The sequence below is a fragment of the Prevotella sp. FD3004 genome (assembly GCF_000746155.1).
Taxonomy (GTDB): Bacteria; Bacteroidota; Bacteroidia; order Bacteroidales; family Bacteroidaceae; genus Prevotella.
In genome coordinates this window covers 1-230686 of the sequence record NZ_JQKR01000008.1, presented here as the reverse complement: position 1 = coordinate 230686, position 230686 = coordinate 1, and the positions used below count along the sequence as shown (strand labels likewise).

General features: G+C 49.4%; 184 protein-coding genes, 2 tRNA genes and 2 pseudogenes (1 of these 188 cut by a window edge). 111 read left to right on the top strand and 77 right to left on the bottom strand.

Going from position 1 to position 230686, the window contains the following annotated elements; translation table 11 throughout:
- The 10 genes from T325_RS01165 to T325_RS01120 all read right to left on the bottom strand — a co-directional run.
- A protein-coding gene (locus tag T325_RS01165) for a tetratricopeptide repeat protein (RefSeq protein WP_156097615.1) crosses the window boundary here: on the bottom strand, positions 1-723 show its 5' portion. Its footprint begins 699 nt before the window's first position; 723 of the gene's 1422 nt are visible here — the first part of the coding sequence; its start codon is at positions 721-723; its stop codon lies off the left edge, out of view.
- 87 nt (positions 724-810) lie between these two features.
- On the bottom strand, positions 811-1770 hold the full coding sequence (locus tag T325_RS01160) for a PstS family phosphate ABC transporter substrate-binding protein (protein ID WP_036909676.1): 960 nt from the start codon (positions 1768-1770) through the stop codon (positions 811-813).
- A 15-nt stretch (positions 1771-1785) separates the two neighbouring features.
- Complete coding sequence (locus T325_RS01155) at positions 1786-2619, bottom strand: energy transducer TonB (protein ID WP_036909675.1); 834 nt, start codon at positions 2617-2619, stop codon at positions 1786-1788.
- Between the two features lie 27 nt (positions 2620-2646).
- Positions 2647-3312 (bottom strand): ExbD/TolR family protein, encoded by a 666-nt coding sequence (locus T325_RS01150; RefSeq protein ID WP_036909673.1) that lies wholly within the window; start codon positions 3310-3312, stop codon positions 2647-2649.
- Positions 3313-3319: 7 nt separating this feature from the next.
- A complete protein-coding gene (locus T325_RS01145; protein WP_036909672.1) occupies positions 3320-3937 on the bottom strand; it encodes an ExbD/TolR family protein in 618 nt (205 codons plus the stop codon).
- Positions 3938-3973: 36 nt separating this feature from the next.
- Positions 3974-4801 carry a MotA/TolQ/ExbB proton channel family protein gene (locus T325_RS01140; RefSeq protein ID WP_036909671.1) on the bottom strand — a complete coding sequence of 276 codons (828 nt, stop codon included), beginning with the start codon at positions 4799-4801 and terminating at the stop codon, positions 3974-3976.
- Between the two features lie 183 nt (positions 4802-4984).
- A complete protein-coding gene (locus T325_RS01135) occupies positions 4985-6178 on the bottom strand; it encodes a pyridoxal phosphate-dependent aminotransferase (RefSeq protein ID WP_036909670.1) in 1194 nt (397 codons plus the stop codon).
- A gap of 102 nt (positions 6179-6280) precedes the next feature.
- Complete coding sequence (locus T325_RS01130) at positions 6281-7492, bottom strand: bifunctional 3,4-dihydroxy-2-butanone-4-phosphate synthase/GTP cyclohydrolase II (RefSeq protein ID WP_036909669.1); 1212 nt, start codon at positions 7490-7492, stop codon at positions 6281-6283.
- 32 nt (positions 7493-7524) lie between these two features.
- On the bottom strand, positions 7525-9438 hold the full coding sequence (locus T325_RS01125; protein ID WP_036909668.1) for an LptF/LptG family permease: 1914 nt from the start codon (positions 9436-9438) through the stop codon (positions 7525-7527).
- Positions 9439-9511: 73 nt separating this feature from the next.
- On the bottom strand, positions 9512-9907 hold the full coding sequence (locus T325_RS01120) for an START-like domain-containing protein (protein ID WP_036909667.1): 396 nt from the start codon (positions 9905-9907) through the stop codon (positions 9512-9514).
- A gap of 169 nt (positions 9908-10076) precedes the next feature.
- On the opposite strand from T325_RS01120, the gene T325_RS01115 reads away from it, so the two are divergent.
- Positions 10077-10150, top strand: a tRNA-Met gene (locus T325_RS01115).
- 52 nt (positions 10151-10202) lie between these two features.
- Here the strand turns inward: T325_RS01115 and T325_RS01110 are convergent.
- Both T325_RS01110 and T325_RS01105 read right to left on the bottom strand, forming a co-directional pair.
- Positions 10203-11006 (bottom strand): sensor histidine kinase, encoded by an 804-nt coding sequence (locus T325_RS01110; RefSeq protein WP_231622166.1) that lies wholly within the window; start codon positions 11004-11006, stop codon positions 10203-10205.
- Positions 11007-11098: 92 nt separating this feature from the next.
- A complete protein-coding gene (locus tag T325_RS01105) occupies positions 11099-11623 on the bottom strand; it encodes a response regulator (RefSeq protein ID WP_036909665.1) in 525 nt (174 codons plus the stop codon).
- 240 nt (positions 11624-11863) lie between these two features.
- Between T325_RS01105 and T325_RS01100 the strand changes: the two genes are divergently transcribed.
- The 6 genes from T325_RS01100 (at position 11864) to T325_RS01075 (ending at position 22447) form a co-directional block, all read left to right on the top strand.
- Positions 11864-13168, top strand: coding sequence for a TolC family protein (locus T325_RS01100; RefSeq protein WP_036909664.1), 1305 nt, complete (start codon positions 11864-11866; stop codon positions 13166-13168).
- Positions 13156-14409 carry an efflux RND transporter periplasmic adaptor subunit gene (locus T325_RS01095; RefSeq protein WP_036909663.1) on the top strand — a complete coding sequence of 418 codons (1254 nt, stop codon included), beginning with the start codon at positions 13156-13158 and terminating at the stop codon, positions 14407-14409. The genes T325_RS01100 and T325_RS01095 overlap by 13 nt, the downstream gene beginning before the upstream one ends.
- A 10-nt stretch (positions 14410-14419) precedes the next feature.
- Complete coding sequence (locus tag T325_RS01090; RefSeq protein ID WP_036909662.1) at positions 14420-16819, top strand: ABC transporter permease; 2400 nt, start codon at positions 14420-14422, stop codon at positions 16817-16819.
- An 8-nt stretch (positions 16820-16827) separates the two neighbouring features.
- Positions 16828-19206: an ABC transporter permease gene (locus T325_RS01085; protein WP_036909661.1), complete on the top strand. Its 2379-nt coding sequence runs from the start codon at positions 16828-16830 to the stop codon at positions 19204-19206.
- A 14-nt stretch (positions 19207-19220) separates the two neighbouring features.
- Positions 19221-21623, top strand: a complete 2403-nt coding sequence (locus T325_RS01080; protein WP_036909660.1) for an ABC transporter permease — start codon at positions 19221-19223, stop codon at positions 21621-21623.
- 146 nt (positions 21624-21769) lie between these two features.
- Positions 21770-22447, top strand: a complete 678-nt coding sequence (locus tag T325_RS01075) for an ABC transporter ATP-binding protein (protein WP_036909659.1) — start codon at positions 21770-21772, stop codon at positions 22445-22447.
- 4 nt (positions 22448-22451) lie between these two features.
- Here T325_RS01075 and T325_RS01070 read toward each other — a convergent pair whose 3' ends face one another.
- The 7 genes from T325_RS01070 to T325_RS01040 all read right to left on the bottom strand — a co-directional run bounded on the left by T325_RS01070 (position 22452) and on the right by T325_RS01040 (position 32461).
- Positions 22452-24818: a glycoside hydrolase family 2 TIM barrel-domain containing protein gene (locus T325_RS01070; protein WP_036909658.1), complete on the bottom strand. Its 2367-nt coding sequence runs from the start codon at positions 24816-24818 to the stop codon at positions 22452-22454.
- Positions 24819-24821: 3 nt separating this feature from the next.
- Positions 24822-25970: a glycoside hydrolase family 88/105 protein gene (locus T325_RS01065; protein WP_036909657.1), complete on the bottom strand. Its 1149-nt coding sequence runs from the start codon at positions 25968-25970 to the stop codon at positions 24822-24824.
- A 604-nt stretch (positions 25971-26574) separates the two neighbouring features.
- Complete coding sequence (locus tag T325_RS01060; protein WP_036909656.1) at positions 26575-28404, bottom strand: glycoside hydrolase family 97 protein; 1830 nt, start codon at positions 28402-28404, stop codon at positions 26575-26577.
- 1 nt (position 28405) lies between these two features.
- Positions 28406-29425 carry a zinc-binding alcohol dehydrogenase family protein gene (locus T325_RS01055; RefSeq protein ID WP_036909655.1) on the bottom strand — a complete coding sequence of 340 codons (1020 nt, stop codon included), beginning with the start codon at positions 29423-29425 and terminating at the stop codon, positions 28406-28408.
- A gap of 27 nt (positions 29426-29452) precedes the next feature.
- Positions 29453-30403: an aldo/keto reductase gene (locus tag T325_RS01050; RefSeq protein WP_036909654.1), complete on the bottom strand. Its 951-nt coding sequence runs from the start codon at positions 30401-30403 to the stop codon at positions 29453-29455.
- A 9-nt stretch (positions 30404-30412) separates the two neighbouring features.
- A complete protein-coding gene (locus T325_RS01045; protein ID WP_036909653.1) occupies positions 30413-32032 on the bottom strand; it encodes an alpha-L-fucosidase in 1620 nt (539 codons plus the stop codon).
- A gap of 30 nt (positions 32033-32062) precedes the next feature.
- Positions 32063-32461, bottom strand: coding sequence for an L-rhamnose mutarotase (locus T325_RS01040; RefSeq protein WP_036909652.1), 399 nt, complete (start codon positions 32459-32461; stop codon positions 32063-32065).
- Between the two features lie 251 nt (positions 32462-32712).
- Between T325_RS01040 and T325_RS01035 the strand changes: the two genes are divergently transcribed.
- The 5 genes from T325_RS01035 to T325_RS01015 are packed head-to-tail and all read left to right on the top strand — an operon-like array spanning position 32713 to position 39687.
- Positions 32713-33576 carry a helix-turn-helix transcriptional regulator gene (locus tag T325_RS01035; RefSeq protein WP_036909651.1) on the top strand — a complete coding sequence of 288 codons (864 nt, stop codon included), beginning with the start codon at positions 32713-32715 and terminating at the stop codon, positions 33574-33576.
- Between the two features lie 18 nt (positions 33577-33594).
- On the top strand, positions 33595-34899 hold the full coding sequence (gene fucP, locus T325_RS01030; RefSeq protein ID WP_036909649.1) for an L-fucose:H+ symporter permease: 1305 nt from the start codon (positions 33595-33597) through the stop codon (positions 34897-34899).
- Between the two features lie 17 nt (positions 34900-34916).
- Positions 34917-35603 (top strand): SGNH/GDSL hydrolase family protein, encoded by a 687-nt coding sequence (locus T325_RS01025; protein ID WP_036910103.1) that lies wholly within the window; start codon positions 34917-34919, stop codon positions 35601-35603.
- Between the two features lie 11 nt (positions 35604-35614).
- On the top strand, positions 35615-38470 hold the full coding sequence (locus tag T325_RS01020) for a sugar-binding domain-containing protein (RefSeq protein ID WP_036910092.1): 2856 nt from the start codon (positions 35615-35617) through the stop codon (positions 38468-38470).
- Positions 38471-38475: 5 nt separating this feature from the next.
- The gene (locus tag T325_RS01015; protein ID WP_036910091.1) at positions 38476-39687 is read left to right on the top strand and encodes an L-arabinose isomerase family protein; all 1212 of its coding nucleotides are present in this window, start codon (positions 38476-38478) and stop codon (positions 39685-39687) included.
- 6 nt (positions 39688-39693) lie between these two features.
- On the opposite strand, the gene T325_RS01010 is transcribed toward T325_RS01015, so the two are convergent.
- The 3 genes from T325_RS01010 to dnaK form a co-directional block, all read right to left on the bottom strand.
- Positions 39694-40044: an MGMT family protein gene (locus T325_RS01010; RefSeq protein ID WP_369794025.1), complete on the bottom strand. Its 351-nt coding sequence runs from the start codon at positions 40042-40044 to the stop codon at positions 39694-39696.
- Between the two features lie 314 nt (positions 40045-40358).
- Positions 40359-42362 carry a hypothetical protein gene (locus T325_RS12290; RefSeq protein ID WP_051949636.1) on the bottom strand — a complete coding sequence of 668 codons (2004 nt, stop codon included), beginning with the start codon at positions 42360-42362 and terminating at the stop codon, positions 40359-40361.
- Between the two features lie 251 nt (positions 42363-42613).
- Positions 42614-44527, bottom strand: a complete 1914-nt coding sequence (dnaK, locus tag T325_RS00995; RefSeq protein ID WP_036910084.1) for a molecular chaperone DnaK — start codon at positions 44525-44527, stop codon at positions 42614-42616.
- Positions 44528-44707: 180 nt separating this feature from the next.
- Between dnaK and T325_RS00990 the strand changes: the two genes are divergently transcribed.
- A complete protein-coding gene (locus T325_RS00990) occupies positions 44708-46099 on the top strand; it encodes a hypothetical protein (RefSeq protein WP_051949635.1) in 1392 nt (463 codons plus the stop codon).
- A gap of 73 nt (positions 46100-46172) precedes the next feature.
- Here T325_RS00990 and recA read toward each other — a convergent pair whose 3' ends face one another.
- From recA to T325_RS00975, 3 genes are read right to left on the bottom strand one after another with little or no spacing between them, the layout of a single operon-like run.
- Complete coding sequence (recA, locus tag T325_RS00985) at positions 46173-47195, bottom strand: recombinase RecA (RefSeq protein ID WP_036909645.1); 1023 nt, start codon at positions 47193-47195, stop codon at positions 46173-46175.
- Positions 47196-47207: 12 nt separating this feature from the next.
- Complete coding sequence (locus T325_RS00980) at positions 47208-48443, bottom strand: saccharopine dehydrogenase family protein (RefSeq protein WP_036909643.1); 1236 nt, start codon at positions 48441-48443, stop codon at positions 47208-47210.
- 15 nt (positions 48444-48458) lie between these two features.
- Complete coding sequence (locus tag T325_RS00975; protein ID WP_036909641.1) at positions 48459-49064, bottom strand: DUF6621 family protein; 606 nt, start codon at positions 49062-49064, stop codon at positions 48459-48461.
- Between the two features lie 145 nt (positions 49065-49209).
- On the opposite strand from T325_RS00975, the gene rhaD reads away from it, so the two are divergent.
- Entirely contained in the window at positions 49210-50019 is an 810-nt protein-coding gene (gene rhaD / locus T325_RS00970; protein WP_036909640.1) for a rhamnulose-1-phosphate aldolase, read from the top strand.
- 141 nt (positions 50020-50160) lie between these two features.
- On the opposite strand, the gene T325_RS00965 is transcribed toward rhaD, so the two are convergent.
- From T325_RS00965 to T325_RS00950, 4 genes are all read right to left on the bottom strand, one after another.
- Positions 50161-51453 carry a FimB/Mfa2 family fimbrial subunit gene (locus T325_RS00965; RefSeq protein WP_156097614.1) on the bottom strand — a complete coding sequence of 431 codons (1293 nt, stop codon included), beginning with the start codon at positions 51451-51453 and terminating at the stop codon, positions 50161-50163.
- Between the two features lie 129 nt (positions 51454-51582).
- Positions 51583-52617: an L-rhamnose/proton symporter RhaT gene (locus tag T325_RS00960; RefSeq protein WP_036909637.1), complete on the bottom strand. Its 1035-nt coding sequence runs from the start codon at positions 52615-52617 to the stop codon at positions 51583-51585.
- Positions 52617-53870: an L-rhamnose isomerase gene (locus tag T325_RS00955; protein ID WP_036909635.1), complete on the bottom strand. Its 1254-nt coding sequence runs from the start codon at positions 53868-53870 to the stop codon at positions 52617-52619. The genes T325_RS00960 and T325_RS00955 overlap by 1 nt, the downstream gene beginning before the upstream one ends.
- 15 nt (positions 53871-53885) lie before the next feature.
- Positions 53886-55367 carry a rhamnulokinase gene (locus T325_RS00950; protein WP_036909633.1) on the bottom strand — a complete coding sequence of 494 codons (1482 nt, stop codon included), beginning with the start codon at positions 55365-55367 and terminating at the stop codon, positions 53886-53888.
- A 152-nt stretch (positions 55368-55519) separates the two neighbouring features.
- Here T325_RS00950 and nhaD point away from each other — a divergent pair, with 152 nt between their 5' ends.
- The gene (gene nhaD / locus T325_RS00945; protein WP_036909632.1) at positions 55520-56851 is read left to right on the top strand and encodes a sodium:proton antiporter NhaD; all 1332 of its coding nucleotides are present in this window, start codon (positions 55520-55522) and stop codon (positions 56849-56851) included.
- A 33-nt stretch (positions 56852-56884) separates the two neighbouring features.
- Here nhaD and T325_RS00940 read toward each other — a convergent pair whose 3' ends face one another.
- From T325_RS00940 to T325_RS00920, 5 genes are read right to left on the bottom strand one after another with little or no spacing between them, the layout of a single operon-like run.
- A complete protein-coding gene (locus T325_RS00940) occupies positions 56885-57754 on the bottom strand; it encodes an AraC family transcriptional regulator (RefSeq protein WP_036909630.1) in 870 nt (289 codons plus the stop codon).
- A 2-nt stretch (positions 57755-57756) separates the two neighbouring features.
- Positions 57757-60516, bottom strand: a complete 2760-nt coding sequence (locus tag T325_RS12285; RefSeq protein ID WP_051949634.1) for an ATP-binding protein — start codon at positions 60514-60516, stop codon at positions 57757-57759.
- A gap of 11 nt (positions 60517-60527) precedes the next feature.
- On the bottom strand, positions 60528-63341 hold the full coding sequence (locus tag T325_RS00930; protein WP_081910996.1) for an ATP-binding protein: 2814 nt from the start codon (positions 63339-63341) through the stop codon (positions 60528-60530).
- Between the two features lie 27 nt (positions 63342-63368).
- Complete coding sequence (locus T325_RS12280; RefSeq protein ID WP_081910995.1) at positions 63369-65396, bottom strand: PAS domain-containing sensor histidine kinase; 2028 nt, start codon at positions 65394-65396, stop codon at positions 63369-63371.
- A gap of 16 nt (positions 65397-65412) precedes the next feature.
- Positions 65413-67581: a PAS domain-containing sensor histidine kinase gene (locus T325_RS00920; protein WP_081910994.1), complete on the bottom strand. Its 2169-nt coding sequence runs from the start codon at positions 67579-67581 to the stop codon at positions 65413-65415.
- Positions 67582-67731: 150 nt separating this feature from the next.
- Here T325_RS00920 and frr point away from each other — a divergent pair, with 150 nt between their 5' ends.
- The 4 genes from frr to mnmA are packed head-to-tail and all read left to right on the top strand — an operon-like array spanning position 67732 to position 72804.
- Entirely contained in the window at positions 67732-68292 is a 561-nt protein-coding gene (gene frr / locus T325_RS00915) for a ribosome recycling factor (protein ID WP_036909624.1), read from the top strand.
- On the top strand, positions 68292-69212 hold the full coding sequence (rsgA, locus tag T325_RS00910) for a ribosome small subunit-dependent GTPase A (RefSeq protein WP_036909622.1): 921 nt from the start codon (positions 68292-68294) through the stop codon (positions 69210-69212). The genes frr and rsgA overlap by 1 nt, the downstream gene beginning before the upstream one ends.
- A gap of 49 nt (positions 69213-69261) precedes the next feature.
- Positions 69262-71712, top strand: coding sequence for an alpha/beta hydrolase family protein (locus T325_RS00905; RefSeq protein WP_051949632.1), 2451 nt, complete (start codon positions 69262-69264; stop codon positions 71710-71712).
- 18 nt (positions 71713-71730) lie between these two features.
- Positions 71731-72804 carry a tRNA 2-thiouridine(34) synthase MnmA gene (gene mnmA, locus T325_RS00900; RefSeq protein WP_036909620.1) on the top strand — a complete coding sequence of 358 codons (1074 nt, stop codon included), beginning with the start codon at positions 71731-71733 and terminating at the stop codon, positions 72802-72804.
- Between the two features lie 281 nt (positions 72805-73085).
- Here mnmA and T325_RS00890 read toward each other — a convergent pair whose 3' ends face one another.
- Positions 73086-74981 (bottom strand): alpha-glucuronidase, encoded by a 1896-nt coding sequence (locus tag T325_RS00890; RefSeq protein WP_156097613.1) that lies wholly within the window; start codon positions 74979-74981, stop codon positions 73086-73088.
- 203 nt (positions 74982-75184) lie between these two features.
- Here T325_RS00890 and T325_RS00885 point away from each other — a divergent pair, with 203 nt between their 5' ends.
- From T325_RS00885 to T325_RS12275, 19 genes and pseudogenes are all read left to right on the top strand, one after another.
- On the top strand, positions 75185-77602 hold the full coding sequence (locus T325_RS00885; protein ID WP_036909614.1) for a beta-galactosidase: 2418 nt from the start codon (positions 75185-75187) through the stop codon (positions 77600-77602).
- Between the two features lie 246 nt (positions 77603-77848).
- Complete coding sequence (locus T325_RS00880; protein ID WP_036909612.1) at positions 77849-80296, top strand: SLBB domain-containing protein; 2448 nt, start codon at positions 77849-77851, stop codon at positions 80294-80296.
- A gap of 244 nt (positions 80297-80540) precedes the next feature.
- Entirely contained in the window at positions 80541-81479 is a 939-nt protein-coding gene (locus tag T325_RS00875) for a chain-length determining protein (RefSeq protein WP_369794024.1), read from the top strand.
- Between the two features lie 184 nt (positions 81480-81663).
- The gene (locus T325_RS00870; RefSeq protein WP_036909607.1) at positions 81664-82812 is read left to right on the top strand and encodes a DegT/DnrJ/EryC1/StrS family aminotransferase; all 1149 of its coding nucleotides are present in this window, start codon (positions 81664-81666) and stop codon (positions 82810-82812) included.
- Positions 82812-84023, top strand: a complete 1212-nt coding sequence (locus tag T325_RS00865) for an ATP-grasp domain-containing protein (protein ID WP_036909606.1) — start codon at positions 82812-82814, stop codon at positions 84021-84023. The genes T325_RS00870 and T325_RS00865 overlap by 1 nt, the downstream gene beginning before the upstream one ends.
- A complete protein-coding gene (locus T325_RS00860) occupies positions 84023-84964 on the top strand; it encodes a hypothetical protein (RefSeq protein WP_036909604.1) in 942 nt (313 codons plus the stop codon). The genes T325_RS00865 and T325_RS00860 overlap by 1 nt, the downstream gene beginning before the upstream one ends.
- A gap of 12 nt (positions 84965-84976) precedes the next feature.
- Positions 84977-86227 carry an ATP-grasp domain-containing protein gene (locus T325_RS00855; RefSeq protein ID WP_036909602.1) on the top strand — a complete coding sequence of 417 codons (1251 nt, stop codon included), beginning with the start codon at positions 84977-84979 and terminating at the stop codon, positions 86225-86227.
- A 4-nt stretch (positions 86228-86231) separates the two neighbouring features.
- The gene (locus T325_RS00850) at positions 86232-87446 is read left to right on the top strand and encodes an NAD(P)-dependent oxidoreductase (protein ID WP_036909601.1); all 1215 of its coding nucleotides are present in this window, start codon (positions 86232-86234) and stop codon (positions 87444-87446) included.
- A 73-nt stretch (positions 87447-87519) separates the two neighbouring features.
- The gene (locus T325_RS00845; protein WP_156097612.1) at positions 87520-88527 is read left to right on the top strand and encodes a hypothetical protein; all 1008 of its coding nucleotides are present in this window, start codon (positions 87520-87522) and stop codon (positions 88525-88527) included.
- A 36-nt stretch (positions 88528-88563) separates the two neighbouring features.
- Positions 88564-90012 carry a lipopolysaccharide biosynthesis protein gene (locus T325_RS00840; RefSeq protein WP_036909597.1) on the top strand — a complete coding sequence of 483 codons (1449 nt, stop codon included), beginning with the start codon at positions 88564-88566 and terminating at the stop codon, positions 90010-90012.
- Positions 90013-90040: 28 nt separating this feature from the next.
- The gene (locus T325_RS00835) at positions 90041-90958 is read left to right on the top strand and encodes a glycosyltransferase (protein ID WP_197051292.1); all 918 of its coding nucleotides are present in this window, start codon (positions 90041-90043) and stop codon (positions 90956-90958) included.
- A complete protein-coding gene (locus T325_RS00830; RefSeq protein ID WP_036909594.1) occupies positions 90958-92025 on the top strand; it encodes an EpsG family protein in 1068 nt (355 codons plus the stop codon). Before T325_RS00835 ends, T325_RS00830 begins: the two co-directional genes overlap by 1 nt.
- A 258-nt stretch (positions 92026-92283) precedes the next feature.
- Positions 92284-93405 carry a glycosyltransferase family 4 protein gene (locus T325_RS00825; RefSeq protein WP_036909593.1) on the top strand — a complete coding sequence of 374 codons (1122 nt, stop codon included), beginning with the start codon at positions 92284-92286 and terminating at the stop codon, positions 93403-93405.
- Positions 93402-93995, top strand: a complete 594-nt coding sequence (locus tag T325_RS12990; RefSeq protein WP_036909592.1) for a serine acetyltransferase — start codon at positions 93402-93404, stop codon at positions 93993-93995. The genes T325_RS00825 and T325_RS12990 overlap by 4 nt, the downstream gene beginning before the upstream one ends.
- A 50-nt stretch (positions 93996-94045) precedes the next feature.
- Positions 94046-94666 (top strand): sugar transferase, encoded by a 621-nt coding sequence (locus T325_RS00815; RefSeq protein ID WP_036909591.1) that lies wholly within the window; start codon positions 94046-94048, stop codon positions 94664-94666.
- Positions 94667-94669: 3 nt separating this feature from the next.
- Positions 94670-95734, top strand: coding sequence for an ATP-grasp domain-containing protein (locus T325_RS00810; protein ID WP_156097611.1), 1065 nt, complete (start codon positions 94670-94672; stop codon positions 95732-95734).
- 63 nt (positions 95735-95797) lie between these two features.
- Positions 95798-96772 (top strand): acyltransferase family protein, encoded by a 975-nt coding sequence (locus T325_RS00805; RefSeq protein WP_036910074.1) that lies wholly within the window; start codon positions 95798-95800, stop codon positions 96770-96772.
- A gap of 168 nt (positions 96773-96940) precedes the next feature.
- Positions 96941-97213: pseudogene (locus tag T325_RS00800) on the top strand (sugar transferase); the annotation flags it as partial.
- Between the two features lie 47 nt (positions 97214-97260).
- Positions 97261-98340: a glycosyltransferase family 4 protein gene (locus tag T325_RS12275; protein ID WP_051949629.1), complete on the top strand. Its 1080-nt coding sequence runs from the start codon at positions 97261-97263 to the stop codon at positions 98338-98340.
- Positions 98341-98499: 159 nt separating this feature from the next.
- Here T325_RS12275 and T325_RS12960 read toward each other — a convergent pair whose 3' ends face one another.
- Positions 98500-98634, bottom strand: a complete 135-nt coding sequence (locus T325_RS12960) for a hypothetical protein (protein WP_255327758.1) — start codon at positions 98632-98634, stop codon at positions 98500-98502.
- A 121-nt stretch (positions 98635-98755) separates the two neighbouring features.
- Here T325_RS12960 and T325_RS12785 point away from each other — a divergent pair, with 121 nt between their 5' ends.
- From T325_RS12785 to T325_RS00765, 6 genes are read left to right on the top strand one after another with little or no spacing between them, the layout of a single operon-like run.
- On the top strand, positions 98756-99397 hold the full coding sequence (locus T325_RS12785; protein ID WP_197051291.1) for a glycosyltransferase family 4 protein: 642 nt from the start codon (positions 98756-98758) through the stop codon (positions 99395-99397).
- Between the two features lie 25 nt (positions 99398-99422).
- Positions 99423-100484 (top strand): glycosyltransferase, encoded by a 1062-nt coding sequence (locus T325_RS00785; protein WP_036909588.1) that lies wholly within the window; start codon positions 99423-99425, stop codon positions 100482-100484.
- Complete coding sequence (locus T325_RS00780) at positions 100481-101575, top strand: glycosyltransferase family 4 protein (protein ID WP_036909586.1); 1095 nt, start codon at positions 100481-100483, stop codon at positions 101573-101575. The genes T325_RS00785 and T325_RS00780 overlap by 4 nt, the downstream gene beginning before the upstream one ends.
- Positions 101572-102480: an NAD-dependent epimerase/dehydratase family protein gene (locus T325_RS00775; RefSeq protein ID WP_036909584.1), complete on the top strand. Its 909-nt coding sequence runs from the start codon at positions 101572-101574 to the stop codon at positions 102478-102480. Before T325_RS00780 ends, T325_RS00775 begins: the two co-directional genes overlap by 4 nt.
- Positions 102473-103528, top strand: a complete 1056-nt coding sequence (locus tag T325_RS00770; protein ID WP_051949627.1) for an MraY family glycosyltransferase — start codon at positions 102473-102475, stop codon at positions 103526-103528. The genes T325_RS00775 and T325_RS00770 overlap by 8 nt, the downstream gene beginning before the upstream one ends.
- The gene (locus tag T325_RS00765; protein ID WP_197051290.1) at positions 103470-104345 is read left to right on the top strand and encodes a hypothetical protein; all 876 of its coding nucleotides are present in this window, start codon (positions 103470-103472) and stop codon (positions 104343-104345) included. Before T325_RS00770 ends, T325_RS00765 begins: the two co-directional genes overlap by 59 nt.
- A gap of 10 nt (positions 104346-104355) precedes the next feature.
- Here T325_RS00765 and T325_RS00760 read toward each other — a convergent pair whose 3' ends face one another.
- On the bottom strand, positions 104356-105135 hold the full coding sequence (locus T325_RS00760; RefSeq protein WP_051949626.1) for a glycosyltransferase family 32 protein: 780 nt from the start codon (positions 105133-105135) through the stop codon (positions 104356-104358).
- A 285-nt stretch (positions 105136-105420) separates the two neighbouring features.
- Here T325_RS00760 and T325_RS00755 point away from each other — a divergent pair, with 285 nt between their 5' ends.
- From T325_RS00755 to T325_RS00730, 6 genes are read left to right on the top strand one after another with little or no spacing between them, the layout of a single operon-like run.
- A complete protein-coding gene (locus T325_RS00755; RefSeq protein ID WP_036909581.1) occupies positions 105421-106287 on the top strand; it encodes a beta-1,6-N-acetylglucosaminyltransferase in 867 nt (288 codons plus the stop codon).
- The gene (locus T325_RS00750) at positions 106284-107129 is read left to right on the top strand and encodes a DUF4422 domain-containing protein (protein WP_051949625.1); all 846 of its coding nucleotides are present in this window, start codon (positions 106284-106286) and stop codon (positions 107127-107129) included. The genes T325_RS00755 and T325_RS00750 overlap by 4 nt, the downstream gene beginning before the upstream one ends.
- Before the next feature lie 2 nt (positions 107130-107131).
- The gene (locus tag T325_RS00745) at positions 107132-107971 is read left to right on the top strand and encodes a DUF4422 domain-containing protein (protein WP_051949624.1); all 840 of its coding nucleotides are present in this window, start codon (positions 107132-107134) and stop codon (positions 107969-107971) included.
- 3 nt (positions 107972-107974) lie between these two features.
- The gene (locus tag T325_RS00740; RefSeq protein WP_051949623.1) at positions 107975-108967 is read left to right on the top strand and encodes a glycosyltransferase family 2 protein; all 993 of its coding nucleotides are present in this window, start codon (positions 107975-107977) and stop codon (positions 108965-108967) included.
- A 2-nt stretch (positions 108968-108969) separates the two neighbouring features.
- The gene (gene glf, locus T325_RS00735; protein WP_036909579.1) at positions 108970-110067 is read left to right on the top strand and encodes a UDP-galactopyranose mutase; all 1098 of its coding nucleotides are present in this window, start codon (positions 108970-108972) and stop codon (positions 110065-110067) included.
- Between the two features lie 11 nt (positions 110068-110078).
- Complete coding sequence (locus tag T325_RS00730; RefSeq protein ID WP_081910990.1) at positions 110079-110942, top strand: beta-1,6-N-acetylglucosaminyltransferase; 864 nt, start codon at positions 110079-110081, stop codon at positions 110940-110942.
- Here the strand turns inward: T325_RS00730 and T325_RS12265 are convergent.
- Genes T325_RS12265 through T325_RS00710 form a run of 4 tightly spaced genes read right to left on the bottom strand, consistent with a single transcriptional unit; the run spans position 110939 to position 114578 of the window.
- Positions 110939-111919, bottom strand: a complete 981-nt coding sequence (locus T325_RS12265) for a glycosyltransferase family 8 protein (protein ID WP_051949622.1) — start codon at positions 111917-111919, stop codon at positions 110939-110941. The genes T325_RS00730 and T325_RS12265 overlap by 4 nt on opposite strands.
- Positions 111920-111925: 6 nt before the next feature.
- Positions 111926-112897, bottom strand: coding sequence for a WaaS/CpsH family glycosyltransferase (locus T325_RS00720; RefSeq protein WP_036909576.1), 972 nt, complete (start codon positions 112895-112897; stop codon positions 111926-111928).
- Complete coding sequence (locus T325_RS00715) at positions 112894-113859, bottom strand: glycosyltransferase family 2 protein (protein ID WP_051949621.1); 966 nt, start codon at positions 113857-113859, stop codon at positions 112894-112896. Before T325_RS00715 ends, T325_RS00720 begins: the two co-directional genes overlap by 4 nt.
- Positions 113856-114578 carry a glycosyltransferase domain-containing protein gene (locus T325_RS00710; protein ID WP_197051289.1) on the bottom strand — a complete coding sequence of 241 codons (723 nt, stop codon included), beginning with the start codon at positions 114576-114578 and terminating at the stop codon, positions 113856-113858. Before T325_RS00710 ends, T325_RS00715 begins: the two co-directional genes overlap by 4 nt.
- A 229-nt stretch (positions 114579-114807) precedes the next feature.
- On the opposite strand from T325_RS00710, the gene T325_RS00705 reads away from it, so the two are divergent.
- The 7 genes from T325_RS00705 to T325_RS00680 all read left to right on the top strand — a co-directional run bounded on the left by T325_RS00705 (position 114808) and on the right by T325_RS00680 (position 120256).
- A complete protein-coding gene (locus tag T325_RS00705; protein WP_036909575.1) occupies positions 114808-115866 on the top strand; it encodes an NAD-dependent epimerase/dehydratase family protein in 1059 nt (352 codons plus the stop codon).
- A 146-nt stretch (positions 115867-116012) separates the two neighbouring features.
- A complete protein-coding gene (locus T325_RS00700) occupies positions 116013-116330 on the top strand; it encodes a helix-turn-helix domain-containing protein (protein ID WP_036909573.1) in 318 nt (105 codons plus the stop codon).
- 47 nt (positions 116331-116377) lie between these two features.
- Positions 116378-116518: a hypothetical protein gene (locus T325_RS12650; protein WP_156097610.1), complete on the top strand. Its 141-nt coding sequence runs from the start codon at positions 116378-116380 to the stop codon at positions 116516-116518.
- Between the two features lie 259 nt (positions 116519-116777).
- Positions 116778-116963 (top strand): hypothetical protein, encoded by a 186-nt coding sequence (locus T325_RS00695; protein WP_036909572.1) that lies wholly within the window; start codon positions 116778-116780, stop codon positions 116961-116963.
- A 181-nt stretch (positions 116964-117144) separates the two neighbouring features.
- The gene (locus tag T325_RS00690; protein ID WP_051949619.1) at positions 117145-118506 is read left to right on the top strand and encodes an AAA family ATPase; all 1362 of its coding nucleotides are present in this window, start codon (positions 117145-117147) and stop codon (positions 118504-118506) included.
- 476 nt (positions 118507-118982) lie between these two features.
- Entirely contained in the window at positions 118983-119270 is a 288-nt protein-coding gene (locus T325_RS00685) for a hypothetical protein (RefSeq protein ID WP_036909571.1), read from the top strand.
- Positions 119271-119353: 83 nt separating this feature from the next.
- Positions 119354-120256 (top strand): S1 family peptidase, encoded by a 903-nt coding sequence (locus T325_RS00680; RefSeq protein WP_036909569.1) that lies wholly within the window; start codon positions 119354-119356, stop codon positions 120254-120256.
- A 167-nt stretch (positions 120257-120423) separates the two neighbouring features.
- Here T325_RS00680 and T325_RS00675 read toward each other — a convergent pair whose 3' ends face one another.
- From T325_RS00675 to T325_RS00650, 6 genes are all read right to left on the bottom strand, one after another.
- Positions 120424-120942, bottom strand: coding sequence for an N-acetylmuramoyl-L-alanine amidase (locus tag T325_RS00675; protein WP_036909567.1), 519 nt, complete (start codon positions 120940-120942; stop codon positions 120424-120426).
- A gap of 689 nt (positions 120943-121631) precedes the next feature.
- Positions 121632-122114 carry an HU family DNA-binding protein gene (locus T325_RS00670; RefSeq protein WP_036909566.1) on the bottom strand — a complete coding sequence of 161 codons (483 nt, stop codon included), beginning with the start codon at positions 122112-122114 and terminating at the stop codon, positions 121632-121634.
- Positions 122115-122441: 327 nt separating this feature from the next.
- The gene (locus T325_RS00665) at positions 122442-122771 is read right to left on the bottom strand and encodes a hypothetical protein (protein ID WP_036909565.1); all 330 of its coding nucleotides are present in this window, start codon (positions 122769-122771) and stop codon (positions 122442-122444) included.
- A gap of 29 nt (positions 122772-122800) precedes the next feature.
- A complete protein-coding gene (locus T325_RS00660) occupies positions 122801-123559 on the bottom strand; it encodes a DUF6371 domain-containing protein (RefSeq protein WP_051949618.1) in 759 nt (252 codons plus the stop codon).
- Positions 123560-123611: 52 nt separating this feature from the next.
- Positions 123612-124685: an AAA family ATPase gene (locus T325_RS00655; protein ID WP_197051288.1), complete on the bottom strand. Its 1074-nt coding sequence runs from the start codon at positions 124683-124685 to the stop codon at positions 123612-123614.
- Between the two features lie 96 nt (positions 124686-124781).
- Positions 124782-125045, bottom strand: a complete 264-nt coding sequence (locus T325_RS00650; RefSeq protein ID WP_036909562.1) for a hypothetical protein — start codon at positions 125043-125045, stop codon at positions 124782-124784.
- Positions 125046-125278: 233 nt separating this feature from the next.
- Here T325_RS00650 and T325_RS00645 point away from each other — a divergent pair, with 233 nt between their 5' ends.
- The 3 genes from T325_RS00645 (at position 125279) to T325_RS00635 (ending at position 129792) form a co-directional block, all read left to right on the top strand.
- Positions 125279-126553, top strand: a complete 1275-nt coding sequence (locus T325_RS00645; protein WP_036909560.1) for a DegT/DnrJ/EryC1/StrS family aminotransferase — start codon at positions 125279-125281, stop codon at positions 126551-126553.
- Between the two features lie 217 nt (positions 126554-126770).
- Positions 126771-127790, top strand: a complete 1020-nt coding sequence (gene pseB, locus T325_RS00640; protein WP_036909559.1) for a UDP-N-acetylglucosamine 4,6-dehydratase (inverting) — start codon at positions 126771-126773, stop codon at positions 127788-127790.
- A 22-nt stretch (positions 127791-127812) separates the two neighbouring features.
- A complete protein-coding gene (locus tag T325_RS00635) occupies positions 127813-129792 on the top strand; it encodes a polysaccharide biosynthesis protein (RefSeq protein ID WP_036909557.1) in 1980 nt (659 codons plus the stop codon).
- Between the two features lie 40 nt (positions 129793-129832).
- Here T325_RS00635 and nagB read toward each other — a convergent pair whose 3' ends face one another.
- The gene (nagB, locus tag T325_RS00630) at positions 129833-130627 is read right to left on the bottom strand and encodes a glucosamine-6-phosphate deaminase (RefSeq protein WP_036909556.1); all 795 of its coding nucleotides are present in this window, start codon (positions 130625-130627) and stop codon (positions 129833-129835) included.
- Positions 130628-130875: 248 nt separating this feature from the next.
- Here nagB and hflX point away from each other — a divergent pair, with 248 nt between their 5' ends.
- The 6 genes from hflX to T325_RS00605 all read left to right on the top strand — a co-directional run bounded on the left by hflX (position 130876) and on the right by T325_RS00605 (position 140502).
- On the top strand, positions 130876-132231 hold the full coding sequence (gene hflX / locus T325_RS00625) for a GTPase HflX (RefSeq protein WP_036909554.1): 1356 nt from the start codon (positions 130876-130878) through the stop codon (positions 132229-132231).
- On the top strand, positions 132224-134077 hold the full coding sequence (locus tag T325_RS00620; protein WP_051949659.1) for a DUF4954 family protein: 1854 nt from the start codon (positions 132224-132226) through the stop codon (positions 134075-134077). Before hflX ends, T325_RS00620 begins: the two co-directional genes overlap by 8 nt.
- Positions 134061-134252 carry a four helix bundle protein gene (locus T325_RS12500; protein ID WP_081910988.1) on the top strand — a complete coding sequence of 64 codons (192 nt, stop codon included), beginning with the start codon at positions 134061-134063 and terminating at the stop codon, positions 134250-134252. The genes T325_RS00620 and T325_RS12500 overlap by 17 nt, the downstream gene beginning before the upstream one ends.
- A 19-nt stretch (positions 134253-134271) precedes the next feature.
- Positions 134272-137187 carry a M16 family metallopeptidase gene (locus tag T325_RS00615; RefSeq protein ID WP_051949617.1) on the top strand — a complete coding sequence of 972 codons (2916 nt, stop codon included), beginning with the start codon at positions 134272-134274 and terminating at the stop codon, positions 137185-137187.
- Between the two features lie 59 nt (positions 137188-137246).
- A complete protein-coding gene (locus T325_RS00610; RefSeq protein ID WP_036909551.1) occupies positions 137247-138896 on the top strand; it encodes a fumarate hydratase in 1650 nt (549 codons plus the stop codon).
- A 178-nt stretch (positions 138897-139074) separates the two neighbouring features.
- Positions 139075-140502, top strand: coding sequence for a M6 family metalloprotease domain-containing protein (locus T325_RS00605; RefSeq protein ID WP_036909550.1), 1428 nt, complete (start codon positions 139075-139077; stop codon positions 140500-140502).
- A gap of 18 nt (positions 140503-140520) precedes the next feature.
- Here T325_RS00605 and T325_RS00600 read toward each other — a convergent pair whose 3' ends face one another.
- A complete protein-coding gene (locus T325_RS00600; protein ID WP_036909549.1) occupies positions 140521-143028 on the bottom strand; it encodes an ATP-dependent Clp protease ATP-binding subunit in 2508 nt (835 codons plus the stop codon).
- Between the two features lie 285 nt (positions 143029-143313).
- Here T325_RS00600 and T325_RS00595 point away from each other — a divergent pair, with 285 nt between their 5' ends.
- The 4 genes from T325_RS00595 to T325_RS00580 all read left to right on the top strand — a co-directional run bounded on the left by T325_RS00595 (position 143314) and on the right by T325_RS00580 (position 149129).
- Positions 143314-143907 (top strand): TetR/AcrR family transcriptional regulator, encoded by a 594-nt coding sequence (locus T325_RS00595; protein WP_036909548.1) that lies wholly within the window; start codon positions 143314-143316, stop codon positions 143905-143907.
- A gap of 29 nt (positions 143908-143936) precedes the next feature.
- Entirely contained in the window at positions 143937-144926 is a 990-nt protein-coding gene (locus T325_RS00590; RefSeq protein WP_036910022.1) for an Acg family FMN-binding oxidoreductase, read from the top strand.
- Positions 144927-145029: 103 nt separating this feature from the next.
- Positions 145030-147480 carry a TonB-dependent receptor gene (locus T325_RS00585; protein WP_231622164.1) on the top strand — a complete coding sequence of 817 codons (2451 nt, stop codon included), beginning with the start codon at positions 145030-145032 and terminating at the stop codon, positions 147478-147480.
- Between the two features lie 101 nt (positions 147481-147581).
- Complete coding sequence (locus T325_RS00580; RefSeq protein WP_036909547.1) at positions 147582-149129, top strand: carboxylesterase/lipase family protein; 1548 nt, start codon at positions 147582-147584, stop codon at positions 149127-149129.
- A gap of 58 nt (positions 149130-149187) precedes the next feature.
- On the opposite strand, the gene T325_RS00575 is transcribed toward T325_RS00580, so the two are convergent.
- Both T325_RS00575 and T325_RS00570 read right to left on the bottom strand, forming a co-directional pair.
- Positions 149188-151563 carry a S8 family serine peptidase gene (locus T325_RS00575; RefSeq protein ID WP_081910986.1) on the bottom strand — a complete coding sequence of 792 codons (2376 nt, stop codon included), beginning with the start codon at positions 151561-151563 and terminating at the stop codon, positions 149188-149190.
- Positions 151564-151579: 16 nt separating this feature from the next.
- Complete coding sequence (locus tag T325_RS00570) at positions 151580-154045, bottom strand: glycoside hydrolase family 94 protein (protein WP_036909545.1); 2466 nt, start codon at positions 154043-154045, stop codon at positions 151580-151582.
- Between the two features lie 274 nt (positions 154046-154319).
- On the opposite strand from T325_RS00570, the gene T325_RS00565 reads away from it, so the two are divergent.
- From T325_RS00565 to T325_RS00555, 3 genes are read left to right on the top strand one after another with little or no spacing between them, the layout of a single operon-like run.
- On the top strand, positions 154320-157508 hold the full coding sequence (locus T325_RS00565; RefSeq protein ID WP_036909544.1) for a SusC/RagA family TonB-linked outer membrane protein: 3189 nt from the start codon (positions 154320-154322) through the stop codon (positions 157506-157508).
- Positions 157509-157524: 16 nt separating this feature from the next.
- Positions 157525-159012 (top strand): RagB/SusD family nutrient uptake outer membrane protein, encoded by a 1488-nt coding sequence (locus tag T325_RS00560; protein ID WP_036909543.1) that lies wholly within the window; start codon positions 157525-157527, stop codon positions 159010-159012.
- The gene (locus tag T325_RS00555) at positions 159012-159434 is read left to right on the top strand and encodes a DUF6057 family protein (RefSeq protein ID WP_036909542.1); all 423 of its coding nucleotides are present in this window, start codon (positions 159012-159014) and stop codon (positions 159432-159434) included. Before T325_RS00560 ends, T325_RS00555 begins: the two co-directional genes overlap by 1 nt.
- Here T325_RS00555 and T325_RS00550 read toward each other — a convergent pair whose 3' ends face one another.
- Both T325_RS00550 and T325_RS00545 read right to left on the bottom strand, forming a co-directional pair.
- A complete protein-coding gene (locus T325_RS00550; protein WP_036909541.1) occupies positions 159435-160610 on the bottom strand; it encodes a BaiN/RdsA family NAD(P)/FAD-dependent oxidoreductase in 1176 nt (391 codons plus the stop codon).
- A complete protein-coding gene (locus tag T325_RS00545; RefSeq protein WP_036909539.1) occupies positions 160607-162694 on the bottom strand; it encodes an acetate--CoA ligase family protein in 2088 nt (695 codons plus the stop codon). Before T325_RS00545 ends, T325_RS00550 begins: the two co-directional genes overlap by 4 nt.
- A 95-nt stretch (positions 162695-162789) precedes the next feature.
- Here T325_RS00545 and T325_RS00540 point away from each other — a divergent pair, with 95 nt between their 5' ends.
- From T325_RS00540 to T325_RS00525, 4 genes are read left to right on the top strand one after another with little or no spacing between them, the layout of a single operon-like run.
- On the top strand, positions 162790-168261 hold the full coding sequence (locus T325_RS00540) for an alpha-2-macroglobulin family protein (protein ID WP_036909538.1): 5472 nt from the start codon (positions 162790-162792) through the stop codon (positions 168259-168261).
- The gene (locus T325_RS00535) at positions 168258-169328 is read left to right on the top strand and encodes a DUF1573 domain-containing protein (RefSeq protein WP_036909537.1); all 1071 of its coding nucleotides are present in this window, start codon (positions 168258-168260) and stop codon (positions 169326-169328) included. Before T325_RS00540 ends, T325_RS00535 begins: the two co-directional genes overlap by 4 nt.
- A gap of 8 nt (positions 169329-169336) precedes the next feature.
- Positions 169337-170431, top strand: coding sequence for a methylmalonyl Co-A mutase-associated GTPase MeaB (meaB, locus tag T325_RS00530; protein WP_036909536.1), 1095 nt, complete (start codon positions 169337-169339; stop codon positions 170429-170431).
- The gene (locus T325_RS00525; protein ID WP_036909535.1) at positions 170428-171297 is read left to right on the top strand and encodes a 4-hydroxy-3-methylbut-2-enyl diphosphate reductase; all 870 of its coding nucleotides are present in this window, start codon (positions 170428-170430) and stop codon (positions 171295-171297) included. Before meaB ends, T325_RS00525 begins: the two co-directional genes overlap by 4 nt.
- A 66-nt stretch (positions 171298-171363) precedes the next feature.
- Here the strand turns inward: T325_RS00525 and T325_RS00520 are convergent, their stop codons facing one another.
- The 3 genes from T325_RS00520 to porQ all read right to left on the bottom strand — a co-directional run bounded on the left by T325_RS00520 (position 171364) and on the right by porQ (position 174443).
- A complete protein-coding gene (locus T325_RS00520) occupies positions 171364-172752 on the bottom strand; it encodes an OmpP1/FadL family transporter (protein ID WP_231622163.1) in 1389 nt (462 codons plus the stop codon).
- Between the two features lie 99 nt (positions 172753-172851).
- Positions 172852-173541 (bottom strand): (d)CMP kinase, encoded by a 690-nt coding sequence (cmk, locus tag T325_RS00515; protein WP_036909534.1) that lies wholly within the window; start codon positions 173539-173541, stop codon positions 172852-172854.
- Positions 173538-174443 (bottom strand): type IX secretion system protein PorQ, encoded by a 906-nt coding sequence (porQ, locus tag T325_RS00510; RefSeq protein ID WP_051949615.1) that lies wholly within the window; start codon positions 174441-174443, stop codon positions 173538-173540. Before porQ ends, cmk begins: the two co-directional genes overlap by 4 nt.
- 232 nt (positions 174444-174675) lie before the next feature.
- Here porQ and T325_RS00505 point away from each other — a divergent pair, with 232 nt between their 5' ends.
- The 10 genes and pseudogenes from T325_RS00505 to T325_RS00460 all read left to right on the top strand — a co-directional run.
- Complete coding sequence (locus T325_RS00505; protein WP_036909531.1) at positions 174676-175371, top strand: energy transducer TonB; 696 nt, start codon at positions 174676-174678, stop codon at positions 175369-175371.
- A 20-nt stretch (positions 175372-175391) separates the two neighbouring features.
- Positions 175392-176366: a polyprenyl synthetase family protein gene (locus T325_RS00500; protein ID WP_036909530.1), complete on the top strand. Its 975-nt coding sequence runs from the start codon at positions 175392-175394 to the stop codon at positions 176364-176366.
- A complete protein-coding gene (locus T325_RS00495; protein ID WP_036909528.1) occupies positions 176366-177142 on the top strand; it encodes a TatD family hydrolase in 777 nt (258 codons plus the stop codon). Before T325_RS00500 ends, T325_RS00495 begins: the two co-directional genes overlap by 1 nt.
- 55 nt (positions 177143-177197) lie before the next feature.
- Positions 177198-177285: transfer RNA gene (locus tag T325_RS00490), tRNA-Ser, on the top strand.
- 140 nt (positions 177286-177425) lie between these two features.
- A complete protein-coding gene (locus T325_RS00485) occupies positions 177426-178271 on the top strand; it encodes a MotA/TolQ/ExbB proton channel family protein (RefSeq protein WP_036909527.1) in 846 nt (281 codons plus the stop codon).
- Positions 178264-178623, top strand: a complete 360-nt coding sequence (locus T325_RS00480) for a hypothetical protein (protein WP_051949614.1) — start codon at positions 178264-178266, stop codon at positions 178621-178623. Before T325_RS00485 ends, T325_RS00480 begins: the two co-directional genes overlap by 8 nt.
- A complete protein-coding gene (locus T325_RS00475) occupies positions 178584-179099 on the top strand; it encodes an ExbD/TolR family protein (protein ID WP_036909526.1) in 516 nt (171 codons plus the stop codon). The genes T325_RS00480 and T325_RS00475 overlap by 40 nt, the downstream gene beginning before the upstream one ends.
- Positions 179096-179548 carry an ExbD/TolR family protein gene (locus tag T325_RS00470; RefSeq protein ID WP_231622162.1) on the top strand — a complete coding sequence of 151 codons (453 nt, stop codon included), beginning with the start codon at positions 179096-179098 and terminating at the stop codon, positions 179546-179548. The genes T325_RS00475 and T325_RS00470 overlap by 4 nt, the downstream gene beginning before the upstream one ends.
- A gap of 14 nt (positions 179549-179562) precedes the next feature.
- Positions 179563-180057 carry an Lrp/AsnC family transcriptional regulator gene (locus tag T325_RS00465; protein WP_036909525.1) on the top strand — a complete coding sequence of 165 codons (495 nt, stop codon included), beginning with the start codon at positions 179563-179565 and terminating at the stop codon, positions 180055-180057.
- Between the two features lie 306 nt (positions 180058-180363).
- Positions 180364-180609, top strand: a pseudogene (locus T325_RS00460) (sugar transferase); the annotation flags it as partial.
- A gap of 38 nt (positions 180610-180647) precedes the next feature.
- On the opposite strand, the gene T325_RS00455 reads toward T325_RS00460, so the two are convergent.
- The 8 genes from T325_RS00455 to T325_RS00420 all read right to left on the bottom strand — a co-directional run bounded on the left by T325_RS00455 (position 180648) and on the right by T325_RS00420 (position 193422).
- The gene (locus T325_RS00455; protein WP_036909523.1) at positions 180648-182963 is read right to left on the bottom strand and encodes a glycoside hydrolase family 3 C-terminal domain-containing protein; all 2316 of its coding nucleotides are present in this window, start codon (positions 182961-182963) and stop codon (positions 180648-180650) included.
- Between the two features lie 39 nt (positions 182964-183002).
- Positions 183003-183614: a polysaccharide deacetylase family protein gene (locus T325_RS00450; protein WP_036909522.1), complete on the bottom strand. Its 612-nt coding sequence runs from the start codon at positions 183612-183614 to the stop codon at positions 183003-183005.
- Positions 183611-186976 carry a protein O-mannosyl-transferase family gene (locus T325_RS00445; RefSeq protein ID WP_036909520.1) on the bottom strand — a complete coding sequence of 1122 codons (3366 nt, stop codon included), beginning with the start codon at positions 186974-186976 and terminating at the stop codon, positions 183611-183613. Before T325_RS00445 ends, T325_RS00450 begins: the two co-directional genes overlap by 4 nt.
- A gap of 63 nt (positions 186977-187039) precedes the next feature.
- On the bottom strand, positions 187040-187492 hold the full coding sequence (locus T325_RS00440) for a YqaA family protein (RefSeq protein WP_036909517.1): 453 nt from the start codon (positions 187490-187492) through the stop codon (positions 187040-187042).
- The gene (locus T325_RS00435; protein ID WP_036909516.1) at positions 187468-188412 is read right to left on the bottom strand and encodes a hypothetical protein; all 945 of its coding nucleotides are present in this window, start codon (positions 188410-188412) and stop codon (positions 187468-187470) included. Before T325_RS00435 ends, T325_RS00440 begins: the two co-directional genes overlap by 25 nt.
- Positions 188409-189695 carry a phosphoribosylamine--glycine ligase gene (gene purD, locus T325_RS00430; protein WP_036909514.1) on the bottom strand — a complete coding sequence of 429 codons (1287 nt, stop codon included), beginning with the start codon at positions 189693-189695 and terminating at the stop codon, positions 188409-188411. Before purD ends, T325_RS00435 begins: the two co-directional genes overlap by 4 nt.
- A gap of 69 nt (positions 189696-189764) precedes the next feature.
- On the bottom strand, positions 189765-191930 hold the full coding sequence (locus T325_RS00425; protein ID WP_036909512.1) for a S9 family peptidase: 2166 nt from the start codon (positions 191928-191930) through the stop codon (positions 189765-189767).
- Complete coding sequence (locus tag T325_RS00420; RefSeq protein WP_036910005.1) at positions 191917-193422, bottom strand: THUMP domain-containing class I SAM-dependent RNA methyltransferase; 1506 nt, start codon at positions 193420-193422, stop codon at positions 191917-191919. Before T325_RS00420 ends, T325_RS00425 begins: the two co-directional genes overlap by 14 nt.
- 179 nt (positions 193423-193601) lie before the next feature.
- On the opposite strand from T325_RS00420, the gene T325_RS00415 reads away from it, so the two are divergent.
- The 8 genes from T325_RS00415 to T325_RS00380 all read left to right on the top strand — a co-directional run bounded on the left by T325_RS00415 (position 193602) and on the right by T325_RS00380 (position 202147).
- A complete protein-coding gene (locus tag T325_RS00415; RefSeq protein ID WP_051949613.1) occupies positions 193602-194849 on the top strand; it encodes a sensor histidine kinase in 1248 nt (415 codons plus the stop codon).
- A gap of 91 nt (positions 194850-194940) precedes the next feature.
- Positions 194941-195720, top strand: coding sequence for a head GIN domain-containing protein (locus T325_RS00410; protein ID WP_181020805.1), 780 nt, complete (start codon positions 194941-194943; stop codon positions 195718-195720).
- A gap of 80 nt (positions 195721-195800) precedes the next feature.
- Positions 195801-196517 carry a nucleotidyltransferase family protein gene (locus tag T325_RS00405; RefSeq protein WP_036909511.1) on the top strand — a complete coding sequence of 239 codons (717 nt, stop codon included), beginning with the start codon at positions 195801-195803 and terminating at the stop codon, positions 196515-196517.
- On the top strand, positions 196514-197296 hold the full coding sequence (locus T325_RS00400) for a hypothetical protein (RefSeq protein ID WP_036909510.1): 783 nt from the start codon (positions 196514-196516) through the stop codon (positions 197294-197296). Before T325_RS00405 ends, T325_RS00400 begins: the two co-directional genes overlap by 4 nt.
- Before the next feature lie 19 nt (positions 197297-197315).
- Positions 197316-198251 carry a CDP-alcohol phosphatidyltransferase family protein gene (locus tag T325_RS00395; protein WP_036909509.1) on the top strand — a complete coding sequence of 312 codons (936 nt, stop codon included), beginning with the start codon at positions 197316-197318 and terminating at the stop codon, positions 198249-198251.
- Positions 198248-198940, top strand: coding sequence for an HAD family hydrolase (locus T325_RS00390; protein WP_036909508.1), 693 nt, complete (start codon positions 198248-198250; stop codon positions 198938-198940). The genes T325_RS00395 and T325_RS00390 overlap by 4 nt, the downstream gene beginning before the upstream one ends.
- Positions 198933-201575: a DUF5686 and carboxypeptidase-like regulatory domain-containing protein gene (locus T325_RS00385; RefSeq protein WP_036909506.1), complete on the top strand. Its 2643-nt coding sequence runs from the start codon at positions 198933-198935 to the stop codon at positions 201573-201575. Before T325_RS00390 ends, T325_RS00385 begins: the two co-directional genes overlap by 8 nt.
- Before the next feature lie 32 nt (positions 201576-201607).
- Entirely contained in the window at positions 201608-202147 is a 540-nt protein-coding gene (locus T325_RS00380) for a peroxiredoxin family protein (RefSeq protein WP_081910984.1), read from the top strand.
- A 42-nt stretch (positions 202148-202189) separates the two neighbouring features.
- Here T325_RS00380 and T325_RS00375 read toward each other — a convergent pair whose 3' ends face one another.
- Genes T325_RS00375 through T325_RS00365 form a run of 3 tightly spaced genes read right to left on the bottom strand, consistent with a single transcriptional unit; the run spans position 202190 to position 205111 of the window.
- Positions 202190-203338, bottom strand: coding sequence for a cytochrome d ubiquinol oxidase subunit II (locus tag T325_RS00375; RefSeq protein WP_036909505.1), 1149 nt, complete (start codon positions 203336-203338; stop codon positions 202190-202192).
- Positions 203335-204870 carry a cytochrome ubiquinol oxidase subunit I gene (locus tag T325_RS00370; protein WP_036909504.1) on the bottom strand — a complete coding sequence of 512 codons (1536 nt, stop codon included), beginning with the start codon at positions 204868-204870 and terminating at the stop codon, positions 203335-203337. Before T325_RS00370 ends, T325_RS00375 begins: the two co-directional genes overlap by 4 nt.
- Before the next feature lie 22 nt (positions 204871-204892).
- A complete protein-coding gene (locus T325_RS00365) occupies positions 204893-205111 on the bottom strand; it encodes a DUF4492 domain-containing protein (protein WP_036909503.1) in 219 nt (72 codons plus the stop codon).
- Between the two features lie 122 nt (positions 205112-205233).
- Here T325_RS00365 and T325_RS00360 point away from each other — a divergent pair, with 122 nt between their 5' ends.
- The 6 genes from T325_RS00360 to T325_RS00335 are packed head-to-tail and all read left to right on the top strand — an operon-like array spanning position 205234 to position 212416.
- Positions 205234-206106 carry a hypothetical protein gene (locus T325_RS00360; protein ID WP_036909502.1) on the top strand — a complete coding sequence of 291 codons (873 nt, stop codon included), beginning with the start codon at positions 205234-205236 and terminating at the stop codon, positions 206104-206106.
- 5 nt (positions 206107-206111) lie between these two features.
- Positions 206112-207605 (top strand): TolC family protein, encoded by a 1494-nt coding sequence (locus T325_RS00355; RefSeq protein ID WP_369794023.1) that lies wholly within the window; start codon positions 206112-206114, stop codon positions 207603-207605.
- A 39-nt stretch (positions 207606-207644) separates the two neighbouring features.
- Positions 207645-208631, top strand: coding sequence for an HlyD family secretion protein (locus T325_RS00350; RefSeq protein WP_036909501.1), 987 nt, complete (start codon positions 207645-207647; stop codon positions 208629-208631).
- A 4-nt stretch (positions 208632-208635) separates the two neighbouring features.
- Positions 208636-209805, top strand: a complete 1170-nt coding sequence (locus T325_RS00345) for an ABC transporter permease (RefSeq protein ID WP_231622161.1) — start codon at positions 208636-208638, stop codon at positions 209803-209805.
- Positions 209789-211054, top strand: coding sequence for an ABC transporter permease (locus T325_RS00340; RefSeq protein ID WP_036909499.1), 1266 nt, complete (start codon positions 209789-209791; stop codon positions 211052-211054). The genes T325_RS00345 and T325_RS00340 overlap by 17 nt, the downstream gene beginning before the upstream one ends.
- Before the next feature lie 12 nt (positions 211055-211066).
- Complete coding sequence (locus T325_RS00335) at positions 211067-212416, top strand: alanine/glycine:cation symporter family protein (RefSeq protein WP_036909497.1); 1350 nt, start codon at positions 211067-211069, stop codon at positions 212414-212416.
- Between the two features lie 164 nt (positions 212417-212580).
- Here the strand turns inward: T325_RS00335 and T325_RS00330 are convergent, their stop codons facing one another.
- The 7 genes from T325_RS00330 to T325_RS00300 form a co-directional block, all read right to left on the bottom strand.
- The gene (locus T325_RS00330) at positions 212581-213699 is read right to left on the bottom strand and encodes an Mrp/NBP35 family ATP-binding protein (protein WP_036909495.1); all 1119 of its coding nucleotides are present in this window, start codon (positions 213697-213699) and stop codon (positions 212581-212583) included.
- Positions 213700-213734: 35 nt separating this feature from the next.
- Positions 213735-214505: a tRNA (guanosine(46)-N7)-methyltransferase TrmB gene (trmB, locus tag T325_RS00325; protein WP_036909494.1), complete on the bottom strand. Its 771-nt coding sequence runs from the start codon at positions 214503-214505 to the stop codon at positions 213735-213737.
- 180 nt (positions 214506-214685) lie between these two features.
- Positions 214686-215210: a DUF805 domain-containing protein gene (locus T325_RS00320; RefSeq protein WP_091768666.1), complete on the bottom strand. Its 525-nt coding sequence runs from the start codon at positions 215208-215210 to the stop codon at positions 214686-214688.
- Positions 215211-215217: 7 nt separating this feature from the next.
- The gene (locus T325_RS00315) at positions 215218-216234 is read right to left on the bottom strand and encodes a branched-chain amino acid aminotransferase (protein WP_036909490.1); all 1017 of its coding nucleotides are present in this window, start codon (positions 216232-216234) and stop codon (positions 215218-215220) included.
- A gap of 82 nt (positions 216235-216316) precedes the next feature.
- Positions 216317-216505, bottom strand: coding sequence for an exodeoxyribonuclease VII small subunit (gene xseB / locus T325_RS00310; RefSeq protein ID WP_036909489.1), 189 nt, complete (start codon positions 216503-216505; stop codon positions 216317-216319).
- A complete protein-coding gene (xseA, locus tag T325_RS00305; RefSeq protein WP_036909487.1) occupies positions 216502-217671 on the bottom strand; it encodes an exodeoxyribonuclease VII large subunit in 1170 nt (389 codons plus the stop codon). Before xseA ends, xseB begins: the two co-directional genes overlap by 4 nt.
- Entirely contained in the window at positions 217661-219121 is a 1461-nt protein-coding gene (locus T325_RS00300) for a S8 family peptidase (protein ID WP_231622160.1), read from the bottom strand. Before T325_RS00300 ends, xseA begins: the two co-directional genes overlap by 11 nt.
- 91 nt (positions 219122-219212) lie before the next feature.
- On the opposite strand from T325_RS00300, the gene T325_RS00295 reads away from it, so the two are divergent.
- The 9 genes from T325_RS00295 to T325_RS00255 are packed head-to-tail and all read left to right on the top strand — an operon-like array spanning position 219213 to position 226731.
- Positions 219213-220577, top strand: a complete 1365-nt coding sequence (locus T325_RS00295; RefSeq protein ID WP_036909485.1) for an MATE family efflux transporter — start codon at positions 219213-219215, stop codon at positions 220575-220577.
- Positions 220558-221172, top strand: coding sequence for a cytidylate kinase-like family protein (locus T325_RS00290; protein ID WP_036909484.1), 615 nt, complete (start codon positions 220558-220560; stop codon positions 221170-221172). Before T325_RS00295 ends, T325_RS00290 begins: the two co-directional genes overlap by 20 nt.
- Complete coding sequence (locus tag T325_RS00285) at positions 221172-221675, top strand: metallophosphoesterase family protein (protein ID WP_036909483.1); 504 nt, start codon at positions 221172-221174, stop codon at positions 221673-221675. The genes T325_RS00290 and T325_RS00285 overlap by 1 nt, the downstream gene beginning before the upstream one ends.
- Positions 221676-221678: 3 nt before the next feature.
- Positions 221679-222815 (top strand): dTDP-glucose 4,6-dehydratase, encoded by a 1137-nt coding sequence (rfbB, locus tag T325_RS00280; RefSeq protein WP_036909482.1) that lies wholly within the window; start codon positions 221679-221681, stop codon positions 222813-222815.
- Complete coding sequence (locus T325_RS00275; protein ID WP_036909481.1) at positions 222816-223115, top strand: sigma factor-like helix-turn-helix DNA-binding protein; 300 nt, start codon at positions 222816-222818, stop codon at positions 223113-223115. It begins immediately after the preceding gene.
- Positions 223112-224317, top strand: coding sequence for a formate-dependent phosphoribosylglycinamide formyltransferase (purT, locus tag T325_RS00270; protein WP_036909480.1), 1206 nt, complete (start codon positions 223112-223114; stop codon positions 224315-224317). Before T325_RS00275 ends, purT begins: the two co-directional genes overlap by 4 nt.
- Entirely contained in the window at positions 224298-224711 is a 414-nt protein-coding gene (locus T325_RS00265) for a sugar 3,4-ketoisomerase (protein ID WP_177172082.1), read from the top strand. Before purT ends, T325_RS00265 begins: the two co-directional genes overlap by 20 nt.
- Positions 224699-225640 (top strand): GNAT family N-acetyltransferase, encoded by a 942-nt coding sequence (locus T325_RS00260; protein ID WP_036909476.1) that lies wholly within the window; start codon positions 224699-224701, stop codon positions 225638-225640. Before T325_RS00265 ends, T325_RS00260 begins: the two co-directional genes overlap by 13 nt.
- Complete coding sequence (locus T325_RS00255) at positions 225637-226731, top strand: DegT/DnrJ/EryC1/StrS family aminotransferase (protein WP_036909474.1); 1095 nt, start codon at positions 225637-225639, stop codon at positions 226729-226731. The genes T325_RS00260 and T325_RS00255 overlap by 4 nt, the downstream gene beginning before the upstream one ends.
- 132 nt (positions 226732-226863) lie before the next feature.
- Here T325_RS00255 and T325_RS00250 read toward each other — a convergent pair whose 3' ends face one another.
- The 3 genes from T325_RS00250 to T325_RS00240 are packed head-to-tail and all read right to left on the bottom strand — an operon-like array spanning position 226864 to position 229627.
- A complete protein-coding gene (locus T325_RS00250; RefSeq protein WP_036909472.1) occupies positions 226864-227457 on the bottom strand; it encodes a LutC/YkgG family protein in 594 nt (197 codons plus the stop codon).
- Positions 227458-227484: 27 nt separating this feature from the next.
- Positions 227485-228858 carry a lactate utilization protein B gene (locus T325_RS00245; protein ID WP_036909470.1) on the bottom strand — a complete coding sequence of 458 codons (1374 nt, stop codon included), beginning with the start codon at positions 228856-228858 and terminating at the stop codon, positions 227485-227487.
- A 31-nt stretch (positions 228859-228889) separates the two neighbouring features.
- A complete protein-coding gene (locus T325_RS00240) occupies positions 228890-229627 on the bottom strand; it encodes a (Fe-S)-binding protein (RefSeq protein ID WP_036909469.1) in 738 nt (245 codons plus the stop codon).
- 174 nt (positions 229628-229801) lie between these two features.
- Between T325_RS00240 and T325_RS00235 the strand changes: the two genes are divergently transcribed.
- Positions 229802-230521, top strand: a complete 720-nt coding sequence (locus T325_RS00235) for a Bax inhibitor-1/YccA family protein (RefSeq protein WP_036909991.1) — start codon at positions 229802-229804, stop codon at positions 230519-230521.
- The last annotated feature ends 165 nt before the right edge of the window (positions 230522-230686 follow it).

Here is a 230686-nt window from a genome sequence, read left to right as displayed (position 1 = left end):
CTTCAGTTCGTAATTAGAGAACATGGCCAGACGAGTGAATGTCGGGTTGCGTGGCTCGAGTTTGAGACCAGCCTCTGCAGCGCGAAGCGCGTCCTCGAAATGACCTGTGAAATAGCTGCAACGTACAAACTCATTGAGGTAACTCTTGTCGAGTTTGGTAATGTCTGACTTAGCGAAATTCTCGTAAGCCTGCTTCTCGTCACCAGCCAGCATGTAGATATGGGCGGTGAAAGCATCGATATCCTCGTTGGGGCAGTACTGCTTCATCTCCTTCAGTTTGGCAGCAGCCTGGCTTGGGCTAATCTTACGATATACCATGGCCCACTTCTTGTAACCTTCGGGGTTGGTCTTGTCGAAGTTTATGGCCTGATTGTAGTAACCTGCGGCCTTACCACCGTCAGTGCCATAGGCAGACTCGATGTCGCCCAACAGCAGATAGGCAGGAGCAAACTGATATTTAGGTTTGCCAGCCTCGTTGGCATAGTTGGCAAAGAGAGCTGCGTTAGCTGTATCCTTCTGAGCATAGAAGGCACGAGCAACCTTGATAAGAGCCTCAGGGTTCTTCTTGTTCTTCTTGTAAGCTGTTTTTGCTAACTCGGCTACGTTAGGAGCCTTTGACTTGATTCCGTCGAGAGCTGCATTAAGCTCTGCTTCCTGTGCATTAGCGGTGGCGCTGAAACCTGCCAGCATCACACCCATTACTAAATATTTGATTGTCTTCATAATCGCTTATGTTTTTTAGTTTCACTTATTGTTATCTCACTCTCTTGTTCTTATGACGTTTAAAACTACGTTTGGTTTAATTGTGGTTTATTGTTTGTTTACAATCACGTCGCGCACATTCATATTAGCTGTACGAGGCAGAAGGCCTGCACGTAGGATGATTTTCTGGCCTTTAGGTAGCTGAATGAAATGTGTGAAACCTGATGGAATGCCGTTGCGTGTATCGTTAAGCAGGGCATAAATGGTACGGCGTAGGGGATAGTTGCCGTTGTATAAATAGAACTGATAGGGCTTCCAGCTGTTGTAACTCTTGGCGGAGTCCATTTTACTGACGCCCATCACGGTAATATTCTTCTTAAATGTGACGTTGGTGGTGTCGCGCTTGTCGTTGAGCCAGTTGCTGCCGATGATACCGAGTGAGTTCTCGTGTTTCTCAACATAATCTATAACTGCAGCACTAGTTTGTACGGCGCCGATGTTCTTGGCGCTGAATTGCTTTCCATCAAGAATGGAATCGACACACCAGCGAACGGTACTCGAAAGAGGATTATCGAATACCACGTCAATCTCGCCAAGTTTAGATTTTGGATTAAGATCCTTCCACTGAGCTATCTCACCACGGAGTACACGGGCAAAGTCCTTGATGGTGATACATGTGTCGGGATTGGCATTGTTTACAATGATAGCCAGACCGTCGTAAGCGATAGGTATCGCTCTTGGCATGTACTTACGGTCTATGAGATTCTGGCGCTCCTTCTCCGTAAAATCGCGGGTGGTGAAGGCAAGCCATGTCTCGAGTTTCATAACCTTCTTCACTGCATCTTGTTCGTTGATGTAGACAGGGGTGATGGAGTCGAGTGTCTGATTAGTGAAATAATAAAGTTCCTCATCGAGGATAGGGTAGAAACTCTCGTCAGCTACGAAGTAACTGGCTGCTTTCTGATAGGCTTCCTCTAATTCAGGATTAGGCTTGTTCCCACATTCTGGGAACAAGCCTAATATAAGTGTTAATCCAACTAATTTTGTGAATTTGTTGAATGCGTTCATTACAGATTGATAGTATTACTGCAGACGGAAGGTTACAGGAACTGTGTACTTTACACGTACTGCAGAACCGTTCTGCTTACCAGGAATCCAGTGAGGCATGGACTTAACCACGCGTGAAGCCTCCTTATCGAGTGAGGGGTCAACACTCTTTACAACCTTTACGTCGGTGATAGAACCATCACGCTCTACAACGAAGGTTACGATAACACGACCCTGTACACCGTTCTCCTCGGCTACAACTGGATACTTGATATTCTTATTCAGATACTCGAACAGAGCAGAAGGACCACCAGGGAACTGGGGCATTTCCTCTACAACGTCGAATACCTTTGTCTCCTCAACCTTCGGGGCTTCGGGCTCAGCAATCTTTTCCTTAGCCTTCATTACCTCGCCTGCCTCTTCGTCGTTTCCTTCAACAGTGAAGGCACCGATGGCGGTGTTGGTCTCCTGGAGCTCTTCCTGAGATTTCATCTCCTGATCCTCCTTCACTTCTTCGTCCTTCTTAATTTCAGGAACGGTGAAGGCTACAGAGCTCTTAACGCGCTCTACTTCAATCTTCTCAACCTCGGGTTCGTCCTTCTTCTCAACCTTAGCTTCTTTCTTCTCAGCCAGACTTGCCAACTCTACGTCGGCCTCGATGGCTGCGTTCTGTGAAGCAATATAGTTTTCAATAGACACCTTAGCAATGACGATGGCTGCAATGATGGCAAAACCAACGAACATTGTAATCAGGGCCTTAAGGTTACGAACACCGGTGTTCTTGCGCAATTGATAAGCTCCGTAAGCTTGGTTCTTACCTTCAAATACGAGGTCGACCCAGCCATTGTCTATAAGATCTATTTTTGCCATAGTTCTTTCTTACTTTTTAGGGGTTAATCACTTGACGCCTGCCTTCGCAATGAGTTCCTTATCATCGTCACTCATCTTGTCGACATTGTCAATGACGTACTTATCAATATTGCTAATCAACATCTCATCGAGAGCGGCTACCATGTTCTCATACGTTGCTGTATTGAGAGGACGGATAATAACAGTCATGGTAGGAACCTTCTCACCGCTAGGGAGTTCACCCTTCTTCAGCTTCTTGAGTTGTTCCTGATACTGCTCGTCGGTCATTTTAGAACCGAACTCCGTTTTCTTGGCATCAAGCTCCTTCTTTGCCAACTTGATCTTGGCGATAGGGTTGATACCTTCTTCGGTAGTATGCTCGTTGAGCACCTTCTCAATACCATCCTTACCGTAAGAGGTTTCTTTTACGCATGAAGGATCGTCGTAGTTGGGCAGACCAGCTACATACCAGACCTTGTCGTTTGAACCCAGATAAAGGGTGATGGTGTGAGAAGCTTTTGTTACCTGTTTCTGCTCTTCACTCAGATTCTTCGTGTCATCGTTCGACGGCATGGTCAGCTGCATAGCCTGCGGCTTGGCCAATGTAGTACACAGCATGAAGAAGGTGATCAGAAGCATCATCATGTCTACCATTGGCGTGAAATTCACGCGGGTATCCATCTTTTTCTGCTTGGATAGATTTTTCTTTGCCATAATACAATTAGTCGTTTAAACGTTTAACATCGAGGTTCGTAATGAGCTGGAAACGGTTCTCATTCATATCCTGCAGTTCCGACATCAGCAGTTTAATAGAAGAATACGGAGTCTTCGAGTCGCACTTGATGGCGAGCTTGATGTCGGGGTTCACATCACGGGCAGCTGTAACCCATTCCTGAAATTCACTTTTACCTCCGTTGATACTGTCGAGCGGAAGTCCAAGTTTCTGGATTGCCTCACCCATCTTGTCTGGCTCCAGACTCAGGTAGTTGGCGAGCTGAGACATGCTGGCACCTACCATGGCATCCTCGCGGAAGTGCTTCACCTGGGTGGGATTCAACTGGACACCATACTTGTCAGTCATAGCGTCCAGCATTGCCTGCATGTTGTTCTTGTTTTCGGTACCACAGAAGACGCGACCCTCTGGAGTAACCAGAATGTTAAGCACGTCCTGCTCTGGTATCTTCAGCTCTGACACCGAGTTAGGCGCGTTCACTGATACTGGTTCTGGTGTCAGGAATGTTGAAGTCAACATGAAGAAACACAGAAGCAGCGTCATCACGTCTGACATAGGCGTCATGTCAATCCAGATGTCTTTTTTCTGTATCTTAATTTTAGCCATACTAAAACCGATTTTGAAGTTTTAAATGGTTAAAAATTAAGCCTCGTTGTGGTTAGAATCGTATGTAGCGGCGATTGTGTAACCAATCTCGTCGAGTGCGAATGTCAGCTTGTCGATCTTGTTTGAGAAGAAATTGTAAACAACGGTAGCAACCCATGAGGTCAAGATACCAGATGCTGTGTTTACAAGGGCCTCAGAAATACCGGCAGACAGAGCCATAGAGTCAGCACCACCACCTGCAGACAGAGCCTGGAATGAACCGATCATACCAAGCACAGTACCGAACAGAGCGGTCAGAGTACCCAAAGATACGATGGTAGCAACCATGGGGAGGTTCATCTGCAGTGTAGGCATCTCAAGCTGAGTGGCCTCCTCGTGAGCCTGCTGAATCTTAGCAATCTTAGCAGCCTTCTTCAGGGTTGTGTCACCCTCAACGGTCTGGTACATCTTGATAGAAGCCTTAACTACGTTAGCTACAGAACCCTGCATCTTATCGCAAAGCTTGTCAGCCTCTTCGAACTTCTGGGCCTTGATAAGAGCCTTAACGTCGGCAGTGAACTTTGCCAGGTTAATCTTACCAGCAGCAGTCTTAATAGCGAAGAAGCGCTCGATACCGAGGCAGATGACGGTGAACAGAAGGGTCAGGATCAAACCTACAACGAAACCACCCTTATACACTGTACCAAGAAGGTTTGCGGGGTGTCCGCTACGGTCGCCACCGATGAAGTTATCGGGGTTACCCATTACGAAGTACCATACACCATAACCTGCAAGAGCGCAAATCACGAGGATAATCCATGCAGCTTTAATACCCTGGAAGCCCGATTTCTTAGCTGGGGCTGCAGCCTTTGTTGTTGTTGCCATAATTTTGATTAATTTTTTAGTTATTAAATTGAAATAATTGTTTGTAAATGCTCGATTTAGTGAGAGTTACGGCTAGACACGTAGTTTTTCCAACTCCGTGGTTCGCAAAATCACCTCGCAAAGTTACTAATTTAGGTGATAATAAAGCAAGAATTAATGACTTTTAACTATAATTTTCTTGATTTACGACAATTTTGCCAGCACTTCCTTTATGCGTCTCATGGCCTCGATGATGTTCTCATCGCTGGTAGCGTAACTCATGCGGAAACACTCGGGATCGCCGAAGGCGTCGCCGCCTACTGTGGCTACGTGTCCCTTCTCAAGGAGATACATGGCAAGGTCGGTTGAATTGTTGATTGTAGTCTCACCATCGCTTTTGCCGTAGAAGCTGCTGCACTTGGGGAATAGATAGAATGCCCCCTCAGGTACGTTGACCTCGAGGCCAGGGATGTCCTTGGCAAGTTTCACAATGAGGTTGCGACGGCGCTCAAATGCCTGACGCATGTCTTCTACGCACTGCTGGTTGGCAGTATAAGCGAATTCTGCTGCTTTCTGACTGACGGAGCAGGGGCCGCTAGTATACTGGCCCTGCAGTTTGTTGCAGCCCTTGACAATCCACTCTGGGGCGGCGATATAGCCAATGCGCCAGCCTGTCATGGCATAAGCCTTAGACACACCGTTGACAATGATTGCACGTTCCTTCATGCCAGGGAACTGGGCGATAGACTCGTGCTTGCCAATGTAGTTGATGTGCTCGTAGATCTCATCGGCCAGCACAAAGAGGTCTTCGTGGCTTAAGATAACATCAGCAAGAGCCTTTAACTCGGCTTTGCTATATACGCTTCCCGTGGGGTTGCTGGGAGAGCAGAGAATAATCATTCGGGTTTTCGGAGTAATGGCTGCCTCAAGCTGCTCTGGTGTCATCTTGAAGTTCTGGTCGAAACCAGCCTCCACAAACTTAGGTGTACCACCTGCCAGCAGCACCATCTGGGGATAACTCACCCAATATGGGGTGGGGATGATTACCTCTTCGCCATCGTTAACTAGCGCCATCACGGTGTTGCACACACTCTGTTTGGCACCGTTGCTCACCAGAATCTCGTTGACGGTATAGTCCAACTGGTTCTCGTTCTTCAGCTTGGCTACGATAGCCTTACGGAGATCGGGATAGCCCGGAACGGGTGAGTAGCGTGAATAATTGTCGTCTATTGCCTTCTTGGCAGCCTCTTTAATCGCATCAGGTGTGTTGAAGTCGGGCTCGCCGACACTCATGTTGATTACATCGATACCCTGCGCCTTCATTTCTGAGCTTTTCTGAGACATTGCAAGCGTTGCTGAAGGGGCTAAACGCTGCAGACGATTAGATAATTGTGCCATATTTTTACGAAATTTTGTGCAAAAGTAATCATTTTATTTGTGAATGCGAAAGAAATATGCCACTTTTTCGATTTTTGGGGTGAAAATGTGACAATTTGTGAGCTATTTCAGATGCAGCGTATGTCCCATGCGTACTTTTTTCGTTTCAAGATAACGCAGATTGTAGGGATTGGGAGTTACCTCGATAGGAACATTCTCGATAATCTCAAGACCATAGGCTTCCAGTCCTACACGCTTTACGGGGTTGTTGGTCAGAAGACGCATCTTATGTACACCAAGGTGGCGGAGCATCTGGGCACCACATCCATAGTCGCGCTCATCGGGCTTGAACCCCAGATGGACGTTGGCGTCGACAGTGTCGAGTCCCTCTTCCTGAAGTTTGTAGGCTGCAATCTTGTTCATGAGTCCGATGCCACGGCCTTCCTGTTGCATATAAATGACCACGCCCTTGCCTTCTTTGTCGATGGCCTGCATGGCCTTGTGAAGCTGTTCACCGCAGTCGCAGCGTTTTGACCCAAGAATGTCGCCTGTCATGCATGAAGAGTGGACGCGAACAAGAATGGGCTCGTCCTCCTTCCATTCGCCCTTGATGAGGGCCATGTGCTCCAGACCATTACTCTTCTGACGGAAAGGTATCAGACGGAAGTGTCCGTAGTCTGTAGGCATTTCAACCTCTTCGCCAACCTCGATGAGCGACTCCTTCTTCAGACGATAGGCTATCATATCCTTGATACTGATGAGTTTGAGGTTCCACTCTTTGGCAAATTTTATGAGTTCGGGCATTCGCGCCATACTGCCATCTTCGTTCATGATTTCCATCAGGGCACCAGCAGGATAGAGTCCTGCCATCTTACAGAGGTCGATAGCTGCCTCGGTGTGCCCGCTGCGGCGAAGTACCCCATTATCTTGTGCATAGAGAGGGTTTACATGGCCAGGACGTCCGAAGGTCTGAGGGGTAGCTTTGGGGTCAGCCAAGGCTTTGATGGTCTCGGCACGGTCGTGGGCACTTACACCTGTGGTGCATCCCTCAAGTTTGTCAATGGTTACTGTGAATGGAGTACCAAGTACAGAGGTGTTGTCCTGTACCTGATGGGGTAGGTCGAGTTCCTTGCATCGCTCAATAGTGATGGGGGCGCACAGCACGCCACGGGCATGTTTGAGCATGAAGTTCACTTTCTCGGCAGTAATCTTTTCCGCTGCGATAATCAGGTCTCCCTCGTTTTCACGATCCTCATCATCGACAACTATTACAAACTCGCCGTTCTTGAAGTCCTCTACGGCTTCCTCTATGGTGTTGAGTTTCATTTCTTCCATTTCCTTATACCTTATTTATATTATATATGTAGTTAGTCCTTCTGCTCCGTTGCCAACTCCTGAATTCTGGGGATAATCTTCTCACTGGTACGCATAACATGACGCAGATCCTTATAAAGACGGAATCTGAAGCGCAGCATGCGGAAGTAGAAGAAGATGCCAAAGGGTAGGATGAGACCCGTTGCAATGTTCAGACCTTTTTGTTTGAAAGGACGTGTGTGGGCGTGGGTTGCTATTACGGGATATTGGTTGATTTCGGTGAGTATCAGTTTGTCCTTGGTGTTACTCAAATCCTCGATAGCCGTTTCCAGTATGGTGTTGATGCGCTCAATTTCCTGATCGTCGCCTGCATGGAAGAATACCTTGATGGGGCTAGGCCAGCGCAAAAGCTTGTGGTGCTCGTTATAGGTGACAATCTCCTTGTCCACCTCTTCGAGCATATCTGCATCCTGTTTGTACTTCGGATCTTCAATAATAACCTCCTTGCGGGTAATAGATCGCTTGGTCCTCAAACCGAGTATACGCATGAAGAAACTCTTATAGAGATCGATGTTGAACACTACCGAGTCATTGTTGGCCTTATAGGTGAAGAATGCGGCCAATGGTGTAAGGATGACGGTGGAGATGAGCATGCCGTACCAAACCGTCCATTGGTCGTCGCGTGCCATTTTCTCACCAGTACTGTCAAGAATGTAGTAGATAATAAACACTAAGACCGATATGATGACGGGTACGCCAAGACCACCCTTACGGATGATGGCTCCCAGAGGGGCACCGATGAAGAAGAAGATGATACAAGTCAGTGAAAGCGTGAACTTCTTGATGGCCTGTATCTGGTGAGTTCTTGTACGGCGATGGAGCGCCTTTGCATATGTACCCTTCATCTCGAGATCGTTAATCAACGATGTCGAGTTGTTCATCGCATTCTTTATTGCCTCTTGTTTCTGCTGTTCGTTCAGACGACTGAAAATACTGTCGAAACGAAGTGAAGCCTGAGCAGTCTCCTTCATGATTTTCAGAGAGTCGTTCTTGCTGACGTCAGGTGTTCTGAAGTAGTATGCCTTTCCTTCTTTGTAATAAGCACGGCCTACGCTATCGTTGAACTCCTTGATGGAGTCGATGTCGTGGAGAATTTTCTCCAGTCCCTTAGCTCTGGCATCGTTGGCTATATCGTTCTCGTCAGCCAGGTTAAAGCCCCCATCGAAATCCAGTACGATGCGCTTTTGGGCGAAGGTCTCGCGACGGTAGGGTACATTGGCTGTACCTGCTAGGTCCTGCGAACGCATGTTCTCGTTCCATACGCCATTGTATAGGTTCAGCAGCAAGTGCTTCTTTTCCGCGGTCGACTGCATCATGCCTGAGTCTGCCAAAATGATGGCCTGATCTTCGTAGCTGCCTGTCATGCGGTAGATCATAATGCCGTAGAGCATACCCGTTTTCAGGTCTTTCTTCTGTACGTAGATGTTCGTGTTGGGGATTCCGTCGTAGAAGATGCCTTCAGGAATCTGTAGCTCTGGGCTCTTCTGCTTCATCGAGAGAAGCAGCTGGTAGAAACCCTGATTGGCCTTGGGACCCACCACGTTCTGAAAATAGAATGACATGCCCGCCATCAGTATTGAAATGATGATCAGGGGGCGGAATGCCTGCATCAACGAAATGCCCGCAGCCTTGATAGCTGTAAGCTCAGAACTTTCGCCCAAATTACCGAAGGCGATGAGCGATGACAGCAGGATGGCAAGAGGGAAAGCCTGAGGCATTAGCATCAGTCCCATGTACCAGAAGAACTGTGCCAGCACATCAATCGATAAGCCCTTACCAATCAACTCATCGACATAGCGCCACAAGAACTGCATCATCAGCACAAACTGGCAGATGAAGAATGTTCCCACGAACAGTAAGCCGAACTGCTTCGTGATGAATATGTCTAATTTCTTAATGCGGAGCATAATCAGGGTGCAAAGGTACTGCAAAAAACTCAGATTATGACCTTATTTATTTTATTATTATTAATTTTTAATGTTATAAGCCGCTAGCCCTATGCAGTCTCTCGAGATTACTCTCCCATAGGATTCTGAGTCCGTCCGCGTCGTCATCTTCTGCAAAATCGGTAATCAGTAGGTTCAGATTGTGGGTCAGGTCGCTCTTTTCAATGCGCATTTCCCAATAAGAGTCGTCATCCTCTTCTTCCCACTGCAGTTTTATATGGTCGTATTTTACCAGTTCGATTAATTGCGCTTTTCGTATGTCTTGTTCTGTCCATGGTTCTCCCCATGTGAAGGTGAAGACGCCATTATCTTCTGTAACATGGTCTGCCATCCAGCGCTCAAACCCGTGAGCACTGCTTATCTGTTCCCAAACAATGTTGGGCGACTTCGTATTCAGAGGGTATTCAATGCTGATTTTCTGCTTTCCCATATGCTTATAGGAGTTAGTTATTGTTATTTCTTCGCTACAAAAGTACAAAAATTATTCGAAACACAAAATATTTTCCCGAAAAATTTTGGTAGTTTCAGAAAAAGTAGTACCTTTGCACCCGCTTAACAGATATTCGCCCCCTTGAGGGTGTTTGTTTAGGCAAGAAGATGGCGGGATAGCTCAGCTGGTTAGAGCGCATGATTCATAATCATGAGGTCGCCGGTTCAATCCCGGCTCCCGCTACATAAAAAGGCAACTTTCTGATGAAAGTTGCCTTTTTGTATTCTATGTATCTTTATTTCCGATTATATATGCCGATGGTGAGCAGGAAGGCTACATGACATCCGTTGCGTGGTCTTTCAGATAGCTCAAGTGAGCCTCCTTGCTGTATCATCATCCGTCTGCTAAGTGAAAGTCCGATACCACTCCCAGTACGTTTGGTAGTGAAAAATGGAACGAAGAGTGACTGGCGGTTCTCTGCAGGAATGGGTACGCCATCGTTACCGATATACAAACCAATCTGCTTCTGAATATCATATTGTAAGCCATCGAATTCTTTATCGGCCATCTCAACAACCATGTTCTTGGCTCCTGCCTCTACGGCGTTCTTGGCAAGATTCATCAATACCTGTCGCAACATACCTGCATCTGCATAGACCTTAACCACCGAGAGTATGTCGATTTTCCACGAAAGTTGCGGATATTTGCGACTCACGTCCTCTATCATCGAACGGAGTATGACCTCGTTAAGCACAGGTTCCTCGAGTTCCGACATTTTTCGATAACTTGTTACGAAGTCGCTCAGATGACGTGAAGTCTCATAAATAGCCAGTATCCCATCTTCAAGTGCAGACCCCTTTACATCGGGACGACTTAGCAACGACTGACTAATACTAGTGATGGGTGCTGTGGCATTCATCATCTCGTGGGTGAGCACACGGGTCAGGCGTTCCCATGACTCTACTTCGTTTTGGCTCACCTGTTGACGGATAATCTCACCCAACTTGTTCAGTGTCTTTTGCATGGCACGCTCGCCCGGGAACATGCCTCTGACGGGTAGACGGAAGGTGAAGTCACGGTTGCGTATGGCCTCTTGCATGAGGTGTGCCCTTAGACTTAAACGCCTTTGGTGATGTATAAAGATAAGTATTGCCGACAAACAAAAGCCACCTATTATAATATATAACCAGGTCATAAGCGTTTCATTTTGTTGTATAGCGTCTGTCTGGTAATTCCTAATATCTCCGCTGCATGTGTCAAATTACCATGACAATGGTCAATGGTACGGCGTATGTGCTGGGCTTCCATTTCGTCGAGTGTTACTATCTCCTTCTGCATATCGAGAACGTCTTTCAGCTTGCGAATCAGTTCGTCGTTGTCCCATGGTTTGGTTATGAAGTCGGCGGCACCGTTCTTCAGTCCTTTTACTGCAAGGTTGATGTCTGCATAGGCGGTAATTAGAATCACGGGGGTCTGTGGATGTTGCTTGCGTATAGCGCGAAGCCAGAACAGCCCCTCGTTGCCGCTGTTTACACCAAGGGTGAAGTTCATGTCAAGCAATACGAGATCGACGGTTTGCTGTGCCATGATTTTCAGGATGTCGTCAGGCTGAGAGGTGGTTAGTACTTGCTCGAATGTAGAGTCGAGCAGATAGCGCATTGCTGTTAGGATAGCAGCATTGTCGTCAGCAATAAGTATAGTTCCGTAAGTGTTCATGGGTGCAAAGTTACGAATTAGCAATCAAAAAGCCAAATGAATTTAAGCTTTTTCGAGCGAAAGTAAGATTTGCGTAGCCTAAGATGATTATAATTGTCTAAATATCATACAACCAAGTGTATAAAAATTAGACGATTAGCCTCTGGGAGGATATAAAAGCTTGCAGATAATATGAGAATGCTCTATCTTTGCATCAGAAAAATTTAGTCAACGCGATAAGCAATAAAAACCGAAATTAATATGAGATCAATCATTATTGTTTTCTTCACAGCAATCTCGATGCATGCATGCGCTCAGTCATCGTGGAACATGCAGCAGTGCATGCAGTATGCTGTAGAGCATAATCACGACGTGAAGTGTGCAGAACTCGACCTTGACAACTATAAGGCCAGCAGAACTGGTGCCATTGGTAGTTTTCTGCCAGAAGTTGATGCCAGCACTGGAATCCAATATAATTTTGGACGTGCTATCAATCCTAATACCAATATCTATACCGATGTAAATACATTCTCAAATGGCTATTCTGTCAATACCTCGTTGTCTGTGTTCGATGGATTCAACCGTTTGTATGCTCTTAAGGCTGCCAAGGCTGGGGTTCTGATGGGGCGCCATGCGCTGCGTTTACAGCAGGATCAGGCTGCGCTCAATGTACTTACGGCATTTACGAATGTGGCTTATTACGAGCGTATGGTCGAAATGGCTGCTGAGAAATTGGAGGAGACGACGCTACTTCTGAAACAGACGCGTCTGATGGAAGAGGTTGGACGTAAGAGCCTTACTGACGTAGCCTTGGTGGAGTCGCAACAGGCTGAGGCTAACTATGAACTGACGCGTCAGCAGAATCTCTATGCTTCGGCCTTGCTTGAGTTGAAGAAAGAGATGGCTTTTCCTATCGACGATAGTCTTGCCATTGAGGTGGGTGTGGCTAATGCTTGTTTGGTGGAGATCCCTCATCAGGGCTACTCGCAGGAACACTCCGATTTGCAGAAGACTCACTACCAGATGCTGTCATCAAAACACGAGTGGTATAGGGCGCGTGCCTCACTTTACCCTTCTATCAGCATGAATGCAGGGATAAGTACCAATTACAACAAGGATCTACATGATAAGGATGCCCTCTCGTTCAACAGAATGTTCAAGAGTAATCTTGGTGAGTATGTGTCTGCCTCGCTGACCATTCCCCTGTTCAATCGCCTGCAAACACTGACAAATATCCGCAAGGCAAAGAATAATTATATAAAGGCTCGTGAGACCTATGAGCAGAAGCAGCTCGAACTCGAGAAACTGAGTCGTGAGGCATGGCAGGACTGGCTCGCTTACCAGAAACAGACCCGACAGATGGAAAAGAAGGTAGAAGCCGATAGCCTGTCGTACCAGCTTATGCGTCGTAAATACGAAGAAGGCCTGAGCAATCCTATTGAAGTACATACGACTTCGGTACAGTTGCTGAATTCTAAAGCCACGTTGGTTCAGTGCCAGCTCATGGCTATGGTAAAAGAACAATTAGTCAGATATTATAAAGGAGAAAAAATATGGATAGAGTAATCGAAAAGAAGAAGGGTTTCCAGCTTAAGAAGCATTGGCCCTATGCCATAGGCTCGTGTCTTTTGTTGGCTATCATTTGTTGGGTATTGTTTGGCAATCACGCCTCAACCCTGCGTGTCGATAAGGATGAGCTTACTATCAGTGAGGTGAAGAGTGCCGAGTTTAAAGACTATGTCCGCACCAGTGGTCAGGTTCTGCCTATTCAGGTGATTCAGATTTCACCCGAGGAAGGTGGTATCGTGATGGAGAAGGTGGCTGAAGAGGGAGCAAAAGTAAGAAAGGGTGATGTCATCCTGCGTCTGAGCAATTCAAACCTCGACTTGCAGATTCTTAATGCTGAGGCAGAGTTGGCTGAGAAGCAGAACCTTCTGCGCAATACTCAGGTGTCAATGGCTCAGGATAAGCTGAACAACCAGACAGAGAAGGCTCAGCTCGATATGGACATCCAGCGTAAGAAGCGCGCCTATGAGCAGAACAAACGCCTTTATGCAGAAAAACTCATCAGTCAGGAAGACTATAAACAGTCGCAAGAGGACTATCAGCTCTCTTCCAAGAAACACTCGCTTATCACCCAGCGCCTGAAGCAAGATAGCATCTATCGTTCTGTGCAGGTAGATCAGATGGAGGATAATCTCCAGAACATGCGTCGTAACGTGGTCCTGGTGCGTCAGCGCAAGGATAAGCTCGAGATACGTTCTTCGATTGATGGTGAACTCGGTCTGCTCGATGTAGAACTTGGACAGAGCATTCAGCCTGGTGAGAAGATTGGTCAGATCAACGACCTGTCCGATTATAAGGTTCAAGCCCAGATTGATGAGCATTATATCGACCGTGTGCGTCAGGGACTCATTGCCACCTTCACCCGTGGTGACAAGAAGTACCAGCTTCAAGTACGCAAGGTCTATCCTGAGGTTCGCGAAGGCAAATTCCGTTGCGATTTCGTATTCCGTGGCACTCGCCCCGAGAACATCCGTACGGGCCAGACCTATTATATTGATCTGGAACTTGGCCAGCCAGAGCAGGCAATTATCATTCCCCGCGGCACCTTCTTCCAGACTACAGGTGGACAGTGGATATTTGTTCTCGACAAGAGTGGCTCGAAGGCATATCGTCGTCAGGTGCGTATTGGCCGTCAGAATCCTCTGTACTACGAAGTGCTCGAGGGCTTGGAACCTGGTGAGCGTGTTGTAACCAGCGGCTATGAGGCTTTCAAGGATAACGAAGTATTAGTCATCAACTAAATTAACAACTATGAATATTTTCAGAAACATGCTTTGTATGGCTCGTCGATTCAAGACAGCCACAGCACTCAACTTTCTTGGACTCGTGATCGCTTTCGCGACCTGCTATGTACTATGGACACAGGTGGATTATGCCCGCAACTATAATAAATGTATTCCTGAATCTCAGCGCGTGTATCGTTTAGAGGGGAAAATGGGTGCTGATGCTAACTGGGGCGCTAATATGAGTCGTGGGGTGATAGATCTTATAAGCAATATGCCTGAGGTAGAGATGTTAGGTTATATGAACAGCTTTGCTAATGACGCCTATTTCACTGTCAATGGCAGCGAGGTGAAGGGGCAGATCATGCAGATGAATGGTCGTTTGTTCGAAGTGGCTGGTGCCAAGTGCCTCAGTGGTAAGCTCTCTTTTCTCACAGAACAGGGAGGTAAGGATGGTGGAGTCGTTATTCCTGCTTCGCTGGCCATGAGAGCCTTTGGTGAGGTAAATGTGGCAGGTCGCTATATTAAAGGACAGCGCGACAGCGTCCAAGTGTGTGGCGTTTATGAAGACTTTCCAGAGAATAGCTCTATTAACAACTATGCTTATATGGGGTTGGGTGATGTCTTGAAAGACAATTTCTCGAACTGGAACTACGTCTGCTATGTGCGTCTGCATCAAGGTGTAGACAGTGAGAAGATACAGGCAGCTTTTTCTCAGAAAGTCCGTGAGGAAATTCTTCGCCTTGAGATGAGCAGCGAAGGCATCGACAAACTCACCGACGAGGAACTCGAGGAATTTAATAAGAATTTCGATCGTTATATGGGTAAACAGGCCTATCGCTTAACACCTGTTCTTGAGACTTATTTCTCAGGTGTTGATTCTCATGAGGACAAAGGTAACCCTGCCATGATGTTCGTCTTACAGCTGGCCTGCCTGTTGGTTATCGTCATTGCCGCCATCAACTTCCTGAACTTCACACTGGCACAGAGCCCAATGCGTGTAAAAAGTATCAATACCCGTCTGGTGTTAGGTGAAGGCCTGGGGCGCTTGCGTCTCAATTTGATAGGAGAGTCGGTTCTCATTTCTGTCATAGCCTGCCTGATAGCCATAGGCCTATGCGCTCTTCTGGCTCGGTATCCCACTGATATGCTGCAGGGTAGTATTGCCATTGGCGATCATCGCCTCTTCGTTATAGCCTTGCTGATGCTGGCTGTTGTGGTGGGACTTGTGGCTGGTGTTTATCCTGCAAAGTTCGCCACCTCGTTCCCGCCAGCTCTGGCTCTTAAGGGCTCATTCGGGCTCACTCCTAAGGGGCGCAAGCTTCGCACAGGACTGGTTTGCCTGCAGTTGTTTATATCGCTGCTCATGGTTACATATATCAGCATTCTCTATCTTCAGAGTCACTATATTTATAATTCTGATTATGGCTATGATAAGGACGAGGTTGTATATGCCAACATTGCTCCGATGATGGATAAGAGAACAGCTATCCGTTCTGAACTCCTGCAGCTTTCAGGTGTCAAGGCTGTCAGCTTCTCTAACTTTGTCTTGGGTACCAGCGATACTTATATGGGATGGGGACGTGGTGACGATGATCACAATATTATATTCTCCAGTTTCCCTGTTGATTGGCAGTATCTGCGTACCATGGGTATAGAGGTCGTCGAGGGTCGTGATTTCCGTGAATACGATGGCGATGTTTACATCATCAACGAGGCTGCTCGCAAACAGTGGGATTGGGTGAAGATGGATCAGCCTTTGCTCACCAACGATCTCCCTGTAGTAGGTGTCTGCAAGGATGTGCGTTTTACTTCAGCCCGTCATGACCGTGCCACGCCTATGGCCTTTATCGTCATGGGCGAGAAATATAAAGACTGGGGCGACCGCCTGATAATCGCCAATATTCGTATTGCTGCTAATGTGGATAAGGTACAGATGCGTAAGCAGATTAACGACCTGCTCCACAAGTTCGAGAACTCTGAGCGTGTTGAAACCAGATTCCTTGACCAGACGCTCGAAGACCTCTATCAGGACGAGTTCCGTTTCGTCCGTCAGGTTCTCATCTTCAGCTCAATCTGTCTCATCATCACTCTGATTGGCGTATTCTGCATGACCATGTTCGAAACCGAATATCGTCGTAAGGAAATCGGTATCCGTAAGGTTATGGGGTCTTCTACTGGCGAGGTGTTGCTCATGCTTTGCAGCCGCTACAACTGGCTTCTCATCCTAAGTTTTGTTCTGGCTGCTCCTGTTGCGTGGTATATTGGCCAACAGTGGTTGCAGAGTTTTGCCGAGCGAACACCCATCTATTGGTGGCTCTTCCCGTTGGCCCTACTCGTCGTCGCTATTGTTACTATGCTCACCGTAGTCATTCAGAGCTGGCGCGCTGCCAATGAGAATCCTGTAAACAGCATTAAGAACGAATAAAAAGTCGTATGAAAAGCTATTTTAAATTCCTGAGTCGTCATAGACTCTTCACTATCATCAATATCGTAGGCCTCTGCCTCTCGATGGCCTTCCTGCTGCTGTTGGGCGACCTTATCTATCGCCAGACATCGGTTGAGAACTTCCAGACCCGTGGCGACCGTACCTTTGCCATTGGAAACGAGGAGTTCACCATGTCGCACTTCCGCGTAGGACAAAAACTGCAGGATCGCTTTCCTGAAATCGAGGCCTGGTGCTCTATTTCTGGCTACCACATGTCAACAAAGATTCGTGGACAGCATGTGGATACCAAGATTCTGGTGGTTGCACCTAACTTCTTCGAGTTCTTTGACTACCAGTTATTGACTGGCGACAAGCGCAAGGTACTCAGTGCCCCTAATCAGATGGTGGTCAGCAAGTCGTTTGCCCAGCGCTATTGGCCTGAGGGTGATGCTGTGGGGCAAGAGATAGTGATGGGTGGCAAGGAAGATTCCTCCAATCATATCACCTATACCATCAGTGGTATTATGGACGACTTTGATCGTTCCGTTATTCCCAACGAGTATGAGTGTGTGGTGAATGTAGAGAACCATCGTCATATCAATATGTCGGCCTATGCCGAGAGTATGAATAATGCTGGTAGTAGTGTGGTATTCCTTATGGAGCGTGAAGGCTGCGACCTACGCAGCAAGGCCACAGCCATGCGCGACTATATGAAAACCTTCTTCTGGCTCTACCGGATGGAAGCGGTCAAGGAGGTAACACTGACACCGTTGTCTACCCTCTATTATGATGCTCATGAGTGTTCGCTGGAATCTGGCAAGTTGAATCATGGCAATCGCGATATGGCTCACCTCTATGTGGTGATAGCCTTGTTGGTGCTGGTGTTTGCCATTTTCAACTACGTCAACCTCAGTGTATCGCTCACAACAGAGCGTTCTAAGGAGATGGCCACACGTCGACTGTTGGGTCTGTCGCGTTTGCAGGTGTTCCTCAAGCTCATTGGCGAGAGCATCTTTTTTACGGCCATTGCTTTTGTCGTGGCTTATCTGTTAGCCCTTGTCCTGCAGGATAAGGCTATAGAGATGGCCGCTTGTCCGATGGATCTGTTGAAGGATACAGGCATCATTACGATCATCGGTTTTGTGCTTATCATCGCTTTGGTAGGTGCGTTGGCTGGTTTTGTGCCCGCCTCGATACTCAGTGGCTATCAGCCTATCGATATTGTGCGTGGCACCTTCCGTCGTCGTGTCCGTCAGCGTTGGAGCCATGTACTCATGGTGCTGCAGGCTGTCTTTGCTATCGTCATGCTTACTGTGACACTTCTGCTAGGCAGTAATATTCGTGAGAAGATGGACCAGCCTTTGGGTTATGACATCGATAACATCCTTGAGACCTGGAACATTGCAGGATTTAACCAGTCGCAGCGACAGACCTTCCGCGACAGACTTATGAAGTTACCAGAGGTAGAAGCCGTAGGTTACGGCTATGGAACGCCGCTCAATTACTTGGAGAACCACACTACCCAGGCCGACGATGGTTCTGTGGTAAGTCTGAGCTATTTTATGGGCGACAGTTGTTTCTTCAATATCCTGAACATCCATCCGGAGAAGACCTACTCGGATATGGGTGTAGGTGTGAACCACCAGTTGTTGCGTCAGTTTGGTATGAGCGATGATGCCAAAGAGATAGTGACTACCAGAGGACATATGACCATTCATGTCGCCGCTCTCTATCCTGATTTTGTCTTCCTGAATGTGATGAATGAGGAAGAAAATCCCACACCTTACCTCATATATAAGGAAGACGAATACCGCGATGATAGCAAAAGCGATATACGTGAGAATTACGGCTCGCCACGTATGGCTATTGTGAAGTATCATGGAGATCGTAAGAAAGTTGAGGAGGCGATGATTCGTCTGCTGAAAGAACTGACAGACTATGAGGTGGAAGAAATCCGTTCACTCCGCCAACAGCATCAGACGTGGTACGAGGATTACGAACGATTCCTCAATGTGCTGACTGTCTTCACCGTTGTGGCTTTGCTGATTGCTATACTCGGACTGATGGCAATGAACAGCTACTTCGTAGGTCAGCGTCGCCGTGAGATAGCCGTGCGTCGTGTGTTTGGTGCTGAGATCAGTAGTATCACCCTGCGCCTGCTGCGTACCGTGTTTATGCAGTCACTGGTAGCCGCCATCATCGCCATCCCATTGGCTTACTGGCTGGCACCTGCGGCAGGCAGTATATCAGGTTTGCATGTCGAAATGCAGTTTATGCCGTTGTTGCTCTCGCTGATTATTGTGCTGGTGATAAATGTGCTTACTGCCGCCCTGCAGGGTTGGCGCGCCGCTACCGAGAATCCTATCAACAACATTAAAAACGAATAAGCCATATAAACCATATGAAAAGTTACTTTCGTTTCCTATCACGCAACAAGCTCTACACATTAATCAATGTAGTAGGGCTTGTGGTGTCGCTGATGTTCATCATCCTGATAGGCGACTACACCTGGCGCCAGTACAGCATCGATACCTGGCATCAGAATGCCGACCGTATTTACGTGGTGGGCAACCAGGAGAGCTTTGCCTTGTGGCCAGAGGCTACTGAAGCCATTAAGAATATGTGCCCTGAGGTGGAACAGACCTGTTGTGTACTAAGTCAGAAAGGTAGGATAAAATATGGTCAGCAGGAGGTACAGAATGGCGCTAATGAGAATGGCATCATCATGATGGCCGACTCAACCTTCTTCAGGTTCTTCGATTTCCCCTTGCTGGCAGGTGACAGACAGACGGCTCTTGATGCACCCGATAAGTGTGTGATTACAGAGCGACTGGCTCATCGCTTGTTTGGCGCGAAAGACCCGATAGGCGAGTCGTTACAGGTTATAGGAGAGTTTGAAAGTGACTATGCCAAGGAGTTTTTTGATAGTACGCTGGTATATACCGTAAGTGCAGTTGTAAAGGACCTGGATCATACGGTGCTACCTAACGAGACGCAGATTATTATCAGTATGGAGCGTTATCCGCAGGTGATTGGCTATCGTTTCTTTAATTATCATTTTGCCAGCACCACGATTAGTAGTTGTAAGGCTTTCTTTATGCTACGTCCTGGCATGACGCTTGAAAACAAAGTTAAAACCATCGACGACTATATAGATAAGAATTTCCATACAATCCTGGGCCATCATAAAACGACAGTTACACCGCTCAAGGATATGTTGTTTGCACCTCAAAATAACGGTAAGGGGCTGCTAAAGGGTGACAAGACTCGACTGCGTATTCTGTTAGCCGCTGTATTTGCGCTTCTCTTCTTCGCTGTTAGCAATTATATCAATCTGACGGTTGCTAATACCGGCTTCCGTGCCAAGGAGATAGCTACCCGAAAGCTTTTCGGCAGTAGTCAGTCGCGTGTGTCGCTCAAGCTGATTGCAGAATCTACCTTAATGGTAGCCATCTCGTTTGTGATTGGTTTGTTCCTGGCTGTCAGTTTTCAGGAAGAGGTTAGCCAGTTGTTTAAGGGCAAGATTGCTATATGTGAAGATATTAACGTGATAAGTGTAAGCGTAAGTCTCGTCTTCATCCTGCTGACGGGTATCGTGTCAGGCATCCTGCCATCCATGCTGCTTTCTCGTTTCCAGCCCATTGATATTGTGAAAGGCAACTTCCGTTTCCACTCCAAGATGGTGCTGGGACGTTTGTTCATCATCCTGCAGAATGTGATTACCATTACCATGCTTACAGCCTCGCTTGTTATCTGGTTGCAACTGAACCATCTGATACATGCACCACGCGGTTTCGATGCCAAGAACCTGTATTGTATTATGAGTCCAGATGGAAAGAGTCAGACCATCGGCAAACAACTTGCTGAGTTACCTTTTATCGAGAAAATGGGTACCTATGAGGGAGGACTGTTTAATTATAACTTCCCGTCTGCGCTCGGAGTTGTACGGGGCGATCAGCTCTTGGTGTTGTTCTGTACTACCATAGACCAAGCCTCTTTCGACCTCTTGGGCCTGAAGATTATCAAGGATTACGGTTCTGTAAGTGGTGGCTATTACTTGACGAGAGAAGCCTTGAGACATTTGGGCTATAACGATGAGACGCGTGTGTTAGACTTTGGCACCGGTAGTACCGCTCCGATAAATGGTGTGCTGAATGATATTAAACTGGCCAATGTGCTGAGTGATATTACACAGCCCGATGTTCCGAATGCCGAGGAGCCGCCTTTTGCCATTTGTATAGATAAACATAAGGAGTTCCCGCATTTCCTGGTAAAGACCAATGGCGATAAGAAGGCCAAGGCTGTTTTCCAGGAGATGGTTAAAAAACTCGAAGATCCTAATGCCCCCAAAGTATTTGGTCTGGAACGGGTACAGAGTGTAGAAGAATCTATAGAAAAAGCATTCGCAAAAGAACAGAACACGCTGAAGATTGTGTTGCTCTTTACCCTCATTGCCATCATCATCTCTATCATGGGCTTCGTAGGCTTGTCGCTCTTCTTTATCCGCCAACGTCAGAAGGAGATAGGCCTCCGTAAGATTATGGGGAGTACGTCCGGCGAAGTGATGATGCTGATGCTGCGTATGTTCTGTACGCCGTTGCTGCTATCGTTTGTGATTGCCATCCCCCTGTCGTGGTATGTGATGACCGATTGGCTTAGCAACTTCAGCTATCGCATCAGTCTCAGTCCTTGGATCTTCGTCGTAACCAGTGCCTTTGCCCTGCTGGTAGCTGTACTCTCAGTGAGTCTCCAGATTCTCAAGGCTGTGCGTACCAACCCTGTAGAGAGTATTAAGACGGAGTAATTTTATGTAAAGTGTCAATAAATCATACAATGGAGTGTCTAAAGATTAGACAAACTGCCTCTGAGCAGTTAAAACAACTTGCAAGTAGTGAGAAATAATCGTATCTTTGCGTTGTAATAACGAATAATATTAAATATCATACAACTATGATTAAATTAGAAAACATTCAGAAGGTGTTCCGTACCGAAGAGGTGGAGACCGTAGCCCTGGGCGGCGTATCGCTCGAAGTGAAAAAAGGTGAGTTTGTGGCCATTATGGGTCCCTCAGGTTGTGGTAAGTCAACGTTGCTCAACATTCTGGGCTTGCTTGATAATCCTACCAGTGGCCAGTATCTGTTGGATGGTCAGGATGTGGGCTCGCTCAAGGAGAGTCAGCGCACCAAGGTTCGTAAAGGTCAGATTGGCTTTGTGTTCCAGAGCTTTAACCTGATTGATGAACTGAATGTAGAAGAGAATGTAGAACTGCCATTGACCTATCTGGGCGTACCCAAGAAAGAGCGCAAACAGCGTGTCGATGAGGTGCTTCGTCGCATGTCCATCTCACACCGTTCTCATCACTTCCCCCAGCAGCTCTCCGGTGGTCAGCAGCAGCGTGTTGCCATTGCCCGTGCCGTGGTTACCAACCCCAAGATAATTCTCGCCGATGAGCCCACAGGTAACCTTGACTCAAAGAACGGCCTTGAGGTGATGCAGTTGCTCTCTGAACTGAACAAGGAACAAGGCACCACCATCGTCATGGTGACCCACTCAGAGCGCGACGCTGGTTACGCTCAGCGCATAGTGAGCCTGCTCGATGGTCAGGTGGTACCCGAGGTTAAGCTATAGTTTATTATAGTGTGGCAATCTCTGTCTTGATAGTCTTGAAGGCGTCGCTCGATGTCTTCAAGACTATTTTCGATGGAGCCTTGCCAGCGCGCAGAATCACCATGGCCGAGCCGTTGTACAGACGACGATGGTCTGTGGCGTTGAGTTCCTCGCTGTTCATATCGCCATTCGTTACAGCTACGATGCGGGCATCGCCTGTCACCTCAAACTTCAGCTCGTCCTGTGCCATAGGAACGCGACGCCCCTTGCTATCGATAGCCTCCAGACGGATATGCATCAGGTCCTGTCCGTCAGCCTTCCAGCTAACGTCTTCTGGTGTTGCCTTCAGTCTCACGGCCTTACCTGTGGTTTCAATCCTGTGGCGTGCCACAACCTTCTTGTGGTTGTATGCAACCGCTTCAAGTCTTCCCTCCTGATAGATGATGCCATTCCATCTTATCTGGTTGCGCTGCTTAGCGTCGTTTTTGGGGTTCTGCTTTCTGCCTAGACTCTTACCGTTCAGCAGAAGCTCCACCTCGTCGGCGTTGGTATAGGTGATGAGGCTCAGTTCTGTACCGGGCTTCCTGCACCAGTGATCGCTCATACCATCATTGCCTGTCTGCACACCGTTCCACATCATCTCATTCTTCGAGTCGATTACGGCGATATGTACCACAGGCTCCTCGGGCTTGAAGAACGATTTCATCAGATAAGCTTTGGGCTTTGGCTCTAGTGCGATGTCGAACACGCCTTGCGTCCAACCCTTGGCAGGCCAGCCCTGACTTTCGCCTAAGTAGTCTATGGCGCCCCAGTAGGCCAGACCAATCACCTTGTCGAGGTTCATCTCGAAGAAGTTGGGTCCCATGGCTGATACTGATGCTTCGCTCTGGTAGAACTTCATCCAGGGGAAGCGTCGCCCGTCACCGGGGAAGTACATGTAGCGATAGTTGTAGGCTTGTATGTCTGTCTGCATGGCTAAGTCGTGGGGCAGCGAGTCGGTGTCCCAGTTACGATAGCGGGGGTGCATGGCTACGGTCACCAGTCGTGTAGAGTCGTAGCGCTGTAGCAGGGTTTTCTGTAGTTTATACAAGGTCACTCCGAAGTCGTTGTATGGCATGTTGGGATCCTGCTGCAGCTCGTTGCCAAGGCTCCAGAGGATTACTGACGGCGAGTTGCGGTCGCGTTTCACCCATTCGGGTATGTCGTGCTGCCATAGTTCCTCGAACGCCACCTTACCGCCAGTGTGCTGACGGGTCCACTTGTCGTAAAGCTCGTCGACCACCAGAATGCCCAGCTTGTCGCAAAGGCGGATGAAGTCGCGGCTATAGGGATTGTGTGAGGTACGAATGTGGTTCATGCCAAACTGTTTCATCAACCTGATGCGCTTCTCGATGGCTTTGGGGTAGGCAGCAGCACCCAGAGCGCCGAGGGTGTGGTGATTGGCATATCCCTTCAGAAGCACCTTCCGTCCGTTCAGCTTCAGGCCGAAGTCGGAGCCGAACTCAATGCTGCGTATGCCAAACGTCTCACAGGTCTCGTCGGCGGCAGTGCCGTCTTCACGCAGCAGCTGAGCCTTTACGGTATACAGATAAGGTGTGTCGAGGTCCCACACCTTTGGGTTACTGATTTCAATATCAGTTGCAATGCACTCTTCCTGATGACGGGCCATCTTATGGCGCTTCAGGGCAATGGTCTGGTTGTAGACCGTTTCACCTTCTGGTGATACAATTTGCAGCGCTATGCTGGTGGCGGCGCTCTTTGTGCGGTTGGTAAAGTCGGCGCTGATGCTTACATACTTATTGTCGCGCGTGGTGATGTAGAGCGGATGGCGTCCGAAGAACAGCTCCTTCGGTGTGCTGACGATGCTCACGTTACGTATCAGTCCGCCCCCCGTATACCAACGTGAGTTCCCTGGCTCGCGGGTGTCTGCCACCACTTCGATCAGGTTGTCTTCGCCGTATTTCAAGTCATCGGTGATGTCAATCTCAAAGCCAACGTAGCCGTAGTTCGTGCCGCCCACATGCTTCATGTTCAGGTAGACGTCGGCAGTGTACATGATTCCCTCGAAGTCGAGCATCACGCGCTGCCCCTTCATACTCTCCGCTGGCGTATAGTGCAGACGGTAATAGCCCTTGCCCATTTCTTTGAATCCGCGACTCGACAGGCGGCTCTTGATGTTGGCTGCCACGTCGGTGTTGTCGGGCCTCTCGTCAGCGGCAGGAGCCACCCAGGGCTGCTCTATCTGGAAGTCGTGAGGCACGTCGATCTTCTTCCATGCTCCCTCATCGTTTAATCTGAACTCCCATCCGAAGTTAAGGTTCTGCACGCAGCGCTGTGCCGATGAGCTGATGATGTTAAAAACGCAAAGTGCTATTAGTGCTGTCCGTTTCATATTCTACTTTACCAGTTTATAGTATTCTACACCGCCGAGGAGAAAGCAGCCAGTGCCGTAATCCTCGAAATCGGGCACCTTCGTGTAAGAGAGCGGCTGACCTGCCGAGGGGTCTTTTCCTGTGCCCTGCGCCCAACCAAGGAAACCGTCGGGGTGTACGCAGTCGCGCACCAGTCCCTTCCAGGCGCGGTCGCAAACGGGTTTATAGACCTTCGCCTTCAGGTAGCCCTTCTGGATGCCCCAGCTCATGCCATAGAGGAAGAGCGCCGTACCTGTCATCTCCTTACCCCCGAAGTCTGCATAGCTTACCAGACTTGGGTTCCAGAGTCCGTCCTCCTGTCGCTGACAGTTCTTCAGGGCCTCGCTCATCAGTAGGAAATCCTTCTTCAGCTGTTTGTAGTACTGGTCTTTTGGCGACAGCAGGTTCATGCAGCGCACCAAGGCGGCATATACCCATCCGTTGCCGCGGCTCCAATAGCAGTTCTTCCCGTCGGGGGTGGCGTAGGGAGCTACGTAGTCTTTATCTCTCCACCAGAGTCCTTCCTTCTCGTTGAACAGACCGCCAGCCAGCGTGTCGCGGCTCCACAGATACATCTTCATGGCGTGATCGGCATATTTGCGTTCGCCCGTGATCTTATATATCTGCATGTAGAGCGGCATGGCCATCTGGATGGCGTCAATCCACGTCCACCAGCCGTAGAGTGCCCCTTTGGCCTCTGGCTTGTGTGTGTTGGGCGTCTTCATCTGGTTGTTCAGGTTCTCTATGATTCTGGCAATCTTCTCTTCGCCCCCGCTCTGCATGTAACGGTCGGCATAAGTCTGTCCGCAGCACTGGTCGTCGGCATCGTTTGTCCTCACACCATTGCGTGGGGTCCACTGGTGGAAGTTTGCCCAGCGGTCGGTATAGTCGATATATCGCTCCTGCGGGTCAATCTCGTAGAGTGCCATCAGTCCCTCGTAGTACACGGCTCTGGTCCAGAGCGACGAGGGGCGCACGCGGTTCACGTTCGTGGGCAGGGTAGGGTCGGCATATTTCGCCATGAAGTAGTCGTTGGCCAGCCGTAGTGTCTTCATCACGTCGTCGGCCTTGTCTTGGGCGAAAGTAACGGATACCATCGCAAGAGCGAGGAGTGTTAAGATGGTTTTCTTCATTGTCTTGTAGCTTTAGTTTATTAAATTCGTGACTTTTCAAGTCGCAAAGATAGGTATTTTCTCCGAATACTCCATCACTTTTGCCAAAAATCAAAGTCTTTCTCGCAAAAAGTAAAGGGTTTCGCATGTTACTGTGAGACAAGAACCTGGCTTCTTGTGAAAATGTAAAGAATGTATGCCTAAAAAAGTGCTCTCTGAGTTGCTCAATCTAGATTGACGAACAGCGCTTTAAGGGCTTACTACCGACAGAAAACGGGTTTGTCGTAAGCAAACTCAGGGTTTCCTTACGACAAATTATGGGTTTCATTACGACAAACTTGGGGTCTCTCAAGGTAAAACAACTTGTTTTACTTTTGTAGAGATAACCTCCAAAGGTGAAAGAGATAGTCTTTTCGAGGACAAAACAAGTTGTTTTGTTCCGAAAGAAGCTATCTTAACGAGCGCTGAAGACTATCCTTTTCTGTAATCATCACGTTATCAGTGACTTATAAAAACGGTCCAAAACTCGCGTATTTGCGACCATTGGACCGTTTGCTGACTACGGCGCAATTCTCACGAAGCCGTTTGTCAGAAGTTTTATAGTTATATTAGTTGCAGATGTCGTTTAACGTACCACGAGTACGAAGCCGCCTCTGGGCTGGCATTTCATCTCGGTGGGCAGGACCTTGGCTGTGCTGATGTCCCACGACTTGTTGGCGCTGTCGGCAAAGATGCTGATGCGGCTGCCGCTGATGAAACTCAGGTCAAGGTTCAGCGTCTTGGGTTCGTCGCTACCGTTGATGCCTGCTACATACCATGTATTGCCACTGCGTCGGGCCAGTACGGCACTCTCGCCAGGATAGCCGCTCACGAAACGTGTCTCATCCCATACGGTGGGCAGCTGACCGAAAAAGTCCTGTACCTGCTGGGGCTGCGCATAATAGCTCTCGGGCTTATCGGCCAAGTGCTGCAAAGTACTCTCATAGAGTACGGTGAGCGCCAGCTCATGAGCGTTGGAAGTGATGTGCGGATGCTGCGAGTCGCTGAAGGCACAGGGCGTATAGTCCATCGGCCCGACAACGTTACGGGTAAAAGGTAGGGTGGCGTTATGACGGGCGGCCTGACTGGTAAACGTGGGAACGTTGTTATACCACTCGGCGCCATAGACCCCCTCGGTAGACACGAGGTTAGGCCACGTGCGTTGCCAGCCGCGAGGAATGGTGGCGCCATGGAAGTTTACCAGCAGATGATGGCGGGCTGCGCTCTCCAACAGGTCGATGCAGTAGTCCATGTTCAACTGGTTGTCGCCTGAGAAGAAGTCGATCTTCACACCAGCCACACCGATTATCTCACACCATGCAAACTCCTTCTCACGATCCTCAGGTTTGTTGAGGCGGAACTTCGGAGTGGGTGCACCGTCTATCCAGCCCACGCTGGAGTTGTACCAGATGATGGGGCGTATGCCTTTCCCTACGGCATAGCTCACGGCATCCTCGATGGTCTTGCCATCCTTCATCTCGTCCCACTCGGCATCGATAAGCACGTAGGGCAGATGGAGACGAACGGCCATGTCGACATATTTCTTAATGATGCTGTAGTCATTGCTGCCGTGATTGTAGGCCCAGTATATCCACGACACCACACCAGGGCGTATCCACTCCGTGTCGCTGAGTTGCGAAGGCTCGGAAACGTCGGTGATGAGCGTCGACTCAACCACCGTGGCCAGCGTACCGATGATAGCTGTGCGCCAAGGGGTGTGCCAGTTGCCGCTGATGTGAAGAGGGTTCTCTGCGGGTGTCACCTTAAACAGTTCTCCGTCGTTATAGAGGCACGAAGCACTCTGACTGTGCTCGATGTTTGCCTCGGAAATCAGAGTAAAGATCCCGTCTGCGGGTTCGAGCAGGGCGGGGTAGCCCCAGCGGATATTCCAGCCATCGGCCGACTTGGTGATGCCGCTGTAGTTACGAACGGGCAGAGTCTTATAAGAGGTGGTCAGGGGGAAGAATCCCTCGTAGGAGTCGGTCCATTGCTGCATCCAGCGCCTGGTACCCTCGGTAATGCGATAGGTGGTGAGCTCTTTGGGCAGCGTGGCATCCTTCAGGTCGGTGAACTCGTAGCGGAAGGCAATGCCGTCATTATAGAGACGCATCACCAGACGGGTGTTCTCGCCCAACGGCGATACGTATTCGTTGGCCTCGTTGCTGCATTGCAGGCGTTTGCCGCCCAGCATGGTGTAGCTCTCGCTGAGGTTCCGACAGAAACTAAGTGCCTGAAGGGCGGTGCCGCCCTCGAAGCCAACCGCTGGGATGTCGAGAACCTGCTGCTGATTGTAACTCACGGTGATGCCGCCGTTCTTGACATCAGCGGTGATGAGACCGTTAGGTGAGGCGCCCTGTTGGGCTGAAACCTGTAAGCCGAGGCAGGCAACGGCCATGGCAATTAAGAATCTTCTCATATTACTGGAAATCGACTAAGATACGGAATACTTTGCCAGGATTGGCCGACCACTCCTGCATGGCATCAAGAGCCTCCTCGGGCTTTACCTCGCTGCTGATAAGACGGTCGACAGGACAAGTGCCACGCTCCAGATAATGAATGACGGCACGGAAGTCGGAAGGCTGGGCATTGCGAGAACCGCGGATGTCGAGTTCCTTCTGTACGAAATACTTCGTCTGGAACGATACCTCGCTCTTGGCATAGCCGATGCAGACGACACGGCCTGTGAAGGCCACTTCGTTGACAGCCATCTGATAGGTCATGGGGCTTCCCACAGCCTCGATCACTACGTCGGGACCAAAGCCGGCGGTGAGTTCTTGTAGGCGGGCATGCACATCCTCGGTCTTGGTGTTGATGGCGTAGGTGGCGCCCATCTCCTTGGCCAGTGCCAGTTTCTCATCGTCGATGTCGGCGGCAATGACGGTAGCACCACGCAGTGCAGAGCGAACCACAGCTCCCATACCCACCATGCCACAGCCAATGACCATCACCACGTCGATATCTGTCACCTGGGCGCGGTTCACGGCATGGAATCCTACACTCATCGGTTCGATAAGAGCACAGGTGCGGGGTGTGAGCCGTGTGGCGGGAATCACCTTCTCCCAAGGCAGGGCGATATATTCGCACATGGCTCCCCAGCGCTGGACACCCAGCGTCTCGTTGTGTTCACAGGCATTCACACGGCCGTTGCGGCATGAGGCACACTTGCCACAGTTGGTATAGGGGTTGACGGTGACGGTCATGCCTGGCTTCAGGCCATCGGGCACGTTACTGCCTACCTTCACAATCTCGGCTCCTACCTCGTGTCCTGGCACTACGGGCATCTTTACCATGGGGTTACCTCCGCGGAAGGTGTTTAGGTCGCTTCCGCAAAAGCCTACGTATCTCATCTTCAATAGCACTTCGTTGTCGCCCATCGTGGGTTCGGCCATATCGATAACCTTCATCACCGAAGGCTCACTAATCTGTATTGCTTTCATACTTTTACCTTTTTACTTTTTACCTTTTCACGAGTTCTTCCACCGAGAGAACATCTGGTCGCCGATAATCTCCTGTACCTTCTTGACAAGCTGAGTGTCCATAGGCTCGTTGACGTAGCCGATGTTCTTCAGCACATTGTCGGGGTTGGCACTGCTGAAGAGGGTGGTGGCAATGCGAGGGTTGAGACTGGTGGAGAACTGGATGGCCAGTTTCTCTATCGGATAACCCTGTTCCTGACAGTAGGCGGCAGCACGGGCACAGGCAGTCTGCAGTTCCTGACAAGCGGGATGCCATGCGGGAGCACCGCGTTGAGAGAGCAGCCCCATAGACAAGGGCGAGGCGTTGATGACACCCACGTTGTGCTGCTCGAAGAATTCGAGATAATCCAGCAGCAACGTGTCGTTGAGTGAATAGTGGCAGAAGTTCAGAATGCTCTCTACTGTTCCTTCCTCAACATGCTCAATGACCCATTTCAGGTTCTCTGGCTGAAGGTCGGTGATACCTACATGACCTACAATGCCTTTCTTCTTCAGTTCTACGAGGGCGGGCAGCGTCTCGTCGCACACCTTTTGCAGGCCTCCCTCCATATCGCCTTGGAACTCGATGTCGTGGACGTTGATGAGGTCGATATAGTCCACATTCAGACGTTCCATGCTTTCGTAGACACTCTCTGTGGCACGACGGGCACTGTAGTCCCAGGTGTTAACTCCATCCTTGCCATAGCGGCCTACCTTGGTTGACAGATAGAATTTGTCGCGTGGGATCTCCTTCAGTGCCTTGCCCAGCACCATCTCGGCTTTGAGATGACCGTAGTAGGGCGACACATCGATGAAGTTGATACCATTGTCGACAGCCGTATGAACGGCTCGGATACCTTCATCCTCGCGGATACCATGGAAAACACCGCCAAGCGACGAAGCACCGAAACTGAGGTTCGATACGCGCATGCCGGTTTTTCCGATTTCATTGTAAACCATAGTTGATAATTATTTAGTGATTTTAAGTACGGGCGCTATCTTGTTGCACGGGGTGGGAAGACTGACTTCCAGTCCCTGTGTTGTCTGACGGGCCTTGAGCCTGCCGTAGCCCAGTAGCTGGACAGAGGTGATACTCTTCTTGAAGGCAGTGTTGCCTTTGGCCAGCGACTTGATAACCAGACGACCATCCTCAGGCCATCCTAAAGCGGTGACATAGAGATGCTTCTTGGTTTGATTGAAGCGGATGTCGCGGGCATCAAGATGACTGTACATACTTTCGTTGAAGCCTTGGGCATTGAGTTTGATGTCGGTTTCGGCTACAGGTCCCTCGCCGAACTTTACCCAAGGACGGGTGCCGAAGATACTCTCACCATTAACAGTCATCCATGCTTCGAGGTCGTCGAGGAACTTGGCTTCTTTCTCGTCGTAGGTGCCGTCGGCTCTCAGGGGAATGCTTAAAAGCAGATTGCCGTTCTTCGATACGATATCCACCAGCTGCTTTACCACTGTGGCGGCACTTTTATACTGATCCTTCTCGTAAACGCTGGTCTTGTAGTGCCAGTTGCCGATGCAGTTACATGTTTGCCATGGTTCGGGAATGAGTTCGTTGGGCGCACCGCGCTCCACGTCCCATGTCAGTGCCTTGCGCTGGTCTTCGCTCAGGATCTTTCCGAACACCACACTCTGCGGATTCTTATTGTAAAGGTGTGTGGCAATCTTCAGTCCGCAATCGCTTAAGGGGTAGAAGGGCAACACCGTTACGTCGAAGTAGATGAGGTCGGGGTTATAGCGATTGATGGCGTCAAGCGTGCGGTCGTAGAAATTGGTGACAAACTCCTGAGAGGGAGGGCATGCGCCTTCGCCCCATCCCCACTGGTCGTGCACCTTGCCATCGCTCCACGAGTCGTAGCTCATAGGGTGGCGCTGCTGGTAGAGCTTCTGTGGGTCGAGTCCTTCCCACCACTTGCCTTTGCCGTCTTCCTTGGTCAGATTGCCATCGTAGTAGACACCGGCCTTTGGCCCCTTCAGATCGTAGCGCTGAGCAGGCTCATACCATGTCCAGGCGTGGTCGGCATGGAACGAGATGCCTAAAGGCAGACCGTGCTTCTTGGCGGCTTTTGACCAGCCGTCGAGGATGTCCTTGTGAGGGCCGATGTTCTTGGAGTTCCACTCCTGATACTGAGAATCCCACAGGTCATAGTTGTCGTGGTGGTTGCCAAGGACGAAGAAATACTGGGCGCCGCAACGCTTATAACGCTCTACGAGCTTGTCGGGATCCCATTTCTCTGCCTTGAAGAGTGGCAGAACATCCTTAAAGCCAAACTCCGAGGGGTGACCGTAGTGCTCAACGTGCCACTGATACTCACGACTACCCTCCATATACATCGAGCGGGCCATCCAGTCACCAGAGCCTTCTACGCACTGAGGCCCCCAATGTGCCCAGATGCCGAACTTGGCATCGCGGAACCATTCGGGAGTCTGGTGTTTTTCAAGCGACTCCCATGTGGGTTGGTACTTGCCCGTCTGCATCTGCTCGTGGGCTTCTGACACAGGCACCTGATAAGTGGATTGTGCCGTTGCTGATGCAACAGCACAACCCAGTATCAGGGATAGGAAAAAATGTTTCATGCTATAATATAGTTAATTATCTTACTTAAGTTATTCATATAGATAGAAAATGCGCTCCATCATGCGCCATTTCTCGTTGGAAGTACAACCTGGCTGGCAATTCTGGAACATGGCCACATAGTCTTCCCACTCAGCCTGACGGGGCAGGGTGGCTAGTTTGGTCATGGCTGAGTCCCATTCGAAGTCGAGTGGTGTTTCGACAATCATGAAGAGACGGTTGCCTAGGATGTATATTTCCATCTCGAGGATACCTACCGAGCGGATGCCTTCTCTGATTTCGGGCCACGAGTTATAGCGATTGTGGGCCGAGATGTACTTCTCTATCAAACCGGGATCGTCTTTCAGATCCATGGTCTGACAATACCGCTTGACGGGGACACCGTATCTTCTGCATTGATAACCTGACTTGGAATTGTCTGTTTCGGTCATTATTCAGAATGTCATTTTAAGTTTTCGGTGCAAATATAAGAATAAATACGCTATCGTGGAACAAAAGTTATCGATTTTAAATGGTACTAAATCGATAGAGTTGTGGATGTTTTATATTTTATGGGTAAAAGAATAGAAGAAAATCGATATATGATGGTGAATTTTTGATGAAGAAGAGAAAAAACGAGCCGAAAAGTTGCGTATGTGCAAAATAATTTGTTCTTTTGCAATCTAATTACTTGAAACCAAACATGAACTACCCGGTAGATCAACTACACCTGATGACCCTCAACGTAGGGTTGGCCATTCACAATGGTGACTGGAACTGGAAGAATGTACGCAGTCCGTTTGCACGTCTGTATTATGTGACAGAGGGAACGGCGCAGGTAGAACTGCCTTCAGGCATATATACCCTGCTGCCCAATCATCTCTATTATATTCCAGCCTACACCATGCACAGCTATGTGTGCGACTCGGCCTTTTCACATTATTATATACATATCTATGAGAGCCAGCAGGGTGATACCAGTCTGCTCGACGAGTGGGAGCTGCCTTTCGAGGTGAATGCCGACGTGATGGATCTGGAACTGTTTAAGCGCCTGTGTTATATCAACCCGTTTATGAAGCTGCCTCAGTCTGACCCTCTGGTATATGACAACCATCAGACGTTGGTGAGCAATATACAGATGAATCAGCGCCGCCCGTTTTGCGACAAGGTAGAGTCGAGAGGTATCCTTTTCATCCTGATGTCACGCTTCCTGAAGTACGGTAAACCCAAGACGGAAGTGAAGGATGATCGCATACACCAGATATTGCACTATATCCGCAAGAATGTGTGCAGTCCGATGGATGTGAATCTGCTGGCCGACAAGGCCTGTATGTCGAAAGACCACTTTATCAGGGTGTTCAAGCGTGAAGTAGGAGAGACCCCTAACGTTTATGTGACGAAGCGGAAGATGGAAAAGGCGGAACTGTTGCTGGTGACCACCAATATGGCCGTAAAGAATATCGCTGATGAACTGGGTTATGACGACGGATCGTACTTTAACCGCATATTCAAGAAAAACGCTGGCATGACCCCCCAGCAATATAGAGGCAACCATTTAATCAAATAATAAACCATAACAACAATCATGAAGCAACAATCTTCTTTGATATCTAAAGACGGCGTGAGCTATCTCATACCGTTTATTCTCGTAACGTTCTGCTTTGCCCTCTGGGGCTTTGCCAACGATATCACGAACCCGATGGTGAAGGCATTCTCGAAGATATTCAGGATGAACGTCACTGATGGTTCGCTGGTGCAGGTGGCCTTCTATGGCGGCTACTTCTGCATGGCTTTTCCTGCCGCGATATTCATACGTAAGTATTCCTATAAGGCAGGTGTGCTGATGGGACTCGGACTCTATGCCGCGGGCGCACTGCTTTTCTTTCCCGCCAAAGGGATAGGCTTGTATGGCTGCTTCCTGATAGCTTATTTTATTATGACGTGCGGATTGTCATTCCTGGAGACATCGTGCAATCCCTATATCCTGACGATGGGCTCAGAGGAGACGGCTACCCGAAGACTGAACATGGCTCAGTGCTTTAACCCTTGTGGCAGTATCATCGGAATGTTTGTGGCCATGAACTTTATCCAGGCCAGACTGAATCCTATGAGCAGTGACGAACGTGCGCTGTTGAGCGATACGGAGTTTGAGGCTCTGAAAGATGCCGACCTCAGTGTGCTGATATCGCCCTACCTGATTATCGGACTGGTGATTGTGGCCATGTTCCTGTTGATACGTTTTGTGAAGATGCCGAAGATAGGTGACGGTAACCACGATATCCATGTGCTGGTGACACTGAAGCGCATCTTCTCACTGAAATATTATCGTGAGGGCGTGATTGCCCAGTTCTTCTATGTGGGTGCTCAGATTATGTGCTGGACCTTCATTATTCAATATGGTACCCGTGTGTTTATGGCTGAGGGCATGGACGAACAGAGTGCTGAGGTGTTGTCGCAGCAGTTTAACATTTATGCGATGCTTTTCTTTATCTGTTCGCGTTTCATTGCCACTTGGCTGATGAAATATATGAAGCCGGCGCTGCTGTTGGCAGTGTTTGGTATATTGGCCATGGTGCTGACGCTAGGTGTTATTGTCTTTGAGAACCGCCTGGGAATCTACTGCCTTGTTGGCGTAAGTGGATGTATGTCACTCATGTTCCCGACCATCTACGGTATAGCACTTGATGGCTTGGGCGATGATGCCAAGTTTGGCGCTGCAGGTCTGATCATGGCAATCCTTGGCGGCTCGGTATTGCCGCCATTGCAGGCCATGATTATCGATCAGAATACGGTGCTGGGTGCTATCCCAGCTACCAATGCGTCGTTTGTATTACCCCTCATCTGTTTCCTCGTCGTAACCATCTACGGCTATCGCACTTCTAAACGATAAAATAATCAGAGATGTATATGAAAAAGTTATCTGTAATATTGGTGACACTGCTGTGTGCAGGTCTGGCAAATGCTCAAGTTAAGTCGGTGTCTGTACTTGGAGATTCATATTCCACGTATGAGAATTTCATGACACCCAGTACCAACGAACTGTGGTATTACGGGAAAAACGCGCCCCAGAAGACGGATGTGCAGAATGTTCGTCAGACATGGTGGCATCAGGTGATCAAGGAGAACGGTTGGCGCCTTTGCATCAACAACTCGTATAGCGGAGCTACCGTGAGCTATTCGGGCTATGATGGCAATGACTATAGAGACCGCTCATTTAATACACGTATGGACAACCTTGGACAGCCTGATGTGATCTTTGTCTTCGGTGCGACCAATGACAGTTGGGCGGGGGCTCCCGTTGGTGAGTATAAGTATGAGAATATCAATTTCGGCGATCTGTACAGTTTCCGTCCTGCTTTGGCGAGAATGCTACAGTGGATGACAGACCGATATATCAATACCGAGATTTACTTCATACTTAACGATGACTTGCGCGACGAGATTGATGAGTCTGTAAAAACGATCTGTCAGCACTATGGCGTGCCTGTGATAGAGTTGGAGAAAATCGACAAGATGTCAGGTCATCCCTCTGTGAAGGGTATGCGCCAGATAGCAGATCAGGTGAACCGCTTCTTAAAAGAAAACGCTAAATAAGTATGATACCCATGAAGAGACTACTGTTATTAGTTATCACTTTCCATATATCACTATTCTCTTTTGCGCAAGAGACGGTGAATCTTGCCGGTTCATGGCAACTGGCTATTGGCGATACGGCTAAATATACTGATGACGTGGTGCTGCCAGGTTCTATGCTGACCAACGGAAAGGGTAACCCTGTGACAGTAAACACGCCTTGGACGGGATCGCTCTATGATTCGAGTTACTACTATAACCCGTTTATGGAGCAATACAGACGACAGGAGAATATCAAATTTCCCTTCTTCCTGACCCCAGAGAAACATTATGTTGGCAAGGCGTGGTATCGTAAGAGCGTGTATGTGCCTGACTCGTGGAAGAAAAAACATGTTACGCTCTATCTGGAACGTCCGCATATCGAGACCACTGTTTATGTCAACAGTCAGAAAGTGGGTAGCAATAATTCGCTTTCAGCGCCACATCAGTTCGACGTGACTCCATACATAAAGATAGGTGAGCGCAATACCATTGAGATCTGTGTATATAATGGTATCGATGGCGTCGGAGTTGGACAAGACTCGCATAGCGTCACCGATCAGACACAAGGTAATTGGAATGGTATCGTAGGCAAGATGGAACTGCGAGCCCAACCGGCAAGGCTGCATATCGATCATGTCACCATCCGTCCAAAACCTTACGCGAGGAACGTGCAACTTGACGTGAAACTGAGTGGACAATCGCCTAACCTCCAGTTCTATCAGATGGAGGTGCTGATACAGCAGGAGAATAAGGATTCTGCCAACGTGTATGTGAGCAACTATGATGTCTATTCCAATGTCATGCAGGTGACAGTGCCAATTCCTGAGAAGGTAGACCTTTGGGATGAGTTTCATCCGAACCTCTATCGCATGGCTATCAGTGTGGGCGATGATTATTATGAGACCACCTTCGGCATGCGTGAGGTAAGTGTCGAAGGACGGCAGATTATCCTGAACCGTCGTCCGATATTCTTGCGTGGCACGGTGGAGAACTGCTGCTTTCCCGAAACGGGTTACCCGCCTACGGACGAAGAATCGTGGCTGCGTATCTTCAGAAAATGCAAGGAGTATGGGCTGAACCACATGCGTTTCCACTCTTATTGTCCGCCCGAAGCCGCCTTCGTGGCAGCCGACAAGTTAGGATTCTATCTGCAGCCAGAGGGACCGTCGTGGCCTAACCATGGCGTGAAACTGTTGTCAGGGCAGATCATTGACCAGTATCTGTTGTTGGAGAGCAAACGCATAATCGATGCCTATGGACATCACCCGTCGTTCATCATGATGGCGGCAGGTAACGAACCTGCAGGTAACTGGGTGGAGTATTGCAATAATTGGGTGAAAGAGATGAAACGCTATGATCCTACCCGCATCTACTGCGGTGCTTCGGTAGGTGGCGGTTGGGCTTGGGATGACGGTTCGGAGTATCATGTGAAGGGCGGCGCCCGAGGTCTGGATTGGGTGAACCATGCCCCAAGCAGCGATGATGACTATTATAGTCAGATTCTGCGTCCCCGTAATTATAAGGATACGGCAGACAACAATTCACCAATCATTGCTCACGAACAGGGACAGTGGTGTGCTTTCCCCGACTTCAAGGAGATTCCCCAATATACTGGTGCCTATAAGGCTAAGAACTTTGAAATATTCCGCGACTTGTTGGCTGAGAACGGTATGGAACTGCAGGCAGAGAAATTCCTGATGGCCAGTGGTAAGTTGCAGACACTCTGTTATAAGTACGAGATAGAGCGCAACCTGCGCACCTCTGATTATGCAGGTTTCCAGTTGTTGGCGCTTAATGACTATAGTGGTCAGGGTACGGCGCTTGAAGGTGTGCTCGGTGTGCATTGGAATGAGAAGGGATATACCAATGCAAAGGAGTGGCATCAGTTCTGCTCGCCCATTGTTCCCTTGGCGCGTTTCCCGAAGTTCGTCTATACCACTGCCGACAGTCTGGTAGTACCTGTTGAGGTTTACAATGCCATGTATGGTGACATTCGTGGTGTACGTGTGAATTATTATATCAATAGTGATTCAGGAAAAGTATATCATGGCGGGTTGCTATATTCGGGCGAGATTCCTTTGGCTAAGCATACCCCTGTCGGTTTAGTACGCTTCCCGCTTGATAGTGTGAGAACTCCCCAGAAGCTAACGCTGACAGTCACGGTAGGTGGCAATTTGTATAAGAACAGTTGGAACTTCTGGGTTTATCCCGATTCGGTGTCATCTGCGAGCCCTTCTGATATTCTCATTACCGACTCGCTTGATGCTGCTGCCATCGCAGCTCTTAAACAGGGAGGCAAAGTGTTGCTGACGTCAGCAGGAAAGGTACGTCTTGGTAGCGACGTGGTTCAGCATTATCTTCCGGTCTTTTGGAATACGTCGTGGTTTAAGATGCGACCGCCTCACACGACAGGAGCCTATATCGACCAGACCCATCCGTTGTTTAAGTATGGTTTCCCCACCGACTCGTGGAGCAACCTGAATTGGTGGGAGCTGCTGAACAAGGCTCAGGTGATGAACCTGCAGGATTTCCCGAAGGACTATCAGTCGCCGATACAACCCATCGACACCTGGCATGTGTCGCGTAAGCTGGGTATGGTGGTCGAGGCTAATGTGCTGAAAGGCAAGTTGCTGATGACAACCATGGATATATCTTCCGATCTTGAACATCGCGTGGTGGCTCGTCAGATGCGTGAGGCAATCCTTTCTTATATGGATAGTTCTGATTTCGCCCCATCGCTGACATTGAATCCTGACATCATTCAGAACCTCTATACGAAAGAAGGTCCCAAGGTGACTATGTTCACCAAAGACTCTCCCGATGAACTGAAGCCGAAGTTGAAATAATGAATATGCAGACAGAAAAGATATCTATTTATACACTCACGTCAGAACTTCACGACGAGAAAAGTGTGGGTGCTGTGACCAAGGAGTTTCTTGAGAGTCTTGGTATAGGCTATGCTTTCAAGGGTAACGATTATACTGACTATGGCAGCTGTGCCTTGAGCTTGATTTATGTCCGGACGGGTGGTACGGAGGGCATCTTTAAGAGATTGCTCCCGTCATTGCTGGAGAAGTCGGACCATGCACCCTTCTATCTCCTGACATCTGGAAAGAGTAACTCGTTGGCGGCTTCAATGGAGATTCTCTCTTATCTTCGTCAGAACAATCTTAAGGGAGAAATCATCCATGGCAGTGCCAGCTATATCCGGAAACGTGTCAGTCTCTTGGCAAAGGTGTGCCAAGTAAGGAAACAACTGAAAGGCTGCCGTCTGGGAGTGATTGGTCAGCCCTCCGATTGGCTGATTTCCAGTCAGGCCGACTATGATGCCGTGAGAAGTCAGTTAGGCATTGAACTGGTGGATATCCCGATGCAGGAACTTCTCGATGTCCTTGCCATGACTCCGGAGTCGGCATCTCATGAAACCTCAGATGTTGAGATGGTGAAACGTGCACTTCCTGGCGCTAATAGAATATACATGGCCTTGAAGGATGTTATTGCCAAGTACCAGTTGCAAGGTTTTACACTGCGTTGCTTTGACCTTCTGACGGCCATCAAGAATACGGGATGCTTAGCGTTGGCAAAGCTGAACGCCGAAGGTTACGTGGCAGGTTGCGAAGGCGATGTGCCTGCCATGCTGTCGATGATGGTTGCCCGTTCACTGACAGGACTGTCAGGATTCCAGGCCAATCCATCTCGAATCGATCCTGAGACGGGTGAGATGCTTTTTGCACATTGTACGATTCCTTTGGATATGGTGGAACGCTATGAGTATGACACCCATTTCGAATCAGGTATAGGCGTAGGTATCCGTGGCTATATGAAGCCAGGGCCTGTTACTATCTTCAAGGTGTCAGGCAACCTCTCTCGCTGTTTCGTAACAGAGGGAGAACTGATTCAGAGTCAGGCAAAGGCCGATCTCTGTCGCACCCAGCAGATCATTCATCTCGCAGACAAGTCTCAGACCTCCTACTTCCTGACAGAGCCTATCGGTAATCACCATATTATACTCCCCGGATATCATCAAGAAACGTTAGAAGCAATCTTTAATTCCCTAGAGTAACGCTTATCAAATATGGAAGTCAGGCTCCCATTGATGTCGATGCATGTCTACGCGACCATTGGGCTTGAATGTCACACCTTCTTCCTCTAACAGGGTGCGCTGCTTACTCCAACCGGGGGCAGTGCGCCCTTCTTTATTGACGACACGATGACAAGGTAGTTGTTCTGTCCCGGGAGTATAGCGAAGTGTACGTCCAACCATTCGGGAATGACTTGGCCATCCTGCCCATGCAGCGACAGTACCATAGGTCGTAACATGTCCATAAGGAATCTGTGCCACGATGTTAAGCACATCATTGCAGAATCTCCGAGCCTGTTCAGGCGTCATCTTGTCTGGATAATCCTTATACATGATCATGATTATTGTCTGCAAAGGTATACAAATTTGCCAATACAACAAAAAAACAGGTGCAACAAAATCCGTCGCACCTGTCCTTTTATTTACTATGAGTGATGGAAGTGATAGAAAGAAAACATCTATCACTTCATTTAATTGGTTGATATCTAGTAAGATATATAGAAAAGTGATACATGATGGGAAATTCATACCACAGTTCACACCGCAGTCGCCTGATATCGACCATCGGTGGATTGTTGAGCGTGGATATTCGATAAACATATAGGGCTCGCATCTTAGCGGGCCCTATATGTTTGTTATATGATTAGGTGTGACTATTTCCACCAGAAATCATCCACGAATATACCTTGTACATAGTCGGTGAATCTCTTGTTTTCGTTAGCAATATTTCTTCGCTCACTAACGGGCTTGAACGTATCGTCGACTAGGATCTTGCAGGCTGCTTCACCAGTAGTGGCTTTGAGCTCCATCCACACGTTGTCCTTATAGACCTCGATAATGATTCTCTTAATATCTGCGGGGGTGATGTACGTGCCATTAACGGTAAATTCTGTGGCGGGTACTTCAGGTCCGGCACCGGTGTTATACATCGGGTGCTTCTCGAGCATAGGAGTCGTATCTCCGAATACTTCGTGAACCTCCCTGCCCTCGGATTCACCAGAGCCTCTCACTCTCAGAGGAAGCGTGCCACCTGCGCAGATCAGCTTCAGTGTAGTCTTGCCACCTTCTGCCTTCACTACGTCGAAAACAACATCGTTGAAGTCGAAGTCGCCAGCTTCTGAGGCCGACAGATCCTCTGCAATTACACGATAGAGTGGGTTACCGCCTACGAAACCTGGACTACATGGTGTCTCTGGAATGTTTATACTGGGCTTGCCTGAGTTAAAGCCTGCAGCGTAGATATTGTTAGCTATACTGAAACCGTCTTTCTCATAAATAAACTTATTTCCACTACCATCGTTGCCCTGCGCAAAATGCGTTTCTGCAGAAACGTATAGGTTGCCGCCATAGGTCACTGCGCCATGGCTGTTTATACTTGCGAGATATGAGTCTCTAACAATATCCTTAGCCTGGAATACAGCATATTCACCTGAAGTAGGACCGAAAATTCCAAATCCTTCGTCATCACTACGTCCTGACTCTAACTGAGCTGTTCCTGTAACCTTAAATACGGCATTCTGCCCCATTACGATTTTAAACGGACCAGAAATGGCACCTGTGCTAGAATCTCTACCACCATAGAAATTAGCGGTCTCCACACCGCCGCCAGTATCGATCTTAAAGGCTCCGGTATTGGATGAAATATTCATTTCAAAGTCGTGAGTCACCGTAAGCAGGCAATTATTAATCACGTTCACGCTCCCACCAATATAAGCATAATCATAAGTAGTCCAATGGCCATTGTTTACCCAGCCAGAGTTGTTGGAATTGACCTTGGTAGTACCCGTAACGGACCACTCGGCATTGTTCTGCACGGCACCGGCGTTCACTACAACAGTGGCACAATTAATGGTGGCATCGTTGACGATTCGGCTTTCATTACTTTCGGCACTAACAGTTCCTGCTGACAAAGTACCTACATTATAGAGAAAACTTGACGAGTTAACTCCAAACTTAGAACATGTAATTGTACCATGGTTATATACATGTGCACCGGAATTCGCTACTAAACCATCATCACCATTTGCTATTAACTCGGCTCCCGAAGCAATGTATACATCAAATTTGGCTGTAGAAGCTACGGTGTTATCAAATGTAACAGTTGCACCTTCTAATAGATACAAGTCAGTATACTGGCCTAAATCAAACGATACACCTGTGAAATCATACGTTCCAGCCTTGATGTAAAGTTTTGCATGTGCTTCTTCTGTGCCGCCAGAGATCTTAATAGGCTGGACTGCGTCGATATAGACAACTCCACCATCGTTGATTTCCTCAGGATGCCACCATGCTGTACCTTTGCTTATCAAATATTCTTCATAAGAAGGTATATTCGTGAGATCTGGTTCAAATTTGCTGGCATCACAGTCTTCGGGGAAAGAAATAGTAGGCTGAATATTGCCTTTGTACGAAGCATACGTGCCTACAGCACGTGTAAGGCCGCGTGAATAGGTATGCTGGCGGCCAAAACCCCAGTCGACATTGGGGCCAACCTTACCAAACGCTTTCTCGAAAGCGGCGGCATACTTGTCGTTAACACTCGTTTCAACTTTCTCCTCATTGTAGAAAGCTTCTTCATGACTACACGACGAGAGCACCATCGTACCCACTATGCTGGCTACAATCGTTATAATTCCAAAATTACTTCTCTTATTCATAATCGCAAAAGGTTAAATTAGTACATGTATTAATCTCTTAGTTATAATTTGTGCAAATATAAGAAAAACAACGATATGTTGTGTGTAAAACATAGTTAATAAAAGTTAACTAACGGGTTGCGTTGTGTAATTAGTAGATAAAAGAGCTTGAGTAGTCGATAAATAATCCAAATTTTGCTATTTGCTTGTGTCTAATAAAAAAAAGGTGCAGACGACAAATCTGCACCTCTTTCCTATTATAATAATGTGAGTTACTTAACCTCCTCGAAGTCAGCGTCCTGAATGTCTTCTGGCTTCTGCCCGGCATCCTGCTGAGACTGCTGCTGACCACCATTGAACTGGTCGCCGCCAGGCTGTCCCTGTGCACCCTGGTACATCTGCTGAGAAGCAGTCTGCCATGCTGCATTGAGGGCTGCGATAGCAGTGTCGATGGCTGCAACGTCGCCAGCCTTGTGGGCATCCTTCAACTGCTGCAGGGCCTGCTCGATAGCGGGCTTGTGCTGAGCGGGGATCTTGTCGCCAAGTTCCTGAAGCTGATTCTCGGTCTGGAAGATCATAGAGTCTGCCTGATTCAGCTTGTCAATACGCTCGCGTTCCTTCTTATCGTTCTCGGCGTTCTGCTCAGCCTCGGCCTTCATGCGGTTGATCTCGTCCTGTGACAGACCTGATGAAGCCTCGATGCGGATGGCCTGCTCCTTACCTGTAGCCTTATCCTTGGCAGAAACCTTGAGGATACCGTTGGCATCGATATCGAAGGTTACCTCGATTTGAGGAATACCGCGACGGGCAGGAGCAATACCTGTCAGGTTGAACTGACCGATGCTCTTATTCTGAGCTGCCATTGGGCGCTCACCCTGCAGAACGTGGATGGTTACCTCTGTCTGATTGTCAGCAGCGGTAGAGAATGTCTCGCTCTTCTTGCAAGGAATGGTTGTGTTAGCCTCGATCAGCTTGGTCATCACACCACCAAGAGTCTCGATACCCAGTGTCAGCGGAGTTACGTCGAGCAGTACGATGTCGCCTACGCCACCTTCCTTGTTCAGAATAGCACCCTGAATTGAAGCACCTACAGCAACAACCTCGTCTGGATTTACACCCTTTGAAGGCTCCTTGCCAAAGTAGTTCTTAACCAGAGTCTGAACAGCAGGGATACGGCTTGAACCACCTACGAGGATAACCTCGTCGATATCAGAGGTGTTCAGCTTGGCATCAGCCATTGCCTTCTGACATGGAGCCAGACAAGCCTGGATAAGGTCGTGAGCCAACTGCTCGAACTTAGCACGAGTCAGAGTCTTAACCAAGTGCTTAGGTACACCTGCTACAGGCATGATGTAAGGCAGGTTGATCTCGGTAGAGGTGCTTGAAGACAGCTCAATCTTAGCCTTCTCGGCAGCCTCCTTCAGGCGCTGCATAGCCATGGGATCGCTCTTCAGGTCGGCACCCTCGTCGTTCTTGAACTCCTGTACCAGCCAGTCGATGATGACCTGGTCGAAGTCGTCACCACCCAGGTGGGTATCACCATTGGTAGAGAGTACTTCGAACACACCGCCACCAAACTCAAGGATTGAGATATCGAATGTACCACCACCGAGGTCGAATACGGCAATCTTCATATCCTTGTTTGCCTTATCTACACCATAAGCCAGAGCTGCTGCTGTAGGCTCGTTGACGATACGCTTTACTTCGAGACCGGCAATCTGACCAGCCTCCTTAGTTGCCTGACGCTGAGAGTCTGAGAAGTAGGCTGGAACTGTGATGACAGCCTCTGTCACCTCCTGTCCGAGATAATCCTCGGCAGTCTTCTTCATCTTCTGGAGCACCATGGCAGAGATTTCCTGAGGAGTATACTTGCGTCCGTTGATGTCAACACGGGGATAACCTCCCTCGTTAACGACGCTGTATGGCACGCGGGCAATCTCCTTTTCTGTCTGCTGCCAGTTCTCACCCATGAAACGCTTGATAGAGTAAACAGTGTTCTTCGGGTTAGTGATGGCCTGACGCTTGGCAGGATCACCGATCTTACGCTCACCGTTTTCAACAAAACCAACTACTGAAGGTGTTGTACGCTTACCTTCGCTGTTGGCAATTACTACTGGCTCGTTACCTTCGAATACGGCAACACAGCTGTTGGTAGTTCCTAAGTCAATTCCAATAATCTTTCCCATAATTCTTATATTTTTTAATTTATACTCATTTTGACATGGTTTGGTAAGCAAAGCATGTGCCAAAATGTCTTTTTTGAGAAAAAATGTTTTCTGTCGCGTCATTTTGGCATAAATTATTTTGTTATGTCCCGTAATTCTCTTATCTTTGCACTCGGAATCCAATTAAAACTATAGATAGTCATGAGAAGAATGATTTTTACAGCCTGTATGGCTCTTGCCTTTTTGACAGTCTCGGCTCAGGAGAATCCCTATATCGTGAAGACTAAGGGAGCTAAGAAGAGTGCTCAGACGCAGATGGCAGATGAGTTGGCGGCTGCTCAGCAGGAGGTTGAGGAGGCCAAGGATTTTATCGGTCATAACTTTAAGTTCTACAGTCTCTGTGATTGGCAGGAAGGTATGAAATTCATGGTGATGCCTGAGAAGTACGACTTGGTTGTGAAGACATTCACCGACGCTGCGACAGGTAAGGAGGTGAGTAGTATGCCCTTGAAATACAAGATTATGGTATACAAGGGGCATCATGAGAGCACCGACGGACACGCTCGCATCGATTTTCTGTGTCAGGACAATGGAAAGTCTTATTATTATGAGATCCCCAGTGGTTCTTTCGAGGATTATTGCTATACCAAGACGGGGGTACCCACATTGGCTTATTTGGGCGATGTTGATATTGCCCGTGAAAAGCTGATGGGCAGAACGCTCTTTACCAAGACCCAGTTCTTCCGTATTGATACAGAGTATGATGGCGAGGGATTCCAAGACGTGGTCGTTGATAAGGACATGGAGGTGAGAGTGATTGCCGTTGGTGTGGGTTCTCGCAGTTTCCCTGTCAAGATTATCGTAGAGGACAAAGATGGCAATGAGTTCTTCCAGAATGTGGCTATCTCAAAGACCAATAGTGGTATGCGCGACGATGAGTTCATTATGGATAACACCAAGTATCTATTCGGTGGCTCGTTTGAGATGGTTGATGATATCATGGCTATCAATAGCTACAACTACAGGGTTTATCTGGGTAAGATTATCCATACGAAGTACCCGACGAAGATGCTGAATGAGACCACGAAGAAGGTTCAGGCTATTCCTCGTCTGGCAGAATATCAGATAGAAGCCATCAATCCTCATAAGAATGACGATAAGGCTACCCTTAAGTTGAAGAATACTACGCTTGGTACCTATTTCTATTGTGATATGGTGCTCGACCAGCATCGTGCAGAGAAGCAGGATGAGTATTTCGGCTATATCTTTGCTCCTGGTCCTGGCAAGAAGGTGAAGACCAGCGAGGCCAGTCGTGCCATGATCCGTGCAGGTCACGTAGGTATTGGTTTCTCAGAGGATGAGGTGATGATGGCCGCAGGTGAGCCCGATATGATAGAGCATGGCGAGAACGGTACGTATACGTGGATCTTCAACCGTTCGAACAACAAACAGTTAGTTGTGCATTTCACTGGCGCTGGTACGGTAGATAAGACAACGACGAAGGATGGTCCTGCTCCTGTCAAGACTCCGAGTGTCAAGCGACCGAATTCTAAGATGGGTAAGAAGGTGATGAAGAATGGAACACCGCTTTAAATAACAAGATAAAAAGATCAATCCCCCAACCGAATGGCTGGGGGATTGATCTTTTTTACGCCTTTTATGCTTTTTACGCCTTATCCGTAATAGCCTGCATAATCTGTGCTTCGAGTTCCTCGCAAAGCTCTGGATTATCCTTGAGCAGTACCTTCACCGCATCACGTCCTTGAGCCAGTCTCGACTCTCCATAAGAGAACCATGAGCCGCTCTTCTTGATGATGCCATACTCTACACCGAGGTCGACAATCTCGCCAATCTTCGAGATGCCCTCGCCGAAGGTGATTTCAAACTCGGCCTTGCGGAAGGGGGGAGCCACTTTGTTCTTTACAATCTTCACACGCACCTGGTTGCCAATCACGTTGTCACCATCCTTGATACTGGTTACGCGACGGATGTCCAAACGTACAGACGCATAGAACTTCAGGGCGTTACCACCTGTGGTAGTCTCTGGATTGCCGAACATTACGCCGATTTTCTCTCTCAACTGGTTGATGAAAATACAGGTGGTGTTAGTCTTCGAAATGGTCGATGTCAATTTGCGGAGGGCCTGGCTCATCAGTCGTGCCTGCAGTCCTACAGCAGAGTCACCCATGTCGCCCTCAATCTCTTTCTTCGGTGTCAGGGCTGCCACAGAGTCGATGACGATGATGTCGATGGCACTCGAGCGAATCAGCTGATCTGCAATCTCCAGTGCTTGCTCACCATTGTCGGGCTGAGAGATGTAAAGGTTCTCAATGTCAACACCTAGTTTCTCTGCATAGAAGCGGTCGAACGCATGCTCTGCATCAATGAAGGCAGCGATGCCGCCAGCCTTCTGACATTCTGCGATAGCATGGATGGCCAGTGTAGTCTTACCAGAAGACTCAGGACCATAGATCTCGATGATACGTCCCTTTGGATAGCCGCCTACGCCGAGTGCAGCATTCAGGCTGATACTACCCGTTGGAATCACTTCTACGTTCTCTATCTGTTCGTCGCCCATGCGCATGATGGAGCCTTTGCCGTAGTCTTTCTCAATCTTCGACATAGCAGCCTGCAGGGCTTTCATTTTTTCTTGTTGAGGCGTTAGTGCCTCGTCTTTTTCTTTTGCCATATGATTTTATAGTTAAAGTTCCAGGTCTCCGTCAAACACCTCGTGCCAAGGGAGTCCCTGTTTGTTTAGTTGTTCCATAAATGGGTCTGGATCGAAATCCTCTACGTTCCACACACCCGGCTTCTTCCAGATGCCCTTCACAAACATCATGGCGCCAATCATTGCAGGAACACCAGTGGTGTAGCTCACACCCTGCATGCCCGTTTCTTTATAAGCCTCTTGGTGCTTGCAGTTGTTGTAAACGTAGTAGGTGTGCTCCTTGCCGTCTTTGATACCGCGGATACGACAACCGATGGAGGTCTCGCCCTCGTAGTTCTCACCCAGATCCTGTGGGTTCGGCAGTACGGCCTTCAGGAACTGCAGTGGAACGATCTTCACCTTGGCAGTACCTGTACCGTCGGCCAGAGGCGCCTCGTATTCTATCTCGTCAATACGGCTCATGCCGATGTTCTGAATCACGTCGAGATGTTTCAGATACTGCTCGCCAAAGGTCATCCAGAATCGTCCCTGCTTGATGGTGGGATAGTTCTTAACCAGACTCTCCAGTTCCTCGTGGTGCAGCAGATAGCTCTCGCGGGGACCGATGTTAGGATAAGTCAGCGGCTTGTGAATCTCCAACGGTTCAGTTTCAATCCACTGTCCGTCTTTATAGTAGAGTCCTTTTTGGGTAATCTCGCGAATATTGATTTCTGGGTTGAAGTTGGTTGCGAATGCATGGTGATGATCACCAGCGTTGCAGTCCACGATGTCCAGATAGTGAATCTCATCGAAGTGGTGCTTGGCAGCATAAGCCGTGTATACACCGCTCACACCCGGGTCGAAGCCGCAACCTAAGATAGCTGTCAGTCCAGCCTGCTCAAACCGGTCTTTGTAAGCCCACTGCCATGAGTACTCAAAGTGCGCCTCGTCCTTAGGCTCGTAGTTGGCCGTGTCCAGATAGTTGCAGCCGCAGGCCAGACAGGCATCCATGATGGTCAGGTCCTGATAGGGCAGGGCCAGGTTAATCACAAGTTCGGGCTTGTAGTCGCTGAATAGTGCCTTCAGCTGTTCTACATCGTCGGCATCCACCTGAGCGGTCTTGATGTCCATCTTGTAGCCAGCCTTGTGAATGTCGGCAACAATCTTGTCGCACTTCTCCTTGCGACGGCTGGCAATCATAAAGTCGGTAAACACGTCAGCATTCTGAGCAATCTTGAATGCAGCTACCGTAGCGACGCCACCGGCGCCAATCATTAATACCTTTGCCATATATCTTACAATTTATTATTTTTCCTTGATTTCATCCGAACTGATGCCAAGGGCTGCCATCAGCGAGTAGCCCAGAATCTCCTGTCTGAAGTTGCCTCCTGGCATGGGTTGCATTGCAAACACGGTGATGCGCTTGTTGTCATCGTCTAGTCGGTTCAGCGTGTCGCGTACCTTATTATATATATTGCTGTTCTCAGCATCAGGTATCACCATCACGCGCTTCACGTCCTTCTGTGCCGCAATCAGTTGCAACGCCTCCGTGAAATAGTCTTCTCCGCCGGCAATGTTCTCAATCGGGTAGGCACCTATCGTAAACTCCCCCAGATGGTCTTTAAAGGCCTTGCCGTCCAGATCATGAGTATAGTCGGCGGGCACAAAGTTCTCCAGCTTTGTCTTATCCTTCCTGTGAGTCAGTACCACCAGCGTCTCGTGCTCTCCTTCGCGGAGACCTCCGTCTAGCGCCACACAGTCAATCCACTTTGCTAAGTCAGCCTGAGGAATCCTGCGACCTATCATCCTTTCAAAGTTCACAATGAGGTTAAACGCGACTTTATCTACGTAGTCAGCATCTACCAAAATCACGTTTTCACTCCATTTTATATCTTGCAGGTTGTTGTTCATATCTAAGGTGCAAATTTACGAAGATTTTCCCGAATCCACAAACTTTTTAGTGAAAATCATAATTTTAGGGAGAAAAATCAAAAATTGCGGTCGGATAAGTAAAAATACAGCTAATTTTGCAGCAAAATAGAAATCAGTCAACGAAATGAAGAGTATATTAGAAGGTCATTCAGCCTTAAAGGCTGAGGTCGAGAAAATCGCCGAAGTGGCTGGCTATCTGTGGCAGAACGGATGGGCTGAGCGCAACGGCGGTAATATCACAGTCAATGTCACCGACCTTGTCGACGACGAGATTCGTCAGCTGCCCGCTATCAGCGAGGTGAAGCAGATTGGTGTGTCGCTGCCAGCCCTCAAAGGGTGCTATTTCTACTGCAAAGGTACTGGTAAGCGTATGCGCGACTTGGCACGCTGGCCCATGGACAATGCTTCCGTCATCCGTATACTTGATGATTGTGCCTCTTATGTTATCATCGCCGACCATCCAGTCATGCCCACCTCCGAGCTTCCCAGCCATCTCACGGTTCATGCCAGTCTCATCGAGAAGGGCAGTCCCTACAAAGCCACTGTTCATACTCACCCGATAGAACTCGTGGCCATGAGCCACTCCAAGAAGTTCCTCGGCAAGGATGTGCTCACCAAGCTTCTCTGGTCCATGATTCCTGAGACCAAGGCCTTCTGTCCACTGGGCCTGGGCATTGTGCCTTACACCCTGCCGGGTTCTAATGCCCTGGCTGAGGCTACGCTGAAAGAGCTTGAGGACTACGATGTTGTGATGTGGGAGAAACACGGCGTCTTCGCTAAGGGGCTCGACGTGATGGATGCCTTCGATCAGATTGATGTCCTCTCCAAGAGCGCTAAGATCTATATCAATGCCAAGGCCATGGGTTTCGAACCCGATGGCATGAGCGATGAGCAGCTGGCTGAGATGACGCTGGCGTTCAGCCTCCCCAAATAGGAACAAACAAGCTACTGACTATATATTTTGGTTTAAATTGAAAAACCCCCAGCACTGTGAAGTGCTGGGGATTTGTTATTAATGTTGGTACAAGCCGTTTGAACGCCACAAAACTGACGTATCTCTGTTGAAATGAATTGTTTACTGAATCGTTATCGTTGTTACTGGGCGGAGGTAGGAAGCAGCCATTGCTCCTTCAATAAAGCCATTTTGAGTAGAAGCGTAAATAGTTCCATCCCCTATGCATAAATAAGATTGGTCTGTACGAAATATCTCTCCAATACTCTCTTGATTAATGGAGGTTATTGATGAACGTATGAATTCAGCCTCTTCTTTAGTCATGAGTCTCCAATTGGTTGAGATCGTTTGATCCCATGCAGCGAGCTCATTATTAATGATTTCTGCTAGTTTCTCTTGATCTTTTTTGTTCTCTGCAATGCCATATATGTTGTTTTTCTGAGTAGGTGATAAAATCGTCACATTCTTCCCGTCAACAGCTAAGACAAAGCACCCGTTATAGACTGAGCCTGCTTCGGGCATATCTGTGGATGGCTTGTCGTTATTGTCATTGTCATCCGCTTTATCGCCGAAATCGAAGGAAATCTCTTTCTCTCCATCCCATACAGCACCAGTGATAGTTCCTGTAAGTGTTACCTCTGGGGAACCTGTCGGTGATTCGTTGAAGTTTCCTTCAATGTTAAACCTGTAATTGGCAGTCAGTTCCTTTTCACAAGTATAGGAATAAGAAGTGTTGTCGATACTGACAGTGATGGTGGGCTTGTCTATTGATGGAAATAAGAAGTTGGCGTCTGATTCCATCTTCCATGTCGTGTTGTCGTCTTGTTTAGTCAGGCTAATGGTGCTGTTGTTGTTTGTTCCTTGGTATCTGCCATTTAAGAGCATCGACTCATAGATAGGAGCAATCTTAATGCATACAGCCTTTGCTTCTTCTGGCACATTCTTGATAACAACGCTTTTAACCTGCAGCACTTTCCTCTCCAGACCTATCGTCAGCGAATTGCTGCCATCGGCAGACAGGGTCACTGTAGAATGACCTGCCATCAAGTCACCGTGTGTCTGTCCTTCCTGTAGTGAGATGACAGATGTTTTCGAAGCATTATCTATGTCTGGCAGCACGTAGCGCGTCTCGTCGGCACCACCGATTGCATAGACGTCATAGGCGCCTTCTACTAACCTGATTCCGATGACATCTTCGGCGCTCTCAAGTGTCTGCATGGCTTTACACTTGTTGGCACTGTCAAAGACATAAAGTCTGACGGGGTAAGCAACTTTTGCATCTCCAGTGCTTCGTGTGATGACAGTCAGATTACTGTTGGGCATTGCCAATTCTTCGTTAATCACTTCCTGAGAACATGAACTCAGGGTTAAGAGACCGCACATAGCGGTTAAGGTAAACAGTTGATTTTTATTCATAATTGTTTTTTTTGTTTTTGTGTTTGATCTTAGTGTCTTTACACGTAAGATTAACGGTTGCAAAGGTACATAAAAAATCCCAAAACCATAAAGATGATCTTGGGATTTTAAATTTCTTTTACCTTTTTCCTAAATCAGTTGGGGTAGGAAGCAGGAGATGATTAGCACCACGATGCCGACAATGAGTACGGCGATGGTGCGGCGCGAGCAGCCCTTCCACTCCTTGAGGATGATGCCCCACACATTGGAGAACACCACATTGAGTGCCATGAGAATGCAGAAAGCCAGCGTAGTGAGGGTGGGACTCTCGGTGAGGAAACCCTTTCCCAGAGAGAGGCCGAAGAACTGACTGTACCACAGGGCGCCTGCCAGTAGGCAGAACAGCAGATTGTTACCCCATACGGCGGTTTTCTTATAGTCGCCCCATGTGTGGTTCTTCTGATTCTGATAGAAACAATAGATGGCATTAGTCACAAAACCACCCAGCGTGACTAGCAGCGTGGCGGGTAGTGTGCGGAACATGGGATTGGTGAGATAGCCGAAGTTGATGCCCTTTCCGAACTCGAGACCTACGTTGAAACAGCCACTCATGAGACCTGCCAGCAAAGCAATGGCGAGACCCTTGGAGAAGTTGAAGTCTTTAACGGCTTCGCGATTCTCTTCCTCGGAGAGAGAGTCTGCTTTCATATTACCTGCAACACCGATGATGGCGATGCCTGCCAAGGTGACGATGACACCGATGAGAACAGCTGTGGTGAGCGACTCAAGGGCATTCAACTCGGGGAAGAATGCGTTGAGTAATATGGGACCGAGGATGGTGCCAAGACCGGCACATGTGCCGAGGGCGAGACTCTGACCAAGGGCTACGCCGAGGTAGCGCATGGAGAGGCCGAACGTGAGACCGCCAACGCCCCAGAGTACACCGAAGAAGATGGTCATCCAGATGTTGAACGACTGAGTGGCTGTGAACAACTCACACAGCGAATGACCCGCGGGAACAGCCAGCAGCGCGCCCAATAGGGGCAGCACCAGCCAGGCAAACACACCCTGAATAATCCAGTAGGTCTCCCACGACCAGTCCTTAATCTTATTGATGGGCACGTAGCAGCTCGACTGGCAGAAAGCGCCGATGGCTATGATGATGAGTCCTAAAAAGATTTCCATTAGTTACGCTTTGAAGTGACGTCTTTTTCGTATTTCTGAATGGCAGCGATGTATTCCTCGCCTACGGGGACGTTGTTCTTGAGGTTGAAGTAATCGAACACTGCACCGAAAGGCATCGACTTGGCCTCTTCCATAAGAGCCAGACGCTCGAAGTTCTGACCATTGTCTTCATACTGGCGCAGCAACTGCTTGGGTTCGAGCAGAGCCTGCAGGATGCATTTCTGTGTGGCACGGGTACCAACGAGGTAGGCACCGATACGATTGATTGAGGCGTCGAAGTAGTCGAGACCTACGTGAGCTCGGTCGAGGGCGTCGGCACGTACCAGCTCCTTGAAGAGGTCGAGGGTCTGGTCGTTCATAATCGTTACGTGGTCAGAGTCCCAACGAACAGGGCGTGACACGTGGAGCATCAGCTCGGGCACATACATGAGCAGCGTGCTGACAAAGTCGCTGACATTCTCAGTCTGCTCGTAGTGACCAGTGTCGATGGTGTACATCTGCTTGCGGGTGGCACAATAGGCTGTGTAGAAGTCGTGAGAGCCAACGGTGTAGCTCTCAAGACCGATACCGAACAACTTGGCTTCGAAGCAGTTCTTCACGCCGTCGAGTTTCTCCTCCATAATCTCATCGAGCGAGGCAGCGAGGATCTCGCGATATTTCTTGCGCTGTACGGGCATGTCCTTGGCACCGTCGTGTACCCAGATGTTCATGATACAGGGGTCGTTCTGAGCCTTACCCATGGCGTCGGCGATGCGTCGGCAGCGCTTGGTGTGCTCAATCCAGAAGTCGCGGATGCCCTTGTCGGGATTTGACAGACTCAACTCGCCACTCTTGGGGTGAGAGAACGAGGTGGAGTTGAAGTCGAGTTTCATGTTGTTATCCTTGGCCCAGTCGATCCAGCTCTGGAAGTGCTTCACTTCTACTTGGTCGCGGTCAACGAACTTACCGCCGAAGTCGCCGTAAATCTCGTGGAGGTTCAGACGGTGGTTACCAGCTATGAGGGTTTTGACAAATTCGATGTCCTGACGCACCTCATCGATATTGCGGGCACGACCGGGGTAGTTGCCTGTGGTCTGAATGCCGCCGCTGAGAGCTTCGTTGCGCTCAAAACCAACCACATCGTCAGTCTGCCAGCAATGCAGTGAAATCTGCTGCTGCTGTAGTTGGTCGAGTACGGCGTCAGTATCTACACCGATGGCTGCGTAGCGGTCTTTCGCTACGGCATAAGCTTTTTCAATCAGTTCTGCTTTCATAAATCGTTTGTTTTTTTATTTATTAATATTTTTAATATACTTCTCGTAGGCCTGGTTCCAGGCATCTTCGTCGGTGGGCTCGTATCTCACGAGTTCCAGCGAGTGGGCTATTGTCTGGCGCATCTCCCAGATGTCGCCTACCAGTCCTGCAGTTTGGGCCTGCAGCATGATGTTGCCAATGGCTGTACACTCCTGAGGGCCTGCCAGCACTGTGGCCCCTGTGGCGTTGGCGGTAAACTGGTTCAGATATTTGTTCAGGCTTCCACCGCCGATGATGTGTAACACATCGAATCTGAAAGGAGCAAGTTCCTGCATCCATTGGAATACCTGCTTGTAGCGCAGGGCCAGTGAGTCGAAGATGCAGCGGCAGATCTCTGCCGGAGTCTCTGGTACAGGCTGTTGCGTGTTGCGGCAGTAGGCCTGTATGGCCTTTATCATCGAGTCGGGGTTGGCAAACTGCGCATCGTCGGGATTGATGATAGAGCGGAAGGGCTCTACCTGCATGGCCGATCCCTGTAACTCCGGGTGTGAGAGCTTTCTTACTTCCTCAGGCCACTCCATACGACAGCGCTCATAGAGCCACATGCCACAGATGTTCTTCAGGAAACGGGTGGTTCCGCCGATACCTCCTTCATTGGTGAAGTTGCGCTCATAACTCTGCTCGTTGATGATGGCGTCTTTTGTCTCAATACCCATCAGACTCCACGTGCCACTCGACAGGTAGGCAAAGTTCTCGTCTTTGGCAGGTACGGCAGCTACGGCTGAGGCTGTGTCATGGCCTGCAACGGCTATCACGGGTACAGCTCCTAAGCCCGTCAGCTTCTGTACTTCTTCTGTCAGTACGCCAATCACCGTGCCTGGGTTTACCATCTTGCCGAATTTCTCGCGAGTCAGTTGCAGACTGGTCAGCAAGCGTTCATCGAGTTGCTTGGTCCTGGGATCGAGCAGCTGCGAAGTCGAGGCTATGGTATATTCACATACCGCCTGACCTGTCAGCATCCAACTCAGCGCGTCGGGCACAAACAGGATTTTCTCTGCATGCTCTAAGGCAGAGTTGCCTTCACGTCTCATGGCGTAGAGCTGGAAAAGGGAGTTAAAGTTCATGAACTGGATGCCAGTAATGTCATATACCTCCTTTTTCGAGATGACATGTGCCAGATAGTTGTCCATCGCCTCGAAGGTGATGGGGTCGCGATAGGCGCGTGGATTCCTCAGGATGGCGCCGTCGCTGCCGATGCACACGAAGTCGACGCCCCAGGTGTCGATGCCTATGCTCGTAATTTCCAGTCCGCGTCGGGCTGCCTCTTTCAGTCCCTTGATAATCTCGAGATAAAGGGCATAGATGTCCCAGTAGAAATGACCGCCTTGTTCTATGAGATTGTTGGGGAAGCGGGTGACTTCCTCAAGATTGAATTTCCCGTTATCGATATGGCCGATGATCGTTCTGCCACTAGTGGCTCCGAGGTCTACGGCAAAGAAACACTTTTTATTTCTCATCTTTAATTTTTTGTTTGATTAGCAGATTTGTTGGCAAAGGTACGGACTTTTTAATATACATACCATAATTATTTGATTTTTGGACTTGAATATTTGATTTTATTTCGTACCTTTGCACGCAATTTCAAATAAACATATTAAATAAGGTACAAATGTCAACATTAACGATTCTGATTGTCACTATCTTTTGTATTGGCTATCTGTGTATAGCTCTGGAGAGTGTGACGAAGATCAACAAGGCTGCTATTGCCCTGCTGATGTGCGTGTTCTGCTGGACGCTGCTGATGATGGGCCCTGCCGCCTATTATCCTGCGATTGCCGGCGAAGAAGTGATTCATCATATTGCCGAGGTCATTGAGCATCACCTGGGTGATGCCGCAGGAACGCTATTTTTCCTGATGGGTGCCATGACCATCGTGGAAATTGTCGATTCGAACGGCGGTTTCAACTTCGTGCGCGACACCATGAAGACACGCTCAAAGCGTAAACTTATGTGGCGGATGGCTTTCATGACGTTCTTCTTGTCGGCTATCCTCGACAACCTTACCACCTCAATTGTGATGATTATGGTGCTTCGCAAACTTGTGCAGAACCGTGAAGACCGACTCATATATGCTGCGTTGGTAGTCATCTCTGCTAACTCGGGTGGAGCCTTCTCTCCAATTGGCGACGTAACCACTATCATGCTGTGGATTAAGGGCGTCATCACAACACAGGGCGTACTCACCGAGATTTTCATTCCTTCACTGGTTTCAATGCTTGTGCCTGCCTTTATCCTGCAGTATCAGCTCGAAGGCAAGTTCGACAAGGAGCAGAATCTGCCTAAGGCCGAAATCAGCCAGTTCACTAAGTCTCAGCGCAACATTATCTTCTGGCTGGGTGTAGGCGGCCTCTGCTTTGTGCCAGTCTTCAAGACACTGACGCATCTCCCGCCGTTCATGGGTATCCTACTTGTGCTGGGCGTACTCTGGACCACCACCGAGATTTTCCACCACAACACCGCAGAGGATGACACAATGGCAAAGCGTGTGTCAGACCTCCTTTCCAAAATCGACCTCTCAACCATCATGTTCTTCCTGGGCATTCTGATGGCTGTTGCCGTATTGCAGGAAGTTGGTGTACTTGCAGCGCTTGGCGAGGGACTCAACGAAGCCTTCTCAGGCAACTACTACCTCATCAATGGTATTATCGGTGTGCTGTCGTCAATCGTTGACAACGTACCTCTCGTGGCTGGTTGCATGGGTATGTACCCCGTTGCTCCCGAGGGTGCTATGGCTATCGACGGCATCTTCTGGCAGTTGCTGGCTTATTGTGCCGGTGTTGGCGGTTCCATGCTGATTATCGGTTCTGCCGCAGGTGTCGTTGTCATGGGACTGGAAAAGATTACTTTCGGCTGGTATATGAAAAAGATCACCTGGGTGGCTTTCGTTGGCTATCTCTCGGGAATACTTATTTACTGGTTAGAGCGAATGTTGTTGTTCTAAATAAAAATCCCCGCCCAAACAGGCGGGGATTTTTTATTTCATTTTTATCTCACTGGGTTTGAATCCCATCTTGGCCTTGAATTTGGCCGAGAAGTAGTCTGGACTTTCAAAGTTCAGTCTGTAGGCTATCTCCTTGATGCTATAGTCGGTAGTGGTGAGCATCTCCTTGGCTCTGAGCAGTCTGAGCTCCTGCTGATAGGTGGCTGGCGACAGACCGGTGTACTCTTTGAAGAGCTTGCGGAAGTTACTGTAGCTCACGCCTAGGTCTTCTGCAATATGCTGGATGGTAAGGTCTGACTCCAGCGATTCACGTATCATCAGTCTGGCTTTGCTGATCATGTCTACCTGTTGCTGGTTCTTGCTCAGTTCCATGTTCCTTTCCAATGAGTACATCAGTCCTATCAGGTGGTTCACGATACCGGCCATGGCCTGTTGTGAATAGGCTGCCTCTTCTATCGCCACTTCGTAGGCTGTGCGATACAGATGCTCTATGTCTGACGAATAGCCAATGTGGTAGATAGGCTTTTCGGGCGACAGAAATCCCGCTTTTACGCGATCGTCCATATTCCTGCCTTTGAAACCAATCCAGTAGCTCTTCCAACCTGTGTGTGGATTGGGGTGATAGGTGTGCCATTCGCCGGGAAACAGCAGAAACATATCGCCAGGCTTGATGATGGTTTTCTTGCAGTGGGCACTTTCAAAGATGCCTTCACCCTCTGGGTTGTATAGTAACTGATATTCGTTTAGTATACGCCCTTTCTCAATGTTGAAATAGTAACCGTCAGCATGCCCCCTGGTAGGATAGGGGTCGCCAGGAAGAATCTCTTCGCGTCCAATGGTACTCACTGTGAGTCCCCATAACAGGTCTCGGTCGTTGGCGAGCAGATATTTGCTTTTTTGCATAGTCAGTCTTGAGTGTCGTTAGAGGTGTTAATAATTCTTGGGGTCCAGAGCCAGAAGGTCGAGCCGTGTCCTTCGCCTTCCGAAGTGACACCGATCTTTCCTCCACAGCGCTCGGCAATGGCTTTACAGATGCTTAGTCCCAGTCCTGTCCCTTGTACGAAGTCGTTCAGTTTCACGAAACGTTCAAAAACGCTGGCCTGTTTCTCCTTGGGAATACCGGTACCCGTATCCTCGCAATAGTAATATATGCCGTTGTCCTGTTCCTTATAGCCCAATTTTATATGTCCCTTGTGCGTATACTTCACGGCGTTGGTGGTGAAATTGGTCAACACCTGTTGTATGCGGCCAATGTCGATAGTGGCAGGGAAAGTGTCGTAGGGGTTGTCTTTGATGAATTCCACGCCAGCTTCCTGAACACGCTGTGCCAGAATCTGGCATATGTCATTAAACACTTTGGAGAAGTCAACCTTTTCCGGCTTGATGGAAAGTGCTTGTCCCATGTTCGAGGCTTCCAGGATGTCGTTGATCAGTCGCATCAGCATGTCGCAGTTGTTGCGTATGATACGAATAAACTCCATACGTTCCTCCTTCGAGTCTACCATCGGTAACAGGTCGCTGAAACCTACGATGGCATTCAGCGGTGTACGTATCTCATGCGTCATGTTGGCAAGGAATGCGCTCTTCATCTTTCCTGAGTCTTCTGCACGTTCTGTCTCCTCCTTCAACTTCTGTTGAGCTTCCATGAGGTCTGTGATGTCGCGCTCTACTCCGAAATAGCCGATTCTGTTTCCGTCCCTGTCAAAGGTTGGAATACCACTGATAGCCATCCAGACAGGCTTTTTCGAGAAATGGGTGTGCTTGAAGTGGTGAATTACGTTGAAGGGCTTGTCCATAGTGTCCTTGTCCTGAATGGCTGAACTCGAATCAGACTGCTCGTTGTCATACATGCTTGCAGTGTATTCGTCCAAGGAACTCTTCTGGTCGTAATTACGCAGTGAACGCGAGAAGGTGATTTCGCGTGACTTCAGATTCGATTTCCATACATACATCTTACTGTTCTCAAGCAGATAGCGCAGCTGTTTCTCATAACGGTTGATGGCTTCACTGGCGTTTTGTATCTCCTTGTCGTGCCTGCGCAGTTCCAGATACATCTGGCGTTCGGCAGTCAGGTCTCGTCCTGTCACGATAAAGAAGCGAAGCTCTCCGTCTTCATCGTAGGTAGGACGTATTTTCAGTTCAACATACTTGAAGATGCCCATCTCGGGGTAGAACATACGCTGGCAGATATGGAAGTTATCCTTGCTTTTGGGATCAAACTGACCTTTTAGGAAGGTGGTATCGAAGAGTGAGAGGGAATGGAAATATCTTTCGTTATCTTTGTTGAACTCGCAGAGTTGTTTCATCTTCTCGTTCGCGTCGAGAAACACACCGTCTTTGTCGTAGTATGACATGGCAATCAGACTGGTACTCAGCATGCGCTGGTATTTGTTTCCGATTTCTCGGTTGAGGCGTTCCTCACGCACTTCTTCTGTCATATCCTTGAGGGTGTTGATGATGTAGCGTGGCTTGCCGTTTTTCATCTCTATCACGGCATCGCCTTCCAGATAGCGCCAGTCGGGCATTTCTTCTGTACCCATGTTCCAGTGTATCTTTGCCTCCCAATGGGTCTTTCCCATAGACATCTGTCTGATTTCATTACCCAATTTGCTTTGTTCGTTGGGATGGATATGTGATCTGTAGTACTCGTCAGAAGCTCCCTCTTCAGGCAGCAGATCTCCGTAGATATTCCTGAGGTGATGGGTGTGGAGGTCATACTCTATCACATAGTATTTACCCATGTTCAGGGCCAGAGTCATCATCTGGTTCGTCTCAACGGTCTTGTTGATGGCAGCCTTCACACGACTACGAATCAGTCGGCTGAGTAAGAGGGCTATAATACCGAAAATGATAATACCCGACAGGATAATCAGGGCAACAGGCGACGTGTCGTTGTGCACGCGCTCCGGGTGAAACCACTTATCGCGAATCTTCTCTAGCTTTCCCGATTGCTCCAAACGTGCAAAGTTATCGTCTATGGCATCGATAAGGTCTTTGTCATAGCCAATGATTCGTAACTCCCCTGCAGGGATGTCGGTCTCATCAAGCACCACGCCGTTAACACCATATTCCTTCACTTTCGTAGCAAGGGGAATCTCTCCCCATAGATAGTATTTGTATTTGCCGGAATGAATGCCTGTCAGCGCTTCTCTTGAGGAGTGATATTCTACTTTGAAGGGGTGCTCCTTGATTTCAGAAATGCGCAAGGCCACGTAGTCGTTCTTCTTCAGTACAAGCGTGTCGGCCTCAGTCAGCTGACTGAGTCTTTTCAGTGGTGGCGTCGTTCTTAGTCTGGCTGCCTTTACGTTGTAATAGGTTATCATGTTCTGCGTCATCACATAAGGACGTCGTCTGAACATGTATGACAAGGCGTGTATCAGGTCCGCCTCGCGTTTCTCAAAGGCCTCGGTACATTGATACCACTCTTTCATCTGGAAAACGTGTGGAATGTCGAGTTTTGTCAGAATCAGGTCAAGCACTTCTATGTTATATCCGTCAGGCTCACCCTTGTCATTTCTGAATTCATAGGGTGGAAATTCCCAGTCGCTTACAATAACGAGCGGATGCTCTTCGGTATATTCGCGTATAAACAGAGCCTTGGCTGTCAGAACGTTACAGAACGACAGTACACAGGCTGCAATGAGTATATATATCTTTTTCGTCATGATGTCACTTTTTAGTTACGTTCCATTTCCACCACTTTGCAGGGTAGGGTGAACCAGACGGTAGTACCCTCACCCTCCTCCGATTTCAACTGAATCTTTCCGCCCATGTATTCTATCAGTTCATGACAGATACTCAGTCCCAGACCAACGCCATTATTGGCACCGGTAACAAATCGCTCAAAGATGTGGTGGATGGCATCTGAAGGAATACCGTCGCCAGTATCTTCTATCGAAACGACCAGTTGGTCTCCTATATAGTCGTAGCGTGCCAGTATCGAGCCTTTTGTGGTGTGCTGGATGGCATTTGCTATCAGTTTGTCTATAATCATGAATACGTTCGACTCGTCAATCTCAACCACCAGTCTCTTGTACGGACTGGTTACCAGATAGTCAACGCCCGACACCTTTTTGTGACTCCAGATGGCTTCGCACTTGTCTTTGAAGATAGCGGCAATGTCCGTTGGACGCTGATTGATGGTAATCATTCCTGCATCCAGACGTGAAAGGAACAGGATGTCGTTGATGAGTTTCAGCAGAGCAGCTGAACAGTTTTTGATTTCCTTGATGAAGATGGCCTCGTCTTCCTGGCTATGCTCCATTTCAAACAGTTCCGAGAATCCTACTACAGAGTTCAGTGGCGTGCGGATTTCGTGACTCATGTTATGCAGGAAGGCGTTCTTCACAACTTCCACCTCCTGAGCGCGGATGGTTTCTTGTGCCAACTTTGCCTCAATGGCCTTGATCTCACTGATGTCACGACACATGCCGAAATACTCTACAATTTTCCCATTCTTATAGGTGGGAATGAAGTGCATCTGCAGATACATGGGAATGCCTTTCCTGCGTATATTGGTCTTGATGTCTGCGTGTATAGCCCCTTCCTGTAACGTGTCCATCTTGTTCAGGATGCGTAAAGCCTGTTTCTCAGATGACAGGTCAACAAACGAGAGCGCCCTGGTCTGTGTCAGTGAGTATTTTTCCTTGTTGATCTCACTGTAGATGGTCAGTGTGTGGGTATCCTGATGGTATCTCGCCATGCTTACACCTCCAACAGAGAGCACATAGTCGATGTTTTGTATGTATTCTGTAACTTCTCTGGTGGCTTCCTGCAGCTGACTGATGTTCTTCTGCAACTGCTGGTAACTGCGTGCCACCTCGGTAACCTCTCGCCCGGAGCCAAAGAAGCCGATACGTTTCCCTTCGTCATACACAGGCAGGATTTGCATCTCGTAAAAGCGTTTTCCTCCTCCCAACAGCCCTTTCATAGGGGTGTCCTGCTCATCATTGTTAATAATGCGTGTGGCATGGAATACCTCGAAATCCTGATCCAGAATATCCTCGACGTCTGTTACATCTTGGATTCTGATTTTTGCTTGTCCTATCTGTTGACGTTGAATACCGAAAGTCCTGGTAGCTCTCTCGTTCATGTCGGTCATGATGCCGTTTTCATCAAAGAAGGTCATACTCACTAAGGCTGTCTCGAAGAGTGTCTGATAGCGCAGTCGTGAGTCTTTTGTCTTCATCTGGCGCATTCTGTCTTCTGTCACATCACTCTCAGAGCAGATAATCACCGTCGCCTTGTTTCGTTTGTTGCGCTGCAGGACAGAGAGCGTGGTTATAAAGTCTTTTTCTTCCGTAGCCTCTTCATAAGGCTTGGCTTTCAATTCCAGAGTAATCGTTTCTTCCTTGTTTTCTATGAGTAGCTTTAGCGCCTCAATCATACGCTTGAAGTCCGTAGGGTTATACAGACGCGAGAATTCCAGCGATGTGTAGTTCTTCTCAGGTTTCCCATGCTCGTCCATCATGGTGAAAACCTGCGTTTCCACATGATAAGTCCATAGTCCCACATGACTGGTCTGAAGTATCAGCGAGAGGCGCTCGTTGCTTCTGCGCACCTCTTTGGTCATTTTGTTTTCACGCACCTTATATATAATGAAGTAGGTGATGATGCCAATTGCGATAATAGCCAGCACGATAATCAGATTCCATATCCACGAGGGAATGCCCGACTCCTTCAGTTCCGGGTAGAACCACTTGTTCTGAATGGGTGTCAGTTTGTCGTTGGCTCTCAGCTTGGAATAAACGCTGTCCAACTGTGCCAGCAGATAATGGTCGTTGGCAAAGAACTTATACTCTCCGTAGGGCAGGTCAATGGGGTCTAGTTGCAGGTTGTCTGTCTGGAATTTCTGCATGAGCCATTTCAGCGACATGGTGTTCCAGATGATGATGCCGTCATCTTCGGCGCTCACTTTCTGAATCGCTTCCTGCATGTCGTCATATCCCACGATGTCTGATGCCCATGCATGTTCTTTTATCATGTAGTGGCTAAAACTGCCTTCGTGTACAATAATGGTATGTCCGGCCATGTCCGTTCCAGAACGGACCGTTATTTTCTTGCTTTTGGGTGTCACGACACTGTGGGTGAACAACTGTACGATTGATTTGCCGTATGATGCATTGTCTCTTGAGAAACTGGCATCCATTCTCAACATCAGGTCCGACTTCCTGTTCTTCAGGTCAGCCTGTGCTTCCAGTGTAGGTTTCAGCTTGATGATATAAGGAATGTCCAGTTCCTTGAATATCATCTTAAGCAGATCTATATTATAGCCGTCGGGCTCACCATTCTCATTCAGGAAAACGTAGGGCCACAGATCCCATGCGTCTTCATAGATGAGCGGTCGCGCTTCGTTATATACCGTGATGCTGTCCTGAGGACTGGTGATAGCGTCGGCAGTTATGGGCGTGCAATGTAAGGCGATGATTGTCGCCAGTATTTTTGCCAGCCATGTTCCTCTCATACCATATTTTCTCTTAAAACTTATCATGATAATTTATATCGTCCTTATATGTTCTTAACTGTCATATCTCTCACATGGAATCCATATCCAGAATGTCGATCCCTTGCCTTCTCCTTCCGAGAACAGACCAATCTGTCCGTGACATCCGTCTGCAATGGCTTTACAGATGCTAAGCCCAAGACCAGTGCCTTGGATGAAGTCGTTCAGTTTCACGAATCTGTCGAACACCTTCCCCTGATCTTTCTGTGAGATGCCTGCGCCGGTGTCTTCGCAGTATAGATATATACCGCTCTTGCCGTCGCGCTCCTGTGGCTTGTATCCTACCTTGATATGCCCTTTTTGGGTGTATTTCACGGCATTGGTCACGAAATTGGTGATGACCTGTTGTGTACGGCCATTGTCAATCTCTATGAAGAAGTGCTCCAATGGATTATCTTTGATAAATGTCACGTTAGGATTCTGCACACGCTGCTCCAGTGAGGTGCAGATGCTGTCGAACTCCTTGGCAAAGTCTACCTTGTCGGGTTTGAAGTCTATACCGCCATCGCCCAGTGATGAGATGGCCAGAATGTCATTCACCAGCCTGAGCAACATGTCGCAGTTGTTCATAATCACCTTGACAATCTCCTGCTTCTCCTCAGATGAGGGGAGCATAGACAATACGTCCGAGAAGCCTACAATGGCATTCAGGGGAGTACGTATCTCATGCGTCATGTTGGCCATGAATGTACTCTTCATCAATCCCGACTGGTTGGCTCGTTCTGTCTCTTGCTTCAGACGTTCCTGTTTCTCCATCAGTTCATTCACGTTGCGCACGATGCCATAGGTCCCGGCCATCTTTCCGTGCTTGTCGAAATAGGGCACACTGTCTATATAGTTCCATTGCAACTCGTCAGAGTCGCCGAAGAACGGATGTATCTGTGTCAGTATTGCTCTAGGCTCGTTGAAATACTCCTGATATCTCTGCAGACCGTCTTTGAAGGCATCGTCCACGAAATAGCTCTCCAGCTTGTCGATGGCTATCTTCTTTTCTGGTTGGACCTGAGTTTTGTAGAAGGTACAGCATCCTTCAGCTACCGAGATGCGGAAGAATCTCATGTTGCAGGTCTCCATCAGGTACTTCAACTCTGTCTCATATTGCTGAATATTCTCGTTGGCACGCCGTATCTCCAGGTCTTTCTGCTTGTTCTGCAGGTAGAGCTCACGTTCCTGTGTGATATCTCGGATAGAGAAGGTTATATAGGTCAGTTCGCCGTTCTCATCGTTGATGGGGTGTACGCGCAACTCGGTGTAGCAGTTTACACCGCGTTCCACGATCATACTCTTCGTACAGAAATATAGCTCTTCGGCTTTCCTCTCTGTCAGTACATTACGGAAGGTCGGTAGATCGTAGAGCGTATGGCTGAAATAGTAAGGATCATCCTTTGACTGGAACTTCAGGATGTCTCTCATCTTCTTGTTGACATACAACAGATGCCCGTCTTTGTCGTAGAAGGCCAGACCGGCGATTTTCTGTCCGAAGAATTGTCGATACCGGTCTGTCAGAATCTGTTCTTTCTGTTCCCGGAGCATCTCTTCCGTTCGGTCGGTCAGTGTACAGAATATGTACTGGGGCGTCTTGTGGTTTTCAGTATATTCGGCAATACCCGTGTCATGCATATATTGCCAGTCGCCCTGATGCTTTTCCCCGCTTCGGTCCCATCGGACTGTACATTCTGCGGTTTTCTGTCCATGAATCAGACTAGCCAGGAATTCCTGATATATGATGACGTCTTCCGGGTGTATGTAGTTGAGGCATTCCTGATAGCTCATACCATTTTGGGGTAGGAAGTCACCATACATGTTCACGGCATAGCGGTCTTGTATCGAGAGTTTTAACACAAAGTTCTTGCCAGTGTCCAGCGTGCGTCGCATGATGGTATGCAAGTCCTTGGTGTGCTCGGCATTCTTATGGATACGAAGCAGATTGATACGATAGATAGCCCATACCATGACAAATGCCAGGAATGTCAGAATCGCGATGAGCAGCGAAATGCTGTCAACGCCAATGGAATTCTGTATGTTGGCCAGTAACATATTCATACTTCTCTTCTTTATATCATGAGCTTCGTTTCTTCTCGAAGTTTATCATCTCACAGGGTACGCTGACAAAGAAGGTGCTGCCTTTGCCTTGTTCCGACTGCAGCTCAATCGTGCCGTTCATCTGCTCAACCAACTCCTTCACTATAGGCAGATCCAGTCCCGTACCTTTGCTCTTCTTCCCCTCTTCATGTACAAAGCGGTCAAAGGCTTTCTCCAGATTCTCAGCGTCCATTCCCTCACCAGTATCTTCGATGGTGATCATAAGCTCCCCACGGCGGTATTCATATTTGGCGCGTACAGTCCCCTCTGTTGTGGTCAGTCCGGAGTAGATGCACAGTTTCTGAATGACCATAGCCAGGTTCTGCGGGTCGATTTTTACCAGTAGCTTGTTGTAAGGATTCTCTATGACCGTTTTCACACATGGGCTCAGGTTACTCCATCCCATGTAGCACCATCCCTCAAACAGAAGGGCAAAGTCTGTTTCCAGATAGTTGTATTCTATCATCTTCGCATCCAGCCTTGACAGGAACAGGATGTCGTTGATCAGTTTTAACAGGGCGTTCGTGTTCTTTTTGATCTCTTCAGCGAAGATGGGCTCGTCTTCTTCGTTGTGCTCTGTTCCGAAGAGCTCTGCAAAGCCAATGACGGCATTCAGTGGCGTTCGCAGTTCATAGCTCATGTTCAGCAGGAAGGTGCTTTTCACCTGCTCTGCCTCTTGAGCCTTGGCAGTCTCTTTCTTCAGACGTATTTCCGTGTGTGTCACTTCTGTGTCGTCACGACACATGCCCAGATAGTAGCTCACCTCTCCGTCCTGATTGTATATGGGCATGATTCTGAAGTTCAGATATATATCGCGCCCTTCTTTATCCTTGAAGATGGTGTGCAGGGTTTCAGAGAAATCTCCCTTATGCCTTTTGTCCATTTGCAGTAACATTCGATAGGCCTTAGCCCGGTCTTCTGGGTCTATCATAGACATGGCGCGTATTTGCGACAGACTGTATTCAATATGGTTCGGGTCACTCAGAATGTCTAACTCATGCTTCTCTGGGTGGTAGTGCATCAGTCTGACATGACTGATTTTCAGCGAATAGTTAATGTCCTCAATATAGTTCTGAATAGCCTTTGTTTGTTTTTCCAGTAGTGCGGCGGCCTCTTTCTGGTGGTGGTTCGATTCCACCATGTCTGTAATGCTTCTGCCTGCGGTAATCACACCTAGCAGCTTCTGGTTCTTGTCGCGAACGGCACTCACGTCTGCTTCATAATAGATCTTTCCTTTTGTCAGAATCTGAGGAATGCGCTCGTCGGTCTCTTTGACTTTCGAGATGTCTGTAATCGACGAGAAGTGCATGGGGGCGTCGATGGCATGGATGTCAATCTCTCTGTATGAAGGTACGTCCCATATTCTCACCTTCTGGTCGAGAATGGCCTGCCTGTTGGTCACCCCGAAGGTCTCCATGGCTTTGTCGTTGAGTTCTGTCAGAATCCCGTTGGCGTCATAGAAAACCATATCAACAAGCGACGACTCGAAAACAGTATGGTAGCGCAACATCAGTTTCCGGGTGTTCTCGGCTTTTTCCTGTTCTTCGGTAATGTCACACTGGGTACCCAGAAGAGTCTTGGGGCGTCCGTTTTTGTGGTGTCGTAATATCGAAATGTTTATCTCGTAGATATGTTGCTCTTCCGCATTGTTCTTCAATGGGGCGCTTTTCACGAGAAGGGTCTCAGAGTCCGTCTTCCCGTCCTGAATGTCGGTGATGAGCTTTCTCATAGCCTCAAAATCGTCTCGGTCGAAGAACTGTGAGAAGTCTATCGGCGTATATTCGATTTCTTTGGTGCCATACTCTGTCAGGACCTTATACAGACGCTTGTCCATATCGTACGTCCAAGCCTTCATCCTGTTGGCGTCCATAATCAGTCCCAGCTGTGCGTTCAGTCTTTGTGTCTCTTTGGTAACGTCTTTATCTTTGAAATAAAACAAACGGTTGTAAAACATCATCACGAAGACAGTAATCAGAAATAAAGCCCCCAGATATCCAAGAATGTGGTGGATATCTAGAATGGTTCCCATGTTTTCTGCCTGTGCCTGAGCAGCGAGTGTACCCATCAATAGGATGCATAGCACGCTTGCCCTTGGATGGTATATATTTATCCGCATATAGTTGCCATAGAGTGTGGTAGTAATCATCCGCAAAGATAATAGATTCTGCCCAATTCACAAAATATTTGAGCAAAAAAAACACAAAAACCTCTTATTTATGGCAAAATATAGACGAAACATTTGGAAGTTTCGAGGAAAAGCCTTACTTTTGTCAACAGAAACTAAAAGCTATTATATATGTTAGACGTAAAAGAAACATTGAAGAAGAGTGAAGAGAGGATGGAGATGGCAGCGATGTACCTCGACGAAGAGCTGAGTCGCATTCGTGCAGGTCGTGCCAATGTAGCCATTCTCGATGGCGTCCGTGTCGAGGTATACGGCAGTAAGGTTCCCCTCAACCAGGTGGCCAACGTCAGTGTTCCCGATCCCCGCACCATTGCTATCAAGCCTTGGGACCGTAAGGAAATCCGTAACATTGAGAAGGCTATCATGGACAGCGATGTAGGCATCACTCCCGAGAACAACGGTGAGATTATCCGCCTGAACATCCCTGTTCCTACGGAGGAGCGCCGTAAGGATCTCGTTAAGCAGTGCAATAAGATTGCCGAGAAGGCCAAGGTGGAAGTCCGCAACGTGCGTGCCGACATCAAGGATAAGCTGAAGAAAGCTATCAAGGATGGTCTTTCTGAGGATAATGAGAAGGATGCAGAGCTCGAACTTCAGAAATTACACGACAAGTATATCAAGAAGCTTGACGATCTCATCGCAGCGAAGAATAAGGAGATTATGACCGTTTAATGAAAGGTCTCGTTATTAAGAATACTGGCAGCTGGTACACCGTCATGACCGACGATGACCAGCTTCTTGATTGTAAGGTGAAGGGCAATTTCCGCATGAAGGGAATCCGCTCTACGAATCCCGTGGCTGTTGGCGACAGGGTGACTGTCGGAGAAGGCAACTGGATTACGGAGATTGAAGACCGCAAGAACTACATCATCCGTAAGAGCATCAATCTCTCCAAGCAGAGTCATATCATAGCTGCTAATGTCGATCTGGCACTGCTGGTGGTGACCATCAATCGCCCCCAGACCTCTACGACCTTTATCGACAGGTTTCTGGCCTCTGCTGAGGCTTATCGTGTGCCTGTTGTCCTGATTTTTAACAAGCGTGACATCCTTGATGATGATGAGCAGCGTTACCTCGACATGATGATAAACCTCTATCAGACGGTAGGGTATGAGTGCCGTGCTGTCTCTGCTGCGACAGGTGAAGGTGTTGATGCCCTTCGCCCTATGCTTGAGGGTAAGATCACGTTGCTCAGCGGTAATAGTGGTGTCGGCAAATCCACGCTGATCAACCGCCTTGTGCCAGGAGCCAATCTGCGCACCTCTGAGATATCCGATGCTCATCAGACAGGTCAGCATACCACAACCTTCAGCGAGATGATACCCTTCCCTGGTGGTGGGTGGGTGATGGACACGCCAGGCATCAAAGGCTTCGGAACATTCGACATGAAACCCGAGGAACTGACAAGCTATTTCAAGGAGATCTTCCATTTCTCCAAGGACTGTCGTTTCTCCAACTGTACCCATACCCATGAACCGGGTTGTGCGGTGCTCAAGGCCTTGGAAGACCATTACATCGCTGAAAGCCGTTATCAGTCCTATCTCTCTATGCTCGAAGATAAGGATGAGGGCAAATATCGGGCAGCATATTAATTTAGTTATTTTAGGCTCAGTCCTCTAAGGGATAGCATATTCTGTATTTATGAAAAAGAATTGTTTTTTATTCTTTACACTTCTGGCATTCTCGTTTCATGCCTTGTCTGTTTCTGCACAAGTCAAGACCCAGATTAGGGAGTTCAACCTCTCTGGCCCTTATGCCGTGTCAGAACCCTTTGCCCTTGACACCGTCGACGTGCAGGGCAAGAAGTTCGATTCTAACAGCCTGATGAGTGCCATCTCACTCACATCGCAGTCCACGGGCAGGTTCTCGGGCAGTGTCCTTCCCTCGTTGCCCGACAGCAAGAGTGTTGGCCTGCTCTCGTTCTATATCGATAATGCCGATTTCATCAAGGGTAAGATTGAGGTCAAGGGCCCCAAGAATGCGAAACTCTATATCGATGGCGTTGAGGCTACTCCAGAACTCAACCTCGCCCCTGAGCACCATCATTTCGCTATCCGCTTCCTGAGCATGCCAAAGGATACCGACTCCATCAGTGTCACCCTCGAGAGCAATCTCTCTGTAACCCCCTCTCTCTCATCTAAGCATCCCTACATGGTTCATGATCTGACGGATGGCAAACGGGTGCGTGGCATCTCCCTTTCTGCTGATGGACAGCTGGTGGCACTGTCATACCAGACCACAGCGCGTGGAGGCGACTCGCGTTGGAGCTACGAGATCCGCGACGTCAAGACCCAGCGCCTCATCTCTCAGCCGTCAGGCAACCCCCAGTGGATGCCGAAGTCCGCTGCCTATCTGGTAGAAGAGAAAGATGGCAGCCGACGCCATCTGTATAAAGTTGATCCCAGAACAGGCCTTCGCACAAGTTTTGCCCGTGATATTCCAGAGGGCTTCTATGTGGTAGCGCCAACAGAGGATTTTCTCATCTTCTATGTCGAGGAGGAAGGTCCTAAAGAGGATAAGGAGATTTTCGAGATTCTCGAGATGGACGACCGTCAGCCTGATTGGCGTAAGCGCAGCTATCTGACTAAATATGATATCAAGACAGGTCTCGCCCGGCGTCTCACCTTTGGCAACAAGGGCGAGTCTCTCATGGATATCTCACAGGATGGCCGTCAGCTTCTGGTTACCAGCAGTCGCTCACGCCTCACCAAGCGTCCTACGACGGTGTCTGATGTCTTCATCGTGAACACACAGACCCTGAAGGTCGATACCGTTTTCGCTGGCGTGGAGTTTGTCGAGGGAGGCTCGTTCTCGCCCGATGGCACTCAGCTCTTGCTCAAGGGCACGCCAGAGGCTTTCAACCGTGTCGGTTGTCAGCTCCCTGCAGAGGTCACTCCCAGCATGACAGAGCATGAGCTCTATCTCTACGACCTCGCCTCAAAACAGGTGAAGCCATTGACCAAGGACTTTAATCCCAGCATTGAGACTGTCGACTGGTCATGGTCCGACGGACAGATCTATTTCTCTGCCGAGGATCACGACTATGTCAATATGTTTGTGCTGAATCCTAAGACGGGACGTATTACAAAGCTCCCCATCTCAGGCGACTATGCCTATCGTTACAACATAGCTTCCCATGCCCCCGTGTTGGGTTATCTCTCCTATAAGACCATGGAGCCCGCCTCTGCCTATGTCGTTTCTCTCGGTGCCCGCCCGACCTCTAAGCTGTTCTTCGATGGAAAGACGGCCCTTGGCGATGCGGAGATCGGCACCTGTCAGGACTGGAACTTCACCAACTCCAAGGGCGATACCGTCTATGGACGCCTCTATCTCCCCAAGGATTTCGATGCCACGAAGAAATACCCCATGATAGTCTATTATTATGGAGGCTGCTCTCCCGTGTCTCGCTATTTCGAATCACCTTATGCCCCGCAGTACTGGAACTCTCTGGGCTATGTGGCTTATATCCTCCAACCCAGTGGAGCCACTGGCTTTGGTCAGGAGTGGGCTTCCCGCCATGTCAACACAGCAGGTCGTGGACCTGCTGAGGACATCATTGAGGGAACGAAGAAGATCTGTGAGACTCATCCCTTCATCAATCCAGAGAAGATCGGCTGTATGGGAGCATCCTATGGCGGTTTCATGACACAGTACCTGCAGACGCAGACCGACATCTTTGCTGCAGCAGTCTCTCATGCCGGCATCTCCAACCACACCAGCTATTGGGGTGAGGGCTACTGGGGCTATAACTACAGCGAGGTCAGCATGGCAAACAGCTATCCCTGGAGCCATCGTGAGCTTTTTGTCAATCAGAGTCCGCTCTTCAATGCCGACAAGATCCACACCCCCTTGCTTCTGCTTCACGGTAATGCCGATACGAACGTGCCGCTCATCGAGAGTCTCCAGATGTTCACCGCCCTCAAGCTCTTAGGCCGTGAGGTGGCCCTCGTAGAGGTTGAAGGTGAGAACCATCACATCCTCGACTACTCTAAGCGCGAGAAGTGGCTGGCCACCCAGATGGCTTGGTTTGCCCGTTTCCTTAAAGACGACCCCACCTGGTGGAACCACCTCTATCCGTCAAAGCACCTGTAGGATTTTAGAAAATAGAATATGACAGAATTAGATAACAAGCGAATCGCAGTATTACTGTCTGGCGGTGTCGACAGTAGTGTCGTGCTTTACGAACTCGTAAGGCAGGGCCTGAAACCTGATTGCTTCTATATAAAGATTGGTCCTGAGGAAGAGGAGGAGTGGGACTGCTCCTCTGAAGAGGATCTGGAGATGGCTACGGCTGTGTCGCATAAGTATGGCTGTAAACTTGAAGTTATCGACTGTCATAAAGAGTACTGGGACCAGGTTACGCAATACACGATGGACAAGGTCCGTGCAGGACTGACTCCTAACCCTGACGTGATGTGCAACCGCCTCATCAAGTTCGGTGCGTTCGACGAGAAACGGGGGCGCGATTATGATCTCATTGCCACAGGTCATTATGCCCAGACCGAGATCGATGCTCAGGGCAACAAGTGGCTTTGCACCAGTCCTGACCCAGTCAAGGATCAGACCGACTTCTTGGCTCAGATCTACGACTGGCAGTTGCGCAAGGCCCTCTTCCCGATAGGCCACTATATGAAGGACGAGGTGCGCGTCATTGCCGAACGCGAGCATCTTGTCAATGCCAAGCGCCGGGACTCTCAGGGCATCTGTTTCCTTGGTAAGATCAATTATAATGATTATATCCGCCGTTACCTCGGCGAACAGCCGGGCGATGTCATCGAGCTTGAAACGGGCAAGCGGATAGGAGAGCATAAAGGTCTGTGGTTCCATACCATAGGTCAGCGCAAGGGCATGGGCTTTGGCGGAGGTCCTTGGTTCGTGGTAAAGAAGGATGTTGCCAGCAATATTCTCTATGTGTCGCATGGTTACGACCCTGAGACGGCGTATAAGCAGGAGTTCCCAGTTCATGCATTCCATTGGCTCACCATTCCTGTGGAATGTACGGATGTGACGTTCAAGATCCGTCATACGCCTGAGTATCATCCTGCCACGTTGGAGTGGACTTCCCCCGACTCTTTCATTCTCCATTCCAAGGCTCCTATCCATGGTGTTGCTCCTGGGCAGTTCGCAGTCATCTATGATTCTGCTCACCACCGCTGCCTCGGCTCTGGCGAAATCACGGTTTAGTTCTAAACTGTGATTTTATATTATGTTTTTTTATGCAGGGTAAAACCCTGCAGTTTTTCCATCATCCCCAACCCCTTCTTCATAAGAAGGGGCTTCGAACCTTTTTCCAAACCCTTTTCCAATCGTTGGAAAAGGACTTAACCGCTCCTCTGAGCCAGGACGTTTTCGCACCTTTCTTTTGGTTCTGTTTTCTTTCGGTGACGAAAGAAAATGAACAAGGGAATCCTCGAGTGAGACAAAGATGAAAAAGGGGAGTCTCGAGGACTCCCCTTGGGAAAAAACTATTTCTTTAAAGCCAAACTGCCAAAGTAATCAAGGCACGTTTTCTTCCAAAGCTTTGCATTCTCAAGCTGATGCTGCAACCTGTCATCAACCTCCTTCCAGCGCTGTTCGTCAACAAACGGCTTCGCCTCATTCCAGATGCGGATGAAGTCCTCCACCTCATCTACACCGCGAGCGTAGCGATATTCCATCTCTTCATAAACAGTGCGACCGCTCTTCAGACGGTAAGTCCAAGGCACACGATGGAACCACAGCAGATAACGCTCAGGACACGTGTTGATATTGTCATAGATACTGCAGTACGGCTCTCTGTATTGAGCAGTGGCGTTCGATCCGGTGTGTGTTCGGTCGAATCCGATACTGTCACTGTTTGCCCTGTGATAATATACAGGACACCACTCCAATGGCATGTGTGCGTTGAATCCGTCAGGCTCAGGTCCATAGTGCTCATCGAAGGCGAAGATATGGTGCAGTCCGATAGGCATCATATAGTCCACGCATGCCTCACGTGAGCGAAGCATCACGCTCAGCAATTGGGCCTGTACTCCTGTCTCCCTGTCTCCAAATGTAGCTTCCAGCCACTCTGTGGCTATATCCTCACTTGTAAGATAAGGGTCCCACGCCAGTCTGCCGAACGCATACCAGTTGGCTTGTGAGAAATGGTGGCCACACCAGTTCCTGTCAAGTCCGATGTTTGCCACACCGGCGATGCCGACGAGTCTTGATGGCTCCACAAACCCGAAGAACTCACGCCACATAGGTGCCAGATATACCAGATGGCGCGACTGTCCCAGATACTCCTGTGTAATCTGGAGCTCAGCCATCTGTTTTGTCTGGTGGATATTATCAAAGATAGGCGCGTATGGCTCACGGGGCTGGAAGTCCAGCGGACCGTTCTTCGACTGCAGGATCACGTTGTCGCGGAACTTGCCATCCAAGTCTATGAACTCCGATACAGCCTGTTTCACACGATCCTCTCCCTTATGGGCTGCGCCATACACAAAACTTCTCCACATGATGATGCCCCCGTATGGTTTCACGGCATCAGCCAGCGTGTTAGCGCCGTCAGCATGTGTGCGCTTATAGTCGAAGGGGCCGGGCTGCCCTTCCGAGTTCGCCTTTACCAGGAAACCGCCGAAGTCAGGTATCTGCTGGTAAATCTCCTTGGCCTTGGCTTTCCACCACGCCTTCACCTGAGCATTCAGCGGGTCTGCGGTCTTCACGGGCTTCCCGCCGTTGAATCCCTTGGCAGGAATCGACATGGGCGAGGCAAAGTTCACCGACAGATACACCTTAATGCCATAAGGTCTCAACACGTCAGCATACACCTTAACCTTATTGATATACTCAGCCGACAGCATTTTGGGCGATGCGTTCACGTTGTTCAGTACGGTACCGTTGATACCGATAGAGGCGTTAGCCCGTGCGTATTCCTTGATGAGGTCAAGGTCGGGCGCATGGTTAGGGTCTTCTACGAAGATGGTATGTCCGTGGAAGGCCTTCCCTCCAGGTTTTCCTTGCCAGAAGATGCTCAGTCCGGCATACCCTCTCTCAATCGTCCCGTTCAGGTTGTCCCAGTGGTTCAGTATTCTTAATTTATAGAAGGGCTTACTGGTAATGTCCAGTTTCCCTGTTTCCCTGTTTCCCTGTCTCCTTAATAACTCATACGCACCATACAGCAGTCCGATCTCGTTCTTTGCCGAGATTTCTTTCACCTTCTCACCTTTTATGCTATATGCATCCTCCTGCATCGTCGGGTCGACGACGAGCCTGACCTCCTCGCCCTGATAGTACGTTCTCAACTCCTGAGCAGCGATGCACTCAGGCCCGGTAACCTTAGCCTTGTTTACGGGTTGATATCTCAGCCACAGCTGATGACCGTCTTCAGCCTTCATGCTGAAGGGCAGAAAGATAAGAAGGTAAAAAGGTAGAACCCGTTTTACCGCGTTTAGATAAATGCTTTTGATTTTCATATCTGTTTGTAATTGTTGATTCTGAGGGCAAATATACGAAATAATTCTTAAATTTCCTCTTTTGCTTTTTTACTTTTTTACTTTTTTCCTATCTTTGCAACCACAAATCAAAGAAAAGAGACAAAATGAAAAAGGTGAGACTACTATTAGCGGCGTTTCTCGTCGTATTCCCATTGTTGCTTCATGCAGCCGACTTTACGGTGGGCAAGAACACATTCCTGCTCAATGGCAAGCCTTTCGTGGTAAAGGCGGCCGAGGTGCATTATCCCCGCATTCCCCGTCCTTACTGGGAGCATCGCATCCAGATGTGCAAGTCGTTAGGCATGAACACCCTATGCATCTATGTGTTCTGGAACATCCATGAACCCCGTGAGGGCCAGTTCGATTTCTCCGAAAACAACGACGTGGCAGAATTCTGTCGCCTGGCACAGCAGAATGGCATGTATGTCATTGTGCGCCCCGGTCCTTATGTCTGTGCAGAGTGGGAGATGGGCGGCCTGCCTTGGTGGCTCCTGAAGAAGAAGGATATCCGTCTGCGCGAGCAGGATCCCTATTTCATGGAACGTGTGCGCCTTTTTGAAAAGAAGGTAGGCGAGCAGCTGGCCCCCCTCACCATCCAGAATGGCGGTCCCATCATCATGGTTCAGGTAGAAAACGAGTACGGCTCCTACGGCGAAGACAAACCCTATATCTCAGAAATCCGCGATTGCCTGCGGGGTATCTATGGTGAAAAGCTGGCGCTTTTCCAGTGCGACTGGGCTTCAAACTTCGAGAAGAACGGTCTCGACGACCTTGTATGGACCATGAACTTCGGTACAGGTGCGAACATCGACGCGCAGTTCAAGCGCCTGAAAGAGCTGCGCCCCGATGCCCCGTTGATGTGTTCAGAGTTCTGGAGTGGCTGGTTCGATAAGTGGGGAGCTAATCACGAGACACGTCCTGCCAAGGATATGGTTGAAGGTATCGACGAGATGCTGTCCAAGAATATCAGCTTCTCCCTCTATATGACCCATGGAGGCACCTCCTTCGGTCATTGGGCGGGTGCCAATTCCCCTGGTTTCGCGCCCGATGTCACCTCCTACGACTACGATGCGCCCATCAATGAGTATGGTGGTGCCACCGACAAGTACTTCCAGTTGCGCAAGACCATGCAGAAATATAGCAAGACGCCCCTTCCTGCCCAGCCTGCGCCTCCTGCCATGATGATCAGCATTCCCTCCTTCGAGCTCACCGAGCGTGCCGACATCATCCTTGGTGCCGACAGTCTGGTGATGGATAGTCCCCTTCTTACCATGGAAGAGATGAACCAGGGCTGGGGCTCTATGCTCTACGTCACCACCTTGCCCGAGATAACCACCGAGAGCGTGCTCACCCTCAGCGATTGCCACGACTTTGCCCAGGTGTTTGTCGATACAACCTATGTCGGTAAGATCGATCGGGTGCGTAATGAGAAGAGTCTGCGCATCCCTGCCGTTAAGAAAGGCCAGGAACTCAAGATCCTCGTTGAGGCTATGGGACGCATTAATTTCGGTCGTGCCATCAAGGATTATAAGGGCATCACCGAGAGTGTCACCCTTACGTCAGAGCAGGATGGTCATGAGCTCACTTGGAACCTCAGGAAGTGGAACATCCTGACGATTCCCGACGACTACCAGACAGCCCTCCGTGCCCTTCAGGCAGCCTCAGAGTCTGCCGGGACGAAACCCCTCTTCAAGGGCTCTGGCTATTATCGTGGCTATTTCAACCTTCGTAAAGTGGGCGACACCTTCCTTAATATGGAACAGTGGGGTAAGGGTCAGGTCTATGTTAATGGTCATGCCATAGGCCGCTTCTGGTCTATTGGTCCTCAGCAGACACTCTATGTGCCGGGTTGCTGGCTTAAGAAAGGCAGAAACGAAGTCGTCGTTCTCGACGTCGTAGGCCCCTCACTCCAAGCCTACGCCCCCTCTATAGCCAAGGCTATGAAGGCGAAAGTACGTAAGTCGAAAAAATCGAAAACACTTGAACTCCCTGTCTCCCTGTCTCCTTGTCTCCACAGTGTCAACGCCCCCGAGCTCGATAAGCTGAATATAGAAAAATCTCGTACACATAACAACCCGGGCGATAAGCCCGATCTTAATTCTGCCACACCGGCAGTCGTTGCCCAGTTCGCCCCGGGCAATGGCTGGCAGACTGTTCGTCTGAATGCGCCTGTAAAAGGACGGTTCGTGGCTGTTCAAGTCAACTCAACCCATGCAGGAGGCTCCGATGCTTCCATCGCCGAGCTCTACATCCGTGATGCTGAGGGCAACCGCCTCTCTCGTGAGCCATGGGTGGTGAAATATGCTGACAGCGAGGATATCCTTCGTGGTAACTTCACGGCCGATAAAGTCTTCGACCTTCAGGAGTCCACCTACTGGCGTACAGCCAAGGCAGCCGCCCTGCCTCATTTGATAGTCATCGATCTTGGTAGCGAGCAGACCGTTTCCGCCCTCGACTACCTCCCTCGTGCCGAACAAGGCGCCCCTGGTTCTATCAAGGATTTTCAGGTGTTTGTCTATTAAAATTGTATAAAAACGAAATAAGTCCCGAAACAATTTGGCTGTTTCGGGACTTTTTGGTATCTTTGCAGCCGTTATAAGTCCGGCTCGGGTTTCTGAGCTGCGGCTTCGATTGAGTAATGTCGCTGAAAGCCAGTGCAATACGAACATCGTTCAAGTTGGATATTATTACTACGACCGTCTGTTCGCCAGTAACGGTGTCCCCCTTTTGTGTCTTTATTCATTGAAAATAAACAAAAATTTTACGATATGAAAAAGTTTCTTTTAGCATGTACGCTCCTTCTGAGTGCAGTGGCATCCCACGCCCAGATGAGCGACACCCAGGTGATGCAGTATGTACAGCGTGAGATGAAGTCTGGCGCTTCTCAGGCCCAGATTGCCACACGTCTCATGCAGCGTGGCGTAACGATGCAGCAGTTGCAGCGTATACGCTCTCAGTACGAAACACTTAATGGCGGACGTTCTTCCCGCTCTTCGGGCTCCGATGCCGATGTGCTGGTAGCCGACAGCCGTCTGCGTGACAACAACGGTTCCATCCGTACCGACTCGGCAGGCAACGCCCTCTATACGCAGATTGTCAAAGCCACTTCTGCGGGTACGGAGAATGCAGAGCGTGCCAAGGTTCATATCGCCAGTGGCAGCAACACCATCCATGGCAAGGCAGTCTTCGGTCGTGACATTTTCAACCAGAAGGCCCTTTCCTTCGAGCCCAACATGAACATCGCTACCCCCGCCACCTACATCGTCGGTCCTGGCGATAAGGTGTTCGTCGATGTCTATGGCGCTTCCCAGAAGTCAGAGCAGCTCGAGGTCTCTCCCGATGGCACCATCATGGTTACAGGCTATGGCCCCATTCACATCGGTGGCCTCTCAGTCGATGCAGCCAATGCCAAGATCCGTCGTGTGCTCGGTCAGCGTTACAGCAGTTCCGAGATTCGCATGACAGTCGGTCAGACCCGCACCATCTCAGTCAACGTGATGGGTGAGGTCATGGCTCCTGGTACCTACACCCTCAGCGCCTTCGCCTCAGTGTTCCATGCCCTGTATATGGCTGGTGGTGTCAACTCCCTCGGTACCCTGCGTAACATCAAGGTCTTCCGTGGTGGCCGTCAGATCACCTCGGTCGATATCTACGACTATATCCTCAATGGCAAGCTCACGGGCAATGTCCGTCTGGCCGATAACGATGTCATCATGGTTGGTCCTTACGATTGCATTGTCGACATCGCCGGTAATGTCAAGCGCCCCATGGCCTATGAGATGAAGAAGAATGAGAGCGTAGCCACCCTGTTGAAGTACTCAGGCGGCTTCTCTACAGGCGCTTATCAGAAAGCCGTTCGCCTCAATCGTGTATCTGGCGATAAGTTCTCAGCCTATAATATCCCCGAGTTCGAGATGGCCGACTTCAAGTTGCTCGATGGCGACTCAGTCACAGTCGACACCATCCTTCGTCGTTATGAGAACACTGTTGAGGTAAGAGGTGCCGTTTATCATCCGGGCCAGTACGACCTTGGTGGCAGCACCACCACCGTCCGTTCTCTTATCGAGAATGCCGGCGGCCTCACCGAAGAAGCCTTCACGTCTCGTGCCGTGCTCCATCGCATGAAGTCCGACCGCACATGGCGTGTCCTCTCAGTCGATGTTGAGGGCATCATGAACGGCACAGTCGCTGATATCCCCCTCGAGAACGAGGATGTGCTCACCATCTCTGTCCAGCAGGACAAGATGAACCAGCGCACCATCACCATCCATGGCGAGGTGCAGTTCCCTGGCACTTACGAGTACGCAGATAACGAGACCATCGAAGACTTCATCATCCAGGCAGGTGGCCTCACCGATGCAGCCTCAATGGCTAAGGTCGACGTTTCTCGTCGCATCATCGATCCCCGTCGTGTTCACGACTCCAAGGAGATTGCCCATACCTACAGCTTCACCCTGAAAGACGGTCTTATCATCAGTGGTGGTGATAACTTCACCCTCCAGCCCTACGATGAGGTCTATGTACGTCGCAGCCCGGGCTTCGTTCCCCAGCGCAACATCTCAGTCGAGGGTGAGGTCATGTTTGCCGGTACCTATACACTCTCTCAGAAGAACCAGCGCCTCAGCGATGTTATCAAGGCTGCAGGCGGTGTTACTGACGAGGCCTATGTACGTGGTGCCCGCATCGAGCGTCCCCTGAACGATGATGAGAAGTTCCGCCTCAACCGTCTGCTCAAGATGGTCGAGATGCAGGGAGGCTCAGGCCTTGACTCCAAGAAGGTCAGTCAGGATTCCGTTTACTATGTCGGTATCGAGCTCGACAAGGCGCTGGCCAATCCCGGCTCCGACTATGATGTCATCCTTCGTGAGGGCGACAGACTCGTTGTTCCCGAGTACTCAGGCACCGTTAAGATCAACGGTAACGTCATGTACCCCAACACCGTGGCCTACACCAGTGGCAAGTCCTACAAGTGGTATGTCAACGAGGCAGGAGGCTATGGCAATGGTGCTAAGCGTTCAAAGGCCTTCATCCTCTACCAGAATGGTAAGGTCTCTAAGGCCAGCAAGGGTAAGGTAGAACCCGGTTGCGAGATTATCATCCCCAACAAGACCCGTTCTGCAGCTGAGAACATAGGCATGTTCACCAACATCGGCACCTCACTCGCCACCATGGTTACCATGATCGCCACCGTTACCAACCTCATCAAGACCTTCTAAAAACTTCCCAAGCCGAATCTTTGATGCTTCGAAGCCCTCTTGGCTAAGAGGGTTGGGTAATCGAAAGAAATAATGAGAATCTGCAGGAACCTCCTGCTAAATATATTTTTCTTAAATGGAAGAAAACAAAAACATAATTGAAAATCAATCAGAAGAATCATCAATTGATTTTGTAGCAATTTGGAAAGCAATACTGAAGCACAGAAAACTTTATTATAAAGTTCTTCCTGTGACCTTCATCATCATGTGCATAATCACACTGTCTTTGCCCAACTACTACAAATGCGTGGTAACCCTCGCCCCCGAGATGGGTAAGAGCAGTAGTGGTAGTGGCTTGGCCGCTCTTGCCAGCAGCTTTGGTGTGAATCTTGGTGGTGGAGGCAATGCTGCAGGCGATGCCATTACTCCTATGCTTTATCCGGATTTGATGAATTCGGTCGATTTCAAGACCTCGCTCTTCGATGTCAAGGTGCAGCGTAAAGACGACAAGGCTCCCATGACCTATTACGACTACCTCATGAACGAACAGAAACGCCCCTGGTGGTCGGGCTTCTTCGGTCTGCTGAAACCCGAGAAGGCAGAGGATCAGCCAGTCAACACCTTCGAGCTTACCAAGGAACAGGAGGGCGTTGCAGGAGTGATTGCAAAAAATGTTGTCTGTTCTGTCGATAAGAAGACCAATGTTATTACGATAGAGGTTACCGACCAGGACCCCCGTATTGCAGCGATGATGGCAGATACGGTGCAGACCCGTCTGCAAGACTTCTTAACCAAATACCGCACCAATAAGGCGCGTCACGATTTGGCTTACATAGAAGATCTTCAGCGTCAGGCAAAGAAAGCCTACGAGCGTGCTCGCCAGTTGTATGTCGACTATATGGATTCCAATCAGAACATGGTCTTGTTGTCAGCCATGCAGAAACAGACCGATTTGGAAAATGAGATGCAGTTGCAGTATAATAACTACAATGCCCTCAATGCCCAAGTTATCGATGCCAAGGCCAGAGTCCAGGAGGTAACGCCGGCGTTTACCACCCTCCAAAGTGCCACGGTACCTTTGCGTAAGGATGGCCCTAGACGTGGCCTGATAGTCCTTGGTTTTCTCTTCCTCGCAACTCTTTTTACTACCGCCGGGGCCCTCTACAAAGAAAATTTGCTAAAAGTCCTTCTCGACTTAAATTAGGATTGACTTGAATATTACAGACCTTTAGTTCTTGTATATAGTTATAATACTTGGCTTTTATCCCCCACTTCTCACACTTCCCACACCTAATTCGAGTGCGGGAAGTGTGAGAAGTGAGGGATAAAAAGAGAATATACTAACTAGAAGAAAGTACGGACTCTTTCTGATAAACCCTGCTTAGTAAATGAATAAAGATACAATTACAGTTACTTCTCCATTACTCCCAGATCTTGGTGAGTTTAATGAGTATTTGAAGAAAATCTGGGATTCTAAGTGGATAACAAACAACGGGCAATTTCATAAGCAGTTGGAGAAAGCGCTTGCTGACTATCTCCATGTGCCTTATGTGTGTCTGTTTACTAATGGTACACTTCCTTTGATGACTGCTTTGCAGGCATTGCGCATTACAGGAGAGGTGATTACCACACCATATAGCTTTGTGGCTACAACTCATTCAATATGGTGGAATCATTGTAAACCTGTTTTTGTAGATATAGACCCCAATACTGGTAATATAGACCCAGATAAGATTGAGGCAGCTATCACTCCAGCCACGACCTGTATAATGCCAGTGCATGTATATGGTAAACCTTGTGATACCAAGCGTATTCAGGAGATTGCTGATAAATACGGCTTGAAGGTCATATATGATGCAGCTCATGCCTTCGGAGTAGAGGTGCCAGCCGAAGAAGATGGATTGGAAGCCTATGACGATAAAGGCCTGGCAGGTATTATGAATGCAGGTGATATGTCAACCCTCAGTTTCCATGCCACAAAGGTCTTTAATACGATTGAAGGTGGTGCTCTGGTTGTTCATGATGAGGAGATGAAGAAACGTATTGATAATCTTAAAAACTTTGGTATTACTGGCGAAGTGACAGTGGTTGCTCCTGGTATCAATGGTAAAATGGATGAGATGCGTTCTGCCTATGGCTTATTGAATCTGAAACAGGTCGATGCTGCTATTGAAAAACGTCGTCAGGTGGCAGTTAAATACCGTGAAGCATTGCGTAATATTTCAGGCATCCGTTTCTTCGATGATATGCCTGATGTCCGTCACAACTACAGTTATTTCCCAATCTTTATTAATGCATCGGAATACGGCATGACTCGTGACGAGCTTTACTTTAAGATGAAAGAACAGAATGTATTTGGACGTCGCTACTTTTATCCTCTGATAAGCAGCTTCTCAACCTATTGTGGCTTACCTAGTGCTACACCAGAAAATCTGCCTGTAGCTACGAGGATGGCGAATGAAGTAATCTGCTTACCGATGCACCATTCTCTTTTCGAAGAGGATATACAGCGGGTAATAAATTGTATTATCGGATAATGGCAAAAAAGAAATTGATGCTCCTTGGTGGCATCCGTTATCTACTCCCTGCCATTGATATTGCTCACAAGCATGATATCTATGTTATCACGGTGGATTACCTGCCGGATAACATTGCACATAAGTTTTCTGATGAATATCACAATGTAAGTATCCTTGACAAGGAGGCTGTTCTTACCCTTGCCAAGGAACTAAAGATCGATGGTATTCTTTCATACGCTGTTGACCCAGGGGTGGTTACAGCGGCCTATGTAGCAGAGCAGATGAATTTGCCTTTCACTTGTTCTTATGAGTCTGCCTGTATCCTTCAAGATAAATCACGTTTCCGTCAATTCCTTTCAGATCATGGTTTCAACGTCCCTAATGCCAAAGGATATAATAATATCGATGATGCATTTAAGGATGTTGATTATTTCCATTGGCCTGTCATTGTGAAGCCCGTGGATAGTGCAGGAAGCAAGGGCGTATCCAAAGTTGAGCACCCTAATGATTTGCAAAAGGCAATAGTACATGCTCTTACTGAATCCCACAATGGACATTTTATTGTTGAAGATTTCTTGGAGTTAGATGGTTATCAGTCAAGTGCCGATTGTTTCAGTATAGATGGTAAGTTGGTCTATGCAGATTATTCTGACCAGTTGTTTGATAAAGATGCGGCAAATCCATATACACCAGCTTTAGAGATCTGGCCATCGACAATGCCTCTGGCACATCAGTATTATCTAACCAGCGAACTGCAACGCCTTATTACACTTCTTGACTGTGGTACAGGACTATACAATGTAGAAAGCCGTTTATGTAAGAATGGTAAACCATACATCATGGAAGTATCGCCTCGTGCAGGTGGCAATCGTATTGCAGAGCTTCAGCGAATGGGAACGGGAATAGACCTGATAGAGGCAGAGGTGTTTAAAGCTATTGGCGAGCCTTTGCCAAACAACATCTCTATGCCTCATTATGATGGTTGCTATGTCAATGATATTGTTCACTCAAGCAAAGCTGGTGCTTTTCAGGGTCTAACCTACGAGGAGACGTTTAAGAAGAACCATGTTGTCAGCGAGGCTGTCTACCCGGCTATCGGTTCACATGTTGAAGCTTTCCATGGTGCCAATAATGCCATAGGTTCTATATTTCTGAAGTTTGCTAATCGTCAGGATTGCGAAAATAATCTAAGCAACCTTTCACAATTCGTCAAAGTAAACCTGAGTTGATGAAACCCATTGGAGGATATTTCAGTTTGGAACTTCCCATGAAGGAAGAACTCCATAAAAATGCCATTAGGCTAAATACTGGGCGTAATTGTTTGGAGTATATCCTTAGAGCGCGTCAATATCGCAAGGTATATATTCCTTATTATACTTGCGAAGTCATATTGGAACCATTCAAGAAACTTGGTATCCAATATGAGTTTTATCATGTAGATGTTCATTTGGAGATTAAAGATAGTCCTCTTCTCAAGGAAGATGAGGCACTTCTTTATGTGAACTACTATGGACTGAAACAGCGCTATGTTGAGAAACTGGCTGAAAAAGTGGGGAAATGTTTGATTGTTGATAATACGCAAGCATTCTATGCTAAACCTATTCCAGGTATAGATACTTTTTATACCTGCCGTAAATTCTTCGGAGTACCAGATGGAGCATACCTCTATACAGATAAATTCTTAGATGAGAATTTTGCGATAGATCAGTCGTTTGAACGAATGGCGTCACTTACTAAACGAATTGATATTGGTGCTGAGGCTGGATATGAAGATTTCCAGAGACTGAGCAAGTCGCTTGTCGGACAGCCAATCAGACAGATGTCCACTCTTACGCAACGACTGATGCAGAGTATAGATTATAAGAAAGTTGCAGAACAGCGTAGGGCAAATTATCTGCAACTGCAAGCAGTCCTTGATAAAAGCAATATACTATGCCTTCCTTTAGAAAGCGATGCTGTGCCAATGGTATATCCTTATATGGTACCAGTTAGTGGATTGCGTGAAAAACTTATTGAAAATAAAATATTTGTGGCTCGCTACTGGCCTAATGTGTTGGAGTGGACTACAAAGGAAGATATGGAGTTTCTCCTTGCATGTCAGGTGCAGCCGCTGCCGATAGATCAGCGATATAACGAGGAGGATATGAATGCCATATGTTCTCTAATTTAATAAAAAATAATTATGAAAAAATTATTGATTTTGGGGGCGACACATGGTGAAGTTAATGTGGTTAAGTTTGCCCAAAGTAAAGGGTATTATGTGATAGTAACTGATAACCATGAAAATTGGATAGTGAGTCCGGCAAAGGCTGTGGCTGACGAAGCATGGAATATAAGTTGGAGTGATATTGATGCTCTTACACAAAAATGTCTAAAAGAGCGTGTTGATGGAGTTTTGTCTGGCTTTAGTGAATTTAGAGTAGAAAACATGATTAAGCTCTGTAATGAACTTAATCTTCCATGCTACATTAACATGGAACAATTAGAAATAACCAGAGATAAAGATAAATTCAAAAAATTATGTAGAAAGTACAGTGTTCCTGTTGTTAATGAATATAGTCCGGAATCTAAAGACTTAGTATATCCTGTTATAATTAAGCCAACAGACAGGGCTGGTAGTATAGGAATAAATGTTGCTTATAATCAGGAAGAATATCTAAAATACTTAGATCTAGCATATTCATTATCACCTTCAAAGAATGTTATAGTTGAAGATTATATAGATGATGGCATTAAATTTGATTGTTCTTATGTAATATATGATAATCAAGCTTATTTAGTAGAAACGTGCGATACAATAATGCTGTCAAAAGAAAAAGGCAATGAAACATTGCAGAAAGCTTGGACTTTCCCGTCAAAGCATGAACTTGAGTATATTGAAAAAGTTGATGGCAATGTAAGGAATATGCTTAATAATATGGGGATGAGATATGGAGTCGCAAACATATCTTTCTTTTATCGAAATGGTGGGTTCTATGTTTTTGAAACAGGCTTCCGACTAGGTGGAGGCCATTCGTATGATTATCAAAGGGCAACAGGCGGAATTGACTATTTGGAGTTGCTTGTTGATTATGCACTTAATGAACCGCTAAAAACAATTCATCCAATTCCTGCAGAAAGAGACGTCGCAGTAACATACAACATATATGTAAAGTGTAAGAATGATGATATAATCAGGAAGGTGTGTGGTGTGGATGCCATTACTAAGATAGAAGGTGTCGTGACTTATGTTCAATATATATATGAAGGTAAAGAGATTGATTCACAGAGACCCTTTAAGGCGTCAATGATTACAATTTGCGCAAAGACAATTGATGAACTTTTCCAGAAGGTTGCGATTATAAATGATAATTTTAAAGTTGAAACAAACTCGAATTGTTATGCTATCTTTGGAGAACTTGAAGAAAAGGAATTGAGAAAATCGTTCAGATAAAGAGATGAAAATAGGACTTATTAAAGAAACAAAAACGCCAGTAGACAACAGAGTCGCTTTGACACCAGAACAAGTGGCAAGGATGAATAGTATGTATCCTGAATCTGAGATTGTTGTGCAGAGTAGTGATATACGTGCATATTCTGACGATGAATACCGAAAAGCTGGTGTAAAGGTTGTAGAGGATATAAATGACTGTGATGTTTTGTTTGGAATAAAAGAGGCTAAGATTAGTTCGTTGATTTCTGGAAAGCATTATTTCTTTTTTGGTCATATAGCCAAAATGCAAGAATATAATCGTCCACTACTTCAGGCATTCCTCCATAATAATATTACGTTTTCCGACTATGAGTATTTGGTCGACGATAATAATGTTCGTCTCTGTGCATTCGGCTGGTGGGCAGGCGTAGTCGGTGTTTATTACACCCTTCGTGGCTATGGCCTGAAATATAAATTATTTGAGCTTCCTAAGCCCGATATCCATTTCACGTTAAACGATTTGTTGAGTAATCTCAAAGGGATTGATTTGCCTGTAGTAAAGCTGTTGGTAACGGGTAAAGGAAGAGTCTCACAAGGGGCGCAGTATGTGCTAAAACAAATTGGTGCAAATCTGATAGAAGAAAGTGAATATCTGAGTGATAATCCTGTGAATGTTTTATCTTATTATGTTGCCAATGTTGAAAAGCTTGTTAGTAGAAAGGATGGTGGCGATTTCGACAGAAAAGAATTTGAGGAGCATCCTCAATACTATAAGAGCGATTTTATGTGTTGGGCAAAATATACAGACATATTAGTAAGTGCCCACTACTGGGCGCCTGAAGCCCCTGTCTATCTGAGCAAAGAAGACTTAAGGAATTGCGATAACCATATACGTATGATAGGTGATGTGACCTGTGATATTATGGGAAGTATAAAGTCAACGATTCGCCCCGCTACTCATGCAGATCCATATTACGATTATAATCCGCTAACAGAAAAGGAAGATCCTTTATTTACGAAGGAAGATGATATTACAGTGATGGCTGTTGATACATGTCCAAATGCATTGCCTCGAGATGCTAGTAATTATTTTGGCGAGATGCTAATCCCGAATGTTTTTGAGCCTCTATTAAAAGGAGAAAAAATAGAATCGGGTGTAATACACAAAGCTACAATTGTTGAAAAGGGTATGCTAACGGAAAGATTTGGATATTTGTCAGAGTTCTCAAGGGGAGGATAAATAAACTGTATAAAGTGTTCTTTTTACTCTTGAAACCTTTTCATCACTCATATATACTTATATAGACTTGATTGTGAAGATTGATTTTCATTTTCTGACAATTCTCGATTTGAAAAATTATTCATTTGACGAGAAGGTCGATCCCGATCATGTTCTACAAACAGGAGTGGAACTGTATGAAAAAGCAATCTTGCGTAATCCATATAGTAAGAATGATGAAAATATAATTGCTTGTGTTGCAATGACCGATGGGATTATTATTGGTCGGTATATGCTTTTCCGCTCTTTATTGAAATGTGGTGAAGGAACAACATCAGTCCAAACTGGTGGAAGCTTTTTTGTAAGTGAAAAATATAGAGGTATTGGCGTCGGATATACGTTATGGCACCATATTAAACATAATGAAATTCATTTAGGAGCTCTTTTTTCAAGAGCCGGCTATAATATTTTTAAAGAAACAGAGGTAATGCTTGAAATACCTCAGTATGTCAAGTACCGTTATCATGGAATCAAAAAGATTCTAGACCTGCCTATTCATCTTAGAAAATCGATATTGAAACGCCGTTATGTGGTAAAAAGACACGCCATTGTGCCAGAATGGGCAGGAGCGATGGCGTCCTCTGATAATCATAAATATATGGAAGTACACGATACAGCATGGTTACAGTGGGCATTGGATAATAATGCCACTGGTGTTGAATCTGATTATCAGTCATTTTATGCCATATATGATAGAAATGATAAGCCTGCAGGTTTTTTCATGACGAAAGTGAGAACGATTACAAAAGAGGGTGATTCTTTTGTAAAGGCAAACCTTATAGAGTGGGCGTCTACTGATTTAAGTAGGCTGGATGAGGCTGATATTAATATCTTGTCATTAGATACATATCCCCAAGAAGTTAGTCGTTTTTGGACAATATCAGAAAATGGTAAGACTGCAAAGAAACTAAAATGCCATTCTTATAAACGACGTGGTTGGTTTGCTATGAGTATCACAAAAGATGAACGTTTTGAGGATATTGGTGATGTGAGTCAATGGCGTATCAGATATGGTTGTTGTAATACGGCATTAGTGGAATAATTCTTGATCTCTGAAAGGTTGATGTAGATTATTATTATGGCAGATTCGTTAAGAAATAAGACTGTAAAGGGTGTTGGCTGGAGTGCCGTTGAGAAATTTTCAGGCCAAGGTATACAGTTTATAGTCACGCTTATTATTGCCAATATTCTCACTCCAAAGGATTTTGGACTTGTGGGTATGATGGCTGTATTCATTTCTGTGGCACAAGCTTTGATAGATGGCGGCTTCTCTCAGGCCCTTATTCGAAAACAAGATCGTTCGGAGGTAGATTGCTGTACGGTGTTTTACTTCAATATTATTATTAGTTTGATCTTGTATGGAGTTCTTTTCCTAATAGCACCATGGGTAGCCGATTTCTACAATGAACCACAACTATTAAATCTGATGCAAGTCCTTTGCTTTATTGTGGTCATTAACTCATTTGGAGCTATCCAACGAACACTCTATACTGCGACGCTCAATTTTAAGATACAAGCCAAAGCTTCTCTTTTTGCGGCAATCTTGTCAGGTGTAGTAGGCATTATTTTGGCCTATCGGCATTTTGGTGTATGGGCATTGGTCTGTCAACAGCTATTAAATGCGTTGTTCAGCGTCGCGTTGTTTTGGTGGTATTCTACATGGCGCCCTCATTTGATCTTTTCTTGGTCGTCATTCCGTAAACTATTTGCTTTTGGATCTAATCTGATGATTAGTACTCTAATAAACACAATATATGGGAATATATACCAGATGGTTATTGGTAAGATTTTTAGTGCCACAAGTCTTGGACATTTCTCTCAGGCTAAGCATATTACGAATCTTCCTTCTGCCAATATCACTGGTATATTGAATCGTGTCATATATCCTGTGTTAAGTAGTATTCAGGATGATGATAAACGTCTTGCGAAAGACTATAGACAATTACTCCGTACATCAGCTTTTATTGTATTCCCTATGATGTGTGTGCTAGCTGCTGTTTCATATCCATTTATCAACCTTGTCTTGGGTGAGAAATGGCTTTTTACTGCTACATTAATGATTCCGTTATGTTTCAGTCTGATGTGGTATCCTATACATGCCATTAATCTTGATTTGTTAAAGGTAAAGGGACGTTCAGATTTGTTTCTTAAACTCGAGATTATTAAGAAAATAATTGGGATAGCTGTTCTTGTAATATCTATTCCTTTTGGACTGCAATTTATGTGTTGGATGCATATTGTATCTTCTCTGATAAACCTTGTTATCAATACCTATTTTACTGGTAGGTTGATTAATGTAGGTTTCTTTATACAGATGAAAGACCTTGCTCCATCTTTGCTTTCGGCTATATTTATTTTTGTGGTTTCTTTTAATTTGGATTATCTCATTCATAATGATATTGCACTGATTGTTATAGGTGTTATCTTAGGTGCTGTATTATATATGGGAATTGCGTATGTGTTCAAATTTAAAGAACTACAGTATATAAAGACTATTTATAGGATAAATAACTATAATGAAAGATAATTCTCAATATCAAGTGTGGGTCAGATGTATGACCTACAATCATTCAAAATTCATTCGTGACGCACTGGATGGGTTTTGTACACAGCAGACAAATTTTCCTTTTGTATGTGCTATCGTAGATGATGCAAGCACGGATGGTGAACAGGAAATCATAAAGCAGTATCTTCAAGAGAATTTTGACTTGTCTGACAAAGAGAGGGTTAGAAATGAAGAGACTGATGATTATACATTTGTTTTTGCACAGCATAAAACAAATAAACAATGTTTCTTTGCTGTTTATTATTTGAAATATAACCATCATAGTATAAATAAACCAAAATTGCCTTATCTGAAAGAATGGGAAAATATTAGATATGAAGCTTTGTGTGAAGGCGATGATTATTGGACGTGCTCTGAGAAATTGCAGCTTCAAATAGATTTTTTAAATGCGCATCCTGATCATTCATTATGTTTTCATGCAAATTTAATGATATATAACGATGGTAAATCTAAAGAATCCTATCCATATAATGATAATAAGGAAGATTGCCCGATAAAAGATATAATCCTTGGAGGCGGCGGCTTTATGGCAACAAATTCAATGGTATATGTGAGAAATATGGGGTATGATTATCGTATATGGTCAAAGAGTAGTCATGTGGGAGATCGCCCACTTATGCTAACATTGGCTGCCCGTGGAAAAGTTGCTTATATCAATATGGTAATGAGTTGTTATAGAGTAGCTGTTCAAGGCTCTTGGACTCAGCGCATTTTGATGGATAAGAAGAAAAACAAAGAGCATTATAAACAGACTTTATTATCTTGGAAGGAATATGATGAGTGGACAGAATATAAGTATCATAACTATATACAACAAAGAATACGGAAGAATGTTTTTCATTTTTGGGTGAAAAAGATTCCAGTTCTTAATAGAATTATACTAATCCTTAAAAGGATAAGGAAGTAATGATGTCAGTTGTTATTTTATCATACTTGCCAATATTATTCTTATTGGTATATCTTTTTAAGATTCCTCCTAAGGGACAATTGGCACGAACATCAACGGTGTTAACCTTTTTGTTCGTGGTAGTCATGATTTTGGCTATTGGACTTTCTCCGGAAGATGTTAGTTATGACAAACCACGTTATACGGATATGTATTATTCTACTTTAAAGTATGGATTGTCATATGAATATAGAGATCCAGGCTGGATTATGTATAACATTTTGTGTACTAGCTTCTTTGGAAAGAACGTTGTTTGTTTTTTCTTGTTAACTGCAGCGATATATGTGGGAAACCATTATTTAGTTGGTAAGTCTTTATTTCCAAAGGAATATGTTGGCTACTTTATTGTTATGACTGCTGGCTGCCTTGGCTTTTCTAACTATGGCATCAATGTAATAAGAGCAGGTGTCGCTTTGCCTTTATTAATGGTGGCCTTTAGTCTTAATATTAAAGTGATATTTAAAATATTACTTGTAATTATTTCTTTGTCTTTCCAGATATCAATGGCGATACCTGTCGCAGCCTATCTAGGTGGTAGATTTGTCAAAAAAACATGGATGGTGGTATCGTTTTGGGCTGTATGTTTATTACTTTCTGCTGTGAATTTTGACTTAACGTCGTTGTTCGAAACTATTGGCTTCGTTGATGCACGTGTAGAACAATATGCAAATAGTGTTGATGAAACAGGTGGTGGTTATGAAAAAGGGTTTAGAGTCGATTTTCTTTTGTATTCTGTAGTACCATTACTGGTTTCCTTCTATTATATTCTTGTCAAGAAAATCAAAGATGCAAACTATATGATATTCGTAAGGGCGTATCTCTTGGCTAATGCAGTTTGGCTGTTGGCTATTCGTATGGCTTATTCGGATCGTTTGGCTTATCTTAGTTGGTACTTAATACCATTATTGACGTTGTATCCTGTTATAAACTATCAAGGGAAGTTCGGACATCCCCGTCGATTATTGCTTTTAATAATGTATTCGTTTGTTGGCGTGTGCTTGATATTGTCTTTAAGGAGCAAGACATGATGCCGAAATACAAAGATACAGACATTTTATTTGAATAAATAATAGTTCATCCTTAAAAAAAATAGACTTTTCCTGATTGATAATAATCTTCCATTATGAATTATAAGAATATTATTTGTAGCCGACAATTACGTTTTAAAGTATTTATCCCGATGACTTTGACTTTGTACTTGGCAGATACTTCACAGAATATTGACCTTTATAATTATAGGTGACCATTGAAAAACAAAAATAATTGTGTAGAGTTATAAGCTATATATGACAATACTTGTGTTGACAAATAACTTTAGAGGCCTTCACAGTTTCCGAAAGGAAGTGATGCAGGCTTTAAAGGATGAAGGATATCGGGTGGTGGTTTCTGCTCCCTATGACGAAAATGTGCATTTCTTTGAGGAGATGGGGCTTGAAGTGATAGATACCAGCTTTAATCGTAAAGGAATGAATCCACTGAGTGATATCGGTCTGATGATGCGGTATATTCGGCTGATAAAGCAAGTAAGGCCTGACGTGGTTCTGACCTATACAATCAAACCCAACCTTTATGGGGGAATGGCTTGCCAAATATGTGGAGTTCCGCAAATAGCAAATATTACTGGACTTGGTCCTGCAGTGGAGAATCCTGGATGGCTACAGAAAGTTACCATTCTGCTATATAGGGTGGGATTGAGAAAGACAAATACCGTCTTTCTTCAAAACAAGATGAATATGGACTTCTGTGTTAATCACCGAATGGTACGTGGTAAGAAAGTCCTGATACCTGGTTCTGGCGTAAATCTTCAGTATCATATTTGTCGGGAATATCCGGCAGAAAAGCCTATCAGGTTTATATTTATCAGCAGACTGCTGAAAGAAAAAGGAATAGAGGAATATATAGGTGCTGCAGAACGGATTAAAGAACTATATCCTCAAACAGAATTTCATATATTGGGAGATAGTGGAGAGGCATATCAACAAATAATTGAGAATCTTCAAGAACGAGGCATCGTGAAATATCATGGTCGTCAGGCTGATGTCAGACCTTTTATTGGCATGTGCCACTGTACGATTCATCCTTCATATTATGCAGAAGGAATGTCTAATGTACTGCTTGAAAGTTGTGCGACGGGAAGACCTGTTATTACGACAAACAGGCCTGGGTGTGGTGAGATTGTTGATGATGGTAGGACAGGTTTCCTAGTGAAAGCCAAAGATGTAGATAATCTGGTGTCTGTTATTGAACGATTTCTTCAATTACCTCATGATCAGAAAGCTTTGATGGGATTAAATGCGAGAAAGAAGGTTGAACGTGAATTTGATCGCCAAATTGTGGTTAATGCATATCTGACGGAGATAGAAAACATCCAGGGAAAGAATGGCAGAGAATGCCTCCTCGCATTATGAACAGACGTAAAGTAAGAGAGTGTATAGAACTCTTCACAACCCTGTGTTTCAGTTGGCTGTATATACCACATCTCCTTTGTTATTCACTTATGGACAGGAGAAAACTGAATGCAGACCTCGACCGTCTGGCAGAAAAGACCTCTATCAGGATGTCGAGAGTGGTGTTGTTGCTGAATAAGCTACACCACGATGCATACTTCCGCACCATTTTCTATCACCGTATAGGATTAACGATGAAGTTGCTGATAGGCTGGTACAGAAAAGGATCACCAACATTCATTATCCCCTCCAGTTTAAAAATAGGAGGAGGGTTATATGCTCCGCACTGTTATGCCACCGTACTTAACGCTGCTTCAATTGGAGAAAACTTCACAGTGCTCCAATGTACAACGCTCGGAAGAAAAAATAGCAAGAGACCTGTTATTGGAAATAATGTGTCTATAGGCGCAAACGTAAATGTTCTTGGTGGTGTAACTATCGGGGATTATACAACCGTTGGTGCTGGAAGTGTTGTTACAAAAGACACCCCCCCCCATTCGGTCGTCGCAGGTGTGCCTGCGAAGGTTATAAAAATGAAGGAGAACCATTAAGCTCATTTCGGGTTTATATGGGATGTTATTGAGTTGTTGAATTGAACAATATGTATAAATGTTTTTTTAAACGATTCTTCGATTTCTGGATTGCATTGATTGCATTGATCTGTATCAGTCCAATCCTTCTGGTCGTAACAATATGGCTCCACTTTGCAAATAAAGGTGCGGGGGCTTTCTTCTTCCAAGAGAGGCCAGGTCTACATGGAAAGATTTTTAAGATAATAAAATATAAGACGATGACCGACGAGCGAGATGCAGAAGGGAACCTCCTCCCTGATGCACAGCGACTGACAAAGGTCGGAAAGTTTGTGCGATCAACATCGATAGATGAGCTGCCGCAACTTATTAATGTTTTGAAGGGTGATATGGCTTTTATTGGTCCTCGACCTTTGTTGGTTAGATATCTTCCTTATTATACGGAACGTGAGCAATTACGTCATAGCGTGCGTCCTGGTATAAGTGGTTGGGCGCAAGTAAATGGGCGTAATAATATTACATGGGATAAGAAGTTAGAATGTGATGCCTATTATGCTGAGAATATTTCACTTTGGTTTGACATTAAAATTTTCTTCTTAACCTTATACAAGGTTGTCAAGCGCGAGGGAGCCATTGCAGACAAAAAAGAGAATTACCTCGATATTGAAAGAAAAAACGCTATAAATCAATAAAATATGAAAGTAATAATTACAGGAGCGTGTGCTGTTTCTGCACGTAATGTTTTACGCTCTTTAAAGATGAGCGAGAAATTTAAAGATGCGACCTTTGTTGGTTGGGATATGTGCTCAATCATGTATGGCGTTTATTCAGGTGATTTCGACAGGCTTTATAGAGTCCCTGCTGTTATAGATCCTCAATATAGAGAAATTGTTGAAGAGATATTGGCAAAAGAGAAGCCCGATGCTGTGATGGTAATACCAGAAGTTGAGGTGCTATATTGGGCGAAGAATCCTTTTGATATACCCCATCTGGTACCGCCCGCAGAATTCTGTGAGCTGGCAATAAGCAAAAGGAAACTGTTTAATCTGTTAGATGGAACAGGGTTGGTTCCTTACAGCAAGGATTTGAGCAGAGAAGAAGCCTTCGATGATAATTACAAACTACCATTAGAGTATCCAATGTGGGTGAGAGATGCATCGGCAGGAACGGCATCAGGTAAAGGCTCGTTCTTGGCTCATAATATAGAAGAACTCCGTGCATGGGTGATGATAAACACGGGAATAGATAATTTCCAGATTTCGGAATATTGCCCTGGTGGAAACTACGGTGTGCTATGCTTGTTTGAGAATGGCAAGTTGCTAAAGGTGGCTATTGCTGAACGCCTTGAATACATCATGGCAAAAGTTGCCGTGTCGGGTATTACAGGAAATACCAGTCAAGGACGTTTTTTGAATGATGAAAGTATTAAAAAGAATGCACTTGATGCCATTGAAAAGGTATGTAAGGCCACGAATACAATAATGAATGGCGTTGTGGTGGTAGATATGAAAGCCGACAAAAACAATGTGGCTAAAGTGACTGAAATCAATATACGCTATGTGGCATATAACTGTTGCTTGGCTTCTGCTGGTTTTAATTTGGCTGAGTATCATCTGTTGACTGCTTTAGGAAGAAGTCCGGAGTTATCGTCAGAACAAGAAATGATATTCCCTGATAACAATAGATTCTTAAGAGACGTCGATGGGTTGCCAATATATATAACCGATTATAAAATGATTGCCATTGGTCAGTGCATTTAAGAAATGTATAAGAACTTATTGGTTTTAGCTGAAAATAATAGCTAATAGATACTTATGTCAATAATGGATAATAGTCAAGTAATAACATCAAAGGTTCGAAACACGGGGATAGATTGGCTTAAAGTGTTAGCTGTATTCCTTGTTATGAACTCTCATATGCAGATTTGTTATCCGAAGTGTGGATTCTTTGCTTCTGGAGGAGCTATGGGTGATGCGTTATTCTTTTTTGCCTCTGGCTTCACTCTATTCTTGGGTAAGTCTATGCGTTTTGATAATTGGTATAAGCGGAGAATTATCAGGATATATCCAAGTATTATCGCAACAGCCATTATAACATGGGCAATATGGAAGAATGTAGATTCAATTGGTGATATCCTTTTAGGCAAAAGATATTGGTTTATAGGTTGTATTCTCATCTATTACATATTACTCTACCCAATTAAGGTAATCAAGGATGGTCGATTGGCGCCGTATTTCTTAGGTCTGGGGGGGGGCATTTGTGTACTAATCTATTTTGCTTTCTTCAACAACGGTGTTGCTTTCTATAGTGGCGGACTTTTTAGATGTTTTGCTTATTTCCTGATTATGCTGCAAGGAGCTATTATGGGTAAGTACGCTGGCAATTATAGGTTCAGGTGGTGGCATTTCGTTCTGCTACTGGCATCCATTATAGCGTTTTATCTGTTATTTTATGTAGGGCAGCACAATGCTTTGATACTCCTTTCTTTTATTGCGCTGTTTGGCGTGACGCGATATTGCTATATTTGTTGTTGCGCCCCGATGCTACACAAACTCTATAATAACAAATGGCTTGGGCAAATAGTTTATATTGTAAGCCAGTTATGTTTGGATGTTTATCTAATCCAAAAATATATTTTCACTGATTCATTGAACTGGTTATTCCCATTGAATGTACCAATAATAATGTTAATGGTGATATTTGCTGCCTATTTGGTAAAGATGTTGGCAGAGTTAATATCCCAAACATTTAAAACAGAACCTTATGAATGGGGAAAGCTGTTGTTAAGAAAAGAATAAATGAATTAACGATTTTTGGTGTATGATGAATAATGTTTTTTTAACTGTAAACGATATCAAGATCCTGAAGACGCTGGAGAAAGGCTATTATTACATTGAGTGTACTCCTAAGAAAAAAGAAGATTCGTCGTGTGGTTGAAATGGCTTTTCGATAGGATTTGGGGCTTTCCGGGATATGCTGACCAGTTGCAGGGGGATGCCCGTCGTATATTGGAACTCCGCCCTGGCGTCACTGGTCCTGCCAGTCTGAAGTACCGGGATGAGGAGGATCTGTTAGCCAAGGTGGATAATCCGCAGGAGTATAATGACACCGTGATCTTCCCGGATAAGGTGAGGATCAACCTGTATTATCTGAATCATTACTCTTTTGCAAAGGATTTCCAGATGATTCTCTGCACCATCTTTGGTAAGAAGATGGAGTATGGAGGGGAACTGATATAATCATGCACGTCGTATTAGACCTTTTGCATATTCGCACTCCTATTTATATGGGAATTGCTAATATGGCCTATAACCTGGCAAAGGGGTTCCATGATTATTCAAAGTGTCAGGTCTCTGTCCTGGTGTGGGCGGAGATGTCTGGGTTTATCGCTGGCGCGATAGACAGGGAGATGCATCAGATTGTATTGCCTGACAGACTTAAGGATGTTCCAAGGTATAGAAGGGGACTGTGCCCTTCTCGTGTGAAGGAGCTGCTGGCAGAAAATAAGGTGGATGTCATCCTGACCACGTATTTTAACCTCTCCTCATACGTATATCCTAAAGCATATCATCAGATTTGTGTTGTACATGATATGCAGCCCTTCAAGAATGAATTGGACGAGAGCCACTATTACAGGGCTCTGAAATGGCTCTTGCAGTCTGTAGCTTATTATCGCCTTGTCCCGCATATCGTGACGATATCGCAATATGTGAGAGGGGATGTCAGACGATATAGCGGGAAAGAGCCTGTCGTGATATATAACAGCATCGGTGAGAGGACTGCCGGGGAGCAAAGAATAAAGGAGATAGAGAACATCCCGTATATCCTCGATGTAAATACTTTCTGGAAGTACAAGAATACAGAGAGGCTCATCCTTGCTTTCTGTGCCATTAAAGACCGGATACCGCATCGTCTGTACTTGAAAGGCGTTAATGACAACGAGGACCGATATAAGGATCTGTCTGTGTTCATCGACAGGTTAGGGGTGAAGGATAGGGTCATCCTTGATATCTCAAACCGCTCTGAGGAGGAGATGAATTATCTGTATAGTCACGCCAGCCTGTTTGTCTCGCCTTCGCTGAGGGAGGGCTTCGGCCTGACACCTATAGAGGCCTCTCTTCACAAGGTGCCTGTGGTGGTGTCGAATATTGAAACGCTCCTTGAGGTGACGGACGGTATGGTGGATAGCTTTGACCCCAAGTCGGTGGAGTCGATTGCGGAGGTGATGCTGAATGCTTTGCAACATCCTCCCTCGTCAGCGGAGCTGGAAGGAATAGCGGCCCACTATAAGGAGAAGTATTCCAGCAAGTGCCAGACAGATGCTTATATGCGATTGATAGAATCTGTGGCGAATATGAAAACTTAATATGAAGCGCTCTGCTTTCTTCTTCAATCATCCGAAACAGATTATATCGGGTGGCCATAAATATAATGAGGCGCTGCTGAACTGTCTGGAAGCGCATCATGACGTGGATACAGTCGCTATGCCGCGATGTGCGGAGATGTATCCCTCATGGAGGAAAGCTTATGCGCCGTTGGCAGAACTGAAATGGATGAGGATGGTGAAGCGCCATGACCTTGTGTTCATGGACGATTCTTGTTTCAGATACCATCTCCTGCTACTGCTGGTCCTGAGAATACTCAGAAGGGGAACCCCCATTGTGATTATTCACCATTTTCCTTATTTGAATGACAGGGGGCTGACAAGGATTGTTAATTTCGTCTGGCAATATCTCTACTACGCTTTATGCAGGTTCCTGATTGTCCCAAGCCCGTACACGTTGGATGTAGCCAGGAAACTTTACCCCGGGAAACGGATCTTCTATATCCCTATCCCGTTCGAGAATAGGTTCGAGTCCTCAGACGATGATGTGGAAGGGCGTTTGCTGTTCGTCGGAACTGTTGAAAGAAGAAAGGGGCTCCATTACCTGATCAGGGCGTTGGCGGATGTTAAGAGATGGGTGCCGTCTGTGCATCTGGATATCGTCGGCAAGATAGTGGATAAATCGTATTATCGTAAGTTGGTTGACTATATCACTCGCCATCAGCTGCAGACGGCCGTCAGTTTCAGAGGCCGTATCTCTGATGAGGCGTTGGATGAGATATACCGGAAAGCAGAGGTGTTTGTTTTTCCTTCTCTGCTTGAGGGTTACGGGATGGTGATGATCGAAGCCATGAGCCATGGCCTGCCTGTCGTGGCCTTTGACAACTCGGCTATGCCATACACCATACAGCATGGCGTTAACGGCTTGTTGGCTGAGAACAGGGATGCAGAAGCTCTGGCTGGTTGCATCAGGGAGATTGTGGGGAACCGGGAACTGCGTCAGAAGCTGCAACAAGGCATGAGAACAACAGTCGGCTCATTGAAGACGCAATCGGATTTTGAGAAGGCAGTCTCGAAAATGATACGGTTTTTAGGATGAACACAGAATTGGTGGGGTTTAACCTATGGTAAGGGTTTTACATGTAATTAGTTTGCTTGAAGTCGGTGGTGCCCAGCGACTCGTCTCTGACATGCTGCCAGTGATGGCGGCGCAAGGTGCAGAGGTGAGTGTCCTGGTGAATCGCCGTATGAATAATTTCCTTGAGAGGAAACTGGAAGACGCTGGCGTCCGGATACTGAGTCTGGATATTGAGAACTATCATCACCCGATGTTCCTCTGGCGCTTTGTCCGTATGCTGAGGGGCTATGATGTGGTTCATGTTCACTTATTCCCATATCTTTATTATGGCGCGTTTGCCAGCTTGTTCCTGAAATGCAGGTTCGTATATACGGAGCATAACACCAATAACAGGCGGCGCGCTCATCCCTGCCTGAGATGGATTGAACGGATGGCTTACCGTCAATACGACAGGGTGGTGTCAATAAGCGATAAGGTACAGGAGAGTCTGATGCGATGGCTTGGCGCTAATCGGAATGACAGCCGTTTCGTTGTCGTCAGTAATGGAGTGGACCTGCATGACTTCGATGTCGTAAAGAGGGAGAGCGGATATCCTGTCACGTTGCTGATGGTGTCGCGTTTCACTGCTGCGAAGGACCAGACCACCGTTATCCGGGCCATGGGCTTGCTCGATGAGCGCTATCATGTCGTCTTCGTCGGCGATGGCCCGACGCGGCAGGGCTGTGAAGCGCTGGCAGCATCTCTGGCGGTCGGTGACAGATGTCATTTCGTGGGAGAACAGAGTGATATCCCTTCATGGATTGCGAAAGCGGATATCGGTATCCAGTCGTCTGTGTGGGAGGGCTTCGGACTCTCTGCCGTGGAACTGATGGCGGGCGGCCTGCCTGTCATCGCGTCGGATATAGAGGGCCTGCGACAGGTCGTCGAGGATGCCGGCGTGGTTGTTCCTCAAGGTGATGCACAGGCGCTTGCCGATGAGGTGATGCGTCTGATGGGGGATAAGGGCTGTTATCAGGAGACTGCAGAGCGTTGCAGGCGCAGGGCACAAAATTATAGCATAGAGAATACGGCATTGGCTTACCTGGAGGTATATGAGAGAATGATATGAAAACGATTCTGGTATTATCGAATCATCCGACATGGACCTATAAGCTGAGGGCCGAGGTGCTTCAGCAACTGGTACGCTCTGGCTATAGGGTCATTGTGGCCGTCGGCAATGGCAGTGAGATTGATAAGCTGAAGGCCATTGGATGTGAGCATGTGGATATTCCCTATAACCGGCGCAGCGTCAACCCTCTCAAAGAGTGGAAGCTCTATCGGGCATATCGGAAACTGATAAAGGCGGTCAGGCCTGATGCGGTACTGACATATACCATCAAGCCTAATCTCTATGGGGCTTTTCTTTGCAAGAGGATGGACATTCCCTGTCTGGTCAATATCACGGGACTTGGGAGTGCCTTGGAGAAAAAGGGCTTCCTGCGCTGCTTCTTCCTGCGATTGTATCGGTATGTCTTCAGGGATGTCTATAGGGTGTTCCTGCAGAACGCTTCAAACAGGGAGCTGTTCACGAGTCTGGGCATTGTTCACGGCAATGACGTGCTGCTCCCTGGCTCTGGCGTGAATGTCGAACAGTATCGGCCATTGCCATATCCTTCGGGCGAGACGGTAGAGTTCGTTTTCGTGTCGAGGATATTGAGGGCAAAGGGGATTGAGGAGTATATTGGTGCCGCCCGCTTCCTTAAGGAGAAGTATCCCTTTACGAGGTTCCATATATGCGGGTTCTGTGATGAGGACTATATGGCGCTGATCGATGAGATGGTGAAGAAAGGGGTGGTCGACTATCATGGTATGGTTGAAGATGTCCGTGCCGTCTATCAGGTGACGCATTGTACGGTCTTGCCGAGCTGGTATGCCGAGGGCATGAACAACGTGTTGCTGGAGAGTGCTGCCTCCGCCCGCCCTGTCATCACGACGGGCAGGCCTGGCTGTGGGGAGATCGTGGACGATGGCGTGAACGGATTTATCGTGAATCCACAGGATACAGACGACCTGATTGAGAAAATGGAACGCTTCATCTTGTTGCCTGCCGATCAGAAGAAGGAAATGGGAATGAATGGCAGAAGGAAGGTGGAGACTGCCTTTGACCGCCGTATCGTGGTGGAGAGGTATCTGGAGGCCGTCAATAGTTTGTTCGAATGAAAAGTCTGCTGCTGACAGGAGGTTCGGGGTTCGTCGGGAGAAACATCCTCCCATTGCTGTCTCAGCATTATGATGTCACGACGCTGGGCAGAGGTGACCGTCATGCGATGACATGCAACCTGGCCTGTGACATTCCTGCTTTCGACAGGCGCTTCGATGTGGTGGTTCATGCCGCTGGCAAGGCGCATGCCGTTCCTGTGAATGAGACTGAGGCCCAGGCGTTCTATGATGTCAATGTCAATGGTACTGTCAACCTCTGTAAAGGGCTTGAGAAAACGGGTGTCCCACAGCGCTTCATCTTTATCAGCTCTTGTGCGGTCTATGGCTGCACGCGGGGGGAGCATATCGATGAGACATGGCCTCTGAACGGAACTTCTCCTTATGCTCTGAGTAAGATCAGGGCCGAGGCTTATCTTCAGGAATGGTGCTCGCGCCATCAGGTGGTCTTGTCTGTCCTCCGCCCTTCATTGATAGCGGGTCCCTGTCCTCCGGGGAATCTGCATAGTATGATCGAAGGACTCAAGAAGGGACTGTATCTGAGGATTGCTGGTGGCTGGGCCAGGAAGAGTGTGTTGATGGTTCAGGATATAGCCAGACTGATTCTGTTGCTGGATAAGACGGATGGGGCTGGCGTCTATAATATCTGTGATGATGAGCATCCGTCTTTCCGTGAGCTGGAAGGGCTGATCTGTGAGCAGCTGGGCAAGGGCGCTCCTCTTAATATCCCTTATTGGCTGGCTAAGTGCCTGGCACTGGTCGGCGACTGCATGGGGAAGCATGCGCCTGTCAACTCTCGGAAACTTGAGAAAATAACCTGCTCCTTGACTTTTTGTAATGATAGGGCTAAGGGTGTCCTCGGATGGACTCCCTTAAGTGTAATGGAGAATTTTAGAATCTATGAATAACTTGGTTGCCTGTCTGGCATTGTTTGCCGTATTGTTTGCTGTCGAATACCTTTATATCGTAGTGGCTGAGAAGAGAAAGGTGTTCGACATCCCTCACCACCAGAGCTCGCATACGGGCGTTGTCGTCAGGGGCGGGGGCATCATCTTCTATGTGGCTTTCCTGCTATGGACGCTGTTCCACGGCTCTTTGCTTTCGGGGGGCTTCATCGGCTTGACGGTACTGGCTGCGGTCAGTTCCCTCGATGATGTGAATAGCGTCAATCCGAAAATAAGGCTGGTCTGTCAGTTTATGGCCATCCTGCTGATGTTCTACCACTCTGGTCTCATCAGCACTTCGCCGCATGTCATCCTGCTTCTGTCCGTTGCCTGTGTGGGCTTGATGAACATCTATAACTTCATGGATGGCATCAATGGCATGACGGGAGGCTATTCGCTCGTGGTGGCGCTGGCGCTGCTCTATGTCAACGAGCATCAGGTGGCTTTTGCTGACTCGAACCTGCTGGGGTATGTCATCCTGGCATTACTGGTGTTTAACTTCTTCAACTTCAGGTCACGCGCCAAGTGCTTTGCAGGTGATGTGGGGTCGATGTCGATAGGGTTCATACTCGTGTATATGGTCTTGCGCCTGGCTCTGAGGGGTGAGTCGATGAGTTGGATGGCTATGCTGGTGGTGTATGCCGTCGATGGCGGTCTGACCATCCTCCACCGTGTCCTGCTGCATGAGAATCTGATGAAGCCGCACAAGAAGCATGCCTATCAGATCATGGCTAACGAACTGAAGATGCCGCACTTGGCCGTTTCCGGTATCTATATGGCGCTGCAGACTGTCTGCTGTGCCTGGTACATCGCTTTCCCTGGCTACCTGACCTTCTGTCTGCAGGTCGGTCTGCTGGTTGCGGCATATCTGCTGTTTATGAAGAGGTATTATCATCTGCATGTGAAGAAAGGCTGCCATCTCTCTGATGGAAGTCGTCCTGAAACTGGTGATCATGAGAGAAACTATGTTATATCGCTCTGTCGTCGTTGGCCTTTTGGCAAGAGACTGTAAGGAGGCCATCCTCCGGAATAAGCCGAGAATAGAGAGACTGTGCTCTTTCTTCGACGATTATCACATCGTGGTGGTCGAGAACGACAGCGTGGACGGCACGAAGGAGCTTCTGCATGACTGGGCTCAGGAGAATGGCAGGGTGGTGGTCGATTCTTTTACCGACGAATCGAAACGCCTGGCTGACTGCAGCGTCGAACGGATCAGCCACATGGCGGATCTCAGGAACCGCCTGCTGGGGGATATCAGAAGACTGCCTGTCGCCGACATCGTCATCATGATGGATGTCGATATCTTTGATTTCGACGTGGAAGGGGTCATCGACGGCATCTCTCAGGCGCCTGATGACTGGGGCGCCATCATGGCGAACGCACGGTTGACGCTGCCCAATCATAAGCTGTATAGGTATCAGTACGACCAGTATGCTTTCCTGGCTTATGATGAAGACTGGCATGACGCCATGTACTTCCAGCAGAAGCGGGGACGGCTGTTGGATAAGAGGGTCCGGAAGCATGCCTATTATCCTGTTAAGTCGGCATTCGGGGGCATCGGCGTCTATCGGTATGATGCAATCAAAGACTTGCATTATCAGGCCGTCAGACTGAAAGAACACCCGCAGGACGCGTTCTGTGAACATATCCCGTTCCATCTGGAGATTATCAGACAGGGTTATCAGAACTATGTCTGCAGACGGATGACTGTCAACAGTGGCCTGTTGGAAGTGAAACCTTGGGTGGTCTTCCTGATGTGTTATCTTCCGCAGGTCTATGAGATGCTATGCAAGGTGTCGGCTTTTATGTATAAGATGAACTGGAGATAGCGGAAGGCTGTCATATCTTCATCAGTACATAGGAGCATTTGAATAACAGCAGATCCAGGGCATGCCTGATCTTTCTCCTGATACGATTCTGGACCTTTCTCTCTGAGGATGTGACCTTCCAGTCTCTCCAGCTGCCTAAGGCCAGATGCTCACAGTAGGCAACGGATTGGTAACTGTATCCGCAGAAGTACTTTGAGGGGTATATCACTAAATCGTCCTTGCAATTCTGCGTGGTCTGATTCTTGGGGTTCCAGTCGTAGCCGTATTCACGTGCGATGACCGCTTGTATATAGGGAAGGATGACGTAGTTGTATCTGAGTCTTTCCGGAAGGGACTCGTTCTGTGATTGTATGAAATGCCTGTCCTCGAAATAGGAGAGACAGTCCTTGATGAATGCTGTATGCGGTACGGCACCCATGCAATGGGATGTCAGGTAGTGGGCCCATCTGAATTCTAAGAGTGAACGGTTTAAGGCACTTTCCTTACCGATAAAGGCCTTATGGTGAAGCAGGTCGTCGAAGGACTTGTATACCATGACGTCTGTATCTAAGTAGATACCGCCTTCATGATATAAGGCGTAAAGCCTGACGTAATCGGCTGCATAGGCCCATTTCCTGACGGCTAATGCTTCTTTCAGGAAAACACAGTCAAGGTCCCTGATGGCATTCATGTCCCACAAACGGAGCTCGTAATCGGGCATGTACCGCTTCCATGAGGCGATGCATTCCTTGACAATCGGCGGCATCTCTTCGCCGCTGAACCAGGTGTAATGTATAATCTTAGGTATCATAGATGTGCGTAATGCTGCATTCGTTTACGTTTGCAAAGATAGTAAATAATCTCTAATCAACTCACTTGATTAGAGATTTTTTTATATCCGTTTGGCTGATTACCGGATTTTTATTAACTTTGGCTTCGCCGAACTTACTTCGTCTCGGCAAAAAAAGAATAAATTCTTTTGTTTTGCTCTCAACTTTTCGTAACATTGGCTTCGCCGAAGTTACTTCGTCTCGGCAAAAAAAATAATAAATTCTTTTGTTTTGCTCTCAACTTTTCGTAACTTTGCATCCGTTTTATGAAATTTGCGTATCTGATCTTAGCCCATGGAAGTTTTCATCTGCTGAAGGAGCTGCTGACGGCTCTGGATTCACCAGATAATGATATCTATGTCCATATGGACTTGAAAGTATCTCAGTTTGATGAGGCGGCTTTCCTGGAGGGCATGAGGTTTTCGAAGGTCTGTTTCGTGAAAAACCGGGTCGATGTGAAGTGGGGCCATGTCACGATTGTCGAGGCAACGCTGAATCTGATGGCTGAAGCGGTGAAGGGCGACTATGATTATCTTCATCTGCTGTCGGGCGTCGATTTCCCCGTCAAAGGCAATTCGTATATACAGCGCTTCTTTGAAGAAAACCGGGGAAAGGAGTTCGTGGGCTTCTCAAAAGTGCTGACGCGTTGTTATCTGGAACAGAGAACTGTCTGGCGCCAGTTGGAAGGAAGGGCTGACGGGCGGCCGAAGTTCCTTGAAAAGCTGAACAAACGGTTGATTGCTGTTCAGAGGAGGTTGCATCTGCGTTGTATATCGCCAATGGACAGTCTGAAGATGGGCTCTGCCTGGTTTAGCATCACGAAACCGTTGGCCGAGGAACTGGTAAACCGCAAGCAGTGGATCGTGAAGCGATATAAACACGTGTTCTTCCCCGACGAGATGTTCTTACAGACCTTCCTGTATGAGAATAAGTATATGGACAGGGTCTATAACCCGGACGATGAGTTCGCAAGCTGCTGCAGACAGATCGACTGGCACAGGGGAGACCCTTATGTCTGGCAGGACGGAGACTTCGACGAGCTTGTCAACAGCCCGTATCTGTGGGCAAGGAAGTTCTCTGAGGGTAATATGGATCTGATTGGGAGAATAAAGAGTTATATAGCAGATAAATGAGTAAGATAAAGATATTAGTGGCTTGCCATAAACCAGGAAAGGTATATCAGGATGATATCTACACCCCGATCCATGTGGGGCGCGCCGTTTCCGGGTATAAGGAGGAGATGGCTGGCATGATAGGTGACGATACTGGGGATAACATCAGTGAGAAGAATCCTAAATATTGTGAGCTGACGGCACAATACTGGGCATGGAAGAATCTGCATGATGTGGACTATATCGGTTTCTGCCATTACCGGAGGTATTTTAATTTTGAGAACACGGAGAGTCAGTTGACCGATATGCTGAAGCATAAAGATGTCATCGCACTGAAGATGGTATTCCCCTTTCCGATGTATTGGGAGATCATGCGGTATATCTCTATGGAGCATCTGGTTATCATGATGATGGTGGTGAAAAAGAAATACCCGGATTATGAACATACCATGATCGACTATCTCCGGGGGAATGTTCTTTATTCCAAGAACATGTTTATCTGTAAGAAGGAACTGTTCGACCAATATGCTGAATGGCTTTTTGATATCCTGTCTGAGTGTGAGAAACACATGAAGTCCGTGCCCTATACTAGGTTGGAACGCTCGCTGGCTTATATGGGGGAGTATCTGATGCCTGTTTATATGATGTATCATCACAAGAAAATGGCTTTTGTCGATTATTGTGGGAACCATGAATTTGTCAGGCACTCGTGGAGATGGCGTGCTTATATCATACGGAGGCATTGCTGGTGCCATGTGATTCATCGGGCCTATCTGATGATATTCAGGAGGAACAGGTCTCTTGAGAGTTATTACCAGGAGGCTGTCCTAGTCGGCTTCAAACAGGATCAAATAGAAATATAGTCATGGAGAAGATAAAGATATTAGTGGCCTGCCATAAACCGGGTAAGGTATATCAGGATGATATTTACACCCCGATCCATGTAGGGCGCGCCGTGTCCAGGTTCAAGGAGGAGATGGCCGATATGATTGGTGACGACACTGGTGATAACATCAGTGAGAAGAATCCCATGTACTGTGAACTGACTGCCCAGTATTGGGCATGGAAGAACCTGCATGATGTGGAGTATGTCGGCTTTTGTCATTACAGACGTTTCTTTGATATCAGGATAACATCGGAAAAGGTTGACTGTTTGCTGAGAAACCATGATGTGATAGCGCTGAAGAAGTGTTTCCCCTATCCTGTGAGAATGGACTTCCTCTCTTATATCACTTTAGATGAGTTTACGATCCTCTTAATGGTGATTAAGAAAAAGTATCCTGATTACGAACAGACCATAATCGATTACTTTCGAGGCAACTTCCTTTATCCGCTTAATATGCTGATCTGCAGGAAAGAGCTGTTCGACCAGTATGCGGAATGGCTTTTCGGCATCTTGTCTGAGTGCGAGAAACACTTGAAGCCGATGCCATATACAAGAGCCAGACGTACGTTGGCCTATATGGGCGAATATCTGATGGCGGCATATATGATACATCATCACCTGAAAGTACATTTCGTAGATGTGAATGGTGAACCGGGGGTGCCAAAGAGAAGATCTTTCAAGCATAAGTGTGCCGTGCCTTTGAAGAAGGCGGTAAACAAGGTGTATACTCGTAAGTTCTCCTCCTGGGAAAAGACATTAGAGGACTGGTATGACCCTGCTGTCTTGGTCGGCTTTAAATCAGACCGTATAAGTGTTTAGTAAATGCGCGAAGGAAAGAAAAACATAGCAGTCTCAGTCGTTGTGCCGGTTTATAATGTATCGGCTTACATCGAGCGTTGCATGGCGTCGGTCATGCGACAGACATACGACTGTTTCGAGTGTATACTCGTTGATGACGCAACACCCGATGACAGTATTGAGAAGTGTAAGGCTTTGATTGAACAGTATGACGGTCCTGTCAATTTCAGGATTGTCAGCCATGAAAGGAATAAGGGCCTCTCTGCTGCCAGAAACACCGGGACGCGGATGGCCATGGGTGACTATATCCTTTATGTGGATAGCGACGATGAGATATCGTGCGACAGTATAGAGAAACTGGCTGCACCTGTCGAGCGGGACAGCACGATCGACTTCGTCGTGGGCAATGTGGAGGAAAGGAGTGAAGGAAGCAGGGGGGCTGTATCCATGCCGAAAAAACATGAGCAGGCCGACCTGAGAACGAATGACGAGGTGCGCGAATATTATTACGTAAAGAAGAATATTGAGACAATAGCATGCAATAAACTGATAAAGAAGGATATGATTACCCGTTTCTCTTTGTTCTTCGATGAGAACCTGTATTGGGAGGATGCACCTTGGATGTTCTATGTGATGCAGCATGTCTCGCATGCCTATCTGATCAATGATGTGACATATATTTATCACAGACATCCTGGCTCGATTACTACAAGCCTTGACACGAAGAGAATGCTGGTCTATAAAGGACATATCTATGAAGAGATTACAAACCATTTCAGTAAGGTGGATAGTAAGAGAGAGGCAAGGTTCTATATAAGGGGCTTCTGCCTGAATTACATAGAGAGTCCTAAGAGTCGCCTGTACGCTCAGGCTGCACGGAAATTCAGAAAGGAGCTGTCTTTCAGGCATGATCTCCATAACCGGTCACTGCTGCTGGCAACCACTATGATGCGCAAGACATGGCCCAGCAGACAGCTGTTCCACTATATTGTCAGATTTGCACTTAACACCAGATAGAGATGAATAAGGACTTGGAATATGATTACCTGATAGTCGGAGCGGGACTGGCCGGCTCTATGATGGCTTATCGGCTGAAGCAGGCGGGCAAGTCTGTTCTGGTGATTGACAAGCGCCCGCATATAGGAGGTAACCTCTATTGTGAGAAGATAGAGGATATCAATGTGCATAAGTATGGCCCACATATTTTCCATACTTCCAATAAGATGGTATGGGATTTCGTGAACACGCTGGTGCCTTTTAACCACTTCCGCTATTGTCCCTTGGCATCATACAAAGGACAGCTTTATCATCTGCCCTTCAATATGAATACGTTCTATGAGCTCTGGGGGACAAAGACACCCGCAGAAGCGAAGGCTAAGATTGAGGAGCAGCGCAAGGAGGTGACTGGCGAGCCTCGTAACCTGGAGGAGCAGGCCATCTCACTGGTAGGGCGTGAGGTCTATGAGAAACTGATCAAAGGATATACGGAGAAACAGTGGGGAAGGGACTGCAAAGACCTGCCGTCGTTTATCATCAAACGCCTGCCTGTTCGCTATCGCTATGATAATAATTATTTTAATGACTGTTATCAGGGCATACCCGTTGGCGGCTATAACAGGATCATTGAGAAACTGCTTGATGGCGTCGAGGTCAGACTGGGTGTCGACTACAACAGACAGAGAGAGGCGTATGACGGCATAGCGGAGAAGATGGTCTATACCGGTCCGATTGATGAGTTCTTTGATTATAAGCACGGCCCCTTGGAATACCGCAGCCTGCGCTTCGAAGAGGAGGTGCTTGATCAGGAGAGCTATCAGGGGAATATCGCCGTGAACTTTACAGACCACGACCATCCTTATACCCGCATCGTGGAGCATAAGTACTTCGAGTTTGGAACACAGCCCAAGACTGTCATCACGAAGGAGTATTCGCAGGAGTGGCAGTTGGGGATGGAACCGTATTACCCTGTGAATGATGCCAGGAACGGAGAACGGTATGCGCAGTACAAGGCGGAGGCCGACCGCCTGGACCATGTGATGTTTGTAGGCCGATTGGCGGAATACAAGTATTATGATATGCATCAGATCGTGGAGAAGATGCTTATGATGGACTTGTAAAAATAGCTGATATGATGAAGTTCTCTTACCTGATTCTGGCCCATGGCAGTTTTCATCTGCTGAAAGAGCTGCTGACGGCTCTTGATTCACCGGATAATGATATCTATGTCCACATGGACTTGAAAGTTCAGTATGATGAGGCGGCCTTTCTGGAGGGCATGAGGTATTCGAAGGTTTGTTTCCTGAAAAACAGGGTCAAAGTGAGGTGGGGGCATATTAGTATCGTTGAGGCTACCATGAACCTGCTGACTGAGGCTGTGAAGGGGGATTATGATTACATCCACCTCTTGTCGGGTGTCGACTTCCCCATCAAGAGCCAGTCATATATACAGCGCTTCTTTGAGGAAAACCGGGGAAAGGAGTTCGTGGACTTCTCAAAGACTCACGACCATGACACATTGGTGAAAAGAACAATATGGCGCCCGTTTGTACCGGGAAGACCGGGTGAGAGGTCTGGATTCCTCATGAGGGTGAACGGCCAGTGCGTTCGTCTACAAAGAATGTTGCATATTCATTGTATCTCGCCATTGGAGAATCTGAGAACAGGCTCGCAATGGTTTAGTATCACGAAGTCGCTGGCTGAGGAACTGGTAAACCAGAAAGAACGGATATTGAAGCGCTATAGGCATGTGTTTATACCTGATGAGATGTTCCTACAGACCTTCCTGTATGAGAATAAGTATATGGACAGGGTCTATAATCCGGACGATGAGCGTGCACGCTGCTGCAGATATATCGACTGGGATAGGGGAGAACCTTATGTCTGGCAGGACGATGACTTCAGAGAACTTGTCAACAGCCCGTATCTGTGGGCCAGGAAGTTCTCTGAAGCCAATCTTGAACTTGTCAGGAGAATAAAGAAGTATATCAGCTAATCTACAGGATTAACATCTATAAATCGTGATGGTTCCAGTTGCCTGATGTTTATTCGCCTGAGGATGTCTCCTATGAAGTTTCTTATTCTTTTAATCATAGGGCGATTCTCAATGCGGACGTTATTCCATTTCGTCATGTTCTGATATTTGTAGAATGAGCTGTTAAATGGATGGCGTTGGTAGGGAGAAGTTCTGTACCAGGGTTTACCGATCGTCGTATAATGGATAATGACGGGGTCTTCCAGCGCGTCTTTAAATTGCTCCTCGTATTTCTGATAATCCCAAAGACGGTCTTTCCAAAGAAGACCCGCCTGGAGGTTGTATTTGAGGGGAAGGGTTATCTTTCTGTCATGAAATAACATATTCATGACATCCTGATCCTCGAGGAATATCTTGTCCCGATGGTTATTAAGAATGTCCATAGATTGTTCGAGCACATGGTGGCGGCGCCAATAATCCAGATTGATAAACATCACTCCGGCATTAAAGTAGCTTTCTTCACGAGGATATCCAAGGCGCTCATAGAAACTGGTCACGCCCTCCAGACCGTCTATGCAGGCTCCTACTGCATAATCGGTGATGTCGGTATTCCAAAGTGGTAGAAGAGAGTGCCGTATGACACAGTCTCCATCTATATAGATGACTTTGTTGACCGACGGGGGGAGGATCTCTGTCAGAAACAGCCGGTAGTAGGTGGCTCGTGTGATAAGTCCTTTCCGACAGGGGAACTTGTTACTTAACTGGCTGTCGATATTGTAGAAGATAGTTCTTTTTCCAGGGTATTTGAGAACGGTTTCTTCCAGGTCTTTCCTGTCGTTCTCCGTTACGCTCTCGTCACAAATAAGGTGAAAGTCAATGCCGACATCGGGATGGTTAACGCATATGGAGCACATCATCACGCCCGTGGTCAGGACGAAATCTTTGTCAAGACATGCTGTAATCTGAATGGGGTTGTTTTCAGTAGTGTTTCTATTCATTTTAATTTAAAACAGTTGTTTAAACAGGTCTATATATTTAAGGGGTGACAACTCTCCTTGGTAGTTGTAATCAACATCAATACGCTCTCTGATGAAGTCGTAATCTAAATCGTCGGGGTTATCGAATACCTTGATGTACTTGGGATTGTAGTAGGGGGAGTCGACGATGCCTTTCCAGTTGGTGTAGAACTTCTTGTTGTAGATGACGGCCTCCCAGAAACGTGTCGTGTTGGAATGGGCGTCGCCTTTCAGTATCTCCATGATGCAATTCGCCTCCAGCTCTTTTTCCAGGAACATCAGTCTTTTCAGGTATCTCTTCGAGTAGATGATGCCACTGTGGGAAAGCCGCTTGGATCTCCTGACACGGAAGATGTAGAAAAAGGTTTTGAGACCATGGGCCGTGCAGTTCTGATAGATGCGGTGGATGAGGTCGAGCCTGTCCTTGGCAGCACCGATAAAGGTGATGTCGTATTTGCATGTCAGCGAACTCATGTCAAGACTGTCTGTCTTCGACATATAGACCGGGGCGTAGGTCAGTCCGTAGACTGGCACGTCGTGGACATTGTCGTAACTGATGACAAGGTCGAACAGCCGTTTGATCTTCCCTATCTCGAATTCCTTGTTCCTGTCTGCGTTGCCTTTTACGGTGTCACGTATCAGCATCACCAGTCTGATATGTGGATATTTCATCCTGATATAGCCTATGAGCATGTCGCAATACCAGCCTGTGGTCATGAAGATGGCCTGGGTGTCGGCATCACAGTATCTGTGGAGAATGGCATGATAGGCTCTCTCTCTGAAAGGCATTCTCAGCCTTTTCTTGATCTTTCTGATAATATGTGAGCAACAGAACGCATTGATAATGGCATTCTGGTGTAGCCGGTCTTTATAGATCACCTTGCAGTCTTGGTGATTCTCAAGGTCGCTCATCAGGAAATGCCCCTGATCGTAGTGGTCGTCTAGGAATACATATTTCATATGACCTCCCTCCCTTTTATGGTGTAGAACAAATCGATTAGCCATGGACAGTGCTTGAACAGCCAGAGGGCGTACCTCTTCTTGGAAGTGAACGCCTGTGGTACCTGTCTGCACGAGCGAAGGGCACGGGACAGATAGATATAGTCTGGGTTTGACATGTCTCTTTTCTGATGCATACAATACCACATCGCAAAACTCAGGAAACGGTACTCAAGCATCTCTGAGCGGAAGCCCCATGACGTGAGGTCGCGATAGCGCTGTATGTTCAGAGTGGCTCTGTCGTCCAATACCTTTTGGGTCACCTTTGATGTCGTGATGCTGTCGGGACGGATGTTCTGGTAATACAGCACCTGGTCGAGGAAATAGAAACGGGTGGCTTTGAACACCAGCTTGTAGGTGGCGCCGGTGTCCTCATACAGGAAGCCTTCGGGGTAGGTGACATCCTTGAACAGCTCTTTCCGATAGAGCTTGTTCCATGCGGCATTACCTCCGTCAGCGAGCATCATGTCGAGCGACTCCTCTTTGGTCTTGCATCCCTCGGTAAACGATCTGAAGGCCTTACGCTGGCTCGCGTCTCCTTTTTCTCCCTTCCTGACATGGACGTAGTTGAACATCACTAAGTCGGCATGGTGCTGCTGCGCACATTCGTATGCGGCCTTACAGAAGTCCTCGTGGACCCAGTCGTCGCCGTCGACAAACATCAGGTAGTCGCCGGCGGCATTCCTGATAGCCAGGTTACGTGCGGCGGAAAGGCCTCGGTTCTCCGGTTGATGAAACACCCTGATGCGCGAGTCTTTCGCGGCGTATTCTTCGCAGATGGCACCACACCTGTCTGGCGAGGCGTCGTCGACAAGGATGAGCTCGATATCTGGCAGACTCTGTCTGCACAGACTGTCAAGGCAGTGTGGAAGGTATGCCTCGACTTGATAGACTGGGACGATGACACTGATGATAGGCTTCATGACGGTTTGGCTGTTATGTGAGAATGCGTTCTCTTGAAGTTAGGGTTTCGGTCTATGTTCGTACCAATGATATGGATGCTCGATTTGTCGTAGCCTGTCTTCCAGATGAGGTACGGCAGACTGAGCTGGTCGCGGGTGGGGTAGCGCATGTATTCCTCCCACCAGGCCTCCATCAGATGGCGGACACTCTCATCACGGTGGCTCCTGATGAGTATGCTGTTCTCATACAGACCATAGTGACGGGGGAAGCCTGCCTCCCGATAGGCGGCTGTCTGCTTGTCGACAGTCTCCTTGTCGGCCTTCCTGAGATAGTTGACGCGCACCTTCTCTACATAGACGCAGTCTCTCGTGCGGTGATAATGTGTACCGAACGGGCAGTCTCCCATTTCTGCAACGACGGGGGTGACGGCTCCCTCTATCTCAATGTTGCCATCGACATATACGGAATAGTCGTAGTCGGGAAGGTAGATGAACGGCAGCATCTTGATTCTCCTGTTCAGCTGGGTAGGAGAGAACTCGTGGTACTCGTCGAACTGGGTGATGTCAATTTTCTTCCATACAGAGCCTGCGGGGATGTCGATGTCGGTAAACACGTAATAATCAATCCCGGGTTCTGCGATCCGAGGTTCGATCAGCCTGTCATAATGACCGACAATGCAGGTATATACCGCCATCCTCAGGTTGGCGGTGTCTAATCGTGGGGATAACTTCTCGAGCATGCGGTTCCCTCTTGTCGTGAAATGGCAGAAGGAATATGCTCTATGCTCTAAGAAGCGTATATATTCGAGGAGCTGCCTTTTTCTTCTCAAGATTCGCATGGCCAGTCTTGGTTGACTTCTTTCATGTTTTGTATATTCTTGTGCAAAGATAGCGTATTTTTTTAAAATATCCAAATATTATTTTGTATTTTACGCGATTTGTGCTACTTTTGCAGACAATTTGAATCATATGGATAGAATCAACCTGAATGGAAAGACGATATTGGTAACCGGTGGAGCTGGCTTCATCGGCTCTAACCTCATCAAGCGCCTGTTCAAAGACGTGCAGGGGGCTACGATTGTCAATATCGATAATATGAACAGTTACTACGATGTGGCACTGAAGCAGTGGCGCCTGGATGAGCTCGACGGCCTGGTGCCGGAGGGCACGGACTACCACTTCGTCAAGGGAGATATAGCCGACAAGACGACGATAGACGGCCTCTTCGAACAGTATAAGCCTGCCGTCGTGGTGAACCTCGCCGCACAGGCGGGTGTCAGATACTCGATCACCAATCCCGATGCCTATATCCAGAGCAATCTGATAGGTTTCTATAACATCCTCGAGGCTTGTCGCAACTGGCCTGTCGAACACCTGGTATATGCCTCGTCGTCGAGCGTGTACGGTACGAACAAGAAAGTGCCGTACGCTACCGATGACAAGGTCGATAACCCCGTGTCGCTCTATGCTGCCACCAAGAAAAGCAACGAACTGATGGCCCATGCCTATTCGAAGCTCTACAACATCCCCTCCACGGGCTTGCGCTTCTTCACGGTCTATGGCCCCGCAGGCCGCCCCGACATGGCTTACTTCGGCTTCACCGACAAGCTCCGTCGTGGCGAGACCATCCAGATCTTCAACTTCGGCAACTGCATGCGCGACTTCACCTATGTCGACGACATCGTCGAGGGCGTGGTACGTGTCATGCAGGGAGCACCGTCAAAACAGACAGGCGACGACGGACTCCCCCTGCCGCCCTATGCTGTGTATAACATCGGCAACAACCAGCCCGAGAACCTGCTGGACTTTGTTGACATCCTCCAGCAGGAACTGATCCGCGCCAAGGTGCTCCCCGAGGATTACGACTTCGAGGCCCACAAACAGCTCGTCCCCATGCAACCCGGCGACGTCCCCACCACCTATGCCGACACCACCGCCCTTGAACGCGACTTCGCCTTCAAGCCCAGCACCCCCCTGCGCACCGGCCTCCGCCACTTCGCCGAATGGTACAAAGCCTTCTATTCCTAACCCCATAACCCCGCTCGGTGGTTGTACCCTTGTATTAACGGGAAATGTTAAATAATGATAAGTTATGGCAATATTCTTTCCGTAACTTATCATAAAATAAATAAAAACCATTATATTTGCACACATAATTAAGTGTTGTGATTATTATGGGTAAAACAACAATGGGTACAAAACTGCCCCGTAAACTGGAACAGAAGATGCAGACGGTGGGCGAACAGATAAAGCTTGCACGCCTGCGAAGGAATCTAAGTGTGGCGCAGATTGCGGAACGTGCGACATGCTCTCCGCTGACTGTGGCACGAATAGAGAAAGGTGCCCCGACAGTCGCTATGGGTATCTATCTCCGTGTGCTTTATGCGCTTCAACTTGATGATGATATCCTGCTGCTGGCACAGAAAGATGAGATGGGTCGTGCCTTGCAGGACCTCGCTCTCAAACATCGTGAACGCGCCTCGAAGAAATAGTAAACTATGCGGACCTGCAAGTCTTACTTGATTCTTCTGAAGAATATATGATTGGCAAGAAAGATGCACAGAACATCATTTCTGAAGTGAAAGAAGGTGTAAAGCATTGGAGATCGATAGCCTCTCGCCTGGGTATAGCCAAACGAGAGACAGATGTGTTTGAACAAGTGTTCCACCGCTCGGTTTAATCACCGAGCGATTTTTTAGCAACAGGGCGTCCCCGTGGAGTGAGTTGGTCTACCAGATGCCAATCCTCGAAGGACTATGTATTGACTCGGTCTCTTTTTGCCCCCCCCCCTCATATGTGTATTATAGCTTATGCCTGAATGGCTAAAATAATAGATATTTCAAAAAATCTAAGATAGTATAGATATTATTTGCTGAAAAAGCGACATTGGAAGACGTACGGTAGCAACAATTTCTGCAGATATAGTGCGCTCAACATCAATGTCGATTGACGACATGATTATATTCAATAATCTAAAGAGACTGCTGATTGCGGCAAAATCGATTATCAGGTTTGGTGACGCTCAAACTGAATGTGTGCTTGCGGAAACGCTGATGAGTATCTTCATAGCTGTGATGGCAGGTGTGGTGGTGCCGATGGGGGAGAGAGGAGAGATAGGAAAGTGATGTTTGATAAAAGCGCAGGTTAGTATGATACTAATCAGCGCTTTTTTGTAAAGATTTGAATGAAATTGAACGAAAACACATAAAAATCGCGCGTTAATTGAGAAAAATTACGCAATTTCTTGCGTATTTTTAATATTTGTACTATATTTGCACACAAAAATAAATAAATGGAGTTATTACTATGCTTGAAAGTATTACAGTAGAAAATGTATTTTGCTTTAAAAATAACACTACTTTATCGTTTTTGGCGGGTAAAGAGCGAAATCGTGTTTCTGATGAACAGTATTGTGGTTTTACTACTGTAAACAAGCAGAATATACTTAAGCAAGTATATATATATGGTAACAACGGAGCTGGTAAGTCGAAATTCCTAAGGAGCTTTTATATATTCCGAGGAATTTTATTGCACTCAAATAAGGAGAAAACGGATAAGATACCTTACCATCCGTTTGCTTTTGATGAGGGATGTTTGACAAGACCTTCGATGGTGAATGCTGTATTTAACATCGGTGAATCAAGGTACAGATATACTCTAAGGTGGAATGAGAACGTAATAGTTGAGGAAAAAATAGAACTACTGAAGGCACAGTCGAGTTTAACATTGTTATGTAGAAGCATTGAAGAGGATTATACTGTTACTTTGGATGATAACAGGAAACTGGCATTGTCATCGTCGGATAGGGATATTATAAGGCGCGATGTGCTATATAATAGTTCGATACTTAGTTATGTAGCGACTAAAAATATAGAGAACCCAATTCTTAATGAAATTGCGGGTTATCTTAGAAAAGGGTTTCGCTTTGTTGATCTTGATAGAATTAATCTTCTAGATAGTTTGCCCGATGGAAAGCAAGAAGAGCAGAGACCATTTAAGAAGGTGATATTGGATATATTAGAATCTGTGGATACAAATATCCGTGATTATGAAGTATATGATGTAAAGCCGGAACTTCCTCAGGAAATATTGGATATGTTCAAGGATAAGCCAGAAATGATTTCTGCTTTTTTGAAGAATATGCCCAAGCATGCCATAAACACTATGCATGAAGTACATGCAGGTAAGTTGATTCCGCTGCCGCTGGACGAACAGAGTGATGGTACACTGGAAATACTGCGACTGTTAGTAGTGCTTAAAGATGCTGTGTCGAATAATAGAATGGTGATATTGGATGACTTTTCGAGTGGCATTCATCGTACATCACTACATGCGATACTAAAATTTTTCTTGGGAATAGACCAGTTAGGGCAATTTGTGATAACCACTCAAGATAATAGTTTTTTGGGTTCGGAATTGGTAAGAAGGGATTCGGTAAGATTGGCTGTGAAAGATAAGTATGGTGTGTCGACGATTGAAAATCTGAGCCTGAAAGATATCCATAAGAACTTGAGCCTATCAAAGTATCTTTCGACCAATAACAGGTTTGGACAACTGCCTATGATTAAGCCTGAGATTATAGAAAGGGCTGTTGACTTCTTTAATCAAAATGCTAATGTTGAGGGTGCTTCTGATGATCATGCTGATAATGATGAAAATGAAGATTAAAGGAACTAAGTAGGTGATTTTGCTGATTATTGTGCAAAAATTGCCTATTAATTTAGTAAAAATACGATATTTACATAAATTTAACAGATAAAATATGGCTATTCTGAAAAATAGCTATATCTTTGCAGCGGTCATGAAACTCTTGGCTACATAGTCTTCTCCTGACTATCTTGGCGGAAGGAAAGAAGAAGACGATGGATTGGATGAACAAGGTTGCGAAAACCTCGCTACCATTAATTTAAAATGACGAAGCAGATATAAAAAGAACCGCATTTTCTCCATCGCTATTCTAGGAACAGCTTTGTGAGACCCTGACAGGGAAAACGTCACTTAAGGAGTAATAGCCATTTTAAATCGGGTGCAAAGGTACAAAATCCTTGCGAGATTTACCGGTTTTTTACTTCTCTTAACAAAAAAATAACCTTTGTTTTGATTTAGAATGAGGGTATAATATTTTTTTTATATTTTTTAAAATTATGACAAAGAAAGAAATTATTATAGAATTTGAGAAGTATATTGGTAATGATAACTATTCTGGATGGTATGTCGGCATTACCAATGATATTGATCGTAGATTGTTTGGCGAGCATAACGTAAACAACAAGCTGGATCGATGGATATGGTGTCCCGCTGACAGTAAAGACGTTGCTCAGGAGGTCGAGGAATATTTCCTGGACGCAGGTATGGATGGTGATACTGGTGGTGGTAATGATGATACCACTTATGTGTATGCTTACAAGAAGAATTGGCGCACCAATCCTTGAGAAAAGTAGTTTTATAACTCAGCTGACTGCCGTTGAGGGTGGTCAGCAGAGTTTTTTCATGTAATTTTTAAAATTATGGTAATATGTTCGTAAAAAGTATAGAAACAGCAACACAATATACCAGATCGATTAGATCGATTCTTCGTAATTATGGTAGTAATGAGGTTATAACGGGGTGTTCAACTTGTATCATTGTAAATGACGAAGGCTGGGTGTTGACATGCAAGCATGTAACAGATGGCCTCATTAAACCTGCCGATGGTATTAATAACAAGTATGCACAGTTTAAGAGCGAACTAGCTGAACTGCCAGCAATGTCGGACAGCAAGAAACGAAAAGCTATTGCTGCGCTTGAGCAAAAGTATGGCTATTCAAAGCTCGCCCCTTGTACCATTCAGATAAAAAATACGTTTGATAACATTGTAGATCAAATGTATGCGTTTACTGTCATTGAGTGTGGTTATGCTGATTTGGCTCTTATAAAATTTGAAGGATTTAATCAAATACTTTGTAATTCATTTCCGGTATTTAAGGATAATTCGGCAGAACTGAAGCAGGGATTGTCGCTCTGCAGATTGGGATACCCGTATTCGGAATTCACTAATTTCCGGTACAATGCTCAGACGGATGACATAGAATGGACGAATACCGGCAAGGCTGACTCGCCGCTATTCCCCATTGATGGTATACTAACAAGACATGTTGCTGGCGGTAATGGCCAGATTGTTGGCTTAGAAATAAGTACTCCAGGGCTAAAAGGCCAAAGTGGTGGACCGCTATTTGATAAGGATGGGGTGGTTTGTGGCCTTCAGTCTTCTACAGTATCGTTTCCTCTAGGATTTGATCAGGTCAACAGAGAAATAATGGTTGAAGGCAAGAAAAAGAAGGTGTCGAACTATCCGTTCTTGCATCTAGGCCTCTGCGTGCATGTGGATGTGATTAAGAAATTCTTGGATGAGAACGGGGTGAAGTATCTGGTAGGTTGAATGGTGTCTAAAACTGCAGAATGGCGTGATAAAGAGTGTGTTGAAGAAGTTGTTTAAATATCAAGGACAGCCTTTGAAAGTGAGTGCCTTAATGTAGAAACATTAAAACGTATCAATCATCCCCCGGCTGTGATAAAGGCTGGGGGATGATTGGTTTTAGTGGGGACTCAATGGGGACTCCGGGGTTGGAGGGAGGCGTAGTAGGTGCTGGGGAGGAAGCAGGGACAGGCCTTGGCAACGCGGGGGAGTTGACGGAGTGGACTGTCGTCGTGAGTCAGTGCGTCTAGAATGAGCTCTATGGGTACGCGCTGGTTGGGGAGTTCGCAGTGGCCGATGATGTGGGCGTCGGGGTATTCTACACGCAGGTCGCTCAAGAGGTTGAACATGGCTTCCTTCTGTGCCTCGGTGCGGGTGTCGGCGGGTTGGCCGTTGGCGTCGAGACCGCCCTCATAGCAGATGCCGATGGCATAGCGGTTGTAGTTTCGGGCATGTGCCCCGCGGATGTTCTCGGGGAGCGTCGGCACAATGTCACCGTCCATTCTTATATAGTAATGGTAGGAGGGTTGGCCGAACTTGGCTTTGCCTGTTGCTATCAGCGATTCTGTGGTGAACGGTCTGTCGCAGCGCGTGGCACTGCAATGTACTATCAGGAGTTTAACGTCCTGGCGGTTTAGCTTCTTTAGCATAGGCCGCAGCTTTGCATAAAGAAGGTTGAGACAAAAGCTGTTATTACTGTTAGTATAAAATTGCCGATTTTATCGGCGGGAATATTTTTCTTAAAAATCTTCATAAAAACTTTTTTTTATAGGATTAATTTTTTTTCTTTGGCAGGGTGAAACCCTGCAGTTCTCATCTTACCCAACCCTCTCTTACCGTAAGAGAGGGCTTCAAACCACTCTCTAAATCTCTCGCCAATCTTTGGCAAGAGACTTAACCGCTCCTCCTGTCGCTCTTTCATTAATGTACGCTCAGACCATCAAAGGTCTGGCGTGCCTTTAGCCGACTACGCTAAACGCTTGTCGTTGCCTCGGATGAATCCTCGAAAACATTCTTGGACAAGCCAAGCGGCAAAGCCGAGCGCCGCACTCGTGCTTCATGTTTCTTCGAAAACATTCCGCACGAAGAGGTCTTTAGAGGTTGTACTATTTTCGGAATCTTCTTCGATTCTTGAATTGCGAAGCAATGAAAGTAAATCGACATGAGATGCTGTTTGAGCGAAGCGAGTTCATCGAATGATTACGAAAATCGGACAACCGGCCTCTGAGCTCAGGACGTTTTCGCACCTTTCTTTTGGTTCCGTTTTCTTTCGGTGACGAAAGAAAATGAACAAGGGGTTGGGTGAGTTGAGACGTGCAGGGCTTGGCCCTGCTAGACTTTACTCGCCGTCAGGGGAGGGAGTGGGGTGGAGGGTGTTCTCGTGAGTCTCTTCGAAGACGACGTCTTTGAGGAGATACTTCGCCACGACGTACTTCTGCTTCACGGAACCGTCACGACGCTTCTCCTGACCGACGACGACTCGGGTGGTCTCGGGCTGGAACAGGATGCGGCGGTTGGTGATGGTGGCTGCACTGCAGTCCTCTGCCTTGGTGACGCCGATGCTGGAGAAACCGACCTTGAAGATGCCGATGCCCTTCAGGCGTACCTTCTGACCCATTTCGAAGAAGTGCTTCAGGGCGTCGCCCAGCTCCAGGAGTGTGGCCATGATGTCACTCTTCTTGATCGAACACTGCTGCTGGATGTAGTCGGCAATCGCGTCGGTCTCGATGAAGTTCTCGTCGTAGACGGCTGTTGCGAAGAACTTGCCGTAGGCGGCATTCAGTGCGTTGTTGTTTTGGGCTTTGATAAATTTCTGTGCCATGATGAAAAATGAATTTAGTTAAACATAAGTTTTGTCAAGGTCTGCGTCAGAGGAACGTCACCTGTAGGTCGTCGGGATATCGTCTGTGAGCTATCCGGATAGTCTCTGCGCCTCATGGAGATAGCATCTGTACCCCTATGGAGACGTCATCCGTACCCCTATGGAGATTATCTCCGTCACCCGTGGATCCTATTCGCGTGACCTGTGGAGACTGTCTCCGTCTGCCTTGGGAGGCATTTCCTTCCGACTCGCTCGCCTTTCCGTTTGCAAAGGTACGACGCTCCCGAGGGGCGTTGGCGGGTTATGGCGCGTTAGCGTGGAAAAAAGTCAGAAATCGTGTGGAATCTCCGTGATCCGCACCCATTTCCCCTCGAAGAACGTGTTCATCTGGAGCTCACGGATCAGATTTCTGTAGAGCGGCGACTTGTCGGTGACCTGCTGGTCCTGCAGCTCCTGCGGCAGGTCGATGCAGTAGTCCTCGCAGATATATTTCACCGCCTTGGGCGGCAGCAGTCGGGCGTTGGGCAGTACCCCCATGGCGTCGAGGATATGTCGGCGTGACGCCAGATAACGGCAGAAGGTTCTCGAGGAGACACCAGCCAGTCGGGCCAGCTCTTTCTTGCTGATGAAGCGATGTTTGTCGTAGTAATTAACCATGAAACTGATATTTTAGTTATACCATGAGGTCAAGGGAGTCTGGCATCCAGAAGGAAGTCGGCGAGGTCGATCTTCGCCGCCTTCTGGGCCGGGGAGGCATGCTGCTCCAGGATAGGACTGACACGGATGGGCGGCGAGCCCTCCCAGAACACCGAGTCCATCACCTCCCTGGCGATGTTGCTCCACGACCTGAACGCCTTGCCGTCGGGGTCGGTGTCGGGGAAGAGGACGACCTTACGCCCTCTGAGCGGGCGCAGCTTGTCGGGCTGCAGCTCACCCAGTCCGCCTGTCGCCAGCCAGATGTACTGCGGATAGTGCTCCGACAGGATGACTGCCGTCTTCTCGGCCTCTACGATGGCCACGTCGCCGCTCGCCGACCTCAGCAGATGCAGGCCGAAGAGGCAGTGTGTGCCCTGGTGCCTGCTGTGGTCGCGGTACCTCCGTTCCAGGAAGGTGTGAACCCAGGTGGGGTTGTGCGCCTTATCCCGGTGACAGTCGGTGCGGTAGTACATCACCTTACCGTCGTGAGCCCTCCCCTCATGGTCTATCTGCCAGAAGATGACGCCGCCCTGTCTCGTGGCCCCGAGGAGATAGCGGCAGGTGGCGTTCACCATCTGCAGGAACGAGAGATAGCCGTTGCCGACCACCGCCTTGCAGAACTGACTGTTGACCGACAGGCTCTTCTGAACGATAGAGGCGGGATGGTAGAGCGTAAACGACTCGCGGTAGAGCTGTTCCCGGATGGCCTTGAACGAGTAGGTCGGTAGCCCCCGTAGAGCACCCCTCATACTATAGCCCTCCCTCCTTATAGAGGGGAGGGCATGTATAGAGGGGGGTAGCTCATCTCGGGGGCATGATGATGACGATGCGGTGGTGGCGGTCGTAGGTCTTCTTGACGATTCCTTTGCTTTCTGCATCTTCGAACACTTTGTAGTAGTACTGTTTCTGCTTGATGTTGCTCAGCTGTTGCACGGCGTTCTTCAGGTCGTCGTAGCCCATCACCGACCTGCCTGCCATGGCATCGGCGAACAGCTTCGTCAGGTTCCATTCCCAGCCCTGTTCCGACTGGGGGCTGTCGATGAGGTAGTTGGGGTTGAAGGCTTCTGTCTTGTCCGTATTTTTCGCCATAAACTGTCCCCTCTCGTTCCTGGGCTGGGTGTCGGGTCTCTTGGCTGCGTAGGGGATGCCCTTGTCGTTCACCTGGTAGTACATCCGCTCGTCGAGGCTCGTCTTTCGTGACGTCGACAGCTCTACCGACATCGTCGAGGTCCCGAAGACCTTCTCACAGACAAACACCTCATACGACTTCTGGAGTATTACCGTGCCGAGCCACCCCCTGAGGTTGCTTTTCTCACCAGTACGGTTCAGGTGGATGATGGTGGTGATGTTGCAGTTGTAGTCGTCAGCCAGTTGTAATAAATGTTCTATCAGCTCGATGGCCTTCGGACCGTCGTTGATGTCGGGCAGCAGGTCGGCAATACCGTCGATGATGACGATGTCGGGGCGGTAGGTCCTGATGGCCACCTGCAGCTCCTCCTGACGCTCCTGCCATGTGAACGCCCTGACGTTGAACACGAAGAACTGCCGGTCGAGATCCTGACCTTTCGCCATCTGGAAGACCCTGTTGGCGAGGATGTGCTTGGTGGTCTGCTTGCTCTCTTCGGTGTCATACCACATCACTTTGAGCGGCTGCTCTGCGACACGTTCCAGTTCGAGCATCCTCCGGTTGTCCTCAGCCGTGTTGGCGCCACAGGCCATGAGCATCGAGGATAAGAAGGTCTTCCCGCCTTTGGCAGGGCCCGTGATGCTGGTCAGGTCTTTCCTCGGAAAACAGGGTCTCCCGAAGAATCTCATCATAAACTCCTCCGTGGGCAGGTTGCTCTCAGAGGTGATGCGGCAACTGTCGAGCTTCAAGAGCTCGGGTGTGATCTCCGAGGCCTCGCCGGCATGGGCGAGTTCCTCTAAAACAAGTGAATCTGTTTCTCTCATGAAAGTAGGTGGATTCTGGGTTTAAGCATTTTCCGTTTCATCTGTAGTCTTCTTGTCGTTGCTAAACAGCAGGAAGTCGTACTCTGCCGATTTGTCGACGATGGTGTGGTAAATGTCCTTCATCATCTTTTCAAACTCCGACTCCGTCATGTTCAGACACATGGCGTAGAAGAGTATGATTAACTGCGAGGCTTTCATACTGGCAATGCCGCTTTCGGTTAATTTACCACGATTGATGTGACAGGTGTTGCTGATTCTCGTCAAACGACCTCTTTCATGTCTCATACACATGAAAATAATTCTAAAGATTTTTTCGATAAATTTTTTTTTCATATTATATTTTTAGTTTCGTGTGCCCATCACTGAATGGGCCTGCAAAATTATGATTATTTTTCCGAATAACGGTTAGTACATGTAATAACGAAAATAATAACTTTAAGAATTATTTTAGATAAATTAATAAAACTCTTGGTGAGTTTCGTCAAAAAAGCGCTAATTTTGCCGCCAAATTAGTGAATATGAATAAAAGAATATATCTGTGCTTGGCCCACATGAGTGAGTCGGGTATGGAAAAAAAATATATTCAAGAGGCTTTTGACACTAACTGGGTGGTTCCCCTTGGACCGAATGTCAACGGCTTCGAGAAAGACTTGGAAACGTTTGTCTCTCTGAACGATAAGGGAGAAAAGACGAACAGCAAACGTGTGGTGGCGCTGAGTGCGGGAACAGCTGCCGTGCATCTGGCATTGATTGCCTGCGGCGTTGGTCCTGGCGATGAGGTGCTGGTGCAGAGCTTTACTTTCTGTGCGTCGTCGCATCCCGTCACCTACCTCGGTGCAACACCGGTGTTCGTCGACTCAGAGAAAGATACCTGGAACATGGACCCCGACCTGCTCGAGGAGGCCATCAAAGACAGAATCGCCAAGACCGGAAAGACGCCGAAGGCCATTGTGCCCGTGGCACTCTATGGTATGCCCTATCAGATAGACCGTATCATGGAGATTGCCAGTCGCTACGATATCCCCGTGATAGAGGATGCCGCAGAGGGTTTCGGCTCTCGTTATAAGGGGCAGGCGCTGGGTACGTTCGGCAGGTATGGTGTGCTGTCGTTCAACGGCAATAAGATGATTACCACCTCTGGTGGCGGTGCGCTGATCACCCCTGATGACGATGCGTGGCGCGAGGTGATGATGTATGCCACCCAATACCGTGAGAGCTACCCTTATTATCAGCATGAGAAAATCGGTTACAACTACCGTATGAGTAATATATGCGCAGGTATCGGGCGCGGTCAGATGACGGTGGCTAATGAGCATATCGCCCATCATCAGCATGTGCAGAAGCTCTACGAGGAGCTGTTGGCCGGTGTCTCTGGCGTCACAGTGCATTCCCAGCCCGCTAACGGTGATTACGACTCCAACTACTGGCTCTGCACCATCACGCTCGATGCTTCGCTGCGTGTGAAGGGGCAGGAACAGGCCTATAAGACCGTCGTGACCGGTGCTGTGGGCGGTGCGGCAGGTGTCACTCATGAAGCGTCTGCAGCCGTTACAGACTGTCAGCCCAACGACAATGTAGAGGCCATGCGCGTGGTGCTCGACCAGGCGGGTGTCGAAGCCCGTCCTGTGTGGAAACCCATGCACAAACAGCCTGTCTATAAGGATGCTCCGGCTTATGTCAATGGTGTCAGTGAGGCGATCTTCAAGGTCGGTCTGTGTCTCCCTGCGGGACCGTATGTCACCGATGAGGATGTACGCTACATCGTCGATATTATCAAGGGGAGTATTTTGTAAATATCATACTTATTCGTACCTTTGACCTTCTAGAAAAGGTCGAAATTAGGCTGCATCGAGAAAAAACCCAAATAATATTTGGTTTTCTGCTCGATTTGCACTAATTTTGAGGGGCGACTCGAAGGTACTTCCGCTCGAAAACAAAAATAAATTCGGATTTATTTTGTGTTTTACTCACTTATTCGTACCTTTGCAGGCAAAAATAGAAAACGATTATATGTTAAACGGAAAAACAGTTTTGATTACGGGAGGTACAGGCTCCTTTGGTAATAAATTCGTTGAAACAATCCTGAGAGATTATCCTAACGTGAAGAAAATCATTATCTTCTCACGTGGGGAGTTGAAGCAATATAACATGAGGCAGAAGTATCCGGCAAAGGACTATCCGATGCTGCGCTTCCTGATTGGTGACGTTCGTGATGGCGAGCGCCTGAAGACCGCCTGCGACGGCGTGGATGTGATTATCCATGCCGCAGCCATCAAACAGGTGGATACTGCCGAGTACAATCCCCGTGAATGTATCAAGACCAACGTGAACGGTGCCGTCAATGTGATTAACGCTGCGATAGAGTGCGGCGTGAAGGACATCGTCGCCTTGTCAACAGATAAGGCCTGTGCGCCGAACAGCCTTTATGGTGCTACCAAACTGACATCGGACAAGCTTTTCATTGCTGCCAATAACATCAAGGGCTCACGCGACATCCGCTTCTCGGTGGTTCGCTACGGTAACGTGATGGGCAGCCGCGGTTCGGTGATTCCTTTCTTCATCAAGCTGCGCGATGAGGGTGCAACGGAGCTTCCTATCACCGATCCGCGTATGACACGTTTCAACATCTCTCTGCAGGAGGGTGTCGATCTGGTGATGTGGGCACTTGGACACCATGTGGGTGGTGAACTGTTTATCCCAAAGATCCCTTCTTATAGAATCACCGACGTGGCCACTGCCATCGCACCGAACCTGAAGCAGGTAGAGGTGGGTATCCGTCCGGGTGAGAAGCTGCACGAGGAGATGATCACCAAGACAGATGCGATGAACACCATCGATATCGGTAAGTATTATGCGATTCTCCCTTCTGTCGCCTTCAACCATACGACAGAGGAGTATCTTGAACATCACAAAGGAACATGGGTTCCCAAGGATTTCTATTACAGTTCTGATCATAACGAGGATTGGGAGACCGTTGAGACGCTCCGCGCAAAATTCAAGAAGATTATACCTGGCTTCGAAGTAAAGTAGGACAATCCCCCCCCGACAGACTATGGAATTCCTAAAGAAAATCGTCAACTGGTATTTCCGGAAGAACTCCCTGCCGTATTGGTGCATCTTCCTCATCGACGGTGTGATACTGATGCTCTCGGGTCTTTTCAGCTATTGGATGTTTGCCAACTGGGCTGACCTGTCGCAGCAGATCGATGGTGTGTTCTGTAGTCTGATGGTCTATGTGCTGCTGAGTGTCGTGGGCACGCGCGTGTTCCATACCTATGCGGGTATCGTCCGCTATTCGTCGTTTATCGACCTGCAGCGTGTGGCCTATGCCAACACGCTGTCACTGGTATTGGCCATCGGCGTCCATTTCCTGATGTATGATGCGCCCAAGCCGCTCTTCGTGCCGCTGCATGTGCGTCACCTGTTGGTGATGTTCCTGCTGGCCACCCTCCTGATGTGGGCTGTGAGAGTACTGGTGAAGTCGCTTTACGACCTGACGACGTTCGACGTGCGGGCAACCAAGGCGCTGATATTCGGTGTGACCTCGGATGCTGTCGGACTGGCCAAGAATATCCGTAGTCAGCGGCCCAGGCGATTCGCCGTGAAGGGCTTCATCACCACGACATCCCGTTATAAGCACAACCGGTTGCTGGGAGAGCGCGTGTACAGTCTTGACGAGGATATGCGCGAGATTGTCTATACGCACAATATCGAGGCGGTACTGGTGTCGCCCCAGCGTGCTAATGTGTTCCGTGAGAACCAGGAGCTGCAGAACGTCCTGATAGGTATGGGCGTCAGTATCTATATGGCGCAGGGAACCAAGGAGATACGTGCCGATGGCGGTCTGCTGTCGGACGACGACTACGAGGGCTATCAGTTGAAAGAGGTGTCGGTAGAGGACCTGTTGCCCCGCGATGAGATCAGGGTGGACATGGCCTCGGTCGGTGAGCTGTTGTGCGGTAAGCGCATCCTGATTACGGGTGCCGCCGGTAGCATCGGTTCTGAGATGGTGCGCCAGATAGCGGTATATAAGCCTGCTGCCATGATGCTGATCGACCAGGCGGAGACCCCCGAGCACGACATCCGTCTGATGATGAAACGGGAGTTCCCTAACGTCAAGGCAGAGACCCTGGTGACGAACATCTGTCACCGCTCGCGTATGGAGCAGGTGTTCGAGACCTTCAAGCCCCACTATGTGTTCCATGCCGCTGCCTATAAGCATGTGCCTATGATGGAGAACAACCCCAGCGAGGCCGTGCTCAATAATATCTATGGTACGAAGGTGATTGCCGACCTGAGCGTGAAGTCGGGCGTGAAGAAGTTCGTGATGATATCGACGGATAAGGCCGTGAACCCCACGAACGTGATGGGCTGTTCGAAGCGTATCTGTGAGATCTATGTCCAGGCGCTCGACCGTATGCTGAAGATCGAGCAGCTGAAGCAGAAGCCGTCCTCTTCGTCGAAGAAACAGCATTACTACACGCAGTTCGTGACCACACGTTTCGGTAATGTGCTGGGCTCGAACGGTTCGGTGATACCCCTGTTCAGAGAGCAGATCAGAAACGGCGGTCCTGTGACGGTGACCGACGAGCGTATCGTGCGTTATTTCATGCTTATCCCCGAGGCCTGTAAGCTGGTGCTCGAGGCCGGCACCAAGGGTAACGGCGGTGAGATCTTCGTGTTCGACATGGGCCGTCCGGTGAAGATTGCCGACCTGGCAGCGAGAATGATCAAGCTCTCGGGAGCCAAGAACGTAGAGATCAAGTATACGGGTCTGCGCGACGGTGAGAAACTCTATGAGGAGATGCTCAACGACAAGGAGAAGACAAAGCCTACCTTCCATGAGAAGATACGTATCGCCAAGGTGCGTGAGTATGACTATGAACAGGTGGCGAAGGATATTGACGAACTGATTGAGATCTCGAAGCAGTATGATGACATCGCGACGGTTCGTAAGATGAAAGAGATTGTCCCGGAATACAAGAGTGAGAACTCACCCAGATACGAGAAACTGGATAAGGAGAAACAATAAAAAATCCCCGCCAATCGGCGGGGATTTTTTATTTACAACATTACAACAGATTGTCCTGTTCGATGTCCTTGAAATACTTGTAGGTGCTGACCTTGAGTTCGTCGGCAGCTTCCTCGTCGCTGACGATGATACCATGCTCGTGCATCTGAAGGGCAGAGATGGTCCACATGTGGTTGACAGCTCCCTCTACGGCAGCCTGCATGGCGCGGGCCTTACCATGACCGTTCACCAGGATCATCACCTCGCGGGCATCCATCACGGTACCTACACCGACTGTCAGGGCGTGGGCAGGCACGTTCTCGGGCTTGCCGCCGAAGAAACGGCTGTTGGCGATGCGGGTGTCGGTGGTGAGGGTCTTCATGCGGGTTCTTGAGCGCAGCGAAGAGCCTGGCTCGTTGAATGCGATATGACCGTCGGGACCGATACCGCCGATGAACAGGTCGATGCCGCCGGCTTCCTTGATCATCTCCTCATAATGCTTGCACTCTTCCATGAGGTCGGGCGCATTACCGTTGAGGATGTGGATGTTCTCCTTCGGGCAGTCGATATGATCGAAGAGGTTGCGGGCCATGAAAGCGTGGTAGCTCTCAGGATGAGCCTCGGGAAGACCTACATATTCGTCCATGTTGAAGGTGATGACGTTCTTGAAAGAAACCTTACCGGCACGGTTGGCCTCGACGAGAGCATTATACATGCCGACGGGAGAAGAACCCGTGGGAAGGCCGAGTACGAATTTGTGGTCGGGGGTGGGGTTGAAACTGTTGATACGTTCGATGACGTGGTTAGCAGCCCACTGTGACATTTTCTGATAGTCACTCTGAATGATTACTCTCATAATGAAATTGTTTTTGGTTATTTATGATTTTGGCTACAAAAATACAATGAAATATTCTTTTTAGGCACGGATTAACACGGATTAACACGGAAATTTTTCAAACGAGCGGAGAAAACGCTATCTTTGCAGAAAAATGGAGACATGGAGACAAGGAGACATGTAGACAGGACATTACTCCATAGGCAGAACTCCCGCTATACATATGTCTTGAACTCCTTGAACTCCTTGTTTACATGTGTACTTGAATAATGAAAGAATTTGTAATATCAGAAGCGAAGGCGGAGACTGCGGTATTGGTAGGTCTGATTACCAAGGAACAGGACGAAGCCAAGACCAAGGAATATCTCGACGAACTGGAGTTCCTGGCGGACACGGCCGGCGCTGTGACCGTGAAGCGCTTTACCCAGAAGGTCGGCGGACCCAGTCAGACAACGTATGTGGGCAGTGGTAAGCTGCTCGAGATCAAGGAATATATCAAACAGTGTCAGGACGCCTACGACGAATGGCTGGACGCTCAGGATGCCTCGCTCTTTGCCGAGGGACTGCTCGACGAGAGCAACGCGCCCCAGCCCGTGGGTATGGTGATCTTCGACGATGAGTTGAGTGCCAAGCAGATCCGTAACATAGAGAAGGAACTGCAGGTGAAGATCCTCGACCGTACATCCCTGATCCTCGACATCTTCGCCATGCGTGCCCAGACGGCAGAGGCTAAGGCGCAGGTGGAGCTCGCCCAGCATCGTTATATGCTGCCCCGACTGCAGCGCCTGTGGACCCACCTGGAGCGTCAGGGCGGCGGCTCAGGTAGTGGTGGCGGAAAGGGTTCCGTAGGTCTTCGCGGTCCTGGTGAGACCCAGCTGGAGCTCGACCGTCGTATCATCCTGCAGCGTATCACCCTGCTGAAGCAGCGACTGGCTGAGATCGACAAGCAGAAGACCACCCAGCGCAAGAACCGCGGTCGACTGATCCGTGTGGCACTGGTGGGCTATACTAACGTGGGTAAGAGTACCACGATGAATCTGTTGGCTAAGAGTGAGGTGTTTGCAGAGAACAAGCTCTTCGCTACGCTCGATACCACCGTCCGTAAGATGACCATCGATAACCTGCCCTTCCTGTTGGCAGACACCGTAGGATTCATCCGTAAGTTGCCCTCCGACCTGGTGGAGTCGTTCAAGTCGACCCTCGACGAGGTGCGCGAGGCCGACCTGCTGGTGCATGTGGTGGACATCTCGCATCCCGACTTCGAGGAGCAGATTCATGTGGTGGAGGAGACTCTGCAGGAGCTGGGCTGTGCCGACAAGCCTGTCATACTGGTGTTCAACAAGATCGACGCCTATACCTGGACGCCGAAGGAGGAGGACGACCTGACGCCCATGACGAAGGAGAACCTGACACTTGAGGATCTTGAGAAAACGTGGATGGGAAAGTTAGGGAGACAGGGAGACAAGGAGACAAGTAGTGCAGGACATTACCTGGAGTGCCTGTTTATAAGCGCCAAGCAGAAAGAGAACATCGACCAGTTGCGCGAGGTGCTCTACAAACGTGTCCGTGAGTTGCACGTACAGAAATATCCGTATAATGACTTTTTATACCAAGATTATGAATAACTATAGACACTTAACCCCGACAGAGATTGAAATCCTGGAGAAGAACGTCTGCTGGGCGGAAGACTGGCAGCGCGTGATGGTTGACGAAGACTTCAAACCCTATAATTTCCACCGTGTGATCTTCTATGGCGACATCCGACTGGGCGCCTTCAATAAGATGGTGGAGGTGAGCAAAGGGTTCGTGAAGCACTCGGGCATCAACGATGCCACGCTGCGAAACGTCACCGTGGGCAACGACTGTCTGATAGAGAAAGTAGGAAACTATATCAACAACTATACCATCGGTAACGACTGTTACATCTCGAACATCTGTACGCTCGAGACCACCGACGACGCCACATACGGCGAGGGCAGTGTGATCTCCGTGCTCAACGAGATGGGCGATGGTAATGTGACCATCTTCCGTGAGCTGAACAGTCAGGTGGCCTGGCTGATGGTGAAGCATGAGCGCGACAAGGAACTGAGGCAGCGTCTGCATCAGATGATTGAAGACGAGTTGCGGGTGTCGCGTCCTGACCGTGGCTATATCGGAAACAACGTGAAGATCATCAACGCCAAGGATATCACTAACACCATCATCAAGGGCGACTGTGAGATCAGTGGCGCTGCCCGTCTGAGTGAGTGTACGGTGATGAGCTCGACCGATGCCCCTGTGTTCATCGGTACGGGTGTCATCTGCGAGAACTCGATTATCTGCGACGGCTGCTCGATCAACAACTCGGTGAAGATGCAGGACTGCTTTGTGGGTGAGGCCTGTCAGATTACCAACGGTTTCACAGCCGAGGCCAGCCTGTTCTTTGCCAACTCGTTCATGGCCAATGGTGAGGCATGTGCCGCCTTCTGCGGACCGTTCTCTGCCTCTCACCACAAGAGCTCGCTGCTGATTGGCGGTGAGTTCTCGTTCTATAACGCCGGTTCGAACACCAACTTCTCGAACCATGCCTATAAGATGGGACCGCTGCACTACGGTACCCTGGAGCGTGGTACGAAGACGGCCTCTGGCTCGTATGTGCTGATGCCCGCCACCATCGGTGCCTTCTCAGTCTGCTTCGGTAAGCTGATGCACCATCCTGACACCCGTAACCTGCCGTTCTCTTATCTGATGGCGTATGGCGACGAGTGCTACCTGGTGCCGGGACGTAACATCACCACCGTGGGACTGTATCGTGACATCAAGAAATGGCCCAAGCGCGACAAGCGTTCCAAGTTGTCGCGTAAGAGTATCATTAACTTCGACTGGCTCTCGCCCTTCACCGTGGGAGAGATCATGGAGGGTATCAAGATCCTGAAAGCCCTGCGTGAGGCGTCGGGAGATAATGTGTCGACCTACAACTTCCACGAGTACGTGATCAACGCCTCGTCGTTGCGCAAGGGACAGAAATACTACGATATCGCCCTGCGTATCTATATGGGTGCCGTGCTGAAGCGTGCCCAGAAGGAAGGTTATATCGGTGTGCCTGAGAGTACGGTAGGGCAGGGCAAGTGGATTGACATGAGCGGTCTGCTGCTGCCCGAGAGTGAGGAACAGCGGCTGATCGACGACATCAAGACGGGGGCCATCGATAACATCCAGCAGGTGCTCGACCGCTTTGCCGACATCAACAACAACTACAGTGACTACCGTTGGGCATGGAGCTACCAGATGATTCTGGACTATTACCATCTCGATGAACTTGACGCCGCTGCCTGTGAGCGTATCCGTGAAGACTATGTGAGAGCCCGTCGTGCCTGGATTGCAGAGATCCGCAAGGATGCAGAGAAGGAATATCAGATGGGTGACGTGGACAAGGATGTGCTCGATGAGTTTGTAGAAAAATTAGACCACGAGATTGACTACGAGAACTAATCTTTGTGATGAAAAAAAGGAATTTGTTATATCAAAACAACTTTATCGAAGTGCAACAAGTATTGGTGCCAACATAGCTGAGAGTACATATGCTCAGAGTGATGCCGATTTTGTGCACAAGTTAAAGTTATCTCTTAAAGAAGCAAGCGAGAGTAAAGTACAATCATTAATATAATTAATAAAATTGAAGCAAAATGAAGAATATTAAGTGCTTAGTTTTTATACTTTTTTACCTTTTTGCCTTTTTACCTTTACAGGTTCAGGCTAAGGATTACAAGTATGAGACCGTAAACGGAGACCTTATGAAGGCCAGGATCTACACCTTGGACAACGGACTGAAGGTGTACCTGTCTGTAAACAAAGAGAAACCACGTATCCAGACTTATATCGCCGTGCGAACGGGTTCGAAGAACGACCCTGCAGAGACAACAGGTCTGGCTCACTATCTGGAGCACCTGATGTTCAAGGGTACCAAACAGTTCGGTACCAACAACTACGAGGCAGAGAAGCCTTTGCTCGACGAGATTGAACAGCGTTATGAGGCATATCGCAAGCTGACCGATCCCGAGGCCCGTAAGCAGGCCTACCACGAGATCGACTCAGTGAGTCAGGTGGCTGCCCAGTACTTCATCCCCAATGAGTACGACAAGCTGATGGCGACCATCGGTTCTGAGGGCTCGAACGCCTATACCTCGAACGATGTGACCTGTTATATGGAGAACATCCCCGCCAACGAGGTGGACAACTGGGCCAAGATCCAGGGCGACCGTTTCCAGAACATGATCATCCGTGGTTTCCACACGGAGCTCGAGGCGGTGTACGAGGAGTATAATATCGGACTGACCAGTGATCAGCGTAAGCTGTACTACACCATCAGTAAGATGCTGTGGCCAAACCATCCTTACGGTACACAGACCACTATCGGTACGCAGGACCACCTGAAGAATCCTTCGATTACGAATATCAAGAACTACTTTGACAAGTGGTACCGTCCCAACAACGTGGCCATCTGTATGGCTGGTGATCTGGATCCCGAGAAGACCATCGCCATCATCGACAAGTATTTCGGCGGTTGGAAGCCCGGTGCCGACGTCAAGCAGCCGACATTCGCACCACTGACACCGCTGACACAGCCCAAGGATTCCACTGTGGTAGGACAAGAGGCTGAGCGCGTATGGGTGGCTTGGCGTGCCAAGGAGGCCAGCAGTCTGCAGTCTGATACACTGTCTCTGTTGACGAGCGTGCTGAGCAACGGTCGTGCCGGACTGTTCGACCTCGCCTTGAACCAGACGATGAAGTTGCAGAGTGCAAGTGCTGATCTGGAGGCGATGCGCGATCATAGTGCTTTCATAGTAATGGGTACACCTAAGCAGGGACAGGGGCTGGAAGAGGTGCGCAGTCTGATGCTGGGCGAGATCGACAAGCTGAAGAAAGGCGACTTCCCCGACAACCTGTTGCCAAGTATCATCAACAATTACAAGCGTAGCTATAACCAGTTGTTGGAGGACAACCGAGGACGTGCTAATATGTTTGTAGACGCCTTTATCCAGGAGGTGGACTGGAAAGAAGCGGTAGAGGCTATCGACCGCGTATCGAAGATTAGCAAACCGGAGCTGGTGGCCTTTGCCAATCAGTTCTTCACTGACGGCTATGTGACCGTGTTCAAGAAGCAGGGCACAGACAGTTTGCAGAAGAAGATCGACAAGCCTGCCATCACGCCGATTCCCACCAACCGCGACCAGGTGAGTCAGTTCGTGAAGGACATCCAGAACACAGAGGTGGAGCCTATCCTGCCTCAGTTCGTGGACTTCAAGAAAGATCTGACCGTGGGTAAGGTAGGTAAGAACCTGCCGATGTACTATATCAAGAACACTACGAACGGACTGTTTAACCTGACGTTCTACTATGACTTCGGTCAGAGTGCCGATAAGCGCTATGATGTAGCGTCTGATTATATCAGACTGTTGGGTACTGACAAACTGAGTGCCGCAGAACTGCGCCAGAAGTTCTATGAGCTGGCGTGCGACTGGTCGTTGAATGTGGGTACCGAGAATATCACCGTGAATCTGTTTGGCTTGAACGAGAACATGCCTGCCGCACTGGCACTGCTCGAGGACCTGTTTAAGAATGTAAAGGTCGATAAGGCTGCCTACGACCAGATGGTGGACCTGACCTTGAAGAGTCGTGACGATGCCAAGAAGAGTCAGCAGAGCTATTTCTCATATCTGTATAACTATGCTGCCTTCGGTGAGCATAATGCCTATCGCGACCTGGTGAGCGAGCAGCAGTTGAAGGAAACCGATCCGCAGGTGTTCGTCGATCTGCTGAAGACCCTGAGCAATTACGATCATAAGGTGGTGTACTATGGTCCGCTGAGTGAGAAAGAGGCTACTACCGCTATTGGCAAGGCACACCAGACAGCCAAGAAGTTGGCTGCTGTGCCTGAGAACAAGCCTTACCTGAACCAGCTCGCTACCGAGAACGAGGTGTTGATCGCACCTTACGATGCCAAGAATATCTATATGCGTATGTACCACAATGAGGGTCGTAACTGGAATCCTGAAGAGGCCGCTGTACAGGAAGTGTTCAACGAGTACTTCGGTAGTGGTATGAATGGTATCGTGTTCCAGGAGATGCGTGAGGCCCGTGGACTGGCTTACAATGCCTATGCCTATTATATCCAGCCCAGCTGGAAAGATCGTACGGAGTGCTTTATGACCCATATCATCACCCAGAACGATAAGATGAACGACTGTATCGCACACTTTAATGAGATCCTGAACGAGATGCCAGCCAGTGAGGCTGCCTTTAAGATTGCCAAGGAGGCTGTGACCAAGCAGCTGGCCAGCAGTCGCACCACGAAGATCGGCATCTTCAATGCCTATCTCAATGCCCAGCGAATGGGACTCGATTGCAGTCAGAACGAGCTTATCTACAAGCATCTGGATAAGGTGACCCTGCAGGATATCGTGAACTTCGAGAAGGCACAGATAGCCAACAAGCCTTATCGCTATGTCATCCTGGGCGATGAGAAAGAGCTCGACATGGAGGCATTGGGTAAGATCGGTCCCATCCGTCGCCTGACCACAGAAGAAGTGTTCGGGTATTGATTAAAGGTAAAAAGGTAAAAAGTAAAGAAGTGAATTCATTTAAATAAACAAATACGATTATGGCTAAGACAGTTGATTTTAAGTATGCCCCCATGTTTCAGGTGGGCGAGGACAAGACGGAATACCGCTTGTTGACAAAAGAAGGCGTAAGCACGTCAGAGTTCGAAGGAAAACAGATTGTGAAAGTTACCAAGGAAGCACTGACACTGTTGGCCCAGCAGGCATTCCACGATGTGGAGTTCATGCTGCGTCGTGAGCATAACGAACAGGTGGCTAAGATCCTGACCGATCCTGAGGCCTCTGAGAACGATAAGTATGTAGCCCTGCAGTTCCTGCGCAATGCCGAGGTGGCTTGCAAGGGTATCCTGCCTTTCTGTCAGGACACCGGTACGGCCATCATCCACGGTGAGAAGGGTCAGCAGATCTGGACCGGTTTCGAGGATGAGGAGGCACTGAGCCGTGGTGTGTTCAACACCTTCACTCAGGACAACCTGCGCTACTCGCAGAACGCCCCTCTGAATATGTACGACGAGGTGAACACCCGTTGTAACCTGCCGGCACAGATCGATATCGAGGCTACCGAGGGTGCTGAGTATAAGTTCGTGATGGTTGCCAAGGGTGGTGGCTCGGCCAACAAGACCTACTTCTACCCCATGACCAAGGCTACGATCCAGAACGAGGGAACCCTGATTCCCTTCCTCGTAGAGAAGATGAAGAGTCTGGGTACAGCTGCATGTCCTCCATACCACATCGCATTCGTAATCGGTGGTACCTCAGCAGAGAAAAACCTGCTCACCGTGAAGCTCGCTTCGATCAAGTTCTACGACGGACTGCCCACCACAGGCGATGAGACCGGTCGTGCCTTCCGTGATATCGACCTCGAGCAGAAGCTGATCAAGGAGGCACAGAAGATCGGACTCGGTGCACAGTTCGGTGGTAAGTACCTGGCTCACGATATCCGCGTGGTTCGTCTGCCTCGTCATGGTGCCAGCTGTCCTATCGGTATGGGTGTTAGCTGCTCTGCAGATAGAAACATCAAGGCAAAGATCAATGCCGACGGTATCTGGTTGGAGAAGATGGACAGCAACCCCACAGAGCTGATTCCTGAGGAGCTGCGCAAGCCCGGTGAGGGCGGCAAGGGTATCGAGATCGACCTGAACGAGGGTATCGATGCCGTTCGTAAGGAGCTCTCTAAGTATCCCGTCTCTACCCGTGTGAACCTGAAGGGTACCATCATCGTGGCTCGTGATATCGCTCATGCAAAGCTGAAGGCTCGTCTGGATGCCGGTGAGGGTATGCCCGACTACTTCAAGAAGTACCCCGTACTGTATGCAGGACCTGCCAAGACTCCAGAGGGCTATCCTTGTGGTTCGATGGGTCCGACCACCGCTAACCGTATGGACCCATACGTTGATGAGTTCCAGGCTAATGGTGCATCGCTCGTGATGATTGCCAAGGGTAACCGCTCAGATGTCGTTACCGAGGCTTGTAAGAAGCACGGCGGTTTCTATCTCGGCACCATCGGTGGTGTAGCCGCAGTCCTCTCACAGAGCTCTATCAAGAGCATTGAGTGCGTAGAGTACCCAGAGCTGGGTATGGAGGCTGTATGGAAGATCGAGGTCGAGGACTTCCCCGCATTCATCCTTGTGGATGACAAGGGTAACGACTTCTTCAAGACCCTGAAACCATGGACGCCTTGTAAAAGGTAAAAAGGTAAAAAGGTAAAAAGGGGAAAAGAGGAAAATAAGGTCAAAAGGTATGAAGGTGAGAAAGTATATAAATATGGTAGAAATAAAACGGATCTCTATATCAAGGGGTTTGTTATTGTCTGTTTTACTTTTTTACCTTTTTACCTTTTTACCTTTAAATGCCAGCGCACAGCGGCGTATGCCTTGCGTTCGAAATATCCCTACGGACAAGGCCAAGACCCGCGCTGCGCTGGACGATCCCTCACAGGACTGGGATCCGCAGCGTATCTACCGACAGGCTGTGGTACTGATATCCTTTGCAGACACGGATTTCTCGATGGATGACCCTGCGGGCTATTATCAGCGTGTGCTGAATGAGCGGGGGTATAACGAAGGTCATGGACAGGGTTCTGTGGCTGATTATTTTCGGGACCAGTCAGACGGTCTCCTGAACCTCAAGTTCGACGTCTATGGTCCCTTTAAGGTCAGCGTCAACGCCAATTCCGGTAAAAGCAGTTATTACGGTGACGATGCGATGAGAGAGGCCTTGCAGCAATTGAAAGCCATCACTACCACCGACTTCTCCGTCTACGACTGGAATGGTGATGGTGAGGTGGAGCAGCTGGTCTTCATCGCAGCAGGTTTCACAGGCAATCAGTTGACGGGCTATATCTGGCCCAATACACAATATGCTTATGTCAAGGCCCCGGGCAATCTGGATATCGGCATGTACTCTATCAGTTGCGAGAAGTGGAAAGACGGTGCCTTATGTGGTATCGGTACCATCTGTCATGAGTTTGCCCACTGTCTGGGACTGCCTGACATCTATCCTACGGGAGGCACCTATTTCTCTGCTGTCGACGAATGGGACCTGATGGATGGTGGTAACTATACCAACAAGGGATGGTGTCCGCCGAACTTCTCTGCCATGGAGAAGATGCTCCTAGGCTGGTCGAGTCCCATCGAACTGACGACAGCCACCACCATCACAGGTATGAAACCCGTGAGTGAGGGAGGGGAGACCTATCTCATCCGCAACTCAGGCTATGCCGATGAGTATTATCTGCTTGAAAACCGCAGACAGACCAAATGGGACTATTGTATTCCCGGTGAAGGACTGGCCATCTTCCATGTCGACTTCGACAAAGAAGAATGGAGCAACAATGAAGTGAACAGCGACATGACCCACCTCCGTTATGACCTCTTCCATGCCGATGGTAAGGACTATCTCATCTGGGATCCTGAGAACAATGGCAAGGACATGAGTAAATACACGATGGACGATTGGGTGCGTAACCGTTATCTCAGTACTTCTGTCTATCCCTATACCGACCCGGTGTCGTTGGTGGTGAATGCCAGTCTGACGGATGGGACAGAGCCTGCCGCTACGCTGTTTAATGACAATGCCGACGGGGAACTGTTCATGCAGAAAGCGATCACCAACATCCGTGTGGCCAGTGACGGCAGTGTGTCGTTCGACTTCATGCAAGTGCCCTCAGGGATAGAGCCCGTCCCAGCGCTCTCAGATGGTGAGGGAGAATGGTACGACCTCCAAGGGCGAAGGTTGTCTGGTAAGCCTACGCATAAGGGTGTGTTCATCCATAACAGAAAAAAGGTTGCTCTATAATCAGAGCAACCTTTTTTCTTAATTTCTAAACACCAATCCTTCTCCAAACTCATCGATGATGATCGGTTTGGTGCGATCGACCTCATCTGCTAAGAGCTTCTTCGACAGGTCGTTGAGCACGTACTGCTGGATGGCGCGCTTTACGGGACGTGCGCCATAGTCGGGATCATAGCCCTGTTCAGCCAGGTATTTGATGGCCTGAGGCGTGCACTCCAGCGTGATGCCCTGAGGTGCCAGCATGTCCGTTACCTTCTTCATCTGCAGGCATACCACATCGCCAATCTGCTCCTTGGTGAGCGGCGTAAAGGTGATGATCTCATCGATACGGTTGAGGAACTCCGGTCGCATGGTGGCCCTGAGCTGCTCACGTGTAGCGTTCGAGGTCATGATGATGATGGTGTTCTTGAAGTTGGCCGTACGACCCTTGTTGTCGGTCAGTCGTCCGTCGTCCAACACCTGCAAGAGGATGTTGAACACGTCGGGATGAGCCTTCTCTATCTCGTCGAACAAGACTACCGAGTATGGCTTACGGCGTACAGCCTCTGTGAGCTGGCCACCCTCGTCGTAACCCACGTATCCCGGAGGTGCACCAATCAGTCGGCTCACGCTGTATTTCTCCTGATACTCACTCATGTCGATACGCGTCATCATCGTCTCGTCGTTAAACAGGTAGTCGGCCAGTGTCTTGGCGAGCTCCGTCTTACCGACACCCGTCGTACCGAGGAAGATAAACGAGGCAATCGGTCGCTTGGGGTCCTGCAGGCCGGCACGAGAACGGCGTACAGCATCGCTGACAGCTGTAATTGCCTCCTCCTGACCAATGACACGCTTATGCAGTTCCTCCTCCAGGTGAAGCAGTTTTTCGCGTTCACTCTGCATCATACGTGTCACAGGGATGCCCGTCCAGCGGCTCACCACCTCTGCGATATCATCGGCAGTCACCTCCTCGCGCACCAGTGAATCGCCATTCTGTGCTGTTGCCAGTTGTGACTGGATGGCCTTGATGTCATCCTCGAGTGCCTTCAGTTTCGAGTAGCGTATCTCAGCGACGCGGCCATAGTCGCCCTCGCGCTCAGCACGCTCAGCCTCGAGTTTCAGGTTCTCTATCTCCTGCTTGTCCTGCTGGATCTTGTTGATGAGCTGGCGCTCACCCTCCCACTTAGCACGGAACTGCGTCTCCTGTTCACGGAGCTCAGCAATATCCTTATCCAGTTGAGCAATCTTCTGGGTGTCGCCCTCGCGTTTGATGGCCTCGCGCTCAATCTCCAGCTGAGCCAGTCGGCGGGTGATCTCGTCGAGTTCCTCAGGTACGGAGTCGCGCTCCATACGCAGTTTGGCGGCAGCCTCGTCCATCAGGTCGATGGCCTTGTCGGGCAGGAATCGTTCGCTGATATAACGCTCAGACAGTTGGACGGCAGCGATACAGGCATCATCCTGTATACGTACCTTATGGTGGTTCTCGTAGCGCTCCTTCAAGCCACGCAGGATAGAGATGGCCGACAGTTCGTCGGGCTCATCCACCATCACCGTCTGGAATCGGCGTTCCAAGGCCTTATCCTTCTCGAAATACTTCTGATATTCGTTCAGGGTGGTAGCACCAATGGCTCTGAGTTCACCACGAGCCAGGGCCGGTTTCAGGATGTTGGCTGCATCCATGGCGCCCTCGCCACCACCGGCACCTACCAGTGTGTGGATCTCGTCGATGAAGAGGATGATACGGCCTTCAGCCTTCGTCACCTCATTGATGACGCTCTTCAGGCGTTCCTCGAACTCACCCTTGTACTTCGCACCAGCTACCAGCGCACCCATGTCGAGTGAGTAGAGCTGTTTGTCCTTCAGGTTCTCGGGCACGTCGCCACGTACGATTCGGCCTGCCAGACCTTCTACGATGGCAGTCTTACCCGTACCAGGTTCACCAATCAGAATCGGGTTGTTCTTAGTACGTCGTGACAGAATCTGGAGCACACGTCGGATCTCATCGTCGCGACCGATCACAGGGTCGAGCTTGCCCTGGCGTGCCAGATCCACGAGGTTCTTGGCGTACTTCTCCAACGACTGGTAATTGTCGTCGGCCGATTGTGACTGAACCTTCTGGCCCTGGCGCAGTTCCTGAATGGCTTTAGCCATGTCCTTCTCCGTGCAGCCTGCGTCTTTCATGATGCGTGAGGCTGTAGAGTTCACGTCCAGCAGAGCCAGCAGAACAGGTTCTACCGACACGAACTCATCGCCCATCTTCTGGGCTGTCTCCTGCGCACGCACGAGTACATTATTACTATCATGAGAGAGATACGGTTGTCCGCCCTGTACCTTTGGCAGGTGTTTGATCTCCTGCTCAACGAGCAGTTCAATCTGCTGGGCGTTCACACCGAGTTTCTGGAAGATGAAGTTCGTGACGTCCTTCGCCTTCTCCAATATACCCTTGAGGATATGTACAGGTTCGATGACCTGCTGGCCGTTGAGTTGGGCAGTGTTCACCGCCTGCTGTACGGCCTCTTGTGCTTTGATTGTAAATTTGTCGAGTGTCATATTTACCTCCTTTTTTATGTTTTTACCTTTCTACTTCTCTACCCTTCAATAGTTGTGCCGAGGAAGGGCTTACCGACAAATTGTCGGACTGTTCTGCCGATTTGTCGGACATCTCTCCTTGTCCTTCAGCTTCCCCAAATCCCATGTTCCCGATAGCGCCCTTTCGGTATCATAAGCGTTAACGAACAGTAAATAATCGTTGATTTTTAGCTGTTTTCTTGTGTGTTACCGAGAAGTAACATAACTTTGCAGTTACTAAGTGGTAACATACAAATAATTTGCACGATGAAAGATAGGGAAATAACAGAACAGAAGATCCTCGATGCCGTAGGCAGTATGATAGAGACAGACGGCTTCGAGTCGCTCGGCATCAATGCCGTAGCCCAGAAGGCAGGCGTCTCGAAGATGCTGATATACCGCTATTTCGGTGGTATGGACCAGTTGATTGCCAAGTATATCCTGCAGCACGACTATTGGGTGAACACCGAACTGCCTCTTCATGACATCTCAGGGGTAGGGGCGTGTCTGAAACAGATGTTCCGTGAGCAGATAGCGACGTTGCGCAGCAACATGGTATTGAAACGACTGCACCGTTGGGAACTGACTGCCGACAATGAGGTGGTGAGACTGCTCAGGGAACGGAGAGAGACCAACGGCTGTGAGCTGGTGCGTGTGGTCAGCCGACTCACCAAGTCGCCTTATGCCGAGGTGGCGGCCATGGCCACCCTGCTCTCTGCGGCCATCAGTTACCTGACGCTGATAGAGGAACAGAACAAGGTTTACAACGGTATCGACCTGTGTAGCGACGAGGGTTGGCAGCAGTTGGCGACCGGTATTGATCAGATTATAGATTTATGGGTAAAAAATAAACAACAATGAGAAAAAAATTTTTATTTTTAGTAGTAATGATGACAAGTGTGACAAATCAGTTAAACGCGCAGCGCGCTGACCTCCTGTTCATGGTAGAACACGCCATTAAGGCACCCTCAGGCCATAACACCCAGCCGTGGAAGTTCAAGATCAACGAACATAGTGTTGATATCTATCCAGACTATGGCAAGGCCCTACCTGTGGTTGACCCCGACAACCGGGAGCTCTTCGTCAGTCTGGGCTGTGCCACGGAGAACCTCTGCATCGCTGCAACCATCAAGGGCTATCGCTCGGAGGTGAGCGTCGCTGCCGATGGCTTGATACATATCGACTTGCAGCGCGACACCACCATCACCCCATCGCCGTTGTTTCCGCAGATAGCCATGCGGCAGACAAACAGAAATGTGTATGACGGACGGATCATTCCTGTCGACAGCATCGGTGAACTACAGGCGATGGAGAAGGAACCGGCGGTGGGTGTGCGCTTCTTCAGGAACGGTAGTCATGAGTTCAACATGATAGCCGACCTGATCTTGGCAGGCAACAGTCGGCAGATGGATGATGAGCACTTCATAGCAGAGCTGAAGCAATGGATGCGCTACAACAAGAAACATGCTGACGGTACGCACGACGGACTGAGCTATGCGGTGTTCGGTGCGCCCAATCTGCCCCGTTTCATCTCGCAGCCTGTCATGGGTATGTTTATCAATGGCAAACAACAGAACAAGGGTGACAGGAAGAAAATCGCCTCTTCGTCGCACCTGGTGCTGTTTACGACAGAAGCCAACACCATTGAACAGTGGGTTGCCCTGGGCAGGACGCTCGAGCGCTATCTGCTGAAGATGACGGCCATGGGTATCGCCATCGGTTATATGAACCAGCCCAACGAGGTAAAGGACCTCGCCCTTACCATGACCTCGTCGCTCGGTCTCGGTTCCCAGTATCCCACTGTGCTCATTCGTATCGGGTATAGCGAGAGGGCACCCTATTCGCAGCGCCGACCTGTTGAGACCGTGCTTCTGCCGTAATTTTTTACAATATCAAGAAATCCATATAAATGTGGATTGTATATTTTAAAGAAAAGTCGTACCTTTGCAGCGCAATTCGAAGAAAACATAAGTTGTAAAGTTGATGAATAAAAAGATTGTTTTCGTGCTTTTAGCACTGGGTGGTCAGCTTACCGCATTGGCCACCCCTCTTAGAAACTTGGATACAGAGGAGCTCAGTGATTCAAGTAAGGTTATCGACCTTGTCGAGGTTGTGGTGGTATCTCAGCCCAAGGAGCAGGTGCGTCTGCGCCTTCAGCCAGTTAGCAGTAACGTGTTTGGAGCAGAGCAGCTTCAGCAGCTTAACGTCAAGGACCTCAGTCAGCTGTCGCAGTATGTACCATCGTTTGTGATGCCATCGTATGGCTCACGCCTCACATCGTCGATGTATATCCGTGGTATCGGTTCGCGTATCAACAACCCTGCAGTAGGTGTGTATTACGACAACATCCCACTGATGTCGAAGTCGGCCTTCAACAACCACTTCTATATGCTGGACCGTGTGGATATCCTGCGTGGTCCCCAGGGGTCGCTCTATGGACAGAATACCGAGGGCGGACTGGTGCGTATCTACTCTAAGAACCCGATGAATTATCAGGGTACGGATGTCAGACTCGGTATCGGTACGGGCTTATACAGTAATGTGGAGGTGGCTCACTACCATCGTCCCAGCGACAAGCTCGCCTTCAGCGTGGCCGGCTTCTACAGCGGACTGAAGGGCTTTGTCAACAACCAGAACTTCGATCAGAAGAACGACCTCACCAACGAGGCTGGCGGAAAACTCCGTCTGATTTTCCAGCCAAATACAAAGCTGAAGTTCGACTGGACTGCCGATTATCAGTACGTCAATCAGAATGGTTTCGGCTATGGCGAGTTCCATCCGTTGGATTATCTGCCCGAGGTCTATAGCAGTTCGTTTGTACCAGCAGATCTGGATGTTAAGGACCCTGCTACTACCATCATGAACGGCTATAAGCGTAACATGTTCACCACTGGTCTGAACATCGGTTATGAGACCGAGAAGCTGCTCTTCACCTCAACCACCAGTTACCAGTATCTGAACGATCTGATGCTGATGGATCAGGACTATATGACTCCTGATTATCTGCAGCTTAATCAAGCTCAGAAGATGAACGCCATCACTCAGGAGTTCGTGCTTCGTTCGCACGATAACAGTAAGTGGCAGCATGCTACTGGTTTGTTCGCTTCATATCAGTGGCTCAACACCAATGCACCAGTACTCTTTGGTGATGCTATCACAGGTCCTATCGGCGATGCTATAGCAAATGCGATGAAGAACTCTATGCTTCAGGGTATGATAGGTCGCTTTATGGGTCAGGGTATGAGCGCTGAGGCTGCTGCGGCTGCTGCCCAGGCCGCTGTCGACAAGATGGGCGTAACCATGACTGCTGAGATGGCTGTACCAGGTGAGTACAAGACTCCAACCTGGAACTTTGCCGCTTTCCACGAGTCTAACATTCTGTTGGGCGACAACTGGAAACTGACACTGGGTTTGCGCTTTAATATAGATAAGGTGAAGATTGACTACGATGCGCTGGCCTATATGAACATGACTGGTGGTACTGCTAATGCCATTGCTACCTATCACCTCACATCTCACGTGCAGGACAGTCGCTCAAAGAGCTACACCCAGCTGTTGCCAAAGATCGGACTTACCTATAGCCTCGACGAGAACATCGGTAATATCTACGCATTGGTATCGAAGGGCTATCGCGCTGGTGGCTACAACTTCCAGATGTTTAGCGATGTGCTTAAGACCGAGTTGAATGCTAACCAGCAGAAGGCTATGCGTGGCGACTACGATGTAGAGCACACTGCTGCCGACTACGATGCTATCAACGAGACCATCGCCTACAAACCCGAGGAGAGTTGGAACTATGAGATCGGTACTCACTTGAACCTGTTTGGTGGTAGCACTCACTTCGACCTGGCTCTGTACTACATGCAGATTCGTAATCAGCAGTTGTCAATCATGGAGCCTAACAGCAACTATGGTCGTATCATGGTGAACGCTGGTAAGAGTCACTCATGCGGACTCGAGGCTACCCTGCGTGGTAAGGCTGCCGACAATGCTCTCGACTGGGCTGTAACCTATGCATTCACAAATGCTAAGTTTGATGAGTACCAGCATACCGTAGGTGGTTCTACATCTCCAAATACGGATACATTCGCTGGTGATTACGATGGCAACTATGTGCCATTCGTTCCCCAGCACACCCTGAGCGCTATGGTTGATTGGCACATCGGTAAGTTTACCATTGGTGCCAATATGAATGGTCAGGGTAAGATCTGGTGGGACGAGGCCAACACCTATAGTCAGAAGTTCTACGCCCTTGCAGGTGCACACGCCGACTACGACTTCGGCCCAGTGCTGGTATCACTCTGGGGGCGTAACCTCACCAATACGCACTACAATACGTTTGCCGTTGCATCGAGTGCAGTAAATGGAACTCACTACTTTGCCCAGAAGGCAAACCCCATACAGATCGGACTCGACGTCAACATCCATCTGTGAAAAAAACATAAATAATGCTACCTCAGGGTAGTTTCGATAAAGTCTCGTCAGTCTATATAGATGTACGAGACTTTTTTCATATTATAAATTATCAATCAGAAATGAAACAGAAACTATTCATGCTGGTCTGCGGACTACTAAGTACGATGGCACTGCTTGCGCAGCCACTGCTTAAAACTCATGTTGAGACAGGAGATTTGGAGGGCATACTCGAAGGAGGTGACCTCGCAGTTTATAAAGCTATTCCCTTTGCGGCACCCCCTGTGGGCGAGTTGCGTTGGAAGGCCCCTCAGCCAGCCAAGCCATGGCAGGGTGTGCTGAAGGCCGAGGAAGTGGCTAAGTGGCCCCCACAGCCTGAGCGTGGCGACGTGTCGTATGACATGATGAGTGAGGACTGCCTCTACCTCAGTGTCGTTACTCCCGCTAAGACGGTCGACGAGGCCCTGCCAGTGATGGTCTTTATCCATGGCGGTGGTTTCCAGACCGAGCACTATGGCGGTGAGCTGTGGCAGAGTCTGGCCCGTCGTGGCGTTGTCACCGTGGCTATCGAGTATCGCGCCGGTGCCCTTGGCTTCCTGGCGCATCCCGAACTCTCCAAGGAATCTCCCGACGGTCATTCCGGCAACTATGGCATCCTCGACCAGATTTTTGCCCTGCAATGGATCCAGCGTAACATCAAGAACTTCGGCGGCGACCCCTCGAAGGTCACCATCTTCGGTGAGTCGGCTGGTGCCATGAGCTGCAGCATCCTGTGTGCTTCACCTTTGGCAAAGGGACTCTTCCGCGCCTGCATCAGTCAGAGTGGTGCTTTCTTCTCGTCTAATGGCGCGGTGACGCAGCAACAGGCCGAGATGATGGGTGTGATGTTCCAGAACCAGTTGGGTAAGAAGTCGATTGCCGAGATGCGTGAGATGGACGCGAAGTCGCTCACTGGAACCGGTGTGCAGTTCCCTGCCTGTACGCCTGTCTTCGACGGTTATGTGCTCACAGCCGAGCTCTATGACCTCTACAAGCGTGGTGAGTATCAGGATGTGCCTGTGATCATCATGTACAACAGTGATGAGGGAAGTGCCATGCTTGAAAGTATCTCTGTGGCTGATTTTAACAAGGAACTGGGTAACCTGCCCGCTCTGTTTGTTGACCGTGTGAAGGAGATTTATCCGGCAGAGAACGACGAACAGGCGCTCTTCAGCATCCGTGACCTGATACGCGATCTTAACTTCGGTACTCCAGCTAATATGTGGGCTAAGCTGCAGACAGAGACAGGTAAGAGTCCCGTCTATTTCGCCTACCTTGCCCAGAAGTCCGACCGCACCGTCTATGCCAAGGGCAATCGTCGTGGTCCCGCCCATGCCGACGACATCCTCTACCTGAGAGGTGCTTTCGACAAGGAAAAGGAGAAATACCAGCAGGAGTATGCCGTTAGTCAGATTATTCAGCAGTACTGGGTGAACTTCGCCACCAATCTGAATCCTAATGGTAAGGGACTGCCCCAGTGGCCTGTGTTTAATCCTGATCTCAGTCAGAAGACGGTGATGCAGTTCAAGAATGGCGGTACTTCGCTCGTTCCTGTGCCAAACGCAAAGAATCTGAAACTGCTGGAGGATTTCTCTGAATGGGTTCGCTCACAGCGCACGATAAAACCGTAAAAACCTTAACATAGAAGAAGAGGATGTGTCAGACTTCTGGCACATCCTCTTTCCTGTTTTAGTGAGACTTACGAATCAGCGTAGAGCCTAGATTTCCGAGTTGCACGGCGTAGACCCCTTCTTGCAATCCCGCCAGACTGATGGTTCCGCTCTGTACCTTCGTCTGTCTTACGGATACTCCCTGCAGGTTGTAGATGGTGGTCTCGGTGCCATCGTCAGCGCCGTCGGTATAGACGATATCACCAACGACGCGGAAAGTCACGTCCTTGGGTTGCTGCTTACTCAGCGTGGGGATGCTTGTGTCGATCCCCAGCACATAGAGCAGACCCTTGTAGGCGTTCATCTTTCCTGCACCGAACCGTTCAGGTTTCGCCTTCGTATATTCGTCGGTATCGCTCGAGTGGGCGATGATATCCTTGATGTCTTCGCAGGTCAGTTGTTTGCCCTTGTCCATGGCAGCCTGTATCCAGAGAGCTACGATACCAGCCGAACAAGGTGTTGCCATCGAAGTGCCGCTCATGTATACATACGGATAGTCGCGTTCGTTTTTCTGGCCAGTGAACTGATTGTTATAGCCCTTGTCCTCATAGATGTTGTATTCATTCTTGTCGGGGTCGAAGCTATTACCGGCGGCTACCACGAGGAGACCGGGTGTGCAAACGGTGGGGTGCTTGTGTCCGGCCAGGTCGGTACCATAGCTGCTGAAGTATGTCACGTCGCCCACCTCAAAATTCTGTTTTACGGCTTTGTTCATGCCCTTCTCCTTTATCTTATTGTTAGCTGACCATGCGCCAACAGAGACAGGAACGCCCGAAGTGTTCCAGTCGCCAATCGAAATACTGGAGTCGCCCATCTTGTAATTCAGGTCATTGTCTTGTCCGACCAGCTGGACGCCCTGATCGCCCCAGCAGTGGAGTTCTGTCTCCTCCTCAGGTATCAGGTTGATCTTGAATCCCAGGACATCTTCTTCCGGCTTGTCGCCTCTGTTGTATATCTGAGAAATGAAAGCCAGGTCGCTCATACTGAGAATTAGCTCGGTATAGATATACGGCTTGCCGTCCTGGTTCATCGCCTGGTTCTGATAGCACCATATCTGTATGTCACCATCCTTGATGTATTTCAGCAGTCCTTCCACGGCCTCCTTCTCTTCGCCTTCCAGATGACTGTTGTCGGCATCCTCTCCGGCATAGAAATAGGTGCCCTCGCCATAATTTCCTGTGTTTGGGTCTGAGTTGAATTCGATGGGCATCTGGTAGTACTTATGACCATCCTTCAAGCTGACGATGGCAACCTGCATCGTCACGTTCTTCTTGGTTTTCATACCTCCCCATACATAACCATCGCCTTGGCCTGGTGAAACCAGTACGCTGACTGTATCCTTGGCCGCACTCTTCATGTTGAGGTACATCTGATCGCCGCCTTCGTTGCTGGTGCAGAGCATAATGGGAAGTTTCCCCTCTTTCGCATAACTGCCAATCACCCTGGCCATGTTGCTGCTGCCGTCGTGCCAGCCATCATGCGAGTTGAGGCTTATGCTGACCACGATAGGCTGCTGCAGCTTTTGGGCCTCATTCCTCAGGTACTCAAAACTCTCAACGATCATGTAGGCTGTCGCATCCGTTTGGTTGTCACTGCAGAATTTATAATAATCGCTGTCTCCAAACGCCGGACAGATCAGAATGTCAGCCTCAGGAGCTATACCGCCGAGGGGATTTCCTGAGACTCCCTTCACGTCGCTGGTGCTGCCTGCGGCGATACTGATACAATGTGTGCCGTGTGATCCGTCAGGGTTCTTCACCTTCAGCGTGTCGAGGATATCCTCGGCCTTGCTATAGTATGATCCTGTCAGGGCTTCGCCATCTATTCTCACGCTGTCGCCGCCAAATTTGAAGTTGCCAGGCTCATATACACCCTTGATGCGCAGTTTGCCGTCTTTGTCTTTGAAATTGGGGTGGGTGAAGTCAAATCCGTTATCGATAATGCCCACGATAACCCCCTTGCCCGTATAGGCCTGTGGCAGTTTCTCACCTGTGCCGTCGATCACCTCGCCAGCCTGTGTCACCTTACGGTTCACGTCCGTCTTCTTACTCACTCTGGGACTGACGTCGATCTTCCACACCCCCTTGGTGTTGGCCAGTGCGTCGAGTTTCGAGTAAGGAGCGTCGAGCAATATCATGTCGCCCCTTACCATTCTGATCTGTGCGCCAGCGCTCTTCAGCTGATCAGCCACCTGTTGCGCATTCGCGCCCTGTTCGCAGTTTACGAAGAAGTAACCGCGTTTCGACTCTGCGGGTACGGTCATGCCTCTGGTCTCAGCTTTTCTGACGCCCTGCTCTGTCAGTTGTCTGGCTATCTGAGCTCTGTGCGTCACGAATCCCTGTGCTCCCGCTGTGAGAGCACTGGTGAGCAATAATGCTAAAATGAACTTTCTCATAATTCTAATTGGTTATTTACATTGAAACCTCTACGGTATGTTTGCCAGGAGAGTAGGGGATGACGGTGCCATCGACCTTCGTGCCATCGAGGGTGATTGTCTTGACGCCCTTCTGCTGGCCATTCGGATGGATGGTAATCTGGTACTCGGCCTCGCGGAACTTACGGCTGACGGTGTAGTCGGTAGCAGTCTCAGGCAGACAAGGATCGATGCGGATACCATCGTAGTCGGGCTTGATACCCAGGATGAACTCTGATACGGTGTACCACATCCATGCGGCAGTACCTGTGAGCCATGAGTTCTTACCCTCGCCCGGCTTGTAGGCATCCTTACCAGCCACCATCTGGCAGTTCACGTAAGGCTCCACCTTATGCAGCGTCTGGTACTTCTCCTCGACGTAAGAGGGTAGGATCTTCGCGTAGTGGCTCCAGGCATCGTTACCACGACCTGCGATACACTCACCGATGATGACCCAGGGATTGTTGTGGCAGAAGATACCGGCATTCTCCTTGTAGCCCTCGGGATATGAAGAGATCTCGCCATATTCGTAGATGTACTTCGTGAAGGCGGGATTGTTGAGTACCATACCGTGTTCGCACTCGAGGTACTTCTTACAAGAGTCGAGCGACTTAGCCACCATACCTTCCTCGGCGCCAATCTCTGCCATCGTACACCAGCCCTGAGACTCGATGAAGATCTTGCCTTCCTCGCACTCGTTAGAGCCAATCTTACGACCATAGAAGTCGTAGGCGCGGAGATACCACTCGCCGTCCCAGCCATGCTTCTTCACGGCCTCGATCATCGCGTCGATAGCCTCCTGCATGCGGGCTGCCTCGTCGGTCTTGCCCAGCTTCTGGCACAGGGCAACGTAGTCCTTACCTGTTACGACGAACAGACCGGCAATCATGAGACTCTCGGCCTTGGTGCCCTCTGATACGTTCTCAGTGGTCTGGAAACTCTCATTAGGATCCCATGAGAAGCAGTTCAGGTTGAGGCAGTCGTTCCAGTCGGCACGTCCGATAAGCGGGAGCATGTGAGGACCGAGGTTCTTGATGACATGATCCATCGAGATCTTCAGGTGCTCGAAGAGTGTGACCTCAGAACCCGGCTGGTTGTCGAAGGGCACCATCTCGTCGAGGATAGAGAAGTCGCCTGTTTCCTTGATATAGGCCACGGTACCGAAGATGAGCCAGCAGGGATCGTCGTTGAATCCACCGCCGATGTCGTTGTTGCCGCGCTTGGTGAGGGGCTGATACTGGTGATAGCAGCCGCCATCGGGGAACTGGGTAGAGGCGATATCGATGATGCGCTGACGGGCGCGTGATGGAATCTGATGTACGAATCCTACGAGGTCCTGGTTAGAGTCGCGGAAACCCATGCCTCGGCCGATACCGCTCTCGAAGAAGCTTGCGCTGCGAGAGAAGTTGAAGGTTACCATGCACTGGTACTGGTTCCAGATGTTAACCATGCGGTCGAGCTTGTTGTTACCCGTGTGTACATTATATATATTAAGCAGAGCATCCCAGTACTCACAGAGTTCGGCAAAAGCCTTGTCCACCTTCTCAGTGGTGTTGAGCTCGGCGATGAGCGCATGAGCCTTTTCCTTATTGATGACCTGAGGAGCGCTGAATTTCTTGTCCTGTTCGTTTTCGATGTAGCCAAGGAGGAACACAAAGTCCTTGCTCTCGCCAGGCTGCAGTGTTACCTCGATATAGTGAGAGGCGATGGGGCTCCAGCCATGAGCGTGACTGTTGCGGGGTTTGCCCTCCATCACTACCTGTGGGTCGGCAAACTCATTGTACAGGCCAATAAAGGTCTCGCGATCGGTATCATAGCCTTGTATCTCTGTGTTCACATGATAGAACGCATAGTGGTTGCGACGCTCGCGGTACTCGGTCTTGTGATAGATGGTTGAGCCTTCAATCTCTACTTCGCCTGTTGAGAAATTGCGCTGGAAATTTTCCATATCGGTAGCAGCATTCCACAGACACCACTCCTCGAACGAGAAGAGCTTCAGGTGCTTCACCTCGTTGCTCTCGTTCTTGAGGGTTAGCTTCTGTACTTCGGCCCATTTCTTCAGAGGTACGAAGAACAGCACGCTAGCCTCTACACCATTCTTCTTTCCGGTGATGCGTGTATAGCTCATGCCATGACGGCACTCGTAGAAGTCGAGCGGTGTCTTACAGGGCTTCCATCCGGGATTCCAGACTATGGTCTTGTCTCCCTGACTCCCTGTCTCCTTGTCTACTATATAAAAGTATCGCCCGCCATTGTCCATGGGTACATTATTGTAACGATAGCGGGTAATGCGGCGGAACTTGGCGTCCTTATAGAAGGAATAGCCGCCTGCGGTATTCGAAATGAGTGAAAAGAAATCTTCGTTGCCCAGGTAATTGATCCAAGGCCAGGGGGTCTGTGGGTCTGTGATGACATACTCGCGATGCAGGTCGTCGAAATGACCGTAACGTTTCTGTTGTTCCATAATGAATGATTTATCGTTTTAATTGTTGTTTCTTCTTGCGGTCGAATTGTAATTCGCCCACAAAGTTACAAACATATTCCGAAATTTACAAGGTTTTGATTAAAACTTTGATGAATCGCGCATACATTTTGTTTAAAAAGTATTGCGGATTGCAAACATTTTATTATTTTATTTGTTTTTTAGAAATATTTTCATTATCTTTGCCCCGCATTTTTGTTTCATATATAAGAAGGGATTCAACTATATTACTAATTAATTTATAAAAACTTTAAAAATGAAAAGACTCAGTATGATTTTTGCCAGTCTGTTCCTGTTTGTTGGAATAGCTCTGGCACAAACGACGGTAAAGGGTACCGTTGTGACCTACGAGGACAATGAGCCGGTTATCGGCGCAAGCATCCAGGTGGTAGGCGCAACCAGTATCGGTACTATTACCGACATCAATGGAGAGTTTACCCTGGAGGTTCCTGCAGGGAAGAGTACCTTGAAAGTCACTTATGTGGGCATGGAGCCTCTGGAGGTGGCAGTGAGTTCAAAGCCCCTGCGCATCCAGCTTCGCAGTGACGCCCAGAGTCTGGACGAGGTGATTGTCGTAGCTTATGGTACTGCTAAGAAATCATCGTTCACAGGTTCTGCTTCAACGGTGAACGCCCAGAGCATAGAGAAACGTCCGATTACCAACGTGGCTTCAGCCCTCGAAGGTAATGCCACAGGTATTCAGGTAACCTCAGGCTCAGGTCAGCCTGGTGAATCACCTAAAGTACGTGTGCGTGGTTTCGGTTCTGTGAATGCCTCGAACGCTCCCCTTTATGTGGTTGACGGCGCCATCTATAACGGTAGTATCGGTGACCTGAACCCTGCCGACATTGAGAGCATGACAGTACTGAAGGACGCTGCCTCAACCTCTCTTTATGGTTCAAGTGCAGGTAACGGTGTCATTCTGATCACCACCAAGAAGGGTAAGACAACCTCAGGAACAGGTGTTTCCCTCGATATCAAGCAGGGTTGGTCTACCCGTGCCTATAAGGACTATGCCAAGGTAGGTATTCGCGACTTCTATCCCTTGCAGTGGCAGATGCTGAAGAATGCGTATGTTTCTGCAGGTAAGGACGCTTCGGAGGCTGCACAGCTGGCTACTACCGAACTGGGTTCAACACTGCGTGGCTATAACGTCTTCAAGGGCGTGGCTGATGACGCTATCGTTGGTACCGACGGTAAGCTGAATCCTGCAGCCAACGAGCTGAAGTGGGGTGACGATACGGATTGGGACGACGCAGCCTTCAAGACCGGCTATCGTCAGGAGTACAACCTGAGCTATAACACCAAGACCGACAAGAGTGATACCTACGCTTCGGTTGGTTATCTGAAGGACAACGGTTATGTGCTGAAGACCGACTTCGAGCGTTACAGCGCACGTCTGAACTATAATATCTATCCTACCAAGTGGTTCAAGAGCGGACTGAATCTCGGTCTGAACCGCAGTGTGTCAAACTACTCTACAGCAGACTCAGACAACAGCAGCTCATATTCTAACATCGTGCGTTACATCCGTCAGATGGCTCCTATCTATCCTATCCACAAGCACGACCTGGCTTCAGGTGCTTTTGTGGATGCAAACGGCAATCCTACAACAGATCCCGCACAGTATGTTTACGACTATGATGGCGACCGCTTGTCTTCACCAGGTCGTGACGCTATTGCGGAGACCCTGTTCAACAGCCGTGACTTTACACGTAACGGACAGAATGCCCGTACCTATGTCACCATCGCTCCGATTGACGGTCTTGAACTGACAGTCAACTATTCTTATAGCAACAACGACCGTCGTCGTAAGGTATATGAGAACCCGCTGGTAGGTGATGGTACAGCCGGTCCTGGTCGTCTGAACATCCTCTCTACCCGTACAACCACTCAGACTCTCAACGAGATCATCAATTACAATAAGACCTTTGGCAAGCATCATGTAGAGGCAATGCTCGGTCATGAGAACTATAGCTACAGATATGAGTATCTGTATGGTATGAAGACTGAGGAGACCCTGAAAGACCTCTATGAGTTCGGAAACTTCGTGAACATCAGCAGTCTGAGTTCTTATACTCACAACTACAAGAAGGAAGGTTACTTCGGTCGTCTGAACTATGACTACGATAACAAATACTATGCTTCGATGTCATACCGTCACGACGGTTCTTCACGTTTCTCTAAGGATAACCGCTGGGGTGACTTCTGGTCGTTTGGTGCCAGTTGGCGTATCAGCGAGGAGAACTTCATGAAAGACGTGAAGTGGGTCAATAACCTGAAGTTGCGTGCCTCTTATGGTGAGACAGGTAATGACGCAATCCTTGACAATGAGGGCTACGACGACTACTATCCCTACCAGACCTTGTATGGAACAGGTTATACGAACTATAACGAGGCTGGTGTTTATTTCACGATGATTGCCAATCCGAACCTGAAGTGGGAGACTCAGATCTCTACAGACCTGGCTCTTGAGTTCATGCTGTTCGATCGTCTGACCGGTTCTATCGAGTACTTCAACAAGTCGTCTAAGGACCTGCTCTTCGACGTGTCACAGCCTCTGTCAACTGGTGTGCAGTCTGTTATCCAGAACATAGGTAAGGTGTCAAACTCTGGTGTAGAGATTGAGCTCGACTACAAGGTTCTGAATGAGAAGGACTATGGTTTCAGTGTTGGTGCCAACGCCACCTTCATCAAGAACAAGATCACCAAGTTGCCTGACACCATGAAGGACGGTTATGTAAGCGGTTCTAAGAAGTGGGTTGAGGGCAAGAGCATCTATGAGTTCTGGCTCCGTCAGTGGTGGGGCGTTGACCCTGACACAGGTGACGGTCTGTGGATTGCTGATCCTGACAAGTATGAAGAGGGTGGTAATACCTTCATGACCAAGGACGGACAGCAGCTGACCAACGACTATACCAATGCTAAGTTCGACTTCAGCGGTGCTTCTATCCCCAAGATGTATGGCGGTTTCAACCTGAAGGGTTACTATAAGGCCTTCGACATTGCCGCTGTATTCTCTTATCAGCTGGGTGGTAAGCTGCTGGACTATGGTTATCAGGGCATGATGGCTACCGACAACTTTGGTGAGGCTATGAGCCCTGATCTGCTGAATGCATGGCAGAAGCCTGGTGATGTGACAGATGTTCCTCGTGTTGACGCTACAACAGCTCATAACACCAACATCTCTACCTCATACTCTACACGTTGGCTCACCAAGTCAGACTATCTGAACCTGCGCTCAGTCACTATCGGCTATCAGTTGCCTAAGCAGCTGCTTAACCTGGTTTATGTGAAGTCGGCACGTCTGTCGTTCGCAGCAGAGAACCTGTTCATGTTGAAAGCCCGTCAGGGTCTGAACCCAATGGCTCAGTACAATGGTCTTGTTTACAACGAGTACCAGCCTTCTCGCAACTTCACTTTCTCGCTTAATGTTTCATTCTAATAAATAATAAGGAATTATGAGATACAATAAAATATCGACAATCGTGCTGGCAGCAGCGATGGCTCTCGGACTGAGCAGCTGCTCTGGCGACTATCTGGACACAGTGCCGTCGAATAAAGTCTCAGAGGGGTCAATCAATGCCTCGCTTGAGAATCTCTATATCGCCCTGAATGGTATCCATAAGGAGATGGTATCGCAGGAGACAGGTTATCAGTGTCTTGGTGGTGAGCCTGGCTTTATGTTCTGTCGTGACATGGAGGCCGACGACATTACCTGGATCACCAATACATGGTGTAAGGCAGCTTACCTGGGCTGGAGCTGTAATATGAATGAGAGTTCCGGTTACAACATCAAGTACTGGACCATCTATTATCAGTGGATCCTGAACGCCAATAAGATCATCGCAGGTGTGGAAGAGGCACCTATGACTGATGCTGCCCTCTATAATCAGGTGAAGGGTGAGGCACTCTGTATCCGTGCATGGGCGCACTTCAACCTGGTACAGCTCTATGCCAAGCGCTATGCCGCCGGTGGTAACAACACACAGGACGGTATTCCCTATCGTCTGACAGCTGTAACTGAGGAACAGGCTCGTAACTCTGTTGAGGAGGTCTATCAGCTGATCAATGCCGACCTTGACGAGGCTTGCAAGCTGTTGGTAGGCATCAATCCCGGTTATCACCACTACAGTGAGATGGTGGCATGGGGTTTGAAGGCACGTGTGGCTATGGCTAAGCAGGATTACACCAATGCAGCCACCTATGCAGCTAAGGCCATCCAGTTGGCTGAGGCTAATGGCGGTGCCCTGATGCAGGGCGACCAGCTGATGTGTGGTTTCTCCGATATCTGCTCAGACACCAAGGAGGCTATGTACGCAGCCCGTACTCCGGATGATAAGACCGTATACTTCTACTCATTCTATGCTTATATGTCGTGGAACTTCAACGCTACGGCTATCCGTCAGGGTGTGAAGTGTATCAATGCCGATACTTACGACACCATGTCAGAGACAGACCTGCGTCGTGCATGGTTTGACCCGACAGGTGAGATGGAGGTGCCTGCAAAGACATATGTGAAGCAGCCCTATCAGAACCGTAAGTTCACCGCCCGTTCTAGCGCTGACGCTGTAGGTGATGTAGCCTTCATGCGTCTGGCAGAGATGTACCTGACCGAGGCAGAGGCGCTGGCTCGTGCCGGACAGACAGCACAGGCTCAGGAGGTATTCACCAAGTTCCAGGTGACACGCGATCCCTCGTATGTGTCTAAGGGAAATGCTGGTGATGCCCTGGCAGAGGAGATCATGAACAGTCGTCGTGTAGAGCTCTGGGGTGAGGGCTTCCGCTTCTATGACCTGAAGCGCCTGAACCTCCCCATCCATCGCGGACGTAACTTCGTTCAGACTTTCTGCACCTTTATCGATAAAGAGGCAGGTGCAGACGGTTGGGTCTGGGAGATTCCCAAGAATGAGACAGACTTCAACAAACTCTGTACAAAGAACTATTAATGATTATCAAATCACACTGGAAGATGATGATGGCAATATCCTTTGCCTTCATCATCTTTTGTTTCTGGTGTTTCCTTTATCCTCATGCAGTTGTAGGGCAGGAAAGACTGTTTGTCTGGGATACTGAGTTCTGGCAGGAGTATGGCATATACCAGTATATAAGGGATTTCTTCTTGCAGTTCTTTCATTTCGCATGGCTCGGTGCTTTGTTATTGGCATTGGTCTGCTTAATGGCCCAGGGGCCGACCTTTGGTTGCTTGACCTGGAAACTGGTGAAACGCGAAGTCTTTTTCTCTTCTATTGATGAAAAAGGAAAAGCCACAAAGCCTTTCCTACTGCCTCAGAAGAACCCCAAACGCTATTATCATCGCACACTTTATTCATTCAACACTCCTGATTTTATATCTTCTCCACTGCAATAGTCAGCAATCTATGTGATTCCCTAATCCAGAGATTGCTTTGGCAACGGTGTGGGCGGTAGTCCAGGCTGCCTGGAAGTTGAAGCCTCCTGTGACACCATCGATATCAAGCACCTCTCCTGCGAAGTAAACGTGGGGGAGGTCTTTGCTTTCCAGAGTGTTAGGATTGACGGCTGAGAGGTCGATGCCTCCACAGGTGACGAACTCGTCCTTAAAAGCCGCACGTCCTGCTATCTGGTAGCTGTCGTTGCAAAGCATGTTGACCAGCCGGTTCAGTTCTTTCTTATTGAGGTTCTGCCAACGGTTTTGGGCACGCTGGCCTAAGGCCTTCTCAAGGAGGTAGTTCCACAGGCGACTTGGCAGATCGAAAGGGCGGATGCTGCCGAGTTGTTTCTGGGGGTGCTGACTGATGATGCGGTGCAGTTCGGCAAGAACCTCTGGGTCTTTAAGGCTGAGCCAGTTGACGGCCAAAGGCATCTGGTAGCCGTGATCATGGAGTTCGCGGGCAGCATGGCTGGACAGCTTCAGGATGGCAGGTCCACTCATGCCCCAATGAGTGATGAGCAGCGGTCCCGTGGCACGGAAACCGGTGCCTGGGATATAGGCGGTGGCATCCTCTACGACAGTACCCATCAAGTTGCGTAGCGCCTTGTCCTCGATGCTGAACGTGAATAGTGAGGGAACAGGTTCGGTGGTAGGAATGCCGGCAAGAGAAGCCGTACCACCACCAGAGGTGATGGCGATGCAGTCGTAATCAGCGAGTTGGCCGAGAGATTCTATTTTTGTGCCAGTACGTATCTCGATGCCATGTCGACGCGCCTCTGCCAGAAAGAGGTTGATGATGGTGTGGGAGTCTTGTGAGGCAGGGAACACACAGTCGTCATCTTGTGTCACCAGACGTACGCCATGTGCCTCGAACCACTCGTAGGCATCGTGATAGTCGAAGGTCTTAAAGAGACGTTTCAGTAGGCGATGCCCTCGGGGGTAGACCTGTGAGAGGTCACTGACGGAGGCGAAAGAGTTGGTGCAGTTGCAGCGTCCACCTCCAGAGACTTCGACCTTGGCGAGCACCTTCTTCGATTTCTCGAAGATGGTCACTTCGCACGAAGGACTCATCTCCTTCAGGTTTATAGCCAGGAAGAATCCTGCTGCGCCACCACCGACTATCGCAATTCTCATGAGCGTTCTATACGTATTCTCGCGTCGACAGCAACGACATCATGTTCGTCGGCCAACAATGGGTTAATATCCATCTCCTTAATCTCTGTGGCAAAGCGCAACAGAGTAGAGAGGCGTACGATGATTTCAGCGTATTTCTGTTCGTTGAGTCCCTTTTGTCCACGTGTGCCCTTGATAATCTTATAGCCACGAAGTGAGTGGATCATAGAGTATGCCTCGCCATAGGAGAGAGGAGCCAGACCGCTGGACACATCCTTTAGTACCTCAACGAAAATACCGCCAAGACCGCAGAGTACCACATGACCGAAACGCTCTTCGTATTTGGCGCCAATGAAGAGTTCGGTACCTTTGAGCATCTTCTGCACCATCACACCTGTGGCGTCCTGGATTTTCATCATACGGTCGAATTCAAGTGCCAGATGCTCTGGTGTACGGATGTTCAGAGTGACGCCACCCACATCGCTCTTATGTACAGGACCAACGACCTTTGCTACTACAGGGAAACCCACTTTCCCGGCAAAGGCCGTGAGTTCTTCCTTAGAGATGCTTACCATCTCAGGTACTAAGGGAATGCCGGCACATGAAAGCAGTTCGCGAACGGCATCAGGTGCCAGGTAGCCACTCTCCAGTCCCTCGAATTTCAGACGATGGGTCTCGCGATAGATGATGTCACGTATCTTAGGCACATCAACCCCGTAGAGTTCCAGTTCAGAGGGCGCAGGCTGTGGGGTGCGCATGATCTGACTTAAAGCAGTGGCCAGAGTCACCTCGTCGCTGAAGTTGACATGACCTTTCTTCAGGAACTCTTCCACCTCAGGTCCTGCCGTATGCAGGCTCGGCAATACAGGGAAGATCGGTTTCTTGCACGCCCGTATCTTCTTGTCAAGCACATCGTAGGCCTCGTAGAGCTGAGTGAGACCAGGAGTGCCATAGATGACGGCGATGGCGTCGATATGGTCGAACTTATTCTCGCAATAATCAATGACCGTGCCCAGTTGTTCTGCTGTTCCTGTAGCCAGGAAATCGATGGGGTTGGCTACGGAAGAACCAGGGAAAAGCTTACTCTTCAGTTCCTCGGCCTCAGGACCTTCTATCTTAGGTACGTTGAGGCCACCCTTCGAGAGCGCATCGGTGAGCATGACCCCGGGGCCACCTGCATGGGTGACGATGGCGAAGTTCCTGCCCTTCAACTCAGGTAGGGTGAAGATACAACCTACAGTGGTGAGCTCTTCGCGGGAGAAACAGCGCACAATCCCCGCTTTGCGGAAAAGGGCCTCTACGGCAGAATCGCTGGAAGCGATGGCGCCTGTATGTGAAGATGCCGCACGACTGCCGCTCTCGCTGGAGCCGGCTTTGATGGCTGCTATCCTGCAGCCTTTACGAATAAGACTGCTGGCATGGAAAAGCAGCTTATCGGGGTTGGCGATGTTCTCGATATACAGTAGTTTTACCTTTGAGTCCTTCTTCGCATCGAAGTGCTCGTCCATGTACTGAAGTACGTCTTCAATGCCAATCTGCTTGCCATTGCCTATCGACCACACGCTGTTGAACTGCAGACCCTTGATGACGGCACTCTCGAGAATGAATACCGCTGTAGCACCAGAGCCACTGATGAAGTCGACACCAAGAGGATTCAGGTTTGGTATAGGCAATGTGAAAACACTATGATGGTTGCGATTCAAGAGTCCGATGCAGTTGGGACCGATCAAGGCTGCCCCGTATTTCTCGCAGGTGTCGAGGATGCGCTTCTCAAGTTCAGCACCGGCCTTTGTCTCTTCGCCAAAGCCCGCAGATATGATGACAAAAGCCCTCACCCCCTTCTCCTTGCAGAGATAGTCCACATAGTCCGGGCAGAACTTAGCGGCTACTACGAGCACAGCCAGCTCACTCTCGGGCACATCCTTTACATCATGAAAGACCTTGATTCCCTGCACTTCATCTTCTTTGGGATTGACGATGTGCAGGGGACCATCGAAACCGCCATTGATGATATTGCGTACGATAGAGCCACCAGGCTTATGTACGTTGTTGGAGCCGCCGATCACGACGATGCTCCTCGGATTCAGTAGTTGTTGGTTAATCATGGATGCAAAGATAATATAAAAATACATAATTAGCAAGCGAATATGGAATATTTTTTCTACCTTTGCATCATTAAACCCAATAATAAAAAGCGAAGATGAGAAGAATATTTGCAACCCTAATCATATTGATGATGCCCCTATTGATATTCGGACAATCGTATGCCTCGCTTTGGAAGAAGGTGAAGGAGGCAGAGGAAAAAGACTTGCCTAAGACTGCGTGTGAAGTGCTTCAGAAGATTGTAAAGAAGGCAGAGAAGGGCCACGACTACGGACAGCTGCTGAAAGCAGAACTGCAAAGTGCTCAGATGATGGCCGAGATAGCACCCGACTCGTTGAAACCAGCTATCGAACGTATGCGGCAGCGCGCAGAGACTGAACAGAACGTGGTGCTGAAAACAGTCTATCAGACTGTGCTCTATCAGGTGAGCAGATCCAATACGCCGATGGAGCTGAAAGCTGTCAAGCCTCAGCTGACGCCGGAGCTCTGTGAGCAGTTGGCCAAGGTGAAGGATAAAACCTACGCCCCCTTTGTGATTGAGGGTGTCGACTCAAAGCTGTTCGGCCACGACCTGCTGAGTGTGGTAGGCTATGCGTTAGACGAGTATAACCCCCTGTATGAGTATTATGCCAAGAAGGGCAATCGCTCTGCGGCTTGTATCACAGCTGCCAGAGCCTATGAGTATGCTCCGGTGGAGCAGATCGACTCGCTCATCAGTGTGTATCAGGACGTGCCCGAGGCAGGCGAATTGGCTTTGGTGCGTTATGACCGCATCAGGTATGATTCAGATGTGCCAAAGGCCGAGAAACTGGCTTATATCCGTGAGGCTCTCGGCAAGTGGGGCTCGTGGAAACGCATGGGTATCCTGCGCAATGCAGAGCAGGAACTCATCAATCCCCAGTTCCAGATCTCTTTTGATCATCGCGTCGTCAGACCGCAGGAGACGCAGAAGGTGACCCTGCAGGAACTGCGCAACATTACAGGACTGACACTGACCGTCTATCGCCTGAAAGCCAATGGCGACTTGAAGGCCGACATAGATTCGGAGGAGGGCTACAAGAAGATTGTGCCTCTGCTCGATGGCGTTGCCGACAAGGTTGAGCGTCAGTATACCGGTCGTCAGGACTATGAGCTCTTTGAAGACTCCCTGACCATCGGAGGCCTGCCCATCGGTGTCTATATGTTGGAGTTTACCAGTAGTGCCAACACTAAGCCCTCGCGTCATCTGTATTATGTGACGGATGTGTTTACCATCTCTGAGGCCCTGCCAGAAGGTAAGGGCATCCGTTATGTGGTGGTGAATGCTACGACGGGACAGCCTATCGCAGGTGCTCATCTTACCATCAGAGAGCAGTTAAGCTATAACGAATACAAGACCCACGAAGGCGTGACAGACGCCAAGGGCGAATATATCGGTAAACTGGACGGCGAGCGCCATCGCAGAGAAGTCTATGCCTACACTGATACCGACAAGGCATGTCCGGAGATGACGCAGGCAGGCGTTTACCGCTATCTCGATGAGGATCGTCAGGTAAACCGTACCAGTGTCTATACCGATCGCGGCATCTATCGTCCGGGTCAGACCGTGCATGCCTCAGCCCTGATCTATGAAGTCAGGAATGGTTTCGAACACCAGGTTAGAGAGCATAAACCTGTGAAGTTCGTGTTGCGCAATGCAAACAATAAAGTCGTTGAGGAGAAACAAGTGCTTAGCGATGCGTATGGTGTGGCCGCTGTCGACTTCACGTTACCGGAGAAAGGTCTCACGGGTCAGTTCCGCATTCAGGTTAACGGCGAGACCCTGATTATTCATGTTGAGGAATACAAGCGTCCTACGTTCCATGTAGACTTCCCAGAGGTGAAGCAGGCCTATGCTGCTGGTGATACCATCACAGTAGAAGGTACCGCTCTGAGTTATGCCGGTGTGCCCCTTCAGGATGCTAAGGTCAGCTATAAGGTGGTACGTCGTACAGCCCTCTGGTGGTGGTCCTACAGTCGTTACTGGGATACAGAGGCGCTGAACTACAGTCAGGAGGGTGAGGAACTGTTGAACGAAGAGACGATCACCGACCAGGAAGGTAAGTTCAAGGTCAGAATGCCCCTCAGTCTGCCTGAGAGCAGTTCCCCGATGTTCTATCAGTTCGTGGTGACTGCCGATGTGACAGATGTGGCTGGTGAGACACGTACAGGTCAGCTTTCACTGCCTTTGGGTAATCGTAAGACGGCCTTGAGCGTGGATATGGCAGAGAAAATCCTGTTGGAAGAAAAGTCTACGGCAACCTTCCATTTGCTGAATGCCGCAGGTCAGGACCTGGATGCTGAGGTGAACTATCAGATAGACGGTGGTTCATGGCAGAAAGCCAGGACCAATTCTCCCCTTTCTATTTTAAACAAAAAATTAACTTCAGGCAAACACACCCTTGACGCCATTTGCGAGGGAGATACCATCCGTCATGAGTTTGTGCTCTTCTCGCTCGACGATACCAAGCCTGCAACAGAGACCGACAACTGGTTCTATCAGTCGGCTGCGCAGTTCCCCAACGACGGTAGTGCCGTGACCGTTCAGGTGGGCTCTTCTGATAAGGACGTGCATCTGGTGTATGGTCTCTTTGCCGGTACGAAGATCATAGAGATGGGATCCAAAGACATGAGTAATGAACTGCTGAACCTGAAGCTCAAGTATGACGAAGCCTATGGCGACGGTTTACTGCTGAGCTTCGCCTGGGTGAAGAACGGCCAGTGCTATACCCACACCGTACGGATACTGCGCCCATTGCCCGACAAGCATCTCTCGCTCGAGTGGGCCACCTTCCGCGATCGCCTTACACCTGGTCAGAAAGAGGAGTGGACATTGAAGATAACGGATGCAGAAGGCCGTCTGGCAGACGCTCAGCTGATGGCAACGCTCTACGATCAGAGTCTCAACCAGATTGTCCAGCACCAATGGAGTCTGCAGCCTGATGTGCTGTTCTCTATGCCAAGAACCAACTGGCAATATTCCATGTCTTATAGCCGGTACGACTTTGTCAGAAAGCCATGGCGTGGTGCCTCGACCTATGAGTTCGACTTCAGTCGTTTCGACGAGCGTGTGTTGCCATCGGTGTATGGTTATAGTCTCCGCCGTTATTCCCGTGGCGTGATGCTTGAGAGCAAGGGATTCGACAATAGTGTTGACTTGGCAGAGGTGGTAGGCAATGACACCAAGGTCTTTGATGTGGCTGCCGAGCCCAAGATGATGGAAGCTAGTATTGTGGCAGATGTGGAATTGTCGGTGTCGTCGGTGGAGGAAGAAAAGACAGACGATATACAGCTTCGTGAGGATCTCAACGAGACAGCCTTCTTCTATCCCCAGCTGACCACAGACGAGAAGGGACAGGTGGCCTTGAAGTTCACGCTTCCTGAGAGTCTCACTACGTGGCGCTTCCTGGGTCTGGCACATACAAAGGATCTCTGTTATGGACAGATAGAGGCGACAGCAGTGGCGCAGAAGGATGTGATGATACAGCCCAATGTACCACGTTTTATCCGTGAGGGTGATGAGGCTACTATCTCTGCGCGTATCTTCTGCTCGGCTACGCCGCTTGGTTCGTCCAAGACTACAAGCGAGAAGTTACTTAATGGAACAGTCACACTGAAGTTGACAGATCCGGAGACCAATGCTGTGGTGTTTGAACAGAAAAAGAATGTCAAGATGAAGGCCGGTGCCACTGTACCAGTATCCTTTGAAGTGCGGCCCCAGGGGTTGTCGAAGGGACTCCTCATCTGTCAGATGACGGTGAGTGGCAAGGGCTTCTCAGACGGCGAACAGCACTATCTGCCCGTTCTGCCTTCTACAGAACGTGTCACAGTAACATTGCCGATCACACAGCATCAGGCAGTAACAGAAACGATAGACCTTTTAAAGCTGGTGCCTGCTGATGCCCAGAATACCAAACTGACACTCGAATACACCAATGATCCTGCTTGGCTGATGATTCAGGCACTGCCTGCCATTGGTCAGCCCATCGATGATAATGCCATTTCACAGGCTGCTTCTTACTATGCCAACAGCCTTGGCCGTCATGTCATCAGTCAGTATCCGCAGGCTAAGACCGCCTTCGCCCTCTGGAAACAGGAGAAGGGTGAGGACACTTCACTGACAAGTGCCCTTGAGAAGAATCAGGAACTGAAAGACCTGCTGCTCAGTGAGACCCCTTGGGTGATGGATGCTGATAATGAGACAGAACAGAAACAGCGGTTGGTAGACTTCTTCGACGACAACCTCATGCAGAACCGTATCAGTACGGCACTCGGCAAACTCGGTAAGCTGCAGCTCTCTGATGGCTCGTGGACCTGGTGGCAGGGCATGCCCGGCTCGTTCTATATGACGGTAGCTGTCTCTGAGATGCTGGTACGCCTGAATGCGATGGCTGGTAAGCAAAGCGATGTGGAGAACATGCTCAGCAGCGCTTTCAGTTTCATGGGACAGAAGATTGTCGATGAAGTGAAGGAACTGAAGAAACAGGAGAAGGAAAATCATCAGGTGTCCTTTCCCAGTTTCAAGACCCTGCAGTGGCTCTATCTTGTCACCCTCGACGGCAGACAGCTGCCTGCAGAAGTGCAGTCGGCCAACGACTACCTGCTGAAACTTCTGAAGAAGGATGTCAAGTCGCAGTCTATCTATGAGAAGGCACTGACGGCGGTGATCCTTTCCAAGAGCGATGCCAAGCGTGCCTTAGAGTACGCCCAGTCGTTGAAGGAATATACGGTCTATCGTGAGGAGATGGGACGTTACTACGACACTCCGCGTGCCGGCTATTCTTGGTACGACTATAAGATACCTACACAGACGGTGGCTATCGAGGCGCTCCAGAGACTTGTCCCCGAAGATCAGCAGACCATCGATGAGATGCAGCGCTGGTTGTTGCAGGAGAAGCGTACTCAGGCATGGGATACGCCTATCAATAGTGTGAATGCAGTGTATGCGTTCCTTGCCTCTCGGCCCTTGAGCCTGTCGAATGATGCCCTCTCCGTGATGAAGGTTGACGGTAAGCCAATGAAGATGCCTAAGGCCACAGCTGCCATCGGTTATGTGAAGACAGACATACCTGCAGAGAGTAAGACCCTGACCATCGACAAGAAGAGCGAAGGAACCTCGTGGGGCGCTGTCTATGCGCAGTTCACTCAGGCTACGAAGGGTATCACTGATTCTGGCAGCGCACTGACCGTCAAGCGTGAGATACTTCCCGTATCACCGGCGAAGGGCTTGGCTGTAGGTGATCGTGTGAAAGTACGACTGACTATCACTGCTGACCGGGACTACGACTTCGTACAGGTCATTGACAAGCGGGCTGCCTGCATGGAACCCGTCCGTCAGTTGAGTGGTTATCACAGTGGCTCCTATTGTGCACCGAAGGACAATGCTACGAACTATTACTTCGACTGTTTGTCGAAAGGCAGACATGTCATCGAGAACGAATACTATATTGATCGTCCGGGAACCTACGAGACAGGCACTTGTTCTGTAGAGTGTGCCTACGCTCCAGAGTTCCGTGCCGTCACTAAATCGCAAACAATTACAGTCAAATGAAAATATTAAGAATTATTGGTTTATCATTTATCATTTCCCCGTTATTCATTAGCGAGGCGCACGCACAGCGCCTGACCGTTGAGAATGCTATAGTAGAGTGTGGCCGTACAGGCTTCGAACAACCCATTACAGCCACCTTTGAGCTCAAGAATAAAGGGCGTAAGCGTCTTGTCATCGAGAGTGTCAAGCCCGATTGTGGCTGTACGGCTGTCGAGTATCCCAAAGAGGTAGGCGCAGGCGATAAGTTCAAGATCACCATGACCTACGATGCCCGTCAGCTGGGACACTTCCATAAGATGGCTGCCGTGAAGAGCAATGGTTCCAAGACGCCTGTCTATCTCACCATGAAGGGTATCGTGATTCCTGAGATGGTAGACTACCGCGGCAACTACCCCTTGACAATGGGTGAGTTGTTGCTCGACAAGAACGAGCTGGAGTTCGACGATGTGAACAAGGGCGATGCGCCTATGCAGGAGATACATATCTTTAATAACGGGTCGCAGACCATGCAGCCCAACGTGATGCATCTGCCCCCATACCTGTCAGCTACGGTAGTACCCGAGAAACTGGCTCCCAACCGTGGTGCCACGATTACCGTGACCCTCCACTCCGACAAGTTGCGCGACTACGGTCTGACACAGACCTCTGTCTATCTGGCCAAACATCTGGGTGATAAGGTGAAGCAGGAAAATGCCATTGGTGTGTCTACCATCCTCTTGCCCGACCTGAAAGACTTCCAGAGTATTAATAAGGATCAGGCGCCCCAACTGCAGATGTCAGCGACTGACGTCGACTTCACCGACTTCGGTGGTAAAGCCAAGAAGACGGCCACTGTCAGCCTGCAGAACGTTGGCATGACGGTGCTGAAAATCTCTTCACTCCAGTTGTTTACCGAGGGACTCAAGGTGACGCTGGGCAAGAGTGAACTCGAACCGGGACAGAGCACGAACCTGAAGATAACAGGTATTGCCGAGGATCTGGCGAAGGTGCGTACGCGTCCCCGTATCCTGATGATTACCAACGACCCTGATCATGCCAAGATTGTCGTTAACATCCGTCTCAAATAGAATAAACAATGGATCATCCCGAGAATAGCTCAGAATATGCAGGCTTGCAGGTGAACAGTGGTGTGAAGCAGCCGCCCATCATCAATCCCTACCTGAAGCGGAACCGTCGTCGTGAACTCTCTGCAGCAGAGATGGTAGAGGGTATCGTCAAGGGCGACGTCACAATCCTGTCGCAGGCAGTAACGCTTATCGAGAGTGTCAACCCCGACCATCAGGCCAAGGCGCAGGAGGTCATCAACAAGTGTCTGCCCTATAGTGGCAACAGTGTGCGTGTGGGCATCAGTGGTGTGCCGGGAGCAGGAAAGTCTACCAGTATCGATGAGTTTGGTGTCCATGTGCTCCGTGAGAAAGGCGGCAAACTGGCGGTATTGGCTATCGACCCTTCCAGTGAGCGTACCAAAGGTTCTATCTTGGGCGATAAGACACGCATGGAGAAGCTGGCGCAGCATCCTGCGTCGTTCATACGTCCTAGTCCGTCGGCAGGCTCTTTGGGCGGTGTGGCCCGTAAGACCCGTGAGACCATCATCCTCTGTGAGGCTGCAGGCTTCGACAAGATTTTCGTAGAGACGGTGGGTGTAGGTCAGAGCGAGACGGCTTGTCACTCTATGGTCGACTTCTTCCTGCTCATCCAGGTGGCAGGTACGGGTGATGAGTTACAAGGCATCAAGCGAGGCATCATGGAGATATCCGATGGCATCGTCATCAATAAGTGCGATGGTGACAATGTGGATCGCTGTCAGATGGCAGCCACCAACTTCCGCAATGCCCTCCATTTCTTCCCCATGCCCGAGAGCGGCTGGTTGCCCAAGGTGCTGTGTTACTCAGGTTTCTATGGTACAGGTGTGAAAGAGATCTGGGATATGATCTACGAGTACATCGCCTTTGTCAAGGCCAATGGTTACTTCGACTATCGTCGCAACGAACAGGCAAAGTACTGGATGTATGAGAGCATCAACGAGCACCTGCGCCTTAACTTCTACAATAATCCTGCCATTAAGGCACAGCTCTCTTTGGCTGAGCAGACAGTGCTGTCGGGGCATAAGACCTCGTTTGTTGCGGCACAGGATTTGCTGGATATGTATTTTGAAATACTGAAGAAATGATACAGATAGAAATAGACAACGGCAGTGGCTTCTGCTTTGGAGTGACCACCGCCATCAAAAAGGCCGAAGAAGAGCTGGCCAAGGGCACGAAGCTCTATTGTCTCGGTGATATTGTGCATAATGGTATGGAGTGTGAGCGTCTGCGTGAGATGGGACTCATTACCATCAACCACGACGAGATGCGCCAGTTGCACAATGTCAAGGTGTTGCTCCGTGCTCATGGTGAGCCCCCTGAGACTTACGAACTGGCCCGTAAGAACAATATCGAGATTATCGATGCCACCTGTCCTGTGGTACTCCAGCTCCAGAAACGCATCAAACAGCAGTACGACGGCTCTGAGACTCCGGGCGATGCCCAGATTGTCATCTTCGGCAAGAAAGGTCATGCTGAGGTGTTGGGTCTCGTAGGTCAGACGCAGAGTACGGCCATTGTCATCGAGAGTTTCGACGAGGTGACCAAGCTCGACTTCTCACGCGACATCTATCTGTATAGTCAGACCACGAAGTCGCTCGACGAGTTCCATCGCATCATCGACTATATCCAAAGTCATATCTCTAAGGATGCCACCTTCAAGAGCTTCGACACCATCTGTCGTAACGTGGCCAACCGCATGCCGAACATCTCGCAGTTTGCCACCAGGCACGACCTCATCCTCTTCGTCTGTGGCCGTAAGAGTTCCAATGGTAAGGTGCTTTTCAACGAGTGTCTGCGTGTGAATCCTAACACCCATCTGATTGAAGACCCTCAGGAGATACAGCCCGAATGGCTTGAAGGCATACAGACCGTCGGCATCTGTGGCGCCACCAGCACTCCCCGCTGGCTCATGGAACAATGCCGTGATGCCATCCTTAGGATGCAACAATAAAAAAGAATCCCCGCTCAGCCGAGCGGGGATTTCTTTATGTATGTGGTCTCAGAGTTTGTCGAAGGATTAGAACTTATAATCCAGACCCACACCGATGACGTTGTTGGTGCGGCTGTAGACATCCTGGCCGGGATAGCCAGTGCCTTGGTAGCCACCCTGTTCAGCGGTGAACTCACGGGTGTAGTCGCTGTAGAGGGTGATGAAGTAACCGGCGTTGAGGCGCAGCTTATCGCTGATGTTCCAGGCACCACCCACACCAATGCTATAGCTGTCGCAGGCGAACGAGGTGTTCTGCTGGTAACCGTCGGCCAGACCATAGTCGGTGCGCTGTCCACCACAGCTCACGGTAAACTTCTTGTTGATGTCCCACTCGATACCTGCGAGGAACTCGTTGGTGCCATGGGTGAGCTCTTTCTGACGGTCGCCAGCCATCACAGCGTGCTTGTCGTCGAAGAAATGATACTCGAGGGTGGCACGCAGCTGTGGGGTGAACTCATAGCCTACAGCCAGCGAGAGCAGCGAGGGCATGTCGTAACGCACGTGGACGCCGTCGGCATAGGGAGCAGCCAGTTCGCCCAGCTCCTCAGGCAGTTCCTTGGTGTCGTTCTTGGTGTTTATCTTCGTGCGGAACTCATAGCGCGCAGTGAGGTTGAGGGCCCCTTTGTGATAGTCGAAGCTCACGATGGGAGCCACGCCGATGCCGCGCTGTGTGCAGTCGAGGTTGAGATCGGCCAGCGTGGTGGTGGCAATCAGCGGATTGGTGCCTATCGCCTTGAGGCGGACACGGCTGTAGCCGTCGTAGTAGTTGGCGCGCAGACCGATGGCAGCGGCAAACTCGTCGGTAACGCGATAGGTGAAGTTCACCTGTGCGCCGTAGATGTACTGCTTACCCTTCACCTCAGAGTCGATGTCGTACATCTCGGGGGTGATGACGAGCAGAGGAGCCTCGGGGTTCATCATCTTGGCAGTGAGGGTCTGTTTGAAGATGGAGCCCATCACGAGGGCGTTGAACATGGGGATGCCTTCACTGTACTTCACGAAGCCGCCACTGCCCACGATGCCGATCATCGACGAGATGGCCCAGCGGTCTTTCTTGTATGAGGCGAACAGTGCTGGCACGATAGGTGCTGAGGCCACACCCTCGAACTTCTTGTTTTGAAGCCCTTCGTATCCGTGGTCGTAAACACCAGGGTAGGCGAGGAAATGAGGGATGGTCGTGGTGATGTCGCGGTTCTGCCAGGGTTTCTGGAAGTTGAGCGAGAGTTGGAAGCCTTCGTGCCCCCATGCCAGACCTGCTGGGTTGGAGTAGGCGGCGTCGATGTCGAAAGTGGCGCCACGTGCCATCATGCGGTCGAAGGCGATGTGATAGTTTGTGTTGGTCATCAGTCCACCGGCCATAGAAACGGTGGAGAAAGTCATGGCACATACGGCCATAAAAAGAAATTTTCTCATCATTATTATCTAATAAAATTGTTTTCGGCTGCAAAGGTAGCAATAAAAACCGAGAAAAACAGAAATAATGATGAGAAAATCGTATAAAAGGAACAAAATCGCTTATGCTGTGCGCTCGTTAAAGCGGTCGAGCAGCCACTGCTTCTGTTCAGCGATGGTCATGTTCGAGTTGTCGAGTTCCAGAGCGTCGTCGGCCTTGCGCAGGGGCGACACCTCACGATGAGAGTCTATGTAGTCGCGCTCCTCTACGTTCTTCAGGATGTCGTCGAAGTCGGCAGGCATGCCCTTGGCCTTCAGTTCGTCGTAGCGACGCTGGGCACGTACCTGAGCAGAGGCAGTGACGAAGATTTTCAGTTCTGCATCGGGGAACACGGTTGTACCGATATCACGACCATCCATCACCACGCCCTTGTCCTTACCCATCTGTTGCTGTTGAGCCACCATGGCTGCGCGTACAAAACCTACGGCTGCGATCGGACTCACATGGTTAGAGACTTCGAGCGAACGGATTTCCTTCTCTACATACTCGTCATTTAAATAGGTGTCTGGGCGTCCTGTCTCGGGGTTGAACTTAAACGAGATGTGAATGTTGGGCATCTCGGCCTCAAGAGCCTGTGTGTTCACGCTTCCATCCTCATGAAACAGTCCCTTGCGCAGGGCGTAGAGAGTGACGCTGCGATACATGGCACCGGTATCTACATAGACATACCCCACCTCACGGGCGAGGTCCTTGGCCATGGTGCTCTTTCCGCACGACGAGTGGCCATCGATGGCAATAGTTATTTTCTTCATAATGCGTATGATATATTAATTAAAATCGAAGATGTGCTGACGTGATATTTGCCGTAGGCCACGTGCAGCTTAAGGCGTTCCAGTGAGAGACCTGCGCCCAGCGAGAGTCCTGCACCATGAGAGGCGGCTCCTTCAGAGTCGGATATCTTCATCTGGCTGACACGTCGGAAGTTGTAGCCTGCAGCTACATAGATGTTACTGCTCAGCAGAATATCGGCACCCACGGCCAGATGTCGCCCGAAGGCCTCGTCCCAGTCGGTGAGGCGGCTCATCGTGGCGTGGAACCTAAGGGGCGCCCCCTGTAACTGCTTGCTCACCCCCACCTGCAGGTCGAAGGGTATGCGCTCGAACTCCTCGTCGTAGGCTTTTACCTGTCCACCGAGGTTACGGGCCACGGCCGACAGGCTCCATGCCGTCTCTTCATCGTAATAGTTCAGTCCTAAGTCTACCCCTACGGCCAGCGAACTGTAGCCTGCGATATGGGAAGAGATGAGTTTTGCCGTGATGCCACCGCTGATGGTGTTGGAGAGGGCATATGCAAAAGTTCCGCCGATGGCCCAGTCCTTAGCCGAGAAAGTACCCAGGTCTTCGTTGTTGGCTGTGGTCTGCTTCATGCTGCCATAATCCATATATTGTCCTGTCACGCCCCACGTGCCTCTGTCGCCAGCCCCTTTGATGAAAGCGGCGCTGGCCGTCTTTGCCCCTTCCATGTAGGTCATGTAGTTCAGGTTGATGGTGCGGTCGCTTACGCCATTGATCAGGGCGGGGTTGTGGAAGATGAGCGTGGCATCATCGTCGGTCAGCGTGATGTTATCGCCTCCTACAGCAGCCACATGCGCACTGACGGGCAGTCTCAGGAAGTTATAGGCAGTCTGGCTCTCCTGACTGAAAGCTGGTAGCATAGAACAGTGAATGGCAAATAGCACTATCACCACTCTCAATCGCCATCTGACCTCATATATACGAAATAAACTATTCACTGATAACAATTCACTATTTTGCCTTTTTCGGGCACAAAATTACAAAAATATTCTTAATTAAAGGTCTTTTTTACCTTTTTACTTTTTTACCTTTTTACTTTTTATTATCTTTGCAGGCAAGTTTTAAATATAACGGCCAAAAGCCGGATTTATTATGGAAGTCAAGAAGAGTCGTGAGGCAGATATAGAGCAGCGACGGGTGCAAGGGTTCCTGCTGGGCCTGATTGTCGTGCTCGCCTCCCTGTTCGTGGCACTCGAATGGAACAGCTCAGACAATGGCTGGGCGTTCTTCGAGGACGATGACGACCTGGAGGCGGAGATGGAGCTCTCGCCTCTGAAACGCGACAAGGATGAGATACCGATGATGATGCCACAGGAGCAGAAAGTGGAGAAACCGGAGTCGGAACAGCTGCGACTGGTCGACGAGGACGTGGAACTGCCCTCAGAGACTCAGCAGATGGAGCAGGAGCAACTGCCTGATCCCGAGAAAATGGCAGAAGAAGAGAAACCCGAGGTAGTCGATATGTACGATGAACCGGTAGACTTCCGTGTGGTAGAAGATCTGCCCCAGTTCCCCGGAGGTGCCTCGGAGTTTATGAAGTGGCTTACTAAGAACCTGAAATACCCTGCTTCAGCGCAGCAGCAGAAGGTGAAGGGCAAGGTGGTGGCGCAGTTCATCGTCAATCAAGACGGGTCGGTGTCAGATCTGGAGCTTGTCCAGCATTTGGATGCGGCCTGCGACCGCGAAGTACTGCGTGTGCTGCGTATGATGCCTAAATGGCAGGCAGGTGTGATGAATGCCAAGCCCTGTCGTACGAAAGTCTGCATCCCTGTGGTGTTCAACATGTAAATAAATTATTTAAATATAAAATGTACAAATCAGAAGAATTACTTAAAAAGGTAAATGCGGCGCTCGACGGTCTGGCCTATGACCGAAAGCCCTTTACCCTGTATGAACCAATCAAGTATGTACTATCGTTGGGAGGAAAGCGTGTCCGCCCTGTATTGATGCTGCTGGCCTATAACCTCTATAAGGACAATCCAGAGAGCATCATGACCCAGGCCATTGGCTTGGAGACCTATCATAACTTTACGTTGCTGCACGACGACCTGATGGACAATGCCGACATGCGTCGCGGTCACGAGACGGTACATAAGAAGTGGGATGACAATCAGGCCATTCTCTCGGGTGATACCATGCTGCTGCAGGCCTTCGAGCGTATCGAGGCATGTGAGGTAAGCAAGGTGAAGGACGTGTTCCATACCTTCCTCATTACTACCTATGAGATTGGTGAGGGACAGCAGCTCGACGTGGAGTTTGAGACTCGCAACGATGTGCGTGAAGAAGAATATATCGAGATGATTCGTCTGAAGACAAGCGTGCTTCTGGCATGTGCCGTGAAGATTGGTGCCATTCTGGCCGGTGCGTCGAAAGACGATCAGGACAATCTCTATAAGTTCGGTGAGCAGATTGGTCTGGCCTTCCAGCTTCAGGACGACCTGCTCGATGTCTATGGCGACCCGAAGGTGTTTGGCAAGAACATCGGTGGCGACATCACCTCGAACAAGAAGACCTATATGCTTATCAATGCCTATAACCGTGCCAACGACGCTCAGCGCAAGGAACTCGAGAAGTGGATCTTCGCCAAGGAGTTCGATCGTAATGAGAAGGTGAAGGCCGTGACAAAGCTCTACGACGAGATAGGTATCCGTCAGCTCTGTGAGCAGAAGATGGAAGAGTGCTATCAGCTGGCCTTGAAGTATCTGGCCAAGGTGAACGTACCCGAGGAGCGTAAGGCCGAACTGAAGGCCTATGCTGCTGAGATGATGACCCGCCAGAGCTGATGCTTCGTTTCATCGACACCCATTGTCATCTGGACGGCGAGGAATTCCGTGAAGACCTTGATGCCGTTGTAACCCGTGCCCAGGAGGCAGGGGTGGCGGCTATTGGTATCCCCGGCATCGACCTCAAGTCATGTCAGACGGTTATCGACCTCTGTCATCGTTATCCGGGCTACTGCTATCCCATGCTCGGTCTCCATCCTGAGGAGGTGCGCAGCGACTGGCGCGAAGTACTGACGGCCATATACCCTGTAGTGCGCGAGGCCGTTGCCATTGGTGAGGTGGGTCTCGACTTCTATTGGAGTCGTGAGTTCGAGCAAGAGCAGCTGGAGGCTTTTGAGCAGCAGGTACGCTGGTCGGTAGAGTTGCAGTTGCCATTGATGATTCATTGTCGCAAGGCGCAGAATGAGATGGTGTCCATTCTCAAACGCTATAAGAATGATCTGCCGGGAGGCGTGTTCCATTGTTTTACAGGCAATGAGTTGGAAGCAAAAGAACTGTTGCAGTTCGAGCGTTTCGTGTTGGGCATCGGAGGTGTGCTCACCTTCAAGAAGTCCCATCTCCCAGAGGTGCTTCCCGCTGTTGTCCCCCTAGATCGTATTGTACTTGAGACCGATGCCCCATACATGGCTCCCGTCCCCATGCGAGGTCAGCGCAACGAACCGGCCTTTGTGGCTCATGTGCTGCGCAAACTGGCAGAGGCTTATGGTGTCAGCGAGGAGGAAGTGGCAGAGAAGACGACCCAAAACTGCAAAAAAGTATTAAATATAAATGTTTAAGCCCTTTAATCTGAAGTAAAAACGCTATCTTTGCAGACCGAAGTTAGCGAAACAAGGAGAGGTGCTCGAGTGGTTGAAGAGGCACGCCTGGAAAGCGTGTAACCGGCAAAACCGGTTCGCAGGTTCGAATCCTGTTCTCTCCGCATGGTATAGACAGGATTCAAAGCTCCGAGGCAAAATGCTGAGGATGTCCTGTTCTCTCCGCAAGGATTTGACAGGATTCAAAGCTCCGAGGCAAAGAGCCGAGGATGTCCTGTTCTCTCCGCATTTGACAGATATCATTATGAAAAGACTGACTATTCTGTTTTCACTGGTAGGCTTGCTTGTCATGACGCAAGTCTCGTATGCTCAAGACAAGACTCCCCAACAAGATACAGCTCTCGTTGCAGACACTGTTGCTGCGGCTGAATCCTTAGCTGTGACTGACTCATTGGCAGCAGAGGCCATGGTCATCGACGATGCTGAGGCAGCTGACGAAGAGGGAGGTTTCCACAAACAGTTGAAGACCAAGTTCATCGACGGTAACGTCGGGTTCATGTCGCTCGTAGCCCTGGCCCTAGTGCTGGGTCTGGCTTTCTGCATTGAGCGCATCATCTACCTGACACTCTCAGAAATCAAGTCCTACAAGTTGCTCGAGGATATCGAGAAACATCTGCAACAGGACGATGTAGAGGGTGCCAAGACCCTTTGCAGGAACACGCGTGGCCCTGTGGCCTCAGTCTGCTATCAGGGTCTGCTTCATATCCACCAGTCGATGGATGCCATCGAGCGTTCCATCACCAACTACGGAGGTTTGCAGGTAGCCAATCTCGAAAAGGGTTGCTCGTGGATCAAGCTCTTCATCGCCATGGCCCCTTCATTAGGTTTCCTTGGCACGGTGATTGGTATGGTGATGGCCTTCGACCAGATTCAGCAGGCAGGCGATATCGGTCCTACCATTGTAGCGCAAGGTATGAAGGTAGCGCTCATCACCACCATCTTCGGTATCGTGGTAGCCCTCATCCTGCAGCTCTTCTACAGCTACATACTCTCCAAGATAGAGCGCCTGACGTCTCAGATGGAAGAGTCGGCCATCAGTCTGCTCGACATGATAACAGAGTATAAGTTAAAGGGTAAGAAAAATGAATAGTTTCGTATCGCCTTTCCTGGCCGATGTCATGCTTGGTCTGATGTACCTGGTGACGGCTGTTGCACTCGGTGTGACGGCCTATAGCGTGTGGCATGGCATGCGTACACGGCGCAAGGGCGACGATATCATCAATGGTGTGCCTGCAGGCAAAATCGGGTGGTGCGTAGCCATCGGTCTGGTTGTCTGTCTGGTGCTCACCTTCCTCTTAGGCTCGTCAAAGCCTGTCATGACCAATGGCATTCTGTATACAGATGCCCTCTGGCTCAGGCTGACAGATATGTTTATCTATACTTCAATCCTTCTGATCCTCGGATGTTTCGTAAGCGCTATCGTCAGCAGATTCCGGAGTTGAACACCACGTCGACAGCCGACATCTCGTTCATGCTCCTGATATTCTTTCTCGTGACATCATCGATGGACACGGACAAGGGACTCTTGCGCCAGATGGCCCCTCCGCCTTTGGAGCATGAGCAGCCTAAGAATATCAACAAAGACCATGTGCTGCGCATAGAGCTCGATGCCCATAACCAGCTTACCTGTGATGGCAAGGCGGTCACCGCCCGGCAACTCACCGACGAGGTGATGGCTATGGCCTCTGTCAATCCCACAGGACATGCAGTGACGATACAGGCCGACCGTGAGACCACCTACGACGCCTATTTCCAGATGCAGGAGGCAGTGGTCAAGGCCTATTATACCCTGCGCAACGACTATGCCCGTCGTCACTATGGGTGCGACTACAGCCGCCTGTCGGCCGATGAGCGCACGACGGTCAACGAGCATTATCCCCAGCGCATCAGCGAAGACCTGAAAGGAGGTGGCCAATGAGACCCATGAAGAGCAAGTTCCATACCAGTCGCCACGGCGTACCCTCGCTGAATGTGGCCTCTATGCCCGACCTCATCTTCACGGTGCTGTTCTTCTTCATGATTGTCACCCACATGCGCAGCGACGAGGTGAAGGTGCGTCTGGAAGTGCCCCAGGGCACCGAGGTACAGAAGCTGGCCAATAAAGCCTCTGTCATCAATATCTATATCGGCCGGCAAGACGATAACACATGGGGCGTACAGCTCAATGGTGATCTGGTGATGCCCGAGGAGATCCCTGCCCGTATCGAACATATCCGTGCAGACATGTCACCCGCCAACGCCGAACACCTCACCGTCAGTCTGCGTGCTGACCGGCATACGCCGATGGGCATCATCCACGACGTGAAGCAGGCCCTTCAGCAGTGCTATGCCCTGCGCATCAATTACAGTGCAACTCAAATCAAATAAAACATATATAGCTTATGAGTAAAATCGATAAACTTGACAAACAGATTCTACAACTGATCTCTGCCGATGCACGTATTGCATTCCTGGAGGTGGCACGTGCCTGTGGTGTGAGTGGCGCAGCTATTCATCAGCGCATTCAGAAACTCACGTCAATGGGCGTACTCAAAGGCTCAGAGTTCATCATCGATCCAGAGCGTATAGGCTACGAGACCTGTGCTTATATCGGTCTGAACCTGAAAGACCCTGAGAAGTTCGACGAGGTGGTTGAACGCCTGAAGGAAATCCCAGAGGTGGTGGAGTGTCATTACACCACTGGTAACTTCGATATGTTCATCAAGATTTATGCTTACAATAATCACCATCTGCTCACCATTATCCACGACCGTCTGCAGCCTCTGGGTCTTGCCAGCAGCCAGACGCTCATTTCCTTCCACACAGCCATCAGCCGCCAGTTGCCCATCGATGGTCTTGTACTGGAGAGCGACGACAAACTTTCAGAATCAGAGTAAGAAATAAATGATAAATCCCCGCTCGGTTGAAGCGGGGATTTATTTTTTTTCTATTTTCTTTGGTGGTGTCCTTTTTTTTTCTCTATCTTTGCAAATGCGAATCAACAACCAACACTGGATGTCAGTAAGGGGAAAAGACTTATCGCTACCAATTAACGCCAATAACCATATCCGCCTAAAACCTTAGGATGGTGTCCCCCTCTTGTTGTGTAATTATATAAACATCAGTCAAATAGTCTTGCTTTGTATCCTGCTGGCCGGTGCCTATCTCTATTGGGCTAGACCCTCTGCCACCGTTATTGGAAGCTTGCCCATACGAAGATGTATTCCGAACTGATAGACAAGTACATGGTGCGCCACTTTATCAAGCCCGGCATTACGGGGTGGGCGCAAGTCACGGGCTACAGAGGGGAGACCAGGGAAGTGTGGCAGATGGAAGGGCGCGTGCAGCGTGACATCTGGTATATGGAGCACTGGACTTTCTGGTTAGACTGCCGCATCATTTGGCTCACTATCAAGTCCTTTTTCGTCAGAGACAAGAATGCATATTAAAAAAATCCCCGCTCGATTTGAGCGGGGATTTTTTATGTTTAGAGCGCCTTGGAGGTGGGCTCGGTGTATTCACTCAGGGTGAGCTGGGCAGTAGCAGGAAGGTTGCGACTGCTGTTGCCGATGAGGAAGGTGTACTGACCTGCCTCGGTGAGCCATTGTGAGCCTGTCTCGTCGAACGATGCCAGATCGCGCACGGGAATGGTCATGGTGAGTGTCTGGCTCTCGCCGGGCTGCAGCTCACGGGTCTTGGCAAAGGCCTTCAGCTCGTGGGACGGCTTTTCCAAGCGGGCCTGTGGGGCCTTGACATATACCTGAGCCACTTCCTTACCAGCGCAAGAACCGGTATTCTTGACGGTGACCGTCACCTCTACTGCGGTCTTACCCTTTGCCTTCACCACAGGCTTCGAGAAACTGAAGGTGGTGTAGGAGAGACCGAAACCGAAAGGATAGGCTACTTCTTTCTGATAGGTGTCGAAATAACGATAACCCACATAGATGCCCTCTTCGTGGTTGGTATAGGCATGTCCTGGGATTGGTTGCTTGTTGGCTGTCATATCCTTGAAGCTGTAGTAGTCGAGCTGACCAGGGAAGTTCTTCGTCGAGAGGTGGTCGGTGGCGGCGATGGGCCATGTCATGGTGAGCTTGCCAGAGGGGTTCACCTTGCCGGTGAGCAGGTCGGCAATCGAGTTGCCGCCCTCCATGCCTGGCTGCCAAGCGCAGAGAATGGCATCGGGGTAACTGCTCCATGAGGCGGTCTCGATGACACTGCCTGAATTGATAATCACGATGACGGGCTTGCCTGCGGCATGGAAGGCGTTGCACACGTCGGTGATGAGGGCACGCTCCTCGGCGATGAGGTTGAACTCGGTGTCGATGTCGCGATCGACACCTTCACCTGCCTGGCGACCGATGGTGATGATGGCTGCATCGGCAGTCTGCACCTCGTTGTTGATGGCGATGGGTGAGAGGCCGATCTCCGGATATTTCTGCTGACCGAAATACTCGCGCTGATACCACTTGGCGGGATGACGCTCGGCTTGGAACTTGACCTTTGCGAACTCGATGTACTTGCGATAGATGTCGGTGAGAACGGGTGATGACTGGATGCCTGCGTTCTTCAGACCTTCAAGCATGTCGACTACATAAGGTGGATGTACGCAGCCAGATCCTGTGCCGCCAGAGAGGAAGTCGTAGGAGTTCTCGCCAAACAGGGCGACGGTCTTGATGGCATTGTCCTTCCAAGGCAGGGTGCCGTTGTTCTTCAGCAGTACGATGCCCTCGGCAGCCGTCTGACGGGTGATGGCGGCATGAGCCTTGAAGTCGGGGGCGTTGTTGGCTGGATACTTGTGGAAACTGGGCGTCTTGACGATGTACTCGAGCATGCGACGCACATTGCGGTCGACATCGGCGATGGCGAGGGTTCCGTTCTTCACACCAGCGATGATCTCTTCGACCTGAGCGGGCTGGCCCGGCTCCATGAGGTCGTTGCCTGCCTGTACCTCGCGGATGGTGGGCAGACCTTCGCGGATGCCAATCCAGTCGGTCATGACGATGCCCTTGAAGCCCCAGTCGTCGCGGAGGATCTTGGTGAGCAGGTCGTGGTTACCCATCGAGAACTCACCGTTCACCTTGTTATATGATGCCATGATGGTCCAGGGGTTGCTCTCGCGGACTGCAATCTCGAAGCCGCGGAGATAGAGCTCACGGGCTGCACGCTGAGAGACGCGCTCGTCGACAGAGGTGCGGTCGGTCTCCTGTGAGTTCACAGCGAAGTGCTTGGCAGAGACGCCTGCACCCTGACTCTGTACGCCGTTGATATAAGCTGCGGCAATCTTACCGGTGAGCAGGGGGTCTTCTGAGTAGTACTCGAAGTTGCGACCGCAGAGGGGATTGCGATGGAGGTTCATGCCAGGACCCAGGATGACATCGCAGCGATATTCCTTGGTCTCATTGCCGATGGCCTCGCCCACACGTCCTACGAGTTCGGTGTTCCAGGTGGAAGCCAGACAGGAACCAATGGGGAATGCAGTGGCATAATAGGTCTTGTCGGTGCCTGGGCGGGTGGGGTCGATACGCACACCTGCAGGGCCGTCGGTGAGTACTGTGGCTGGGATGCCAAGACGGGGGATGGCAGGGGAGGTGCCGGCAGCACCTGCCACGAGGTCGGCCTCGCCGCCTACTACGGCATTGGCGCCGAAGAAGTTGTTTGCACCGCCAACCAGAAGTTTGGCTTTCTCCTCAAGGGTCATGGCCTTAAGTACTTCGTCGATGTTTGTTGCCGAGAGTTGCGGCTGAGCATTTGTTGTCATAGCGAATGTGGTAGCTAGTAAACAAGATGTTAGTAATTTCTTCATTTTTTTATTGTTTAGTGTTTATAGTCGATAGTAAGGGGTTTAGGGGAAGGTGCGGAAAGAATAGCCCTGGTCTTTGAGCCATTGGAGACTCTCTGGGAGGGCTGTGCGGAGCTTGTCGATGGACTTGAGGGAGTCGTGGAAGGTGATGATGGAACCGTTGCGTGCGTATTTCTTGACATTGTTGACCACATCCTCGGCTGTCATCCATTTAGAGTAGTCGCGGGTGACAAGGTCCCACATCACGATTTTGTACTTACGACTGAGCCAGGCATATTGTGCCATACGCATCCAGCCATGGGGCGGGCGCACGTAATGGCTGTGGATGTAGGCATTGGCCTTCTCGACATTATAGCTGTATTCCTTGATGGTGTGGCGTAGACCACCGATATGGTTGTGGGTGTGGTTACCCACCTGATGGCCCTCTGCCACGATGCGCTGATAGAGCTCCGGATACTTGCGCACATTGTCGCCCACCATGAAGAAGGTGGCCTTGGCATTGAACTGCTTCAGCGTTTCAAGGATAAACGGGGTGGCTTCTGGTATGGGGCCGTCGTCGAAGGTCAGGTACACTGACCTGTCGTGACGGTCCATCCTCCAGTAAGCCCTGGGGTAGAGCCAGCGGAGATAGGGTGCTGGTTGCTCAATAATCATTCTCCGTAGCTCCCTCCTTTGGATTCGTATATATGCATGAGGCTCTGGAGCTGTTGCTCAAGGCGCTCAGACTTCTTCTGATCTATCATGTCCTCGATGCTGAGTATCTGCTGCATGATATAGAGATGAACCATGCAGTCGTGCTGTGACATGCTGAAACGAGACTCGTCGAGCGAGCAGTAGAACTGCAGATACTGTGCCGACTTCTTCCAGAGTTCGTCGATGAGCTGCTGGGCCTTCTTGGGCTGAGCCGTCAAGGCATAGGCGCGGGCCAGATCGAGTGAACCGCTCTGGAAGTCGTGCGGGATGTTATAGGATGGCAGAGCCTTCTCACACTTGTCAAGTACCTGCTTGGCTTTGTCGGTCTTACCCTCGTTGACGAGGTCCAGGGCCAACAATGAGAGCAGGCGACGGTGGGTGTAGCACATACGGATCACCGTCTCGTCAAGATAGATGCCCTTGGTATCAACACCACCGAACTTGAACTTGTTCATCACGTTGTTGAACGTCTTCTCGGTATCGAAGTTCTTAGCGCCAGGAGCGTTGGTGGTGAACGGCGTGATACGGTTGGCCAGACCCTCCTGCACGAAGTTGTCGCCCAGGTTCATGTAGTTCTCGGAACCCACGGTAAGGGCCACATAGACAGGACGTGTCCAGTTGGCATTGGCAAGAATCTCGAGCATCATGAGGTCGCCCTTGTAAAGGGCACTCTTACCCTTGAGCGAGATGACCATCTTGTCGGGGATGCTATCAGCTGCCATCATCATGCCACTCTTGCGAACAGCCTCTTTATCGATGGTCATATAAACGGTATCGGTGGGGATGACGTGGAAGTCCTTGACCTTAGAGCGTACCCAGTGGTTGAGGATGTTCTTCAGCTCGAAGGGCTCTTCGCCCAGCTGTTTCTTAGCCTCCTCAGGATTCTGGCGATAGAGCTCGAGTACCTGTTCCTTAAGCGAGGGGTCGACCTGTACATACTCGTTGGTACCGGCGCAATACTCCAGTCGGCTCCATGTGATGGGCAGTGAAGGCGAGTCGTAGGCCTGACGGCGCATCTGGTCGATATACCAGTCGGTCTGCAGGTAAGAGAGGTTGCAGACGCGGGCATCGGTACGCACGCCCTCGGTGTCTTGGTTATACCAGAGGGGGAAGGTGTCATTGTCGCCATTGGTGAAGATGATAGGATTGCCCTCCTCCTGCAGAGTCATGAGGTAGTTCTGACCGAAGTCGCGGCAGGTGTAGCGGCCAGAACGGTCGTGGTCGTCCCATGTCTGTGAGGCCATCTGGATGGGAACCAGCAGAGCAACGACAGCTACCACGGCTGCGATAATCAGGCTCTCCTTCTTCAGCTTGCGCTGGAGCCAGTCGATGATGGCTGCCACGCCCATGCCACACCAGATGGCGAAGGCATAGAACGAGCCTGCGTAAGCGTAGTCGCGCTCACGGGGCTGCATAGGTGTCTGGTTGAGGTAAATAACGATGGCCAGACCGGTCATGAAGAAGAGGAAGAACACCACCCAGAACTGGCGGATGCCTACGGGGTCGTCGATGATCTTCTCCGTGCCGTTGACCACGATCTTACGCTTGCGGGTGTACCATGCTTGCCAGAAGAGACCGATGAGGCCCAGGATAAGTGGCATGCAGTAGAATACGTTGTGACCCTTGTTCTCCTTCAGCTCATCGGGCAACAGCTCCTGGTCACCCAGGCGTGCGTTGTCGATGAAGGGGATACCTGTGATCCAGTTGCCGTGCTCGAGTTCACCATTACCTTGGATATCGTTCTGACGACCGGCGAAGTTCCACATGAAGTAACGCCAGTACATGAAATTACACTGATAAGACAGGAAGAAACGGATGTTCTCGAACTGTGAGGGGACCTTGACGGTCATGGGTTCGCCACAGCGGTCGTAGGGAACCTCGGTGCCGTCGACACCTCCCATCCACGATTCGTAGGCTGCAGCATGACCTGCATCGTACATACGTGGGAAGAACATGTTCTGGGCATATACGTATTCGTCTTTAGTGCGAACCACGAAATAAGAGTCTTTCTCGTCGGCAGAAGCCTTCTCCTTGCGCTGGTAGACGGGCTTACCCTTCGACATGACGGGCTTGCAGTAGTTGCCATCCTGTTCGAGGGCTACCTGAGAGGTGTAAGCCTGACCATAGAACAGTGGGCGGTTGCCATACTGGTCACGTCCCAGATAGTCGCCGAGTGTGAAAATGTCCTCTGGAGAGTTCTGGTCCATCGGGGGGTTGGCAGAAGAGCGGATGACAATCAGCGCGTAGCTGGAGTAGCCAATCATGAGCATGAGCATGCAGAGCAGGGTGGTGTTCTTCATGCGGGCTGTGATGAGTGCTTTCTTGTCCTTGGTGTAACCCAATACGAACCAGAGGGCTGCCAGTACGATGATACCGATGATGAAGGCCGACCAGCCCCAACCGTAGAATGGAATGCCAAGCATGCCCACTGAGAGCAGGAAGGCAATATTCTGTACCTTCTCAGAGTGGCGCTGCGTCTGGGTCTCATAGACTGCCCAGATGACACAGCTCACCAGCAGGATGATATAGATGATCTCGCCTGTGTTGAACGGCATGCCGAGCGTGTTGACGAAGAACAGCTCGAACCAGCCGCCCACGGTGATGATGCCAGGAACGACGCCATAGAGCACGGCTGCCAGGATGACCAGCGAAGCCGCTAAGGCAATGAGCGAGCCCTTGAGATTGGCATCGGGATAGCGACGGTAGTAATATACCAGGCCGATGGCAGGTACACACAGCAGGTTGAGCAGGTGGACACCGATAGACAGGCCTGTCATATACATGATCAGGATGAGCCAGCGGTCAGAATGAGGCTCGTCGGCATGGTCTTCCCATTTCAGGATGAGCCAGAACACCACAGCAGTAAAGGCCGAGGAGTAGGCATAGACCTCGCCCTCGACAGCCGAGAACCAGAAGGTATCGCTGAAAGTGTAGATCAATGCGCCCACTAAGCCAGAGCCCTCGATGGCTATGAGCTTAGAGAGCGAGAGGTCTTCCCAGCGGCTGATGAGCAGTCTGCGTACCAAGTGGGTGATGCTCCAGAAGAGGAATAGGATACACGTGGCAGAGAGCAGGGCGCTCATCGTGTTGACCATGCGGGCCACCTGAGTCGCATCGCTTGTGAACTGCGAGAACAGGTTGGCAGTAAGCATGAAGAACGGTGCCCCAGGGGGGTGACCTATTTCAAGTTTATAACCTGTCGTGATAAACTCCGGACAGTCCCAGAAACTGGCTGTCGGTTCGATCGTGGAGCAATAGACGAAGGCGGCAATCAGAAAAGAAAGCCAACCGAGGGTATTGTCCACCAGTCTGAATTGTTTCATTGAAAATATGCTATTCTAACGTTAAAACTCAAATTATGACTGCAAAGATACTAAAAACTTTGTTTACATAAACAGCCCTGCGCCGTAAATTAAGATAATATAACGGAATAATTTGCCTATGGTGATGGCGATGAATGTGATGACGATGTTGGAGCGCATCAGTCCCAAGGCGATGGTGATGGCACTGCCGAGAACAGGCAGGAAGGCGAAAAAGCCCATCCAAGAGCCATGGCCCGCCAGAAAACGATGGGCTTTGTCGAGGCTTTCTTTCCTGACATGGAGGTACTTTTCAATCCATTCCATCCTGCCCATACGACCGATGCCGTAGTTGACCACAGACCCCAGCACATTACCGATGGTGCCGTAGACCATGAGTTGCCAAGGGTCGAGGCCAGTGGCCATGAGCGCTATCATCACCGCCTCGCTGGAAAAAGGGAAGAAACTGCCAGCCAGAAAGGCTGCCAGCAGCATGCCCCAATAACCATACTGACTTAAAAGAGTGATGATGACATCCATAGGTTATAGCCTGTGAACAAAAGGGTCATGATGATGATGACGATGAACAGGATGTTGGTGAGACGTGTGTGGGTGAGCGCAAAGAAATGGGCGACGATGGGGCTGACCACCAGAATCAGCACGCGGATTACCATGTCGTAGCACTGGGGCTGAACCACCACCAGCAATAAGGAATAAATGGCCACCATGATAAAACTGTAGTATATCTGGCGTACACGGATCTTATCCTTATAGCTGGTGAGGATAAAGTGGATGGCGCCGATGATGAAGAGCACCACAAGGAAACCGAGAAATGCCAACTGGGACAAGTTGAGCATCGTGTAGTCGGGGCGCGACACGATATCGAACAGACTGCTCAGATGACTTGACAGCAGAGCCAGACTGTCTTCGCCCTGATAGACATAATAAGGCAGACAGAACCAATAGGGAGTGAGCAGGCCCAACAGGGAAGCAAAGAACGTGCGCCATGAGAGTGAGAAGATGAACCACGCCATCATAATCCAGAACGCAGGCAGGTAGTAAAGCACCTGACTCTGGATGATGCTTCCTATGCCCAGACAAAGGAATGTGTAGAATGTCCAGCCTACCGAGTCGCGGTCCTGATAGCTGTGCCAGAGCAGGTAAAGAGCCAAAGCTGCTCCCATCTGCATGAGTGCTCCTGAGCGCGAGGGAAAGAGAAAGACTGCCGCACTGGTGATTGCCAGATAGGCGCACGACACCAGTCGGCTGTAGATGCGGATGAGCAGGTTCTCATTGTTGAGTTGCATCATCATCCACGCCGACAGTACGAAACAGCCGAACTGGACCCACCACTGCTGGGACACCAGACCAGCGGTGAGCCAGATGAGTATAGCGTAGAAGGCCGTTACAGGCAATGCGTAACGGCTTTCTGCGATTCTGTTTTGTAAGCGTTTGATCATAGATCAGCGCCGATGTCGCGACGGAAATATTTATCGGTGAACTGAATCTTCTGAGCTTCCTCAAACGATTTCTGAAGTGCCTCGGCCTTATCCTTGCCGTAGGAAGAGACAGCAATGACGCGACCACCAGCCGTCACTACCTGACCGTCCTTCATGGCCGTGCCACTGTGGAAGACGATAGATCCCTCTACCTGGTCGATGCCTGTGATGGGGTAACCCTTCTTGTACTCCTGGGGGTAACCGCCGCTCACCATCATGACGCACACGGCAGAACGGGGATCGAACTCGATGGCACGCTTGTCGAGGTCGCCGGCAGCTACACCCTCGAACAGATCGACGATGTCGCTCTTCAGACGGAGCATAACGCTCTCAGTCTCTGGGTCGCCCATACGACAGTTGTACTCGATGACGTATGGCTCAGCCTCTTTACTTGGCGTATTGGTGCGGTTGATGAGGCCGAAGAAGATGAATCCCTTGTAGTCGATGCCGTCAGCAGCCAGCCCCTCTACTGTCGGACGGATGATGCGGTCCTCCACCTTCTGCATCCACTCTTTGGTGGCGAAGGGTACAGGGGTAACACTTCCCATACCGCCAGTGTTCAGACCCGTATCGTGCTCGCCGATACGCTTGTAGTCCTTGGCCTCAGGCAGAATCTTATAGTTCTTGCCATCAGTGAGTACGAAGACAGAGCACTCGATACCACTCATGAACTCCTCGATGACCACACGGCTCGAGGCGTTGCCGAACATGCCGCCCAGCATCTCCTTGAGTTCTTTCTTGGCCTCGTCGAGGGTGGGGAGAATCAGAACGCCCTTACCTGCGCAGAGACCGTCGGCCTTGAGAACGTAGGGAGCTTCGAGGGTCTCAAGAAACTTCAGACCTTCCTCCAGATGTTCGCCGTCGAAGGTCTGATAGCGTGCTGTGGGGATGTTGTGGCGCTGCATGAAACTCTTGGCAAAGTCCTTGGAGCCTTCGAGTACGGCACCAGCCTTTGAAGGGCCGATGACGGGTACGTCCTTAGTACGCTCGTCGGCCTTCAGGTTGTCGTAGATGCCTTTCACCAGAGGGTCCTCAGGACCGACAACCACCATGTTAACGCCCTTGGCCACGATGAACTCCTTGATGGCCTCGAAGTCGTCGGCCTTCATGGCTACATTCTCACCGCAGTTGCCAGTGCCAGCGTTACCTGGGGCAATATAGAGTTTCTCACATTTCTCACTCTGAGCAATTTTCCAAGCCAGGGCGTGCTCACGTCCGCCACTTCCTAACAGTAGTATTTTCATATTTCTTATCCTTTTCTCTTTTTGCTTTTTTACCTTTCTACCTTTTCACCTTTTTACCTTTCTACCTTTTCACCTTTTCACCTTTAGGTAGTCTTCAAAGTACTGTGTGATGCGCTCATGCAGATGCACGCTGGCATGGCCGCGCATGTTGTGCTCCTCGCCAGGGTAGGCGAAGAAGTCGGGCTGTGTGCCAGCCTTGATACAGGCATCGAGGAACGACAGGCAGTGCTGAGGCACCACGGTGTTGTCGTTGTAGCCAGTGATAATCTGCAGCTTGCCCTTCAGGTTCTTGGCTTTGGCAAGCAGAGAGGTCTTGGCATAACCCTCAGGATTGTTCTCTGGGGTGCCCATATAGCGTTCGCCATACATCACCTCATACCATTTCCAGTCGATGACAGGGCCGCCAGCCACACCTACCTTGAACACATCGGGGTAGTTGGTCATCAGCGAGATGGTCATGAAGCCGCCAAAGCTCCAGCCATGTACGCCCAGACGATCCATATCAACGTAAGGCAGGGTGCGCAGATAGTCGACACCCTTCATCTGGTCCTGCATCTCTATCTGTCCCAGCTGGTGGAAGGTGGCCTGCTCGAAGTCGCGTCCGCGATTCTCTGAACCGCGGTTGTCGAGAATGAACAGGATATAGCCTTTCTGAGCCATATATGTCTCCCACGAGCGACTCATCCAGTGCCATGAGGCATCGACGTTATGGGCGTGGGGACCACCATATACGTATACCACGGTGGGGTATTTCTTGCTGGCATCGAAGTCGGCTGGCTTCACCATGCGGAAATACAGGTCGGTCAGTCCGTCGGCAGCCTTGATGCTGCCATTCTCGAAGATGGGCTGCTGGTAGTTCTGCCAGGGGTCTTCGGCATTGAGCAACTCGCAATGCTTCCCATTGCTGGTGTTCACGATATCGATGATGCGAGGAATGTCGGGCGCAGAGAACTTCTCAACAGCCTGTTGGCCAGAGGCAGAGAGGCTGACGCTGCGAGTCACGCCGATGCCACGGTCGAGAAGGGTGCGCTTGCCCGTCTTCACGTTGACGGCATAGAGATTGCTCTGCAGGGGACTGAGCTCGTTGGAGCGAATGATGATGCTCTGGCTCTTGCGGTTGAAACCAACCACCTCCATTACCACCCAAGGGCCTTTGGTGAGCTGCTTGAGTTCCTTACCCTTCACGTCGAACAGGTAGAGGTGGTTATACCCATCCTTCTCACTCTGTAGGATGAACTTCGTGTCATCCCAAGGCAGGAACTGGATGGGGTTCTGTGGTTCTACATATTTATCGGATGTCTCGCGATAGAGTTCTGCGATACGTTCACCAGTGATGGCGTTATAAGACACCAGACGACAGTCGTTCTGACCGCGATTCAGTTCAAGAATATAGACGGTCTTGCTGTCAGGGCTCCATGCGATGTTCGTGAAATAGCGGTCTGTGGGGTCGCCAGCCTGCAGGTAGACGGTCTGCTGCGACTGGAGGTCGTAGACGCCTATGGTGACCTTGTGAGAGGCCATACCTGCCATGGGATATTTGTCAGGCTCATGGGTAGCTTCGCGAGGGAAGATATCCACCTGCGGATAGTCGGTCACCATGCTCTGATCCATGCGATAGAAGGCCAGACGCATGCCGTCAGGACTCCAGAAAGTACCCTTGTTGATGCCAAACTCATTGCGGTGGACAGACTGTCCGTAGACAATCTCGCGTGAGCCGTCAGTCGACAGCTGGTGCTTCTTGCCCTGTGCGTCGGCGATGAAGAGCTGATTGTTCTCGACATAGGCTGTGGCGCGCGATTGGGCGTTCCAGTCGTTTGCCTCCTGACCGGAGATGCTGTCCTGCCATACAATCTTCTTTGCCTCGAAGTCGACAAGGATGAAAGCCTTTCTGTTGCCTACTGCCACAATGGGCTGACTGGGGTAGGGGAAGGTGGCGTTCATCAGGTGGCGAACATATCTCACGCTGTCGCTCTCTGCCCATGTGTTGATGTCATCGAGGGTGAAGAGCAGGTGCTTCTCACCAGTCTTCGTGTCGATAAGGTAGCACTCCTCCACATCCGTCTGAACGAGTCTCTCGCCCCACCAGGTGAGGAACATGTCCCTGGGCTGCATGCGGTAGTAGTTATTGCCGCCGAAATTCAGGTCCTCAAGGGAGAAAAGTCTGTTTTGTGCGCTCATTGTCATAGAGGCTGCCAGGAGCAATGTCGTGGTCAGCAACTGCTTAATCCTCGTCATCGTTGAATCTCCTTTTCTTTCCGAAATCCTTGCCTTTGCTGAATGAGCGACCTTTGCCGCTGCGGTCGAAACGCTCATGGCCGCCCTTGTTCGCGCTGCTCTTGTAGCCGCCCTTGCGGTCTCTGCGCTCCTCACGGTCTTCACGGCCGTTGTCTCTGTGGCTTCTGCGCTCATTGCGCTTGTCTTTGTCGAGGTTGTGGCGGTGGAAGGTGAACGAGCGGATGTCGGCCTCTTCGTTCTCCTCCTGCTCCTCCAAACGTTTCTTGAACTCGCGCTCTTTCTTGAAGCGGTGCTTCTCGGCCATCTGGCGCTTCTCCTCCTCGGTCTTCACGATGCCGCCTTCAGAGCGGAAGTCCTTCAGTTTTCCATCGAACATCTGGTACTTGCGGAACTCGCACTCCAGACTGCCGTTATAGAGAGGAATCTTGATGCTGGGCTTCAGACCAATCTGGTCGAAACACTCCTCGCGATAGCTCAGCACCCAGGCGTCGTTGCCCTTGAACTGGTGCTTCAGTCGCTCGCCAATCATACGATAGGTACCCATGAGGTCAGGGGTAGAGATGCGCTCGCCATAAGGCGGATTGGTGATGATGATGCTCTTGTTCTCTGGCTGGGTGAACTCTTTGAAGTCGCGCTGCTCTATGCTGATGATGTCAGACAGGCCAGCAGCCTTCACATTCATGCGAGCTGTGTTTACAGCCTTCATGTCGATGTCGTAGCCGTAGATCTTGTGATTGAACTCACGTTCCAAACTCTCGTCGTTATAGATGCTGTCGAAGAGGTCGGCGTCAAAGTCAGGCCACTTCTCGAAGGCAAACTCCTTGCGGAACAGACCAGGAGCCATGTTCTTGGCAATGAGGGCAGCCTCAATGAGCAGCGTACCGCTGCCGCACATGGGGTCGATGAAATCGGTGTCGCCCTGCCAGCCAGAGAGCAGGATCATACCTGCTGCCAGAACCTCGTTCAGAGGTGCCTCGACACTCTCCTGGCGATAGCCGCGGCGATGGAGCGACTCGCCGCTGGAGTCGAGACTCAGCGTACACTTGTCTTCTGCGATATGCATATTCAGACGGACGTCAGGGTTAGCCACAGAGATGTTGGGGCGCTTGCCTGTCTTCTCGCGGAACTGATCCACGATGGCGTCTTTCACCTTGTAGGACACGAACTTAGAGTGGCGGAACTCTTCAGAGAACACCACAGAGTCGACGGTGAAGGTCTTCTCCGTCCCTAAAAATTCTGTCCAATCTATCTTCTTGATTTCCTCATACACATCGTCAGCGCTCTTGGCTTTGAAATGCCGTATGGGTTTTAAAATTCTGATGGCAGTGTGCAACTGGAAATTTGCACGATACATCATTTCCTTATCACCTGTAAACGATACCATTCGTCTACCGATTTCCACATCGTTAGCCCCCAGTTGGGTCAGCTCCTTCGCCAGTACAGGTTCCAGTCCCATAAACGTTTTGGCGATTAATTCAAATTTTTGTTCCATGAATGTCATTCAATTACAGCCTGCAAAGTTAATGTAAAGTGAGCAAATATCACACATTTTTTCTGTTAATCTTACAAAAAAGATGACTTTTTACGAAAAAAACAGGCATTTTTGTTGGCAATTCAAATAAAATCCTTAATTTTGCCCACCGAATTCATGTTTGAAACCATTTAGAAACCATGCTTGGATTGCTACTTTTCTTCCAGATTAAAGATGCTTATCTTTATCCGTTGCTGTGGGGCATATTCATCTTGCTGCTGCTGGTAGCCGTGGCTGGTATCATTATACAATATCGCAATGGCATTAGGATACGTAAGGAAATCGACGATTTAACAAGGGTTCAGCAATATAATATTGAGTACGACCTGGTGCTGAAGGCCATGAAACTGTCGACGTGGCACGTTGATACCCGTACCCGCATCATCACCTATGATGCCGATTTCCGCGACGGCCCTACCTTCCCTTCAGGAACAGAGGCGCCAATCGACCTGCTGCAGGATGTGCTGATGCCTACCGATGCCTCGCGAGTGATGTCGGCATTGGAAGATCTGGCTGAGGGGCGTTCAATGTTCTTCAACCAACAGTATCAGGTAAAGGATAACCCGAATGCGAAATACCACTGGGCGCAGAGCTTCGCCACGGTGGCCGACCGCGATGCCGATGGCATACCGACGAAAATCGTGGGTGCCTCGATGCGCATCGACGACCAGAAGCAGATGGAGACAGCCCTGATCAATGCCCGTAACAGAGCAGAGGAGAGCGATCGCCTGAAGACCGCCTTCCTGGCTAACATGGGTCATGAGATACGTACGCCGCTGAATGCCATCGTGGGCTTTGCCGACCTGTTGCCTGTGGTGGATAACGAGGAAGACCGCAACCAGCTGATAGCAGAGATACAGATGAACAACCACAAGCTGTTGCAGATCATCGACGGTCTTGTGAGTATGTCAAAGGTAGAGGCCGAGGCTAAGAGTCTGGTCAAGGCTCAGACCGACATCGTGCCTGTGCTCACAGAAGTGGCAAGGAAGTGTGCCCAGCTGGTAGATGGCGTATCGGTGAAAGTGGTGACCCAGTATCCATACAACGAGTTGCTCATGAATACCGATGTCGACAAGTTGCGTGAGGTGGTTGAGAACCTGATGGAGAATGCGGTGAAGTTTACAGAGAGCGGTACCATCACCTTAGGCTTCAGCCTGCCTCAGGGCGACCATGTCAAGATATGGGTAGAGGATACAGGTAAGGGTATCGCGCCAGAAGACCAGAAACGTATCTTCGACCGATTCGTCAAGGTCGACGACTACATCCCTGGCGCTGGTCTCGGACTGTCAGTAGCCAAGTCGCATGCAGAGAGTCTGGGCGGTAATATCGGCGTCGACTCGACCATCGATCATGGCTCTACTTTCTGGGTTGATCTGCCTTTGGTATAAATTTGATATAAAAATATTTGCTGACGATGAAACTTTTGCGGCTATCTTTGCGTCTAATAGGCAGAAGTTGAATAAAAAATACGAAAGCGTTATGAAGAGACATCATTTTCTGTTGGGCATCGCTATGGTGGGACTATCCGTCGCAATGTCGTCGTGTGTGAATTGTTATAGGAGTCTTTCCTTCAGCGAGAAGGATATGGTGACAGAGACGCGCCATCTGAAAGATTTCGAGCGTATCGAGGTCAATGGCTCGCCTACGGTCTATTATACTCAGGCCGACAGTTTCTCTGTAGTGGTAAAGGCACCAGAGGACGTGATAGACGAGATCCTGACCGAAAAGGAAGGTAGTACCCTTATTGTGCGCAACCGTGGTAAAATGGGCATGGTGAACGTCAGTTTCAACGATGGTGCCGATATGTCGATATATGTCACATCACCCGACTTGACTAGCGTGCGCCTCAATGGCTCTGGCGACTTCGTCAGTCGCGAACTCATTGACACGGACAATATGGAGTTCGTGTTGCGTGGCTCTGGCGACATCGACGTGCAGGATGTGGTCTGCGACCGATGCCGTGTAGAGGTGGTAGGCTCAGGCGATCTGGATGTGAAAAACCTTGAGTCGCGCAACGTCTCAGTGACCCTCGTAGGCTCTGGCGACATCGACCTCAACCTGCATCGTGTGAATGATACCAACATCGGTTTGCGTGGTTCAGGCGATATCAACGTGAACTTCAATAACGACTGTGGTTCAGTGGATTGCCAGCTCAACGGTTCAGGCGACATCAACCTCAGTGGCCGTGTCAGTCGCTTCCACATGGAAAAGCACGGTTCAGGCGATATAGATATAGACAATTTATCAATAGAAAAATAAATAAGATTTAAAAGTTTTCTGATTTTCGAGGGAAATACGTATCTTTGCCCCCAGTTTAGTGTACGTACAAGAGAATCAGAATGAAATATGCAATCATAGCCGCGGGCGAGGGCTCGCGACTGGCTCAGGAGGGAGTCCAGAATCCCAAACCTCTGGTAGAGGTATGTGGAGAACGGTTGATTGACCGTCTTATAAGAATCTTCATGGCTAATGGCGCCACAGAGATTGTGGTGATCTGTAATGAGCAGATGAAGATGGTGAGTGCCCATCTGGAGACAATACAGAAACGGGGCGACGTGCCCTTGAAGTTCATTGTCAAGTCTACGCCCAGCAGCATGCATAGCATGTGGGAGCTGAGCCGTTGGCTTGGCAATGAACCTTTTATACTCACCACTGTCGATACTATCTTCCGCGAAGAGGAGTTCTCAACCTATGTGGAGACCTTCCAGCGCCAGCTGTTCTGTGACAAGATCGACGGCCTGATGGGTGTGACCGACTATATCGACGATGAGAAACCCCTTTACGTGGCTACCGATGGAGAGCTGCGCATCACAGGCTTCCTCGATCAGTGCGACCAGCCCAAGTATATCAGTGGCGGCATCTATGGTCTGACACCCCGTTCGCTCACCACACTGGCTCAGTGTATCGAGCGTGGCGAGAGCCGTATGCGTAATTTCCAGCGTGCGCTGGTGGCCGACGGACTGCGCCTGCAGGCATGGCCCTTCTCCAAGGTGCTCGACATCGACCATGCCAGCGATATCCAGAAAGCCGAAGGCTTCCTGATGAAAGAGAAATGAAAAGGGTGTTGATGATACAGCGGGCAGAGGTCTTTTCGCCTAATTCTGTGGAGAAAGACCTGGCGATACTCGAGGCTGTGGCTCAGAGGCTGCGCAGTAAGGGCTGCGAAGTGAGCCTGGTGAGCGAGACGACGGTCTTAGAACCGGCTCCAAGTGCTGACGCCATCTTCACGATGGGCCGACTGCCTGAGACGCTGTCTTGGTTGAAGACGCTCGAGGGCGTACAGATCGTCAACCGTCCAGAGGGCATCGAGCATTGTGGCCGCTGTCAGCTCGAAGCTCTTATGGCGCGCATAGGCACCCCCATGCCCCCTAAGGAGGGTGTTGACGGCTATTGGCTGAAACGTGGCGACCAGGCCGCCCAGAGTCAGGGCGACGTGGTGTTCGCCCCCAACCGTGAGGCCTTGGAACAAGAGATACAGAAGATGCAGCAGCGTGGCATCAGTCAGTATGTGGTGAGTGCCCATGTGGTGGGCGACCTGGTGAAGTTCTATGGCGTTCAGGGCACAGGCTTCTTCCGCTATTATTACCCCACAGACGACGGTCAGTTCAAGTTTTCCGACGAGGCGCGCAATGGCGAGGCTCGTCACTACGCCTTCAGTGAGGCCCGGCTTCAGCAGCGTGTGGAGCAGTTGGCCGAGGCAGTTGGCATCAAGGTATATGGCGGCGACGCCATCGTGCGTGCCGACGGCTCGTGGTGCATCATCGACTTCAACGACTGGCCCAGTTTCTCGCGCTGTCGCGACGAGGCAGCCGACGCCATCGCAGGGCTGATTTAGAATTTAGATTTTCAGATATATGGCAACATTTAAGGAATTATTGAGATTATCTTTTAAGTCAGAGGACACTGAGGAGTGGCTCGACGTCCACTTTACACGTCCCATAGGCTTGGCTTTCGCTTTGTTGTGGAATAAGTTTGACATCCACCCCAACGTCATCACCATCGTGTCCATTTTCCTGGGCCTGGGTGCAGGATGGATGTTCCATTATACCGATTTGTGGTCGAACGTCTGTGGCGTGCTGCTGCTCATGTTTGCCAACTTCTGCGACTCGACCGATGGTCAGATGGCGCGTCTCACAGGCAAGAAGACCCTCATTGGCCGAATGCTCGACGGCTTCTCAGGCGACGTGTGGTTCTTCGCCATCTATATAGGCATCGTGGCCCGTTTGTGGAACCAGCACATCCCCTTCACCAACATCGAGTGGGGCATCTGGGGCTTCGTACTCTGTGCACTGGCTGGCTTTGGCTTCCACTCCAAGCAGAGTTCACTGGCCGACTACTACCGCCAGATTCACCTCTTCTTCCTGTTGGGTAAGGAGGGTAGTGAACTCGACAACTACCGTCAGCAGCGCCAGATCTACGAGAACCTGCCCAAGGGCGAGGTGCTCTCGCGTCTGTTCTATTACAACTATGCCAACTACTGCAAGAGCCAGGAGCAGCGCACGCCCCAGTTCCAGCAGTTCTTTGCCCGTTGGAAGAGCGACGCCGCCCTGCAGACCGAGGACGTGCGCCAGCAGTTGCTCGCAGGCAGTCGCCCCCTGATGAAGTACACCAACCTGCTCACGTTCAACTCGCGAGCTATCACCATCTACGTCACCTGTCTGCTGGGCTGTCCGTGGGTATATCCCCTCGTAGAGCTCACCGTGCTGCAGACCATGTATGTGTATATGCATCGTAAGCACGAGAAACTTTGTGCTGCGCTAAATACAAAACAATATAAGGATAAAGCATGATAAAAGGATATATATTCGATTATGGCGGCACGCTCGACACGGGTGGACAGCATTGGGGCAAGGTCATCTGGCATGCCTACGAGCGCCAGCAGGTGCCCGTCGGTTGGGAGCTGTTTCGCGAGGCTTACATCCATGGTGAGCGCACGCTGGGCAAGAACCCCATCATACAGCCCGACTTCACCTTCCGCCAGACGCTCGAGAAGAAGGTTGAGCTGCAGATGGACTACCTGCGGCAGCACCATGCCAGGTTCGACGTGCAGAGCGCGCAGCTCCATGTGGTCGACGACCTCTACGAGCAGACCTGTGCCGAGACGGCACGCAGCCGCGAGGTGTTGCTCCGTCTGAAAGAGCAGTACCCCTTGGTGCTGGTGAGCAACTTCTATGGCAACATCGCCACGGTGCTGCGAGAGTTCGGCCTTGAAGGCATCTTCGGCAAGATCATCGAGTCGGCCGTGGTAGGTGTTCGTAAACCCGATCCGCGCATCTTCACGCTGGGCGTTGAGGCCCTCCGCCTCCATCCAGACGAGGTGGTTGTGGTAGGCGACAGCATCGATAAGGACATCATTCCTGCCCGCGAGGCAGGCTGCCATACGGTATGGTTCAAGGGCGAGGGCTGGACCAGCGACCCCGTCGATGAATCAGTTCCAGAACAGATAATCACAAATTTAAAAGCGTTAATAAATGAGTAAAAAAGTATTCCTGTTACTACTCAGCCTTTTAACCTTTTTACCTATAACGACCTTTGCCCAGCACTTTGTGTCGGGCCAGATATTCGATGCCCAGACAGGCGAGCCCCTGCCTTTTGCCAGTGCCCAGTACAAGGGTCATGGCATCGGCGTGGCCAGCGATATCGAGGGCAATTTCTCCATCGCCCGTCATAACGGGTGGACGCTCACTTTCACGGCCGTGGGTTACGTGTCGCAGACGGTGGTAGTCAATGCCAACGTGAAGAGCATGTTCAAGGTCAGTCTGAAGCCCGACAATACCCTGCTGAAGGAAGTCACCATCAAGTCGAAGCGTGGGCGCTACAGCCGTAAGAACAACCCAGCTGTCGAGATGATGAAGAAGGTAGTGGCCGCCAAGAAGAGGACCGACCTCGACAACCGCGACTTCTACCAGTACAACAAGTATCAGAAGATTACCCTCGCGCTCAACGACTTCAGTCCGGAGATGCTCGACTCACCCAAGTACAAGAAGAAACAGTGGCTCATCGACCAGATAGAGCCCTGTCCCTATAACAACAAGCTCATCCTGCCCATCAGCGTCGACGAGACCGTGTCGCAGAAAGTCTACCGCAAGAAACCCCACGACGAGAAAGTCATCATTAAGGGCATGAACCAGACGGGCATCAACGATATCATCCAGACGGGCGACATCCTCAACACCGTCATCAAGGACGTGTTCACCGATGTCAATATCTACGACGACCAGATACGCATGCTGCAGTATCCCTTCACGTCGCCCATCGGCAAGGACGCCATCTCCTTCTACCGCTATTATATCCAGGACACCCTCATGGTGCAGGGCGACAAGTGTTTCCACCTTCATTTCCTGCCCAACAACCAGCAGGACTTCGGCTTCCGTGGCGACCTCTACATCCTGGCCGACTCGTCGTGGCAGGTGAAGCGCTGCGAGATGACCATCCCCAAGAAGAGCGACGTCAACTTCGTCGAGAACATGCAGGTGGTGCAGGAGTTCCGCCGGTTGCCCGATGGCGACTGGGTGCTGGCTGTCGACGACATGTTTACTGAGATTAAACTCGCCTCCTTCCTCCAGAAGCTGGCCGTCATCCGCAATACCCGTATCACCGACTATGCCTTCGACGAACTGCCGCGCCAGCTCTTCAAGGGCAAAAAGAAAGAGGTGAAGGATGTCAATGCTATGATGCGTGGCGACGACTTCTGGAACCAGTACCGTCAGGTAGAGCTCACCAGGAGCGAGAGTCAGATGGGTGACTTCATCTCCAACCTCGAGAACATCAAGGGCTTCAAGTACATCGTCTTCGGTGTCAAGGCCTTTGTAGAGAACTTCGTCGAGACAGGCACCAAGAAACATCCCTCGAAGGTCGACATCGGTCCTGTCAACACCATGATCACCAAGAACTTCATCGATGGCATCCGTACCCGTCTGTCAGCCCAGACCACGGCCAACCTCGACTCCAACCTCTTCTTCCGTGGCTATATCGCCCGTGGCTGGGACTCCAGGAAGAACTACTACAAGGGCGACGTCATCTGGTCGTTCAACAAGAAGGAGTATCTGCCTCGCGAGTTCCCTACGCGCACGCTCACCTTCTCGTCGAGCTACGACATTGAGTCGCCGTCCGATAAGTTCATGCGCACCGATAAGGATAATGTCTTCACCGCCTTTAAGTGGTCGAAGGTCGACAAGATGCAGTTCTACAATCGCCAGTCTCTCACCTTCGAACGCGAGGAAGACTGGGGCTTCCGCACCCGTCTCAGCCTGAAGGCCGAGGAGAACGAGGCCGCTGGCAATCTCTACTTCATCCCTCTGAGCGAGAGCGCCGACAAGAACACGTGGACCAACTGGAGTCATCCCGTGGCGCCTATGTTCCAGGGTAACACCTTCGTGACAGCCAACTATACCCCTGTGGCCTCCCGTAAGATCCGCACCACCGAGCTGCGTGCCGAGCTGCGCTTCGCCCCTGGCGAGACCTTCATCAACACCAAGCAGCGCCGACTGCCCATCAACCTCGACGCCCCAGTGTTCACCGTCAGCCACACCCTCGGCATCAAGGGCGTGCTGGGTGGCGACTACAGCTACAACTATACCGAGGCCTCTATCTACAAGCGCTTCTGGCTCAAGTCATGGGGTAAGATGGACTGGCTCATCAAGGGCGGTATCGAGTGGGAGAAAGTGCCCTATCCGCTGCTCATCATGCCAGAGACCAACCTCTCCTACATCGTGCAGGACTATACCTTCGAGGCCATCAACAACATGGAGTTCCCCACCGACCGCTTCCTCTCAGCCCAGCTCAACTGGGACCTGAATGGTAAGATATTCAACCGCATCCCCCTCATCCGCAAGCTCAAGTGGCGTGAGTGGATAGGTTTCCGAGTGCTGTGGGGCGAGCTCAGCGACAAGAACAATCCCTTCCTCGCCCAGAACGCAGGCTCACCCCTGCTCATGTACTTCCCAGAAGGCTCCTACGTCATCGATCCCAAGCGCCCTTATATGGAACTCTCGCTGGGTGTCCACAATATCTTCAAGCTCATCCACGTCGAGTATGTGCGCCGCCTCAACTACAACGAGTTGCCCACCGCCCACAAACACGGCGTCCGCTTCATGGTCCGCATGACGTTCTAAGACAATAAGATATAAACTAAAATAAACGAATTATGAAGAAAAGTATTTTGACGATTGTACTGCTTTCGGTGACGGTGTCGCTGGTGGCAGCCTGTACGCAGAAACCAAAGGCCAATGAGGTGGCTACTACTGAGGTGGCTCAGGAGGAAATGACAACGGATGCTGACATGGCGCCAGACTTTGAGCTGCCCGATTTGCAGGGTAATGCACTGAAACTCTCGTCGCTGAGAGGTAAGTATGTGGTGCTCGACTTCTGGGGCTCGTGGTGTATCTGGTGTATTCGCGGCATTCCCAACATGAAGACGGCGTATGCTAAGCACAAGGATAAGCTGGAGATTCTGGGCGTGGACTGCCGAGACAGTGAGGAGAAGTGGAAGGCTGCTGTTGAGGAGCACGAACTGCCCTGGCTGCAGGTGCGTTGCAGCGACGAACAGCTGCCTAAATTGGGAGAGATGTATGGTATCGAGGGCTTCCCCACGAAGGTGATTATATCGCCTGAGGGTAAGCTGGTGAAGACGATTGTAGGAGAGGATCCTGAGTTCTACACCTTCCTCGATGAACTGCTGAAATAACAAAAAAGAATCCCTCGCTGATGAAGCGGGGGATCTTTTTTATCAGTAGGCGTGGTCGTCGCCTTGGAGCTCGTCTTTGGTGAGTTTCTTCTTGTCGATGGCGTGCCAGGCATGGACGATGTAGGCCAGCACGAAGGGCACGAGCAGCGAGACGTAGAACATGGTGGTGAGCGTGAACTCGCTGGAGCAGGAGTTCTCAAGGGTGAGCGACGACTGGAGGTCGGCCGTTGAGGGGTAGTAGGCCGTGTGGTTCCACGCACTGCAGAGCAGCAGGGCAAGAACGGTGAGCACGGTGCCGATTCCTGCAGGCCAGATGCCACCGAAATAGCTCTTGGAGGAGATGGTTCTGAGAATGCCGTAGAGCACTAGGACGATACCTGTCAGCAGCACGACGAGCAGATACCACATCTCGAGCAGGTTGGTAAGATATTTGTTGGGCTCCATGTAGATGATGCCCTCGTCGTTGTAGGCGAAACCGTCTTTGAGCAGCAGGTGGACCAGATAGGCCACGAAAAGCACCAGGAAGGGCACGGCAGCGCCGATGAGGCGCATGCTGCCACGCGAGCGGATGTCTTCGTCGTCGACGTTGTTCATGACGTAGAGAATGCCCAGCACACGGGCGAGGAACACCACGGCGAAGCCGAAGACGAGTACCCAGGGATTGAGCAGGGCGTCGAGGCCATGGGAGGCGTTGGCCCATCGCGATATGATGGGGGTGATGGCGCCAGCGTCGATGAGGTTGTTCTTCTCTACGATGAAGTTGCTGCCCTCGAAGAAGGTGGCCACGGCACCGCCTAAGAGCAGTGGGCCGAGGATGCCGTTGAGGGTGAGGAAGAACTGGAACGTGCGAGGGCCGAGGATGTTACCCAGCTTGTTCTGGAACTCGTAGCTCACGGCCTGAAGCACAAAGGTGAAGAGAATGAGCATCCAGAGCCAGTAGGCACCTCCGAACGAGGTGGAGTAGAACAGGGGGAAGGAGGCGAAGAAGGCTCCTCCGAAGGTGACGAGCGTGGTGAAGGTAAACTCCCACTTACGGCCTGTGGAGTTGTAGACCAGTCGGCGACCCTCTTCTGTATAGCCGAGGCTTCGGGCTACGGAGTTGGCGCCCTGGACGAACAACAGGAATACCAGTATGGCACCTAGCAGGGAGACGACGAAACACCAATAATGCTGTAAGAATGTGTATGTCATAGCTGAGGTCCTTTTTTGATTTGATGAAGCATGATGTTGATCTCGACGGCAAGCATCGTGGTGAAGAGAATGAGGAAGAGGAAGAAGGTGATGATGACGCTCGACGACTGGATGTCGGAGACGGATGCCCATGTGGGCAGCATGTCCTGAATGGTCCAGGGCTGGCGTCCGAATTCGGCTACGAGCCATCCGCTCTCTGAGGCGATATAGGCCAGCGGGATGAGGGCGATGGCCACCCAGTAGTGCCAGGCTGGCAGGGCGGTGATGTCGCGCTTCTTCCACAGGGCCTTAGGGAACTGGTAGGCGCCTGCCAGCACTACGGCGAAGAAGAGGATGAACAGGCACCCCATGCCCACCATGACGCGGAACGCCCAGAAGTTGATGGCGACAGGGGGCACCACGGCGTTCTTGTCTTTGATATAGCCATAGCCGAAATAGGGCATGTTCTCTTTCAGCACCTTGAGCTGGGCGGCGGCAATGGAGCCGTCGTCGCTTGAGGCGAACTTGGCGGCACGGTAGGCTGACAGGGCCGCGATGGCTTTCTTGCCTCGATCTATCTTCTCGTCGACAGAGAGCTCTGTCTTGCCGTTGGCCGTGATATAGCCGTTGAGGATGTCGTTGATGCCTGGCACGAAGCCATGTGGATCGTTAGTGGCCATGAGTGACAGACCATAGGGAATCTCGATGCCCTCGACAATCTTCAGACCTTGTTCTGTGCCTCCGTCGTAGAGGGCCTCCATGGCCGCGAGCTTCATGGGCTGTACCTCGGCCACGTCCATACCCGACTTATGACCTGTGACACCTGTCAGCAGTGCGGCTGCCAGACCCACGGCGGCGCCTATCTTCATGCTCTCGAGGGCCATCCTGGTCTCGCGCTTCTTAAGGAGATACCAGCAGCAGACACCCACACAGAATACGGCGCCGATGATCCAGGCTGAGGTGACGGTGTGGCAGAACTTGCTCACTGCGAAGGGCGAGAGCGCTACCTCGGCAAAGCTGACCATCTCGTTGCGCATGGTGTCTGGGTTGAACTCGCAGCCCACGGGATACTGCATCCAGGCGTTGGCAACGAGTATCCACCAGGCTGAGATGGTGGCGCCCAAGCCTGTAAGCCAGGTGGAGGCGAGGTGGAAACCGGGCGATACTTTCTTCCAGCCGAAGTACATGACAGCTACGAAGGTCGACTCCATGAAGAAGGCCACGATGCCCTCGACTGCCAAAGGAGCGCCGAAGATGTCGCCCACGAACCAGGAGTAGTTGCTCCAGTTGGTGCCGAACTCGAACTCGAGGATGATGCCTGTGGCCACACCCATGGCAAAGTTGATACCGAACAGCTTCTGCCAGAACTTGGCTGTCTGTTTCCAGAATTCGTCTTTTGTGCGATAGTAACAGGTTTCCATGATGCCCATGATGACCGCCAGACCCAGCGTGAGGGGCACGAAGAGCCAGTGGTAGATGGCTGTGAGGGCGAACTGTGCTCTCGACCAGTCGACGGTACTGGCATCAATGTCTAAAAGTAGATGATTGAACATAAATATTGTATTGTTTAATTGATTATTGTGCTCTGTCGATGAGTTCTGTGGCCACATAGCCTGCTTCATTGTCGGGAGCTTTCTGTTTTAGGAAATCAGGAAAAAAGAACACTTTTAGTATAGCGAAGATTATGAACAATTTGATAAGGATGACAGCCCAGAGGGTTCGTCCGAGACTCATATGGCGAAATCCGTCATAATAAAGGTCGAACGCGCGATAGAGGAATCCTTTCTTGTTCATAGGGTGTAGTAATATTGTCGTTGCAAATATACGTTATTTATTCTTAACTTCCAAACTTTTTCTTTTGTTTTTTCATCGAAATGACATATCTTTGCACCCGTTAACATGATTGATTAGGTAATATGAATAAGAAGATATTGATTCCGATTGTTGTGGTGATGCTGGCGCTGGTAGCTGGTGTGGCGTGGTTGTTCATGAGTCTGCAGGAGCAGAAACAGGTGAACCAGGACATGCAGGAGCTGGCTGAGCTTGACAAGAAGGAGATGGAAAACGAGTATGAGCGCTTTGCCTTGCAGTATAGCGAGATGAAGACGCAGATAAACAACGACTCGATCATAGAGCAGCTCACGCAGGAGCAGATGAGAACCCAGCAGCTGCTGGAGGAACTGAAGCAGGTGAAGGCTTCCGACGCGCGCGAGATAGCCCGTCTGAAGAAGGAACTGGCCACGGTGAGAGCCGTGCTGCGCGACTACGTGATGCAGATTGACTCGCTGAACCGTCTGAACGAGAGCCTGAAGCAGGAGAACACTACCGTGAAGGCCGAGCTGGCCGAGAAGAACCAGCAGGTGGCCGGACTGAGCAGTGAGAAGGCGTCGCTCTCAGAGAAGGTGGCCATTGCCGCCCAGCTCGACGCCACCAACATTGTGATGCAGATGATTGACAAGCATGGTAAGGTGGCCAAGAAACTGAAGGACTGCAAGCAGATGAAGGTGAACTTCGCCATCACGAAGAATGTCACAGCATCGAATGGTAACCGTACTATCTATGTGCGCATACAGAATCCTGGCGGTAACGTGCTCACTGGAGGTGGCACCTTCGCCTATGAGAACCGCAACCTGGAGTGCTCTGCTAAGAAGGTGATAGAATATACGGGTGAGGAAACACCTGTGACCGTATACTGGAACATGACCCAGATGCTGGAGGCTGGCGACTACCGCGTAAGCATCTTCGCCGACGGGAACATGATAGGGTCGAGGACCTTTAACTTTAAGTAAAGAGGATGATGAACAGGAAAGGACTGAAGACGGTAAGAAGTGGGGTGAAAGGGTTTCTGCCTTTTTGCCTTTTTGCCTTTTTACCTTTCACCGCAAGTGCCCAGCGGGTGCTCTCACTCGACAGCTGTAGGCAGATGGCCTTGCGGAACAACAAACAGTTGGGCATCTCGAAACTGAAGCAGGACGTGGCTGCCAACACCCGAAAGGCGGCACGCACGAAATACCTGCCTCATGTGAGTGCCTTGGGCGCCTATGAGTACACCAGCAGGGAGATATCGCTGCTGAGTGATGTGATGCAGGGCGAACTGGGACAGTTGGGCACCTCGTTTGCAGGTGGACTGACTCAGGGCATGGCTCCGCTGTTGGCACAAGACCCGAAGATGGCTGCCATCATGGGACAGCTTGGGCCGATGATGGAGCAGATGCTCAATGCCGAAGGACAGAAGATTGTAGATGCTTTCCATACAGACACGCGTAACATGTTTATCGGCTCTGTGACGCTGACACAGCCCATCTTCATGGGAGGCAGCATCATCGCCATGAACAAGATGGCTGATATCGCCGAGGAGATGGCGGGGCACTCAATGGAGGCCCGTCGCCAGGCTACCCTTTACAAGATTGATCAGGCCTACTGGCAGGTGGTATCGCTCTATCATAAGAAGAAACTGGCCGAGGGCTATCTCGACCTGGTAAAGAAACTCGACGCCGATGTTCATAAGATGATTGACGAGGGCGTGGCTACGAGAAGCGACGGACTGACGGTCGACGTGAAAGTGAACGAGGCTGAGATGACGCTCACCAAGGTCAGCGACGGACTGGTACTGTCGCGTATGCTGCTCTGTCAGCTCTGTGGACTGCCCCTCGACGAGCAGGTGGCGCTGGCCGACGAGCAGGCAGAGAACATTGCCGTGGTGGAACTGACGCCACAGCTCGACGTAGAGGCTGCCGTGGAGAACCGTCCTGAGCTGAAGATGCTCCAGAACAGTGTCGACATCTCGAAGCAGACCACCAACGTGCTGAAAGCAGGCAATCTGCCTCAGGTGGCTCTTACGGGTGGTTATGCCGTGAGCAATCCTAATGTGTTTAACGGTTTCGAGAAGAGATTCGCTGGTTTGTGGAACGTGGGCGTGATGATTCGCGTGCCCATCTGGAACTGGGGCGACGTGATGTATAAGGTACGTGCCTCAAAGGGGGCCACCTCGATTGCCAACCTCGAACTGGCTGAGGCTAAGGAACTGATTGAACTGCAGGTGAACCAGACGACCTTCAAGGTGGCTGAGGCCAACAAGAAACTCACCATGGCACAGGCGAATATCCAGCGTGCCGATGAGAATCTGCGCATGGCCAACCTCGGATTCAAGGAGGGCGTCATCACGCCAGCCACCGTGATGGAGGCACAGACGGCATGGCTACAGGCCCAGTCGCAGAAAATCGACGCAGAGATTGATGTCAAGCTCTCGCAGGTTGACCTGCAGAAGGCTTTGGGAACGCTTGAGTAAAGGCGGAAAATATTAAAGGTAAAAAAGTAAAATAAAGATATGTCAGCAAAAAGTCAACACAATAACATTCTACTGGCCATCGCAGGATTCGTGGCAGTAGTCATTATCGTAGCCCTGATCGGATTCCTTGCCCTCGATCGTGAGCCAGACGTGATTCAAGGACAAGTGGAAGTGTCTGAGTATCGTGTGTCGAGTAAGGTGCCAGGACGTATTTTGGAACTCCGTGTGAGTGAGGGCGACTACGTGAAGGCTGGTGATACCCTTGCCATCCTCGACGCCCCTGAGGTGAGAGCCAAGATGGAGCAGGCGCAGAGCGCAGAGAGCGCTGCCGCTGCCTTGGAGCTGAAAGCCAGAAACGGTGCCCGCGAGGAGCAGATACGTGGTGCCTATAACGTGTTGCAGCAGGCTAAGGCCGGCTACGAGATTGCAGAGAAGTCGTACAACCGTGTGCAACGCCTCTACGACGAAGGGGTGATGAGTGCCCAGAAGCGCGATGAAACCTTTGCAAACTATAAGGCCATGGAGGCTCAGATGAAGGCTGCTCAGAGTCAGTACGACATGGCTGTGAACGGTGCTCGCAAGGAAGACAAAATGGCCGCTGCTGCCCAGGTGGGGCGTGCCAAGGGTGCCGTACAAGAGGTGAACAGCTATATCCACGAGACTGTCCAGACTGCCCCAAAAGAGGGCGAGGTGAGCGACGTCTATCCCAAGGTTGGCGAGCTTATCGGCACTGGTTCGCCTATCATGTCGATTGCTGTGATGGACGACATGTGGGGAACCTTCAACGTGCGTGAGGATCAGCTTGGCGACTTGAAGGTGGGGTCTGAGTTTACGGTGTTCGTGCCTGCCTTCAACAAGGAAATCAGAATGAAGGTGTACTACCTGAAGGATCAGGGTTCGTATGCCGTATGGAAGGCTACGAAGGCCAACGGGCAGTACGACCTGAAGACCTTCGAGGTGAAGGCTCGTCCTGTTGATAAGCTCGATGGTCTGCGCCCAGGCATGTCGTTGATTATTAAAAAGTAACAAATTGAAGTATCTATCGCAAATATGGCTGATAGCAAAGCGTGAATGTAGGATTCTTCGCAAGAATACTATTTACGGCTTCTGTATGGTCGTGTTCCCGCTGCTGGCGCTGGTGTTCTTCACCTCGCTGATGGGGGAGGGACTGCCTCAGGACATGCCAGTAGGAGTGGTAGATCTCGACAATACAAGTACCACGCGCGGCATTATCCGACGCCTTGACGCCTTTCAGAGTTCGCAGGTGGTGGCGCATTATCCCAGTGTGGCCGAGGCGCGCAAGGCTGTTCAGGAGAACGAGATATACGCCTTTCTGTATATCCCCAAGGGAACGACCGACGACCTATTGTCTTCGCGGCAGCCTAAGATATCCTATTATTACAACATGGCCTCAGTGATGTCGGGCACACTGCTGATGAAAGACCTGAAGACCATCTCTACGCTCGGCTCTGCGGCCGTTGGGCAGGCCACGATGCGTGCCAAAGGCTATACGCAGAGTCAGATACAGACCTTCCTGCAGCCCATCCGCATTGACCTGCACCAGATTGCCAACCCGTGGACCAACTACAATATGTACCTCTCGACGGTGTTTGTGCCAGGTGTCATGATGCTCTTCATGTTTCTCATATCAGCCTATTCGCTAGGTATGGAGCTAAAGTTTGACCGCGGTAAGGAGTGGCTTCTGAAGGCCGACAATAACATTGTGGTAGCCCTGTCTGGCAAGTTCCTGCCTCAGGCACTGGTGTTTCTGGTGCTGATATTCTTCTATGAGTTCTATATCTACGATATCCTCCACTTCCCCCATGTGGGAGGCTGGTGGCGCATCGTACTGTTGGCGCTGCTCGAGGTGTTTGCCTCGATAGGCTTTGGCATCTTCGCCTTCGGACTGATGCCGTCGCTGCGCATGTCGATGAGTATCTGCTCGCTGTGGGCTGTGCTCAGCTTCTCACTGGCAGGCTCGGCTTTCCCTGTGATGGGTATGGACACGCCGATACAGGCGCTGACGTGGCTCTTCCCCCTGCGTCATTACTATATGCTCTATCAGATTACGGTGTTCAATGGCTATCCGTTTATCGACGCGTGGTTCCACCTTGTGGGACTGGTGGCCTTCATCCTCATGCCGTGGTTTGTCATCAGTAAGATTAAAAACGCAATGCTCACCTATGTCTACATTCCCTAACATACTGAAGTGGCTGAACGATGTCGCCTATGTATGGCGTCAGGAGATGAAGCAGGTGTTCCGCGACGAGGGCGTGCTCATATTCTTTATCATCGTACCCTTGATATATCCGCTGCTCTATTCGTGGATATATAATAATGAGGTGATCCACGAGGTGCCTGTGGCGGTGGTCGACCAGTCGCACTCCCAGCTCTCGCGCCAGTTCATCCGTATGTGCGATGCCTCGCCCGATGTGCATGTGACTTATTATGCCGAGGATCTCGACGATGCCCAGTCGCTTGTGAGCCGTCAGGTGGTGAAGGGTATATATCTCATACCTGAGGACTTCGCAACAAAACTGAATCGCATGGAGCAGGGCACCGTCAGTGTGTACTGCGACATGGCGCTGATGCTCACCTATAAAGCCATCTACCAGACCGCCATGATGGTAAGTCAGCAGATGGGCGCAGAGATACAGAAACAGGTGTCGGGCAACTATACCGCTCGTGAGGATATGATCACCACGCGTCCGCTCGATTTTGAAGATGTGCCTATCTTCAACCCCAGCGCAGGCTATGGCTCGTCTATTCTGCCTGCAGTGCTGATACTTATCCTGCAGCAGACACTGGTGCTGGGTATCGGACTGGCTGCTGGTACGGCTCGTGAGCGCAACCGTTATGGCGACCTCATACCTATCCATCCCTGTTATAGCGGGGTGGGGCGCATTGTCAGTGGTAAGGCACTGGCCTATCTCATGGTCTATGCTGTGATGGGCGCTTTCCTCACACTGGTTGTGCCTCGGCTGTTCCACTTCCCACAACTGGCCTCGTGGCAGAATATGCTTGCCATGATGACACCCTACGTCTTGGCCTGCGTGTTTTTCGGCATGACAGTCTCGTGCCTGGTGCGCTATCGTGAGAACGTCATGCTGATTGTGGTGTTCGTATCACTGCCGCTACTGTTCCTCAGTGGCATCTCGTGGCCGCAGTCCAACATTCCAGGCTATTGGCAGGGGGTGTCGTGGCTCTTTCCGAGTACCTATGGCGTCAGGGCTTTCGTGCGAATGAACACGATGGGCGGTACGCTGGGCGACGTGGCTCCTGAGCTGCGCTATCTCTGGATTCAGGTGGCTGCCTATATGGGAGCAGCCTGTCTGGTGTATGGCCATCAGCTGCGCCTCTCAAATCAGCATGCCAAGGAGCGCCTGGAGTATCTGCGACGTAAGAAGGCTGTGCGCAAACAGTTGAAGGAGACGATAATCAAACATTAAACAAAATACGATATGTACTGGCTCAACGAATTCCTGACTGAACTCAGTGGCCTGCTATGGGGATGGCCGATGATCATCCTCCTGTTGGGTACGCACCTGTTTCTCACCATCCGCCTGCGTTTCCCACAGCGTTATATCTTCAAGGCCATCCGCCTGTCGGTCAAGAAAGACCCTGACGCCACTGGAGACGTGTCGCAGTTTGGCTCGCTGGCCACAGCCCTTGCTGCCACCATCGGAACGGGTAACATCGTGGGTGTGGCTACAGCCATTGCCCTTGGAGGACCCGGCGCCGTACTGTGGTGCTGGCTCACGGGCGTGTTCGGCATCTCAACGAAATATGCCGAGGGCCTGCTCGCCATCAAATATCGTGTCAAGACTCCAAAAGGCAAGATGCTTGGCGGTCCCATGTATGCCTTGGAGCGTGGCTTGGGGTGGAAGTGGCTTGCTGTGCTCTTCGCTCTATTTACTGCCATTGCCTCGTTTGGCATCGGTAATACCGTTCAGGCTAACGCCATCGCTACTGTGGCTCATGAGTCGTATGGCATATCGCCCTATATCACGGGTGTGTTCGTCTGTCTGATGACGGGGGCTGTGATTCTCGGCGGCGTGAAGAGCATCGCCCGTGTGTGCGGCATGCTGGTGCCTGTCATGGCCTTCCTCTATATCCTGGGCTGTGTGTATATCCTCTTCGTGAATGCAGAATATCTGTGGCCTGCCCTGCAGCTCATCTGTCGCGCTGCTTTCAGTCCTGAGGCCGCTGGTGGCGGCTTCATCGGCTCTACGGTCATGATGGCCGCCCGCTTTGGTATTGCCCGTGGACTCTTCTCCAACGAGAGTGGTATGGGTTCTGCTCCCATCGTGGCAGCAGCTGCTCAGACGCGCAACCCTGTGCGTCAGGCCCTCGTCTCGTCGAGTGGTACCTTCTGGGACACCGTGGTCATCTGCGCCCTGACAGGACTGGTCATCGTCAGCAGCGTCATAGCCTATCCTGACATCTCATTCGCAAACGGCGCCACCCTCACCAAGGCAGCCTTCTCTAAGATTCCCGTAGTGGGAACGCCTCTGCTCACGTTCGGTCTGCTCACCTTTGCCTTCTCAACCATCCTGGGCTGGTGCTACTATGGCGAAAGGGCTGTGGAGTATCTGAAGGGAAGGCGCTGGGTCATCGCGTTCCGTGTGCTTTATATGCTGGCCGTCTTTGCAGGCAGTATCATGAACCTCGCCGTGGTGTGGAACCTCGCCGACTGTATGAACGCCCTCATGGCCATCCCTAACCTTGTGTCGCTACTCTGCCTCAATGGTATCCTCGTCCACGAGACCCGTAAGTACCTCTGGCGTCACCGACTTGACGAGGAAATGTAGTTTTCCGTTCTTTTCTCCGTTGGAAAACGTTGTTTTCTCCTAAGGAAAACACTGTTTTCTCAGTAAGAAACCACCCTTTTCTAACCGAGAAAACAGTGATACCTGACGTGTCCACCATATCTGTAGGGGCAGAAACTAATGTGTCGTTCTCGAAATGTGTGTGCTTAGTCCTTGCCGACAATCTTGGTCTTGGGCTGTTCTTTGTTGCGACGGTTCACAACAGTGACAACAGCCTGAGCCAGATTGATGAAAGCCAGACCTGTGGCGCTGTCGTTGTTGAGAGCGGCAGGAGTTCCTGCATCGCCATTGTCGCAGATGCTCTGAACCAATGGTATCTGGGCCAGCAGGGGTACTTGCATCTCTTCAGCCAGTTGCTTGCACCCTTCCTTACCGAAGATGTAGTAACGGTTCTCTGGAAGTTCGGCAGGGGTGAACCATGCCATGTTCTCGATGAGGCCGAGGATGGGTACATTCACCTTGTCGTTGCGATACATATCGATACCCTTGCGAGCATCGGCCAGGGCTACCTGCTGTGGGGTGCTGACGATGACGGCTCCTGTGATGGGGAGCGTCTGAAGGAGTGTCAGGTGAATGTCGCTGGTGCCTGGAGGAGTGTCGAGGATGAAGTAGTCGAGCTCGCCCCAGTCAGCATCGGCAATGAGCTGCTTCAAAGCGCTTGTTGCCATGCCGCCACGCCAAAGGGTGGCTGTGGTGGGTGAGACGAAAAAGCCGATACTCAAGAGCTTGACACCGTATTTTTCGACTGGCACGATGAGGTCGCGACCGTCTTTCTTGATGGCGTAGGGACGCTCGTCTTCTACATTGAACATCTTTGGCATGGAAGGGCCGAAGATATCGGTATCGAGCAGACCGACCTTATAGCCGAGGCGTGCCAGGGCGATGGCCAGGTTGGCGGAGACAGTGCTTTTTCCAACGCCTCCCTTTCCAGAACTGACGGCAATGATATTCTTCACGCCAGGCAGCATCTGTCCGACCTCAGGGCGTGGAGCGGTCTTGAACTCAGTCTCGATAGTGACCTCGACGTCTTTGCCGCAGTGGTATTTAATAGCTGCCTCGGCAGCCTTAACGGTAGACTTCAGGAATGGATCGGTGTCGCGAGGAAACTCGAGCACAACCTTTACTTTCCATGGCTGGCCCTCTTGCTGGGGCGCTGATACAGCAGGGGTATCGGCCACCATGCCGCTTTCTACAAGGTTCTTCTTAGTGCCGGCATACGTCACCGTTGCCAGGGCATCCATAATCAATTGGGGATATAACGTCATTTCTTACTTTTTTACTATTTTACCTGTTTACCCTTTTATTTCGCTTTTTCGAGGCTGCTGCGCTTAGAGCGATGGTAGGAACGGTAGTCGTCGAGTTCTATTTCTACATCGGGCTCTTTGAGTTCACCTGTGCGTGGTAGCTGCCATTTCTGGTATTTGATGTTCAGACCGCGGGCTATCCACATTGACTCATAATAGGTCTGGATGGAGAGAATATTCTTCGTGCCTTCGTCGATACGCTCATCATGGTAGAGGTCTTCTGTGCGGAAGACGACGGGCAGTCGGTTGCCGTCTACCATATAGGTGGTGTAGGTGAAGAGGAAGTTGGAATCGGTCTTCAAGTGAATAAGACCACCGTCGACCAGGAATTTGCGATAGCGCTCCATGAAATAGGTAGATGTGAGGCGCTTGCGGGGGTTCTTCATCTGAGGATCGCTGAAGGTGAGCCAAATCTCATTTACCTCATCTTGCGCGAAGAAACGTTCGATAATCTCGATGTTGGTGCGAAGGAAGGCCACGTTCTTCAGTCCTTCGTTGAGAGCCTGGGTGGCTCCAGTCCACATGCGGGCTCCCTTGATGTCGACGCCAATGAAGTTGACATCGGGATAGAGTTTTGCGAGTTCCACGGTATATTCTCCCTTTCCACACCCGAGCTCGAGCACGATAGGGTTGTTGTTCTTGAAATATTGCTCATGCCAGTGACCTTTCATCTCGAAGGGCACATTCTCTATTACTGAATACGGATATTGGAATACGTTTTCATACGTTTCCATGTCCGCAAATTTAGCTAACTTACCTTTTCCCATAATTAAAATTGTGCTGCAAAGTTAGTGCAAATCGAGTGAAATACCAAATAAAACCGTTTTTTTTTGTATTTCCGAGATGCAGCCTAACTTCGAGCGTCAGCTCAAAGGTACGTCTTTCTTTTGATATACGCAAATATTTGTCAACAAAAAAGCCCCGCTGGAAGCGAGGCTTGATTTCTGTTATTCGATAACGTATTTGGGTGAGTCGCCATACTTGTTGGGGCCTGGCGTACTGTCGAACAGACACATGATAATCACGATGAGCGCAAAAATGCTGTGGATAATAGACATGAAACCTATGCCTGCAATCTCACCAAAACTGTTCATCATGATTTTCTCTACGGCATGCTGACTGAGCGCACCGTAACTGGCTTCCTCTATCAGTTCGTTCATAGCTGCCGATGTAGAAAAAAGCAACTGGAACGCACAGCCCATGGCATAACTGATGTAAACCCAAAGGGCACTCTTGCCTGAGTCTTGCAGTCTGCGGGCAGTGGCTGAAAGGCCAAAGAACATGCAGATGATGGATAGAACGGCGTTCGCCAGCAGATTGTTGGCAAACATGGAGATAATCCATCCAACGACAATGACAACAAGCATCCACCACCAAAACTCAGAGCGACGGCTGCGACCTTTGAAATCCAGAATACGACTTGAGGCCAGTTTGATAGCCTCTATGAAGTCAAGTTGAGGTAATGCTCTCATACGACGATTATTCAATGACTACGGTTGTCCAACCATGTTTGTCTTCAATCTCACCATACTGAATGCCACGAAGGGTGTCGAAGAGTTTCTTTGACTGGGGACCTGGCTTGTCGCCGAAAGAGTAGCGCTTGCCTGTGTCGAGGTCGTCGATATATGAAATAGGTGAAATAACAGCTGCTGTTCCGCAAGCACCTGCTTCCTCGAAGGTCTCGAGTTCTTCTTCTGGAATTGGACGGCGCTCTACCTTCATGCCCAAATCCTCAGCCACCTGCATCAATGACTTGTTGGTGATAGAGGGCAGGATAGAGGTTGATTCCGGTGTTACGTAAGTGTTGTTCTTAATACCAAAGAAGTTGGCGGCACCACACTCGTCGATGTACTTCTTCTCCTTGGCATCAAGGTAGAACTCACAGGCATAGCCCTTCTCGTGAGCCAGATTGTTGGCAAAGAGAGAAGCGGCATAGTTGCCACCTACCTTATATTTACCAGTGCCAAGAGGTGCACTGCGGTCGTAGTCGCGAACAATGACATAAGGATTGCTTGAGAATCCACCCTTGAAGTATGGGCCAACGGGAGTAACGAAAATCAGGAAGCAGTACTCCTTAGCAGGATGAACACCTACCTGGGCACTGGTACCAATCAGTAATGGACGGATATAGAGTGTGGCTCCGCTCTCGTATGTGGGAATCCACTCCTGGTTCAAACGAACAACCTTCTTCACCATCTCAGTGAACAGTTCGGTAGATACTTCGGGCATCATGATACCACGGCATGTTGACTGAAGGCGGGCGGCATTCTCCTCAACGCGGAACACACGGACCTTACCATCGGGGCAGCGATAGGCCTTCAGACCTTCGAAAGCCTCCTGACCATAGTGCAGACAGGTAGCGGCCATGTGCAGCTTCAGATACTCATCGGAGCATACTTCGATTTCGCCCCATTTGCCGTCGCGATAGTAGCAACGTACGTTGTAGTCGGTCTTCATATAACCAAACGACAGACTAGCCCAATCTAAATTTTTCATTGTAACAATCTTTTTATAAGTTTCAAATTCTCTGCAAAAGTACACATTTTCATATTAAATTAACAACTTTTTCCCATAAAACTTACGAATCTGATAGTATTTTCTTGATTTCCTCGTCTGTTTTGGTCAGTTTGTCCTTACAGAGCCTGATAAGTTCCTGGGCACGCTTCAGTTGTTCTGACATCTGGTCGATGTCAAGTTCATCGTTCTCCATCTTGCGTACGATGGACTGTAGTTCCGCAAAGGCGGCTTCATATTTGATATCTTTCATTGGATGATGGATTTGATGGTTCCTTTCTCTATTCTGGTCTCTATCTCGTCGCCTTTCTGTAACTGTTGAGGATCGCGCACTGCCTTGCCGTTGTGGAGCGTGATGCTGTAACCTCGCTTCAGAAGCACCTGAGGGTCGAGCGACCGGGTCTTCTCTTCAAGTATCTCCAGCCGATGGCGCTTTTCTGCGATATTCCGCATCAGAATCATGGATATCTGATTGTAAAGAGTATCGATTTTTGCCTCTTGACGAGTCTTTACGATAGAGAACAAGCGGGTGATGCGCTCTTGCGAATCATTGATGACTTCAAGCACTTCCGACAGATGTGAAATAAGGAATTCAGCAGCAGCGGTAGGTGTTTTTACTCGTTGGAAGCTGATCATGTCGAGGATGCTCTCGTCGCGTTCATGACCAATGCCTGTGATAATTGGTAAGGGGAAGTTGGCTACGTTTTCTGCTAAAGCCAATGTGTCGAAGCCCGACATGTCGCTGGTGGCACCACCTCCACGGATGATGACTACGCAATCGAACTCGTCGGAGACGGCATTGATGCGGTTCAGGGCTTGAATAATACTCTGTTCTACGCCCTCACCCTGCATGGTGGCAGGGAACAGCCATGTCTGAAACTGAAAACCGTAGGCGTTGTTGCTAAGCTGATTACAGAAGTCGCCATAGCCTGCTGCTGTCTCGCTGGAGATGACGGCAACATGTTGGCAGAACAGGGGAAGTGAAAGCTCTTTCTGTAAATCAAACACGCCCTCTTCCTTGAGCTGGCGGATAATCTCCTGACGCTTGCGGGCCATATCGCCAAGGGTGTAGGTGGGGTCGATGTCGGTTACGATCCAGGAGAAACCATAAGCTTCGTGGAACTGGGCATAGACCTTTAGCAAGACCTTCATGCCTGTATGGAGTTGCTGACCAGTTGTACGTTCAAAATATGGTCTGACGACTGTCCATTTCGATGCCCAGCATTTAGCGCTGGCCTTGGCTATTGGAGTTGCTGTCCGCTCGTCTTTCTCGATGAGTTCCATATAGCAATGACCTCTTGACTCGCGGCATTCAGACAGTTCTGCCTCTACCCAATATTCATCAGGCAGTTCGCTCTCGATGGTCTCTCGCAACAACCGATTCAGCTCAAACAGCGATATGTGTTTTTTACTTTTCACTGTCCAGTCTCCCTATCATGTAGGCTCTCCAAAAATTGGGAATGCCATAACCATAGATGTTATCAGGCTTTTCATAACCATTGCTGGTCTGGCGCACCAGACTGATGATTTCTAATGCCGTCTTCTGTGGGAAAGCCTGCCACAGACAGGCTACGAGCCCTGCCACGATAGGCGTAGAGAATGAAGTACCCATATCTCTTACGATGAAGCCCCGCCCAGATATCAGAGAGGCAGGACTGCCCAGAGCCATGACGTCGGGCTTGACTCTGCCGTCCTGTGTCGGCCCGACACCGCTGAAGGGCGCATTCTTCCCATCTGTGTTGAGGGCGCCAACCGTCAGTATGTTGTTGGCATCAGAAGGAAAAGTGATTTTCTTCCAAGGTCCCATGCCTGAATTACCTGCAGAATTGACAAGGATAATGCCTTTCTGTGCCAGCATCGAGGCCGTACGGCTGATGAGGGCTGTATGACCGTCGAGGTCGTGCTGGTGATAATAGTTGGGAAGGTTATCGTAGTCGTTGTATCCGAGACTGGAGCTGATGATGTCGGCACCAACGGAATCGGCAAATTCAGCGGCCATAGCCCAGTAGTCTTCTTCTACGGGCTGTTCTGTCTGTTGGTCTTCACAACGCAAGAGCCAATAACGGGCTTCTGGTGCTGTGCCTACCATAACCTCTGGCTCGTTGGCTGCCATCGCTGAGAGAACTTTTGTGCCATGATCGGTCTCTTGGTAGAAATGAGAGCTCCTTGGGTAGACAAAGTCCTTGGCGCCTATGATGTTGGCATGTCGGAAAGCTGAGATGACATCGCAATTCATGAAACCTCCGTCGAGCACAGCAATGGTCATGCCCTTACCTTTGTGACCCAGATTATGAAGTCGCTGGCCCATCAGCATGGTGATTTGCTCTAAACCGTTTCCGTAGTATTCAGCCTTGATACTGTCCCAGGGATTAAATGACTCATGTGCTTTTTGCTTGATGGTGCGCGAGATGCTATCCGGAGAAGTCCATACCAACTCTGCCTTTCTGACACAGTCGAGGGCACCCAAACGGTTGAAGACAGTTGTGTCGTTGGAGCGTACAAGCACGGTGTTGTTCCATCGGCTTGTGCCTATGATGGTACATGCTATCATGCCTTTTCGCTTTTCTCTGATGCGGTCGTCAGACACCTTGTCGAACATCTTCAGGTATCTGTTGCTGACGGGAAGGTCGGTAGAGTCGACTTGTAAACCTTGCTTTTTTCTGCGTTCTACTGATTTGTGTGAGAGCCAGCGGCCTGGGTGGTCGATAGAGTAGGAAGATCCCTGCTTGTCTTTCAGCGTATAGCGCCAGATATAGAATTTCCCACCAGGATATTTTATCTTGGGACTGTTGGCCGCACTGGCTTCTGGCATCCATGGCAGCGCAAAAAACAGAGATGCAATCAATAAAAACAGACTTCTTAGATGCATAACGACTGCAAAGGTACGAAGTTTTTTTTAAATTGTCGCTTATCTCGAAAAATATTCGTACCTTTGCACCATATTTTAGTTAGGTATAAGAATGAAGGATAATAAACAGGCTGCACTCGAGTTGGGACAGAAACCCGTTGGACGACTGCTTTGGCAGTATGCCCTGCCTGCCATTGTGGCCATGACGGCGTCAAGCCTCTATAATATAATCGACCGTGCGATGATTGGTCAGATTGTGGGTCCGGAGGCCATTGCTGGTCTGGGCATCACTTTCCCGTTTATGAATCTGAGTGCCGCTTTCGGAGCTGCGGTAGGCGTGGGCTCCTCAGCATGTATCAGTGTGAAGTTAGGGCAGCAGGACTATGATGTTGCAGAGAATCTGTTGGGCAATACCATCACGCTGAACCTGATTATTGGCTTCCTCTTTATGGCCGTTAGTCTGATATTCATCGACCCGATATTACGGTTCTTCGGCGCCTCGGATGTGACGTTGCCTTATGCCCGCGAGTTTATGACTGTGATTCTGTTGGGCAACATGGTGACGCACATGTACTTCGGAATGAACGCCGTGCTTCGTGCGGCTGGCAAGCCCCGTCATGCCATGTATGCCACACTGTTTACAGTGGGAATGAATATTCTTCTGGTAGTAACCTTTGTGTGGTGGTTCCGCTGGGGTATTCGTGGTGCGGCTCTGGCTACGGTCTCGTCGCAGTCGATGGCTCTCTGCTGGCAGATGTGGATATTCTCGAATAAGAAAGAACTGCTGCATCTGAAGAAAGGAATCTATAAGCTGAAGAAAGACCTGGTAAGGAATATCATCTCTATCGGTATATCCCCCTTTCTGATGAACGCCACGTCGTGTGTAATCGTGATTTTCATGAACAACCAGTTTGTGCATTATGGTGGTGATATGGCTGTGGGAGCCTACTCGATTGCCAACTCGATGGTGATGGTGTTCTTTATGTTTGTGATGGGTGTGAACCAAGGTATGCAGCCGATAGTGGGATATAATTACGGCGCTGAGAAATTTGACCGCATGTTCCGTTGTCTGTGGCTGACTATTGCCTGTGCTACAGGCTTCCTGCTGGTTGGTTGGGCGTTGTCGATGCTCTTCCCACGTGAGATAGCCCGTATCTTTACTACAGATCCGCAGTTGATAGAACTCTCGGCAAAGGGTCTTAAGATAGATATGCTGGTGTTCTTCGTAGTGGGTTCACAAGCTGCTATTACCCACTTCTTCCAGAGCATTGGCAAGGTGAAGGTGTCAATATTCCTTTCACTTTCGCGTCAGCTGATTCTGCTGTTGCCAATGGCTTATGTGTTCCCGTTGTTCTGGGATCTCGACGGTGTGTGGTATGCCATGCCCGCCAGCGACTTCGGGTCGTTTGCGATGACTATCCCTATGCTTATGTGGTATATGAAAAAAATCAAGGCTTATGGACAATATAATCATTAATGTAGGCAGACAGTTAGGAAGTGGAGGTCATGACATAGGACGTATGCTGGCACTCGACTTTAATGCTAAGTATTATGATCGGGAGTTGCTGAACCTGGCGGCCAAGGAAAGCGGTTTCTCAGAGAAGATCTTTGAAGAGAACGACGAGAAGAAAGGTTTCTTGCGTGGCTTGCTGAATGTGCAGACACCACATCTGGGCGGAGGTAATCTTTATAAGTCAAACTTCTCGCAGGAGAGTTTGTTTCAGTTCCAGAGCGATGCTATTCGCAAGGCAGCAAAAGAAGGTAGTTGCGTGTTCGTGGGGCGTTGTGCCGATTATATCCTGAGGGATTTCAAGAATGTGGTGAATATATTCGTTACCGCCTCTATGGATTTCCGTATCAATCAGGTGATGGTCAAGAGAAACATCACTCGCGAGGAGGCGCGCCACTTTATTGAGCATGGTGAGAGCCGCAGAGCGCAATACTATAATTACTATACAGGCAAGAAATGGGGAGCTGCTGAGAGTTATGACTTGTGTATAGACTCCAGCATTCTCGGACTCGTGGAGACTGAGAAACTGATTGCCGACTTTATCCGTAAGCGTTTCAGATAATGAAGAGAATCGGTATATTGAGCGATACCCACAGCTATTGGGACGAGAAGTATCTTCATTACTTCGAACCTTGTGATGAGATATGGCATGCTGGCGATATTGGTAGCGTAGAGGTGGCAGAGAAACTGGCAGCCTTCAGACCCTTCCGCGCTGTATGCGGTAACTGTGATGGGGGGGACCTGAGACTGATGTATCGCGACATAAACCGCTTCAAGTGTGAGGATGTGGATGTGCTGATTAAGCATATAGGCGGTTATCCCGGCAACTATGATTCAAGTGTCCGCTCCATGCTTTATGCCAGTCCGCCACAGCTTTTTATTACGGGGCATTCGCATATACTGAGAGTTAAGTACGACAAAACACTAGGTTTACTCCATGTAAACCCTGGGGCTGCTGGCATGCAAGGCTGGCATAAGGACCGCACGATTGTTCGCCTCACGATTGACGGCAGGGATTTTAAAGACATGGAGGTCATTACATTAGGAGATAATAAAACAAAATAATATATGAAAAGAACTATTGTTATTACTGGTGGTGCAGGCTTTATCGGAAGCCATGTGGTACGTCTGTTTGTGAACAAGTATCCCGAGTATCACATTATTAACCTCGACAAACTGACATATGCAGGAAATTTGGCAAACCTCAAAGATATAGAAAACAAGCCCAACTACGAGTTTGTTAAGATGGATATCTGCGACTTCGAAGCATTCTACAAGTTGATGCAGGATAAGAAGGTGGATGGTATCATCCATTTGGCTGCAGAAAGCCATGTAGACCGCTCTATCAAGGATCCCTTTACCTTTGCCAAGACAAATGTGATGGGTACCCTGAGTCTTCTCCAGGCCGCTAAACTTTACTGGGAATCGTTGCCTGAGAAGTATGAGGGCAAACGCTTTTATCATATCTCTACCGATGAGGTCTATGGTGCGCTTGAACTGACTCATCCTGAGGGTATCGAACCTCCATTCACCACAACAGCCAGCAGCGCAGAGCATCATCTGGCTTATGGCGACAAGTTCTTCTTGGAGACCACAAAGTATAATCCCCATTCACCATATTCGGCATCTAAGGCTTCAAGCGACCACTTTGTGCGCGCATTCCACGATACCTACGGCATGCCAGTAGTAGTAACCAACTGCTCGAACAACTATGGCCCTTATCAGTTCCCTGAGAAGCTGATACCTCTTTTCATTAATAACATCCGTCATCGCAAGCCGCTGCCTGTTTATGGTAAAGGCGAGAACGTACGCGACTGGCTGTATGTAGAGGATCATGCACGTGCCATCGATGTGATTTTCCATGAGGGAAAGATTGCTGATACTTATAACATCGGTGGCTTCAACGAATGGAAGAACATCGATATCATCAAGGTGGTGATAAAGACCGTCGACCGTCTGCTAGGACGCAAGGAGGGCGAGGATATGGATCTGATAACCTTCGTAACCGATCGTGCAGGCCATGACCTCCGTTATGCCATCGATTCAACAAAATTGCAGAAAGAACTCGGTTGGGAGCCCAGTCTGCAGTTCGAGGAGGGCATTGAGAAAACCGTACGCTGGTATCTTGATAACCAGGAGTGGCTTGACAATGTAACCTCGGGTGATTATCAGAAGTATTACGATAACATGTACGCAAATAGATAAGTGGATAAACTGACTCAATCTCTCCATTCCTTCCTGGTGCGTATCGGTATGACGCCTGGAAGTATCAGTCCTCAGATGGAACACTATCTGGAACATCTGCTCTATCTTCTTCCGCCAGAGGAAGAGGAGGCTGTGACTCATTATTACGGCCTTTTCGGCACACAGCGCTATTCGTTACAAGAGATAGCTGCTGAGTTGCACTTGTCGCAGGAAGATGCCATGGAGCGCATTGACCAATGTGTCAGGAAACTGGCTATAACCCCAGAATGGCAAATGATGAAACAAAGTTTAAAGATATGAAGAAAATATTGCTTTTAGGCTCAGGTGAACTCGGTAAGGAGTTCGTGATAGCCGCTATGCGTGCTGGACAGTACGTGATTGCTTGTGACCGTTATGATAATGCGCCGGCCATGCAAGTGGCTGATGAGCGTGAAGTGTTCTCTATGCTTGATGGCGACGCTTTGGAAGCTGTTGTCAATAAGCATAAGCCCGACATCATCGTGCCAGAGATTGAGGCCATCCGTACGGAGAGGCTCTTCAAGTTCGAGGAGCAGGGTATTCAGGTGACACCTTCTGCCCGTGCCGTGAATTTCACCATGAACCGTCGTGCCATCCGCGACCTGGCTGCTAAAGAGCTGGGACTGCGTACAGCAAAATATTTTTATGCTAAGACTTTTGAGGAATTCAAGGCTGCTGCCGATGAGATTGGTTTCCCCTGTGTGGTGAAACCCTTGATGTCGTCATCTGGTCATGGTCAGAGCTATGTGCATAATGATAGTGAACTGGAGCAGGCTTTCAAGGAAGCGATGGAGGGAAGCCGTGGTGATGTGAAGGAGGTAATCATCGAGGAGTTCATCGATTTCGATTCTGAATTTACCTTGTTGACAGTTACACAGAAGAATGGTTGGCCTACACTGTTCTGTCCGCCCATCGGACACGTGCAGAAATCGGGAGACTATCGTGAGTCATGGCAGCCATATAAGATTTCTGATGAAGCACTGAAACAGGCTCAGATGATGGCTGATAAGGTGACGAAAGCTCTTACAGGTGCTGGCATCTGGGGTGTTGAGTTCTTCTTGACAAAGCAGGGAGAGGTCATCTTCTCAGAACTTTCTCCACGTCCGCATGATACTGGTATGGTGACATTGGGACATACCACAAACCTCTCTGAGTTCGAACTTCACTTCCGTGCAGTCATGGGACTGCCTATCCCAGCCATCCATCTGGAGCATGCTGGAGCCAGTGCGGTGATTCTTTCTCCCGCAGAAGCATCGAGCCCTGTAGACCGTTCGCTGTTGCCTTATAACTTGGATGAGGCTCTGAAGGAGGACCGAACTCGTATTCGTATCTTCGGTAAACCCGAGGCTCATAAGGGACGCCGTATGGGTGTCGTACTCTGTTATGGTGAAGTGGGTGACGATGTGAATGCGCTCCGTGATAAAGCTAAGCGTCTGGCAAAGACTGTCTTAGGTACCGATCCCTATGCCAAGCTTGGACATTAAGATATTCGACCTGCCAAAGATTACAGACCCTCGTGGTAACCTAACAGTTGCCGAGGGTCTGGATATTGTTCCGTTCGACATCAAACGGGCTTATTGGGTTTATGATGTGCCTGGTGGCGGTAGCCGTGGCGGACACGCCCATAAGCGCCTGCGCCAGTTCGTTGTTGCGTTAAGCGGCTCTTTCCACGTAACACTCGACAATGGCTATGAACGAAAGACGGTGCTTCTGAATCATCCTTATCAGGGACTGTTGATTGACACTGATATCTGGCGTACGCTGGATGATTTCTCTTCTGGCGCTGTATGTCTCGTACTTGCCTCTGAACATTTCGATGAAGAGGATTATATCTATGATTACGATGAGTTCCTGAAATACATAGGATGTTCGAGATAAAGCGATATACGCCTGACTGTGCAGACGAATGGAACCGATTTGTCGCAATGTCGAAGAATGGTACGTTTCTGTTTGATCGTGGATACATGGACTACCATTCAGACCGTTTCAACGATCATTCGCTGATGTTCTACGACGCGAAAGGGCTTTTCGCTCTCTTGCCTGCCAATGCCGGAGATGGTGTGCTTTATTCTCATCAGGGACTGACTTACGGAGGATTGGTAACAGATGGGCGTGCTACGACAGAGGGTGTATGCCAGCTGTTTCGTGAGATGAATGACTATCTTCGCACTGTCGGATTCAGACAGGTGGTGTATAAACCTGTACCTTGGATCTACCACTCATTGCCTTCTGAGGAGGACCTTTATGCGCTTTTCGTTGTGTGTCAGGCCCGTTTAACAGGGCGCGACGTGTCTTCTGTCATTCCGTCAACAGACAGTCTGGCCTGGCGTCGTGACCGTCGTTATGCAGCTAATAAGGCCTGCAGAAATGGTGTCGTTGTTAGTCAGAACGATGATTATCATACTTTCTGGCATATCCTGACTGAAAATCTCCAGACAAGGTATGGACTGTTGCCTGTGCATACGCTGAATGAGATGCTCCTTTTGAGAGAGCGCTTTCCTCTGCATATACGACTTTATACGGCCACTAAAGATGGTGAGATGCTAGGAGGTACGGTGTTATATCTCTGTGGAAAGACCATGCATTCGCAATACATTGCCTCTACACCTGAAGGCAAGCATCTTCACGCAGTGGATGCTCTGTATGAGCGCATATTGAAGACGGATTTTCCTCAGGAGAGCGATTTCTTCGATTTCGGGAAGTCTACTTTAGGGTACAGCTACGACCTCAATGGGTCGTTGATGTCCCAGAAAGAGGGCTTCGGCGCCCGAGCTGTTTGTTATGATACATATGAATGGACGCTATGATCAGATATCTCGATTTGAAACTCATTAATGACAAGCATGATGCGGAATTGCGCCAGGCTGTAAATGATGTGCTGGATAGTGGATGGTATCTGAAAGGCGAGGCGACTAAACGTTTCGAGGCACATTATGCGAAATATATCGGCAGTCGCCACTGCATCGGTTGTGGCAACGGGTTGGATGCTCTGATGCTGATACTCCGTGGTTATATGGAGTTGGGTGTCATGCAGTCGGGAGATGAGGTTATCGTGCCAGCTAATACATATATTGCTTCAATACTTTCCATTACGCAGTGTGGGTTGAAACCGGTATTGGTTGAACCAAGATTCGACACGCTGCAAATAGATGATGCCCGAATTGAAGCTGCAATTACAGAGCGAACCAAGGCCGTCATGATAGTCCATCTTTATGGTCGATGTGCCTATACGACTCGTATAGGACAGATATGTCAGAAGTATCAGTTGAAATTGATTGAGGACAACGCCCAGGCTCACGGATGTGTTTTTGGAGAACGGCGAACGGGCTCTCTAGGTGATGCCGCAGGGCATAGCTTCTATCCGGGTAAGAATCTTGGTGCGATGGGTGATGCCGGGGCTGTAACCACAGATGATGATGATTTGGCTGAGGTAGTAGTAGCACTTGGAAGTTATGGGTGTCGTCAGAAATACATACATGACTATCAGGGGCGAAACTCGCGTATCGATGAAATCCAGGCAGCTGTGCTCGACGTGAAACTGAAGTATCTCGATGCCGAGAATCGTCGTAGAAAGGAAATTGCTGCTATGTATATTAATAAGGTGGAGAATCCGTTGATTCATATGCCTGTGTCAGACCGTGCCAGTGTTTGGCATATCTTTCCCGTCTTTTGCGAACATCGCGATGCTTTGCAACAGTATCTTCAGAGGGGCGGAGTGGAAACACAGATCCACTATCCCATACCACCTCATCAGCAGAAGTGTTATCGTGAGTGGAGTCATCTTTCGTTCCCCATTACAGAACAGATCCATCAGCAAGAACTCAGCATTCCCTGTCATCAGGCCATGACAGACGAGGATGTAAACCAGATTATAGATCTGCTTAATATGTTTTCATAGAGAACGACTTGTATATTCATAATCTCTATAAAAACAAAACAACTTGTTTTGTCTTCGTTCAGATAGTCTTTTACAGTCAAAGAAACTATCTCCTGCAAGGTAAAACAAGTTGTTTTACTTTTGAGAATATTATCACTCAGGTAGCAGGAGAATAGTTGCACTACGTGCAGCTTGCGCTCCCATCACCAAGACTTGAGCAATGTCTGCCGTTTTCGACGGTCCGCTGATGAACACGCCATAGCCATCGTACTCTTTGTCGAACTCGATGCGTTTGTAGGCCTCGTGCATGTTATTCACTATCTGACTCTTAGGCAGTAAAATGATCAGATTCTCGGAGATAAAGCATACAGCCTTCTCTTTCATCGTCTGGGGTGTCCATACGCAGGCGTTTTCTGCCACGCCGAACTTGCCTCGGATGATGCCCACATCCGTTCCATTCAGGTCTCTGGCTCGTCCTACGCTATCGGGATTTCTTGTGGCGATAGTAATCTCTGGTAGGTTAGACGCAATCTCCTTGGCGTCGGGATAGAGTTCTTTCACGATGGTGTTAATATCTTGTCCTTCTTTGATCTCTATCACATGGCCGCCTACGGCCTCTGTCATCTTGATGAACTGTATCAGTGGATCGGGGTAGGTGATGGCCTTGATGTCATCGAGCGAAGGCATATCGAATTTCTGTTGTATGTTTGCCCTGTACTTTGACAGAATACTTTCTTTACTACTCATAACCGTTCTTTTTTCAGATTCTACTTCTTACTTCACTTTTCCTTTTTTCCACAATGAATGGAACGTCTCCTTTGGGAATTTCATCATCTCATGCCCCTCAGCCCATGGGTTCAGTTTTATGTTCATCAGAGGTGATGGGATGAAGTTTGCCATGAAGGCCATTGAGGTAGCGGTATTGTAAACACCGCTACTGCCATAGAGCACTCCCATTCCTTTACATATCAGTTTCTTTTCAGGATTGGCTGTGCCAAAATCGTCAAGTTGCTGGCGCCACATATAAATCTGGTCGCCAAGATTGACTTTGGCCGGACAGACGGTTTGACAACTGTTACAGAGCGTGCAGGCACTCACGTTGCCAGAGTGCTCCTGAGGATTACGCAGCATACCGAGGTTGATGCCGATAGGACCTGGGATGAAATAGCTATAGCTATAACCACCACTGCGACGGTATACAGGGCAACTGTTCATGCACGAACCGCAACGGATGCATTTCAGTGCTTCCCAGTGGTCGGGATTGCCAATCCACTCGCTTCGCCCGTTGTCCACCAAAATGATATGCATGGGGACTGCTGTAGGGCGAGCTTTGCGGAAGTGACTGGTATAGGTTGTTGTCGGTTGTCCAGTACCTGCTCGGCATAGCATACGCTGGAAAACTGCCAAACAATCATAGTCGGGGATGACCTTCTCAAGTCCGATAGCGGCAATGTGTAATTTCGGACAGGAGGTCGACATGTCGGCATTACCTTCATTGGTACAGACCACAATGTCACCAGTAGAAGCTATGCCAAAGTTAGCGCCAGTCATGCCGGCATCAGCTGTAAGAAACTCATTACGCAAACTCAGACGAGCTCTGTAGGTAAGGTATGTTGGGTCGTGGTTGCCTTTCTCGGTTGAGATGCCTTTTTCTTCAAACAGCTCGCCTACGTCGTCGTGATTCAGATGGATGGCTGGCATCACAATATGACTCGGCTTTTGACCCTTCAATTGAATGATGCGTTCTCCGAGATCAGTCTCTACGACCTCAATGCCTTTCGACTCTAAGTAAGGGTTCATGTCGCATTCCTCTGTGAGCATTGACTTCGACTTAACCATCTTCTTCACATTGTGCTGTTTTAGAATGCCATATACAATCTCGTTGAATTCTTCTGCATCCTTGGCCCAATGAACGATACAGCCGTTCTTCTCTGCATTGGTAGAGAATTGATCGAGGTATTCGTCTAGGTGAGTAATGGTATGGCGCTTAATGGCACTGGCCTTCTCGCGCAGTTGCTCCCACTCGTCTAAGCCGTATGCCATATTGTCACGTTTGGTGCGCACTGACCAGAAGGTGGCGTCATGCCACTTGGCGTATGTCTGGTTCTTTAGGAACTCTTTTGCCGCTTTACTATGTGATGTACTCATGTCTTTACCTTAATTTAATTATACTATATCGTTAAAGGCCTGCTGCGAGAATCTCTACAACATGTTTGAATTCTATGTTTAGACCTTCTTTCTTTGCAACACCTGCCATGTGCATTAGACAGGAACAGTCTGGCCCTGTCACATATTCGGCTCCAGTCTGTATATGACGTTCAACTTTGTCTCTTCCCATTTGTGCACTGATGGCTGTCTCTTCAATAGCGAACATCCCGCCAAAGCCGCAGCATTCATCGGGACGCTCGGGCTCAACCACCTGAATGCCGTCAACCAGTTCAAGTAAATCTTTGATTTTGTTGAACTTAGGAACATTTTCCTCACTGGACGAGCTCAGGCCAAGTTCGCGAACACCATGACAGGAATTGTGTAGACTGACCTTGTGAGGAAAAGTGCCTAGGCGTTGGTCTACTTTGACGACATCATGCAGAAATTCAACAATGTCCATGATTTTATCAGAGGTTGTGCATTGGTGCTTACCTTTCAAAAGGCGTGGATAGTTCAGCTTTATAAATGCAGTGCAACTGACTGATGGTGCGACCACATAGTCAAAGCTCTTGAATTTTTCCTCAAACTTCTCGGCCAGAGGTGTGGCTTGGTTCTCAAAACCTGCGTTAGCCATTGGCTGACCGCAACAAGTCTGATTCAGAGGATAGTCCACATCAAGCCCAAGATGTTTCAGTATCTTGTATGCTGCAACACCCACTTGCGGGTATACCACGTCTACATAACAGGGAATAAATAGTCCAATCTTCATATTCGTAGTTTGATTTTTTAGTTATTCGTGGGTACAAATATAGTGAAAAAGTTCCAAAAATACTAATTATTCGGTATTTTATCTCTCTGTTTTATGTTTTATTAAAAGTAAATGTTTACCTTTGTGGCATCATATTTGCAGATAGATTATTGAATCAAAGAAAACTTTATGAGTATGAATTATAATGAATTGAATTTTAATGGTATGACTCGGGAGCAGGAGCTTTCGATGTCTTCAGCTTTTCCGGTATTAATGCGGAAAGTGTATGTATGGATGACGCTGGCTCTAGTCCTGACGGGCGTTACCGCTTATGGCGTAGCTACATCTCCTGGTATTATGACGACGCTGTTTACAAATCGTATCCTTTTCTGGGGTTTGCTTATTGCAGAATTTGCATTGGTTATAGGTATTAGCGCAGCTATTAATAGGTTGTCTTTGACTACGGCTACATTGATGTTTGTGCTGTATTCTGTCATCAATGGCGCGGTGCTATCATCAATCTTCATGATTTATACATTGTCAAGTATTGCCAGTGTGTTCTTTATCACCGCTGGTACGTTTGCTGTGATGGCACTTATTGGTTATACCACAAAGACCGATCTGACCTCTATGGGTAAGATCCTGTTTATGGCACTGATTGGTATTATCATTGCCACTATCGTGAATATATTCCTCAAGAGTTCTGGTTTGGAGACTGTGGTAAGCTATCTGGGCGTGCTCATCTTTGTAGGACTGACGGCATATGATTCTCAGAAAATCAAGAATATGTTGCAGATGGCGCCCGATGCAAGTGAAGGGGCTCAGAAGCTGGCTTTACTTGGTGCGCTGACTCTTTATCTCGACTTTATTAATCTCTTCATTTATTTGCTTCGTATTTTTGGGCGACGAGAATAAGTCTCGCGTACATTATATATAATATATAAAGAATAGTGATATTTGTAATGATTCCCGAAAACTTTAATGTTTTTGGGAATTTTTTCTTTTAAAAATTTGGAGGGTATTGATATTTGTTGTACCTTTGCACTCGCTTTCGCTCAAAAACAGGGCTGAGGCACAAAA

Excerpts from the sequence above, each read along its gene's own strand:
- T325_RS00535 (WP_036909537.1), top strand. The coding sequence starts at position 168,258 with ATGAAAATATTAAGAATTATTGGTTTATCATTTATCATTTCCCCGTTA.
- T325_RS12290 (WP_051949636.1), bottom strand. The coding sequence starts at position 42,362 with ATGAATAAGAGAAGTAATTTTGGAATTATAACGATTGTAGCCAGCATA.
- T325_RS00390 (WP_036909508.1), top strand. The coding sequence starts at position 198,248 with ATGATAAAAGGATATATATTCGATTATGGCGGCACGCTCGACACGGGT.
- T325_RS00680 (WP_036909569.1), top strand. The coding sequence starts at position 119,354 with ATGTTCGTAAAAAGTATAGAAACAGCAACACAATATACCAGATCGATT.
- nagB (WP_036909556.1), bottom strand. The coding sequence starts at position 130,627 with ATGAGAGTAATCATTCAGAGTGACTATCAGAAAATGTCACAGTGGGCT.
- T325_RS01090 (WP_036909662.1), top strand. The coding sequence starts at position 14,420 with ATGAATATTTTCAGAAACATGCTTTGTATGGCTCGTCGATTCAAGACA.
- recA (WP_036909645.1), bottom strand. The coding sequence starts at position 47,195 with ATGGCAAAAGAAAAAGACGAGGCACTAACGCCTCAACAAGAAAAAATG.
- purD (WP_036909514.1), bottom strand. The coding sequence starts at position 189,695 with ATGAAAATACTACTGTTAGGAAGTGGCGGACGTGAGCACGCCCTGGCT.
- T325_RS00645 (WP_036909560.1), top strand. The coding sequence starts at position 125,279 with ATGAATAAAAGAATATATCTGTGCTTGGCCCACATGAGTGAGTCGGGT.
- T325_RS00990 (WP_051949635.1), top strand. The coding sequence starts at position 44,708 with ATGAGAAGAATGATTTTTACAGCCTGTATGGCTCTTGCCTTTTTGACA.
- T325_RS00330 (WP_036909495.1), bottom strand. The coding sequence starts at position 213,699 with ATGACGTTATATCCCCAATTGATTATGGATGCCCTGGCAACGGTGACG.
- T325_RS01060 (WP_036909656.1), bottom strand. The coding sequence starts at position 28,404 with ATGAGAAGATTCTTAATTGCCATGGCCGTTGCCTGCCTCGGCTTACAG.
- T325_RS00380 (WP_081910984.1), top strand. The coding sequence starts at position 201,608 with ATGAAGAAAAGTATTTTGACGATTGTACTGCTTTCGGTGACGGTGTCG.
- T325_RS01135 (WP_036909670.1), bottom strand. The coding sequence starts at position 6,178 with ATGGCACAATTATCTAATCGTCTGCAGCGTTTAGCCCCTTCAGCAACG.
- T325_RS01070 (WP_036909658.1), bottom strand. The coding sequence starts at position 24,818 with ATGAAACGGACAGCACTAATAGCACTTTGCGTTTTTAACATCATCAGC.
- T325_RS00720 (WP_036909576.1), bottom strand. The coding sequence starts at position 112,897 with ATGAAATATGTATTCCTAGACGACCACTACGATCAGGGGCATTTCCTG.
- dnaK (WP_036910084.1), bottom strand. The coding sequence starts at position 44,527 with ATGGGAAAGATTATTGGAATTGACTTAGGAACTACCAACAGCTGTGTT.
- T325_RS00315 (WP_036909490.1), bottom strand. The coding sequence starts at position 216,234 with ATGAAAAATTTAGATTGGGCTAGTCTGTCGTTTGGTTATATGAAGACC.
- T325_RS00975 (WP_036909641.1), bottom strand. The coding sequence starts at position 49,064 with ATGAACAACAACCTGCAAGATATAAAATGGAGTGAAAACGTGATTTTG.
- T325_RS00615 (WP_051949617.1), top strand. The coding sequence starts at position 134,272 with ATGAAGAATATTAAGTGCTTAGTTTTTATACTTTTTTACCTTTTTGCC.
- T325_RS00365 (WP_036909503.1), bottom strand. The coding sequence starts at position 205,111 with ATGAACAAGAAAGGATTCCTCTATCGCGCGTTCGACCTTTATTATGAC.
- T325_RS00445 (WP_036909520.1), bottom strand. The coding sequence starts at position 186,976 with ATGAAACAATTCAGACTGGTGGACAATACCCTCGGTTGGCTTTCTTTT.
- T325_RS00590 (WP_036910022.1), top strand. The coding sequence starts at position 143,937 with ATGACAAGTGTGACAAATCAGTTAAACGCGCAGCGCGCTGACCTCCTG.
- T325_RS01105 (WP_036909665.1), bottom strand. The coding sequence starts at position 11,623 with ATGAACACTTACGGAACTATACTTATTGCTGACGACAATGCTGCTATC.
- T325_RS00875 (WP_369794024.1), top strand. The coding sequence starts at position 80,541 with ATGTGCATAATCACACTGTCTTTGCCCAACTACTACAAATGCGTGGTA.
- T325_RS01020 (WP_036910092.1), top strand. The coding sequence starts at position 35,615 with ATGAAGAGACTACTGTTATTAGTTATCACTTTCCATATATCACTATTC.
- T325_RS00765 (WP_197051290.1), top strand. The coding sequence starts at position 103,470 with ATGAGAGAAACTATGTTATATCGCTCTGTCGTCGTTGGCCTTTTGGCA.
- T325_RS00980 (WP_036909643.1), bottom strand. The coding sequence starts at position 48,443 with ATGGCAAAGGTATTAATGATTGGCGCCGGTGGCGTCGCTACGGTAGCT.
- T325_RS00940 (WP_036909630.1), bottom strand. The coding sequence starts at position 57,754 with ATGCAAAAAAGCAAATATCTGCTCGCCAACGACCGAGACCTGTTATGG.
- T325_RS00370 (WP_036909504.1), bottom strand. The coding sequence starts at position 204,870 with ATGTTCAATCATCTACTTTTAGACATTGATGCCAGTACCGTCGACTGG.
- T325_RS00770 (WP_051949627.1), top strand. The coding sequence starts at position 102,473 with ATGAATAACTTGGTTGCCTGTCTGGCATTGTTTGCCGTATTGTTTGCT.
- T325_RS01110 (WP_231622166.1), bottom strand. The coding sequence starts at position 11,006 with ATGCAAGAGGCCATACGCAACCGTGACTTCACCTTCCGTCTACCCGTC.
- T325_RS00610 (WP_036909551.1), top strand. The coding sequence starts at position 137,247 with ATGGCTAAGACAGTTGATTTTAAGTATGCCCCCATGTTTCAGGTGGGC.
- T325_RS00785 (WP_036909588.1), top strand. The coding sequence starts at position 99,423 with ATGGTAAGGGTTTTACATGTAATTAGTTTGCTTGAAGTCGGTGGTGCC.
- T325_RS00830 (WP_036909594.1), top strand. The coding sequence starts at position 90,958 with ATGATGTCAGTTGTTATTTTATCATACTTGCCAATATTATTCTTATTG.
- T325_RS00690 (WP_051949619.1), top strand. The coding sequence starts at position 117,145 with ATGCTTGAAAGTATTACAGTAGAAAATGTATTTTGCTTTAAAAATAAC.
- T325_RS00685 (WP_036909571.1), top strand. The coding sequence starts at position 118,983 with ATGACAAAGAAAGAAATTATTATAGAATTTGAGAAGTATATTGGTAAT.
- T325_RS00760 (WP_051949626.1), bottom strand. The coding sequence starts at position 105,135 with ATGATACCTAAGATTATACATTACACCTGGTTCAGCGGCGAAGAGATG.
- T325_RS01080 (WP_036909660.1), top strand. The coding sequence starts at position 19,221 with ATGAAAAGTTACTTTCGTTTCCTATCACGCAACAAGCTCTACACATTA.
- T325_RS00285 (WP_036909483.1), top strand. The coding sequence starts at position 221,172 with ATGAAGAGAATCGGTATATTGAGCGATACCCACAGCTATTGGGACGAG.
- T325_RS01155 (WP_036909675.1), bottom strand. The coding sequence starts at position 2,619 with ATGGCAAAAATAGATCTTATAGACAATGGCTGGGTCGACCTCGTATTT.
- T325_RS00855 (WP_036909602.1), top strand. The coding sequence starts at position 84,977 with ATGAAAAAATTATTGATTTTGGGGGCGACACATGGTGAAGTTAATGTG.
- T325_RS01065 (WP_036909657.1), bottom strand. The coding sequence starts at position 25,970 with ATGAAGAAAACCATCTTAACACTCCTCGCTCTTGCGATGGTATCCGTT.
- T325_RS00240 (WP_036909469.1), bottom strand. The coding sequence starts at position 229,627 with ATGAAGATTGGACTATTTATTCCCTGTTATGTAGACGTGGTATACCCG.
- T325_RS00650 (WP_036909562.1), bottom strand. The coding sequence starts at position 125,045 with ATGAGACATGAAAGAGGTCGTTTGACGAGAATCAGCAACACCTGTCAC.
- T325_RS00740 (WP_051949623.1), top strand. The coding sequence starts at position 107,975 with ATGCGCGAAGGAAAGAAAAACATAGCAGTCTCAGTCGTTGTGCCGGTT.
- T325_RS00905 (WP_051949632.1), top strand. The coding sequence starts at position 69,262 with ATGAAAAAGAATTGTTTTTTATTCTTTACACTTCTGGCATTCTCGTTT.
- T325_RS01045 (WP_036909653.1), bottom strand. The coding sequence starts at position 32,032 with ATGAAACATTTTTTCCTATCCCTGATACTGGGTTGTGCTGTTGCATCA.
- T325_RS00570 (WP_036909545.1), bottom strand. The coding sequence starts at position 154,045 with ATGGAACAACAGAAACGTTACGGTCATTTCGACGACCTGCATCGCGAG.
- T325_RS00415 (WP_051949613.1), top strand. The coding sequence starts at position 193,602 with ATGCTTGGATTGCTACTTTTCTTCCAGATTAAAGATGCTTATCTTTAT.
- rsgA (WP_036909622.1), top strand. The coding sequence starts at position 68,292 with ATGAAAGGTCTCGTTATTAAGAATACTGGCAGCTGGTACACCGTCATG.
- T325_RS00850 (WP_036909601.1), top strand. The coding sequence starts at position 86,232 with ATGAAAATAGGACTTATTAAAGAAACAAAAACGCCAGTAGACAACAGA.
- T325_RS01075 (WP_036909659.1), top strand. The coding sequence starts at position 21,770 with ATGATTAAATTAGAAAACATTCAGAAGGTGTTCCGTACCGAAGAGGTG.
- xseB (WP_036909489.1), bottom strand. The coding sequence starts at position 216,505 with ATGAAAGATATCAAATATGAAGCCGCCTTTGCGGAACTACAGTCCATC.
- T325_RS00450 (WP_036909522.1), bottom strand. The coding sequence starts at position 183,614 with ATGATTATTGAGCAACCAGCACCCTATCTCCGCTGGCTCTACCCCAGG.
- T325_RS00410 (WP_181020805.1), top strand. The coding sequence starts at position 194,941 with ATGAAGAGACATCATTTTCTGTTGGGCATCGCTATGGTGGGACTATCC.
- T325_RS00260 (WP_036909476.1), top strand. The coding sequence starts at position 224,699 with ATGTTCGAGATAAAGCGATATACGCCTGACTGTGCAGACGAATGGAAC.
- T325_RS12280 (WP_081910995.1), bottom strand. The coding sequence starts at position 65,396 with ATGAATATGTTACTGGCCAACATACAGAATTCCATTGGCGTTGACAGC.
- T325_RS01130 (WP_036909669.1), bottom strand. The coding sequence starts at position 7,492 with ATGGAAGAAATGAAACTCAACACCATAGAGGAAGCCGTAGAGGACTTC.
- T325_RS00455 (WP_036909523.1), bottom strand. The coding sequence starts at position 182,963 with ATGAAGAAATTACTAACATCTTGTTTACTAGCTACCACATTCGCTATG.
- T325_RS00930 (WP_081910996.1), bottom strand. The coding sequence starts at position 63,341 with ATGATAAGTTTTAAGAGAAAATATGGTATGAGAGGAACATGGCTGGCA.
- T325_RS00465 (WP_036909525.1), top strand. The coding sequence starts at position 179,563 with ATGAGTAAAATCGATAAACTTGACAAACAGATTCTACAACTGATCTCT.
- T325_RS01125 (WP_036909668.1), bottom strand. The coding sequence starts at position 9,438 with ATGCTCCGCATTAAGAAATTAGACATATTCATCACGAAGCAGTTCGGC.
- T325_RS01160 (WP_036909676.1), bottom strand. The coding sequence starts at position 1,770 with ATGAACGCATTCAACAAATTCACAAAATTAGTTGGATTAACACTTATA.
- T325_RS00525 (WP_036909535.1), top strand. The coding sequence starts at position 170,428 with ATGATACAGATAGAAATAGACAACGGCAGTGGCTTCTGCTTTGGAGTG.
- T325_RS00780 (WP_036909586.1), top strand. The coding sequence starts at position 100,481 with ATGAAAACGATTCTGGTATTATCGAATCATCCGACATGGACCTATAAG.
- T325_RS00755 (WP_036909581.1), top strand. The coding sequence starts at position 105,421 with ATGAAATTTGCGTATCTGATCTTAGCCCATGGAAGTTTTCATCTGCTG.
- T325_RS00710 (WP_197051289.1), bottom strand. The coding sequence starts at position 114,578 with ATGCTCGAGAAGTTATCCCCACGATTAGACACCGCCAACCTGAGGATG.
- T325_RS00235 (WP_036909991.1), top strand. The coding sequence starts at position 229,802 with ATGAATTATAATGAATTGAATTTTAATGGTATGACTCGGGAGCAGGAG.
- T325_RS00440 (WP_036909517.1), bottom strand. The coding sequence starts at position 187,492 with ATGGATGTCATCATCACTCTTTTAAGTCAGTATGGTTATTGGGGCATG.
- T325_RS00350 (WP_036909501.1), top strand. The coding sequence starts at position 207,645 with ATGTCAGCAAAAAGTCAACACAATAACATTCTACTGGCCATCGCAGGA.
- T325_RS00870 (WP_036909607.1), top strand. The coding sequence starts at position 81,664 with ATGAATAAAGATACAATTACAGTTACTTCTCCATTACTCCCAGATCTT.
- T325_RS01015 (WP_036910091.1), top strand. The coding sequence starts at position 38,476 with ATGCAGACAGAAAAGATATCTATTTATACACTCACGTCAGAACTTCAC.
- T325_RS00730 (WP_081910990.1), top strand. The coding sequence starts at position 110,079 with ATGATGAAGTTCTCTTACCTGATTCTGGCCCATGGCAGTTTTCATCTG.
- hflX (WP_036909554.1), top strand. The coding sequence starts at position 130,876 with ATGAAAGAATTTGTAATATCAGAAGCGAAGGCGGAGACTGCGGTATTG.
- nhaD (WP_036909632.1), top strand. The coding sequence starts at position 55,520 with ATGTCAACATTAACGATTCTGATTGTCACTATCTTTTGTATTGGCTAT.
- cmk (WP_036909534.1), bottom strand. The coding sequence starts at position 173,541 with ATGAAGAAAATAACTATTGCCATCGATGGCCACTCGTCGTGCGGAAAG.
- T325_RS00565 (WP_036909544.1), top strand. The coding sequence starts at position 154,320 with ATGAAAAGACTCAGTATGATTTTTGCCAGTCTGTTCCTGTTTGTTGGA.
- T325_RS01040 (WP_036909652.1), bottom strand. The coding sequence starts at position 32,461 with ATGACCGAAACAGACAATTCCAAGTCAGGTTATCAATGCAGAAGATAC.
- meaB (WP_036909536.1), top strand. The coding sequence starts at position 169,337 with ATGGATCATCCCGAGAATAGCTCAGAATATGCAGGCTTGCAGGTGAAC.
- T325_RS01140 (WP_036909671.1), bottom strand. The coding sequence starts at position 4,801 with ATGGCAACAACAACAAAGGCTGCAGCCCCAGCTAAGAAATCGGGCTTC.
- T325_RS12285 (WP_051949634.1), bottom strand. The coding sequence starts at position 60,516 with ATGACGAAAAAGATATATATACTCATTGCAGCCTGTGTACTGTCGTTC.
- T325_RS00585 (WP_231622164.1), top strand. The coding sequence starts at position 145,030 with ATGAATAAAAAGATTGTTTTCGTGCTTTTAGCACTGGGTGGTCAGCTT.
- T325_RS01085 (WP_036909661.1), top strand. The coding sequence starts at position 16,828 with ATGAAAAGCTATTTTAAATTCCTGAGTCGTCATAGACTCTTCACTATC.
- T325_RS00400 (WP_036909510.1), top strand. The coding sequence starts at position 196,514 with ATGAAAAGGGTGTTGATGATACAGCGGGCAGAGGTCTTTTCGCCTAAT.
- T325_RS00250 (WP_036909472.1), bottom strand. The coding sequence starts at position 227,457 with ATGAGTAGTAAAGAAAGTATTCTGTCAAAGTACAGGGCAAACATACAA.
- trmB (WP_036909494.1), bottom strand. The coding sequence starts at position 214,505 with ATGGGAAAAGGTAAGTTAGCTAAATTTGCGGACATGGAAACGTATGAA.
- T325_RS00745 (WP_051949624.1), top strand. The coding sequence starts at position 107,132 with ATGGAGAAGATAAAGATATTAGTGGCCTGCCATAAACCGGGTAAGGTA.
- T325_RS00375 (WP_036909505.1), bottom strand. The coding sequence starts at position 203,338 with ATGACATACACATTCTTACAGCATTATTGGTGTTTCGTCGTCTCCCTG.
- glf (WP_036909579.1), top strand. The coding sequence starts at position 108,970 with ATGAATAAGGACTTGGAATATGATTACCTGATAGTCGGAGCGGGACTG.
- T325_RS00265 (WP_177172082.1), top strand. The coding sequence starts at position 224,298 with ATGCCAAGCTTGGACATTAAGATATTCGACCTGCCAAAGATTACAGAC.
- pseB (WP_036909559.1), top strand. The coding sequence starts at position 126,771 with ATGTTAAACGGAAAAACAGTTTTGATTACGGGAGGTACAGGCTCCTTT.
- T325_RS00395 (WP_036909509.1), top strand. The coding sequence starts at position 197,316 with ATGGCAACATTTAAGGAATTATTGAGATTATCTTTTAAGTCAGAGGAC.
- T325_RS00700 (WP_036909573.1), top strand. The coding sequence starts at position 116,013 with ATGGGTAAAACAACAATGGGTACAAAACTGCCCCGTAAACTGGAACAG.
- T325_RS00405 (WP_036909511.1), top strand. The coding sequence starts at position 195,801 with ATGAAATATGCAATCATAGCCGCGGGCGAGGGCTCGCGACTGGCTCAG.
- T325_RS00620 (WP_051949659.1), top strand. The coding sequence starts at position 132,224 with ATGAATAACTATAGACACTTAACCCCGACAGAGATTGAAATCCTGGAG.
- T325_RS00705 (WP_036909575.1), top strand. The coding sequence starts at position 114,808 with ATGGATAGAATCAACCTGAATGGAAAGACGATATTGGTAACCGGTGGA.
- T325_RS00340 (WP_036909499.1), top strand. The coding sequence starts at position 209,789 with ATGTCTACATTCCCTAACATACTGAAGTGGCTGAACGATGTCGCCTAT.
- T325_RS00500 (WP_036909530.1), top strand. The coding sequence starts at position 175,392 with ATGTACAAATCAGAAGAATTACTTAAAAAGGTAAATGCGGCGCTCGAC.
- T325_RS01120 (WP_036909667.1), bottom strand. The coding sequence starts at position 9,907 with ATGGGAAAGCAGAAAATCAGCATTGAATACCCTCTGAATACGAAGTCG.
- T325_RS12960 (WP_255327758.1), bottom strand. The coding sequence starts at position 98,634 with ATGGGGGTTCCCCTTCTGAGTATTCTCAGGACCAGCAGTAGCAGGAGA.
- T325_RS12990 (WP_036909592.1), top strand. The coding sequence starts at position 93,402 with ATGAACAGACGTAAAGTAAGAGAGTGTATAGAACTCTTCACAACCCTG.
- T325_RS01010 (WP_369794025.1), bottom strand. The coding sequence starts at position 40,044 with ATGATCATGTATAAGGATTATCCAGACAAGATGACGCCTGAACAGGCT.
- T325_RS12265 (WP_051949622.1), bottom strand. The coding sequence starts at position 111,919 with ATGAATAGAAACACTACTGAAAACAACCCCATTCAGATTACAGCATGT.
- T325_RS00675 (WP_036909567.1), bottom strand. The coding sequence starts at position 120,942 with ATGCTAAAGAAGCTAAACCGCCAGGACGTTAAACTCCTGATAGTACAT.
- T325_RS00595 (WP_036909548.1), top strand. The coding sequence starts at position 143,314 with ATGAAAGATAGGGAAATAACAGAACAGAAGATCCTCGATGCCGTAGGC.
- rfbB (WP_036909482.1), top strand. The coding sequence starts at position 221,679 with ATGAAAAGAACTATTGTTATTACTGGTGGTGCAGGCTTTATCGGAAGC.
- T325_RS01050 (WP_036909654.1), bottom strand. The coding sequence starts at position 30,403 with ATGGTTTACAATGAAATCGGAAAAACCGGCATGCGCGTATCGAACCTC.
- T325_RS01150 (WP_036909673.1), bottom strand. The coding sequence starts at position 3,312 with ATGGCAAAGAAAAATCTATCCAAGCAGAAAAAGATGGATACCCGCGTG.
- T325_RS00965 (WP_156097614.1), bottom strand. The coding sequence starts at position 51,453 with ATGAATAAAAATCAACTGTTTACCTTAACCGCTATGTGCGGTCTCTTA.
- T325_RS00485 (WP_036909527.1), top strand. The coding sequence starts at position 177,426 with ATGAAAAGACTGACTATTCTGTTTTCACTGGTAGGCTTGCTTGTCATG.
- T325_RS00805 (WP_036910074.1), top strand. The coding sequence starts at position 95,798 with ATGGATAATAGTCAAGTAATAACATCAAAGGTTCGAAACACGGGGATA.
- T325_RS00320 (WP_091768666.1), bottom strand. The coding sequence starts at position 215,210 with ATGAGAGCATTACCTCAACTTGACTTCATAGAGGCTATCAAACTGGCC.
- T325_RS00475 (WP_036909526.1), top strand. The coding sequence starts at position 178,584 with ATGTTTCGTAAGCGCTATCGTCAGCAGATTCCGGAGTTGAACACCACG.
- T325_RS00520 (WP_231622163.1), bottom strand. The coding sequence starts at position 172,752 with ATGATGAGAAAATTTCTTTTTATGGCCGTATGTGCCATGACTTTCTCC.
- T325_RS00670 (WP_036909566.1), bottom strand. The coding sequence starts at position 122,114 with ATGGCACAGAAATTTATCAAAGCCCAAAACAACAACGCACTGAATGCC.
- T325_RS00715 (WP_051949621.1), bottom strand. The coding sequence starts at position 113,859 with ATGAAGCCTATCATCAGTGTCATCGTCCCAGTCTATCAAGTCGAGGCA.
- T325_RS00840 (WP_036909597.1), top strand. The coding sequence starts at position 88,564 with ATGGCAGATTCGTTAAGAAATAAGACTGTAAAGGGTGTTGGCTGGAGT.
- mnmA (WP_036909620.1), top strand. The coding sequence starts at position 71,731 with ATGACAGAATTAGATAACAAGCGAATCGCAGTATTACTGTCTGGCGGT.
- T325_RS00825 (WP_036909593.1), top strand. The coding sequence starts at position 92,284 with ATGACAATACTTGTGTTGACAAATAACTTTAGAGGCCTTCACAGTTTC.
- T325_RS00815 (WP_036909591.1), top strand. The coding sequence starts at position 94,046 with ATGTATAAATGTTTTTTTAAACGATTCTTCGATTTCTGGATTGCATTG.
- T325_RS00425 (WP_036909512.1), bottom strand. The coding sequence starts at position 191,930 with ATGACGAGGATTAAGCAGTTGCTGACCACGACATTGCTCCTGGCAGCC.
- T325_RS00435 (WP_036909516.1), bottom strand. The coding sequence starts at position 188,412 with ATGATCAAACGCTTACAAAACAGAATCGCAGAAAGCCGTTACGCATTG.
- T325_RS00600 (WP_036909549.1), bottom strand. The coding sequence starts at position 143,028 with ATGACACTCGACAAATTTACAATCAAAGCACAAGAGGCCGTACAGCAG.
- T325_RS01035 (WP_036909651.1), top strand. The coding sequence starts at position 32,713 with ATGAACTACCCGGTAGATCAACTACACCTGATGACCCTCAACGTAGGG.
- T325_RS00880 (WP_036909612.1), top strand. The coding sequence starts at position 77,849 with ATGAAAAAGTTTCTTTTAGCATGTACGCTCCTTCTGAGTGCAGTGGCA.
- T325_RS00470 (WP_231622162.1), top strand. The coding sequence starts at position 179,096 with ATGAGACCCATGAAGAGCAAGTTCCATACCAGTCGCCACGGCGTACCC.
- T325_RS00835 (WP_197051292.1), top strand. The coding sequence starts at position 90,041 with ATGACCTACAATCATTCAAAATTCATTCGTGACGCACTGGATGGGTTT.
- T325_RS12275 (WP_051949629.1), top strand. The coding sequence starts at position 97,261 with ATGGGAATTGCTAATATGGCCTATAACCTGGCAAAGGGGTTCCATGAT.
- T325_RS00955 (WP_036909635.1), bottom strand. The coding sequence starts at position 53,870 with ATGAAAGCAGAACTGATTGAAAAAGCTTATGCCGTAGCGAAAGACCGC.
- T325_RS00255 (WP_036909474.1), top strand. The coding sequence starts at position 225,637 with ATGATCAGATATCTCGATTTGAAACTCATTAATGACAAGCATGATGCG.
- T325_RS00550 (WP_036909541.1), bottom strand. The coding sequence starts at position 160,610 with ATGAGAATTGCGATAGTCGGTGGTGGCGCAGCAGGATTCTTCCTGGCT.
- T325_RS00300 (WP_231622160.1), bottom strand. The coding sequence starts at position 219,121 with ATGCATCTAAGAAGTCTGTTTTTATTGATTGCATCTCTGTTTTTTGCG.
- T325_RS00385 (WP_036909506.1), top strand. The coding sequence starts at position 198,933 with ATGAGTAAAAAAGTATTCCTGTTACTACTCAGCCTTTTAACCTTTTTA.
- T325_RS00580 (WP_036909547.1), top strand. The coding sequence starts at position 147,582 with ATGAAACAGAAACTATTCATGCTGGTCTGCGGACTACTAAGTACGATG.
- T325_RS00480 (WP_051949614.1), top strand. The coding sequence starts at position 178,264 with ATGAATAGTTTCGTATCGCCTTTCCTGGCCGATGTCATGCTTGGTCTG.
- fucP (WP_036909649.1), top strand. The coding sequence starts at position 33,595 with ATGAAGCAACAATCTTCTTTGATATCTAAAGACGGCGTGAGCTATCTC.
- T325_RS00545 (WP_036909539.1), bottom strand. The coding sequence starts at position 162,694 with ATGATTAACCAACAACTACTGAATCCGAGGAGCATCGTCGTGATCGGC.
- T325_RS00540 (WP_036909538.1), top strand. The coding sequence starts at position 162,790 with ATGAGAAGAATATTTGCAACCCTAATCATATTGATGATGCCCCTATTG.
- T325_RS00885 (WP_036909614.1), top strand. The coding sequence starts at position 75,185 with ATGAAAAAGGTGAGACTACTATTAGCGGCGTTTCTCGTCGTATTCCCA.
- T325_RS00495 (WP_036909528.1), top strand. The coding sequence starts at position 176,366 with ATGCTTCGTTTCATCGACACCCATTGTCATCTGGACGGCGAGGAATTC.
- T325_RS01145 (WP_036909672.1), bottom strand. The coding sequence starts at position 3,937 with ATGGCTAAAATTAAGATACAGAAAAAAGACATCTGGATTGACATGACG.
- T325_RS00245 (WP_036909470.1), bottom strand. The coding sequence starts at position 228,858 with ATGAGTACATCACATAGTAAAGCGGCAAAAGAGTTCCTAAAGAACCAG.
- T325_RS01095 (WP_036909663.1), top strand. The coding sequence starts at position 13,156 with ATGGATAGAGTAATCGAAAAGAAGAAGGGTTTCCAGCTTAAGAAGCAT.
- T325_RS00775 (WP_036909584.1), top strand. The coding sequence starts at position 101,572 with ATGAAAAGTCTGCTGCTGACAGGAGGTTCGGGGTTCGTCGGGAGAAAC.
- T325_RS01055 (WP_036909655.1), bottom strand. The coding sequence starts at position 29,425 with ATGAAAGCAATACAGATTAGTGAGCCTTCGGTGATGAAGGTTATCGAT.
- T325_RS00560 (WP_036909543.1), top strand. The coding sequence starts at position 157,525 with ATGAGATACAATAAAATATCGACAATCGTGCTGGCAGCAGCGATGGCT.
- T325_RS00290 (WP_036909484.1), top strand. The coding sequence starts at position 220,558 with ATGGACAATATAATCATTAATGTAGGCAGACAGTTAGGAAGTGGAGGT.
- T325_RS00890 (WP_156097613.1), bottom strand. The coding sequence starts at position 74,981 with ATGAAGGCTGAAGACGGTCATCAGCTGTGGCTGAGATATCAACCCGTA.
- T325_RS00605 (WP_036909550.1), top strand. The coding sequence starts at position 139,075 with ATGCCTTGCGTTCGAAATATCCCTACGGACAAGGCCAAGACCCGCGCT.
- T325_RS00695 (WP_036909572.1), top strand. The coding sequence starts at position 116,778 with ATGTCGATTGACGACATGATTATATTCAATAATCTAAAGAGACTGCTG.
- T325_RS00860 (WP_036909604.1), top strand. The coding sequence starts at position 84,023 with ATGAAACCCATTGGAGGATATTTCAGTTTGGAACTTCCCATGAAGGAA.
- T325_RS12650 (WP_156097610.1), top strand. The coding sequence starts at position 116,378 with ATGATTGGCAAGAAAGATGCACAGAACATCATTTCTGAAGTGAAAGAA.
- T325_RS00665 (WP_036909565.1), bottom strand. The coding sequence starts at position 122,771 with ATGGTTAATTACTACGACAAACATCGCTTCATCAGCAAGAAAGAGCTG.
- T325_RS00950 (WP_036909633.1), bottom strand. The coding sequence starts at position 55,367 with ATGAGAAATAAAAAGTGTTTCTTTGCCGTAGACCTCGGAGCCACTAGT.
- T325_RS00920 (WP_081910994.1), bottom strand. The coding sequence starts at position 67,581 with ATGATTACTACCACACTCTATGGCAACTATATGCGGATAAATATATAC.
- T325_RS01025 (WP_036910103.1), top strand. The coding sequence starts at position 34,917 with ATGAAAAAGTTATCTGTAATATTGGTGACACTGCTGTGTGCAGGTCTG.
- T325_RS00295 (WP_036909485.1), top strand. The coding sequence starts at position 219,213 with ATGAAGGATAATAAACAGGCTGCACTCGAGTTGGGACAGAAACCCGTT.
- T325_RS00960 (WP_036909637.1), bottom strand. The coding sequence starts at position 52,617 with ATGGAAATCTTTTTAGGACTCATCATCATAGCCATCGGCGCTTTCTGC.
- frr (WP_036909624.1), top strand. The coding sequence starts at position 67,732 with ATGTTAGACGTAAAAGAAACATTGAAGAAGAGTGAAGAGAGGATGGAG.
- T325_RS00505 (WP_036909531.1), top strand. The coding sequence starts at position 174,676 with ATGGAAGTCAAGAAGAGTCGTGAGGCAGATATAGAGCAGCGACGGGTG.
- porQ (WP_051949615.1), bottom strand. The coding sequence starts at position 174,443 with ATGCTACCAGCTTTCAGTCAGGAGAGCCAGACTGCCTATAACTTCCTG.
- T325_RS00555 (WP_036909542.1), top strand. The coding sequence starts at position 159,012 with ATGATTATCAAATCACACTGGAAGATGATGATGGCAATATCCTTTGCC.
- purT (WP_036909480.1), top strand. The coding sequence starts at position 223,112 with ATGAAGAAAATATTGCTTTTAGGCTCAGGTGAACTCGGTAAGGAGTTC.
- T325_RS00335 (WP_036909497.1), top strand. The coding sequence starts at position 211,067 with ATGTACTGGCTCAACGAATTCCTGACTGAACTCAGTGGCCTGCTATGG.
- T325_RS00750 (WP_051949625.1), top strand. The coding sequence starts at position 106,284 with ATGAGTAAGATAAAGATATTAGTGGCTTGCCATAAACCAGGAAAGGTA.
- T325_RS00810 (WP_156097611.1), top strand. The coding sequence starts at position 94,670 with ATGAAAGTAATAATTACAGGAGCGTGTGCTGTTTCTGCACGTAATGTT.
- T325_RS00575 (WP_081910986.1), bottom strand. The coding sequence starts at position 151,563 with ATGAGAAAGTTCATTTTAGCATTATTGCTCACCAGTGCTCTCACAGCG.
- rhaD (WP_036909640.1), top strand. The coding sequence starts at position 49,210 with ATGAAGAGTATATTAGAAGGTCATTCAGCCTTAAAGGCTGAGGTCGAG.
- T325_RS00420 (WP_036910005.1), bottom strand. The coding sequence starts at position 193,422 with ATGGAACAAAAATTTGAATTAATCGCCAAAACGTTTATGGGACTGGAA.
- T325_RS00635 (WP_036909557.1), top strand. The coding sequence starts at position 127,813 with ATGGAATTCCTAAAGAAAATCGTCAACTGGTATTTCCGGAAGAACTCC.
- T325_RS00355 (WP_369794023.1), top strand. The coding sequence starts at position 206,112 with ATGATGAACAGGAAAGGACTGAAGACGGTAAGAAGTGGGGTGAAAGGG.
- T325_RS00360 (WP_036909502.1), top strand. The coding sequence starts at position 205,234 with ATGAATAAGAAGATATTGATTCCGATTGTTGTGGTGATGCTGGCGCTG.
- T325_RS00660 (WP_051949618.1), bottom strand. The coding sequence starts at position 123,559 with ATGAGGGGTGCTCTACGGGGGCTACCGACCTACTCGTTCAAGGCCATC.
- T325_RS00865 (WP_036909606.1), top strand. The coding sequence starts at position 82,812 with ATGGCAAAAAAGAAATTGATGCTCCTTGGTGGCATCCGTTATCTACTC.
- T325_RS01100 (WP_036909664.1), top strand. The coding sequence starts at position 11,864 with ATGAGATCAATCATTATTGTTTTCTTCACAGCAATCTCGATGCATGCA.